The following is a 225,152-nucleotide window of genomic DNA, read 5'->3' as shown; positions in this document are numbered from 1 at the left end:
CCGGCTATCTCGGCGGCAGGACCGACTACTTCATCGGCCGGGTCATCGACTTCCTGCTCGCCTTCCCGGCCCAGCTGTTCTTCATCGCGAGCATGCCGGTCGTGGTCTCCCTGTTCGTCAGTCCGCGCGACGAGACACCGACCTACGTCCGGGTGGTGGCGCTGATCCTGGTCCAGTGGTTCCTGGGCTGGATGGGCCTCGGCCGGATCCTGCGGGGCACCGCACTCGCCCTGCGCGAGCGGGAGTTCATCGAGGCCGCCAAGGTCAGCGGGGCCTCGCCGTGGCGGATCATCCGCAAGGAGATCCTGCCGAACATCGTCACTCCGCTGCTGGTGCAGTCGACGTATCTGCTGCCCAACTTCGTGACCGCCGAGGCCGGTCTGTCGTACCTGGGTGTCGGCATCGTCGAACCGACGCCGGACTGGGGACAGATGTTCGCCAAGGCGTCCACCGAACTGGTGATGCAGAACGACATCACCTACATGTTCTTCCCCGGCGTCTCGATGATCGTCTTCGTCGTCGCGTTCAACCTGCTCGGGGACTCGGTCAGAGACGCCTTCGATCCCAAGACCGCGCGCTGACCTGGCACCACGTCAATCACACGGGTCGTCACTTTTCACAGATGGGTGGGAATTTTCGTGATGAGTAGGGGCGGACGCCACGCATACGGCGCACTCTCCGTGCTCGCGGCCGGAGCTCTCGTGCTCACCGGTTGCAGCAAGGGCGGCAGCGACAGCAGCGCCGACGGCAAGAAGGACCAGGAGAACGCCAAGCGGCAGCAGGCGTCGATCAAGTTCGGTGGCGCGGCGGACTCCACCGGCCCGGCGGCTCCCGTACCCGGCGCCAAGCCGGGCGGCACCATGGAGGTGCTGCAGCGGGACTCGTACGCACACCTCGACCCGGGCCAGATCTACGTCTCGGACCAGATGTCCGTGGCGCAGCTGCTGCACAGAGGCCTGACCGGCTACAAGGCCACCAGCGACGACGGCAGCAAGCACGAGGTGGTCGGCGACCTCGCCACCGACTCCGGGACCACCACCGACGGCGGCAAGACCTGGAAGTACACGCTCAAGGACGGCATCAAGTTCCAGGACGGCACCCCGATCACGTCCAAGGACATCCGGCACAGCGTCGAGCGGCTCTTCGCGCCGTTCATCAACCAGGGCCCCACCTACCTCCAGCAGTGGATCGCCAACGCCTCCGGCGCCGCCTACCGCAAGCTGCTGCCGGACGGGCCGTACAAGGGCAAGCACCTGCCCGACTCCGTACTGGAGACTCCGGACGAGAAAACCATCGTCTTCCACTTCAAGACCCCGCACCCCGACCTGCCCTACGCACTGGCGATGTCCGGCTACGCGGTGGTCTCCGAGAAGGGCGACACCAAGCAGCGCTACGACAAGGCCCCGGTGGTCTCCGGCCCGTACAAGATCCAGTCGTTCAAGTCCGGCAAGTCCATGGTGCTGGTCAAGAACCCCAACTGGGACCCGAAGACGGACCCGATCCGGCACCAGTACGTGGACCAGTTCCACATCACGTTCAACCAGCAGTACGAGACCTCCACCAAGGCCCTGCTGGCCGACAGCGGCGCCGACCGGACCGGCATCAGCTTCAACAACCAGGTCGACGCGGGCAACCTGTCCCAGGTCCTCAAGGACCCGAAGATGAAGTCCCGTACGGTCTCCGGCTACCAGCCGTACGTGGGCCAGATGAACATCAACATGAGCCACAAGGCCATGCAGGACAAGACGGTCCGCGAGGCCATCGCCTACGCCCTGCCGATCACCCCGTTCCTGCGCGCCTACGGCGGCACCGACGCCATGGAGGTCGCGGGCGGCCTGATCTCCCCGACCGTCTCCGGCTACGACCCCTCCTTCGACCCCTGGGGCAAGAAGAAGAACCCCGCCGGTGACCCGGCCAAGGCCCGTGAGCTGCTGAAGAAGGCCGGCAAGCTCAACATGAAGCTGACCTTCGGCTACATCAACACCCCCGAGGGCCAGCAGTACTCCACGGCCATGGCGGCGGGCCTGAAGAAGGCCGGCTTCGACGTCCAGCGCCAGGAGATCCCCTCCGAGACCTACTACGACCAGGTCTCCAAGCTGAACAACAACTACGACATCTTCCACACCGCGTGGGGCGCCGACTGGCCGTCCGCCTCGACCGTGCTGCCGCCGCTGTACGACGGCCGTGTGATCGCCGACGGCGCGCAGAACTACTCGCAGGTCAACGACCCGAAGATCAACAGCGAGATCGACCGGATCAACAAGATCACGGACCCGGTCAAGTCGGCGGCCGAGTGGGAGAAGCTCGACCAGTACATCGTCAAGGACGTCGTCAACGTCGTCCCGACCGCGTACTACAAGCAGAGCCAGATCGCCGGCTCCAAGGTCGGCGGCCTCGTCTACGACGACGTGATCGGCGGCGTCGACCCGCGTCGCCTCTTCATCAAGTAACCGTCCCCGCCCGGTACCCGGCGCGCTCCCGCCCACGGAGGCGCCGGGTACCGCGGAGGCCGCCGACGTCTGAGAGCTGCCCTGTCATGCTGCGCTTCCTCGTGCGCCGGTTCATCGGTGCAGTCGTCATTCTGTTCCTGCTGAGCATCGTCACGTTCGTGCTGTTCTTCGGGGTGCCCCGGGACCCGGCGCTGATGATGTGCGGCAAGACCTGCAACCCCGACAGCATCGCGAACATCCACCATGTGCTCGGGCTCGACAAACCCATCACCGAGCAGTACGGGATCTTCCTGCACAACCTGTTCCTGGGCAGCAGCCAGTTCGCCCAGGGGCCCTGCCCCGCGCCCTGCTTCGGCTACTCGTACCACACCAACGAGCAGGTCTGGGGCACCCTGATGGACCGGCTGCCCACCACCGTCTCGCTCACCCTGGGCGCGGCCGTGTGCTTCCTGATCGTCGGGCTCGGCACCGGGCTGCTCGCCGCCTGGCGGCGCGGCACGCTGATCGACAAGACGGCCACCGCGGGCGCCATGGTGATCAGCTCGCTGCAGATCTACTTCCTCGGCCCGCTGGCCCTGGCGATCCTCGTCTACCAGACCCACTGGTTCGACAAGCCCGCCTACAACGAGTTCACCCAGGACCCGGTCTCCTGGTTCACCGGCCTGATCATCCCGTGGGTGATCCTCTCCACCATCTTCGCCGCGCAGTACACCCGTATGGCGCGGTCCTCGATGATCGAACAGCTCCAGGAGGAACACGTCCGCACCGCCCGGGCCAAGGGCATGTCCCGCGGATACGTGTTCTTCCGCTACGCCTGGCGCGGCTCGCTGATCCCGATCGTCACCATCTTCGGCATCGACCTCGGCTCGCTGTTCGGCGGCGCCATCATCACCGAGTACACCTTCGGCCTGCCGGGGCTCGGCAACCTCGCCGTCCAGTCCGTGTTCTTCAGCGACCTGCCGCTGCTGCTCGGCGTGATGCTCTTCTCCGCCAGCATGATCCTGCTGTTCAACATCATCGTCGACGCCGCCTACGCCTTCATCGACCCGCGCGTACGGCTGTCCTAGGAGCACTGTCGTGACCACTCTGACCAAGGAGGCCGGTGCTCCGAACCCGGCCGGCACCGGTCCCCTGCTCTCGGTGCGGGACCTGCACGTCAGCTTCAAGACCGAGGACGGCGTCGTACGGGCCGTGGACGGGCTCTCCTTCGACCTGGAGCGCGGCAGGACGCTCGGCATCGTCGGCGAGTCCGGCTCGGGCAAGTCGGTGACCAACCTGACCATCCTCGGCCTGCACAACCCCATGTTCACCACGGTGGAGGGGGAAATCCTGCTGGAGGGGCAGGAGCTGACCACGGCCCGGGAGTCCGAGCTGGAGAAGCTGCGCGGCAACAAGGTCGCCATGATCTTCCAGGATCCGCTCACCGCACTCTCCCCGTACTACACGGTCGGCCGGCAGATCGCCGAGCCGTACATGAAGCACAACGGCGCCTCCAAGAAGCAGGCCTGGGAGCGTGCCGTGGAGATGCTCGGCAAGGTCGGCATCCCGAACCCCGCGGAGCGGGCGAAGGACTACCCGCACCAGTTCTCCGGCGGTATGCGCCAGCGCGCGATGATCGCCATGGCCCTGGTCTGCGACCCGGCCCTGCTCATCGCCGACGAGCCGACAACCGCCCTGGACGTGACGGTCCAGGCGCAGATCCTGGACCTTCTGAAGGACCTGCAGCAGGAGTTCGGCACCGGCATCGTCTTCATCACCCACGACCTGGGCGTGATCGCCGACATGGCCGACGACATCATGGTGATGTACGCGGGCGGCGCGGTGGAGCGGGGCACGGTCGACGAGGTGCTCAGGTCCCCGCGCCATCCCTACACCTGGGGCCTGCTGAACTCGATGCCGCGTCTGGACTCCGACCTCGGTGCCGCGCTGTCCCCGATCCCCGGTTCGCCGCCCTCACTGCTCAACCCGCCGTCCGGCTGCCGCTTCCACCCCCGCTGCACCTTCCAGGACCGGGTCGAGGGCACGGGCCGCTGTGTGCGCGAGCGTCCGCTGATGGCACCGGACCGGGCCTCCGCGTGCCATCTCACGGAGGAACAGAAGCGGACCGTCTTCATCGAGGAGATCAAGCCCCGTCTGGGCTGAGGAGGACAGTGTCATGACAGAGGAGAAAGTCCTCACGGCCCCGCGTGAGCACGGCGCGGGCACGGACGGCGAGCCGCTGTTGCAGGTTACGGGCCTGATCAAGCACTTCCCCGTCAAGGGGGGCTTCCCGATCCGCCGGACCGTCGGCGCGGTGCAGGCCGTGGACGGGGTCGACCTCACCGTGCACGCCGGCGAGAGCTTCGGTCTGGTCGGTGAGTCGGGCTGCGGCAAGTCGACCACGGGCCGGCTGATCACCCGCCTCCTGGAACCGACCGGGGGCACGATCACCTACCGGGGCCGCGACATCAGCCACGCCTCACGCAAGGAGCTGGCGCCGATCCGCTCCGAGATCCAGATGATCTTCCAGGACCCGTACTCGTCGCTGAACCCGCGGCAGACGGTCGGCAAGATCATCTCGGGTCCGATGGAGATCAACGGCATCAATCCGGAGGGCGGCAGGGAGAAGCGGGTCCGCGAGCTCCTGGAGATCGTCGGTCTCAACCCCGAGCACTACAACCGCTTCCCGCACGAGTTCTCCGGCGGTCAGCGCCAGCGCATCGGCGTGGCCCGCGCACTGGCCCTGGAGCCGAAGCTGATCGTGGCGGACGAGCCGGTCTCGGCCCTCGACGTCTCGATCCAGGCGCAGGTGGTCAACCTGCTCCAGAAGGTCCAGAGGGAACTGGGCATCGCGTTCGTCTTCATCGCCCACGACCTGGCGATCGTCCGCCACTTCTCGCAGCGCGTCGCGGTGATGTACCTCGGCAAGATCATCGAGGTGGGCGACCGGGAATCCATCTACACCCGGCCGCGCCACCCGTACACCCACGCCCTGCTGTCCGCCGTCCCCGAGGTGAACCTCACGGCGGAGGACGCGGGCGGACGCGAGCGCATCCGCCTGGCCGGCGATGTCCCGTCCCCCATCTCCCCGCCGTCCGGCTGCCGTTTCCGCACCCGTTGCTGGAAGGCCCAGGACAAGTGCGCGACGGAGGAGCCACCGCTGGTCCGGATTTCCGGCAACCACGAGGGCCATCTGACAGCCTGCCACTTCCCGGAGGAGCCGACGACCGAGGCCCGCGACGAGGACATCGTCATGGACCCGGCCCTGCTGGCGCTGGAGGAGGACGCGACGGACTGAAGGGGCGACACCCCCTAGGCGCGGCGTGCCACGGTGATGATCTCCGGAGCCGTGGGGGTGAGCGGTCCCCGCGCCCAGTCCCCGTACTGCTCCACGACCGTCAGTCCGGCGTCGGCCAGGAAGCCCTCCAGCGTGTGTGCGTCCAGGAAGCGCAGGACGCTGTGGTACACCCGCGGAGCCGGCCAGCCGTCGCCGTCGTAGGTCTCCGTGAACCGCACCCGGCCCCCGCTGGGCCCGTCGTCCTGGACCTCGTGCCACACCCGCACCGGCGTCCCGTCGTCGGCGGTGATCTCGTACACCCGCTCCGGGACCCACCGCTCCCAGGCGCGGGCGGCCGGATTGCGGGTCTCGAACACGAACCGCCCGCCGTCGGCGAGGGCCGCCCGGACCGCGCGCAGCAAGCTGCGGATGTCCTCGTCCCGGACCAGCTCCTGGAAGGCGTGCCCGGTCATGACGGCGAGGTCGAACTCCCTGTTCCACAGCCGGGTGCGCATGTCCCCGAGCACCCACTCGACATCCGGCCGGGCCCGCCGTGCCTGCACGAGCATGGCGGGGGCCGGATCGAGGCCCATCAGCCGGCCGCGGTGCCCCTCGTCCCGGGCCCGCCGCAGCAGCCGCCCGGTGCCGCACCCGATGTCCAGTACCGAGCGGGCCTCGCGCACCAGACCGAGGTAGAAGTCGTCACCCGGTCCCCAGGGGTTGAGGTGGTCGTAGAACGAAGCGAGCGTGAGATCTGTGAAGACATGATCTACCACCGCGGCAGTCTGTCACACGTTGCTGAACGGTGCGTCAGCTTCCGGGGCGTTTCCTGAGCCTTTTTCAACTTCCATACAAGCCAAGCCCATTGGATGGCCGAAGGCCCGCGTCCGGGGAGACGCGGGCCTTCGTTCCCTGGAAGCGGACGTTCATGGGCTCGGGTCAAGGGGCCGGTGAAGTCCGTTCCGCAAGGGGCGGCTGACGGAAAAAGGGGTGTGTCAGGCCGCCGCCTCGGGGTCCTTGGAGAGGCGGTCCTGGGAGGCACGCGGAGCCGGGATCGTCTCCGTCGTCTCAGGGTAGTGGCACGCCGTCAGGTGGCCGGGCTTGTTGCCCTCCGCCTGGACCAGGGGCGGGGCCTCGGTCGCGCACTTCTCCGTCGCCTTCCAGCAGCGGGTGCGGAAACGGCAGCCGGAGGGCGGGTTGATCGGGGACGGGACGTCTCCGACCAGGCGGATGCGCTCACGCGGCTCCGCGTCCACCGTCGCCTCGGGTACGGCGGACAGCAGGGCCCGGGTGTAGGGGTGGCGCGGGTTGCCGTACAGGTCGTCGCGGTCGGCGATCTCCACGATCTTGCCGAGGTACATCACCGCGACGCGCTGCGAGAAGTGGCGGACGATCGCCAGGTCGTGGGCGATGAAGACGAACGCGATGCCCAGTTCCTTCTGGACCTTCTGGAGCAGGTTGACCACCTGCGCCTGGATCGAGACGTCGAGGGCCGAGACCGGCTCGTCCGCCACGATCAGCTTCGGCTCCAGGGCCAGTGCGCGGGCCACGCCGATGCGCTGGCGCTGACCGCCGGAGAACTCGTGCGGGAAGCGGTTGTAGTGCTCGGGGTTGAGACCGACGATCTCCAGGAGCTCGCGGACCCGCTTCTCCCTGCCGCCCTCCGGATTGATGCCGTTGATCTCCATCGGACCCGAGATGATCTTGCCGACCGTCTGCCGCGGGTTGAGCGAGGCGTACGGGTCCTGGAAGATCATCTGGATCTCGGAGCGGATCGGGGCGAGCTGCCGGCGGTCCGCGTGCGTGATGTCCTGGCCGCGGTAGGTGATCTTGCCGCCGGTCGGTTCCAGGAGGCGGGTGATCAGCCGGCCCGTGGTCGACTTGCCGCAGCCCGACTCGCCGACGAGGCCCAGGCTCTCGCCCTCGGCCACCTGGAAGTCCAGGCCGTCGACCGCCTGCACGGCGCCGACGGTCCGGCGGATCGGGAAGCCGCCCTTGATCGGGAAGTGCTTGGTGAGCCCGGAGACGTCCAGGAGGGGGTTCGTGTTGCTCATGGTGTGAAGTCCCGTCTGGTGTCCGTCAGTTGTGCCGGGTTGCGGCGAAGTCGGCGAAGAGTTCCCGCTTCTGGTCGGAGGTGAGGTGGCAGGCGGAGCCGCGGCCCTCGGTCACCTCCAGCGTCGGTCGCTCGGTCGAGCACAGACCGTCCGCGACCTTCTCGGCGAACGCGCAGCGCGGGTGGAAGCGGCAGCCGGAGGGCGGGTTGAGCAGCGAGGGCGGAGAGCCGGGGATGGGGGTGAGCGGCACGTCGACCGGGCCGTCCAGGCTCGGCATCGAGTTGAGCAGGCCGAGGGTGTAGGGGTGGTCCGGGGCGCTCAGCACCTGCTTCTTGGTGCCGCGCTCCACGCACCGGCCGCCGTACATCACGAGCACGTCGTCCGCGATGTCGGCGATCACGCCCAGGTCGTGCGTGATGAAGATGATGGCGGTGCCGAACTCCTGCTGGAGGTCCTTGAGGAGGTCCATGATCTGGGCCTGGACCGTTACGTCGAGGGCCGTCGTCGGCTCGTCGGCGATGAGCAGCTCGGGGTCGCAGACCAGGGCCATGGCGATCATCGCGCGCTGGCGCATACCGCCGGAGAACTGGTGCGGGTAGTCGTCCACCCGGGTGTCGGGCTGGGGGATGCCGACCCGGCGGAGCATCTCGACCGCCCGGTCCCGGGCCTCCTTCTTGGAGGCGCCGGTGTGCTTGCGGTACGTCTCGGCGATCTGCGCGCCGATGGTGTGGTACGGCGAGAGCGAGGCCAGCGCGTCCTGGAAGATCATGGACATCTTGTTGCCGCGCAGCTTCTCCAGCTCGGACTCGGAGGCGCTGATCAGCTCCTTGCCGTCGAGCAGGATCTCGCCGTCCAGCGTGGTGTTCCGCGGGTCGTGCAGGCCCAGGATCGCCATGTTGGTGACGGACTTGCCGGAGCCGGACTCACCGACGATGCCGAGGGTCTTGCCCTTCTCCAGGTCGAAGGAGAGCCCGTCGACGGCCTTGACGACGCCGTCCTCGGTGGAGAAGTGCACGCGCAGGTCGCGCAGGGAGAGGAAGGGGGTGCTCATGATCTCTCCTTAGGCGAGGCGCACGCGCGGGTCGACGAGGGCGTACACGGCGTCGACGAGGATGTTGAAGATGACGATCGCGGCCGCGGCGACCAGGATGACGCCGAGCAGCACCGGCAGGTCGTTGGTGTTGACCGCCTTCACCGAGAGGGCACCGATGCCCTGGAGGCTGAAGGTGTACTCGGTGATGATCGCACCACCGAGCAACTGGCCCATGTCCAGGCCGAAGATGGTGATGATGGGGCCCATCGCACCGCGCCAGGCGAAGCGGAAGAACACCTTCTTGCGGGAGAGTCCCTTGGCGCGCGCCGTGCGGACGTAGTCCTCGCTGAGCGACTCGACCATCTGGGAGCGCGTCATACGGGTGTAGTTGGCGGTGAAGATCAGCGACAGCACCAGCCACGGCAACAGGAGACCCGAGAACCACTTGCCCGGGTTGTCGGTGAACGGCGTGTAGCTGGCCCGGTCCAGCAGGTTCCACTGGTCCACGAGGAGGTACGTGGCGAAGACGCCGACGACGAAGATCTGCATCGAGGACGCGACCAGCGAGGCCGAGCTGGCGATCTTGTCCAGGGCCTTGCCCTGCTTCACCGCGGCCAGCATGCCCGTGCCGACGCCGAAGAGCAGGAAGACGACGGAGCTGCCGAGGGCCAGGGAGACCGTGGTCGGGAAGCGGTCCTCGATGGTGGCGAGGACCGGCTCGCGGTTCTGGAAGGAGTAGCCGAGGCACGGCGCGTCGCAGTGCCCGTACGAGGTGTAGTCACGCCCCACGAACAGGCCCTTGAGCCAGTCCCAGTACTGCACGGGGAGCGAGTGGTCGATCCCCAGGTTCTTCTTCACCAGGGCCAGGGTCTCGGGTGTGCAGACCTTGCCGCACGCGATGCGGGCGGGGTCGCGCGGAGCGGCGTAGAACAGGACGAACACCAGGGCGCTGATGATCAACAGGATCACAGCGGCGCCGAGGGTCCGGCGGATGAGGAAGCGGAGCATGGCAGTTGGGTTTTCCTGACGGATGCCGTAGGGGGTGGAGAGGGCGGGGCGGCACCGGGGCCGCCCCGCCGGGGGTCGTACGTCAGGCCTTCACGAAGGTCTTGTACAGCAGGGTCGAGGCGAACTGCGGGTCCATCTGGGCGCCGCCGACCTTCGAGCCGTGCAGGTAGTAACGACGCTGGAAGGTCTCGGGGATGATCGGCGCGACCTCCTGCATGATCCGCTTGTCCAGCGCGGCCCAGGCCTTGCCCGCCTCCTGCTGGTCGGCGATCACCGCGTTCTTCTTGATCCCCTCGTTGATCCAGCTGATGTTGGTCTGCGAGATGTTGTTCTGGCCGTTGCCGATGGCGGCGCCGTCGAACAGCGGCTGGATCACGGTGAAGGCGGTCGGCCAGTCCGGGGACCAGCCGAACCACATCACGTCGTAGCTGTTGTCGATCTGCTGGACCTGGTCGTAGTACGTGGTCTGGTCGATCGGCTTCATGACCGGCGTGAAGCCGGCCGCCTTCAGCGCGTTCTCGATGACGACCTTGGTCTTCATGTAGGTCGGGTCGTTCGGGAAGGCGTAGACGACCTTCATGCCCAGCTTGCCGGCCTCCTTCAGGAGCGCCTTGGACTTCTCCGGGTCGCCCTGCGGCTTGGCGTTCTTGCCGTAGAGGTCGTACTTCTCGTACCCGATGAGGTCCGGGCTCATGATCGAGGTCGCGAAGTCACCGGCGGTGGGGCCGCCGTAGATCTGCCGGATCTGCTGCAGCGGCCAGGCGTGGTTCAGGGCCTGGCGGACCTTCAGGTCGGTGACGCGCTTGGTGTTGATCGCGTAGTAGTACAGACCGGTGAGCAGGCCGTTGAAGCTGCGGGCCTTCAGCTGCGGGTCGGTGAGCACCTTCTGGATGCGCTCGGCCGGGACTTCCTTGTAGATCGACACCGCGTACTTGTCGTTGCCCTGGTCCGCGATGAGGCGGTCCGTGGAGTCGAGGATCTGGATGCCGAAGGTGAACTCGAAGCTGTCCGGGTAGGCGTTGCGGATCGAGTCGGTCGCCGGGTCCCAGTACTTGTTGCGGACCAGGACCATCGACTTGTCGGTCGTGTGGGACTTGATCTTGTACGGACCGCAGGCGGCCGGCCGCTTGTCGTACTTCTCCTTGGTGTCCAGCTTGGGCGAGGTGGCGGCGTACGAGTGCATCCCCAGCGTGAAGTTGAAGTCCGGCTTGGGCTCGGCCAGGTGGAAGGTGATCGTGCGCTTCGCCTTGTCGGTGACGATCGAGTCGAGGTGCTTGCCCTTGTACGGACCCTCGTAGGCGTCACGCCACTTGGCGCCCTTGCCGGTCAGCGCCAGCTGGACGTAGGTGGCGGACTCGGTGATGAACGGGGCCCACAGGCGCTCGATGCCGTGGCGCACGTCCTCGACGGTCAGCTCGCTGCCGTCCTCCCACTTCAGCCCCTCCTTCAGCGTGAAGGTCCAGGTCTTGAAGTCCTTGGAGGGCGTGCCGGTGTCGGTGGCGAGGTCGCCGACCAGCGTCTGGTGTCCCTGGGCGTCGGTCTTGTAGCCGGTCAGGCAGCGGTGCAGGAGCAGCGCGGCCGAGGAGTTGTACGCGTAGTAGATGCGCTGCGGGTCCAGGTGGGAGAAGTCCTGCGGCGACAGGCCGTAGATCGTGTGGCCCTTCTGCGCACCGGGGATCTCCGGGGCCGGGCCGGTCGAGTCGGCCTTGGTGCCGATGGCGACCTTGGCGCCGGTGTACGAGGTGGCGCCGTCGGTCGGGGTGCCGTTGCCGCCCCCGCCGCCGCTGCTGCACGCGGACAGCAGCGTCGAGCCTGCGGCCGCGACAGAGGTGGCGATGACGAAGTTTCTGCGGGAGAGAGACATGGCTGACCCGTTCGTTGTGGAGGAAAAGAGGTGCTTGCGCCCGGCCGGGCCCCGTCGCCCGGCCGGCGCGGAACTCAGCGCTTGGTCTTCGGGTCCAGGGCGTCGCGGACCGAGTCGCCGAGGAGGTTGAAGGCGACGACGAAGATCACCATGGACAGGCCCGGGAAGAGCATGAAGGTGATGTCGTCCTGGTACACCTTGGCGCCGTTCTGGATCATCACGCCCCAGTCGGGGGTGGGGTCCGACAGGCCGACGCCGAGGAAGGCGAGGGCCGCCTCCGTGGTGACGTAGGTCGGCAGGAGCAGCGTTGCCTGGATGAGGATCGGGGTCCACAGGTTGGGCAGCAGTTCCTTGAAGATGATCCGGGCCGGGGAGGCACCGGTGACCTTGGCCGCCTCCACGAACTCGCGCTCGCGCAGGGCGAGTACCTCGCCGCGCAGCAGACGCGCGATGGAGGCCCAGCCGAAGGCCGTCATCACGAGGATGAGGCTGGTGACGGTCAGCCAGACCGGGGTGTTGTCCGTCGGCGGGACGAAGATCGCGATGACCACCGGCCAGAAGGCGATGAAGAACAGGGTCTGCGGGAACGCCAGCAGGATGTCGATCACGCGGCCGACGAAGTAGTCCGTCTTGCCGCCCAGGTAGCCGGCGGTGATGCCGATGACGACGCCGAGCAGGGTCGTCAGCAGGGCGGCGGCGGTCGCGATCAGCAGCGAGTTGCGGATGCCGTACAGCAGGAAGGTGAAGACGTCCCGTCCGAGCTGCGGCTCGATGCCGAACCAGAAGTCGGAGCTGATGCCGCCGTTGGGCTTGACCGGGTAGTTGAACTGGTTGAACAGGCCCGGGATGTTCATGCCGTACGTGGTGTACGGGTCCTTGCCGTACAGCTTGGCGATGAGCGGCGCGGCGATGCCCACGACGAAGAAGAGGATCACCACGAAGGCGGATATGACGCCCGAACGGTCCCGCTTGAAGCGGATCCAGGCCAGCCGTCCCGGAGAGCGGCTCTCGGTGCCCTTGGGGTTGCCGGGCTTCGCCGATGTGGCGCTGTCTTCTTTGGTCACCTCGAGTGGGGCGGCCGAGGAAGGGGTTGGGGGGGTCATGATGCTCCGTGCCCTGTGGTCAAGGCTCCGCAGGGCGCTCCCCTACGGGCTACGCCGGACTTTTTCAACGCAATTCATTCAAGGTCAATAAATTCTCGGTCGCCTTGGTTGCGTCTTTACGTTCTTTACTCGGGCTTGGCTATTCCGTAGCTACGCGGGTAGCACGCCGTAATCAATCCGTGCTTCACATCGGACCAACTGGACCAATCGGACGATGAGTTCGATATGCGGACGGTGGTGTGTCGAAATGCGTACATCGGCATGTCGCAATCCAACGTTTCGGCAACGTTGCGCGGAGATCTGTTGCGCGGTCCGCGCAAGATCGCCCCCGCTCGCCCAGGTGGCTGTCTGCATTCGGATGACGTGTCCCCCTAAAGGCCCCTCAATCCGGCGACAGGCATGCGATATGAGCTGCGTGCGCCGATATTGACCGGTATTGGATCCGATGGTGACCGGTGTCGGGTCGGTGAGCGCGGAGGAGGCACTGGATGCGTGGAGTCACCCGCGTCAGGTGGGCCGGCTGCGCGATCGCCGCGGGGCTGATGGCCACCGCCTGCGGGGGTGGCGGCGGATTCGGCGGTCCCGGCGTGCTGACCTCCTCCTGGAGCGACCCGCAGAACCCGCTGGAGCCCGCCAACACCAACGAGGTGCAGGGCGGCAAGGTCCTCGACATGATCTTCCGGGGCCTGAAGAAGTACGACCCGAGGACCGGCAAGGCCCAGAACATGCTCGCCGAGCGCATCGACACCCCGGACTCGCGGCACTTCACCGTCACCGTCAAGAAGGGCTGGAAGTTCAGCAACGGCGAACCGGTCACCGCCCGCTCCTTCGTGGACGCCTGGAACTACGGGGCGAGCCTCAGGAACAACCAGAAGAACGCGTACTTCTTCGGCTACATCGAGGGCTACGACAAGGTCCACCCCGACAGCGGTGCGCAGACCGCCGACACCCTGTCCGGGCTCAGGGTCACCGGCCCCAGGACGTTCACCGTCACCCTCGGCCAGAGGTTCTCCAGCTTCCCCGACACCCTCGGCTACGCGGCCTACGCCCCGCTCCCGCGCGCCTTCTTCACCGACCACGCGGCCTGGGTGAGCAAGCCGGTCGGCAACGGGCCCTATCAGGTCGAGTCGTACACCAAGGGCTCCGCGATGAACCTGAAGAGGTGGGACGCCTACCCCGGCCCCGACCCGGCCCGGAACGTCGGCGTCACCCTGCTGGTGTACACCGACAGCGGCACCGCCTACACCGACGTTCTCGCCGGCAACCTCGACCTCGTCGATGACGTGCCGGCCGGCCAGCTCAAGAACGTCCGGACCGACCTGAACGGCCGCTACATCAACACCCCGGCCGGCATCCTGCAGACCCTGGCCTTCCCCTACTACGACCCGAAGTGGAACACCGCCGGGGCACGGAAGGTCCGCACGGGCCTGTCCATGGCGATCAACCGCAAGCAGATCACCGAGACCATCTTCCGGAACACCCGCACCCCGGCCACCGACTGGACCTCCCCGGTCCTCGGCGCAGCCGGCGGCTACAAGCCCGGACTGTGCGGCCACGCCTGCGACTACGACCCCGCGCAGGCCAGGAAGCTCATCCAGGAGGGCGGCGGGATCCCCGGCGGCCGGCTGACGATCACCTACAACGCGGACACCGGCTCGCACCGGCAGTGGGTGGACGCCGTGTGCAACTCCATCAACAACGCCCTCGGCAACGACAGGGCCTGCGTCGGCAACCCGATCGGCACCTTCGCCGACTACCGCAACCAGACCACCCACCAGAAGATGACCGGCCCCTTCCGGGCCGGCTGGCAGATGGACTACCCGTTGATCCAGAACTTCCTGCAGCCGCTGTACTACACGGGCGCCTCCTCCAATGACGGCAAGTGGTCCGACAAGCGCTTCGACCGGCTCGTCGACCGCGCCAACGCCGAGACCGACCGGGCCGCGGCCGTCCGGCTCTTCCAGCAGGCCGAGGAGGTCGTCCGCGACAACATGGCGGCCATCCCGCTCTGGTACCAGAACGGCAGCGCCGGCTACACCTCCCGGCTCTCCCATGTGGCCCTCAATCCCTTCAGCGTGCCGGTCTACAACGAGATCAAGGTCGGCTGATTCCCGTGGGGCGCTATGTCGCGAGGCGGCTGCTCCAGATGGTCCCGGTGTTCATCGGGTCGACACTGCTGATCTTCCTGATGGTGAACGTGATGGGCGACCCCATCGCCGGACTGTGCGGGGAGCGGACCTGCGACCCGGCGACGGCCGCCCAGCTGAAGCGGGAGTTCGGCTTGGACAAGCCGCTGTGGCAGCAGTACGCGACCTACATGGGCAACGTCCTGACCGGTGACTTCGGCACCGCCTTCAACGGCCAGAAGGTCACCGAGCTGATGGGAGCGGCGTTCCCCGTCACCATCCGGCTCACGATCGTCGCGATCCTCTTCGAGGTCGTCGTGGGCGTGACGCTGGGCGTGCTGACGGGCATGCGGCGCGGCCGGCCCGTCGACACCGGGGTGCTCCTGGCCACCCTGGTGGTGATCTCCGTCCCCACCTTCGTCACCGGTCTGCTGCTCCAGCTGCTGCTCGGCATCAGATGGCAGTGGACCAGCCCGTCCGTCCGCTACGGCGGTTACGACGAGCTGATCCTGCCCGGCCTGGTCCTCGCCTCCGTCTCCCTCGCCTACGTCACCCGGTTGACCCGCACCGCCATCGCGGAGAACAAGCGGTCCGACTACGTCCGTACGGCGATCGCCAAGGGGCTGCCCCGGCGCCGGGTGATCGTCCGGCACCTGCTGCGCAATTCCCTGATCCCCGTGGTCACCTTCATCGGGGCCGACATCGGCGCGCTGATGGGCGGCGCGATCGCCACCGAGCGGATCTTCAACATCCATGGCGTCGGCTTCCAGCTCTACCAGGGCATCCTGCGCCAGAACACCCAGACGGTGGTCGGTTTCGTGACGGTCCTCGTCCTGGTCTTCCTGGTGGCCAACCTCCTCGTCGACCTCCTGTACGCCGTACTCGACCCGAGGATCCGCTATGCCTGAGCAGCCGTACGAGCCCGAGGGCGCGATCGCCGGGACCGGCATGGGCGGGGCGATGGACCTGGGCGCGAGCGAGGCGGCCACGCTGGAACGGACGCCCGGGGGTCCGGAAGGCACCGGGCCGTCCGGCAGACCCCGCTCCCTGTGGTCCGACGCCTGGCGGGACCTGCGCCGCAACCCGGTGTTCCTGATCTCCGCCCTGGTCATCGTCTTCCTGGTCCTCATCTCCCTGTGGCCCTCGGCGATCGCCTCCGGGAGCCCCCTGAAGTGCGACCTCTCCAGGGCCCAGGACGGCCCGGGACCGGGCGCTCCCTTCGGCTACGACGGCCAGGGCTGCAACGTCTACACGCGCACGGTGTACGGCGCCCGTACGTCCGTCACGGTCGGCGTGCTGGCGACCCTCGGGGTGGCCGTCGTCGGGGCGGTACTGGGCGCCCTCGCCGGATACTTCGGCGGCGTCTGGGACGCGGTCCTGTCCCGGATCACCGACATCTTCTTCGCGATCCCGGTGGTCCTGGGCGGTCTCGTCCTCCTCTCGGTGGTGACCAGCAACACGGTCTGGCCGGTGATCGGCTTCATGGTCCTGCTGGGCTGGCCGCAGATCGGCCGCATCGCGCGCGGCTCGGTCATCACCGCCAAGCAGAACGACTACGTCCAGGCCGCCCGCGCGCTCGGCGCCTCCGACTCCCGCATCCTGCTGCGCCACATCGCCCCGAACGCCGTGGCCCCCGTGATCGTCGTCGCGACCATCGCCCTCGGCACCTACGTCGCCCTGGAGGCGACCCTGTCCTACCTGGGCGTCGGCCTCAAACCGCCCAGCGTCTCCTGGGGCATCGACATCTCCAACGCCTCCCCGTACATCCGCAACGCCCCCCACGCCCTCCTGTGGCCCTCGGCCGCCCTGGCCATCACGGTCCTGGCCTTCATCATGCTCGGCGACGCCATCCGCGACGCCCTCGATCCGAAGCTGAGGTGAGGGCGCGTGCTGCTCGAAGTGCGGGATCTGTACGTGGAGTTCCGGACGCGGGACGGGGTGGCGCATGCCGTCAACGGGGTGAGTTACGAGGTCGGCGCGGGGGAGACGCTGGCCGTGCTCGGGGAGTCCGGGTCGGGCAAGTCCGTCACCGCGCAGGCCGTCATGGGGATCCTCGACATGCCGCCGGGCAGGATCACCGGGGGTGAGATCCTGTTCCAGGGGCGGGACCTGCTGAAGCTGAAGGAAGAGGAACGGCGCAGGATCCGGGGCGCCGGAATGGCAATGATCTTCCAGGACGCCCTGTCGGCCCTCAACCCGGTCCTGTCCGTGGGGGACCAGCTCGGCGAGATGTTCGTCGTGCACCGGGGGATGTCGAAGAAGGACGCGCGCGGCAAGGCCGTCGAGCTGATGGAGCGGGTGCGCATCCCGGCCGCCGCCCAGCGGGTGCGGGACTATCCCCACCAGTTCTCCGGCGGCATGCGCCAGCGCATCATGATCGCCATGGCGCTGGCCCTGGAACCGGCGCTCATCATCGCGGACGAGCCCACCACCGCCCTGGACGTCACCGTGCAGGCCCAGGTCATGGACCTGCTCGCCGAGCTGCAGCGCGAGTACCGCATGGGGCTCATCCTCATCACCCATGACCTGGGAGTCGTGGCCGACGTCGCCGACCGGATCGCCGTGATGTACGCCGGGAAGGTCGTCGAGTCGGCGCCGGTGCACGGCATCTACAAGGCGCCCGCCCACCCCTACACCCGCGGCCTGCTGGACTCCGTCCCCCGCCTGGACCAGAAGGGACAGGAGCTGTACGCCATCAAGGGCCTGCCGCCGAACCTGATGAACATCCCGCCCGGCTGCTCCTTCCACCCGCGCTGCCCGATGGCGCGGGACGTCTGCCGCACCGACGAACCTCCGCTGTACGAGGTCTCCGGCGTACGCGGCAGCGCCTGCCACTTCTGGAGGGAGTGCCTGCATGACCGCGCCCACTGAGCCGATCCTCGAGGTGACCGGACTGGTCAAGCACTACCCGCTCACCCGGGGCATCCTGTTCAGGAAGCAGATCGGCGCGGTGAAGGCCGTCGACGGCGTCGACTTCACCCTCGGCAAGGGGGAGACCCTCGGCCTGGTCGGGGAGTCGGGCTGCGGCAAGTCGACCGTCGCGAAGTTGCTCTGCAATCTCGAACGCCCCACGGCCGGCTCCATCAGGTTCAAGGGCGAGGACATCACCCGGCTGTCCGGCAAGGCCCTCAAGGCGGTCCGCCGCAACATCCAGATGGTCTTCCAGGACCCGTACACCTCCCTCAACCCCCGGATGACGGTCGGAGACATCGTCGGGGAGCCGTACGACATCCACCCCGAGGCCGCGCCCAGGGGCGACCGTCGCCGCCGGGTCCAGGAGCTGCTGGACGTGGTCGGCCTCAACCCCGAGTACGTCAACCGCTACCCGCATCAGTTCTCCGGCGGCCAGCGCCAGCGCATCGGCATCGCACGGGGGTTGGCGCTGCGTCCGGAGGTGATCGTCGCCGACGAGCCGGTGTCCGCCCTCGACGTGTCGGTCCAGGCCCAGGTGATCAACCTCCTGGACCGCCTCCAGTCGGAGTTCGACCTCTCCTATGTCTTCATCGCGCACGACCTGTCCGTCGTCCGGCACATCTCCGACCGGGTGGGTGTGATGTACCTCGGGCGGATCGTGGAGATCGGCAGCAACGCCGAGATCTACGACCACCCCACGCACCCCTACACCCAGGCGCTGCTCTCCGCGGTCCCGGTCCCGGACCCCGAGGCCCGCGAACACCGTGAGCGGATCATCCTCACCGGGGATGTGCCGTCCCCGACGAACATCCCCTCCGGCTGCCGTTTCCGCACCCGCTGCTGGAAGGCGCAGGAACGCTGTGCCCGCGAGGTACCGGCCCTCGCGGTACCGGCCGCCTTCCGCGGCACGTCCGGCCCGGCGGCCCACGCCTCGGCCTGCCACTTCGCGGAGGAGCGGCAGGTCGTCCCGGCGGAGGGCGGCGAGCACGGCAACGGGCCGGGGTGACATGGCGCACCCCGGCCCGTTCACGGCACCCGCACGGCCGTACGCGATCAGCCTCCCGCGTCCGTATATCGGGACGGCTTCGGTGAAGTTGCCTGCGTGTTAACGCAGTTGGCGGTCATTTTCCCGGGTGGGGCAGCGCACGCCGCAGAAAGTCCAGCTGCAGCCGCAGCAGGTTCTCCCCGACGGTCTCCTGCGGGGTCATGTGCGTCACCCCGGACAGCGGCAGGACCTCGTGCGGGCGGCCCGCGGCGAGCAGGGCGGAGGACAGCCGCAGGGAGTGGGCGACGACCACGTTGTCGTCCGCCAGCCCATGGATGACCATCATCGGGCGGTGCGGCCCGGCGGGGTCGACCAGGCCCGCGTCGTCGATCACCGAGTTGCGGCGGTAGACCTCCGGCTGCTCGTCCGGGTGGCCGAGGTAGCGCTCCTGGTAGTGGGTGTCGTACAGGCGCAGATCGGTGACCGGGGCGCCGACGACGGCCGCGTGGAAGACGTCCGGGCGGCGCAGCACCGCCAGCGCCGCCAGATAGCCGCCGAAGGACCAGCCGCGGATCGCCACCCGGTCCAGGTCCAGCGGGAAGTCCCCGGCGAGTGCGTGCAGCGCGTCCACCTGGTCCTGGAGCACGACGGACGCCAGCTCGTCCCGGACCGCCTTCTCCCAGGCCGGCGAGTGCCCCGGAGTGCCCCGCCCGTCGGCCACGATCACCGCGAAACCCTGGTCGGCGAACCACTGCGAGGTGAGGTGGGCGTTGTGCGCGGCGACCACGCGCTGGCCGTGCGGGCCGCCGTAGGGGTCCATCAGGACGGGCAGGGGCGTGTCGCCGTGGTAGTCCCGTGGCATAAGCACGGCGCACGGAATTCGGCGTGCGCCCCCCTGGGTCAGGGTCACCCGCGGGGACAAACCGGGGTCTTCGGCGTACGACCGGACAGTCGCCGCCGGTTTTCCGTCACGCAGTACCTGGACACGGGCGCCCGGCCTGTCCAGCGTCGCCGACACGAGCACCGTCACGCCCCCGGCCCGGACGGCCGAGTGCACGCCGGGCTCCTGGGACACGCGCTCCACGCCCAGCTCGTTCACCCGGTACACATGGACTTCGCCGATCTCGGGCGCCTCTGCCTCCGTGCCCGCCGAGGCGGAAACCAGCACGTCGTCGGAGCCTACGTCCAGCACCGCCCGCAGGTGCAACTGGCCGCTGGTCAAGGGGCGTTCGCCGACCGTCAGCACCCGTGCGCCGCCCTCGTCCGCGATCCGGACAAGCTGCCCGGAGGGGCTCCAGCAGGGCACTCCGGCGAACAATTCAAGCCAACTTGGATCTTCATCCGCGTGCACCATGCGCGTCGCCCCGGTGTCCGGGTCCACCGCCAGGAACAGCTGGCTGCGCTGGTCCCGAGCCTGCACCAGCAGCAGCGGCGCACCCGCCGCTGACCAGTGCACACGGGCCAGATACGGGTAGCGGGCCCGGTCCCACGCCACCTCCGTGCGCTCGCCTTCGAGTCCGAGCACGAACAGCCGCACATCGGCGTTCGGAGTGCCGGCGGCCGGGTACGCGACGTGGTGTGGCTCACGCTCCGGATGGGCCGGATCCGCGATCCACCACCGCCGTACCGGCGTGTCGTCCACCCGCGCCACGAGCAGCCGGCGCCCGTCCGGCGCCCACCAGAATCCCCGCGCCCGCCCCATCTCCTCGGCCGCGACGAACTCCGCGAGCCCGTAGGTGACCTGCCCCGGCCCGTTGGTGGGCTCCGGCTCGGCGAGCGCCCGGTCGCCCTCGCCCTCGGCGCGCACGACCCGCAGCGCACCCTGCGCCACATAGGCGATGTGCCTGCCGTCGGGGGCGGGACGCGGGTCGATCACCGGTCCGGGGACCCGGAGTTCACGTGTCGTGCCGGCCCGCAGCTCGGCCGTGAAAAGCCGCCCTGACAAGGCGAAAGCCGCCAACTCGACGGCCGTGTCGGTGGCGTAGCCGACGATGCCCGCACCTCCCTCCCGGCTGCGCTCCCGACGCGCCCGCTCCTCGGCCGAGAGTTCTTCGGAGGCGCCGCCGAGAAGGGGGCCCGGATCGGCCGCCAGGCGTTCCTCTCCACCCGGAAGATCCATGACCCAGAGGGAGTTGGCCCGGTCGGTGCCGGAGCCGGAGCGCAGGAACGCGACACGTGAACCGTCGGGCGCCACGGTGAACGCGCGCGGCGCGCCGAGCGTGAACCGCTGGGTCCGGGCGTACCGACGGGGGAAGGAGTCAGGCTCGGTCGTCATACCCTGACCATATTGGCCATGCGCCCCCTTGTGCGGCTGTGCGCCGAGCGATGCGCGAGCACGGATAGTTATGATCACTACCGCTGTGTGGGTATGAACCTGCTGGCGTCTGCATGGATTTGCTCAACTGATCTAGATCTCGCGATCTTTGGAGGTGAGCCGCCGTGGCACTCTCGATTTCGGCGGTGGTGCTGCTGGCGATCATCGTCTTCCTGTTGATCAAGAAGTCAGGGCTGAAGGGCGGCCACGCGGTCGTCTGCATCCTGCTCGGCTTCTATCTCGCCTCCTCCACCGTCGCCCCCACGATCAGCGAGCTGACGACGAACGTCGCCAGCATGATCGGCAGCATCAAGTTCTGACGCGTCCCCGCCAGGTCGGGCAACCGGGGGACGGCCGTCCTGGTGCCGCAGCACCCCACAGGGCAGCCGCCTCATAGGGTGGTCCCATGACGGAACTGCCAGCCCGGCGTCTGCTGCTGGTGCACGCGCACCCGGACGACGAGTCGATCAACAATGGCGCGACCATGGCCAGGTACGCGGCCGAGGGTGCCCATGTGACCCTGGTCACCTGCACCCTCGGGGAGCGGGGTGAGGTCATCCCGCCGGAGCTGCGGCATCTGACCGGCCCGGCGCTGGGCGCGCACCGGCGCGGGGAGCTGTCCGCCGCCGTGCGCGAGCTGGGGGTGACGGACGCCAGGCTGCTCGGCGGGGCGGGGCGGTACGGGGACTCCGGCATGATGGGCATTCCCGACAACGAAGACCCCGGATGCTTCTGGCAGGCCGATGTGGACCAGGCCGCCGGACACCTCGCCGAGGTGATCCTGGAGGTCCGTCCCCAGGTCCTCGTCACCTACGACGACAACGGCGGGTACGGCCACCCCGACCACATCCAGGCCCACCGCGTCGCCATGCGCGCAGTCGACCTCGCGGCCGACCGCGGCCACCGGATCGCCAAGGTCTACTGGAACCGCGTCCCGCGCTCCGTCGCCGAGGCCGCCTTCGCCCGCCTCCAGGACGAGCTGTCCGCACTGCCGTTCGACAAGAGCGCGTCCCTGGACGACGTACCCGGCGTGGTCGACGACGAGCGGATCACCACCGCCGTCGACGGCACCGCCCACGCCGCCGCCAAGGCCGCCGCGATGCGCGCCCACGCCACCCAGATCGAGGTGGCCGAGCCCTGCTTCGCGCTCTCCAACGAACTGGCCCAGCCGCTGTTCACGACCGAGTACTACGAGCTGGTGCACGGCACGGCACAGCCCGGGGAGACCGACCTGTTCGCCGGACTCGACCTGGAGGAGACGTCATGAGCAACCCGGGACAGGGCCCGCTGCTCGCCCAGCCGCTGCGGCCGCCCTCCGCCGGACGGGCCGCCGCCTATGTCGGCCTCTGCCTCCTCGGCGCCGTCACCGGTTTCGCCGGCACCCTCCTCCAGGCCGCCTGGTTCCCCGGCGGGCTGTTGCTCGCCCTCGCGGGCGCGGCCGGGCTGTTCCTCGGCGGGGCGTACGCAACCGGCGGCCGGGGCGGCGCGGTCGCACCGGTGGTGGGCTGGATCGTCGCCGTCATCCTGCTCACCACCGCGCGCCCCGAAGGCGACTTCCTGTTCAGCGCGGGTGGCGGGTCCTATCTCTTCCTGCTCGGCGGCATGGCCCTCGCTGTGATCTGCGCCACCGTTGGCGCCGGGCGGCAACCTCGCGGCGGTGCCGCCCGACTTGGCAAGTGACGTACCACTTCGCCGTGCGGTGCACGTGCGAGTCCGGTGTGGGTTTCCTCAGCGGTCATGGGATACGCGCCAGAAGTGGCCAGTATGGTGGTGCGCGCCGCCGAGCCTCCCCCGCTCCCGGCTTCGTTCGAGCGGGGGGACCTCCACCGTGAGGTCGTGTCGGGCGGTGGAGCCAACTGGGAGAACCTGCCTTGAGTCGTGAAACTGACACTCCGTCCTCCGGGCCCAACGGGCGCGGCGGAGCCGCATACCCCTCCGGCACGCCGCCGTACGGGACCCCCATGGCTTCCGGTGACGGTGCGGACGCGGGCCGTTCGGGCACGCGGCCGGAGGAGAAGAAGACCGAGACCACGCTGACGACCCGGATCCGCATCAACATCCCCGGATCCCGGCCCATCCCGCCGGTCGTCGTGCGCAAGCCCGTCGCGGATGCCGACGGCGCCGGGGACCAGGCGCCCGCCGACGCGCGGCCCGCTGCCGAGCGGACCACCACCGACGGCACCGGCACCGCCGAGCCCGCCGCCGAGCCCACGGCCCAGGCCGAGGAGAAGACCAGCGACTGGTTCGCCCCCCGCAAGTCCGGCGCCGGCAAGGGCGGTCCGGCCGGCGGCGGCACGAACGGGGCCGGGCTGCCCGGCGGTTCCACCACTGCCTCCGGCGGGTCGGGCACCCGTTCGGGTGGTCCGGGAGCATCCGGTGCGACCGGTACCACCGGCGCCCGCCCCGGCGGTGGCCGTCCCGGCGGTGTGGTCGGCTCCATGAGCGTCCCGGGCGCCTCCCGCTCCGGCAGCACGAACGGCAAGGGCCTGCCCGGTGCCACCGGCGGCCCCGTCGCCCCCGGACACGGCGGCGGCACCGGCTCCTTCGACGTGACCGAGGCACTGGCCGCGGGCCCGCTGGGCGGCGGCTCCCGCCCCGGCGCGTCCGGCGGCGAACCGCGCCGCGACGACCTGCCCTACTTCTCGGAGAACGGCGGCCAGGACACCTTCGGCGGTACCGGCGCGGGCGGTGCGGGCGGTCACGACGGCTTCGGCGGTACGGCGGGCGCGAGCGGACCCAACGGCCCCGGCGGTCCCAGCGGCTTCAACGGCCCGCGTGGCCAGGGCGGTCCCGGCGGCCCGCAGGGCCCGGCCGGCCCCACCAGCGGCCCGGTCACCGGTGACGGCCCCCTCGCCCCGTCGGCCGGCGGCCGAGCCGGCGGCGAACCCTTCGACGACGGTCCCCGTTCCGCCGGTGCGCCCGGCACGGGAGGCGGCTACGGTGGCCCCGGCGACCGGAGCACCCGGGCCCCCCGCAGCGCCCTCGCCGATCTGGCCGACCTCGAAGGTCCCGCGGGCCCCGGCGGTCCTGGTGGTCCGAGCGGTCCGCACGCCGGCCCCGGCGGACAGCCCGGCGGCCTCTCCGGTCCCGGTCAGTCCGGCGGGCTCAGCGACGACACCGCGATCCTCACCCCGCAGAAGCCGGCCCCCGAGCCGGGCACGCCCGGCTACCGTCCGGTCGACAACGTCTCCGGACACACCGTCACCAGCGGCATCCCGGTCGTCCCCGGCGCCGCCGGCTCCCCGTTCGGCGGCGCGCGGCCCGACGGCCCGGCCCGGCCGGAGCCGTCCCCCGCGCCCAAGGCGCAGGCCAAGCCGAAGAAGAAGGGCCGCAGCAAGCTGGTGCTGCTGGGCGCCGGCGTGGTCGTCGTCGCGGGCGGTGCCTACGGCGCCGGACTGCTGATGAACCACACCGACGTCCCCAAGGGCACCACGGTCCTCGGCGTGGACATCGGCGGCGGCACCCGTGACGACGCCGTCAAGAAGCTCGACGACGCCTTCGGCAACCGGGTGAAAAAGCCGCTGAAGCTCTCCGTCGGCGGCAACACGGTCAGCATCACCCCGGAGAACGCCGGTCTCCAGTTCGACTTCCAGGCCACCGTGAGCAAGGCCGCGACCAGCGACTACAACCCGGTCCACGTCATCGGCTCGCTCTTCGGGCAGAAGCGGGTGATCGACCCGGAGATGCCGGTGGACGAGGAGAAGCTGCAGGCGGCCCTGCAGCAGACGGGCGGCGGTTCCGGCTCGGTCACCGAGGGCGGCATCGACTTCAAGCCCGGCGCGGCCGTCGCCGTCTACGGCAAGGCGGGCAAGGCCATCGACGCGGTCCAGTCGACCAAGGCGGTCGAGCAGGCCTACCGCACGATGGTGGAGACGGACACGGCGACCGCGGTCACCGTCCCGACGACCACCAAGCAGCCGACGGTGTCCAAGGCCGAGGTCGACCGCGAGATGAAGGAGTTCGCGCAGCCGGCGATGTCGGGCCGGGTGACCGTGTCGGCGGGCGCCGGGCACGTGGTGCTGATGAGCCCGGAGAAATCGCTCTGGAAGTTCCTCAGGGTGGTGCCCACGTCGGACGGCAAGCTGGTCGACAAGCCCGACCTGGCGGCCCTGAAGCAGCTGTACGGCAAGGCCTTCGACGGCGTCCTCATCACCCGCGGCAACGGCAAGAAGACCCCCGTCACCCCGCAGGAGGTCTACGTCGCCCTCCGCCAGGCCCTGATCAGCAAGACCAACCGGGTCGCGGTCATCGACACGAACCCCAGTTAGTCCGGCGTACACGGGGGGCGTCCGCCGGGCGCCCCCCTTCGCCCTGTCCGTCACCCGTTCCGCGTGACATCTGTCATCGGGTACCGAGGACCCCCGACACTGCCCGGCATCCGGCCCCCGCCGCCAGCATGGATGCCATGACGACAACTGCGGCACCGGCCACCACCACCCCGGTGGTCGGCTTCGACCAGGTGACCAAGACGTACGGGAGCGTGCGGGCCGTCGACGGGCTCTCGCTCCGGCTGTACCCGGGCGAGACCGTCGCCCTCCTCGGCCCGAACGGGGCCGGCAAGTCCACCACGCTCGACCTGCTCCTCGGCCTCAAGCACCCCGACACCGGCACGGTGAGCCTGTTCGGCGGCACCCCGCGGGAGGCGATCGTCGCCGGGCGGGTCGGGGCGATGCTGCAGAGCGGCGGGCTGATGGACGAGGTCACCGTCGAGGAACTGGTGAAGCTGGGCTGCTCGTTGCACCCGAAGCCGTACAAGGCCGCGGACGTCATGGCACGCGCCGGTATCGCGCAGATCGCCGACCGCAAGGTCAACAAGCTCTCCGGCGGCCAGGCCCAGCGCGTCCGCTTCGCCCTCGCCACCGCCGGGGACAGCGACCTGATCATCCTGGACGAGCCGACCACCGGCATGGACGTCTCCGCCCGCCAGGCCTTCTGGGCGACCATGCGCGAACAGGCCGACCAGGGCCGTACCGTCCTGTTCGCCACCCACTACCTCGAAGAGGCCGACGCCATCGCCGACCGGGTCCTGGTGCTGCACCGCGGGCGGCTCCTGGCCGACGGCACCGCCGCCGAGATCAAGGCCAAGGCAGGCGCCCGCCGGGTCGCCTTCGACCTGGAGGGCGAGATCGACGAGGCGGCCCTGCGCGCCCTGCCGTTCCTCACCTCGATCGACGTGTCGGGCCAGACCGTCCGCATCCAGTCGTCCGACGCCGACGCCACCGTCCACGCCCTGTACGGCCTCGGTGTCTACCCACGCAACCTCGAAGTCGCCGGCCTCGGCCTGGAGCAGGCCTTCGTCGCCATCACGGAGGCCGAGGAGGCCAAGCAGTCATGACCGCGCTCATCAAGCTCGAACTGGCCCGCGCCCTGCGCAACAAGAAGTTCCTGTTCTTCTCGGTGCTCTATCCCGCGATCCTGTTCCTGATCTTCTCCAGCAGCTCCGGCTCCGACCAGAAGGTCGACGACACCGGCCTGACCGTCGCCACGTACCTGATGGTCTCCATGGCCTCCTTCGGCGCCCTGACCGCCGTCCTGATGGGCAACAGCGAGCGCATCGCCAAGGAGCGCGAGAGCGGTTGGGTACGACAGCTGCGGCTCACCCCGCTGCCCGGACGCGGCTATGTCCTCGCCAAGACCGCCAGCGCCGCCGTGGTGAGCCTGCCGTCCATCATCGTGGTGTTCCTCGCCGCCGCCGTGATCAAGCACGTCCACCTGGACGCCTGGCAGTGGCTCGCCCTCACCGGCGTCATCTGGGCCGGCAGCCTCGTCTTCGCCGCGCTCGGCGTCGCACTGGGCTACCTGGCCTCCGGTGACGCGGTCCGCCCCATCACCATGATCGTCTACTTCGGTCTGTCGATCCTCGGCGGCCTGTGGATGCCGTCCACCACCTTCCCGAAGTTCCTGCAGGACATCGCGAAGTGGCTGCCCACGCACGCGTACGCTGCTCTGGGACGGGCCATCGAACAGAGCCAGGCTCCGAGCGCGACGGACATCGCCGTCCTCGCCGTCTACTTTGTCCTGTTCGCGGGCGGCGCGGCCTGGCTGTACCGGAAGGACACGCTGAAGGCGTGAGCACGATGACGGAAGACCCGCGGGCCGCCGAGCAGCGGCCGGAGCACCAGGTGCGGATCGGGCAGGGGCCCCGCAACCGGCGCGAACTGGTGGTCAAGGTGCTGTGGATCGGTGTCTGGCTGATCTTCCTCAGCTCACCGGTCGAGGACCTGGCCTCGGGCCACCACACCCTGGCCGCCACGGTGGCCGGCGGGATCGGCCTCGCCGTCTTCGTCACCGCCTACCTGACCTTGGTCTTCCGGAACATCGGCCGGTCCTTCGCTCCACGAGTCGTCGTCTCGCTGCTCGCGGTCCTGGGCGTCCTCGCCCCCCTGCTGACGTACACCCTCGGCGGCGCATGGGTCGGCCTGTTCATCTATCTGTCGGTCGCCTGCGGGGCCACCCTGCCGGTCCGAGCCGCGTTCTGGGCGATCCCCGCGGCGACCGCGGTGATGTTCCTCGTCGGACTGCGCTGGCACGAGAAGCCGGACGAGAGCCTGCTCCTCGTCCCGCTGATCGGCTTCGCGATGGTCGGCGTCGGTCAACTCATCCGTACCACCGTCGAGTTGCGCAAGGCACGGGCGACCGTGGCCCACCTCGCCGCCAACGAGGAACGCCTCCGCCTCGCCCGCGACCTGCACGACCTGCTCGGCCACTCCCTCTCCCTGATCACGCTGAAGAGCGAGCTGGCCGGCCGGATGCTGCCCGACCACCCCGACAAGGCGGCCCAGCAGGTCGCCGACATCGAACAGGTCAGCCGGCAGGCCCTGGTCGACGTCCGCGAGGCCGTCACCGGCTACCGGCGCCCCCGGCTCGCCGCCGAACTCGCCGGCACCCAGGTCGCACTGACCGCCGCCGGCGTCACCGCCGAGATGCCCGCCGAACCCGACCTCACCGGTGTCCCCGAGGAGGCCGAGTCCGTGCTCGCCTGGGCGCTGCGCGAGGCGGTCACCAACGTGGTCCGGCACAGCGGCGCCGACAAGTGCCTCGTCCAGCTCACCCACCGCCAGACCCTGGACGGCCCGATGCTCGAACTCTCCGTCGAGGACAACGGATCAGGGGGTGCGGGCAACGGTCCGGGCAACGGCCTGACGGGTCTGACCGAGCGGCTGGAGAAGGCCGGCGGCACCCTGGAGGCGGGCCGGATCAAGCACGGGTTCCGGCTGGTCGCCCGCGTCCCCGCGGTCGTTGCGGGGGACGTAGGATCCGGGGCATGACGAGCACGATCAAGGTTCTCCTCGCCGAGGACCAGTCGATGGTCCGCGAGGCCCTGGCCGCGCTGCTCGGCCTGGAGGACGACATCGAGGTCGTCGCCCAGGTCGCGCGCGGGGACGAGGTGCTCGGGGCCGTCGGCGCGCACGGCGTGGACGTGGCGCTGCTCGACATCGAGATGCCCGGCTGCACCGGCATCGAGGCGGCGGCCCAGGTCCACCGGGAGTTCCCGCAGGTCAAACTGGTCGTTCTGACCACGTTCGGCCGCCCCGGCTATCTGCGCAGCGCCATGGAGGCCGGCGCCGACGCCTTCCTCGTCAAGGACGCCCCGGCCGCCCAGCTCGCCGAGGCCGTCCGCAAGGTGCTGTCCGGCGAACGGGTCATCGACCCCACGCTGGCCGCCGCCGCGCTCGCCGAGGGCGCGAACCCGCTGACCGAGCGCGAGCGCGAGGTGCTCCGCGCGGCGGCCGACGGCTCGACCAACGCCGAGCTGGCCCGGACCCTGCACCTCTCCCAGGGCACGGTCCGCAACTACCTCTCCACGGCCATCCAGAAGCTCGCGGTGCGCAACCGGGCGGAGGCGGTGCGGACAGCCCGGGAGAAGGGATGGCTGTGAACACCCCCCGCTTGCACCTCCTGCACCCCGACCGGCTGGTCAGTTGAGCATCGCGCGAGCGGTGTGCGCCTGCTGCCGCACCTTGTGCGCGGCCGGCTCGTCCACCACCTCGATCAAGTCGGCGTAATGCTCCAGCTCTTGCGCACCTGACACGAACTCACCCCGCTGCACCAGCAGTTGCCCCCGTTCGTACCGCAGCCGTGCCGGATGCGCGGGTACCAGCAGGGCCAGCTCCACGGACCACAGCGCCACGTCCGACCGCTCGGGCCGGGCCGTGGCCCACGCGCGGACGTTGTTCAGGATCCGCTGCACGACGTCCAGCGGTGCCGCGGGCTCCAGCATGGCGGCGTCCAGGGGCGCCCCCGTGGCCCCGGCCACGAGCATGTCCGCGTCGGTCCCGGTCAGCACCCGCCCGCCGTCGAACGGATCGGCCAGCACCTGCTCGTCGGCTGCGCCGAACCCCACCACGAAGTGCCCCGGCAGCGCGACCCCGTACACCGGAGCCCCCGCCCGCCGCGCGACCTCCAGCCACACCACCGACAGCAGGATGGGCAGCCCGCGCCGCCGCCGCAGCACCTCATGCAGCAGGGAGGACTCCAGCCGCTGGTAGTCGCCGGGCGTCCCGTGGAACTCGTAGCGCGCCCCGAGCAGCCGTCGTACGGCCTCCGCCCAGGCGTGCGGCCCGCCCGGCCGGTACGGCAGCTCGCCCGCGAGCCGGTCCAGTTCCGCCTGGGCCGCGTCGATGCCGGTCTCGTCCAGCGAGCCGTCCGCCTGGGCGCCGATCAGCAGGCACAGCGCCGACAGGTCCGGCCGCTCGGACCGGGCCTCCTCGGCGAACCTGCGGCGCAGCTCGGCCGACCGCTCCGGCGGGGGCGGATACGGCGGCGGGAGATACGGAGGGCGCATGGCAGGCTCATGCCCTTCCACGGGTGTCGCTGTGCTCTTCCGGCGCCCGGTAGTGGTGGTACACGTGGTGCGGTGCGAAGCCCAGCGCCGTGTAGAGCGCGCGGGCGCCCTCGTTGTCCGTCTCGACCTGCAGCCAGGCCGCCGACGCGCCCTCGTCCAGCGCACGCCGGGCCAGCGCGGCCATCACCTCCGTGGCGAGCCCCTCCCGGCGCCGCCCGGGAGCCACCTCCACGGCGGCGAAACCGGCCCATCGCCCGTCCACGACACACCGCCCGATCGCCGCCGGGGGCTCGCCCTCCGCACCCGGCACGGACGCGAACCACACCGACGGGCCACCCCCCAGCACCCGCAGGGCCACCTCGCTCACCCCCTTGCGCTGATACCGGGCGAGCCACGCCTCGTCCGCCTGCCGGGACAGCACCACACCGGCACCCTCGGCCCGGTCCGCGACCGGTGCCAGGGCACCCGTCCACACCTCGGCCGTCACCTCCCGCACCCAGCCGCGCCGCTCCAGCTCCGTGCACAGCAGCTCCTGCGTGCCCTCGGCTCCGGTGGCCGTCTGCACATGGGCGGGCAGGCCACGCTCGTCGTACCAGCGTCGTACGGCCGCAAGGGCCGCGTCGAGCGGAACGCCCGGATCGCCGAGGGGCAGCACACTGTTGGCCCGCCGAGTGAAGCCCGCCCGTCGCCCGGCCACCGCCCCGGCCGGACGCCCTGCGGGCGGCACCTCCTCGACCGCGGCCCGCAGCTCCCACTGTCCGAGCCGCTCGGTCTCCAGCGGTGGCCACCCGCGCGAGACGACGGGAGCGAGTTCCTCGTACGATGCGGCGGGACCCCGGCGGCGCGCCGGGGCGGCCGGTACCACCTTGCCCGCGACCAGGGCAGACTCGGCGATCCGGACACTCCGCCCGTCCCGCCGTGTGATCATGAGCACGCCGTTGTCCCATGATGTGAGAACACCGACCGTGTCGGTGAACTTCTCCTGCGTCGCCCCAGGTTCGCTCAAGCGCCGTACGGAGACTCGTTTTCCCACGTCAGCGGGGGTGATTCGGACTTCCAGCCGTCCTGCCGCCGAGAATTCCACTGGTCAGTTCACCCCTCCTGTTCGGATCATGCTCCGGAACGGAGATACTAGGGGCGGGCATCGACGACGCCGCGCTCCCGCGCGCCAGGCGGCGGAGCCTGAGGAGGCCCGCCAGCGCCCTATCGAGGAGGAACGACAGCGTGACCTACGTCATCGCGCAGCCTTGTGTCGACGTGAAGGACAAGGCGTGCATCGAGGAGTGCCCGGTCGACTGCATTTACGAGGGCTCCCGGTCCTTGTACATCCACCCGGACGAATGCGTCGACTGTGGTGCCTGTGAGCCGGTCTGCCCGGTCGAGGCGATCTTCTACGAGGACGACGTCCCGGAGGAGTGGAAGGACTACTACAAGGCGAATGTCGAGTTCTTCGACGAGCTCGGCTCTCCCGGCGGCGCCAGCAAGCTCGGGCTGATCGAGCGGGACCACCCCTTCGTCGCCGCGCTGCCGCCGCAGGGCGAGTGACCGTTCTGAGCGCCTAGCGGCCGCCCGCAACCGCGCCGCCTCGGTCCCGTACGGCCCGATCAGCCCCCGTCGGCCTGATCACCGCCGTACGGGACCGAGGCGTTTGCCGCACCGTACGAAAGTGAGCCTGATTCCCGTGTCCGCAGTCTCCGACCGGCTCCCCGTCTTCCCCTGGGACAAGCTGGAGCCGTACAAGAAGACGGCCGCCGCCCACCCCGACGGGATCGTCGACCTCTCCGTGGGGACCCCCGTCGACCCGGTGCCCGAACTGATCCAGAAGGCCCTGGTCGACGCGGCCGACTCGCCGGGCTACCCGACCGTCTGGGGCACCCCGGCGCTGCGCGACGCGATCACCGGCTGGCTGGAGCGCCGCCTGGGCGCCCGCGAGGTCACCCACCGCCATGTCCTGCCGGTCGTCGGCTCCAAGGAACTGGTGGCCTGGCTGCCGACCCAGCTGGGCCTCGGCCCCGGCGACAAGGTGGCCTACCCGCGCCTGGCCTACCCCACCTACGAGGTCGGCGCCCGCCTCGCCCGCGCCGACTACGAGACCTACGACGACCCGCGCGACCTCGACCCCACGGGCCTGAAGCTCCTCTGGCTGAACTCCCCGTCCAACCCCACCGGCAAGGTCGTCCCCAAGGAGGACCTGACCGCGATCGTCGCCTGGGCCCGCGAGCACGGCGTCCTGCTGGTCTCCGACGAGTGCTACCTGGAGCTGGGCTGGGAGAGCGACCCGGTCTCGGTCCTGCACCCGGACGTCAACGGCGGCTCCTACGACGGCATCGTCGCCGTCCACTCCCTCTCCAAGCGCTCCAACCTGGCCGGCTACCGCGCGGCCTTCATCGCCGGCGATCCGGCCGTTCTCGGCCCGCTCCTGGAGATCCGCAAGCACGGCGGCATGATGACCTCCGCGCCGACCCAGGCGGCGGTGGTGGCGGCGCTGTCCGACGACACCCACGTCCACGAACAGCGCGAGCGCTACGCCGCGCGCCGTGAGGCCCTGCGAGCCGCTCTGCTCGGCCACGGCTTCCGCATCGAACACAGCGAGGCGAGCCTGTACCTCTGGGTCACGAGGGACGAGTCCTGCTGGACCACGGTCGCCCACCTGGCCGACCTCGGCATCCTGGTGGCCCCGGGCGACTTCTACGGCGAGGCGGGCAAGAACTTCGTCCGAGTGGCCCTGACAGCCACGGACGAACGCGTCCGGGCAGCGGTGTCCCGCCTGACAGCCTGACCGCCAGGCGCCGCCGTACCGCTCGCTGTACCGCCGGTGTGGACACAAAGGCGGACGGGGTCCGGGGAACTCCCCGGACCCCGTCCGCCGGTCAAAGCCAGGCGCTCAGCCGAGCGGCAGCGCCCCACCCTGCACCGGCAGCTGCGGCAGCCCGCTCTTCGCCGTGGACGATGCCGTGTCCCCGACGACGCTGCCGGCCGCCCCGGCCACTTCCCCAGCGGCCTTCCGCGCCACCGGCGCCGTCTTGTTCACGGCACGGGTGCCGGTCTTGGCCGCGCCCGGCACGGTCTTCCCGACCGCGGTGCCGCCCGTGGCGGCCGCAAGAGTGGTGGCGTTCTGCGCGGCGCCCTCGACGGTGTTGCCGACGTTCGCCGTGTCCGGGGCGGCCACGCCGCTCAGGTTCGGGGTCGCCACCGGCTGGTTCGTGGCCGCACCGGCGGAGCCGGCCGCACCGACCCCGGCAGCCGCTCCCGCTGCGACGAGCAGCGCGGCACGGGCGATCCGGCGGGTCAGAGGGAGGGACATGATGCTCCATTCGACGGGAGAGAACGGTGTGTGTGGTCCGGGCTCGTGTCCGGCTCGGACGCCGTGACTACCGCTCGAAGCCCGCGAAGGTTGCGGACGCCCCAGGTAAAGAATGGATAACGCATCGCATTATCAGGTGTGGATAAAAACGGGCAAAGAGCGTCCGCCCGAAATCCCGCAGAATCCTTACAGCCTTTGATTTCCAAGGGATCCTGAATCCGGCGGCGGGCCCGCCCGGGATGCGCACCGAACCGGCGCCGTACAACCCGCCGGAGTGATCACTCGTACTACTGTCCGCTCACGATATGGACGGCCGCCGCGGACTTGTCCGCACTGCGGCCCCCGCCCGTGGCGGCCGCCTTCCACGAGTCGTCGCCGCTCCCGGCGGTCCACTCCCGCCCCGCGTACGACACCCGCTGGATGTGCAGCGCCGAGGAGTTCGCCACCGCCCACTGCGCCAGCTGCCAGCCCCGCTCGCGCCCGGTGCGCCCGCTCGCGTCCGTCTTCGTGCCCTGCGGCACCGGAACGGTCACCGTCCGCCCGTGCGCGGTCGCGGTCACGCTCGGCGAGGGAGACGGCGACGGCACGGGCGTACCACCCACCCGCGCACCGGTCTCCTGCAGCGCGTCCCGCCCGAAGTCGCGCACCAGCGCGGCCCGCACCGCGTCCGGACCCGTCTCCGAGGCCGAGGGCTCCGGGCGCCCGTCACAGGTCAGTGTGGCCGCCGCGCGGCCGGTCAGCGCCGCCGCCAGCAGCTTCGCGTCCGGCTCGTGCTTGGCGTACGCCTCCGGATAGCCGCTGCGCTGCACCTCCTGGGCCGCCCGGGTCAGCGGCAGCGCGGTGTAGTCCGGCACCTTGGCCAGATGTGCGTAGAAGATGCCCGCCGCGTACGCGGGGTCCATGATCTGCTGCTCGGTGCCCCAGCCCTGCGAGGGCCGCTGCTGGAACAGGCCGAGCGAGTCCCGGTCGCCGTGCGCGATGTTGCGCAGCCCCGACTCCTGCAGGGCGGTCGCCAGCGCGATCGTCACGGCCCGCTCGGGCATCCCGCGCCCGGTGCCCACGGCCGCGATCGTCGCCGCGTTCACCGCCTGCTCCGGCGTGAACTCGTACGACGTCCCGTCGCCGTCGGCGGAGACCACCTTGCAGCCGCGGGCGCCACCGCCTCCGGTGACGTACTGCACCACGAGGTACGCGGCGACACCGCACAGGACCAACAGGGCCGCCGCGAAACGGAAGAGGCGGCCGCGGCGTTTGGGACGGGTGGGGGACGGCTCTGGCACGCGTTACAAGGTACTGGAGGACCGTCGGGCCCTCGCCCGGGGTTGCCGGACAGCGCTTGCCCCCGGCCCCCGCGACCGGCGCGCTAGGGTCGACGCCATGGCCGACACCTCGCTTGACCTCACGCTCGACGCCGCCGCGCTCACCGCGCAGCTGGTGGACTTCCCCTCCGAGAGCGGCACCGAGAAGCCGCTCGCGGACGCGGTCGAGACCGCCCTGCGCGCGCTGCCGCACCTCACGGTCGACCGCTACGGCAACAACGTGATCGCCCGCACGCACCTCGGCCGCGCCGAGCGCGTGATCCTGGCCGGCCACATCGACACGGTCCCGATCGCCGGGAACGTGCCCTCGCGCCTGGACGAGGACGGCGTGCTGTGGGGCTGCGGCACCTGCGACATGAAGTCGGGCGTCGCGGTGCAGCTGCGCATCGCGGCCACCGTCCCCGCCCCCAACCGCGACCTCACCTTCGTCTTCTACGACAACGAGGAGGTCGCCGCCGACCTGAACGGCCTCAGGCACGTCGCCGAGGCCCGCCCCGAGTGGCTCCAGGGCGACTTCGCGGTCCTGCTGGAGCCCTCCGACGGCGAGGTCGAGGGCGGCTGCCAGGGCACCCTGCGCGTGCTCCTGAAGACGAAGGGCGAGCGGGCCCACTCGGCGCGCGGCTGGATGGGCTCCAACGCCATCCACACGGCGGCGCCCATCCTGGCCCGCCTGGCGGCCTACGAGCCCCGCAGGCCGCTGATCGACGGCCTGGAGTACCGCGAAGGCCTGAACGCGGTGGGCATCAGCGGCGGGGTCGCCGGCAACGTCATCCCCGACGAGTGCGTGGTGACGGTCAACTTCCGCTACGCCCCCGACCGCACCGAGGAGGAGGCGATCGAGCACGTCCGTGAGGTGTTCGCGGACTGCGGGGTGACGGAGTTCGTGGTCGACGACCACAGCCCCGGCGCGCTGCCCGGCCTCTCCCACCCGGCCGCCGTGGCCTTCATCGAGGCGGTCGGCGGCACCCCGAAGCCCAAGTACGGCTGGACGGACGTCTCCCGCTTCTCCTCGCTGGGCGTGCCCGCGGTCAACTACGGCCCCGGCAACCCGCACTTGGCGCACAAGCGCGACGAGCGGGTGGAGACGGCGAAGATCCTGGCGGGCGAGGAGCGCCTGCGGAACTGGCTCACCGCGTAACGCCCCGCCGCCCGCGCTGCATGCCGGACATGCTCACGTCCCCCCTCCGTAACCCGCGTGGATCTAGTCTGAGATCGAACTACCGGCAAGCGGAGGGAGCGCACATGGCTACCGGCAACCCCGAGGGGAAGAAGCAGCCGCCGGACGAGCAGCGGCTCGGACCGGTCCTCCGGCGTCGCGGCCAGGTGATGCCCAGTACGACCGACCAGCGGCTGCTGGACGAGCGCGCCCCCACGGACTGGGTCCACACCGATCCCTGGCGGGTTCTGCGGATCCAGTCGGAGTTCATCGAGGGCTTCGGCACGCTGGCGGAACTCCCGCCCGCCATCAGTGTGTTCGGCTCGGCCCGTACGCCGGTGGACTCGCCGGAGTACGACGCGGGGGTGCGGCTCGGACGGGGCCTGGTGGAAGCCGGCTGGGCGGTGATCACGGGCGGTGGCCCGGGCGCGATGGAGGCGGCCAACAAGGGCGCGTGCGAGGCGGGCGGCGTCTCGGTCGGCCTCGGCATCGAACTGCCCTTTGAGCAGGGACTCAACCCCTACGTCGACATCGGCCTGAACTTCCGCTACTTCTTCGTCCGCAAGATGATGTTCGTGAAATACGCGCAGGGGTTCGTGGTCCTGCCCGGCGGCCTCGGCACGCTCGACGAACTCTTCGAGGCGCTCACCCTGGTCCAGACCCAGAAGGTCACCCGCTTCCCGATCGTCCTCTTCGGCACCGAGTACTGGGGCGGCCTGGTGTCCTGGCTGCGGAACACACTGGTGGCGCAGGGCAAGGCGGCGGAGAAGGACCTGTTGCTGTTCCACGTGACCGACGAGGTGGAGGAGGCAGTGGCCCTGGTGTCGAAGGAGGCGGCCCGCTAGCGCGGGGCTTCGGCCGAGGCCCACGGGTGCCCGGGGCTCAGCTCGCCCCGGGGATCGGCTGGAAGCGCGGGGGTGGCGGCCGGTGCTCTGCTCCCCACCCCGGCCTTCCGCCTCAGCCTGTCAGCCGACCGGGACGGGTGGGTGGGAGACGGGGGGCGAGGGGGCGGCGCCCATGGGTGCTCAGGCCAGACCCCGCCGGGCCACCGCAGGGACCCGGTGCCCGGCGATCGACGCCACCATCTCCAGCACCTGCCGCGTCTCGGCCACCTCGTGCACCCGGTACACCTGCGCCCCGAGCCACGCAGACACCGCGGTCGTCGCCAACGTCCCGATCAACCGCTCCTTCACCGGCCGGTCCAGCGTCTCCCCGACGAAGTCCTTGTTGGACAGCGACACCAGCACCGGCCACCCCGTCGCGACCATCTCGTCGAGCCGCCGCGTCGCCTCCAGACTGTGCCGCGTGTTCTTCCCGAAGTCGTGCCCGGGATCGATCAGCACCGACTCACGCGGCACTCCGAGCGACACCGCCCGCTCGGCCAGACCCACGGTGACGTCGAGGATGTCGGCCATCACGTCGTCGTACGCCACCCGATGCGGACGCGTACGCGGCTGCACACCCCCGGCATGCGTGCACACCAGCCCCACCTCGTACCGCGCGGCGACCTCCGCGAGCCCGGGGTCCACGCCGCCCCACGCGTCGTTCAGCAGATCCGCCCCCGCCTCGCACACCGCCTCGCCGACCTCGGCCCGCCAGGTGTCCACACTGATGATCAGGTCCGGGAAGCGGCGCCGTACCTCCGCCACGAAACCGACCGTGCGCCGCGTCTCCTCCTCGGCCGTGACCTCCTCGCCCGGCCCGGCCTTCACCCCGCCGATGTCGACGATCGCGGCGCCCTCGGCCACCGCCTGCTCCACGCGTGCGAGGGCCGGCTCGTCGCGGAAGGTGGCCCCCTGGTCGTAGAAGGAGTCCGGAGTCCGGTTCACGATCGCCATGATCACCGGCTCATGGGGCCCGAATTCCCGCCTGCCCAGCCTGAGCATCCGCTGTGACCTCTCCTAGTACGTCCCGCAGTACGGCCGCCTGCGACCCTAACTGTCAGATTCGCATGGCACGATCGGACCCTGAGAGATTCAGCGTCCGGCACAACGTCCGGCAGAGAGCGTGGGGACCCTGGCGATGGTGATGTTCTTGTTCCTGGTCGTCGCGCTGGCGGTCGTGGTCGCCGCGGTGACACTCGCCGTGGTGGGCGGCAGCGGGAGCGGCCCGCTGCCCGAGGTGGCGCCGGAGCGGCTGCAGGACCCGCTGCCCCCGGACCGCCCGGTGGAGTGTGCGGACGTGGAGAGCCTGCGCTTCCCCGTCGCCCCGCGCGGCTACCGCATGGCGGACGTCGACGACGCCCTCGGCCGGCTCGCCGCCGAGCTCGCCGAGCGGGACGCCCGTATCGCCGACCTGGAGTCCGCGCTGGCCGGCGCGAGAGCCGCCGCCGCACACGCCCGCCCGGACAAGCGCGACCACCCGGAGGACGAGCGATGACCGCCGGCGCCGCCCTCGCCGGGCCCGACGGCGCCCTGCGCTGCCCCTGGGCCCTGTCCACCGAGGACTATGTGGCGTACCACGACGAGGAGTGGGGCCGCCCGGTCCACGGCGACGAGGCCCTCTTCGAACGGATCAGCCTGGAAGCCTTCCAGTCGGGCCTGTCCTGGATCACGATCCTGCGCCGCCGCGAGGGTTTCCGCGCCGCCTTCGCCGGCTTCCGCATCGAGAAGGTCGCCGCGTTCACGGACGAGGACCGGGAACGGCTGCTCGCCGACCCCGGCATCATCCGCAACCGCGCCAAGATCGACGCCACGCTCGCCAACGCGCGCGTGCTCGCCGACTGGGCCGAGGGCGAGCTGGACGAGCTGATCTGGTCGCACGCCCCCGACCCGGCCGGCCGCCCGGCTCCGCAGACCCTCGCCGACGTCCCGGCCGTGACCCCGGAGTCGACGGCCCTGTCCAAGGCCCTGAAGAAACGGGGCCTCAGATTCGTCGGCCCGACCACGGCGTACGCGTTGATGCAGGCATGCGGCCTGGTCGACGACCACCTGGAGACGTGCGTGGCGAGAGGCGCGGATGCCTGACCGCATGTCCCGGCCGCCGACCCTGGCCGGCATCCTGGACGCGGCGGCCCGCGGCCACTTCCCGCCGCCCGACGGCGGGGTCACCGTCGTGCCGCAGCCGAGCCACCGCGACGCCGGAGTGATCGCGTTCACCGCGCACTCCGTGGTGTTCACCGACGAGGACCCGCACTGGGTGCGCGGCACGCTCGCGTCCCTCGACTGCGACGAGCTGGCGGCGGCCATGAACCCCCGCTTCCTGGCCGCGTTCCTGGAGCGCACGGGCCGGTCGACGGACTGCGTCGACCTGCTCACCGTGGCCGGCTCCCTGCCCGGCGACCCCCCGGTGGACCTGCGGGAACTGACCGACCCCGACCACCCGCGCGTGCACGGCGCGCGCAGGCGCCGGGACGACGTCCGCGTCTGGGCGGCGGACGGGGGAGTGGTCGTCCTCGGCCGGGGCGTGGCGGGCCGCTGGGAGACGGCGATCGAGGTGGACGAGGACGTACGCCACCGGGGCCTGGGCCGTGCACTGGCCACGGCCGCCCGCCACCTCGTCCCCGCCGGCCAGTGGCTCTGGTCCCAGCAGGCCGCCGGCAACGCCCGCAGCGTGCGTGCCTTCCAGGCAGCCGGATACCGCCCGGTGGGCGCGGAAGCCCTCCTCATCCCGTACTAGCCTGCGACATCCCGTACCAGCCCGCGATCCCGTATGAGCCCGCGCCCCCTCGGCCGGCCGCAAGAGCCCCGAAGGGGCGGGGCCGTGTCTGATAGGCGGCTCCGCCGCGTGGGCGCGATCAGCCACGACGCACCCGCGGCCGGGAGCCCGTCCTCCGCCCCCGCCCCCGGCTCTCCGTCCGGCGCCCCGCGGCCCCCTACTGGTGGCTCACCGGCCCAGGTACTTCGGCTTCTCCTTGTTCACGAACGCCTGCACGGCGATCGCGTGATCCTCGGACTGGCCGGCGCGGGTCTGCAGCTCGTCCTCCTTCTCCAGGGTCTCGGCGAGGGAGTGCGTGAGGCCGTAGGCCACCGCCTCCTTGATCGCCGCGTACGCCACCGTCGGCCCCTCGGCCAGCGCCCGCGCCGTCTTCTCGGCCTCGGCGCGCAGCTCGGCGGCGGGTACCACCCGGTTGGCGATGCCCAGCTCCAGCGCGTCCTGGGCGCTGATGCTGCGCGGGAAGAGCAGCAGGTCGGCGGCGCGGCTCGGGCCGATCACCCGGGGCAGGGTCCAGGAGATGCCGGAGTCGGCGGTCAGGGCGACGCCCGCGAAGGAGGTGTTGAAGGAGGCCGTGTCGGCGACCACCCGGTAGTCCGCGGCGAGCGCGAAGCCGAAGCCGGCCCCGGCGGCGACGCCGTTGACCGCGGCGACCACCGGCTTGGCCGCCCCGGCGAGGGCCCGCACGATCGGGTTGTAGTGCTCCTTGACCGTGCTCATCGTCTGCCCGGACCCGGTCGCACGGTCCGACGCGAGCAGCCCGATGTGCTCCTTGAGGTCCTGGCCGACGCAGAACGCCCGGTCCCCGGCGGCGGTCAGCAGGATCGCCCGTACGGCCGTGTCCCCGGCCGCGGATTCCGCGGCCTCCCGGAGGGCGACCTTGGTCGCGACGTTCAGCGCGTTCATCGCCTCGGGGCGGTTGAGCGTGATCGTCGCGAGTCCGTCACTCACCTCGTAGAGCACGGTGTCGGCCATGGCATGTCCCCTCCGGTGTCGCGGATGACGTACCGCTCAGTACGTCCCTGTATGAAGGACAGCATGGCGGAGATCGCCGTCCGAGCGCCGGACCGGACGTGTGACCTGCGTCAAAGAAAAACTGAGCGGAGTTGTTCCGCGGATCTCCGTGCAGCGGTGCAGTATCGCAGCCACATCCCCGAATTGGGTGGTTTTGCTCGCGCGCGTTGCCCAAGCGATGCCGACTGATGTTGGTCATCGGGTCCTGCGATGCGGGATAATGGCTGGGAAGCAATGTGTTCGATGCCGGTGTCGCGTGTCCGTTTCGGAACCGCGGATGCCCTCCGAGGGCTCTCGGCAGACGATGAGCTGGTTTCAGGAAGGGGAACGAGCATGGCGGCCATGAAGCCGCGGACGGGTGATGGCCCGCTCGAGGTGACCAAGGAGGGGCGGGGCATCGTCATGCGCGTTCCGCTCGAAGGCGGCGGTCGACTCGTCGTCGAGCTGACCCCTGACGAGGCCGAGGCGCTCGGCGACGCCCTCAAGAAGGTCGTCGTCTGACGCCCCAGCGACAGTGTCCTTCCGACTGCCCCGGCATCGTACGCGGTGCCGGGGCAGTCGCGTCTCCCGGCCCCCGCGGCGGGCCGCTCATCGCTTGACGGCGCACAGCAGACCGTCGCCCACCGGCAGCAGCGACGGCACCAGCTCCTGGCTCTCGCGCACCGTGCGCAGCAGTTCGCGCAGCTTGAGCACCTCGGTCGGCTGCGGTCCCGAGTCGACCGTACGGCCGCTCGCGAAGACACCCTCGAACACCACCAGACCGCCGGGCCGCAGCAGGCGCAACGATTCAGCGAGATAGTCCAGGTACTCCAGCCGGTCCCCGTCGCAGAAGACGAGGTCGTAGCCGGCATCCGCGAGCCGGGGCAGTACGTCCAGGGCGCGGCCGGGGATGAAACGGGCCCGGTTGCTGGCGAAACCGCAGGCGCGGAAGGCCTGCCGGGCGAACTGCTGGTGCTCCGGCTCCGGGTCGACCGTGGTGAGCACGCCGTCCGGGCGCATCCCGTGCAGCAGATGGATCCCGGACACCCCGCAGCCGGTGCCGATCTCCGCGACCGCCTTCGCGTCCACGGAGGCGGCGAGCAGACGCAGCGCTGCGCCCGTGCCGGGCGACACCGAGCGCAGCCCTGCCTCGCGGGCCCGGTCACGGGCCCACCGCAGCGCTTCGTCCTCGGCGACAAAGGCGTCGGCGAACGCCCAGCTCGTCTGCCGGTTGCCGGTAATGACCCTCTCCCGTCCCCATGGTTGCCTGGGCGTGACTGTATCCGTTGGTGTCGGGAACCCGCAGATGGGACCGGGCGTTTATAGGGATGAGACGGTGGCCGGCGACGCGACGGGGGCGGAGAGGTGGATCAGGACACCGAGCAACTCCTGACGCAGCAGCACGAGCCGTATCAGCGAGTATCAAATTCTCGTAAAACCGCTTATCCGGAGCTAACGGGCGAGGTGGCTATGGTAGGGGCTCCACTGGACACCACCAGAGCCGACAGGGGAGGTGCGGCTGCGCCCGGGGATCGGGGCGGAGTGCTGCGGCGCTTCCTCGGGTCGGCGGGCAGGCCGAAATCCGTGACCGACACCGCTGCTGACCACCACGCCGGTTTCGCCGCAGGCGAGACCCAGACCGCGACCTTCTCCACCGACGCGGACGGGCAGGCGTGGACTCCGCCCACGTGGGAGGAGATCGTCAGCACCCACAGCGGCCGGGTCTACCGGCTCGCCTACCGCCTGACGGGCAATCAGCACGACGCCGAGGACCTCACCCAGGAGGTCTTCGTCCGTGTCTTCCGCTCCCTGTCGACATACTCGCCGGGCACCTTCGAGGGCTGGCTGCACCGCATCACCACCAACCTCTTCCTGGACATGGTCCGGCGCAAGCAGCGCATCCGCTTCGACGCCCTCGGCGAGGACGCGGCCGAGCGCCTGGCCAGCCGCGAGCCCACCCCACAGCAGCTCTTCAACGACGCGCACTTCGACGCCGACGTCCAGCAGGCCCTGGACACCCTCGCGCCCGAGTTCCGCGCCGCCGTCGTCCTGTGCGACATCGAGGGCCTGTCGTACGAGGAGATCGCCGCGACCCTCGGGGTGAAGCTCGGCACGGTCCGCTCCCGTATCCACCGGGGCCGCTCCCAGCTCCGCAAGGCGCTCGCACACCGTTCCCCGGAGGCCCGCGCCGCCGAGCGGCGTACCTTCCTGGCCCGTGTCCCCGCTCTGGGGGGAGGGGGCGCGACCGCGTGAGTGGATCACGGCCGAAACCTGTCGAGGCACACCTCGCAGAGCAGCACCTGGGAGACCGGCTCTCCGCCCTGGTGGACGGAGAGCTCGGTCATGAGACGCGTGAGCGGGTCCTCGCGCACCTGGCCACCTGTGCCCGGTGCAAGGCGGAGGCGGACGCCCAGCGCGCGCTGAAGAACGTGTTCGCGGAGGCGGCCCCGCCGCCGCCCTCGGCGAGCCTCCTGGCCCGCCTCCAGGGCCTCCCGGGGGGAGGTGACCCGGGCGGCGACGGCATGTCGCCGCACGGGGGCGGACTCTTCGCAGAAGGCCCCGACGACGACACCACCGGATCCGCCGGCACCTCCGGCGTCCTCGGTTCCTTCGGAGCCTTCGGCGTCTTCGGAATGAGGCGCGGCGAGCGCTTCGCGTTCGGATACGTCCCCGCCCGCCCGCACGGCACCGCCCCCGTCGGCCCGGACCACGCCGTCCTGGCACCCGAGGAGCGCGGCTTCCGCATCCATCCCGTCGGCCGCCCGGACGACGGCCGCTCCGCCTCGCGCGGACTGCGGTTCGCGTTCGCCGCCGCCGGCGCGGTCTCACTGGCCGCGGTCGCCCTCGGCGGCGTGACCACCGCGATCCCCGGGGACACCACCGTGGACGCCCGCGGCGGATCCGGCACCGGCACCAACGTGCTCCCGGCGCGCTCCGCCGGCACCGGCACGGGCGCCGCCACGGCCGACAGCCGGCGCCGTCGCGCGGTGGGACCGCTGCTCGCCCAGGGCAGCGGACAGCTCGGACGGACACCGGCGGCCCCGACCTCCATGTCCGCCCCGCTGGTGCCCGGCCTGCCGTTCTCCGGCACCGGCCAGACCCAGGGCGACGCCATGCGTGGCCTGACCGCGCCGGTGACGGCGGGTGCGGCCGCCGTCTCCCCGCTGATACGCCCGCTCGACGACACCGTGGTCTACCCGCTCGCCGCCTGGTCGAGAATCCCCGGAGTGTCCGCCCCCGGACTGCTGTCCGCCCCCGTCCCCGACACCCCGTCCGCTCCCTCGCCCTCCTCCTCCACAGCCCGCCCGACGCCCTGACCGGCCGCTGCGCCATGGCCCGCGAACCTGGTTGAATCCGGTGAGGGCCGTTCCCGCGGCGATGACCCGGGGGCGTAGTCGACGTTCCGTGGCCGCCGCCGAAGCACGCGGCCACGGCCAGCCGTGGGGAGAGCATGAACGAGGGCAACGGTGTCCCGCCGGAGGCCGGACCGGAGCAGGCGGCGGGCGTGACACCGGCCCACCGCATCGACGCCGCGGCACACGGGACCACGGACGAGGACGGAACACCGGGCGCGAGCGGGCCGGTTGCGGGCGAGCCGAAGGGCCCCGCACAGCCCCATCCGGACTCGGGGCGCTCCGGGACGGTTGACGTCTCGTCGGGCGACTTCGCCCTGGCCCGTCCGGTCGGTTCGGTGGACGCCGAGCCGACGAAGTCCGGCTCGGCCGGGACCGCGGCGGACGGCACCGAGACCCTGTCCGACGGCGACTTCGAACTGGCCAGGCCGACGCCGAGCCCGGCGGGTGCTGCCGAGGGGGGCGGGCGCCTGGCGAGCGGCGCCGAGGTGGAGGGGCGTCCGGGGGGCGGTGCTGAGCCGACGCCGAGCCCGGCGGGTGGTGCTGAGGCGGGTCGGCCCATGGTGAGTGGTGTTGGGCTGGACGCGAGCCCGGCGGTGGACGAGTCGTGCGAGCAGAGAGAGTCTGCCTGGGCAGCTCCCGCCGAGCGGCCGAAGCCGTTGCACGACCCCGACCCCTACGGCACCCCGCCATACGGCGAGCCCGGCCCCTGGGCGCCCGCACCACCCGTACAGCACCCCGCGACCACCTCGGCGCAGGGGACGCCCGTACCCACACCGACGGCTCCGCCGGCGCCCCTGGCATCGGCACCCGCGCCGGAGACCCCCGCACCGGCGACCGGCGCCCCCGCCCCCGTGGGCTCCCCGGCCTCGGTCGGCTCCGTGGGGAGCGGGGCTCGGCGTTACGACCCCTGGGCCGTCGGTTCGCCCACCGAGCAGGTGCTGGTGCACGGAGGACTGCAGCAGACCGGTGCCGGGGCGCTGACGGACAAGCAGCGCAATCGGCGGGCGAAGCGGTTCATGCTCGTGTGGACTCTCGTGGTCGCCCTCCTCTCCGCCGGCATCGGCGGGGTCGTCGGTGCGTATGTCGAACGCCAGGACCTGGGCGGTGACGTAGAACTGCCGCGGGCCGCAGGCGTGCCCGCCGGGCGGCCGCCGGGCAGCGTGGCCGCGATAGCCGCCCTGGCGCTGCCCAGCGTCGTCACGCTGCACGTCACCGGGACCGACCAGTCGGACACCGGCACCGGCTTCGTGCTCGACACCCAGGGCCACATCCTCACCAACAACCACGTCGTCGCCCCCGCCGGATCGGGCGGCGCGATAACCGTGACCTTCAGCAGCGGCGACACCGTCAAGGCCAAGGTGGTCGGCCGCGACAGCGGCTACGACCTCGCGGTCGTCCAGATCCACGGCGTGCACGGGCTCACCCCGCTGCCCCTCGGCAACTCCGACGACGTGCGGGTCGGTGACCCCGTCGTCGCCATCGGCGCCCCCTTCGACCTTGCCAACACCGTCACCGCCGGCATCATCAGCGCCAAGGAGCGGCCCATCACGGCAGGTGGAGAGCAGGGCGACGGGAGCGACGTCAGCTATGTCGACGCGTTGCAGACCGACGCGCCCATCAATCCGGGCAACTCCGGCGGCCCGCTCCTCGACTCCCGGGCCCAGGTGATCGGTATCAACTCCGCGATCCGTTCGGCCGACGGCGGCTCCGACTCGGACGGCGGCCAGGCCGGCTCGATCGGTCTCGGCTTCGCCATCCCCGTGAACCAGGCCAAGCGCGTCGCCGAGGAACTGATCAACGACGGCCACGCGACCCACCCCGTGATCGGCGTCACGCTCGACATGGCGTACACCGGTGACGGCGCACGCATCGACAGCAAGAGCGCGGGCGGCGGGCCCGCCGTGACCCGGGGCGGCCCCGGGGAACGGGCCGGTCTGAAGCCGGGCGACGTCATCACCGAGGTCGACGGACAGCGCGTGCACACGGCCGAGGAGCTGATCGTCAAGATCCGCGCCCACCGGCCCGGTGACCGGCTGGGGCTGACGGTCCGGCGCGACGGCGCCGACCGGCAGGTCCCGCTCCGGCTGGGCGCCGCCGAGCAGAACTGACACCTCTGGAGCAGAACTGACAGAAGTCTCACCTAGGGACGGTACCGGTCGGACAGGAACGCCGGGTACCGTTGAGCGACCGAGGACATCGCAAGGAGCGTCAGGTGTTCAATGACATAGGGCCACTGGAGCTGGTGACGATCATTGTGCTCGCCGTGCTCGTCTTCGGTCCGGACAAGCTCCCGAAGGTCATCCAGGACGTGACGCGCACGATCCGGAAGATCCGCGAGTTCTCGGAGAGCGCCAAGCAGGACATCCGCAGCGAACTGGGCCCCGAGTTCAAGGACTTCGAGTTCGAGGACCTCAACCCCAAGACGTTCATCCGCAAGCAGCTGGACAATGACGAGCTGGGGCTGAAGGAGATCCGCAACGGGTTCGACCTGAAGAAGGAGATGGCCGAGGTCACGGACGCCGTCAACGGCCGGGACACCGATTCTTCCTTTGCTGCTTCTGCGTCGTCCGGTGGGCGCATCGACATGACCAAGAAACCCGAGGAACTCGGCAAGGACGAGCGGCCGCCCTTCGACGCGGACGCCACGTAGCCGGAGCGGCCGGGCCGGCCCGGCTACGTCGACACGCGCAAGCGGGCGCACGCCGCGCACGTGACGCGTTTCATAGCACATACCCGTCGCACACGGCCTGAACAGGCCGTTCGTGCGACCCACGCATCCAGCGCCTGCCCTGCGGCTCTCACCGGGGTGGATATGCTGCCGAGTTGTTGTGCGGACCGGAGGAGTACGCCCGAAGGGGGGCGGGCCGCCCCGGTCCGACGAGAGCGAGGAGGCGTCCGGGCAGATGGACACGACGAGTCGGGTGGGCGCGCAGATGCCGGCCGCGGAGGGTGCGCAGCAGCTCGCCTCCGCGTGGCGTACGGCCGACGGTTACCTGCGGGCGTCCTTTCCGTGGTACGGCCTCGACGATGCGTTCACCGGGCCGCGCTGGCTGATGCAGGTCGGCATGGCGGCCGACGGTGCCGTCGAGCACGGTTCGATCGGGCACGGGGACGAGCCCACCGTACGGGGCGAGGCCGGCTCGGCCGGTGAGCCCCGGGAGAAGTTCGCGGTGGTCGTCACCGTCGCCGCGCACCCGTCCCGCAGGAGCGCCGACGGTACGGGGCTGCTGGAGGCCACCTCGGTCTCCTCGGCCGCATGGCTGGCCGGGGTGGGGCTGCTGTCCTTCACCTGGCCCGGGCAGATGGACCACACCCTGCGCGACGACTGGCTGGACCAGCAGACGGAGACCGCGTGGGCCCTGGCCGACGATCTTGAGGGCCCGGAGTGGTCCAAGCTCTCCCTGCCGGTGGACGGGGCGGCGGCCTCGTTCTACTACCGGGAGTCGCAGTTCGGATGGGTGCTGGCCGGGACGACCGAGGCGGGGGTGCACCTCGGCGCGTACGGGCGGGGGATGAGCGCGTACGGGCTGGGGTTCTCCGTGATCAAGGACCTCGCCGCGTACGCGTAGCGGGCGGGGCCCGGGTGCTACCGCTCCCTGGCCCTGCCGGTTGTGCCTGCTCAGTGTTTCAGGTTGCGGTAAAGCGTCGCTGCGGCAACGAGCTGGACCAAGAGCCAGGCGATCTGACCTGACAGGCCGCGCAGCTGGTAGATCGACACCAGCAGGGCGAACGGGCTCGCCCAGTACTGCCGCTCCTCCCGGAAGGTCGCCATGTCCATCCAGATGCTGGTGAGCGTCAGGACGCTGAGCAGGAGCACGGTGTACAGGATGAGCTGACCGGGATCTTCGTCCGTGAGCTTGATCACCGCAGCGGCCATCAATCCGGGGATGCCGTAGGCAATGGTGAGCACCCATGCCCGGGCCTGGCTCCGGCGTCCGGGCAGCAGACGCCACAGCGCTCCGAGGGTGAAGCCGGCGGCCCCCCACGCCAACTGATAGAGAATCAGGTTGGCGATGAAGTCCGGCAGGCCGGTGGGGCCGTAGAGGGCTTGCTCCTGGGTATAGAAGTCCTGCAACTGAAAATAGACAAGGAGCGCAGTGGCCGGCGTTCCGAACCAGAATGCGAGACGTGCCGCGCGTGTCGCGTTGGACCACCAATGTCCCTCCGGTCCCCAGGCCAGGGCGACGTCCAGCACCGAAATCTGCTCCGGCGGATTCCCTCTGGCGCACGCGGCGACCAGCCACTGACGGAGCCGGCGCAGCTGGTCTTCCAGTTGCTCGCAGGTGACCGCGCCTGCGTGCCCCTGGTTCAGCAGGTACATCTGGTGGTTCACGTTGCGGTATTCGTGGGCCTTGGCCATCAATTCGCGCCGGTGTTTCTCGGTGCCCAGCCTCTGCACGCAGAAACGGTCTCCCAGCTGGCTCATTACGGACCATCGGCGCCCCATGGCGAGAACGATGTAAAAGGAAACAATGTTCAGTGGCAGCCAGACGCCGTACAGTGCGCTGGCGCCGACGAAGTTCGTGGCCCTGAGCTGGACGAAGAAGACGAACATCAAGACGATCAGCAGGAGGTCCGATTTGTCAGGCCCCCGGGAGAAGCGTTCGTATCGGCGACGGCCGTGTGCCTGGCGTGGCCTGTTGCGGAAGTGCAGCAGGGCCAGCAGTGCGATGCCTGTCAATACCCAGCTGTAGGCGGAAAGCCAAGTCAGGTCGGTGAAGAAGAATTTCGCCAAGACGTTGTTCACGGATTTGCTGTAGTCGGCCGAGTCATTGCGCTCGACAAGCCAGCTGATCCGCAGCCACCGTTGCTCGTTCACCCACCAGGCCCATGCGAGCAGAGCCACGGCGACGCCCGCCAGCAGGCAACCGACGGCGGCGACGCACTGGGCCGGATCCTTTTCCCACCGCGCGGCCCAGCGCCCGCGCAGCAGTCCTCCTTCGCGTGCGAAACGCCATGCCCAGGCGGCCATCGCGGCCAACCACAACCACATGGTCGCCAGGCCGAGCAGGACGAGCCCCGCGCGCCCCAAGGCGGTTGCCGTCTTCGGCTGCAGGTCCTCAGGAAGCCCGAAGGCATCATGGGCCAGGACCACCAGCAAGCCGATGCCCGCAACCGAACAGACAGCTGAGACGACAGCGCGCGCCTGGCGACGCTGGACGTCTTCTGGGCGTGCCGACTCGTCAGGTACGGCGCCGGGCGCGGCCGGTGGCGCATGGCGGCCCCACGGGCGGGCGGCGAAAACCAGGGCCAGGCCTGCGGGGATGCAGAGAAGGGCGTGCCACCGGTTTGACAGCTGCTGCTGTGAGAGGAGCAGCCGCAGCGTCAGGGCGACCGCCGCGCTGAGCAGGGCCCACTGCAGCAGCGTCTTCGGAAGGCTTGCTTCGCCCTGTTGGCCGGAGTTCTCGGCCTGACCTGTCGGTCGCTGGGGCACCACCGCACCCGAGGGTTGTCCGGCCGTCCCCTGCGCGGTGGCTGTTTCGGGGCGCCTGGCGCGGAGCGCGGCCAGAGCCAGCAGGATCGAGGCGGACACCCACCATGCGGCAATGCCTGCCGTGCTCCAGGACGACCGGCTGAGGAAGAGTGCCAAGGTGCGCTGCTGGGACAGTACGACCTCGCCCCTGACCTGCTCGGGGAGCTGGTTCTGCCACACCAGGGTGTTCTCGGTGGTGGACGACGCCTGTTCCGAGACGTCGTTGAAATTGAGACCACCCAGATCGGCCTCGATGTCTTTCCATCGGGTCGTCCGAAGCGTCGGCGGCCGGAGACAGAACACCCACTTCTTGCCTTGGGGAACGATCTGCCAAGGGCCTACCAGGATGGTTTTGTCCGAGGTGATCCAGTCGACCGCGACGTAGTGCACCTCGACCGAGGCGGCGGTGGCCTTCACCGTGGGGTCGTGGTGCCATTCGGTCCGCAATCCGGGAGCCTCGTCCCCGCGCAACAGACATCGCATCGCCTGGCGGTATTCCGGAGAGTTCTCACTGAATGTCAGATGCGTGGCCAGTGGCCACTTCCTGGGCACGTCCACCGTGAAATCAGAAGTGACCTGAGGGTGGGCGCGCTTGTGCTGCTGCAACCGGAGCGTGGCGTGAACCGCGCTGCCCCTGAGGCCGTCAGAGTGACAGTCAGCACCGGCATTCCGCTGTGCCGCCCCAGCCGTGCCGCACCCCCACAGGCATGCCACCAGCACCAAAAACGACAGCAGCCGCCACCGCCGAGTCATCACCATCGGGCCGACACCTCTCCCTGTCCCCGGTGAATCTAGGCAAGGTGTTGTACATGTCATGCACGGACACACGGCGGGCCCCCTGACTCACACCCCATTGGGGGCGTGCCAGTGGCATTTGCACGGGCCGGGTCGGCGGTCGACAATGGAAGCCGGTGACCGTCAGCCGATTGACGGAGGACCCATGACCGACACCAAGGCGGGCGCCCTCCTTCGAAATTCGCTTCCCCGCTTCGAGGAGGCCGAAGGACTGGGGCCCCAGGACGCCGAGTTCGTCAAGGACCTGGTGGCGGTACTGGCCAAGCACGGGAATCTGAACCGTTTCGGCCTGTGCCTGCTGCACGACCACTTCCCGCTCGCTGCGGATGAGGTGCTGGTCGAGACGAACGACCCAGAGGCCCGCACGCTCCACGCTCATGTGGAGAAGGCGGACCGGACACGGCACGCCAAGGCATCGCAGTGGCGGTTCGTGCCGCATGCCGAACGCGAGCCGGGCGGGGCCCGCGAAGCAGGCCCCTGTCAGGAGATCATGCTGTGTACCACGCTCGACCTGTGCCCGGGGCGCGAGGACGAGGAAGGCTAGGGGCCGAGCGCCAGGACGGCCAGGGGTGCCGCTCGTAGAAGTCGGCGCCTCTCCGTCGTACCGGTCAGAACTTGTTCTTCGGCGTGATCCCCAGCGACAACCCCGACAACCCTCGCTGCCGCCCGCCCAGCTTGCCCGCGATCGCGCGCAGCGCAGAGCCCGCCGGGGAGTCCGGGTCGGTCAGGACCACCGGCTTGCCCTCGTCGCCGCCCTCGCGCAGGCGCACGTCGATCGGGATCGAGCCGAGGACGGGAACCGAGGTGCCCGTCGTGCGGGTCAGGCCGTCGGCGACCAGCTGGCCGCCGCCTGTGCCGAAGACGTCGACCATCTCGCCGCAGTGCGGGCAGGGCAGGCCGGACATGTTCTCGACCACGCCGACGATCTTCTGATGGGTCTGGACCGCGATGGAGCCGGCCCGCTCGGCCACCTCCGCCGCTGCCTGCTGCGGGGTCGTCACGACCAGGATCTCGGCGTTCGGGATCAGCTGGGCGATCGAGATGGCGATGTCGCCGGTGCCGGGCGGGAGGTCCAGGAGCAGGACGTCCAGGTCGCCCCAGTAGACGTCCGCCAGGAACTGCTGCAGGGCGCGGTGCAGCATCGGTCCGCGCCAGACGACCGGGGCGTTGCCCGGGGTGAACATGCCGATGGAGATGACCTTCACGCCGTTCGCCGACGGCGGCATGATCATGTTCTCGACCTGGGTGGGACGGCCGTCCGCGCCCAGCATGCGCGGCACCGAGTGGCCGTAGATGTCGGCGTCGACCACGCCGACCTTCAGGCCGTCGGCAGCCATCGCCGCCGCCAGGTTGACCGTCACCGAGGACTTGCCGACGCCGCCCTTGCCGGAGGCGACCGCGTAGACACGGGTGAGGTTGCCGGGCTTGGCGAAGGGGACCTCGCGTTCGGCCTGGCCGCCGCGCAGGGCCGTCGCCAGCTCCTTGCGCTGTTCGTCGCTCATGACGTCGAGCGTGACGTCGACGCGGGTGACGCCCTCGACCCGGGAGACCGCCTCGGTGACGCGCTGGGTGATGGTGTCGCGCATGGGGCAGCCGGAGACCGTCAGATAGACGGTGACCGCGACCGCTCCGTCCGCGCCGATCTCCACCGATTTGACCATCCCCAGCTCGGTGATGGGTCGGTGGATCTCGGGGTCGTTCACCGTCGCCAGTGCCTCGCGCACCGCGTCTTCCGTAGCCATAAGGACGATGGTACGGCGCGCCGAGGGACCTGAGGGATGCCCCTCAGCGGTCGTCTGTGTCACGTCCCGGGGGGCGTTCTGTCCGTTCTGCCGGGAATACGATATGGCCGGGGTGCCCGTCGTGACGGCGGCGCTCCTCCAACTCCTTGACCAGGTCCTGCAGCTCCGAGCGGATCCAGTCGCGGGTGGCCACCTCGCCCAGGCCCATGCGCAGCGCGGCGACCTCCCGGGTCAGGTACTCGGTGTCGGCGATGGACCGCTCGTTCTGCTTGCGGTCCTGCTCCAGGTTGACCCGGTCGCGGTCGTCCTGCCTGTTCTGCGCGAGCAGGATCAGCGGGGCAGCGTAGGAGGCCTGCAGGGAGAGCATCAGGGTCAGGAAGATGAAGGGGTATTCGTCGAAGCGCAGGTCGCGGGGCGCGACGACGTTCCACACCACCCACGCGATGATGACGACCGTCATCCAGACGATGAAGCGTCCCGTGCCCAGGAAGCGGGCGATGCGCTCCGACAGCCGGCCGAAGGCCTCCGGGTCCCACTCGGGCAGGAACCGGTGGCGCGGCGGGCGCGGCTGGTCCAGACGGGGCGCGCGGGGCCGGCCGGCGGCCGTGGCGCCCGCCGGGGTGCTGCGCTCACGGGTGCTCTCACGCTCAGGAGCCATGTGCGGCCGCCCCCTCTCCCTCGTCCAGATGGAACTCGGTCTCCCGCCAGTCCTCCGGCAGCATGTGGTCCAGTACGTCGTCCACGGTCACCGCGCCCAGCAGCGACCCGGACTCGTCCACCACGGGCGCGGCCACCATGTCGTACGTGGCGAAGAACCCGGCGATGACGGGCAGTGCGGCGTCCGGGGCCAGGGTCTGCAGGTCCTCGTCCACGAGCGAGCTGACCAGCGTGTACGGGGGGTCGCGCAGCAGCCGCTGGAAGTGGACGGTGCCCAGGTACTTGCCGGTCGGGGTCTCGTCGGGTGGCCGGCAGACGTAGACCTGGGCGGCGAGGGCGGGGGAGAGGTCGGGGTTGCGGACCCGGGCGAGCGCGTCGGCGACCGTGGCGTCCGGGCGCAGCACGATCGGCTCGGTGGTCATCAGACCGCCGGCCGTGTGCTCCTCGTACGACATCAGGCGGCGCATGTCGGCCGCGTCGGACGGCTGCATCAGGCTCAGCAGCCGTTCCTTGTCCTCCTCGGGCAGCTCGGAGAGCAGGTCGGCCGCGTCGTCGGGGTCCATGGCCTCCAGGACGTCCGCCGCGCGCTCCTCCTTCAGCTTGCCGAGGATCTCGATCTGGTCGTCCTCGGGGAGTTCTTCGAGTACGTCGGCCAGGCGGTCGTCGTCGAGCGCGGCGGCGACCTCGGCGCGCCGTTTGGGGGAGAGGTGGTGCAGGACGTTGGCGAGGTCGGCCGGGCGCAGCTGCTCGAAGGTGGCGAGCAGGCTCTCGGCGCCCTGCCCGTGCTCCTCCAGTGAGAACCCGGTGACGGCGGACCACTCGACGGTCAGCGTCTCTCCCCTGGCCCGCCGGAAGGCGGTCGCCTTGCGGCCCTTGCGGACGAAGACGCGGTCGACCTCCCAGTCGCGACGGGCGGGCAGCTGCTGCACGGACACGTCGAGGACGGTGACCTCCTCGCCGGTCTCCGCCAGCCGCACGCGGCGGTCCAGCAGCTCGCCGAAGACCAGCCGCTCGGTGGGCCGCTGCTCGAAGCGCCGGACGTTCATCACGCCGGTGGTGATGACCTGCCCGGACTCGACGCCGGTGATCCGGGTCATGGGCAGGAAGATACGGCGCCGGGTGGCCAGTTCGACGACCAGCCCGAGCAGCCGCGGGGGCCTGCGGCCCACGCGCAGCATCACGACCAGATCGCGGACCCGGCCCACCTGGTCGCCGCTCGGGTCGAAGACGGGGACCCCGGCGAGATGCGAGACGAAGATCCGGGGGGCGCCGGCTGCCATGACTGTGCTTCCTCTGCTGACGTGCCTGGGAATCGCCCTTTGATCGGGTGTTCCGCTTTCTTTGTGAATTGCTCGGATTTGCCCGCTCGGGTGCGCTTCAGGCTAGCCCGTACTGCTCGGATACGCCCTGGTGGGGAGTCCGGACGGACTGGCTCCGCCGGGCGGCCCGGGCACCGGTACGCTGCGGTACTCCGCTCTGGAACCGTCAGAAAGGCGACCCCACCTGTGACTGCGATTCCCCTGGGCCGCGCCCGCCGGGCCGCGCGGGTGACCGCGTTGTGCGCCTTCGCTGTGACGGGGACGGCGGTGCTGACCGGGTGCGGTGGCGGCGATCCGGACGCGGGGACGAACGGTGTGGGCAAGCTGCCCGCCGACCGGATCCAGGCGAAGACACGGGCTGCCGCCCAGGGGGCGCCGGCGGTACGGCTGTCCGGGACCGTCGTCACCAGCGGGCGGACGTACGAGCTGGACATGCAGCTGAAGGCCGACGGCGGCACCGGGTCGGTGACCTCGAAGGGAGCGACCTTCAAGCTGCTCAGGGTCGGGAAGCAGCTGTATCTGAAGGCCGACGCGGGCTTCTGGAACCAGGCCGACGGCAAGGGCGACGGGGACGGCGCGGCGGGGAAGCTGAACGGCAAGTACGTGAAGGTGCCGCAGGGCGACCCCGCGTACAGGAAGTTCAGCGGTTTCACGGACAAGGACGTCCTCCTCGACGGGCTGCTGACACTGCACGGCACACTGGCGACGGACGGCCACCACGACGATGCGGGTACCCGCACCATCCGCATCACCGGCGACAAGGGCTCCGGCGGCACGCTGGACGTCTCCCTCCAGGGACAGCCGTATCCCCTCCGCCTGGTCCGGGCCGGCGGCGCGGGCACGCTCACCTTCTCCGACTGGGGCAAGGACTTCGCCGTGGCCGAGCCCGCGAAGGGAGAGACGGTGGACTACGGCAGGCAGCTGCCGACGTCCTGAGCACCGGCGACTCTCCGCAGCGCCGACGGCTCATGTCCGCCGCAACGGTGATCAACCACGACGGTGCCGAGCGGCGGTGCCGAACCGCGCCCAGCCCCTCGCGTCACTTTCCCTTCCGCCGCTTCGCCAGCAACTTCGGCAGCCCCGCAGGGACGGGCATCCGCGTGGTCGCCGCAGTCGCAACCGGAGGCTCGGCCAGGCTGCCGTCGGGCAACGGCGCCACCGCCCCCGCCGGAGCCAGGCGCAGCACCCGGCACTCGCGGGACCAGCGGGCCGGCATCTCCTCGCCGTCGGGGGCGTTCAGACGCTTGCCCTTCAGCTCGGCGACCGCCGCCTCCCACTCGGCGGAGCCGGGCGGCAGCTCGGACACGGTCGCCGGGAACGTCACCAGCCGGCCGCCCTTGTCCTTGCTGCGCACGGTCACCTCGGCGGAACCCCCGTCGGCCAGCCCCTCCAGCGGCTGCTCACCGGGTCCGTCACCGACCAGGCACACCGCGCCCTCGTGCCAGACGTGCCACAGGGCACGCGCGGCCGGGGCACCGGCGCCCCTGACCCAGATGAGGCCGGACTTCTTGGCGGCCTCCTCGATGAGGGCCCGGTCGAGCAGCTCGCTTGTCATGCGCCCAGCCTATCCAGCGCCCGCTCACAGCCAGCCGTTGCGCTTGAGCGTGCGGTGGATGCCGAGACAGATGACGACCGTGATGCCCATGATCACCGGGTAGCCGTACTTCCAGTGCAGCTCGGGCATGTACGTGAAGTTCATGCCGTAGACCCCGCACACCATCGTCGGTACGGCGATGATCGCCGCCCAGGCGGTGATCTTGCGCATGTCCTCGTTCTGCGCCACGGACGCCTGCGCCAGGTTGGCCTGGAGGATGGAGTTGAGGAGTTCGTCGAAGCCCAGTACCTGCTCCTGGACCCGGGCGAGGTGGTCGGCGACGTCTCGGAAGTACTTCTGGATGTCCGGGTCGATCAGCCGCATCGGCCGCTCGCTCAGCAGCTGCATCGGCCGCAGCAGGGGCGCCACTGCCCGCTTGAACTCCAGCACCTCACGCTTGAGTTGGTAGATCCGCGCCGAGTCCACACCCCGGGACACCCCGCCCTTGCGGCCCGGCGAGAACACCTCGGTCTCCACCTCGTCGATGTCGTCCTGCACCGCGTCGGCGACCGCGATGTAGCCGTCCACGACATGGTCGGCGATCGCGTGCAGCACCGCCGAGGGGCCCTTGGCGAGCAGATCCGGGTCGTCCTGCAGGCGGTGGCGCAGTGCCCTGAGCGAGCCCTGACCGCCGTGCCGCACGGTGATGAAGAAGTCCCGGCCGGTGAAGCACATGACCTCACCCGTCTCGACGACCTCGCTGTTGGCGGTGAGCCGGTCGTGCTCGACGTAGTGGATGGTCTTGAAGACGGTGAAGAGCGAGTCGTCGTACCGCTCCAGCTTGGGCCGCTGGTGCGCCTGCACCGCGTCCTCGACGGCCAGCGGGTGCAGCCCGAACTCGCTCGCGATACCGGCGAATTCGGCCTCGGTCGGCTCGTGCAGCCCGATCCACACGAACCCGCCGTCGCGCCGCACCAGCCGCATCGCCTCGTGCGGGGTGAGCGGCTTGGCGCTCGCGACACGGGCACCGTCGCGGTAGACGGCGCAGTCCACGACGGCCGAGGGCGTGGCGGGGTCGCGGGTGGTGTCGTACGACGGGCTGGACACGCCCGCGGGCTTGCGCAGCGAGACACGGGACGGACGGACCACGGCGCGCAGGTCGCGGATCATCGACATGGGCAGGCTCCTTCGCGACAGGCAACGAAAGACCGCCGGCGACGGGTGGAACTACCCGGAATGAGGACGTTTTCACTGCGGATGTTTGGCACGTCCACAAAGCGGGGAGCACCGCACCGTCGCGGTGGCGACTTCGCTACTGATGCAGAACTGATTCGATCAGGCAGATCGGGTGATCAGACGATCAGGGCAAAGCGAAACGAGGTGCTCTTCCGAAGGGCAACGCGCACGGGAAGGCGGCAGCAGCCAGCCAGAAAACAGCCAGTGACTACATCAACGGGCGATCAACGGGCGGAAGAGCGAGTGGTACTGCACGGTCGACTTCGATCCATGACAGCCCCACCTCCTCCGGCCGGTCCCTCGTAAGGGAGTCTCATCGGCGTCGGGACTCGATAGCGACGCTTCTACGTGCTGTCCCGAACCACCGGCTCAGCGTAGCAGCCGCCCGATGTGTCAAGGCGCCGCTTTGCCCGCTACTGACGAGTTCTATGCTCACCGCATGGTTGATGTTCTTCCTCTGGTCGAGGCACGGTTGACCACCGCGCTGGGCGAACCGGACGCGCGCGCCGCCGTCACCTTCCTCGGCACGGACCGCATCGAGGTGCTCCGGTTCCAGGAGGGGGACGTCGTGCGGTACGCCACCCTCGGTATGTCCGCGCACCCCATGACCGATCCCACCGCGACGCTCGCCGACCCGGTCAAGGGCCCTCGCGCCGAGCTGGTCCTCTCCGTCCGCGCAGGTGTCGCCGACACCGACAAGGTGCTCCGTCCGCTCGCCGTGCTGGCCGCGTCACCGCAGGTGGAGGGGCTGATCGTGGCCCCGGGCGGCTCCCTGGACGTGGGTGACCCGCTGTGGCCCGGCGCCCCCTTCACCTCGGTCCTGGTGGGCGAGCCCGGCGGCCTGGTGGAGGACCTGGAGCTGGACGACCCGATGGAGCCCGTACGGTTCCTGCCGCTGCTGCCGATGACCCCGAACGAGGCCGCCTGGAAGCGGGTGCACGGCGCCCAGGCCCTCCAGGAGCGGTGGCTCGCGAACGGGACGGACCTGCGCGACCCCGCCCGCAGGTCCGTCCCGCTGGAGTAGGCGTCGGCGTGAGCAACCTCACCAAGTGACGCCGGGGTGCGGTCAGTTGGCAAGGACGCCGGCCCCGTCCTCGACGGCGTGCCTCGGCGCCGGTCCCTGCGCCTTCCGGGCGGGCGCCCGGTGCCGTACGACGACCACCGCCGTGGCCGCCGCCACCGTGTTCCCTCCGGACGGGTGATCGTCCTTGACGTGGGCGGGCAGGGGTAGGACCGTGGAGCCCTATGAGGGGCGAACCCAGTTGCCCGCGGTGTGGTGGCCGGGTCAGGGCTCCCGGTCTCTTCGCCGATGCGTGGCAGTGTGATGTGCACGGCACGGTGTATCCGCTGCAGCCCGTGATCCCGCCCAGCGTCGAAGCCCTCGGTGCCGTCGTGCACCGCACGCACGTCCCGCTGTGGATGCCCTGGCCGCTGCCGGTCGGCTGGCTCTTCACGGGCGTGGCCTACGCCGGCGACGACCGCAGCGGCGGCCGCGCGACCGCCGTGGCCTGCTCCGGACCCGGCCCGCTCGGCGGCCCCGGGGAGCTGATCCTGGTCGCCGAGGAACTCGGTGTCGGTCTCGGCGCGCGGTACGCGGGCATCGACGGCCCGGACCCGGGGTCGTACATGAACATCGAGAAGCCGCCCCAGGCCAAGGTCCTGGCCGCCGGCCGCCCGACCCCGCTCTGGCACGTCTACCGCACCCCGGACGACCGCGCGGTCTTCGCCGGCGAGGCCCTCGGGATGTGGCTGTGGGCGGTGATGTGGCCCGAGCAGTCCGCGCTGCTCATGTACGACGAGCTGGTGCTGACGGATCTGCGGGACGCGGGGGCGGAGCTGGATCTGGTGCCCTGCGGAGCGTTGTCGCCGCGCTTGCTTCGGCCGTAGCGCCCACCGGGGTGCCGGGAGCTTTCTCGTCGGCGGGTGCGGGTGCGTTGTGGCTTGTCGCGCAGTTCCCCGCGCCCCCAGGGGGGTGCAGTAGGGGGCGCTGAGTGGTTGCGGGTGTGACAGGGGGCGTGGAAAACCCGGCTATCCTTAGGTGTCCCCTTCCGTAACCGTCACCGCCTGGAGTTTGCGTGCGCATCGATCTGCACTGTCACTCCACGGCCTCCGACGGTACGGACACGCCGGCCGAGCTGGTGCGGAATGCCGCCGCCGCCGGCTTGGACGTCGTCGCGCTGACGGATCACGACACCACCCGTGGGTACGCCGAGGCGGTCGCCGCGCTGCCCGAGGGGCTCACGCTGGTCACCGGCGCCGAGCTGTCCTGTCGTATCGACGGCATCTCCATGCACCTGCTGGCCTATCTCTTCGATCCCGAGGAGCCCGCTCTGCTCGCCGAGCGTGAGCTGGTGCGGGACGACCGGGTACCGCGGGCCAAGGGCATGATCGCCAAGCTGGACGCGCTGGGCGTGCCGGTCACCTGGGAGCAGGTCGAGCGGATCGCCGCCGGCGGCTCCGTGGGGCGCCCGCACATTGCGACGGCGCTGGTCGAGCTGGGTGTCGTGCCGACGGTGAGCGACGCGTTCACCGAGGAGTGGCTGGCCGACGGCGGCCGGGCCTTCGTGGAGAAGCACGAGACCGACCCCTTCGAGGCGATCCGGCTGGTCAAGGGCGCGGGCGGGGTCTGTGTGTTCGCACACCCGGCCGCCGCCAAGCGGGGTCGCACGGTCCCGGAGGCGGCGATCGCCGAGATGGCCGCGGCCGGTCTGGACGGCATCGAGGTCGACCACATGGATCACGACGCCGAGGCGCGCGACCGGCTGCGGGGGCTGGCGAAGGAGCTGGATCTGCTGGTCACGGGCTCCTCGGACTATCACGGCAGCCGCAAGACCGTGTCGCTGGGCGCCTACACGACCGACCCCGAGGTGTACGGGGAGATCACGCGACGGGCGACCGGGGCGTTCCCGGTGCCGGGCACCGGCGGGGCCTGAGGCCGTCAGCGGCCCTCACGCGCCCTCAGTTCACCCTTTCCAGCAAGGCCAGTACTTCCCCCATGTTCGACATCGCCGTCTTCGGCTCCCTGTTCCTGACCCTTTTCGTCATCATGGATCCCCCGGGGATCACCCCGATCTTCCTCGCCCTCACCGCCGGCCGTCCGGCCAAGGTGCAGAAGCGCATGGCCTTCCAGGCCGTGTGCGTGGCGGGCGGGGTCATCGCCACGTTCGGCGTCCTGGGCCATCAGATCCTCGACTACCTGCACGTCTCCGTCCCCGCGCTGATGATCGCGGGCGGCCTGCTGCTCCTGCTGATCGCGCTGGACCTGCTCACCGGCAAGACCGACGAGCCGAAGCAGACCAAGGACGTGAACGTGGCGCTCGTACCGCTGGGCATGCCGCTGCTGGCGGGACCCGGTGCGATCGTGTCCGTGATCCTGGCCGTGCAGAAGGCCGGCAGTGTGGCCACGCAGATCTCGGTGTGGTCCGCGATCCTCGCGATCCATGTCGTGCTGTGGCTGGTGATGCGTTACTCGCTGCTGATCATCCGCGTCATCAAGGACGGCGGTGTCGTGCTGGTGACACGGCTGGCGGGCATGATGCTCTCCGCGATCGCCGTGCAGCAGATCATCAACGGGATCACTCAGGTGATCCGGGGGAGCTGACCCTCGTCGGCTCGGCTCCCCCGGAAAGCTTGAGTGGCGCGGAACGCGTGGGCGTTACGAGGCCTTGGTCTCGGCCGGGCGGATCCACAGGCGCTGTCCGATGGCGGCGGCCTGCTGAACGATCCGGTTGACGGAGGCGGCGTCCACGACGGTGCTGTCCACGGTGGTGCCGTCGACCTCGTCGAGTCGCATGATTTCGAAGCGCATGGGCTTCTCCCTTCGTCTGGTCATCCTCCTGCGGAGAACTACTTGGTGCACCGGTTGTGTATCCGGTGTCGTACGGAGTCAACACGTTCCTTGTTACAAACATTCCCTACGCTAAAGAAATTTTTCGAACGGCTAATTACTGACCGGTAAGTCGAGGTCGCGGGCACTCGTGGGACCGATCGGGACCGGTTGTGTTCGCAGCGTGACGGCCGGGACAATGGAGGCGATGAACGACGACCTGGCGGCCCTGGGCGCCCGCATCGACCGCACGAACGAGCTGCTGACACGCATGCTCGCCGAGGTGGCGAAGACGCCCTCCACCCACGCGATCTTCGTCGACGCGGGCTATCTGTACGCGGCGGCGGGCCGGCTGGTCGCGGGGACCGAGGACCGCCGGGCCTTCGACCTGGACGCCGAGGGCCTGATCGAGGCCCTCATCGACCGGGCCCGCTCGGTCTTCGCGGACAGCCGCCTGCTGCGCGTCTACTGGTACGACGGTGCCCGCCGCCGCATCCACACCGCCGAGCAGCAGGCCATCGCCGAACTGCCCGACGTCAAGGTCCGCCTGGGCAACCTCAACGCCAACAACCAGCAGAAGGGCGTCGACTCACTGATCCGCACGGATCTGGAGTCCCTCGCCCGGCACCGCGCCATCAGCGACGCGGCGCTCCTCGGCGGCGACGAGGACCTGGTCTCGGCGGTCGAGGCCGCGCAAGGGTACGGCGCCCGTGTCCACCTGTGGGGCATCGAGGCGCCCGAGGGCCGCAACCAGGCCGAGCCGCTGCTCTGGGAGGTCGACAGCCAGCGCACCCTCGACCTGGAGTTCTTCAAGCCGTACGTCTCCCGCCGCACCGCCGCCTACGAGGCCACCACCGGCGTCCGCCCCAGCCGCGAGGACGTCCGGTTCGTCGGCGCGCAGATCGCGGCCAAGTGGCTAGCCTCCCGGGGCCGCGAGGCCCTGGTCGAGCTGCTCCCCGGTCATCCCTATCTTCCCGGCTCCGTCGACCAGGACCTGCTGGTGGAGGCCGAGAGCCTGCTGCAGTACTCCCTGCGCGGCCAGGCGGACCTGCGCCGCGCCCTCAGGGACGGCTTCTGGGGCCATCTGCAGGCGCAGTTCTAGCCCCGTCCGCCCGCGGTGTCCCAGAAGTCGGCGAGGGCACGTGCCGTGGCCAGGGGCTGATCGGTGTTGGGGGAGTGCTCGGCACCCTCGATCACCGTCCGCCGCGCGTCCAGCCGTACCGCCATGTCATCCAGCAGCGGCAGGGGCCAGGTGTCGTCCCGTGAGCCGGACAGGACGTGGACCGGCAGCGGTACGGCGGCCAGTTCCGCGACCCGGTCCGGCTCCGTGCACAACTGGCGCCCGGTGGCGAGGAGTTGGGCGGGCTTGGTGCCCAGCCAGCGGCGCCGCAGGTCGTTCCGGTCGTCCAGGCCGTCGTCGAGCGCGGGCGTCTCGGTCTCCTCGGGCGTCTCCATCGCCTGGATCGCCTCCCACACCTGCGCCATCGTCATCACGGTGAGCGCGTCCCGCAGCAGCTTCACGCGCTGTTGCTGGGACTCCGAGATCTGGGCGGGGCCGGACGCCATGAGGGTGAGCGACCGGAAGGGGGCGTGGTCGAGCAGGACGGCGGCGCGGGAGATCTGCCCGCCGAGGGAGTGGCCCAGCAGATGCACCGGCTGCCCGAGTGCCCCGGCCTGGGCCAGCACGTCCCGCGCCAACTCCTCCTGCGCGTAGGCGGACTGATCGCTCTCGGGCCCGTCCGACTCGTGCTGCCCGCGCCCGTCCACGGCCACCGTGCGGTATCCGCGCGCCGCGAGCGGCACGTGCAGCGGATTGAAGTCCTCCTTGCTCCCGGTGAACCCCGGCAGCAACAGCGCGACCCCGCGGGGCTCGACCCCGTCGGCCACCGGAGCGTCGACAACGGCGAACTCCCCCCGCGCGGTCCGCAGGGAGTACGCCCGAGCACCGGGCGGCGGGACAAAGGTGGCGGGCTTGCTCATGGGGAGAGGCTATCGGGGAGGGGCAGGGGACGCTGGGGGCGGGGCAGTCGGTGAGTACGGGGGACTGCTGGGCGCGGGGAGCCGTGGGAAAACGGGACGGCCCGGTCCACCTGAGTGGACCGGGCCGTCGGTGACGATGTGCCGGATCAGCCTTCGACGGCCTCGACGGCCGCCGTGGCCTTGCGGGTACGTCGGCGCGGCTTGGCCTCGGGCTCCTCGGTCGCCTGGGCGGGGATCTCCGCAGTGGCAGCCTTGCGGGTCCGTCGCGGCTTGACCTCGGCTTCCGGGGCGTCCGGTGCGGCTGCGGCGGTCTTCCGCGTGCGGCGCGGCTCGGCCTCCGTGCCTTCGGCGGTGTCGACAGCGGCGGCGGCGGTCTTCCGGGCACGACGGGGCTTGACCTCGGCCTCGGGGGCCTCGGCCGTCTCCGGCGCGGCAGCGGCAGCCTTGCGGGTCCGTCGCGGCTTGGCCTCGGCCTCGGGGGCGTCCGGTGCGGCTGCGGCGGTCTTGCGCGTGCGGCGGGGCTTGGCCTCCGTGGCTTCCGCCGTGTCCGCTGCGGCCTCGGCGGCAGCCGCCGTCTTCCGCGTGCGGCGCGGCTTGGCCTCGACGGCCTCGGCGGTGTCCACCGCGGCCTCGGCCGCGGCTGCCGTCTTGCGCGTGCGGCGCGGCTTGGTCGCCGGGGCGGGCTCCTCCGTCGGGACCTGGGCCACGACGGACGCGGCCTCGGCGACCGGCTCCGCTGCCTTGCGGGTGCGGCGGCGGGGCTTGGCCTCCGTGGCCTCTGCCGTCTCCACGGCGGCTTCGGCGGCTGCGGCGGTCTTCCGGGTCCGGCGGGGCTTGGCCTCGACGGTCTCGGCGGTCTCGGCGGTGTCCGCGGCCGTCTCGGCGGCAGCAGCCGTCTTGCGGGTGCGGCGCGGCTTGGCCTCGACCTCGGGGGCGTCCGGTGCGGCTGCGGCGGTCTTGCGCGTGCGGCGGGGCTTGGCCTCCGTGGCCTCTGCCGTGTCCGCTGCGGCCTCGGCGGCAGCCGCCGTCTTCCGCGTGCGGCGCGGCTTGGCCTCGACGGCCTCGGCGGTGTCCACCGCGGCCTCGGCCGCGGCTGCGGCGGTCTTCCGGGTCCGGCGGGGCTTGGCCTCGACGGTCTCGGCGGTGTCCGCGGCCGTCTCGGCGGCAGCAGCCGCCTTGCGGGTGCGACGGCGGGGCTTGGCCTCGGTGGTCTCGGCCGTCGGCTCCGGCGCGGGGCTGTCCTCGACCGCGGGGGCCGGAACCACGGGCTCGGGCCGCGCCGGTACCTCCGTGACCGAGGTCTCCGTCGACGCCGCTACCTCCGCGACCGCGGACTCCGTCGGCTGCGGGGCCTGGGTGTCCGTGTTCCTGCGGGTGCGGCGGCGGCGCGGCTTCGCCGTGGCCTCCTGCTCGGGCGTGGTCGGCGCGGGCGCGCCCTCCGCCGTGTCGAGCGACTCGACGGCGGCCTCGGCCGCTGCCGGCTGCGCCGGGGCACCGGCGCGCGTACGGCGACGGCGGCGCAGGGTGCGGGGAGCCTGGGACTCCTCCACGCCGGCGGTGTCCGCGGTGCCGGCCTCGGCGGTCGGCGCCGCAGGGGCCGTAGCGGCGTCGACGGGTGCTCCACCGCGGGTACGGCGGCGACGGCGCGGGGTGCGGCTCGTACGCTCGCGCTCGGCGGTGCCGGCCTCGGGACGGCCACCGCGCTCGGGCCGGCCACCACGACCGCGACCGCGTGCGCCACGCCCGCCGGTCTCGCCCAGGTCCTCCAGCTCCTCCGCGTCGAGCCCGGCACGGGTCCGCTCCGAGCGCGGCAGGGTGCCCTTGGTGCCCTCGGGGATGCCGAGGTCGGAGAACAGGTGCGGGGACGAGGAGTACGTCTCCACCGGGTCGTTGAAGTCCAGCTCCAGCGCCTTGTTGATCAGCTGCCAGCGCGGGATGTCGTCCCAGTCGACGAACGTGATCGCCGTACCCTTGGCGCCCGCGCGGCCCGTACGGCCGACCCGGTGCAGGTACGTCTTCTCGTCCTCGGGGGACTGGTAGTTGATGACGTGGGTCACGCCTTCGACGTCGATGCCGCGCGCGGCGACGTCGGTGCAGACGAGGACGTCGACCTTGCCGTTGCGGAAGGCGCGCAGCGCCTGCTCGCGGGCGCCCTGCCCGAGGTCGCCGTGGACCGCGCCGGAGGCGAAACCGCGGCGCTGCAGCTGCTCGGCGATGTCGGCGGCCGTGCGCTTGGTCCGACAGAAGATCATCGCAAGGCCGCGGCCCTCGGCCTGCAGGATGCGGGCGACCATCTCCGGCTTGTCCATGTTGTGCGCGCGGTAGACGAACTGCTTGATGTTCGCGACCGTCGCGCCCTCGTCGTCCGGCGCGGTGGCGCGGATGTGCGTGGGCCGCGACATGTAGCGCCGCGCCAGCCCGATGACCGCACCCGGCATGGTCGCCGAGAACAGCATCGTCTGGCGCTTGACCGGCAGCATGTCGATGATCTTCTCGACGTCGGGCAGGAAGCCCAGGTCGAGCATCTCGTCGGCCTCGTCGAGGACCAGGCACTTGACGTGCTTCAGGTTGAGCTTCTTCTGGCCCGCGAGGTCGAGGAGCCGGCCCGGGGTGCCGACGACCACGTCGACGCCCTTCTTCAGGGCCTCGACCTGGGGCTCGTAGGCCCGGCCGCCGTAGATCGCGGCCACGCGCACGTTACGGACCTTGCCCGCGGTCAGCAGGTCGTTCGTGACCTGGGTGCACAGCTCGCGCGTGGGGACGACGACAAGGGCCTGCGGGGCGTCGGTGAGGGCCTCGGGGGCGGCGCGTCCGGCCTCGACGTCGGCGGGGACGGTGACGCGCTCGAGGAGCGGAAGACCGAAGCCCAGCGTCTTGCCGGTGCCGGTCTTGGCCTGGCCGATGACGTCCGTGCCGGAAAGGGCGACGGGGAGCGTCATCTCCTGGATGGGGAAGGGGGTGATGATGCCGACGGCTTCCAGGGCCTCGGCGGTCTCGGGGAGGATCCCAAGTTCGCGGAACGTCGTAGTCAGGGTCATGCCTCTTCTGTGTGCGCGGTGCGAGGCGAGCGCGGGGGTCGTGTGCGACCGTGCCGGGGACGTCGGCTGCCGTACGGGCGAACCATTCAAGGCAAGCCGTATGACACGGGACCTCTGCCGACGCTCTAGCGCTCGTACCGCTGAGGGTGTCCCTCCGGTCGTCGTACGTACTCTCACGTACGGCCAGGGAGGGCTGTCGGGTCGGAGCCGATCGGGCCACCGACCGGGCATCCTCATGCGTGCGCCCTGTCGGGAGACGTCGAACACCGTCAACGCACTCTGGCAGGCGCATTACCACCATACCCCGGATTCGCGCACATGCGATGGCCGATTTGGTCACGTCATGGTCGTCACAGTGGTTGACCAGGGACTCCGAGGAGGGCCGAGCGGGCTATTGTGCGGCTCATGACTAGCTCTGACAAGCCTGAGAACGGGTCCGCCGCCTCCGCCGAACCCACCGGTGTCGCCGCCCAGGACTGGGCGCAGGCCTCCGCCGACCCGCAGTACCGCGCCGCCGTCGTGGATCTGCTCGGCGCGCTCGCGTACGGGGAGCTGGCGGCGTTCGAGCGGCTCGCGGAGGACGCGAAGCTGGCTCCGACCCTTGCGGACAAGGCGGAGCTGGCGAAGATGGCCTCGGCCGAGTTCCACCACTTCGAGCGGCTGCGGGACCGGCTCACCGAGATCGGCGAGGAGCCGACCGCCGCGATGGACCCGTTCGTCGCGGCCCTGGACGGCTTCCACCGGCAGACCGCGCCCTCGGACTGGCTGGAGGGCCTGGTCAAGGCGTACGTCGGCGACTCGATCGCGAGTGACTTCTACCGGGAGGTCGCGGCGCGTCTCGACTCCGACACGCGGGAACTCGTTCTCGCCGTTCTCGACGACACCGGGCACGCCGGGTTCGCGGTGGAGAAGGTGCGGGCCGCCATCGACGCCGACCCGCGCGTGGGCGGCCGGCTGGCGCTGTGGGCGCGGCGGCTGATGGGCGAGGCGCTGTCGCAGTCCCAGCGGGTGGTCGCCGACCGGGACGCGCTGTCGACGATGCTCGTGGGCGGGGTGGCCGACGGGTTCGATCTCGCGGAGGTCGGGAAGATGTTCTCGCGGATCACCGAGGCGCACACGAAGCGGATGGCTGCACTGGGCCTCGCGGCCTGAGCGCCGGTGCGCTCCGTGGGGGCGGGTGCGGCGATGTGCGCGACTGCAGGTGCGGTGTGGTTTCTCGCGCCCCTTCGGGGCGCTTCCGGCTACGCCGTCGCTGATCGGCGCAGCCTCCCCGCCGGGCGGAGCAGGAGGGACAGCGACGCCGCGGAGATGATCGCGGCGCCCAGGAGGCTGGACCAGGTGGGGGCTGAGCCGAGGGCGGTGTGGGTGACGAAGTCGCCGAACAGGGCCCCCGCGATGCCCGTCGAGAGGACCAGCGGGCGGGCCGGCAGCCGGTGCGACAGGCGGTACGCCGCGATCAGGGCGAGGGTCAGACCGAGCACTGCGGAGCCGAGTGCTTCCAGGATCATGTCGGGGTCCCTCCCACGGCCGGTCTGCCTTGAACGGTCGTAGCCCGTCATACCCGTGACCTGCGGAGCACAATCCTCCGCTGTGGAGAAGTTGTGCGCCACCTGTGTGCGTCGTGCATGCGCGAGGGCCCGGCGGCAACAGGCCGCCGGGCCCTTCTCACGAGGTCGGCCTACAGCGCGCCGAACCCCACCTTGCGCACGGTCGGCTCGCCGATCTCCACGTACGCCAGACGGTCGGTCGGCACCAGGACCTTGCGGCCCTTCTCGTCCTGGAGGCTCAGCAGCTGCGTCTTGCCGGACAGCGCCTCCGACACCAGGCGCTCGACCTCCTCGACGCTCTGACCGCTCTCCAGAACGATCTCGCGGGGCGCGTGCTGCACGCCGATCTTGACCTCCACGGCTTTGTCCCTCCGACGGTCAGTGATGTGCGCGATCTTCCGCGCCGTACCCAGGACACATTAGTCCGGTGAGGGGACGTACACGCTGCGGGCCGGAACGCCGTCAGCGAACAGCGGACGGGAACAAACGGCCGTCAGTGGTGTTCGCTGCCGTGCAGCGGGAAGCCGGCGATGCCCCGCCAGGCCAGCGACGTCAGCAGCTGCACCGCCTGTTCGCGCGGCACGCTGCGGTCGCTGTGCAGCCAGGAGCGGGCCACCACCTGGGCGAGACCGCCGAGGCCGGAGGCGAGCAGCATCGACTCCGCGCGTGAGAGGCCGGTGTCCTCGGCGATGACGTCGCAGATCGCCTCGGCACAGTCGTTGGTGACCTTGTCGACGCGCTCGCGCACCGCCGGCTCGTTCGTCAGGTCCGACTCGAAGACCAGCCGGAAGGCGCCGCCGTCGTCCTCGACGTACGCGAAATAGGCGTCCATGGTGGCCCGGACCCGCTGCTTGTTGTCGGTCGTCGACGCCAGCGCGCTGCGCACGGACTGGATCAGCGACTCGCAGTGCTGGTCCAACAGGGCGAGGTAGAGGTCGAGCTTGCCGGGGAAGTGCTGGTAGAGCACCGGCTTGCTGACGCCGGCCCGCTCGGCGATGTCGTCCATCGCGGCCGCGTGATAGCCCTGCGCGACGAAAACCTCCTGAGCGGCGCCCAGCAGCTGGTTCCGTCGGGCTCGGCGCGGCAGACGGGTGCCACGTGGGCGTACCGCCTCAGTTTGCTCGATGGCTGTCACGCCGCCTCCCAAAGTCGTCCATATCGCGGTGTCAGCCGCGTCGCCATCGTACTTTTCGGTAACCGTGGCGTGCGCGGTGCGTGCGCAGAATTTCACGTACCGGACGGCGGCGAAAGCGGCAGTGTGCCCCTGGTGCGGTCGCGGGAGTGCGCCGACGTCAGCGGTAGTCGTCCTCGTCGAGTGAGACCACGCGCGTTTGTTCGACCAGATCGGCCTCGTTCGCGCGCTCCGGATCCACTCCCGTCAGGGGGTCGTCCCGGTCCGGCCTGATGTCCGCGTGCTGCTCGGCGGCGTCCACCTCGGGGGCCTCCACATCGATCTCCGGGGCCGTGTCGACCTCCAGTTCGTCGATCGCGTCGGGCTCGGTCGGGTCATAGGCCATGGTGGGCTCCCTTCCTACGAACGTCCCTGGAAGAAGCAGGGGCCACATGCGGGTGCCCTCTGTATGAGCCTAGGAGACAGCAGATCCGGACGCCATGCCGTCTCGTCCGTTCTTGCCCCTGTTCACCGCTCGCGGACGGCCCGCGCGCTGTCCGCGCTCATTCCGGTTCACCCGTCACCCACGGTTCATTCTGTGACGGCCACCACACGAACCTCGGCGTGATCACCTCGTAACATTGCCGCATGTCTTCGACCGAGTCGCCGTCCGTGTCGGCCGCCAGTGTGCTTCCGAAGGTGGCACCCGTCCGGGTCGCGGAGGGCGAACGGCTGCGGTCCGTGGGACTGCCCGGGGTCACCCTGTCGATCCGGTCCCGCCCGCCGGCGCGCGAGGGCCTGCCGCCCGCCCTGTACGTGCACGGGCTCGGCGGCTCCTCGCAGAACTGGTCGGCGCTGATGGCCGAGCTGGACGGCGTCGTGGACAGCGAGGCGGTCGACCTGCCGGGCTTCGGCGACTCCCCGCCTCCGGACGACGGGAACTACTCCGTCACCGGGCACGCGCGCGCGGTGATCCGTTATCTCGACGCGGCCGGGCGCGGCCCGGTCCACCTGTTCGGCAACTCGCTCGGCGGCGCGGTCGCCACGCGCGTGGCCGCCGTACGACCCGACCTGGTCCGCACGCTCACCCTGGTGTCGCCCGCCCTGCCGGAACTGCGCATCCAGCGCACCGCGGCGCCGACCGCACTGCTCGGGGTGCCCGGTGTCGCCGCCCTGTTCACCCGGTTGACCAAGGGGTGGACCGCTGAACAGCGGGTGCGCGGGGTCCTGGCGCTCTGTTACGGCGACCCCGCGCGCGTGTCGCCCGAGGCGTTCCGGCACGCCGTGGAGGAGCTGGAGCGGCGGCTGCAGCTGCCGTACTTCTGGGATGCGATGGCCCGCTCCGCGCGCGGGATCGTCAACGCCTACACGCTCGGCGGACAGCACGGCCTGTGGCGTCAGGCCGAGCGCGTGCTCGCGCCGACCCTGCTCATCTACGGCGGCCGCGACCAGCTGATCGGCTTCCGCATGGCCCACCGGGCCGCCCGAGCCTTCCGCGACTCCCGCCTGCTGTCCCTGCCGGACGCCGGGCACGTGGCGATGATGGAGTACCCGGAGGTGGTGGCCACGGCGTTCCGGGAACTCCTCGCGGCGACCGGGGACGGCGGCACCGATTCGGGCGCGGGGAGCTGAGGCCGGCGTGGGACGCCACAGCCGCCGCGGCCCGGCCCCCAAGGGCGACGCCGCGGACACAACCGCCAGGCGCAGCGAACAGCAGGGCACCCGCCCGGGTGACGGCGGGGACATTCCGGTCCAGAGCGGCGGACAACCACGGTTGCCGGGGCAACGCCAGGGGTCGCAGGGGCAGCGCCCCGTGCCGCAGGGCCGGCGTCAGGCGCCGATGGGCGGGGCGGGTGCCGCCGCCGGCCATCCGCCGCGCGCCCCCCAGGGGCCGGCGACGTTCCCGGACGGCGCTCCGGCTCACGGAGTACCGCGTCTCGGCGACGGCTTGCCCCCGCGTGGTGTGTCCGGCTTCGGCGAGGGCACGCCTGCCCACGGTGTGCCGCGTCTTCCCGACGGCACGCCGGGGCATGGTGTCCCGAGGCTTCCGGACGGCACGCCCGCGCAGGGTGTGCCGAGGCTTGCTGATGGCACCCCGGCTCACGGAGTGCCGCGTTTCGGTGATGGCACCCCCGCTCACGGCATGCCCAGGCGCCCCGACGGCACCTCCGCACACGGTGCGCCCCGCCTTCATGAGGGTGCCCCCGCGCGTGGTGGGCACCCCGAGCAGCGGGAAGCCGGGGGCGGCTGGGGGCAGTTCGCGGGGGCGTCCGGTCCGGGGGGCGCGCTGCCGCAGCAGCAGCGGCCGGCGGGGCAGGGGCCTGGCACGGGGCCCCGGCAGGAGTACCTCGACGCCTTCGCCGACGGGCGCGCCGGCGCTCTCGGCGCCGAGGACGACGTCGATGTCTTCGCGCCCCGCGTGGGGAAGCCCCGCCCCGCCGAGCAGCACCCAACCGACGCGCCGGAGGCGGACGGCCACGGCGACAGCGCCCCGCCGGGGGCGCGGGGAACCGCGCGGGCGACCACACCGCAGCCGCTGGACGGCGGTACCGCCCCCCAGGGAACGCCGCGCGCCCGGACCTTCACCGGCATTGCCGCGGCCGCCGTCACCACGGTGCTCGCGGTGGTCGTCGCCGGACAGGTGACCGAGTCGCGCGACGGCGGCTCCGTACCGTCGCACTCCGCCACCGACCAGGCCCGTGAGGCAGGCCCCGGCGGACAGACCCCGTCGGCCTCGCCGGGCACGACCACGCTGTCGTACGAGCAGAAGATGGGCCGGACCTACCCGCTCAGCGCCACGTTGAAGGGGCCGGGGAAGTTCGACGCGGTGCCCGGTTTCGCCAAGGCGCCCGGCAAGGGGCAGAAGTACACCTACCGCGTGGACGTCGAGCAGGGTCTGGGGCTGGACGGCGAGCTGTTCGCCGAGGCCGTGCAGAAGACCCTGAACGACGACCGCAGTTGGGCCCACGGCGGTGCCCGTACCTTCGAGCGGATCTCCTCCGGCAAGCCCGACTTCGTGATCACGCTCGCCAGTCCCGGTACGACCGCCAAGTGGTGCGCCAAGTCCGGGCTGGACACCACGGAGGACAACGTCTCCTGTGACTCGGCCGCCACCGAACGCGTGATGATCAATGCGTACAGATGGGCCCAGGGAAGCAAGACGTACGGGGACAAAATCCATGCCTACCGGCAGATGTTGATCAACCACGAGGTCGGTCACCGGCTCGGCCACGGCCATGTGACGTGCCAGAAGGACGGCGAACTCGCCCCCGTCATGCAGCAGCAGACCAAATTCCTGAACCATGACGGCATCCACTGTCTGCCCAACCCCTGGCCGTATCCCACGAGTTGACGGGCCCCGCTCATGTCACATTGACATGAGCCGTAAGTTCGTTCATATTTCTGCGCATGTGGTCTAGTCATGCCGTCTCTGAGAGCGCCGCCATCGAGCTGGCGCTCATCGGTGTGACCGCACTCTGCGTGGCCGACATCCACTGTCGCTGACGCCGCCTCCCTGGCGTTCGCGTCGCGACCCTTCTCCTCTTTCTGCATCGTGACTCGGTCACGGACCGCATCCGTGACCGAGTCACGGATTTTTCGACGACCCGACGCCGAGGCTGACGTCTGCCCGTAATCGTCTCACTCCTCGTCCATGAGTCTCAGTATCCGAGAGGTCGTCATTCCGATGCGTCAACCGTCCGTCGTAGCGCGCCGCGTGGCAGCGGCATCCGTCAGCCTGGTCGTGGCAGCGGGCGCCGCCGCCTGCGGCCCGAAGGACAACGATGCCAAGGGCTCCGGCGGCGACTCGGCGCCCCGCAAGGGCGGCACGCTGACGGTGCTGAACTCCGAGCCGCAGACCGACTTCGACCCCGCCCGCCTCTACACCTCCGGCGGCGGAAACGTCCCTTCGCTGGTCTTCCGCACCCTCACCACGCGCAACCGCGAGAACGGAGCGGCCGGCGCCAAGGTCGTCCCCGACCTCGCCACCGACACCGGACGCCCCAGCAAGAACGCGACCGTGTGGACGTACACCCTGAAGAAGGGCCTCAAGTTCGAGGACGGCACGCCGATCACCTCCGCCGACATCAAGTACGGCATCGAACGCTCCTTCGCCCCCGAACTCTCCGGTGGCGCGCCCTACTTGAGGGACTGGCTGGTCGGCGCGGCCCACTACCAGGGGCCCTACAAGGACAAGAAGGGCCTCTCGGCGATCGAGACACCGGATGCGCGGACCATCGTCTTCCATCTGAACAAGCCCGAGGGCGAGTTCCCGTTCCTCGCCACGCAGACGCAGTTCGCCCCCGTGCCCAAGAGCAAGGACAACGGCACCAAGTACGAGGAGCACCCGGTCTCGTCCGGCCCGTACAAGGTCGTCAAGAACGAGAACGACGGCGAGCACGTGCTCCTTACGCGCAACACGAACTGGTCGGCGGTCACCGACGACGAGCGCAAGGCCTACCCGGACACCATCGACGTCCGCTCCGGGCTGGACTCCTCCGTGATCAACCAGCGGCTGTCCGCGTCCCGGGGTGCGGACGCGGCCGCGGTCACCACGGACACCAACCTCGGTCCGGCCGAGCTCGCCAAGGTCGGCGGTGACAAGGAACTGGCCGCGCGCGTGGGCACCGGCCACTTCGGCTACACCGACTACATCGCGTTCAACCCGACCGTGAAGCCGTTCGACAACCCCAAGGTGCGGCAGGCGATCGCCTACGCCGTCGACCGGTCCTCGGTGGTCAACGCGGCCGGCGGCAGCGCGCTCGCCGAGCCCGCCACCACCTTCCTGCCGAACCAGAAGTCCTTCGGTTACACGCCGTACGACCCGTTCCCGGCCGGTGCCTCCGGCAACCCGGCCAAGGCCAAGGAACTGCTCGCCCAGGCCGGTCACAAGAGCGGGCTCACGGTGACGCTGACCCACTCCAACGCCAAGGACTTCGAGACCAGTCCGGAGATCGCGACCGCCGTCCAGGACGCGCTCAAGAAGGCCGGCATCACGGTCAAGCTGCAGGGCCTGGAGGACAACGACTACCGGGACAAGATCCACAGCGTGAAGACCGAGCCCGGTTTCTTCCTCGCGCACTGGGGTGCCGACTGGCCTTCCGGCGGTCCCTTCCTCGCCCCGATCTTCGACGGCCGGCAGATCGTCAAGGACGGCGCGAACTTCAACACGGGCCTGCTCGACGACACGTCGGTCAATGACGAGATTGACGCGATCAACAAGTTGACCGACCTCGACGCCGCCGCCAAGCGGTGGGGTGCACTGGACAAGAAGATCGGCGACAAGGCCCTCGTCGTGCCGCTGTTCCACCCGGTCTACAAGCGCCTGTACGGCTCGGACGTCAAGAACGTCGTCATCAGCGACTGGACCGGCGTCCTCGACATCTCCCAGGTCGCGGTGAAGTAGCGCCGTGAGCGAGGCACTTGTCGCCGTCGGGACCGCCGGGACGGACACTGCCGTCCCGGCGGTCCCGGGGGCCCGTCGGTTCTGGCGGCGGCTGCGGGCGCAGCGCGCCGCCCTGGTCGCCGCGGCCGTGGTCGCGCTGCTGGTCCTGATCGCGCTCACCGCGCCGCTGCTCACCGCGCTGGAGGGCCAGGACCCCACCTCGTACCACCCCTCCCTGATCGACTCCGCGCGCGGCGGCGTGCCCGTCGGCTCCTTCGGCGGCATGAGCGCCGACCACTGGCTGGGCGTCGAACCCCAGACCGGCCGCGACATGTTCGCGCGGCTGGTGTACGGGGCGCGCGTGTCGCTGGGGGTGGCGCTGGCGGCGACGGCGGTGCAGGTCGCCATCGGGGTCGCTGTCGGTGTGGCCTCGGCGCTCGGCAACCGATGGGTTGATCAACTGTTGAGCCGGGCCACGGACGTCATCGTCGCCATGCCGCTGATGATCATGGCGCTGGCGCTGCTGGCGATCGTGCCGTCGAGCTTTCCGCGGCCCGTCCTCGTCACCCTTGTCATCGGCCTGATCGGCTGGGGCAGCATCGCGAAGATCGTGCGCGCCCAGACGCTCACCCTGAAGGGGCTCGACTACGTCTTCGCCGCCCGTCTGAGCGGCTGGAGCGCCTGGCGGGTCGCCCGCCGCGAACTGCTGCCCGGCCTCGCGGCGCCCGTCATCACGTACGCCGCGCTGCTGGTGCCCACGAACATCTCCGTCGAGGCGGCCCTGTCCTTCCTCGGTGTCGGCGTCAAACCGCCCACTCCGTCCTGGGGACAGATGCTGACCGCCGCCGACGTCTGGTACCAGGCCGCGCCCCAGTACCTGCTGCTGCCGGCCGGCGCCCTGTTCGTCACCGTCCTCGCCCTCACCGTCCTCGGCGACGGCGTGCGCACCGCCCTCGACCCGCGCGCCGCCTCCCGCCTGCGCGTCGGCACCGGCCGCGCGGACTCCGCCACGCCCGGCGTACCCGAGAAGGAGGCATCCGCATGAGCGGCTTCGGCGGCTTCCTGCTGCGCCGTGCCCTCGGCACGGTGGTCACCCTGCTCGCCATCTCGGTGATCGTCTACGTCGTCTTCTACGTCACCCCCGGCGACGTCGCGCAGATCACCTGCGGCCCGCGCTGCTCGCCGGAACAGGTGCACCAGGTCGCCCGGCAGCTGAACCTCGGCGACCCGCTGTACCTGCGGTACTGGCACTTCCTGGAGGGCCTGTTCGCCGGCCAGGACTACTCCACGGGCACCTCGGTCGAGCACTGCGCCGCACCCTGCCTGGGGCAGTCGTACCAGACCGATCAGCAGGTGCTGGACATCATCTGGGCCAAGCTGCCGGTCAGCCTGTCGCTCGTGCTCGGCGCCATGGTGCTGTGGCTTCTCCTCGGCGTCGGCACCGGAGTGCTGTCCGCGTGGCGGCGCGGCCGGGTCTCCGAGCGTGTACTGACCGCCGTCACCCTCACGGGCGTGGCCACGCCCGTCTTCGTCATCGGCCTGGTGCTGATGATCGTCGTCTGTGGCGAACTGCAGCTGCTGCCCTTCCCCCAGTACGTGAACTTCACCGACGATCCCGAACAATGGGCGTGGAACCTGCTGCTGCCGTGGTTCTCCCTCGCTCTGATCGAGGCGGCCGCCTTCGCCCGCCTCACCCGGGCCTCGATGCTGGAGACCCTCGCCGAGGACCACATCCGCACCTTCCGGGCGTACGGCGTCGCCGAGCGGTCCGTCGTCGGACGGCACGCGCTGCGCGGCGCCCTCGCACCCGTGATCGCGCTGAACGCCAACAACGTCGGCTCGGCCGTCGGCGGCGCCGTCCTCACCGAGACCCTCTTCGGCCTGCCCGGCATCGGCCAGGAGCTGGTGCACGCGGTGAAGGTCGTCGACCTGCCGGTGGTCGTCGGCATGGTCCTCGTCATCGGCTTCTTCGTGGTCCTCGCCAACGCCGTCGCGGACGTCCTGTACGCGGTGGCCGACCGACGGGTGGTGCTCGCATGAGCCTGGTGGAAGTGACGGACCTGACCGTCGAGTTCGGCTCGCTGCGGGCCGTGGACGGGCTCTCCTTCAGCCTGGCCGAGGGCGCCGCACTCGCCCTCGTCGGCGAGTCCGGTTCCGGCAAGTCCACGGTCGCGGGCGCCCTGCTGGGCCTGCACCGGGGCACCGGGGCGCGGGTCACCGGCTCGGTGCGCGTCGCAGGCACCGACGTGCGGAAGGCCTCCGACGAGGAAGTGCGGCGGCTGCGCGGTGCCAGGGCCGCCATGGTCTTCCAGGACCCGCTGTCCTCGCTGGACCCGTACTACGCGATCGGCGACCAGATCGCCGAGGTCCACCGCGTCCACGCGCGCGTGTCGCGTCGTAGCGCACGCGCGCGTGCCGTGGAGGTACTGGAGCGAGTGGGAATTCCGGACGCGGCCCGGCGCTCCCGGTCCCGCCCGCACGAGTTCAGCGGCGGCATGCGCCAGCGCGCGCTCATCGCCATGGCACTCGCCTGCGAACCGGACCTGCTGATCGCCGACGAGCCGACCACCGCCCTCGACGTCACCGTCCAGGCCCAGATCCTCGACCTGCTGCACACCTTGCGCGAGGAGACCGGCATGGGCCTGCTGCTGGTCACCCATGACGTGGGCGTCGCCGCGGAGAGTGTGGACGACATCCTCGTCATGCGGCACGGCAGGGCGGTCGAGCACGGCCCGGTCGGCACGGTCCTCGCGGCGCCCGCCGAGGCGTACACCCGTGAACTGCTCGACGCGGTCCCGCGCGTGGACGCGCGCCGCACCGGCTCCCCGGCCACCGACGAGGTCGTACTGGAGGCCACCGGCCTGCGACGCGAGTTCGGGCGCGGCAAGCGGGCCTTCGCGGCCGTGGACGACGTCTCGGTGACCGTCCGGCGCGGCGAGACCCTCGGCGTGGTCGGCGAGAGCGGCAGCGGCAAGACCACCCTCGGCCGGATGCTCGTCGGGCTGCTGGAGCCCACCGCTGGCACGATCCGCCACGAGGACCGCCCGCACACCGGCGTGAACCCGGCCGTCCAGATGGTCTTCCAGGACCCCGTCTCCTCCCTCAATCCGCGTCGCAGCGTGGGCGAGTCGATCGCCGATCCGCTACGCGCGCGTGGGGAACGCGATGAGGGGCGCATCCAGGGGCGCGTGCGGGAACTGCTGGAGCGCGTGGGGCTCGACAGGGCGCACTACGACCGCTACCCGCACGAGTTCAGCGGCGGACAGCGCCAGCGCATCGGCATCGCCCGCGCACTCGCCGCCGAACCGCGTGTCATCGTCTGCGACGAGCCCGTCTCCGCGCTCGATGTCACGACACAGGCACAGGTGGTCGAACTGCTCGGCGAACTCCAGCAGGAACTCGGCCTCGCCCTGGTCTTCATCGCGCACGACCTCGCCGTCGTACGGCAGGTGAGCGATCGCGTCGCGGTGATGCGCGGGGGCCGGGTCGTCGAGTACGGGCCGGCGGACGAGGTCTACGACAGCCCCCGCGAGCCCTACACCCGGCAGCTCCTGGACGCCGTACCGGCGCTCGACCCGGACCTGGCGGCCCGGCGGCGGGCAGCTCGCCGTGAACCGGCCGCGGCGTGACGTTTCGTGCACGGCTGACCGCGCTGTGAAACCCTAGCGCGGTCGAACGCGACCCGCACGCGAAAGTTACGCCCGTTCACCCCTTTTGGTGGCGCGATGGACAACCGTCCGTCGCGCCACCGCCTTGGCCCCTTACGTTCGTCCCGCTGCGAGCCGCCGGGCCAGGGCGGCTCACCGGACGGGAGATCGGGGGTGCACACGTGCGTATCGGACTGCTTACCGAGGGTGGCTACCCGTTTGTGGGCGGTGACGCCGGACTCTGGTGCGACCGGCTCGTGCGCGGGCTCGAGCAGCACGAGTTCGACATCTACGCGCTCAGCCGCAGCCGGCACCAGGAGGACGACGGCTGGGTCGCGCTCCCACCGCAGATCAACGGGGTGCGCACGGCGCCGCTGTGGACGGCCGAGGACGACGGGGTCGCCCACGGGCGGCGCGCGCGCCGGCGCTTCACCGAGTGCTACGGCGAACTGGTCGCCGCGGTGTGCGCCGGTACCGGCGCCGATGCCGCCCCCGAGGAGGGGGCCACCGCTCTGGCGGACCGTTTCGGCAGCGCGCTGTACGGACTCGCCGAACTCGCCCGCGACAAGGGCGGGCTGGTCGGCGCCCTGCGCTCGGACGCCGCCGTGCGCACCCTCGAACGTGCCTGCCGCGCCCCCGGCGCGCTGCGCACGGCGCGCGAGGCGCGCGTACCCGAGCTGCTCACCGTCACCGCACACCTCGAACGCGCCCTGCGCCCCCTCTCCCTCGACTGGTACGGCGACGACGGCCTCGGCGCGGCCGACCTCTGTCACGCCACCGCCGGCGGCTCGGCCGCCCTCCCCGGACTGCTCGCCCGGCACTTCTGCGACGTACCACTGCTCGTCACCGAGTACGGCGTCCCGCTCCGCTCGCACTATCTCGCCCTCGGCCCCGACACCGCCGCCCCCGCCGTACGCGCGCTGCTCGGCGCCTTCCACCGCCGGCTCGCCACCGAGGTGTACCGGCGGGCCGAGATCCTCACCCCCGGCAACGCCCACGCCCGCCGCTGGCAGGAACGGTGCGGCGCCGACCGCGCCAGGATCCGCACGGTCCACCCGGGCATGGACGCCGCTCGCTTCGCGGACGTCGGAGAGGCCCCGGACCGCGCCGACCCGGACACACTGGTGTGGGTCGGGCGCGTGGAACCCGCCAAGGACCTGATCTCGCTGCTGCACGCCTTCGCCGAGGTCCGCAAGGAGGAACCCGAGGCGCGCCTCAGGGTCGTCGGCACGCCCGCCGGCCCCGAGGGCGCGGCCTACCTCGGCCACTGCCGGGCGCTCGCCGCGCAGCTCTTCCCGGACGAGGCGGAGGGCATGCACGCCGTCGGGGACAACCCGGTCTCCTTCGAGGAGATCGGCGGCCCGGAGGCCCCCACGCTGCCCGACGCCTACGCCGCCGGCGCGGTCGTCGTGCTGTCCAGCGTGGTCGAGGGCTTCCCGGCCGGCCTCATCGAGGCCATGTTCTGCGGCCGGGCCACGGTGTCCACCGACGTCGGCGCGGTGGTCGAGGTCATCGGGGGCACGGGACTCGTCGTGCCGCCGCGCAATCCGCGGGCGTTCGCCGAGGCGTGCGTGGCCCTGCTGCGCGACCCCGAGCGCCGTGCGCGCCTGGGCGCCGCCGCGCGCGCCCGCGCGCTCGAACTGTTCACCGTCGAGCAGAACATCGCGGCGTTCCACGACATCTACCTGCAGATCGTCTCGCACTGTCCGGTCCGCAGGGTCGTCCTCGACGACACCGGCGAGCCACGGCCGTTCGCCACCCCCGCCGAGTCCCGCGTCCCCGGCCGCTGGACCGGCCCCACGGCCCGTGTCCTGCCCCGGACCGTCCCCGGCTGGGCCACGGCCCCGCCGGTACGCGCGACACCGCTGGCCGCTGCGGAGGGAGCGTGATGGCCGTACGGAACGGACACGGAAGCGGTGCGACCGGTGAGCCGGGCGAGGGGGGTACGTCGGTGGGGCTGGACCGGCCCGGAAGGCCCAGCGGAGCCGAACCCTGGGACCTGCGGTCGGGGGAGGGGAGCGACCCGCCCGCCGATGACGGGCAGTCGGGCAGCTCGCCCACCCACGACCGTCATTCGGGCAGTCACGGGCCGAGCAGCCGGCGCGTCGCCGCACCCCGGCGCGGTGCCGCCGACCCCGTGAAGGCATTGCTGTACCGGCACCGGGAGCTGTGCGAGCGGGCCGTGGACCCGTTGGAGATCGCCGCCGGGCTGGAGGCGCACGGCGTCACCGACCGGACCGCCGCCCGCTGCCGCCACCGCGACGTCTTCTCGCTCGCCGAGGAGCTGTACGCGCGCGTGCCGCGCACCGGCGAGCGCGGCCCCGGGACCGACCCCCTGCCCGCACCCCGTGTCCGCGCGGACTGGATGCTGCTCACCCTGCTGCCCGGCGCCCTCGGCACGGCCACTGTGGCAGGACTGCGCCTCACCGACGGCCGCCCCCGCCTCCTGGTCGCCGTCGCCGGCATCCTCGCCCTCGCCCTCGCCACGCGGGCCGCACTGCGCCGCGGCCCCCTCGCCGGCCCGTCCGGCACACACCCGTGGCGGACGGCGCACGGCACGCGCGTGTGGCACCCGGCGCACGGCACGCGCGTGTGGACGCTCTGGCTCCTCGGGTACGCCCTCCTCGGCGACGGCCTGCTGCACGCCGTCGTGACGGGCGGCCCCGACGCCCTGCCGACCGGCGCCCCTGACGGCCCCTGGCCCACGGCCGACGCGCCCGCCCTGGCCCTCACCCTGGCCTGCGCCCCGGCCGCCTGGTGCGCCCACCTGCTCACCGCGGGCGCCCGCCGCAGGCTCGCCGGCAGCCGGGGCCTGGAGGACTTCACAGCCGCCGCCCGGCCGTTGCTGTACGGCACGTTCGCGCTCTTCCTCGGCGCGCTGGCCGCACTGCTCCTGGTCTGCGGCACCGTCCTGCACGAACCCGGGGCCCACCCGCAGACCCTCGCCCTGGGCGCCCTGCTCCTGCTCGCCCGACTGCTCACCGTGCACCACCACCGGCATGCCCCGGCCGTGCTGCTCGGCGCCGCCGCGGTCACGGAAGCGGTGGCGCTCGCCCTGCCGACGGTGGCAAGGCTGCCAGGCTGCGCCGTCCTGGCGGCCCCCGTCCGGGCCCTCGTGCACGTGTGGGGCGAGGCCGCCGTCCCGGCCCTCGCCTGCGGCACCGCGGCGCTGGCCCTGCTGCTCCACGCCGCCCGCACGCTGACCCGGGCGTCGGCACACGCGCCCACGGGAGCCCCCGACTGAACTTCCGCCGCCGGCCCGGACCGCCGGAGGCGACCGCACCACCCCTTTTGAAGGAGAAGACCAGATGACCACCTCCCGACCCGGAGCGTCCGGAGCCCCCGGGACCGCCGGAGCCGGAGTCCGGGGAACGACCGGATCCGCCGGCACCGTGAGAGCGAGCGGAGCCGACGCGCACTCCGGGCCCAGTGGATTCTCGGGCCGCACACGTCCCGTCAGGCAGGCGGCGGGCACCGTCAGGCAGGCGGCGGATCCGTCCGCACGCTTCTGTCACAGCGGACGCTGTCACATCGGCCCCTGTCTCAACGGATGCCGCCACCACGGCCCCAGCAGGCACACCGTTCCCGTCGCTGTCGCCGGCGCGCACACCCCGGGAGCCGTCCGATGAGGGTCCTGCTGATCGGAGCCAACGGATACATCGGCCGGTTCGTGGCCGACCGTCTCCTCGCCGACCCGGCCGTCCAGCTCACCGCGCTCGGCCGCGGCGACGACGCCGACGTCCGCTTCGACCTGGCCACCGGCAGCCCGGGCGCACTCACCCGCTTCCTCGACGCGGTGCACCCCGGTGTGGTCATCAACTGCGCCGGCGCCATCCGCGGCGGCGCCCGCGACCTCACCCGGCACAACACCGTCGCCGTCGCCACCGTCTGCGAGGCCCTGCGCCGCAGCGGCTGCGGCGCCCGTCTGGTGCAGATCGGGTGCAGCGCCGAGTACGGGCCGAGCCAGCCCGGCTCCTCCACCGCCGAGGATGCCGTACCCCGCCCAGGGGGCCCCTACGGCGTCAGCAAGCTCGCCGCGACCGAACTGGTCCTCGGCTCCGGCCTGGACGCCGTCGTACTGCGGGTCTTCTCGCCGGCCGGCCCCGGCACCCCGGCCGGCTCCCCGCTGGGCCGGCTCGCCGAGGCCATGCGGCGCGCCATGCAGTCCGGCGACGGCGAACTCAAACTCGGGGGCCTCGGGGTCCAGCGCGACTTCGTCGACGTACGCGACGTCGCGCGCGCCGTGCACGCCGCCTCGCTCTCCGCCGCACAGGGCGTCATCAACATCGGCTCCGGCCGCGCCGTACGCCTGCGCGACGCCGCCGCCGTCCTCGCGCGCGTGGCCGGATACGGCGGCGCCCTGCACGAACTGGACGCCCCGCCCGGCCCGCTGCGCGGCGCCATCGGCCACCCCCGGCCCGACTCCGACCACGCGGCCCCGGTCGCCTACCCGTACCCGGACGGCTGCGGCAGCTGGCAGCAGGCCGACGTGCGCACCGCACGCGACCGGCTCGGCTGGCGGCCCCGCATCAACCTCGAAGAGTCCCTGGCCGACATCTGGATGGAGGCGGCATGCCGCATCTGACCAGCACCGCAGCAGGCGCCACGAGCACCGGCCTGCGCACCGCCCTGGGCATCCCCGGCTACGCCCATCCGCTGGTCGCCCCCGCTCAGTGGGCGGAACTCGCCCGCCCCGGCACCCCGCTGGACTGGGTGGTCCTCAACGTGGCCGCCGGACCGGGCACCCGTCCCGACCCGCACTGCCTGGAAGCGGCGGCGAGGCTGCGCGGCGCGGGGGTACGGGTCCTCGGCCACCTGGACCTCACCCACGGCGCCCGCGCCTTCGCCGATCTGCTCTCCGACGCCCACCGCCACCTGGACTGGTACCACGTCGACGGCTTCCTGCTGGACCGCTGCCCCACCGACCGCGCGGCGCTCCCCGAGGTCCGCCGCGCGGTCACCACCCTCCGGGCGATCAGTGACACCGCCCACATCGTGCTGGGCCACGGCACCCATCCCCACCCGGGCTATGCCGAGAACGCCGACCAGCTGGTCACCTTCTCCGGCTCCTGGGCCGCCTACCGCTGGTCGCAGGTCGCCGAGTGGACCGCCGACTACCCGCCGGACCGCTTCTGCCACTTCGTGCACGGCCTACCCCGCGGCCACCTGGAGGAGGCACTGCGCATCGCCCGCTGGCAGGGAGCGGCGACGATCTACTTCACCGACCGCACGGACCACGGCGGACGCACCGACCCCTGGGAGACGATGCCCGGCTACTGGGACGACATCGTCTCGCGTATCGGAACAGGTGTCTCGGAATGAAAAAGGCCGTGGCAGTGTTACGGGAAGAACAACCGTACTGTTTGACCGACCAACGGAGTCCCCGTGTCGCTGCCACCCCTGGTCGAGCCAGCTTCTGAGCTCACCGTAGACGAGGTCCGCCGGTACTCCCGCCACCTGATCATCCCGGATGTCGGGATGGACGGGCAGAAGCGGCTGAAGAACGCCAAGGTGCTCTGTGTGGGCGCGGGCGGCCTGGGCTCGCCGGCGCTGATGTACCTGGCCGCCGCGGGTGTGGGCACCCTGGGCATCGTGGAGTTCGACGAGGTCGACGAGTCGAACCTGCAGCGCCAGATCATCCACAGCCAGTCCGACATCGGCCGCTCCAAGGCCGAGTCCGCGCGTGACACGGTCAAGGGCATCAACCCGTACGTGAACGTGATCCTTCACGAGGAGCGGCTGGAAGCCGACAACGTGATGGACATCTTCGGCCAGTACGACCTGATCGTCGACGGCACGGACAACTTCGCGACCCGCTACCTGGTCAACGACGCGTGCGTGCTGCTGAACAAGCCGTACGTGTGGGGTTCGATCTACCGCTTCGACGGCCAGGCCTCCGTCTTCTGGTCCGAGCACGGCCCCTGCTACCGCTGCCTCTACCCGGAGCCCCCGCCCCCCGGCATGGTTCCCTCCTGCGCCGAGGGCGGCGTCCTGGGCGTGCTGTGCGCGTCCATCGGCTCCATCCAGGTCAACGAGGCCATCAAGCTCCTCGCGGGCATCGGCGAGCCGCTGGTCGGCCGCCTGATGATCTACGACGCCCTGGAGATGCAGTACCGCCAGGTCAAGGTCCGCAAGGACCCGAACTGCGCGGTCTGCGGCGAGAACCCGACCGTCACCGAGCTCATCGACTACGAGGCCTTCTGCGGCGTCGTCTCCGAGGAGGCCCAGGCGGCGGCCGCCGACTCCACGATCACTCCGAAGCAGCTCAAGGAGTGGATCGACGAGGGCGAGAGCATCGAGATCATCGACGTCCGCGAGCCGAACGAGTACGAGATCGTCTCCATCCCGGGCGCCAAGCTGATCCCGAAGAACGAGTTCCTCATGGGCACCGCCCTGGAGACCCTCCCGCAGGACAAGAAGATCGTCCTGCATTGCAAGACGGGCGTCCGCAGTGCGGAAGTCCTGGCCGTCCTGAAGTCCGCGGGCTTCTCCGACGCGGTCCACGTCGGCGGCGGCGTCATCGGCTGGGTCAACCAGATCGAACCGCACAAGCCGGTCTACTGACCGGCTTGCCCGCCGGCCAGCGGCATGGAAGAGGCCCACGGCTCCGACCGGCTCCGACCGGTTCGGATGCCGTGGGCCTCTGTCGTCGTCAGTCGGTCTCCCCGAGTGATCTCACCGATCAGCCCATCGACGCCGGCCTGTGTCTGCCGTTGGGATATGTGCATTGCAGTGTGTTGATCCTTTCGGCTAGTTTGTGATCAACTCTGCGCGCTTTTCGGCGCGTTGAGGTTGACCTCCATTGCGTGATCACAGTCGCAGCGGTTGTCCGGCCACGTGCGAGGCATGACCACCTCGCGATCTTGTGGCGCCGCTGTCGTCACGCTCGGCAGAAGAGACGGGGAGTTCGAATGAAGAAGCGTTTGATGGGCAGGCTCGCGGCGATGGTCCTGGCCCCGGCTGTGATCCTGGTGGGCGCCGGCGAGGCATTCGCCGACGGCACCGTCACCTGGCAGAACAAGCTCAACGGCAAGTGTCTGGGCGTCATCAACAACATCCCCATGGCGGCGGCCGACTGCGGTTCGACGCCCTCCAAGTGGACCGAGACGAAGCAGTCCGACGGGTCCTGGACGTTCAAGACCAGCTATGGCTACTGCCTGGACAGCAACAAGGACGGGAAGGTCTACGTCCTGCACTGCAACGGCGGTGACAACCAGAAGTGGTACGAGACCAAGGACTCCTTCGGCTGGCGGCTCCAGGACAAGGCGACCAAGCTCACGCTCGGCCAGAACGACGGCGTGCTCTACACGAACTACGACGGCGGTCTCAAGGCCCAGCGCTGGGCCTGAGTTTCGACGTCGCTCCCGGCTGAGTCGTGGAGCAGGGGCCCCGGACAGCACGCGTCCGGGGCCCCGTCCCTGTCATGAGCAGACCGTGCCGGCCTTCGGTTCCTTGCCGTTGAGCAGGTAGTCGTTCACCGCGCTCTGCACGCACTTGTTCTTGCTGTCGTACGCGCCGTGCCCCTGGCCCTTGTACGTCAGTTCCACGGCGACGCCCTTGCCGAGTGCGTCCACCATCTTCTTCGCGCCCTCGTACGGCGTGGCCGGGTCGCCGGTGTTGCCGACGACAAGGATGGGTGCCGAGCCGGGTGCGCTGACGTCGGGGTGGTCGGCGGCACCCGGCACGGCCCAGTCGGTGCAGCTGACCATGCCCCAGGCCAGGTAGTCCCCGAACAGCGGGGAGGCGGCGCGGAACTCGGGCAGCTTCTGCTGGACGTAGTCGGCGGTGTACCGGGGTTTGTCGTCGGCGCAGTTGATGGCGATGTTCGCCGCCGTGATGTTGCTGTACTCGCCGTTCTCGCTGCGGCCGTTCAACGAGTCGGACAGCAGCATCAGGATCTTGCCGTCGCCCGCGTAGGCCTGTTCGAGGCCCTCGGTGAGGTACTCCCAGAAGTCCTTGGAGTACAGGGCCTGCGCGATGCCGTTGGTCGCGGCGGTCTGGGTGAGCTGCCGGGGCGTGATGCCGGAGATCGGCTTCTTCTCCAGGTCGTTCAGGAATTTCGCGATGCGGTTCTTCACGTCCTGCGCGGTGTCGCCGATCGGGCATTCCGTCGTCTTCGAGGTGCAGTCCGCGGCGAAGTTGTCGAGCGCCAGCTGGAAGCCCTTGGCCTGTCCCAGCGCGCTCTGTTCGGGGTTCTCGGTGGGGTCGACGACGGCGTCGAGCACGGCCCGGCCGACGTTCCTGGGGAACAGGTGGGCGTACACGCCACCCAGTTCGGTGCCGTAGGAGATGCCGAAGTAGTGCAGCTTCGTGTCGCCGAGGACCTGGCGCATCAGGTCCATGTCGCGGGCCGCGTCGGTGGTCGCCACGTGCGGCAGGATCTTCTTCGAGTTCTTCTCGCAGGCCTCGTTGAACTGCTTGGTGCGGTCCAGGAGCGCGCTGCGCTCGGCGCTGTCGTCGGGGGTCGCGTCCTGCTGGAAGTACGTGTCCAGCTGGGCGTCGCTCTCGCACTTCACCGGTGCGCTGCGGCCGACCCCGCGCGGATCGAAGCTGACCAGGTCGTAGCGGGTGCCCAGAGCGGTGTAGTCCGCGCCGAACGCGGGCAGCGTGCTGACGCCGCTGCCGCCGGGGCCGCCGAAGTTGAACACGAGCGAGCCGATCCGCTGGTTCGCCGGGCCGCTGGCCCGGGCGCGGATCAGGGCGATGTCGATGGTGTCGCCCTTCGGTCTGCTCCAGTCCAGCGGCGCCCTCATGGTGGCGCACTGCCAGCTGGTGCCGTTCGGCAGCGGAGAGGGCGCGCTGCCGCCGCCCTCCGCCTCGGACGGAGCCGGGCAGTCCGTCCAGTCCAGCTTCTGCGCCGTGAGGTCGCCGTCCTTGGGGGTGCCCGCGCCGCATCCGGCCAGCAGGGCGGACAGCAGCACGCCCGTGCTGGTCAGGGCGGCGGCGCGCAGCCGGGAGGGGTTCGCCATGCTCCCATCCTGGGGGCGCACGCCTAGGCGCGCGCGGGGCGCGGGCCGTACGAGGTACGCGCCCGCCCTGCCGTCAAGGAGTCCGCTTACAGGGCTCCCTTGCGGGTGAGGTGGTTGAACGCCAGCCAGCCCGGCAGCACCGGCAGCCACAGCGTCAGCAGGCGGTACAGCAGGACGGCCGGAGCGGCGACCTCCTTGGGCAGCCCGAAGGCGATCAGGCCGAGCGTGAGGCTCGCTTCGACCGCGCCCACGCCGCCGGGGGTGGGCGCGGCGGACCCGAGCGCGTTGCCGGCGAGGAAGACGACGGCGACGCTGGCGATGCTCAGCGAGGCCGAGCCGTCGCCGAACGCCCGGACGGAGGCGTCCAGGCACATCACGAAGCAGGCCGTCAGCAGGAGCATGCCGCCGATGCCGGTGACGAGCTTCTGCGGCCGCTGCAGCACATCGAGCATCCGCGGCACGACACCGGCGAACAGCGACCTCACGCGCGTGACGACGAATTTCCGCAGGAACGGCACCGACGTCACCACCAGCACCAGCACCGCCACGGTCAGCAGGCCCGCGATGACCGTCCGGGACGGCGACAGCGACGGGGTCTTCTCGGTGCCGGTCAGATAGCCGAAGGACAGCAGCATCAGGATGTGGCAGCCGAGCCCGAACAGCTGAGACGCGCCGACGCTCGCCACCGCGAGCCCCGCGCGCACGCCGGCGCGTTGCAGGAAGCGCGTGTTCAGGGCCACACCGCCGACCGCGGCCGGCGCCACGATCTTCACGAAGGACCCGGCGACCTGCGCCGCCACCGTCCTCAGGAACGGCACCCGCTCCGGCACGAAGCCCAGCAGCGCCATCGCCGCGGCGACATAGCTGAGCGCGGAGAACGCCACCGCGGCGATCACCCAGCCCCACTGTGCCTGCGCGAACAGCGTGCCGAACTCGATGTGGGTGAGCTGCGTCAGCAGGTAGTACGCGCCGATCGCACCCGCGATGAAGCTGATGAGCGTGCGCGGCCGTACGCGCTCCAGCCGGGCCGGCTCCACGGGGGCCTGGGGCCTGATCCGCAGCACCTCGTGCCGGATCTGGGTGAGCAGGTCCTCCTCGCGGGCCTCGTCCAGGGCTTCGTCGATGGCCCGCCGCTCCGCGCGCTGCTCGGCGCGGGCCGCCTTCTTGTCGGGCTTTTCCAGGGCGGCCCCGTCCGCCTCCGAGGCTTCCTCCAGGCGGGCCTGCTTGGCCTGCCGGGACGCCTCCAGGACCGCTTCCCGTTCCCGCTGGGCGCGCTCCCGGGCCAGCCGGCGCAGCGTCGCGCGCGTGGAGCGCGTGAGCGCGATCGGCTGCAGCATCGGCAGGCAGTCGGCGACCGCGTCGGGTCCGAGCACCCCGACCGCCGAGGCCACCGCCCGCTCGGCCCCCACCCGCAGACCGAGCGTCGTGACCAGCTGGGCCACGTCCATGCGCAGCAGCAGCTCCCCGGCCGCGATCTCGCCGCCGCGCAGCTCGGTGAGGATCACCCTGCCGGAACGATCCACCAGAATCGCGTCACCCGCGAGCCTGCGGTGCGCGATGCGCCGCGACTGCAGCGCCCGCACCTGGTGCCAGGTGTTGCGCAGCAGCTCGTCGGTGATCTCCGCGTCGGCCAGCGAGTCCAGCGTGCGCCCGCCGGTGTGCTCGTAGACGAGCATGACGGCGTCGGGGCCGAGCTCGGAGGTGGCGATGAGCTTGGGCGCGTGGGCGCCGGCCGCGATCGCCGCGTACGCCAGCAGCGCCTCCTGCTCCAGCGCCTGGCGCAGCGACTGCAGGCTGGAGCGGGTGGCGAAACCGCGCAGCGTGAGATTGCGCCACGCACGGTAGAAGAAGCCCTGGGCCTGCTGCTCACGGTCGACGACCGTGACGTCCAGCGGTGGCCCGTCCTCCAGGGTGACGAAGTAGCGCCGGCCGCGGTCGCTGTTCTCCGTCTCCACGGCCTCCTCGCGGGCCGCGCTGACGGGGTGGAAACCGACGTGCCTGAGGCCCGCCATCAGCGTCTGGCCGGTGGGGCGGACGTTGGGGGAGCCGACCGCGTACAGCGTGCCGTAGGCGATGGTCCAGCCGATCAGCACGGTCAGGATGATCGAGAACGGGGTGGTGTAGCCGGTGACCAGCATCGAGAACGCGTCGAGCAGCAGCACGATCCACAGCACCGCGCGCCATCTGGGTCTGCGGGACATGCCGACGGCCGTCATGTAGGCGATGACCGGGGCCAGGTAGCCGTGCACCGGGTCGGTCAGGGCGTGGATGTCGCCAGGCGAGGGCTGGGTGAGCGCCTCCTGGATCGAGTCCGGGGCGGCCCGTGCGACCCACAGGTCGGTCGCGAGGGTCACTCCGTGGGCGAGGACGGCCGCGAGGACGCCGTCGGCGATGCGCAGCCCGTCGCGTTTGATCAGCCGTTCGATCGCGAAGGCGACCGGTACCAGCAGGATCGCGATGCTGGACGCCAGACCCGCGAACCTGATGAGCAGGTCGGGGGCCTGCCCGGTGCCCTTGTTGATGTCCTGTTCGAGGCCCGAGGTGGTGCCGTGCGCGAACGCGGCGATGGCGAGCAGCACCACGACGGCGAGCAGGCCCACCAGCAGCCGCATCAGGTCGGAGGGGCGGTGCACGCGCGCGGGGAGCAGCGGTTCGTCGCCCTCCACCGCCTCGGCGTGCGGATCGTCGTCTGCGCCCGGACCGCGGTCGGGGGGCGTGCTGTCCGGGACGTGCGCGTCCTCGGTGTCGTCGCCGCGGTCGCCCGCGCCGTCGCCGCTGTCCCCCGCGCCGTCGCCGCCGTCACGCGCGCGGTCGTCGTCCCCCCGCACGCGCGTACCGCCGTCCGCGCGGTCGCCGTCCTCACGCGCGCGTGGGCCGTCGTCCTCGGGCGAGCCGGTGTCTGCCGTGCCGTCGTCCTTGCGGGAACCGGCGTCTTCGGCGCCGTCCTGCCGGCGCGGACCGGTGCCGGGGCGCGCGCCGGCGTCAGGGGTGCCCGCCCCGCCCTCGGGGTGCACGCCCTGCTGATTCATGGTCTCTTCTTGGTCTCGTATCACCAGTCACCGCCCGCACGATGGTGGCATGCCCCACCGACACACGCGGGCATCAGGGTGCGGATGCGTGGGCGCACAGTCTGCCGGAAGCGGCGTCCCGGGGCGAGAGGGCCGCTCCTCGCGGTCCGCGCCGCGATGTCGGTGGGGTGCGGCAGGATGGGACGAATGAGCGAGCAGAGCCCTGCCGAGGACACCCCGGGGGAGTACGCGGACGCCCTGCCGGAGTACGCGGAGCGGGTCCTGGAGGTCGCCGAGCGGATTCCGCCGGGCCGGGTCATGACGTACGGCGATGTCGCCGAGTGGCTCGACGAAGGGGGACCGCGCCAGGTCGGCCGGGTGATGTCCCTCTATGGAGGCGCCGTGCCGTGGTGGCGGGTCGTCCGCGCCGACGGGCTGCTGCTGCCGGGCCACGAGCTGCGCGCGCTCGCCCACTACCGCGACGAGGGCACCCCGCTGAAGGAGGCGGCCAGGAGCGCCGAGGGCCATCTGCCGCGGCTGGACGTGCGGCGGGCCCGATGGGACGGCAGGGCGGACGCGGAGGGTCACATCTGACAGCTTCCGCCATCGGATGCCTCCGGGGAGAGCCCGTGGCCCGTACGGGTGACATCGGGGACTCCCGTGGCATGACGTACGTTCGTGAGATGAGGGACCCGCGTGACCCCCGGGCCGTGAGGGAAGAAGCCGAAGCCCTGCTTCCTTCCGGTGCGGCGGCGTAGCGTCGGCTGCACGTGTCCCCCTCACCCCGCGGCCACCGCCTCGCACGCGTGACCGCCCGCCCACCAGCACAACCACCAGGACCGGCCGATCACGTGAGCTCCTCCTCCACCACCAGGCGTCTGCCGCACCAACCGGTGCGGCAGGGGAGCCGTGGCGCTTACCGACTGGTCCGTACGCCGCCGGCCGCCGTGGACCCCCCTCCTCTGGACGCGGCACAGCGCGCCGTGGTTGACCACCGCAGCGGCCCCCTGCTCGTCCTCGCCGGACCGGGCACCGGCAAGACCACCACGCTCGTCGAGTCGGTGGCCGCGCGGATCGCCCGGGGCGCCGATCCCGAGCGCATCCTGGTGCTGACGTTCAGCCGCAAGGCGGCCGTCGACCTGCGCGACCGCATGGCCCTGCGCATCGGCGCCGCCCGCGCGCCCCGGGCGACCACGTTCCACTCGTACTGCTACGCCCTGGTGCGCGCCCACCAGGGCAGCGGCCCGTTCGCCGAGCCGCTGCGCCTGCTCTCCGGCCCCGAGCAGGACGTCGCCGTCCGCGAGCTGCTCGCCGGGCAGCCGGAGCTGGAGCGGCTCGGACTCACCCATGTGCGCTGGCCCGACGAACTGCGCGCCTGCCTGACCACACGCGGCTTCGCCGACGAGGTCCGCGCGGTCCTCGCCCGCAGCCGCGAGCTGGGCCTCGGCCCGGACAGCCTGGACGCCTTCGCCCGCCGTATCGGGCGCCCGGACTGGCGCGCCGCCGCCGCCTTCCTCGCCGAGTACCTCGACGTGCTCGACATGCAGGGCGTGATCGACTACGCGGAACTGGTCCACCGCGCGGTCCTGCTCGCCCGCCGCCCCGAGAGCGCCGCCCGGCTCGCCGCCCAGTACGACGCCGTGTACGTCGACGAGTACCAGGACACCGACCCCGCCCAGGTACGGCTCCTGCACGCGCTGGCCGGCGACGGACGCACCCTGCTCGCCTTCGGCGACCCCGACCAGTCGATCTACGCCTTCCGCGGCGCCGACGTGAACGGCATCCTCGACTTCCCGGCGGCTTTCCCGCGCGTGGACGGCCGCCCCGCCCCCGTCGAGGTGCTGCGCACCTCCCGCCGCTCCGGTGCCGCCCTGCTGGCCGCCACCCGCCTGATCACCCAGCGCATGCCGCTGCCCCGGCTCCCCGCCGAGAAGGTCCGCGCCCACCGCGAGCCGACCGCCGTACGGGACGGCGGTCGTGTCGAGGTCTACACGTACCCCACAGCAGGTACAGAACTGGACAACATCGCGGACATCCTGCGCCGAGCGCACCTGGAAGACGGTGTCGCCTGGAGCGACATGGCCGTCCTGGTCAGGGCCGGCGCCCGCACCCTGCCGACCCTGCGTCGCGCCCTCACCGCGGCCGGCGTCCCGCTGGACATCGACGGCGACGACCTGCCCCTGCGTCACGAGCCGGCGGTGGCCCCGCTGCTGACGGCCCTGCGCGCGGTGGCCGGGGCGGAGGCGCGGCGCGACGAGGAGAACAGCGCCCCGCAAGGTGAGCCCTCCGCCGGACAGGACGCTCCGCAAGAGGCCGCCGAGCCCGCCCCGGACACCGCCTCCTGGCTCGACACGGAGACCGCGCTCACCCTGCTCGCCTCGCCCCTGGCCGGCATGGACCCCGCCGACCTGCGCCGCCTCGGGCGTGCCCTGCGCGAGGAGGAGCGGGCGGCCGGCAACCCCGTGCCGCCCCCCTCCGACGTACTGCTCGCACAGGCGCTCGCCGAACCCGAGCGGCTGGCCGTGCACGACCCGGCGTACGCGCGCGGGGCGCAGCGCCTCGGCGCGCTGCTCCGCAAGGCCCGCGAACGGCTGGCCGGCGGCGGTACGGCCGAGGAGGCGCTGTGGGACCTGTGGGAGGGCACGCCCTGGCCCGCACGCCTGGAGCGGACCGCCCGGCGGGGCGGCGCGGCCGGCCGCAACGCCGACCGGGACCTGGACGCGGTGTGCGCGCTGTTCGCCACCGCCGCGCGCGCGGAGGAGCGCACCGGGGGCCGCGGCGCGCTGAACTTCCTGGAGGAGATCGAGGCCGAGGACATCGCCGCCGACACGCTCACGCGCCGCGCGGTGCGCCCGGACGCCGTCCGCCTGATGACCGCTCACCGCTCCAAGGGCCTGGAGTGGCGGCTGGTGGTCGTCGCCGGCGTCCAGGAGGGCCTGTGGCCCGACCTGCGCCGCCGCGGCTCCCTCCTGGAGGCCGACCGCATCGGCCGGGACGGCCTCGCCGAACCGCTCACCCCGGGTGCGCTGCTCGCCGAGGAGCGCCGGCTGTTCTACGTCGCCGCCACGCGCGCGCGTGAGCGCCTCGTCGTGACCGCGGTGAAGGCACCGGCCGACGACGGCGACCAGCCGTCCCGCTTCCTGACCGAACTCGGCGTCGAACCCCGGGACGTCACCGGCCGTCCCCGGCGCCCGCTGTCCGTGGCCGCGCTCGTCGCCGAGCTGCGCGCCACCACGGTCGACCCGCGCGCGTCCGCCGCCCTGCGCCAGGCCGCCGCCCGCCGCCTGGCCCGGCTCGCCGCCCTCGCCGACGAGGACGGCCGCCCGCTGGTGCCGTCCGCACACCCCTACCGCTGGTGGGGCATGTACGACCCGACCGAGAGCAAGGTGCCGCTGCGCCACCGCGACCGGCCGGTCGTACTCTCCGGCAGCGCCCTCGACCAGCTCGCCAACACCTGTGCGCTCCAGTGGTTCCTGGGCCGTGAGGTGAAGGCCGACGCACCGGCCACCGCGGCACAGGGCTTCGGCAACGTCGTCCACGTCCTCGCCGACGAGGTCGCCTCCGGCCGCAGCGCGGCCGACCTAGACGTCCTCATGGAGCGCCTGGACTCGGTGTGGAACGCGCTCGCCTTCGACGCGCCCTGGAAGTCCCAGCAGGAGAAGGACAACGCGCGCGTGGCGCTCGAACGCTTCCTGAACTGGCATGTGCTGGACCGCGCCGGGCGCACCCCGGTGGCCAGCGAGCAGGACTTCGACGTCACCCTCGAAGCGGGCGACTACCAGGTCCGCATCCGCGGCCAGATGGACCGCGTCGAGACCGACGGCGAGGGCCGTGCCTACGTGGTCGACTTCAAGACCGGCAAACAGGCACCCAGCGCCGCCGAGGTGACCCGCCACCCCCAGCTCGCCGTCTACCAGCTCGCCGTCCGCGAAGGCGCCGTCGACGACGCCTTCGACGGGGTACGTCCCGAACCCGGCGGTGCGGAACTGGTGCACCTCAGGCAAGGGGCCGCCAAACGCGACGGAGGCGACAGCCTGCCCAAGGTGCAGACCCAGGAGCCGCTGTCGGGGCAGTGGGTCGGCGAGCTGCTGGCCACCGCCGCCGGCAAGGTCCTCGACGAGCGGTTCGCGCCGAACACCGGCCAGCACTGCACCCACTGCGCGTTCCGCGCCTCGTGCAGCGCCCGGCCCGAGGGGCGGCACGTGGTCGAGTGAGCCCCTGGGAGGTGCCGGGGTGACGTACGGCACCACATGGGCTGACCTGCGCTTCTTCCTCTCGGGAGGGCCGACCCGGGCACGACTGTCAGTCTCCGCCGCTAGCCTTTTCCGACATGCCCGCCCGTATCACCGATCCCGAGCAGCTCAAGGAGCTCCTCGGCATCCCGTTCACCCCGGAGCAGACGGCCTGCATCACCGCGCCGCCCGCCCCGCAGGTGATCGTGGCCGGAGCCGGGTCGGGCAAGACCACCGTGATGGCCGCCCGCGTGGTCTGGCTGGTCGGCACCGGCCAGGTCGCCCCTGAACAGGTCCTCGGCCTGACCTTCACCAACAAGGCCGCCGGCGAGCTGGCCGAACGCGTCCGCAAGGCACTGATCAAGGCCGGCGTCACCGACCCCGATGTCATCGACCCGGACAACCCGCCCGGCGAGCCGGTGATCTCGACCTACCACTCCTTCGCCGGCCGCCTGCTCACCGACCACGGTCTGCGCCTCGGCCTGGAGCCCACCTCCCGGCTGCTCGCCGACGCCACCCGCTACCAGCTCGCCGCGCGCGTGCTGCGCGAGGCCCCCGGCCCCTACCCGGCGCTGACCCGCTCCTTCGCCGACCTCGTCAGCGACCTGCTCGCCCTCGACTCCGAACTCGCCGAACACCTCGTCGAGCCCGAGGAACTGCGCTCCTGGGACGCGGACCTGCTGGGCACTCTGCAGAACGCCAGGCTCACCAACGCCGATCTGCGCAAGGTCCCCGAGACGGCCGCGGCCCGCCGGGAACTGACCGACCTGGTCCGGCGCTACCGGGCCGCCAAGCGCGAGCGTGACCTGCTCGACTTCGGCGACCAGATCGCGCTGTCCGCCCGCCTCGCCGGCATCCCCGAGGTGGGCCGGCTGCTGCGCGAGGAGTTCCGCGTGGTGCTCCTGGACGAGTACCAGGACACCTCAGTGGCCCAGCGCGTCCTGCTGGCGGGCCTCTTCGGCGGCGGCACGGGCCATCCCGTGACCGCGGTCGGCGACCCCTGCCAGGCCATCTACGGCTGGCGCGGCGCGTCCGTCGCCAACCTGGACGACTTCCCGGCGCACTTCGCGCACCCCGACGGCCTGCCCGCCACCCGGCAGGCGCTCAGCGAGAACCGGCGCAGCGGCGGCCGCCTCCTCGACCTCGCCAACGGCCTCGCCGAGCCGCTGCGCGCCATGCACGCGGGCGTCGAGGCCCTCCGCCCGGCCCCCGGCGCCGAGCACGACGGCACGGTCCGCTGCGCCCTGCTGCGCACGCACGCCGAGGAGACCGACTGGATCGCCGATTCGATCGCCCACCTCGTGCGCACCGGCACGGCCCCCGGCGAGATCGCCGTCCTGTGCCGCACCGCGACCGACTTCGCCGAGATCCAGGGCGCCCTCGTGGCCCGCGACATCCCCGTCGAGGTCGTCGGCCTGTCCGGGCTGCTGCACCTGCCCGAGATCGCCGACCTCGTCGCCGTCTGCGAAGTCCTCCAGGACCCGGGCGCCAATGCCTCCCTGGTGCGCCTGCTGACCGGCCCGCGCTGGCGCATCGGCCCCCGCGACCTCGCCCTGCTGGGCCGCCGCGCCCGCCTGCTCGTCGGCCACGCGCGCGGGGACGGCACCGACGACCCCGACCGCCGGCTCGCCGCCGCCGTCGAAGGGGTCGACCCGGCCGAGGTGATATCACTCGCGGACGCCCTCGACACCTTCCTCGAAGCACCCATGGACGCCGCGGCGGACGACGACGGGCTGCCGTTCTCGCCCGACGCGCGCGTGCGCTTCGCGCGCCTGGCCGCCGAGCTGCGCGACCTGCGCCGCTCGCTGGCCGACCCGCTGATGGACGTCCTGCACCGCGTCCTCGCCGTCACCGGCCTGGAGGTGGAGCTGTCGGCGTCCCCGCACGCCCTGGCCGCCCGCCGCCGCGAGACCCTCTCCAACTTCCTGGACATCGCCGCCTCCTTCGCGGCGAGCGACGCAGAAGCGACCCTGCTCGCCTTCCTCGGCTTCCTGCGCACCGCCGCGCAGTACGAGAAGGGCCTCGACAACGCCCTGCCCGGCGGCGAGAACACCGTCAAGGTGCTCACCGCCCACAAGTCCAAGGGGCTGGAGTGGGACGTCGTGGCCGTCCCCGGACTGGTCAAGGGCACCTTCCCCAGCGCGCAGGGCCGCGAGAAGTGGACGGCGCAGGCCAAGGTGGTGCCGCACGCCCTGCGCGGCGACACGGACACCCTGCCCGACGTCGACAGCTGGGACGCGCGCGGCATGAAGGCCTTCCACGAGGCCATGAAGGACCACCAGCACACCGAGGAGCTCCGCCTCGGCTACGTCACCTTCACCCGCCCCCGCTCCCTGCTGCTCGGCTCCGGCCACTGGTGGGGGCCCAGCCAGAAGAAGCCGCGGGGCCCCTCCGACTTCCTCCAGGCCCTCCACGACCACTGCGCCGCCGGATACGGCGAGATCGAGGCGTGGGCCGAGGAGCCCGCCGAGGACGAGGAGAACCCCGCCCTGCACTCCGCCGGCGCCGACCAGGTGTGGCCGCTCCCGCTGGACGCCGCCGCCCAGGCCCGCCGCCGCGCCGCCGCCGACACCGTCCTCGCCCACCTGGACGCCCTGGCCGCCGAGGATCGCGACCGCCCGCCGGCCGCGCACGACCCCGCCGCCCTCGACGACCCGGACTGGCCCGCACCGCCGGACGAAGAGGACGACGACCAGGACCCGTACCGCGGGGAGCCGTACGACGACGAGCCCTGTGCCGAGGACCACGACGGCGAGGACCACGACGGCGAGGGCCCGTACGGCGAGGACGTATTCGGCGAGGACCCGTACGGCGGGGACCCGTACGGCGGGGACCCGTACGGCGAGGATCCGTACGAGGGCGAGCTTCCCCGACGCGGCGGCGGACCCGAGGTGCAGGATCCCGACGCATGGGACTCCTGGAGCGCCGAGCGGCCGACCGTCCCCCACCAGGCGCCCGCGCCCGGCGCACACGCCCCTCGCACCCCCGGCGACTCCACGCCCGATACCTCCCTCACCCCCGAGGAGGCCCGCACCATCGCCTCCTGGGACCGTGACCTGGACGCGCTCTCCGGAGAGCTGCTGCGGGCCCGGCAGGCCGTCACCGACGTCCCGCTGCCCGCCACGCTCAGCGCGACCCAGCTGCTGCGCCTGGCCGAGGACCCGGACGGGCTCGCGCGTGAACTCGCGCGCCCCATGCCACGCCCTCCGCAACCGGCCGCGCGCCGGGGCACCCGGTTCCACGCCTGGGTCGAAGCACGCTTCGAGGAGCTGACGCTGCCCCTGCTGGAACCGGACGAGCTGCCCGGCAGCGACGCCGAGATCGCCGACGAACACGACCTGGAAGCCCTGAAGGAGGCCTTCGAACGCAGCGAGTACGCCCAGCGCACCCCCTACCGCATCGAGGCTCCCTTCCAGCTCACCCTCGCCGGCCGCGTCGTACGGGGCCGTATCGACGCGGTCTACAAGCTGGGCGACGGCGACGAGGCAACGTACGAGATCGTCGACTGGAAGACCAGCCGCACCCGCACCGCCGACCCGCTCCAGCTCGCCGTGTACCGGCTGGCCTGGGCCGAGCAGCAGGGCGTGCCGCCGGAGGCCGTGCGGGCCGCCTTCCTGTACGTGCGCAGCGGCGAGGTCGTACGACCGCGGGACCTGCCGGACCGGGCCGCCCTGGAACGCCTCCTCACGGGGGACGCCGGAACGGAGGGCGCGGGAACGGAAGACGCCGAAGCGGCACATCGGGCGACCTGAGTGTGACGAACCGCCCGCCGAGGATGCCGGTGCGGGCCGATAGGCTCGTGAACATGAGCCAGACCCCGGACAGCGCCGTCCGCACGTACATCGAGCAGCACCGCGCCGCCTTCCTCGACGACCTCACCGCATGGCTGCGCATTCCCTCCGTGTCGGCCCAGCCCGACCACGAGCCCGACGTACAGCGCAGCGCCGACTGGCTCGCCGCCAAGCTCAAGGAGACCGGCTTCCCGACCGCCGAGGTCTGGCCGACGGACGGCGCCCCGGCCGTCTTCGCCGAGTGGCCCTCGGACGACCCCGACGCGCCCACCGTCCTCGTCTACGGCCACCACGACGTGCAGCCCGCCGCCCGCGAGGACGGCTGGGACAGCGACCCCTTCGAGCCGGTCATCCGCGGAAACCGGCTCTACGCGCGCGGGGCCGCCGATGACAAGGGCCAGGTGTTCTTCCACACACTCGGCGTCCGCGCCCACCTCGCCGCCACCGGCCGCACCGCCCCCGCCGTCAACCTGAAGCTGCTGATCGAGGGCGAGGAGGAATCCGGCTCCCCGCACTTCCGGGCACTCGTCGAAGAACACGCGGGACGGCTCGCCGCCGACGCGGTGATCGTCTCCGACACCGGCATGTGGTCCGAGGACACCCCCACCGTGTGCACCGGCATGCGCGGCCTCGCCGAGTGCGAGATCCGGCTCTACGGCCCCGACCAGGACATCCACTCCGGTTCCTTCGGCGGCGCCGTACCCAACCCGGCCACCGCAGCCGCCCGCCTGGTCGCCGCCCTGCACGACGAGCACGCGCGCGTGGCCGTCCCCGGCTTCTACGACGGCATCGTCGAGCTGACCGACCGCGAGCGCGAACTGTTCGCCGAGCTGCCCTTCGACGAGCAGCGCTGGCTGGACACCGCCAAGTCCCGCGCCCCCCACGGCGAGGCCGGCTACAGCACCCTCGAACGCATCTGGGCCCGCCCGACCGCCGAGGTCAACGGCATCGGCGGCGGCTACCAGGGCCCCGGCAGCAAGACGATCATCCCGTCGTCGGCCATGGTGAAGCTCTCCTTCCGGCTCGTCGCGGGCCAGGACCCCGACCACCTGGAGAAGGCCGTCCGCGCCTGGGCCGAGTCGCAGGTGCCCGCCGGGATCCGGCACGAGATCAGCTTCGGCTCGGCCACCCGCCCGTGCCTGACCCCGCTCGATCACCCGGCACTGCAGTCCGTGGTCCGCGCCATGGGCCGCGCCTTCGAGAAGTCGGTCCGCTTCACCCGCGAGGGCGGCTCGGGACCCGCCGCCGACCTCCAGGAAGTTCTCGGAGCCCCCGTGCTCTTCGTGGGCATCTCCGTCCCCAGCGACGGCTGGCACGCCCCGAACGAAAAGGTCGAGCTGGACCTCCTCTTCAAGGGCGTCGAGACCAGCGCCTACCTCTGGGGTGACCTGGCCGAGCACTGGCGACCCACACCCTGACCGGCCGACGCCGTACGGGCGGACAGCACAGGCGGGGCACACTGGAAGGACCGCCCCGCCGCCCCGCCCCCGCCCGGCCCGGTGCCTTCCCGCCGTACGTCCCGCCGAACCGCCCGCCGAACGAACCGCTGCCCTGGGGGAGTTGGAAGCACCCGTGACCACCTGGACCGACGACACAGCCGATCGCCCCATCTCACTGACCGCCCCGAGCGGCATCGACCGCGCCGCCCACCACCGGCTCGACGAGGCCTGGCTCGCGGCGGCGTGGAGCCACCCCACGACCCGCTGCTTCGTGGTCTCCGGCGGCCAGGTGCTCATCGACGAGACACCGGACGGCCGGACCGAACTCGTCATGACGCCTTCCTTCGAGGCCCCGCTCACCGAGGCGCACCGCTACTTCCTCGGCATCGACGAGGACGGCGTCAGCTACTTCGCACTCCAGAAGGACGCGCTGCCCGGCCGTATCGACCAGTCCGCGCGCCCCGCCGGGCTGCGGGAGGCGGGCCTGCTGCTCTCACCGCGCGACGCCGGGCTGATGGTGCACGCGGTCGGCCTGGAGAACTGGCAGCGCACCCACCGCTTCTGCTCCCGCTGCGGCGAGCGTACGGTCATCGCCGCCGCCGGTCACATCCGCCGCTGCCAGGCCTGCGGCGCCGAGCACTACCCGCGCACCGACCCGGCCGTGATCATGGCGGTCACCGACGCCGACGACCGCATCCTGCTCGGCCGCCAGGTCCACTGGCCCGAGGGCCGCTTCTCGACGCTCGCCGGCTTCGTCGAACCCGGCGAGTCCATCGAGCAGGCGGTGCGCCGCGAGGTGTCCGAGGAGGTCGGTGTGACCGTCGGTCCCGTGGAGTACGTCGCCAGCCAGCCCTGGCCCTTCCCGTCCAGCCTGATGCTCGGCTTCATCGCCCGCGCCACCTCCACCGAGATCGACGTCGACGGCGACGAGATCCACGAGGCCCGCTGGTTCTCCCGCGAGGAACTGCACGAGGCCTTCGAGTCCGGCGAGGTGCTGCCGCCCTACGGCATCTCCATCGCGGCCCGCCTGATCGAGATGTGGTACGGCAAGCCGCTGCCGACACGCAGCTTCGTCTGACCCACAGCAGGCCCGGGACACAGCAGGGCGGCCCCTGATCCATCAGGGGCCGCCCTGCTGTGTCGCCGCGGAAACGTGGGCGCCGGTCTTCATCCGCCGCTGACCCGTCCGAGCTCATCGCGCTTCCAGCAGATCGGTGGACGGTCGAAACCAGTTCCTTTGCATGCTGTCGCAGAGCCTTCAGAGCAGAGCCTTGAGAAACCGGTCGGGGGCTGCGGCTCGCGAGGGTCAGACGCCGAGCGCCTGCTTCACCTGGGCGAGGCTCGGATTCGTCATCACGACCTCAGAGCCACCATTGGTGGGAACCACCTGAACGGTCGGGACCGTCTGGTTTCCGCCATTCGCCTTCTCCACGAAAGCGGCGGACTCGGGGTCCTGCTCGATGTTGATCTCGGTGTAGGCGATGCCCTCCCGGTCCAGCTGGCTCTTCAGCCGCCGGCAGTAGCCGCACCAAGTCGTGCTGTACATCGTCACAGTCCCCTGCATGTCTCTCGCGCTCCTCAGGCAGCTGGAAAAATCGTCCGGGGGAGCCAACGTACGCGAGCCGTCGGTCATTCCCGCCGGGGGTATCCACAGGCGACTGTGACGCCTGCCGCATTCATACGACTGCGGCTGCCCGCCTGTGGACAACCGACACGGCAGTCCCTTGCGACCTGGCAGCATGGCGGTGTGACAGCAGCAACGCACTCCACCCTTTTCCCGCAGACACCGGACTCGGCCGACGCGGTGCTCGAAGGGCTCGACCCCGAGCAGCGCGCGGTGGCCACCGCCCTGCGCGGCCCGGTGTGCGTACTGGCCGGAGCGGGCACGGGCAAGACCCGGGCGATCACCCACCGCATCGCCTACGGAGTGCGAGCCGGCATCCTCCAGCCGTCCAGCGTCCTTGCCGTCACCTTCACCAACCGCGCCGCCGGAGAGATGCGCGGCCGGCTGCGCCAGCTCGGCGCCCACGGAGTCCAGGCCCGCACGTTCCACTCCGCCGCCCTGCGCCAGCTGCAGTACTTCTGGCCGAAAGCGATCGGTGGCGGCATGCCCCGGCTGATCGACCGCAAGATCCAGCTCGTGGCCGACGCGGCCGCGAGCCTGGGCACCCGGCTCGACCGGGGCGAGCTGCGTGACGTCACCGCCGAGATCGAATGGTCCAAGGTCACCCAGACCATCCCCGCCGACTACCCGTACGCCGCCGCGAAGGCCGGCCGCGAGGCCCCACGCGACCCCGCCGAGATCGCCCACCTCTACGCCGCCTACGAAGACCTCAAGCGCGACCGCGCCGTGATCGACTTCGAGGACGTCCTGCTGCTGACCGTCGCCGTCCTGCAGGACCGCCACGACATCGCCGAACAGGTCCGCGCCCAGTACCAGCACTTCGTCGTCGACGAGTACCAGGACGTCAGCCCCCTGCAGCAGCGGCTGCTGGAGCTGTGGCTCGGCGACCGCGACGACCTGTGCGTCGTCGGCGACGCCAGCCAGACGATCTACTCCTTCACGGGGGCCACGCCCGACCACCTCCTCGACTTCCGCACCCGGCACCCCGGCGCCACCGTCGTCAAACTCGTCCGCGACTACCGCTCCACGCCCCAGGTGGTCCACCTCGCCAACGGCCTGCTCGCCCAGGCCCGCGGCCGCGCCGCCGACCACCGGCTGGAACTGGTCTCCCAGCGCGCCCCCGGCCCCGAGCCCGTCTACACCGAGTACACCGACGAGCCCGCCGAGGCGGAAGGCGCCGCCCGTCGCATCCGCGAGCTGATCGACGCCGGTGTCCCGGCCGCCGAGATCGCCGTCCTGTTCCGTACGAACGCCCAGTCCGAGATCTACGAGCAGGCCCTCGCCGACGCCGGCGTCCCCTACCAGTTGCGCGGCGCCGAGCGATTCTTCGACCGGCCCGAGGTGCGCAAGGCCGGCACCGCCCTGCGCGGCGCGGCCCGCTTCGGCGGCAACGACTCGCTGCTGGACGACGCCGTGGACCTGCCCTCCCAGGTGCGTGCCGTCCTGTCCGGGGAGGGCTGGACCACCGAGCCGCCGGCCGGTTCCGGCGCAGCCAGAGAGCGCTGGGAGTCCCTCGCCGCTCTCGTCAACCTCGCCCAGGACCTCGCGGCCGCCAGGCCCCGCGCCACCCTCGGCGACTTCGTGGCGGAACTGGACGAGCGGGCGAACGCCCAGCACGCCCCGACCGTCCAGGGCGTCACCCTCGCCTCCCTGCACGCCGCCAAGGGCCTGGAGTGGGACGTCGTCTTCCTGGCCGGCATCGCCGAGGGCATGCTGCCCATCACCTACGCCAGGACCGACGAGCAGATCGAGGAGGAGCGCCGGCTCCTCTACGTCGGCGTCACCCGCGCGCGGGAACGGCTTCATGTCTCCTGGGCCCTGTCCCGTTCGCCGGGCGGCCGGCCGAACCGCAGACCGAGCCGCTTCCTCGACGGGCTGCGTCCCGGCACCACCGCCACCGTCGGCCACACCGGCACGGGTGCCGGCGGAAGCGTCGAACACGGGACCGTCCGGGCCGGCGCCGTCGCTCCCCGGCGCGCCCAGCGCACCCCGGCCCGCTGCCGGGTCTGCGGCCGCACGCTCACCGACGCGGGCGAGATGAAGCTGATGCGCTGCGAGGACTGCCCGTCGGACATGGACGAAGGGCTCTACGAACGGCTGCGGGAGTGGCGCGCGGTGCAGGCCGAGCGCAGCGGACAGCCGGACTTCTGCGTCTTCACCGACCGCACGTTGATGGCCATCGCCGAGTCGCGGCCCGAGAGCCCTGCCGAACTCTCCCGCATCCCCGGCGTCCTCAGCCGCAAGCTGCGCAGCTACGGAACCGATGTCCTGGCCATCTGCACAGGCCAGGAGGCCGGGGAAGCCGACGAGGACGACTGATGCCAACTCGTCGAAAAAATAGTTTGCGCATGCCCCAGCAATCCCCATAGGTTCTAGGCACGGATGCAGCGGCCTTCTCGAAGGCCCCAACTCCGTGTTGTACTTGCATATCCGAACGGACTGGCTCACCCCAGTCCCAGAGACGCCGAGAGGAGGCGAGTCCAGTGATCAGCATCAACACCAGCACCATCAGCACGGCCAAACTGACCGATCGCTCGGCCGTCTCCCTGTGCATGCTCGGCGCCTCCTCCCAGGGCACCGGTCTGTCCGGCATTCGTGCCGCCCGCCCGGCGTCCTCCCTCGCTCTCGCGGATCTTCCCGTCCGTGAGCGCAATGAGCGACCGACCAAGGCACTGGAAGCGGTAGCGGCACAGGCGCAGGCCTATGCCTTTGCGGCGGCCGGTGCCGGATTCCGGAAGCAGACGACGCAGCACCACCAGATGTGGGCCTTCCGTGGGCCAAAACCCTGGAGTGATCCAGCCTGATCCGATCAGGCCGGCGCCTTCAGGGCCGCGGAACCCCATCCGGGATCCGCGGCCCTTCTGTTTTCCCCGAATCGGGGACGACGGAGCGGAGGGGCCTCGGGACAAGAAAAGAACCCGGTACCAAGCCGACACCCGGTCAACCGGCCGGAACGACCAGACGAGGAAGACCAACCGTGCAACTCGAAGCGCACGCCCCGTCCGTACCGCCTTCGCAAACGATCCCCCCGCCCGGCCTCACGGAGGACTCCACCTTGACCCCCCTCACCGCGCTCACCGCGCTCGACGACGCCATCGAGAACCTCGGCGTACCCGTCCCCTGCCGCTCCTACGACCCGGAGGTCTTCTTCGCCGAGTCGCCGGCGGACGTCGAGTACGCCAAGTCCCTCTGCCGCACCTGCCCGCTGATCGAGGCCTGCCTCGCCGGTGCCAAGGAGCGGCGTGAGCCCTGGGGCGTCTGGGGTGGCGAGCTGTTCGTCCAGGGTGTCGTCGTTGCCCGGAAGCGGCCGCGTGGTCGCCCGCGGAAGAACCCGGTCACGGCATGAACACCGCAGGAACGATCGACCGTCCCCTCACGCACGACCCCAAGAAGCAGGCCCCGATGAAGCCGTCCACCAGCGAGCTCGCAGGCTCCGCGACCCCAGACGTCACCACCACCAGCGCCACCGAAGCGCGCCAGAACAGGACCCGGGAGATGCAACTCATGCAAGAAGCCCTGGCTCGTGCGCATATGCACGAGCGACTCCATGACGCCGCGCGGGAACGCCGGGCCGTGCGCCTGGCGGTCGCCCAGCGGATGCAGCGCAGGGCCGAGCGGGCCTCGCTGCGCGCCCGGCGCGCGCTCGCCATGGCGGTCATGCAGTAACGATCACACCTGAGAAGCGGTGGCCTCCCGGCCCGTCGGGGAGGCGAAGCCTTCTGCGCGGGGGCCGGTCCGGCCGAACGGACCGGCCCCCGCGGTGCGTTGTCCGGCGATCGGCCGTCGGCGGAGTTATCGTCGCCGGGTGACGAGTCCTCCCGGAGGAAGTGATCAGGGCGGCTCCACTCCGGAGCGCCGTGTGCTCGTGTGCGCCCGCTGCGGCACCGCCGCCGACGGCGCCCCGCCGACCACCTGGACCTGCTCCGTGGAGAACGGCATCCGCCAGTACTTCTGCGACACCTGCTCCCGGGAGAACCTGAGGGCGATCGAGGGGCGCCTGGACTCGGCCTGGTGGTGAGCGAGGCTCTCCGGCCGCTCCCACCGGACCGTCAGGTCATGAACTGCCGGACGGACGCCGAACTGTTCGCCAGCGCGGGGCCTCGTCGTCGGGGTCGTCCGGAGAGGCGAAGTGGAACGGCACCCCGAGGTGGTCGGCCAGAGCCCGGCCTGCCTCGGCGGCAGCGGCGCTCGGAGAGGGCCCGCCCCGGCGGCGGTAGACGGTCGCCAGGTGGCCATCCCCCGCCGGGTCGTCCAGGACGGCGATCAGGAGTACGAACCACTCATGGACGGTGTCGCCGTCCCAGACGGCCTCGATCGCAGCGACCCGTCCCGGGTGGGAGGCAACCCGGGCAGCGAGTGAGGGCAGGTCGAGCGGATCGGGCGGCCGGTGCTGCACTCGGTCGCCGAGGGCCTCGTAGCGCGCGTAGACGAGCAGCTCCGCCTCGTGAAGGCTGAGCCCCAGCGGGCGCAGGGCCTCCCACGTGGTCTTCAGCGCCGCCATCCGCCGGTCGCGCAGCACGTCCGCGTCGATCTCTCGGCGACGCTGTTCGTCCAGGTGGGACCAGCCGATGCCGCCCATGGGGCTCACGCCTCCGCCGCCGGCTCTGCCTCGCTCAGGTCTTCCGCGGGCACGAAGCCCGGCAGCCACTCCTCCAGTTCCTCGCGCAGCCGTACCGTGGCGCCCAGCTGGCACAGGACGCCGATCGTGCTCAGGGTCACCCGGTGGATCAGCAGATAGGCAGGCGGCAGGTTCAGCCGCTTGCCCAGCTGGTAGGCGGGGGAGCGGGGGTCGGCGATGCGGGCCGCCTGGCTGCGCATCCAGGTGCGGGTGAAGGTGAACGCCTCGACCCGGGCCGGTTCGATGATCGGCAGCAGGTAGTCGAGGACCGCGTCGGGGTCCAGCTCTATGGACTCCTTCACGAAACCTTCGTCGCAGAGCATTTCGTAGACCGACTCGGCTTCGCCGTCCAGCGTCATGCGGAGGGAGGTGCCGATCGGCAGAGGCAGGCCTCCGGGCAGCCGGTCGACCGTGCCGAAGTCGAGGACTCCGAGGCGCCAGTCGTCCTCGCCGTCCGGGCCGCCGGGCAGCAGCCGGAAGTTGCCCGGGTGCGGATCGGCGTGGAGCAGGCCGGTGCGGGCCGGGCCCGAGAAGAGGAAGCGGGCCAGGAGCTGGCCGGCCCGGTCGCGCTGCTCCTGGGTGCCGTCCGAGATCACCTCCGACAGCGGGATGCCGTCGATCCACTCGGTCACCAGCACCTGCTCGCACTGGTGCACCACCGCCGGGACCACCACGTCCGGGTCGTCGGTGAACTCCTCCGCATGGGCGGACTGGGCTTGTGCCTCCAGTGCGTAGTCCAGCTCCTCGGAGACGCGGTCCTTCAGCTCCGCGATCAGCGGCTTGATGTCCATGCCCGGGATCAGCGGCCCCAACAGGCGGGCGAAGCGGCTCAGTTGTCCCAGGTCGGAGAGCAGGGCCTCGCCGGCGCCCGGGTACTGCACCTTGACCGCCACCTCACGGCCGTCGTGCCACACGGCCCGGTGCACCTGTCCGATCGAGGCGGCGGCGGCCGGCTTGTCCTCGAACTCCTCGAACAGATCGCGCCAGTCCGGACCCAGCCGCTCGTCGAGCACCGCGTGCACGGTGCGGGTCGGCATGGGCGGTGCCGCCTCCTGGAGCTTGGTCAGGGCCGCGCGGTAGGGACCGGCGATCTCCTCGGGCAGCGCCGACTCGAAGACGGACAGGGCCTGCCCGAACTTCATCGCGCCGCCCTTCAGCTCGCCGAGCACCTTGAACAGCTGCTCCGCGGTGCGCTGTTGCAGTTCCCGGCCGACGATCTCCGCGGACTCGCCCACGATCCGCTTGCCCAGCCCCCAGGTCGCCCGGCCGGCGAAGCCGAGCGGGAGCGCGGCGAGCTTGGCGGTACGGGTGACCGCCTTCCGGGGAAGATCAGACATGCGCCCTCCAAGTCCCAGTCGGCCGCGCCTCGCCTGTCCTGCGTCGCCGCTTCGCCGACGGCCGTTGCACCGCCATTGTCGCGCGCCGTTCGCCGTCCGGTGAGGAGTGCTCCCCCTTCTTACCTCTCCGCGCCGCACCGCACCCGCATCCCGGATGCGGCCGGACCGGTCGGTCGTGCCAGTCCAGGCCGGGCAGGGACACCTCCCAGCGGGTGCCCACGCCGGACGGGGACTGCCCGTCGAGAAAGGCCAGCGCATGCGCCGCGGCCAGCCCCGCGACCGCGGTGGCCAGCGTCACATCGCAGGCGCCGACCCGGCGGGCCTTCGGGGACCGCCACTGGGCGGTCAGCCGGAGCCAGGCCGGGTCCCGGTCGCAGCGGTCGAGGTGCAGGCAGCCGGCGCAGCCCGACTCGCCGGGCAGGACGAGCGGGCCCACGACGCCTGTGCCCTCGACCACACCGGCGTACAGGTGCGGTGTTCCGGCGGTCATGAGCGGCTCGGTGTCGGCCGGGTCGGGTGCGTGCACGGCCACGTCGTCCCGTGGCGCGAGGATGACCAGGGAGAGCCCGGCGTCCTGGGCGCCGGATCCGGGGGAGTGGGTGTGGCGCGGTGGGCGGTGGGGTGCCGCGCGGCGCACGGCGGCGCGCGCCGCCGTCTCGCGGCGGTCGCCGAGCGACTCGGCGGGCAGTCCGCCCGGGGCCAGGTCCCACGCTTCGACGCGTCCCGCGTCGCGCACGTCGACCTCGCCGACCCCGGCGCCCGACAGCACCGACGCCAGTACGGCGCCGACCCGCCCCGCGCCCCGTACCTGCACGCGCAGCGCGCGGCGGGCGGCGAGCCGGGCGAGCGCGGCGCCCGGCTCGGCCGTGGTCAGGGAGAGCGCGGCGAGGTCGGGGCGCAGCCGCCGCAGGACGTCCTCCTTCTCGCGCAGGGCGTCCGCGGCCGGTCCGCCGCCGCGCGCGTCGTCGACCAGGCCCGCGCGGGTCAGCCGTGCCAGCAGGGTGTCGACACGGCCGTCCGGCAGGTTGAGGCGGCGGCCCTCCTCGCGCAGCAGCGGCAGCCCGCGCGTGCCGTTGAGCAGGTCCAGGAAGCCGCTCGTCGCCGGGTCCAGCGGGCCCAGCGTCAGCGCGTGCGCCGGCGTCATCCCGAACTGCACGGTGTCGCGATCACGCCAGCCGCGCCGCAGCGCGGGTTTCATCACCGGATGCATGGCTGGCTCCCGTATCCGTGGAAGGCATTGCGGACCTCTCGTCGCCCGCGGAGCCGGTCCTGCTCCGCCGACGTCTGCCAGCATGCCGTGCCGGTCCGTCCGGCGCCGGGAGTTATCCACAGGCCGGGCATGTTTGTCATATAAGCCTGCCGATAAAGGACATTATTCCTGCCGTAAACGGGATAAAACGGATGGGTGGATCAGTCGGAGGAGTCATAGGAATCAAACGCATGGTGGGGGTTCCGCATCGAACCGTTCCTGAGCCGGGACTTCGGCCATGCCCAGCGGGTAACGTCGGGGCGTGCCCGCCGACCCACTGCACCGCGCCGGAAACCCACAGCGCAGCACGACGAGCCAGCCGCCCAGCGGCTCGGGGGCGAGCGCGATCGAGGTCCGCAGGAGCACCCGGCGCCGCCGGACGGTCTCCGCGTACCGCGAGGGCGATCGCACCGTCGTACTGATCCCCGCCCGGATGTCGAAGGCGGAGGAACAGCGCTGGATCGCCGTCATGCTCGACAAACTCGCCGCCCAGGAGAGCAAACGGAAGCTCGGTGACTCCGAGCTGGGCGAGCGTGCCGAGCGGCTGTCGGCGCAGTACTTCGACGGCCGGGCCCGGCCCGCCTCCGTGCGCTGGGTCACCAACCAGAACACCCGCTGGGGTTCGTGCACCCCGGCCGAGGGCAGCATCCGGCTCTCGCACCGGCTGCAGGGGATGCCCGACTACGTCATCGACTACGTCCTGTGCCATGAGCTGGCCCATCTGCTGGTCCCCGGTCACGGGCCCGACTTCTGGCGGCTGCTGGAGGCGTACCCGCGCACCGAGCGGGCCCGCGGCTATCTCGAAGGGGTCGTCGCCGCCGAGCGGCTGCCGCAAGTGCCGGGGGCGCGCGGCGAATGAGCCGCGGGCCGGCCGTCCGCCTCCGGGTGCGGTTGTGTACCGGGTCTGTACCGGCTGCGTGTGATGTCGGTCTTTGCCGTTAGCCTGGCGCGACGCACTCACATTCGGGATGGGGGACGGTCGTTACGCATGGCCAGGGAATTCCAACGCGGCCACAAGGCCAGGATCAGTGACCTCACGGCGGGCACGGATCTGTACATAGGCGTGCAGATCTCCGCTCCCGGGCTCACCTTCGACATCAGCTGCTTCGGTCTGGACGCCGACGAGCGCCTCTCGGACGACCGGTACTTCGTCTTCTTCAACCAGCCGAAGTCCCCGGAGGAGTCCGTCCAGCTGCTGGGTGCCCAGGCAGGCGACACCGAGTCGTTCCGGGTCACGCTGGACCGGATCCCCCCGCACATCCACAAGCTGTCCTTCACGGCGACCATCGACGGCGCCGGGCAGATGTCGCAGGTCGCGCCCGGCTATCTGCGTATCGTGGCCGGCGGCGAGGAGGTCGCGCGGTATTCCTTCACCGGCGCGGAGTTCTCCACCGAGCGGGCCGTGATGCTGGGTGACCTCTACCTGAAGGACGTGTGGCGGTTCGCCGCGGTCGGACAGGGCTTCGACGGCGGCCTGGAGGCCCTGCTGAAGAACTTCGGCGGCGAGGTGCTGGAGGAGGAGGCACCCGCCGCCCCGCAGCAGCCGCAGCCCGGTGCCGCCCCCGGCTTCGCCCTGCCCGCCCAGACCAACGCCCCGCCGGCGTTCGCCGCCCCCACCACCCCCGCACCCGCCCCGGCCCCCATGCCGCAGTCCCCCTCGCAGGGATTCGCCCCGCCGGCCGGTGGCACTCCGCCGCAAGGCTTCACCCCGCCCGGCCAGACCCCGCCCCCGGCACCGGCCCCGAACGTGCACGCCGCGCCCACGGTCGTCGGCCCCCTGACCCCGCCCCCCGGCGGCACCGTCCCCCCGCCGGCCCCGGCCCCCGCGCCGTACGGCCAGCCCCAGCAGCACCCGTACGGCCAGCCGCCCCAGCAGCAGCCGTCGTACGGCGGCCAGCCGACCGCGCCGCCCCCGGGCTACGGCCAGCAGCCGCCCTCCTACGGCGGCCAGCCCACCCCGCCCATGCCGCCGGGCTACGGCCAGGTCCCCGGCCAGCAGCCCGCCGGCTACGGAGTGCCGCAGGGCGTCCCGCAGGGCGGTGCCGGAGTGACCGCCGCGCTCCAGGCGTTCAAGGAGACGCCGACGGGACAGCGCTGGACGCCGCAGAACAAGAAGCTCATCCGCGTCGACCTCGGCATCGGCGGGCAGCCCGTGCTGGCCAAGCAGGGCAGCATGGTGCTCTACCAGGGCAAGGTCGACTTCAGCTACAAGGGCGCCGGTTTCGCCGGGCGGATCGTCGGCAACACCACCGGCCAGGAGATGCAGTTGATGCGCTGCACCGGTCAGGGCCAGGTGTTCCTCGCCGAGAACTCCACCCACCTGCACCCCGTCGAGCTGCAGGGCGACGCGATCTGCGTCTCCGCCGAGAACGTCCTCGCCTTCGACGAGAGCCTGCAGTACGAGGTGCGCCGTATCGAGGGCCACGGCATCCCCGGCGGCGCGCTGTTCACCATGCAGTTCCAGGGCACCGGCACGATCGTCGTCAAGACGCACGGCACGCCCGTGGTCCTGCCGGTCACGCCGACCACCTTCGCCGACTGCCACGCCATCGTGGCCTGGTCGGCCGCCTCCCAGGTGATCGTTTCCAGCCAGGTCCGCATGCGCCGCAACGCCTACCCGGGCGACACCGGCGAGAGCGTGAACCTCCAGTTCCGGGGTGCACCCGGCAACTTCATCGTCGTCCAGCCGTACGAGGTCTAAGGGGAGCCCGTCATGAACCAGCCGCTCGCGGGCTACGCCCCCGCACCCGTCACCGCCCGCATGGAGAACCACGGCAACCACATGCTGAAGGTCGCCATGCAGACCGGAAACGACCTCCTCGCGCGCGTGGGCTCGATGGTCGCCTACGAAGGCTTCGTCCAGTACGAGCCCAACCCTCCGGCCGTCCGCCAGATCGCCCGTGACTGGATCACCGGCGAGGGGGCGCCCCTGATGAAGTGCACCGGCGACGGCCTGCTCTACCTCGCCGACTACGGCGCCGACGTCGTCGTGATCAACCTCAACGGTGACGGCATCTCCGTCAACGCCACCAACCTGCTCGCCTTCGACGCCCATCTGACGTGGGGCGTCGAGCGGGTCAAGGGGCTCGCGAAGTTCGCCGGGCAGGGGCTGTGGAACACGAAGATCTCCGGGCAGGGCTGGGTCGCGCTGACCTCCCGGGGCAAGCCGATCGTCGTCGACTGCGGCGGCGGCGAGGACGAGACGTACGTCGACCCCGACGCGCTCGTCGCCTGGTCGCCGAACCTGAGGGTGAAGGGCAAGCGCAGCTTCAAGGCGCAGTCGCTGATCGGCCGCGGCAGCGGCGAGGCCTACCAGATGGCCTTCTCCGGCCAGGGCATCGTCGTCGTCCAGCCCAGCGAAGACAGCACCGACCGCCTCCGGATCCGGGGCTGAGGGGGAGTCAGAACGCCATGCAGAGCCCGCTTTTCGCACACAACGACGTCCAGACGCAGGAGCGCTGGAGCCTGCAGAACAAGCAGATGCTCCGCGTCACCCTGGAGGGCCACGACGACATCCTGGCCCGCAAGGGCACCATGGTCGCCTACCAGGGCCTGGTCGAGTTCGACGCCGAGTACCGCAGCAACAGCCAGGCACGCGCGCGTGCGTACACCGGCGAGGGCCTGGACCTGATGCGCTGTCACGGACAGGGCACGGTGTACCTCGCCAACCTCGGCCAGCACGTGCACGTCATGGACGTCGAGCAGGACGGGCTGACCGTCGACAGCTCCTACGTCCTCGCCATGGACTCCTCGCTGCACCACGAGGTCATCGCCGTCGACAGCCTCTACGGCATCTCCGGCTCCGGGAAGTACCAGCTGAACATCACCGGGCGCGGCAAGGTCGCCCTGATGACCTCGGGTGCGCCGCTGCTGATGCAGGTCACGCCCGACAAGTACGTCAACTGCGACGCGGACGCGATCGTCGCCTGGTCCACCGGGCTGCGCGTGCAGATGCAGGCGCAGACGCACTCCTCCGGGGTGTGGCGCCGGCGCGGCAACACCGGTGAGGGCTGGGAGCTGAGCTTCATGGGGTCCGGCTTCGCACTGGTCCAGCCCAGCGAGCTGCTGCCGCCGCAGAACGCGGTGATCGGGCAGGGCCTCGCCGCCCAGTTCGGCATGGGTCAGCACGGGGCGCGCGGACAGAACCAGGGGAACGTCTGGAGCTGAGCGTCCAGTGAGCCAACGTAAGGGGCGTCGGCAATGGCGGACGCCCCTTACACATGCCCCGGGGTCAGAGGCGCGCCCGGGTCGCCTCCAGCAGGCGTACGACCGACTCGTCGGCCACGTCCGCCACCTCGCCGTAGGCGAACCAGCGCAGGTCCAGCGACTCCTCGCTGATCGCGTGCTCGGCGCCCGCCGGGGCCAGTGCCGCGTACTGGACGTCGAAGTGCCAGTGGCACGGCGCCGGGATCGGGTGCCGGTCCAGGCGCACCGGGCCGCCGGGCAGCAGCGTCAGCCCGGGCACCCCGGACTCCTCGGTGGCCTCCCGCAGGGCCGCCGCCGCGAGCGAGGCGTCGCCCGGCTCGCAGTGGCCGCCCATCTGCAGCCACATCCGCAGCTTCCTGTGCAGGGTGAGCAGCACCCGGCCGCGCTCCAGGTCGATCACCAGGGCGCTCGCCGTCACATGCCCTGCCTCGCAGGCCTTCCACATGCCGTCCGGATGGGCCGCCAGATGGTCCAGGTAGGCCTGGCGCAGCTCCTCCTGGCCCTCGTACCCCTTCAGGGCGAGGACCGCGTCGTCGTACAGGCTCACTCGGCGTCGTCGCCCTTGTCGTCGTCCTTCTTCAGGTTCGGCTTCTCGGCGGAACCGCCCGCCGCCTCACCGAGCATCTTGTCCAGCTCGGAGAAGTCCAGCTGCTCGCGGTGCACGAAGCCGTCCGGGTCGTCCAGGTCGGTCGCGGTGGGCAGCATGTCCGGGTGGGCCCACAGGCCGTCCCGGCCGTCGACCCCGCGCGCGTCCGTGAGCGAGGCCCACAGGCGGGAGGCGTCGCGCAGCCGACGCGGGCGCAGCTCCAGGCCGATCAGCGTGGCGAACGTCTGCTCCGCCGGGCCGCCGGTGGCGCGGCGACGGCGCAGGGTCTCGCGCAGGGCGTCGGCGGACGACAGCCGCGGCTTCGCCGCCGCGTGGACCACCGCGTCCACCCAGCCCTCGACGAGCGCCAGAGCGGTCTCCAGACGGGCCAGGGCCGCCTTCTGCTCGGGCGTGTCCTCCGGCTGGAACATGCCCTGCTGCAGGGCGTCCTGCAGCTGCTCGGGGTTCTGCGGGTCGAACTGGCCGACCACGTCCTCCAGCTTGGCCGTGTCGACCTTGATCCCGCGCGCGTAGCCGTCGACCGCGCCGAACAGGTGCGAGCGCAGCCACGGCACATGCGCGAACAGCCGCTGGTGGGCCGCCTCGCGCAGGGCCAGGTAGAGCCGCACCTCCTCCTGCGGGACGCCCAGGTCCTTGCCGAAGGCCTCCACGTTGGCCGGGAGCAGCGCGGCCTTGCCGGCCGGGCCGAGCGGCAGGCCGATGTCGGTGGAGCCGACGACCTCGCCCGCGAGCACGCCCACGGCCTGCCCGATCTGCGTGCCGAACATGGCGCCGCCCATCGAGCGCATCATGCCGATCAGCGGGCCCGCCATGGCCTGCATCTCCTCCGGCAGGACGTCGCCCATGGCCGCGCCGACCCGCTCGGCGACCGGGTCGACCAGTTCCTGCCAGGCGGGCAGGGTCGCCTCCACCCACTCCGCGCGGGACCAGGCCACCGCCGAGGCCGAGCCCGACGGCAGGGAGGTGGCGTCGTCCAGCCACAGGTCGGCCAGGCGGACGGCCTCCTCGACCGCCTTGCGGTCGGCCGCGCCGACGCTGGCGTCCTTCGTGCCGTCCGGGGTGCCCTGGGCGACCGTCTGGCGGGCGATCTGCTTGGCCATGTCCCAGTTCACCGGACCGCCCTCGTAGGAGAGCATCTGGCCCAGCTGCTGGAACGCGGCGCCCAGGTCGGTGGGGTTCAGGGACCCGAACATGGCTGCGAGCGGATTGTCGGCGCCGGGGCCGCCAAAGCCCCCGGCTCCGGGCAGGCCGCCGAAGCCGAACGGGTTGGCCGGTCCCTGCCCACCACCGCTTTCCTGGTCCTTCTTCTTGCCCTCGTCGCCGTCTTCCGGCTCCTCCGGCGGAAGGCCGAAACCGAATGGGGTGTCACTCACGGGATTCCTCGGCTGGTAAGGCCGCCGGTTCTCTCCGGCGGCGCGGCTGCCCGACAACACCACCCAGCGTAGACACCCGGACCCGATCGGGCCTCGGTGCTTCGCCCACGGCAGGCCTGCGGCAGGATGGATGCACCTGGTACGTACGCGTCACTCGCGCTCGTACTGAAGACAACCGCTGGAGACGCCCGGTGAGTTCCCCAGATCCGCAGGTTCGCGCAGCGCGAAACCCATCAACCTCGTCCGCTGTACGCGGACCCGTCGTCGCGGTCACCGGTGCCGCCGGAGGGGTCGGTGCCCTGCTCACCGAGCGGCTCGCCGCCTCCGAGGAGATCAAGCAGGTCATCGCCATCGACGAGCGGCGCGGCGAGTGCGCGGCCGCCACCTGGCACATCCTCGACGTGCGCGACCCCGCCATCGCGGACAAGCTGCGGGGCGCCGACGTGGTCGTCCACCTCGCGCTCGACCTCGATCTGGAGACCGATGCGGCGGCTCGTACCGCTTACAACGTCCGGGGGACGCAGACCGTCCTCACGGCCGCCGCGGCGGCCGGCGTGCACCGGGTCGTGCTGTGCACCTCGGCGATGGTCTACGGCGCGCTGCCGGACAACGAGCTGCCCCTTTCGGAGGACGCCGAGCTGCGGGCGACCGCCGAGGCCACCGGGGTCGGGGACCTGCTGGAGATCGAGCGGCTGGCGCGGCGGGCGCCGCGGGCGCATCCGGGGCTGAACGTCACCGTCGTACGTCCCGCGGTGCTGGTCGGCGGCACGGACACCGCGCTGACCCGGTACTTCGAGTCGCCGCGGCTGCTCGTCGTCGCCGGGTCACGCCCCGCGTGGCAGTTCTGCCACGTCGAGGACCTGTGCAGCGCTCTTGAGTACGCCGTCCTGGAGAAGGTCGACGGGGAACTGGCCGTCGGCTGCGACGGGTGGCTGGAGCAGGAGGAGGTCGAGGAGCTGAGCGGGATCCGGCGGATGGAGCTGCCGTCGGCGGTCGCGCTCGGCGCGGCGGCCCGCCTGCACCGGATCGGGCTCACGCCGTCTCCGGCGGGGGATCTGGCGTACACGATGTACCCGTGGGTGGTCAGCGGGAGCCGGCTGCACGACGCCGGGTGGCGGCCGCGGTGGACCAACGAGGAGGTGCTCGCGGAGCTGCTGGAGGAGGTTTCCGGGCGGCACACGGTGGCCGGGCGGCGGCTGGGACGCAAGGACGCCACGGCTGCGGGGGCCGCGGGGGCGACGGTGGCTCTGCTGGGCGCTGCCGCTGTGGTTCGGCGGGCCCGGAAGGCCCGGCGGCGGGTGTGAGGTGTGTCGCACCGGGGGCGTGACGTCGTACGAGCATCCAAGACGCGCCACGCGCGTGCCTGGTGAATCTCGTATTCCTCGGTGTCACGGGCGTGCGGCACGATGGGGGCATGGCACATGCGAACGAGCACCCCGGTGAGCAGGCGGCGCAGGATCCCATCAAGCTGATCGGTGTCCGGGAGACCGCGCTCTCCGTGGACGAGGTCTTCCAGGCCGTCGGGGACGCGGCGGCCGGGGGTGTGGCGCTGTTCGTGGGCACCGTGCGGAACCACGACGGGGGCGCCGATGTCGACGCCCTCGGCTACTCCTGCCATCCCAGTGCCGAGGCCGAGATGCGGCGGATCGCCGAGAAGGTGGTGGCCGAGTATCCGGTGCGGGCGCTGGCCGCCGTGCACCGCGTGGGCGACCTGAGCGTGGGGGATCTCGCCGTGGTCGTCGCCGTGGCGTGTCCGCACCGGGCCGAGGCCTTCGACGCCTGCCGCAAGCTGATCGACGACCTCAAGCACGAGGTGCCGATCTGGAAGCACCAGAAGTTCTCCGATGGTACGGAGGAATGGGTGGGCGCCTGCTGACGTCCGTCACTCGGGGCATCTGTTCCCCCCAAGTTGCGTAACCGGCCCCCTCGCGTGAGCGTTGTCAGTGCGGATGGTTAATCTGCTGATCAGTCAGTTGCGGACGCTCATGGCGTTGGGAGGTCGGCATGGGGGTGCTTGTCTGGCTGCTGATCCCGCTCTTGGCTGCGATCGGCGGCGGGCTGTGGGGCAGTTGGGCCAACAGAACACGCCGGGTGCGCGGTGACGGCCCCGAGCTGGACGGCTATGCCCGGTTCCGTGAGGCCATGGAGCGGTCCCACACGGGCGCCGGTGGCGCGTGACGGGTGCCCTGACGGTCCGCTGACACAGGCGTCCCGTACTGTCGAGGCATGCCACGCCGCACCGCGACGATGCTCGCCTCCACCCTGATGCTGATCGCGCTCCTGTGCGCGGGAGTGCTCATCCCCGTGCCGTACGCGGAGATGTCCCCCGGCCCGACCGTGAACACGCTGGGGGACCACGACGGCGAGCCGGTACTGCAGATCACCGGGCACAAGACGTACCGGACCGACGGTCACCTGAACATGACGACCGTCCGGGTGACCAGCGCGGACTTCCGGATGAACCTGGTGGAGGCGGTCTACGGCTGGCTGGCGCACGACAGCAAGATCGTGCCGCACGACACCCTCTACCCGGACGGCAAGACCGAGGAGCAGTCCACCCAGGAGAACGCCGAGGAGTTCAGCCAGTCCCAGGAGAGCGCCAAGGTCGCCGCCCTGAAGGAGCTGGGCATCCCCGTGAAGTCCTGGGTGATCGTCTCCACCGTCGTCAAGGGCTCACCCGCCGAGGGCAGGCTGCACGCCGGTGACGTGATCAAGGCCGTGGACGGTACGGCCGTGAAGCAGCCCTCCGACGTCGCCCGGTTCGTCACCCGGCACAAGCCCGGGCAGAAGGTCGTGTTCACCGTCGTCCCGGCCAAGGAGCAGGTCGCCGCCGAGAAGGCGCACAGGACGGCGACGAAGAGCCAGGACGTCACCATCACCACGACGACCTCCCACGACAGCGGCGCCGAGCGGGCCGTCGTCGGGATCTCCGCCGGGACCGACCACACCTTCCCGTTCACCATCGACATCAAGCTCGCCGATGTCGGCGGGCCGAGCGCCGGCCTGATGTTCTCCCTCGGCATCTACGACAAGCTGACCCCGGGCAGCCTGACCGGCGGCAGGTTCGTCGCCGGCACCGGCACCATCGACGACAACGGCACCGTCGGACCGATCGGCGGCATCGAGATGAAGACCGTCGGCGCGCGCGACAAGGGCGCCCAGTACTTCCTGACGCCCGCCGACAACTGCGCGGCCGCCGCCAAGGACACCCCGGGCGGGCTCAGGCTGGTGAAGGTCAAGACGATCGGGGACGCCCTCGACGCGCTGAAGGACATCCGCAGCGGGAACACCGCGGCGCTGCCCGCGTGCACCACCAAGGGCTGACCGGCACGCGCATGTGACACGGCTGGGGGCGCCCCGCAGAGCCGGGGCGCCCCCATCGCCGTACCGCACCGGGCGGGATCAGTCCTCGAACGTCGCCGCCAGGGCCTCCGCCAGGCCGGGCACCAGGTCCGGGCCCGTCAGGACCTCGGTCGCTGAGTCCTTCTCGCGCAGCCGCAGCGCCGACTCACGGCCGCCGTCACGCAGCACCGCGACCGTCATGCGCACCTCCTGACGCTCGGGGTGCTCGGCGACCCACCTGGCCAGCTTGGCCTCGCTCAGATTCTGCGGGACCTGCGCCTCGGCGGACGGCGGCAGCATCAGGCGCTCCACCGACAGCGCGCAGCCGACCACCGCGTCGGGCCAGGCGATGGTGCCGAGGAACTCGTCCAGCGGCTTGCCGGACGGGATCTCCTCCTGCTCGATCGGGGTGAGACCGGCGGTCTCGGACTCGTCCCCGTCGAGGCCCAGCTGAGCCGCGAGCGAGGGTTCCTGGGCCCGCAGCCGTGCGGTGTCGACAAGGGCGAAGAGGCGAGCGGGCTGGTCCCAGCCGAGGCCGGAGACGTACTCGTCGATCTCGAGTACGGCCCGGGTGAGCGGGCTCGCTGCCATGGGAGTGTTGGACATGGTCACAATCCTGCCTCGTTCCTCGCCGGAATCGGGAACCGAGCAGTGCGTGAGTAAGTTGCATAGGTGTTGGCCCGCGATCACGGGGGGCAACCGAGGGCCCGCGAACACGAGGGCCTGACGGATCGACAGCGAACTTCGAGGTGCGCACCTTGGCTTTCCAGATGCCGGACCGCGGTGGAGGCCCGACGGGGCCGCGGATCAGAGCGGGCCGCCCGTCCCGGCGGGCGAGGACCCTGCTCATGACACTGGGCGTCCTGGCCGTCCTCGGCATGGCGTTCACCATGTTCGCGGGCTTCTGGACGGACTGGCTGTGGTACCGGTCGGTGCACTACTCGTCCGTGTTCACGACCGTGCTGTGGACCAAGATCGGCCTCTTCTTCGTCTTCGGTCTGCTGATGGCGGTCGCCGTGGGGGTCAACATCTGGCTCGCGCACCGGCTGCGGCCCCCGCTGAGCGCCATGTCCCTGGAGCAGCAGAGCCTCGACCGCTACCGGATGGGCATCGCGCCGTACAAGAAGTGGCTGCTGCTCGGCGTCACCGCGCTCGTCGGGCTGGTCGCCGGCGCCTCCGCGGCCGGCCAGTGGCGGACCTGGCTGATGTGGGTCAACGGCGTGCCCTTCCACCAGAAGGACCCCCAGTTCCACCTCGACGTCTCCTTCTACGCCTTCGACCTGCCCTGGTACCGCTTTCTGCTCGGCTTCGGCTTCGCCGCCGCCGTCCTGTGCCTGATCGCCGCCGCGCTCACGCACTATCTGTACGGCGGGCTGCGCGTCACCAGCCCCGGCGCGCGTGCCACCGCCGCCGCGACCGGGCATCTGTCGGTGCTGCTCGGCGTCTTCGTCGCCCTGAAGGCGGTCGCCTACTGGCTCGACCGGTACGGCCTGGCCGTCAAGTCCAGCGACTTCAAGGCCACCGGCGACTGGGCCGGCCTGCGCTACGTCGACGCCAACGCCTATCTGCCGGCGAAGACGATCCTGTTCTGCATCGCCGTGATCTGCGCGCTGCTCTTCTTCGCCACGCTGTGGCGGCGCACCTGGCAGCTCCCGGTGATCGGCTTCGGCCTGATGGTCCTCTCGGCGATCCTGATCGGCGGCCTGTACCCGGCGATCGTGCAGAAGTTCCAGGTCCAGCCCAACGAGCAGGCCAAGGAAGCGCCGTACGTCCAGAGGAACCTCAAGGCGACCCGTGAGGCGTACGGCATCGACGACGCCAAGGTCACCGAGTACGCGGGCAAGTCCCCGACGTCGGACAAGTCCTCGGCCGCGGACAAGGCCAAGCTGCGGGGCGACGCCGACGACGCGGCGAGCATCCGGATCATGGACCCGAACGTCGTCTCGCCGACGTTCCAGCAGGCGCAGCAGATGAAGAACTACTACGCCTTCCCGACGAATCTGGACGTCGACCGGTATCCCGCGAAGGACGGCGAGGACGGCAAGGAGCAGGACACGGTCATCGGCCTGCGCGAGCTGAACCTGGACGGTGTCCCGAAGAACAACTGGATCAACGACCACTTCCGCTACACGCACGGCTACGGCGTGGTCGCTGCCAAGGGCACCCAGGCCGATGACCAGGGCCAGCCGGTCTTCACCGAGTCCGACCTGCCGTCCAAGGGTGACCTCGGCACATACGAACAGCGCGTCTACTACGGCGAGAAGACCACCACGTACTCCATCGTCGGCGGACCGCAGAAGGAGGTCGACTACTCGGCGGACAACGGCGACGAGAAGACCACCAGCTACGCCGGCAGGAGCGGCGTCAACCTCGACAACCCGGTCAACCGGGCCGCGTACGCGGTGGCGTTCAACGAGCCGCAGATCCTCTACTCGGGCGCGATCGGCAAGGGCTCGCGGATCCTGTACAACCGCACGCCCAAGGAGCGCGTCGAGGCGGTCGCCCCCTGGCTGACCATCGACGGCGACGCCTACCCGGCGGTCGTCAAGGGCCGTATCCAGTGGATCGTGGACGCCTACACGACGTCGAACGGCTACCCGTACTCCTCGCGTACGACCCTCGGGGACACGACCGCCGACTCGCTGACCGCCACCAACAACAACCGCGCGGTGGTCGCCCAGCAGAACCAGGTCAACTACATCCGCAACTCGGTGAAGGCGACCGTCGACGCGTACACCGGCGACGTCAGGCTCTATCAGTGGGACACCCAGGACCCGGTGCTGAAGACCTGGATGAAGGCCTTCCCCGGCACGGTCGAGCCGCGCAGAGCCATCTCCGACGACCTGATGGCCCATCTGCGCTATCCGCAGGACCTGTTCAAGGTCCAGCGTGAGCTGCTCACCCGCTACCACGTGACGGACGCGCAGACGTTCCTCACCGGCAGTGAGGTCTGGCAGGTGCCCGACGACCCGACCAACGACTCGGGCAGCGCGGTGCCGCCGTACTACCTGAGCATGAAAATGCCGGACCAGAGCAAGCAGTCGTTCTCGCTGACGACGACGTTCACACCGAACGGTCGTGACAACCTCAGCGCGTTCATGGCGGTCGACTCCGACCCGGGCACCAGCGACTACGGCAAGATCAGAGTCCTGAAACTGCCGACCAGCACGACGGTCGACGGTCCCAAACAGGTGCAGAGCCAGTTCAACTCCCGGCCGGACATCGCGGAGACGATCAGCCTGCTCACCCGGGGGCATTCCAAGGTCGAGTACGGCAATCTGCTGACCGTGCCGCTCGACGGCGGACTGTTGTACGCGGAGCCGGTCTACGTCCTCGGTGGGAAGCTGAAGTACCCCTTGCTGGGCAAGGTGCTGGTCACCTACAACGGCAAGACGGCGTTCGAGAACACCCTCGACGAGGCGCTCGACAAGGTGTTCGGTGTGAAGGGTTCGACCACCACGCCACCGGAGACCGGCACCACCAATCCGCCCGGCACCGGCAACCCGACGGTCGAACAGGCGCTGCAGGACGCCCAGAAGGCCTTCGACGCCGGGCAGCAGGCACTGAAGGACGGCCCGGACTGGGACGCGTACGCCAAGGCGCAGAAGAATCTCCAGGACGCGCTGAAGCGGGCCGAGGACGCACAGTCCAAGGGTGACAAGACCAGGAGTTGATCAAGCGCGCCCCGCGTCGTGGTACGGTTGACACGCAACGGCGCGGGGTGGAGCAGCTCGGTAGCTCGCTGGGCTCATAACCCAGAGGTCGCAGGTTCAAATCCTGTCCCCGCTACTGCAGTCGAAGGCCCGGATCCCAACGGATCCGGGCCTTCGTGGTGTGCGAACTCATGTACTGAGGGGAGGGACGGCCGCGCCGCCGTGGGGAGTTGAGCGGTGTGTGTTTGACTTGTCTCCCTGTGGGCATGTCGACAAAACGCTGAAGTGACCTCACGGGCTGCGGTATACCGGGTGTACCCAGGTTGCAGGTGGTGCGACGATGGACGTTATGGGGGACAAGGCAACTCTGTTCGAGTCAGGGCGATTTGTGCAGACTTCCGGTGAGGAGCCGACCCGCGACGAGTTGACCGAGACGGGGGACGCCGCGGAAGAGGTGCGCCTCGGGCTGGCCGCACAGAGCGGCGACGCCGAGGCGGCGAGCGTCCTCGGAGCCATGCTGCTGCGCCGCGGCGACCTCGACGGAGCCGAACCCCATCTGCGGGCCGCCACCGCGGCCGGCGACCGGGCCGCCGCCAACAACCTGGGTGTCCTGCTGCACCAGCGCGGCTACCCCGAGGAGGCAGCCGGCTGGTGGCGCGTCGCCGCCGTCGCCGGTTCGGCCGCCGCCGCGCACGCGCTGGGCCGCCATCACCGTGAGCGCGGGGACGAGCCCGCCGCCGAGTACTGGCTGCGCCAGTCCGCCGAGCAGGGCCATGTCCTCGGCGCCTACGCGCTCGCCGACCTGCTGGAGCACCGCGGGGACGTCGGCGCCGAGCTCTGGATGCGGGCCGCGGCCGAGCGCGGACACCGGGAGGCCGCCTACCGGCTGGCCCGCGCGCTCGACCACAGTGCCGGGTGCGAGGACGAGAGCGGCACTGACAACGCTGTCGCGGAGGCCGAACAGTGGTACCGGCAGGCCGCCGCCCGCGGACATCGGCGCGCCGCGCTGCACCTCGGCGCGATCCTGGAGAGGCGCGGGGAACTGAAGGAGGCCGGGCGCTGGTATCTGACCTCTGCCAAGGACGGCGAGCCGCGGGCCGCCTGCGCGCTCGGCTTCCTGCTGCGCGACGCCGGGGACACCGAGAGCGCGGCCGTGTGGTGGCTGCGCGCCGCCCAGGAGGGCGACGGCAACGCGGCCAACGCGCTCGGCGCGCTGCACGCCGAGCGCGGCGAGACCCAGACCGCCGAGCGCTGGTACCGGGCGGCACTGGACGCGGGTGACGACAACGGTGCGTACAACCTGGGGCTGCTCTGCGCCGAGCAGGGGCGGACCGCCCAGGCCGAGCAGTGGTACCGGCGGGCCGCCTACGCCGGGCACCGGGAGGCCGCCAACGCGCTCGCCATCCTGCTGCTCCAGGGCGGCGACACCACCGGCGCCGAGCCGTGGTTCTCCAAGGCCGCCGAGGCCGGGAGCGTGGACGCCGCGTTCAACCTCGGGATCCTCTACGCCGGGCGCGGCCAGGAACCGATGGCGCTGCGCTGGTACGAACGGGCCGCCGCCGCCGGGCACACCGAGGCGGCGCTCCAGGTCGGGATCGCCCGGCTGCGCGAGGGCGACGAGCAGGAGGCCGAGCGGCATCTGCGGTGCGCGGCGGGCGCGGGCAGCGCGGAGGCGGCGTACCGGCTGGCCACGCTGCTCGACGCGCGCCGGCCGCCGGAGCCGGCGCATGAGCTGGGCGAGATCGTGCACGAGAAGACCGAGTGCGAGGAGTGGTACGAGCGGGCGGCGACCCAGGGACACCGGCGGGCACAGGTGCGGGTCGGCATGCTCGCGGCGGCACGCGGGGACGTGGTCGAGGCGGCGCGGTGGTACCGGGCGGCGGCGGAGGCCGGGTCACGCAACGGGGCCTTCAACCTCGGGCTGCTGCTCGCGCGGGAGGGGAGCGAACCGGAGGCGGCGGTGTGGTGGACACGGGCCGCTGATGCGGGGCATGGCCGGGCGGCTCTTCGGCTGGCCCTTGTCTACGCGCGTCGGGGCGAGCTGGCGGAAGGGCAGAAGTGGGCGAACCGGGCGGTCGAACTGGGCCCGGCGGAGGTTGCGGAGCGGGCGGGGCGGCTCAGAGATGCGCTGCGGGAAGAACTTTCCGCGTGAACAAGTGAGCCCGGCCACTCCACCCCCAACTGATTTGCTTCCGTCGGCTTGTCTCACGTAATGTCGTGTTCACCGACGCGGGGTGGAGCAGCTCGGTAGCTCGCTGGGCTCATAACCCAGAGGTCGCAGGTTCAAATCCTGTCCCCGCTACTGAAGGCCGAGGGCCGGAATCCAGAGATGGGTTCCGGCCCTCAGTCGTTTGTTCGTGGAATGCGAGCAGGGGGGCGAGGAAAGAAAAAGGGGGCTTGCGCCCCCTGTCCTCACACGCTGTCCTACGCGCTCGTGCACTCCGGGCACAGTCCCCGGTACGTCACCTCGACGTCCGACACCGTGAAGCCGAAGCGCTCCGTGTCGGGGAGATCGGCGAGCGGATTGCCCGTCGGGTGGACGTCACGGATCGCGCCGCAGCGGCCGCAGACCAGGTGATGATGCGGCTGGTGTGCGTTCGGGTCGTAGCGCTTGGCCCGTTTGTCCGTCGTGACTTCCAGCACCTCGCCGAGGGAGACCAGCTCGCCCAGCGTGTTGTAGACGGTCGCCCGGGAGATCTCGGGCAGCTTCGCGACGGCCCGTGCGTGGACCTCGTCGGCTGTCAGGTGCACATGCTCGCCGTCGAGGACCTCGGCCACGACACGCCGCTGCGCGGTCATCCGCCATCCGCGTCCACGCAGCCGTTCCAGAAGGTCGCTCATGGCCACCAGCCTAACAGGAAGGCGTACCAGGTCGGGAATAGGTGTGACTTTGGAATGCTATTTGACTTAGACCTAGTCCAATGTAGGATCGGCAACGGCTTTGGCCGCAGGACAGGACTGGGACAGGACTGGTCGACAGTGACTCAGGAGGCGCACGTGACGCAGGGACCGCTCACCACGGAGGCCGGGGCTCCGGTCGCCGACAACCAGAACAGCGAGACGGCGGGCGTCGGCGGGCCGGTACTCGTCCAGGACCAGCTGCTGCTGGAGAAGCTCGCCCACTTCAACCGGGAGCGCATCCCCGAGCGGGTCGTCCATGCGCGCGGCGCGGGCGCCTATGGCACCTTCACGGTGACCGCCGACGTCACGCCGTACACCCGCGCCGCCTTCCTCTCCGAGATCGGCAAGGAGACCGAGGTCTTCCTGCGCTTCTCCACGGTGGCCGGCAACCTCGGCGCGGCGGACGCCGTCCGTGACCCGCGGGGTTTCGCGCTGAAGTTCTACACCGAGGAGGGCAACTACGACCTCGTCGGCAACAACACCCCGGTCTTCTTCATCCGGGACGCGATCAAGTTCCCGGACTTCATCCACACCCAGAAGCGCGACCCGTACACCGGCTCCACGGAAGCCGACAACGTGTGGGACTTCTGGTCGCTGTCGCCTGAGTCGACCCACCAGGTGACCTGGCTGTTCGGCGACCGCGGCATCCCGGCGTCGTACCGCCACATGGACGGCTTCGGCTCGCACACCTTCCAGTGGAACAACGAGTCCGGCGAGGTCTTCTGGGTCAAGTACCACTTCAAGACCGACCAGGGGATCAAGAACCTCACGGCCCAGGAGGCCGAGATCCTCGCGGGCAAGGACCCCGACTCGCACCAGCGTGACCTGCGCGAGGCGATCGAGCGCGGCGAGTTCCCGAGCTGGACCGTGGGTGTGCAGATCATGCCGGCGGCGGACGCGGCGACGTACCGCTTCAACCCGTTCGACCTGACCAAGGTGTGGCCGCACGCGGACTACCCGGTCATCGAGATCGGCAAGCTGGAGCTGAACCGCAACCCGCAGAACGTCTTCGCCGAGGTCGAGCAGTCGATCTTCAGCCCCGCGCACTTCGTGCCGGGCATCGGCCCCTCGCCCGACAAGATGCTGCAGGGGCGTCTCTTCGCGTACGGCGACGCGCACCGCTACCGCGTCGGCATCAACGCCGACCACCTGCCGGTGAACCGTCCGCATGCCACCGAGGCGCGTACGAACTCCCGTGACGGCTTCCTGTACGACGGCCGGCACGGCGGGGCGAAGAACTACGAGCCGAACAGCTTCGGGGGGCCGCAGCAGACCGGTCGGCCGCTGTGGCTGTCCACCTCCGTCGACGGTCGCACGGGCAACCACCCGACGCCGGTGCACGCCGAGGACGACGACTTCGTGCAGGCGGGCAACCTCTACCGGCTGATGTCGGAGGAGGAGAGGGAGCGGCTGGTCGCCAACCTGGCGGGAGCGATCTCGCAGGTCTCGCTCGAAGACATCGTCGAGCGCGCCATCGGCAACTTCCGCAATGCCGACGCCGACTTCGGCAAGCGGCTGGAGGCGGCGGTGCAGGCGCTGCGCGGCTGAGCCGGCGGCACTGCCCGCTCCTCCCCGTGCCTCAAGAGCCTGGGTGGTGCGCCCAGGGCGGGCCGGACCCCACGGTGCTCGGGGTCCGGCCCGTTCCGTGTGTGTCCAGGATTCGTGCGCAGAGGATCTGTGTGCGGAGGCGCTGTGCTCAGAGGGCCGGTGCGGGCTCGCGGGCCGGGACCCAGCAGCGGATGATGTCGCGGACCGAGACGATGCCGGCGACCTCGCCGCGGTCGAGGACGACCAGGTGCCGGAAGCCGCCGTGGGCCATGGTGCGAGCGGCGTGCTCCAGGGTCCAGGTCGGGGCCGCGAAGACGACCTCGGTGGTGGTGTGGGCGTGGGTGCGTTCCGTGTCCGGGTTCTGGCCGAGGCCGACGGAGTTGAGGATGTCGCGTTCGGTGAGGATGCCGATGCCGCCGGCGTCCGGGTCGAGGACCACGGCGGCGCCGACACGGCGGGCGGACATCAGGGCGGCTGCCTGGCGGAGGGTGTGGGCGGGGCCGACGGTGAGGATCACCGTGCTCATGGCGTCTCGAACGAGCATGGAAGGGGCCACCTCCTAGGAATCCCTGAGGTTGGGAAGGGATTCACAATTTCACAAGTGGGGGTGGCATCAGAGTGCCAGGTAAAGGACGGGTCAACAAGAGGGCGTGCGGCGCCAGTTGGGGGCGTGCGCGGGCTTCTCCCGTGTCTCACTGACGCTGGTTGAGATACCCCAGCAACTCGTCGTGCAGCAGGCCGTTGGACGCGGCCGCGTTGCCGCTGTGCGGGCCGGGGCGGCCGTCGAGACCGGTGAAGGTGCCGCCGGCCTCGGTGACGACGATCGCGGTGGCGGCCATGTCCCAGAGCGACAGCTCCGGCTCGGCGCAGATGTCCACGGACCCCTCGGCGACCATCATGTAGGGCCAGAAGTCGCCGTACGCGCGCGTGCGCCACACCTCGCGGGTCAGGTCCAGGAAGCCGTCCAGCCGGCCCTGCTCCTCCCAGCCGGAGAGGGAGGAGTACGCGAAGGACGCGTCCGCGAGCTTGCCGACACGGGAGACGTGCATGCGGGTTGCGGAGGTCAGGCTGCGGCCGGTGAAGGCGCCGTAGCCCTTCGCGGCCCACCAGCGGCGGCTCAGCGCGGGCGCGGAGACGACGCCGACGACGGGCTGGTAGCCGTCCTCGCCTGCTTCCATCAGGGCGATGAGCGTCGCCCAGACGGGGACGCCGCGGACGTAGTTCTTGGTGCCGTCGATGGGGTCGATCACCCAGCGGCGGGGGCCGGTGCCCTCGATGCCGTACTCCTCGCCGAGGACGGCGTCCCTGGGGCGGGCGCGCTGGAGCCGGCTGCGGATGAGTTCTTCCGCGGCCTTGTCCGCTTCGCTGACCGGAGTCATGTCCGGCTTCGTCTCCACCTTCAGGTCGAGGGCCTTGAAGCGGTCCATGGTGGCGGCGTCGGCGGCGTCCGCGAGGACGTGGGCGAGGCGCAGGTCGTCGAGATAGTCCGGCATGTGAGGAACGGTATCCGCCGCTGCTGCTACGCGGCCAGCGGGGCGGGGGTGTCGGGTGCCGCCTGCTGTGGCCGGGCGGCCGCCCGGCCACGGATCCGCCGAACCCCCGCGGACCCTTGACAGTGCATACAAGCGCGTCAAATCTGGGCGCAGAGCCGCTCTGTCTCAGGGAGGCGAGGATGCCTGCTGCCCGGGAGTCCCTGCTGGACGCCGCCTATACGGCCCTCGCGCGCCGGCCGTGGTCCACGGTGCGGATGGTCGACGTGGCCGCGGCGGCCGGGGTGTCCCGGCAGACCCTGTACAACGAGTTCGGCAGCAAGGACGGGCTGGCGCGGGCGCTGGTGCGGCGGGAGGCCGACGGATACCTCGCCGGAGTGGAGCGGGCCCTCGCCGGGCCGGGCGAGCCGAGGGAGCGGCTCACCGCCGTGGCCGAGTGGACGAGCGCCGCCGCGCGGGAGAACCCGCTGATCCGGGCCATGCTCACCGGCTGCTGGAGCGAACGGCTGCCCGCCCCGCCGCTCGCCGCTGTGCCGTCCTCCTCCTCGGTGCCGGCGCAGCGCCGTGCGGACGGGCCGCTGCCGACGCCCCGCGACTTCGTACGGATCGTGCGGGACCGCGCGGTCGGCGCTCTGGCGGGCCACACCGCCACCCCCGCCGACACCGCCGAGCTGACCCGCCCCTGCGAACTGGTCGTACGCCTCGCCCTGTCCTGCGTCGCGGCCCCACCGGGCGAGGGCGGCGTGGCGGGACTGGTCCGAGCGGTCGTCCCGCGCCGGCCGGTGTGATCCCGGGCGGTCGTCCCGCCGGCCGTTGTGATCCCGGGCGGTCCCGGACGCCGGGCTACTTCTTCAGCCAGCCCACCTTCGTGTAGTCGATGTCCGCCAGCCCTTCCGCCCCGAAGTTCGCCAGGCCCGAGCGGACGGCGAGGATCTGCGGGCGCTGGTAGAGCTCGATGGAGTGGGCCAGGCGCCAGATCTCGGTGTCGGCCTGGTTGTACAGGGCGGCCGCCGTCGCCTGGTCGGTGGATTCCCCCGCCTTCCTCAGCAGCGCGTCGATCCCCGGGGAGCCGACCGAGCCGAAGTTCTGGAAGAGGTTGCCGTTCTTCGGCTGGACGAAGACCGGGGTGAGCATGGACTGGTAGACGGCGTCGACGTTGCGGAAGCTGGTCAGGTCGAAGTTGCCGCGGTTGACGAACTGGTTGAAGTAGTCGTTCGCCGGCACCTTCTTGAGCTCGACCTTCACCCCGGCCTGCGCGAGCTGCTGCTGCACCAGCTCGGCCTGGTCGGTCTGGGCGGCGGTGCTGCCGGCGCTGAGGACGTAGTCGAGGGCGAGCTGTCTGCCGCCCTTGGTGCGCGGCCTGCCCTCGCCGTTGTCCTTCCAGCCGGCCGCGTCGAGCAACTGCTTCGCCTTGCCGAGGTCGAAGTCGGCGTACCCGCCGGAGGTGTCCTTGTAGCCCTTCTGGTTGGGCATGAAGAAGTGGTTGCCGAGCGGCTTCAGTTCGAAGGAGAGGTCCTTGGCGAAGGCCTCGTCGATGCCCTTGCGGTCGACGGCGTGCTGGATCGCCTGCCGTACCCGCAGGTCCTTCAGTGGTCCGCGGCCGCCGTTGAGCGTGATGTGCACCTCGTCCCAGCGCGCGCCCCGCCTGATGTCCGTCTGCGGCGCCTCGACCAGCCGCCTGTAGTCCTCCGGCAGCAGCGCGGTGGTGTAGTCGATCTCCTTGTTGAGGTAGGCGTCGGGGCGCGCGGAGGAGTCGAGGACGCGGTAGACGATCGAGTCCAGCCTGGGCCTGGGGCCCCACCACTTCGGGTCCGGGACGAGCGTGATGGTCTGCGTGGTCCTGTCGTACCGCCCGACCTTGAAGGCGTTCGCGGAGACCGGCGCCTGCTCGGCCCAGCCCTTGGTGAACTTGCCGGGGGTGTCGTAGTACTTCGCCGGGTACAGCGGGTCGAACAGCCGCTGCCAGTCGGCGTACGGCGTCTTGAAGGTCACCTTGACCGCATGTGCGCCGGAGCCCTGCTCGACCTTGGCGATCTGGTCGTAACCGCTGGTGTCGGCGGCCTCGTACGCCTTGTCCGTGCCGTTCAGCGCCTGCCACTGGGCGCGGAAGTCGCGCCAGCTCAGCGGTGTGCCGTCGGACCACCTGGCCTTCGGGTTCAGGTCGTACTGGACGGTCTGCGGGCTGCCGGAGGTCACCTTCGCCGAGAGCAGGAACTCCGGGTTGATGTGGTGCGCGCCCTTGGCGTCCGAGTCGAACAGGTCGGGCAGGACCGTCTTGATGATCTCCTGGGCGTCACCCTGCTGGCCGTCGACGTCGTTGATGTTGTACTGGGTGATCCACTGGTCGATCGCCAGCTTCAGCGTGCCGCCCTGACGCAGATCGGCGAGCGGGTGGGCGTTGATGTCCTGGCCGTCGGCCCTGGGCGCCGCCGCCTTCTTCGGAGCGTGGTCCTGGCCCGAGGAGCCGCAGCCGGTCACCAGGAGCGCGGTGGCCGCGGTGGTGGCGATCCATGCTGCGGCGGGGGTGGGACGCATGTCGGTGTCCTTCGTGAGGGGCGACGATGGGATGCGCCGAACGTAGAACGCCGCAGGTCGGGCAGGGGAGAGCTCCCCGGTTACTGACATGTTCTCTTCATGTTGCTGCAATAAGAGGACTGGACCATTTCATGCGTGCCCCTCTACCTGGCCAAGCGCCTCGGCCATCACGCCGTCCTGCTGCTGGCCGCCGTCTGCCTGTCGTATCTGCTGGCCTCGCTGGCCCTCGATCCGCGCGCCTACTACGCGGGCCGGCAGCCACCGCTGTCCCCGGCCGCCGTCGACCACCACCTCACCGCGCTCGGCGTCAACGACCACCAGCCCCTGCGCGACCGCTTCCGGCACTGGGCCGACCGCGCCGTCCTGCACGGCGACCTCGGCGAGACCATCGACGGCACCTCCGTCGACGCCGAGTTCGGCCGGCGGATCGGGGTCAGTTGCGGCTGCTGCTCGCGGGCACCGTCCTCGGTACGGTCGCCGGTGTCCTCGCCGGCGCCTGGACGGCCGTACGGCAGTATCGCCTCAGCGACCGCGCGGTCACCGTCGTCTCCTTCGCGCTGCTGTCGACACCGGTGTTCCTGCTGGCGGTCCTGCTGAAGACCGGTGCGATCTGGTTCAACCAGACCACGGGCACCGATCTGATCCGGTTCACCGGCGAGCAGAGCCCCGGCGTGGACGGCGGCCTCTGGCCGGTCCTGCGGGACCGGTCCGTGCACCTGCTGCTGCCCACCCTCTCCATCGCCCTCTTCAGCGTGGCCGGTTACAGCCGCTACCAGCGCAGCACCATGCTCGACGTCCTCGGCTCCGACTATCTGCGCACCGCCCGCGCCAAGGGACTCGGCCGCCGGGCCGTCCTGCTGCGGCACGGTCTGCGCACCGCCCTCATCCCCATGTCGACCTACTTCTCCTACGGATTCCTCGCCCTGTTCACCGGCGCCACCTTCACCGAGACGATCTTCGGCTGGCACGGCATGGGCGAGTGGTTCGTGAACTCCCTCGGCAAGAACGACGTGAACTCGGTCGTCGCCGTGAACGTCTTCGCCGCCGTCACCATCCTGCTCTCCGGCTTCCTCGCCGACCTGCTGCACGCCGCCCTCGACCCCCGCATCCGGCGGGCGGCATGACGACCGCGACCCTCACGAAGGCACCGGCCGGCCGTTCGGCGCTCGTCCTGCGCCGCTTCGTGCGCAACGGGTCCGCGCTCGCCGGAGCCGTCGCCCTCGTCCTGCTGTTCCTGCTCGCGTTCGCCGGGCCGTACCTCACGCCCTGGTCATACGACCACATCGACTACGGCGCGTTGCGCTCCGCACCCAGCGCCCAGCACTGGTGGGGCACCAACCGGATCGGGCAGGACGTCTTCGCGCAGACCGTGCGCGGACTGCAGAAGTCGCTGGTCATCGGGCTGCTGGTGGCCGTGCTGGCCACCGGGCTCGCCGCGCTGGCGGGTGCCTGCGCCGGATACTTCGGCGGCTGGACCGACCGGCTGGCGATGTTCTTCGTCGATCTGCTCCTGGTCTTCCCCTCCTTCCTGGTCATCGCGATCATCTCGCCCCGGCTGCGCTCCGCCGGGTGGATCGCGTTCGTCGGGCTGCTCGCCGTCTTCGCCTGGATGATCACCGCACGGGTCGTACGCTCCATGACCCTGTCCCTGAAGGAACGCGACTTCGTGCGCGCGGCCCGCTACATGGGCGTCGGGCCCTTCCGGATCATCTGGCGGCACGTGCTGCCGAACGTGGCCTCCTTCCTGGTCATCGACGCGACGATCCAGGTCGGCGGCGCGGTGATGAGCGAGACCGCGCTGTCGTACTTCGGCTTCGGCGTGCAGCCGCCCGATGTGTCCCTGGGCACGCTGATCGCCTCGGGCACCGGCGCCGCCCTCACCTACCCGTGGATGTTCTTCTTCGCCGCGGGACTGCTCGTCGTGTTCGTGCTCGCCGTCAATCTGGTCGGCGACGGACTGCGGGACGCCCTGGACCCGACCGCGAAGGGGGCGGCCCGATGAACCCGTTGCTCGAAGTGACCGGCCTGGGCGTCGACTTCGACGGCGAAGCAGCCGTGCGGGACGTGAGCCTGACCCTGGCACGGGGCGAGGTGCTGGGGCTGGTGGGCGAGTCCGGCTCGGGCAAGTCCGCCACCGTCCTCGCCGTCCTCGGACTGCTGCCCGGCAACGCCACCACGCGCGGTTCCGTACGGCTCGACGGCACCGAACTCCTCGGCGCGAGCGAGCGGGAACTGACCCGGATCCGGGGCGGCCGGGCGTCCATGGTCTTCCAGGACCCGCTGTCGGCGTTCACGCCCGTGTACCGCATCGGCGACCAGATCGCCGAGGCCGTCCGCGCCCACCGGGACGTCTCCCGTGCGCAGGCCCGCTCCCGCGCGGTCGACCTGCTCGACCTCGTCGGCATCCCCGAGCCCGCCCTGCGCGCACGGGCCTTCCCGCACGAGTTCTCCGGCGGCATGCGCCAGCGCGCCATGATCGCCATGGCGATGGCGGCCGAACCCGACCTGATCCTCGCCGACGAGCCGACCACCGCCCTCGACGTCACCGTCCAGGCGCAGATCCTGGACGTCCTGCGCACCGCGCAGCGGGAGTCCGGCGCCGCCGTCCTGCTGGTCAGCCACGACCTCGGCGTCATCGCCGGGCTGGCCGACCGGGTCGCGGTCATGCGGCAGGGCCGGGTCGTCGAACAGGGCACGGCGACGGACGTGTTCGACCGCCCGCGCGCGCCCTACACCCGGCAGCTCCTCGCCGCCGTCCCCCGCATCGACACACCACGCCGACCCCAACCGACCAGGGCGGAGCCGGTGTTGAAGGTGCGGGGTCTCACCCGCACCTTCCCCGTCCACACCGGCACCGTCGTCAGGCGCCGCACCGGCACCGTGTACGCCGTCGACGGCGTGGACCTCGACATCCGGCGCGGCGAGACCCTGGCGCTGGTCGGCGAGTCCGGGTCCGGCAAGTCGACCACCCTCTTCGAACTGCTCGAACTCGCCGCGCCCGAAGGGGGATCGGTGGAGCTGTTCGGGCAGCGGCTCGGCGCGCTCAGCAAGAACCGGGCCAAGGCTCTGCGCCGACGGATCCAGATCGTCTTCCAGGACCCGATGGCCTCCCTCGACCCCCGGATGCCCGTCGGTGACATCATCGCCGAGCCGCTGCGCGCCCAGGGCGCCGGCAAGGGTGTCGTCGCGCGCAGGGTGCCCGAACTCCTCACCCGGGTCGGCCTGGAACCGGCCCACGCCGACCGCTACCCGCACGAGTTCTCCGGCGGCCAGCGCCAGCGGATCGGCATCGCCCGTGCCCTGTCCGTCGAACCCGAGCTGCTGGTCCTCGACGAACCCGTCTCCGCTTTGGACGTCTCCGTCCAGGCCGAGGTGCTCGACCTGCTGCGGCGGCTGAAGGAGGAGCTGGGCCTGGCCTATCTGTTCGTCTCCCACGACCTCGCCGTCGTACGGAACATCGCCGACCGGGTCAGCGTCGTCTATCTGGGCCGCACGGTCGAGGCCGGCCCGGTCGACGAGGTCTTCGCCCGGCCCCGGCACCCCTACACCCAGGCCCTGCTGTCGGCCGTGCCCGTGCCGGACCCCGCACGGGAGCGGCGGCGCGAGCGGATCCTGCTCGCCGGTGACCCGCCGAGTCCCACCCGGCGGTACGACGGCTGCCGCTTCCGGACGCGGTGCCCGCTGTACGCGGAGCTCACGGTGGACGAGCAGAAGCGGTGCGCGCACGAGGTGCCGGAGTTCGCGGGGGACGGGGCCGCATGTCACTTCGCGAGGGCGCGTGAGGTGCTGTAGCGGGAGGCCTCGCAAGCGCCTAGCGGGCGGAACCCGACAGCTGCAGTCCGATCACCCCGACGATGACCAGGCTGATCGAGACGATCTTCAGGGTGGAGACCAGGTCGCCGAGGAAGACCATGCCGTAGATCGCGGTGCCGGCCGCGCCGATGCCGGTCCACACCGCGTACGCGGGGCCGACGTCGAGCTTCTTCAGGGACAGGGTCAGCAGACCGAAGCTGCCGAGGGCGAAGGAGGCGAAGGCGATCGTCGGCCACAGGCGCGTGAAGCCGTGCGAGAGCTTCAGGCACACGGCGAAGCCGGTCTCCAGAATTCCGGCCACTATGACCAGCAGCCACGCCATGTGCTGTCCTCCCGTTGATCCGGATCTCCGGCTCGGTGCGATTATGCACTTACCGGCCTCTCACCCGGCCAAACAACGCGGTGGTCAGTCGCCTTCCCTGCGCTCCCGGGTGGCCAGCAGCCGGCGCAGCGAATACAGCCGCGCCGGATCCGCGTGGCCCTCCTCGACCCAGGCGTCCAGCGCGCAGTCCGGCTCGTCGTGGCTGCACGCGCGTGGGCAGCCCTCCGTACCGGGTTCGAGGTCCGGGAAGGCGTGGATCACGCGCGAGGGGTCGATGTGCGCCAGGCCGAACGAGCGGACGCCGGGGGTGTCGATGACCCAGCCGTCCGTATCGGACAGGGGCAGGGCGAGGGCGGACGTCGTGGTGTGACGGCCGCGGCCCGTCACCGCGTTCACATGGCCCGTCGTACGCCGGCGCTCCTGCGGCACCAGCGCGTTGACGAGGGTCGTCTTCCCGACGCCCGAGTGACCGACGAACGCGGTGACCCTGCCGTCCAGATGCTCCCGCACCCGGTCCGCCGCGTCCCCGTTCTCCAGCTGTTCGCGGCTGGTGACGACGTAGGGGATGTCGAGCGCGCCGTACAGCTCCAGCAGCTTGTCCGGCGGGGCCAGGTCCGACTTGGTCATCACCAGCAGCGGCTCCAGACCGCCGTCGAAGGCCGCGACCAGACAGCGGTCGATCAGACGGGGGCGGGGCTCCGGGTCGGCCAGGGCGGTGACGATCGCCAGCTGGTCCGCGTTGGCCACGACCACCCGCTCGTACGGGTCGTCGTCGTCGGCCGTGCGCCGCAGCACCGAGGTGCGCTCCTCGATCCGGACGATCCGGGCGAGCGTGTCCTTGTTGCCGGACAGGTCGCCGACTAGGGCCACCCGGTCCCCGACCACGGCCGCCTTGCGGCCCAGCTCGCGGGCCTTCATCGCCATGACGACCCGGTCCTCGACCAGGCACGTCAGCCGGCCGCGGTCGACCGTGAGGACCAGCCCCTCGGCGGCGTCCTCGTGCTTGGGCCGGATGTTGGTCCGCGGCCGGTTGCCCTTGCGGTTGGGACGGGTGCGGATGTCGTCCTCGTCGGTGTGCTTGCCGTAGCGGCGCATGGCGTGTCCCTACTGCCCGAGCATCCCGGTCCACAGTTCGGGGAAGTCCGGCAGGGTCTTCGCCGTCGTCGCCACGTTCTCGATCCGCACACCCTCGACGGCGAGACCGATGATCGCGCCTGCCGTCGCCATGCGGTGGTCCTCGTAGGTGTGGAAGGTCCCGCCGTGCAGCTTGCGCGGGCGGATGTGCAGGCCGTCGGCGGTCTCGGTGACGTCACCGCCGAGCTCGTTGATCTCCTTGGTGAGCGCGGCCAGCCGGTCCGTCTCGTGCAGCCGCAGATGCGCCACGCCCCGCAGGGTGGAGGGGGAGTCCGCGAGGGCCGCGACCGCCGCGATGCCGGGGGTCAGCTCGCCGACGTCGCTCAGGTCCACGTCGATCCCGTGGATGGCACCCGAACCGGTGAACACCAGCCCGTACTCGGTGAGTTCGCAGGAACCGCCCATCTCGGTGAAGATCTCCCGCAGCCGGTCACCGGGCTGGGTGGTCCGCTCCGGCCAGTCCGGGATCAGCACCTTGCCGCCGGTGACCAGGGCCGCCGCCAGGAACGGCTGGGCGTTGGACAGGTCGGGCTCGATCGTCAGGTCCCGGCCGAGCAGGGCGCCCGGCGTCACCCGCCACACGTTCGGCTCGCCGCCCGACTCGGGGGTGTCCACCTGGGCGCCGACCGCGCGCAGCATGTCGACGGTCATCCGGATGTGCGGCAGGGAGGGCAGCGAGGCGCCGGTGTGCCGGACCTCCACACCCTGGTTGAAACGGGGGCCCGAGAGCAGCAGGGCGCTCACGAACTGGGAGGACGAGGAGGCGTCGACGGACACCGGGCCGCCGTCCAGGGCGCCGCCGCCGTGCACGGTCAGCGGCAGCGCGCCGCGGCCGTCGTCGTCGATCCGGGCGCCGAGCTGCCGCAGCGCGTCGATCACGCCGTGCAGGGGACGCTCGTACGACCGCGGGTCGCCGTCGAACCGGATGGGGCCGTCGGCCAGCGCGGCCACCGGCGGCAGGAAGCGCATCACCGTGCCGGCGTTGCCCACGTCGACCGTGGCCGGGCCGTGCAGGCCAGTCGGCAGCACCCGCCAGGCCTCGCCGGAGCCGTCCGGGCCGACCCCCTCCTCGATCTCCACGCCCATCGCACGCAGCGCACCGGCCATCAGCAGGGTGTCGCGGGAGCGCAGCGGCCGGCGCAGCCAGCCGGGCTCGGAGGCGAGGGCGGCCAGCACCAGCGCGCGGTTGGTGACCGACTTGGACCCGGGCACGTGGACCGTCGCGTCGACGGCTCCGCTCGCGTGCGGGGCGGGCCAGAGGGCGGTGTGTGCGGGGTTCACGGTCATGCGCCCCACTTTAGTGGCTGGGCGCGACCGGAGATCTCGACCAAAAGGGCCGAAACCTCGACGAAAGCTACGGCGCCGACCCCGCCGGCCGTCACACCTCCAGCAACCAGCTCCCCCCGCCGATCAGCGAGCTGAGCGACACCACGTGGAACAGGAACAGCCACAGCCCCGCCGGCACATGGGTCAGCCGGGACAGCTGGTCCGCGTCCGACTCCCCGGCGCCTCCCCGTGACCGCTTCAGCTGCAGTTCGAAGGGCGGCCGTACCCCGCCGAACAGCAGGAACCACACCACCGCGTACGCGAACGCCGCCTGCACCTGGGGCCCCGCCAGCCAGGACACCAGCAGGAAGGCGGCCCCGGCCAGCACCACGGTCAGGACGCCGTACGCGTTGCGGATCATCACCAGCATCGCCACCAGCAGCGCCGTCGCCGCCCACAGCAGCAGTGTGATGCGCCCGGCGGCCAGGAGGGCGGCGCCGCCGAGGCCGAGCAGCGAGGGCGCCGTGTACCCGGCGGCGGCCGTGAGGATCATGCCCAGCCCGTACGGCTTGCCCCGGCTGACCGTCAGGCCGCTGGTGTCGGAGTGCAGCCGGATACCGGTGAGCTGCCGGCCGGTGAGCAGTGCGATCAGGCCGTGGCCGCCCTCGTGCGCGATGGTGATCGCGTTGCGGGATATCCGCCACGGGGTGTGCGGGACGACGACGGCGAGCGCGGCGGCCGCCGTGGCGAGCACCACCCACAGGGCGGGATCGGGCTGGGTGCCGGTGAGCCGGTCCCAGAGGTCGGGCAGCGCGAGGGCGGCGAGGCTGTCCATGTGTCCGAGTGGCTCCCTCTCCTTGTGCGGAGTCTGGCAGTGTGGCACGTATGTGCGGACGGTATGCATCGAGTCGTAGGCCCGAGGATCTCGCAGGCGTCTTCGAGATCGAGAAGTGGGAGCCCGAGGAGACCCTGGAGCCGGACTACAACGTGGCTCCGACCAAGGAGGTCCACGCCGTCCTCGACCGTCCCCTGAAAGACGCGGACTCCCCGCGTCCGGTTCGCCAGCTGCGCAAGCTGAAATGGGGCCTGGTGCCCTCCTGGGCCAAGACGCCCGAGGGCGGCGCCAGGATGATCAACGCGCGCGCCGAGACCGTGCACGAGAAGCCCGCCTACCGCCGTGCCTTCGCCGCCCGCCGCTGCATCATCCCCGCCGACGGCTACTACGAGTGGGTCACCGGCGCGCAGGAGCGCGAGCTGGAGGTCGAGGGCAGGAAGAAGCGGCCGCGCAAGCAGCCGTACTTCGTGCTGCCGGCCGACGGCTCGGTGTTCGCGATGGCCGGGCTCTACGAGTTCTGGCGCGACCGGACCCTGCCCGACGACCACCCGCAGGCCTGGTGGGTCACCTGCTCGGTGATCACCACCGAGGCCGAGAGGACCCCGCTGGCCGTGGCCCCCGCCGAGGGCCCGCGCACCCTGGCCGACATCCACCCCCGGATGCCGCTGATGCTCACCCCGGACCGCTGGGACGCCTGGCTCGACCCCTCCCGGACCGACCCCGACCACCTGCGCGACCTGCTCGCCCCGCCCCCGCCCGGCCTGATGCGCGCCTACCCGGTCTCCACGGCAGTCAGCAACGTCCGCAACAACGGCCCGGAGCTGCTGAAGGAGCTGGAGGCGCCGGAAGAGGGCACACTCTTCTAGCGTGATCGAGATTGTCGAGACCGACGCCGGAACCGCACGCATCACCTGGCACCGGGCGCAGGACCCCCGGCTGGTCCTGGCCGTGAGCCATGGCGCCGGCGGGGGCGTGGACGCACGTGACCTCCAGGCACTCGCCCGGGCCCTCCCCGCGCACGGCGTGACCGTGGCCCTGGTGGAACAGCCCTGGCGCGTGGCCGGGAAGAAGGTCGCCCCCGCACCGCAGACCCTGGACAGCGGCTGGCGCGGCATCTGGCCGGCACTGGCCGGGATGCAACTGCCCGTGATCTCCGGCGGGCGCAGCGCGGGCGCCCGGGTCGCCTGCCGAACCGCGGCCGAGCTGGGCGCGCACGCCGTCCTCGCGCTGAGCTTCCCGCTGCACCCGCCGGGCAGGCCGGAGAAGTCCCGCGCCGGGGAACTGCTGGGCACCGGGGTGCCCACACTGGTCGTGCAGGGCGGCAACGACCCGTTCGGGAAGCCGGAAGAGTTCCCCGAGGGCGACCACGGGCTGATCGAGGTGCCGTACGGCGATCATGGCTTCGCGATTCCCAAGCGCGCGGAGATCACCCAGGAGCGGGCCCTGGAGATCATCACCGAGGGCGTCGCGCAGTGGCTCACGTCTCTCGGGTGACGGGTGGGAATGCGCCGCGCCGGACCACTGTTGTGGCGGACAGAAGTGCTGAGGCCTCGGCACCGACGTCGTAGGAGAGGAAGTCCGCCGCATGGGTTCGACCGTATGCCCGAGCCGTGAGCGCCGCGCCGACCTGGACTGGACGGTGCTGTACGCGGCCAAGACCGCTCCTATTCGAGGGGCGGCAGGCACGGGTCGTGTTCTATCCTCCGAATCGAGTGGGACCGCTCTCGGTCCTGCCCGGGATCTTGAGGAGGTGGGTCCGGTCACCGGTACCGACGCAGGGACCGACAACGGCCAGGCGGAGCAGCCCGAGGGCCAGGGTGTGAGCGCGGAGACGACCTCCGAGTCCACCGCCGAGCGCAGTGCGCGCTTCGAGCGGGACGCGCTGGAATTCCTCGACCAGATGTATTCGGCGGCGCTGCGCATGACGCGCAACCCGGCCGACGCCGAGGACCTGGTGCAGGAGACGTACGCCAAGGCGTACGCGTCCTTCCACCAGTTCCGCGAGGGCACCAACCTGAAGGCGTGGCTGTACCGGATCCTCACCAACACCTTCATCAACTCCTACCGCAAGAAGCAGCGCGAGCCGCAGCGCTCCGCCGCGGAGGAGATCGAGGACTGGCAGCTCGCCCGCGCCGAGTCGCACATGTCGACGGGTCTGCGCTCCGCCGAGTCGCAGGCGCTCGACCACCTGCCGGACTCGGACGTGAAGGAAGCGCTGCAGGCGATCCCCGAGGAGTTCCGCATCGCCGTGTATCTCGCGGATGTCGAGGGCTTTGCGTACAAGGAGATCGCGGACATCATGGGGACACCCATCGGTACGGTGATGTCCCGGCTGCACCGGGGCCGCCGTCAGCTGCGCGGCATGCTGGAGGACTACGCCCGTGAGCGCGGGCTGGTTCCGGCGGGCGCCGGAGAGTCGAACGAAGTGAAAGGTTCGGGCTCATGAGCTGCGGAGATCCGCACGAGACGGACTGCAGTGAGGTCCTCGACCATCTGTACGAGTTCCTCGACAGCGAGATGCCGGACGTCGATCGCGACAAGTTCCAGCACCACTTCGAGGAATGCTCTCCGTGTCTGGAGAAGTACGGCCTGGAGCAGGCCGTGAAGAAGCTGGTCAAGCGGTGCTGCGGACATGACGACGTGCCCGCCGACCTGCGAGCCAAGGTCATGGGGCGGATCGATCTCATCCGCTCCGGCCAGGCCGTGCCGGACCACGACGTGACCGCCACGCCGCAGGAGAGCTGACCGCCGGGTCACCCCGGCCGTCACCCGAATGTGCTAATCCTCAGGTCATAGGCCCCGTACCCCCCGATCCCCGCCCTAGGCTCCGAGCCTGGACCGGCACGGTCGGGGAGGGGCGCGATGGAGGCGGTACCGGCAAGGGCACGCGGCTATGTGGCCGGTGTCGCCCTGCTGGCGCTGCTCTGCCTCCTGCCGCTGCCGGCTGTCCACACTCCCTGGTGGGTGCTCGGCCTGCTCTGCGCCCTCTGCGCCGCCTGCGAGCACGTCGTACGCCGCCGTTTCGGCGGCACCTTCTACCCCGTCCTGCTCGCCGGGGTGTTCCTGCTGCCGCCGCCCGCCGCCGCGCTCGTCCCGTTGCCCGCGGCCCTGCTCTCCCCGGTCGAGCACCGGCCCGCGCTGGTCAGGCGTGTCTGGCGGGCCGCGCAGCCCGCGCTCGCGGTGTGGGGCGCTGCCCGGGTGCACTGGGCGCTCGGCGGGCGGGACGCCGTCGTCGGCTGCGACTTCCCGTACGCACTGCTGCCCGCCGGCGCGGCCGTCCTCGTCTTCTGCCTGGTCCTCACCCTCCTCGACGGCGGCCTGCGCGCGGTCGCCCTGGGCGTTCCGCTGCGCCGGGCCTGGCGCGGGCTGCTGTCCCGTTCGCTCGCGCCGGTCGCGGTGCACGGACTCGCCGGGCTGATGATGGCCGTGCTGTGGCGCAGCCCGTACGGCCCGGTCGCCGCGCTGCTCGTGCTGCTGCCGATGTGCGTGTCCTGGTGGATCTTCGCCCAGTACCACCGCGAACGCGCCGCCCACCAGGCCACCATTCGAGCGCTCGTCCAAGCCGTCGACATCAAGGACGGCTACACCCGCGGCCACAGCGAACGCGTCGGGCAGGCCTCCGTGATGATCGCGCGGGAACTCGGCATGGACGACGACCGCGTCGAGACACTGCGCTTCGCCGGGATCCTGCACGACGTCGGCAAGCTCGGCGTCCCCACCCGGCTGCTACGCAAGGACGGCCCGCTGACCCCCGAGGAACGCCGGATCATCGAACTGCACCCCGAGTACGGCCATGAGATGGTCCGCGGGATCTCCTTCCTCGGCGAGGCCCGCGCCGCGATCCTGCACCACCACGAACGCCTCGACGGCAGCGGCTACCCGTACGGCCTCGTCGGCACCCAGATCCCCGAGTGCGCCCGGGTCGTCGCCGTCGCCGACGCCTTCGACGCGATGACCTCCACCCGCTCCTACTGCCGGGCCCGGCCGGTCGACGTGGCCGTCGCCGAGCTGCAGCGGTGCGCCGGCACCCAGTTCGACCCCCGTATGGTCACGGCGCTCGCGCGGGCCCTCGACCGCCAGGGCTGGCACCCGGCCGTCACGGCCGACGAGACGGCGCGCGCGGTCCCGGGCCCGCAGCCGGCCGCAGGCCACCGCACCGGGGCACCGCGATGACCGCGCTCCGGTGCATCCACGCCGCGGCCGGGCTCACCGCAGCCGCCTCCCTCGGTGTCACCCTGTGGACCGGCATGGCCGACCGGGGCGTCGCGCTCGCCTTCGGGGTGCTCATAGCCGTCGGCGAGCTGACCCGGTGGAGCGGAGCCCCGGTGCGGCAGGCCGCGCCGCTGGGCACCGCCGGATCGCTGTCGTACGCCCTGCTCGGGCCCGACGCCGGGCAGCAGACGCTGCATGACGCGCCGCAGGTCGTCACGGTCGTTCTCACCGCCTCCCTGCTCGGCGGCGTCCCGCACATCTGGTGCGGCCGCACCCCGACCCGCGACCACCTCGCCCGCCGCGTGCTGAGCGTCGGATTCGCCGCCGTCTGTTTCCAACCCCTCTCGAACGAGGGCGTGTTCGTGTCCTGGAGCGGCCCCGCCTACGCCCTGCTGCTCGTCGCCCTCCTCGTCCTCACCGCCCTGTGCGACGCCGTCCTCGCCGCGGCCCTCGCCCACTCCCGCACCCGCTGGCCGTTCGGCCCGCTGCTGCGCGACGAACTGCGCGGACTGCTCGGCATCGGCTCCGCCGTCTGCGCGACCGGCGCCGTGATGGCGCTCGCGGTCGCCGTCGTCGGCCTGTGGGCGCTGCCCGTGTTCTGTCTGCCCCTGCTGCTCACCCAGCTGTCCGTGCGCCGGTACGCGGCCGTCCGCGCCACCAACCGGCAGACCATCGCCTCCCTCGCCCGCGCCACCGAGATCGCCGGATACACCCCCGCCGGACACGCCCGCCGCGTCGCCGCGCTCAGCCTCGCCGTCGGCCGGGACCTCGGCCTGAGCGAGGGCGAGCTGACCGTCCTGGAGTACGCGGCCCTCATGCACGACATCGGCCAGCTCAGCCTGGTCGACCCGGTCCCGGCCGGTGCCACCGCCGGCCTGCCCCCCGAGGAGCAGCGGCGCATCGCGCTGCTCGGCGGGGCCGTCGTACGGCAGACCGGTGTGGCCGCGGCCGTCGCCGTGATGGTCGAACGGCAGGCCGACCCCTACCGCGCACAGCCGGTCGCCGCGCGGATCATCCGGGCCGTGAACGCCTACGAGGAGAAGGCCCGGGACGCCGGGCCCGACGGCCCCCTGCGGGCGCTGGAGGAGCTGCGCCTCGGCACCGCCGGCGACTACGCTCCCGACGTCGTGGAGTCCCTCGCCCGGGTCCTGGCCCGGTCGCGGGCCTGGCGGGAGAGCGCGCCGGCGGAGGGCGACGGAGACATACGGCACTGTCTGACCCCGGGCGCGGCTGGGTAACCCATGGGTAATGAGCGCCTTTCCCGCCGTACGTGGTTGGATGCGAGGGAGAGGGTGTTTGGGGGCACAAGCCAGCCCACTGTGCGGAACTGGAACTGGCAGGCGGGAATCGTGAGGATCTTCGGCAAGGGACGGCACCGGCCCTCCGCCTCCTGGCGGCAGGCCACAGACCGCGCGTTCACGCTGATCGGCGACGGCCGGTACGAGGACGCGGGCGAGCTGCTGACACGGGCCGCCGATCTGGAGCCCTGGCTGTCGGAGTCCTGGTTCAACCTGGCCCTGCTGCACAAGTTCCGGCACGACTGGGAGCAGGCCCGTGCCGCCGGACTCCGGGCGGTCGCGCTGCTGGACCGGGAGACCGGGGCGCCCGACTGGTGGAACGTCGGCATCGCCGCCACCGCCCTGCAGGACTGGCCGCTGGCCCGCCGCGCCTGGCAGGCGTACGGACTGAAGGTGCCCGGAGGCGCCGCCGCCTCCGCCGAGCCCCTCGGCATGGAGCTGGGCAGTGCGGCCGTACGGCTCTCCCCGGAGGGCGAGGCCGAGGTCGTGTGGGGGCGCAGGCTGGACCCGGCACGGCTGGAGGTGCTGTCCATCCCGCTGCCCTCGTCGGGGCGGCGCTGGGGCGAGGTCGTGCTGCACGACGGTGTCCCGCACGGCGAGCGCACGACGTCCGCCGGGCACTCCTACCCGGTCTTCGACGAGATCGAGCTGTGGGCGCCCTCGCCCGTGCCCACCTGGGTGGTCCTGCTGGAGGCGGCCACGGAGGCGGACCGGGACGCGCTGGAGCAGCTGGCCGCCGACGCGGGGTTCGCCGCGGAGGACTGGTCCTCGTCGGTGCGGCTGCTGTGCCGGATGTGTTCGGAGTCACGGATGCCCTCGGACGAGGGCGAAGGTGTGCACCTCGACCCGCACGACCACAGCGAGCCCGGTCATCCCGGCCCGCTGGGGCATCGGACGGACGGGCAGCTGTGGGTGCCCGAGCGGGAGTGCGGGGTGGCCGCACCGGCGTCGCTGGTCCGGGGGTTGCTGGACGGGTGGGTCGCGGACAGCCCGGACTCCCGGGACTGGCGGGATCTCGAAGAGGTTTGCTGAGCCGACGGTGACCGGCCACCTTTAGGCTGTACTCGCAGAATTCTCCAGGCTTGCAGGAAGGCGTACGTCGGTCATGGCGCAGCAGGACACCGATCAGCAGCACGCGGGCGTGCTCCCCGTCGACGACGAGGGTTATGTCGTCGACACGGAGGACTGCGAGGAGCGCGAGAAGGCCTGGCGGGAGCGCGGCACCTCGCGGCCGATCACGGTCGTCGGCAACCCGGTGCTCCACAAGGAGTGCAAGGACGTCACCGAGTTCGGCGAGGAGCTGCAGCAGCTCGTCGCCGACATGTTCGCCAGCCAGCGCACCGCCGAGGGCGTGGGCCTGGCCGCCAACCAGATCGGTGTCGACCTGAAGGTCTTCGTCTACGACTGCATGGACGACGAGGGCGTCCGGCACGTCGGCGTGGTGTGCAACCCGAAGCTGGTCGACCTGCCCGCCGACCGGCGCCGGCTGGACGACAGCAACGAGGGCTGCCTGTCCGTGCCGACGGCGTACGCGCCGCTCGCGCGTCCCGACTACGCCGAGGTGACCGGTCAGGACGAGCAGGGCAACCCGATCAAGGTGCGCGGCACCGGCTACTTCGCACGCTGTTTGCAGCACGAGACCGACCACCTCTACGGCTACCTGTACATCGACCGGCTGTCCAAGCGGGACCGCAAGGACGCCCTGCGGCAGATGGCCGAGAATGAGCCACGTTATCCGGTGGTCGCCAACGACTAGGAGACGCGGGCTCGTCGGGCGCCCGGCCGGGATCACCCCCGGTCGGGCGCCCTCCGCATGTCTCGCCTCGCTCATCCGTGCGTCGTACACCCGACCTCTTCTGTCCTCGTTGTGATCCTTAACCGGTCACACAAGGCTGGATTCCCGGCAGCCTTGGGGTAGTGAGTGAAGCAAATCCGTTCCCACGGCGGTCAGTTGTGGTGCTGAATGTAAGAGCGGGGATACGCGACGGCGCACGCCCGGCACAACCGTGGAGGGGCGTGTGCTCCTGCGGCTGAGAGGGGTTTGTTCGTGCAAGCTTTCCCATACAGCACCACAGCGACGCCAACGGCGGTCGTCGTACCACCCTCACTGGCACTCCCGGTGATCGAGTCCGCCTTTCCCCGGCAACTGCATCCGTATTGGCCGCTGCTACAGCACAGGACACGGGTCTGGCTGCTGGAAAAACGGCTCATGCCGGCGGACAAGGTGCAGGAATATGCCGACGGACTGTGCTACACCGACCTCATGGCGGGCTACTACCTCGGCGCCCCCGACGAGGTCATGCAGGCCATAGCCGACTACAGCGCGTGGTTCTTCGTCTGGGACGACCACCACGACCGCTGTGTCGTCCACGGCCGCACGGGCGACTGGCGGCGGCTGAGGTACCGCCTGCACGCGGCCCTGGACGCACCCCGGCACCATCTGCACCATCCCGACCCACTGGTCGCCGGGTTCGCCGACAGCGTGCTGCGGCTGTACGGCTTCCTGCCGCGCACCTGGAACCAGCGGTTCGCCCGGCACTTCCACGCGGTCATCGAGGCCTACGACCGAGAGTTCCGCAACCGCACCGAGGGATACATACCCGGCGTCGAGGAATATCTCGCCCTGCGCCGGCACACCTTCGCGCACTGGATATGGACGGACCTGCTGGAACCGAGCGCCGGATGTGAACTCCCGGACGCCGTACGGAAAAAACCGGCCTACCGCCGGGCCGCGCTGCTCAGCCAGGAATTCGCCGCCTGGTACAACGACCTGTGCTCGCTGCCGAAGGAAATAGCGGGCGACGAGGTCCACAATCTCGGAATCAGTCTCATCGTCCATGAGAGGCTGACTCTCGAAGACGCGGTGGAAGAAGTCAGGCGCCGGATCGAGAAATGCGTCAGTGAATTTCTCGAAGCCGAGCAGGACGCCCTGCGGTTCGCCGACGAACTCGCCGACGGAACGGTCGGCGGAAAGGAACTGAGCGCCGTGGTCCGCGCCTGTGTCGGCAATATGCGCAACTGGTTCAGCTCCGTCTACTGGTTCCACCACGAGTCCGGCCGGTACATGGTCGACACCTGGGACGACCGGTCCACGCCCCCGTACGTCACGAACGAAGCGGCAGGTGAGAAATGACCGTCGAGTCTGTGCGGCCCGGTACCTCCGAGGCGGCCGAACTGCGTGAGCCGCCCCTGGCCCAGGGTGCGGTGCCGGGCCTCGGGCACGGCCTGAGACTGGTCCGCGACCCGCTGGCCTTCATGTCCCGGCTCCGCGACCACGGCGACGTCGTACGCCTCAAGCTCGGCCCCAAGACGGTGTATGCCGTCACCACGCCGGAGCTGACCGGCGCGCTTGCGCTCAGCGCCGACTTCAAGATCGACGGACCCCTGTGGGAGTCCCTCGAAGGCCTGCTCGGCAAGGAGGGCGTGGCCACCGCCAACGGCCCCCGGCACCGGCGCCAGCGCCGCACCATCCAGCCCGCGTTCCGGCTGGACGCGATCCCGGACTACGGGCCGGTGATGGAGGAGGAGGCGCACGCGCTGACCGGGCGCTGGCGGCCCGGCGAGACCATCGACTGCACCTCTGAGTCCTTCCGGGTGGCCGTGCGCATCGCCGCCCGCTGCCTGCTGCGCGGCGAGTACATGGACGAGCGCGCCGAGCGGCTGAGCGTCGACCTCGCCAGTGTCTTCCGGGGCATGTACCGCCGCATGGTCCTCCCCCTCGGACCGCTGTACCGGCTGCCGCTCCCGGCCAACCGCGAATTCAACCGGGCACTGGCCGATTTGCATCTGCTGGTGGACGAGATCGTCGCCGAGCGGAGGGCATCTGGTCAAAAGCCGGACGATTTGCTGACGGCATTGCTGGAGGCAAAGGACGACAATGGCGACCCCATCGGGGAACAGGAGATCCACGACCAGGTCGTCGCGATACTCACCCCCGGCAGCGAAACCGTGGCGTCCACGATCATGTGGCTGCTGCAGGTTCTCGCGGAACACCCGGAACACGCCGAGAAGGTACGGACCGAGGTCGAATCCGTGACCGCCGGTCGGCCGGTCGGATTCCAGCACGTTCGCGCGCTCACGCACACCAACAATGTCGTCGTCGAGGCCATGCGGCTCAGGCCCGCCGTATGGATATTGACGCGGCGCGCGGTGACCGACACCTCGCTCGGCGGCTATCGCATTCCGGCCGGAGCGGACATCATCTACAGCCCCTACGCGATCCAGCGCGACGCCCGCTCCTACGACCGGCACCTCGACTTCGACCCCGACCGGTGGCTGCCGGAGCGGGCCAAGGACGTGCCGAAGTACGCCATGAGCCCCTTCAGCGTGGGCAACCGCAAGTGCCCCAGCGACCACTTCTCCATGACCCAGCTGAGCCTGATCACCGCGGCGGTCTCGGCGAAGTACCGCTTCGAGCAGGTCGCCGGGTCGAACGACGCCACCCGCGTGGGCATCACGCTCCGTCCGCACAACCTGCTGCTGAGGCCGATGCCTTGGTAGGCCACCTGGTACCGGCGCACGCTCAGGCGGCCTGAGGGCCCCGGAACGTGCGCCGGTAGGCGTTCGGGGTGGTGCCGAGCGCCTGGACGAACTGGTGCCGCAGCGCCGCCGCCGTACCGAACCCGGTGCGCCAGGCGATCTCGTCCATGGTCTCGTCCGTGCCCTCCAGCAACTCCTGGGCGCGCAGCACCCGTTGGCGCAGGATCCACCGGTAGGGCGTGGTCCCGGTCTCCTGCTGGAAACGGCGCGCGAAGGTGCGGGGCGCCATGTGGGCACGGGCGGCCAGCTGTTCCACGGTCACCTCCTGGTCGAGGTGCTCCTCCATCCACACCAGCACCTCGCCGACGGTGTCGCACGGGGCCTTGGGCAGCGGCCGCTCGATGTACTGCGCCTGCCCGCCGTCCCGGTGCGGCGGTACGACCATCCGGCGGGCGATCTTGTTCGCGACCTCGGGTCCCTGCTCCTTGCGCACGAGATGCAGACAGGCGTCGATCCCGGCGGCGGTGCCGGCCGAGGTGATCACGGGATCCTCGTCGACGTAGAGCACGTCCGGCTCGACGGCGACCGTCGGATACCGGCGGGCGAGCTGCTCCGCGTGATGCCAGTGCACCGCGCACCGCCGGCCGTCCAGCAGCCCCGCCGCGGCCAGCAGGAACACGCCGGAGCAGACGCTGAGCACCCGTGCCCCCCGCTGGACGGCGCGCCGCAGGGCCTCCAGCAGCTCCTCCGGGTACTCCCGTACGGCATAGGTCTCCCCGGCCGGGACGGCGATCAGGTCGGCCTCCTCCAGCCGCTCCAGCCCGTAGGGGGTGGACACGGTGAACCCGCAGTGGGTGCCGAGGGTGGGCCCCTCGGCGGAGACCACGGCGAAGTCGTACACCGGCAGACCCTCGTCGCTGCGGTCGATGCCGAACACCTCGCACACGACACCCAGCTCGAAGGGATGCACCCCGTCCAGCAGCACGGCGGCCACGTTCTTCAGCATGCTGCCAGTGTGCCGGATCAGTGGCAGCAATTCGAGGGTGTACGGCAGTCCTGCCACTCACGGACGAGGAGTGCTCCGCGCGACAGTGAGGGCATGAACGGAAACCAGATCCAAGGCCTCATCGGCATGCTCGCCACCTTCGGGATCCTCGTCCTCATGATTCTCCCCTCCGCGATCGGCGCCGTGCGGGAATGGAGCATCGACCGGCAGCTCAGGCGGGCGGAGCACGGCGAAGGGGAGGCGGCGCCGAACCGCCCCCACAGCCGTCACGGCGTGGCCCACCCCGCCTGAGGGAACACCTGCGCGAGCCCCGTGTGCCGAAGCAGCGGGACGGTCAGAAGTCCTCGTCCAGGTCGACCGTGCCCTCCACGGCGACCTGGTACGCCGACGGGCGGCGCTCGAAGAAGTTCGTCAGCTCCTGGACGCCCTGCAGCTCCATGAAGGAGAACGGGTTCTCCGAGCCGTACACCGGTGCGAACCCGAGGCGGGTGAGGCGCTGGTCGGCGACGCACTCCAGGTACTGCCGCATCGACTCGGTGTTCATGCCCGGCAGGCCGTCACCGCACAGGTCGCGCGCGAACTGCAGCTCGGCCTCGACGGCCTCCTTGAGCATGTCGGTGACCTGTTGCTGGAGCGCGTCGTCGAACAGCTCCGGCTCCTCCTTGCGGACGGTGTCGACCACGTCGAAGGCGAAGGACATGTGCATCGTCTCGTCGCGGAACACCCAGTTGGTGCCGGTGGCGAGGCCGTGCAGCAGACCCCGGCTGCGGAACCAGTACACGTAGGCGAAGGCGCCGTAGAAGAACAGGCCCTCGATGCACGCGGCGAAGCAGATCAGATTGAGCAGGAAGCGCCGGCGGTCGGCCTTCGTCTCCAGGCGCTCCAGCTTCTCGACCGAGTCCATCCACTTGAAGCAGAACCCGGCCTTCTCCCGGATGGAGGGGATGTTCTCGACGGCCGCGAAGGCCGCCGCCCGGTCGTCCGGGTCGGGGAGATAGGTGTCGAGCAGCGTCAGATAGAACTGGACGTGCACGGCCTCCTCGAAGAGCTGCCTGCTCAGATACAGGCGCGCCTCGGGCGAGTTGATGTGCTTGTACAGCGTCAGGACCAGGTTGTTCGCGACGATCGAGTCGCCCGTCGCGAAGAAGGCCACCAACCGGCCGATCAGGTGCTGCTCGGCCGGAGTCAGCTTGGCGAGGTCGGCGACGTCCGAGTGGAGGTCGACCTCCTCCACGGTCCAGGTGTTCTTGATGGCGTCCCGGTAGCGCTCGTAGAAGTCCGGGTAGCGCATCGGGCGGAGGGTGAGTTCGAAGCCCGGGTCGAGGAGGTTCTGGGGACGGGTGGACATTACTGGCAGGCCTCGCAGGACTCGGGGTTTTCCAGGGAGCAGGCGACCGCGTCGGGATCGGCGGCCTGCTGGACGGGGATGGTCTTCTGTGTCTGCGCCTGGGCGGCGCGGGCGATGCGCGTCGCGGGCCGCGAGCGCAGGTAGTACGTCGTCTTGAGCCCGGACTTCCAGGCGTACGCGTACATCGAGGAGAGCTTGCCGATGGTCGGCGTCTCCATGAAGAGGTTGAGCGACTGCGCCTGGTCGAGGAACGGGGTCCGCGCCGCGGCCATGTCGATCAGGCCGCGCTGCGGGATCTCCCACGCCGTGCGGTACAGGGCCCGTACGTCGGCCGGGATCCACGCGAAGTCCTGCACCGATCCGTTGGAGTCGCGCAGCGCCTCACGGGTCCGTGCGTCCCAGACGCCGAGCTCCTTCAGATCCTTCACCAGGTACGAGTTGACCTGCAAAAACTCACCGGACAGCGTCTCGCGCTTGAACAGGTTCGACACCTGCGGCTCGATGCACTCGTACGCGCCCGCGATGGAGGCGATGGTGGCGGTGGGCGCGATCGCCAGGAGGAGCGAGTTGCGCATGCCGACGGCCGCGATCCGCTCGCGCAGGGCCGCCCAGCGCTCCGGCCAGGTCAGCTCCACCTCGTAGTGGTCGGGGTGCAGCACACCGCGCGCGGTACGGGTCTTCTCCCAGGCCGGCAGCGGGCCGTTCCGCTCGGCGAGGTCGGCGGAGGCCTCGTACGCGGCGAGCATGATGCGCTCGGCGATCCGCGTGGACAGGGCCTTGGCCTCCGGGGAGTCGAAGGGCAGGCGCAGCTTGAAGAACACGTCCTGCAGACCCATGGCACCGAGGCCGACGGGCCGCCACTTGGCGTTCGACCGGCCCGCCTGCTCGGTCGGGTAGAAGTTGATGTCGACCACACGGTCGAGGAAGGTGACGGCCGTGCGGACCGTCTCGTCGAGGCGCTGCCAGTCGATGTCACCGCCGCTCACGAACGCACCGAGGTTGACCGACCCCAGGTTGCAGACCGCCGTCTCCCCGTCGTCCGTGACCTCCAGGATCTCGGTGCAGAGGTTGGAGGAGTGGACGACATGGCCGGGCAGGGCGGTCTGGTTGGCGGTGCGGTTCGCCGCGTCCTTGAAGGTCATCCAGCCGTTGCCGGTCTGCGCGAGGGTGCGCATCATCCGGCCGTACAGCTCACGGGCCGGGATCGTCTTCTTCGCGAGCCCCGCCGCCTCGGCCTTGCGGTAGGCGGCGTCGAACTCCTCCCCCCACAGGTCCACCAGCTCCGGCACGTCCGCCGGGGAGAACAGCGACCACTGTCCGTCGGCGTTGACCCGGCGCATGAACTCGTCCGGGATCCAGTGCGCGAGGTTCAGGTTGTGCGTACGGCGGGCGTCCTCACCGGTGTTGTCGCGCAGCTCCAGGAACTCCTCGATGTCGGAGTGCCAGGTCTCCAGGTAGACGGCCGCGGCGCCCTTGCGCCGGCCGCCCTGGTTCACGGCCGCCACCGAGGCGTCCAAGGTCTTCAGGAACGGCACGATGCCGTTGGAGTGCCCGTTGGTGCCGCGGATCAGCGAACCGCGGCTGCGGATCCGGGAGTACGACAGACCGATGCCGCCGGCGTGCTTGGAGAGCCGGGCCACCTGGTGGTAGCGGTCGTAGATGGAGTCCAGCTCGTCCAGCGGGGAGTCGAGGAGGTAGCAGGACGACATCTGGGGGTGGCGGGTGCCGGAGTTGAAGAGCGTGGGGGAGGACGGCAGGTAGTCGAGGCGGCTCATGAGCCGGTAGAGCGCGGCGACTTCGTCCAGGGAGCGGACACTGTCGTCCTCGGCGAGGCCTGCGGCGACCCGCAGCATGAAGTGCTGGGGGGTCTCGACGACCTTGCGGGTGAAGGGGTGCCGGAGCAGATACCGGCTGTGCAGCGTGCGCAGCCCGAAGTAGCCGAAGCGGTCGTCGGCGCCCGTGTCGATCAGCGCGTCCAGCCGCGCGGCGTGCACCCGCGCGAACTCGGCGGTCCGGTCGGCGATGAGCCCCTCCCGGTGTCCCACGGCCACGGACTCGGTGAAGGACGTCACGCCCTGCGAGGCGGCCTCCGCGCGGATGGTGAGGGTCAGCAGCCGGGCGGCCAGCCGGGAGTATGCGGGGTCCTCGGAGATGAGCCCGGCGGCGGCCTCCGTGGCCAGCTCCCGCAACTCCGCCTCGTCGGCGTTCGCCGACCGGCCACGCAGGGCGGCGGCGGCGACCCGGCCGGGGTCGGTGTCGGGGAGGTCGGCGGTCAGCTCGGTCAGGGTCCGCAGCAGCGCGGCACCGGGACCGTCGGTCTCCAGGCCGTCGGCTGAAGCCGGGTCTGCTGGCGCGATGGTCACGTGGGGCTCTCCCTCGCTCGGCACGGGGGCCTGGCGGAGGGCGGGGGCAGCCACGAGCGCACACGGCGTCGCGTCCACCGGCCCACTCCACGAGGCCCGGACGTCTCAGGGCACACCGGCCGGACGGCCGGGTGCGCTGTCGGCAGGTCCTCGGACTGACTCCTGTGCACGGCGTTCAGGGAACGGACACACACAAGTACACCGTTGCGGGACAGTTCCGGATTCGCACCGGATTCCCCTGCGGCGACAGCGAGGATGAGCATACATCTAGTGCCGGGCTGTCAGGTCACCCCCAGATGTTGTGTCTGTTGTGTGGTGCGGTGGCTTCGGAGGGTCAACTTCCGAGTTGCAGGGCCCGGCTGGAGTGTTTCCATGGAAGAAGGTGCCCCGCGGGTCCTTCGTGCCGAGAGCCGGCCTCGGAAGGAGAACGCACCATGACGAGGATCGTCCGTCATCCGCCGGGCAAGGTGCGGCCTCGCAGCGCGCCGATGGCGACGCTGGAGGCGAGACACGTGCGATCCGGGTTGTGTGGCTGATCCTCCTGACCGCACTCCTCGCCTGGGCCGCGGAAGGGCTTTGTGCTCACCGCCGGGCCCGGCATGGCCGAGATCGTGGGCCGTGAGGAGGTCGCCCGGGTCATCGCCCAGAGGCTGCGGCAGCGCGAGACCCGCAGGCCCTGTCTGCTCGTCGGCGGTGTCGGCACGGGCAAGACGGCCGTCCTGGTGCGGCTGACCGAGCTGCTGGCCCGGCAGCACGCCGTTCCCGTGCCGATCCGGCTGAGGGACGCAACCGGTGCCGATCTGAACTTCGAGCGCATGGCCAGGCAACGGTTCGCCGAGGAAGCGCCTCACGGCATTCTGGCGCGCACCAAGAGCGACCGGATCTGGCAGCAACTGCTCGCCGACGACAAGGTGGTCGTCATCGCCTCCCGGCCGCACAGTCCGCTGGAGAGCACCCCGCCGCGATCGTGGAGCTGGAGCCGCTGAGCGAGGAGTCGGCGCTGCACTTCGTCGAGGCGCGGGTCCCGGAGACGGACGAGCGCCGCGTGGACTGGATCGTGGAGACCGCGGAGGTCACCGAATCGCCGATCTACCTGCAGATCGCCCGCGAACTGCACCACCACGGCGACCTCGAACGCGTTCGTCCGCGCAACGACAAGGACCGGCTCGACACCCGCAGTTGGGACCGCAGCACGCTCCGGCTGTGGCTCCTGGAGACCTGGGCCCACGCCATGAGTGACGGCCGGCTGCGCGAGGACGTCGAGCTGAGCCCCCGGCCCCCGGGGCGGGGTGCCCCGGGGCGAGGTCCGCGAGCCCTTCTGCCGGCAGCAGCAGGTCCTGCTGCCCGGAACCATCCGCCGCTGCTTTCCCAGGCTGGTGCACCGAAAGACACCGCCCTGGGTCAGCATGCGCGTCCGCGAACTGGACCGCTTCTGGGACGCGATGGCCGGACGCACACGGGACGAGGGCGTCCGGCCGAGGCGCGTGGGCTAGGGGGTGTCGTTTGGATCATCCCGGCGTCGCAGGGTCCCCTAGTGCGCGCTGCCCGCCGTCGCCGACGGCAGTTCCACCTGGACGCCGAGGTCGCCCGCGTCCGCCGTGTAGTCGGCCGGGCTGGTCTCGTCGATGCCCTCGGGGGCCTTGGCGGCCTTGAGGACGAAGGTGAGGACCACGGTCACGGCGACGTTGAGGACGAACGCGGTCAGGCCGATGTAGCCGATCTCCCCGATGCCCGGGATCTCCTTGGCCGAGCCGCCGAAGTGCTTCTGGGTCGGCGAGGCGACCCCGTACGCCGCGACCGTGCCGTACACCATGCCGACCGCCCAGCCGGCGAGCAGCGCCCAGCGGTGGAACCAGCGGGTGAACAGGCCGCCGACCAGGGCCGGGAAGGTCTGCAGGATCCAGATGCCGCCGAGCAGCTGGAAGTTGATCGCGACCGTCTTGTCCATGGTGAGGACGAAGACCAGGGCGCCGACCTTCACCAGCAGTGAGACGATCTTGGAGACCTGGGCCTCCTGCCGGGGAGTGGCGTCCGGCTTGATGAAGTCCCGGTAGATGTTGCGGGTGAAGAGGTTCGCCGCCGCGATCGACATGATGGCCGCCGGTACGAGAGCGCCGATGCCGATCGCCGCGAAGGCCACGCCCGCGAACCAGTCCGGGAACATGTCCTCGAACAGCTGCGGGATGGCCAGCTGCCCGTTGGTGACCTTCACTCCGGCCGCGATCGCCATGAAGCCCAGCAGGGCGAGCAGACCGAGCATGAGGGAGTACAGCGGCAGGATCGTGGTGTTGCGGCGGATCACCTCACGGCTCCTGGACGACAGGGTCGCGGTGATCGAGTGCGGGTACATGAACAGCGCGAGCGCCGAACCCAGGGCCAGGGTGGCGTACGTCCACTGGTTCGCCTCCGGGGGCACGAGCGCGCCGCGCGGCTTGCCCGTCGCCGGGTTGACCTGGCTGAACGCGTGGCCCGCCTTGGCGAAGACGTCGTCGAAGCCGCCCAGCTTGATCGGGATGTAGATGATCGCCACCCCGATGACGATGTAGATCAGCGCGTCCTTGACGAAGGCGATCAGGGCGGGCGCGCGCAGGCCGGAGGAGTACGTGTACGCCGCCAGCACGCCGAACGCGATCAGCAGCGGCAGGTCCTTCACGAACCAGTTGGTGGTGTCCCCGCCACCGACGCCCATCACGTCCAGCACCGCCTGGATGCCGACGAGTTGCAGCGCGATGTACGGCATCGTCGCCAGGATGCCGGTCAGCGCCACGGCCAGCGACAGGCCCTTGGAGCCGAAGCGGCCCCGGACGAAGTCCGAGGTGGTGACGTAGCCGTGGCGGTGGCTGACCGACCACAGGCGCGGCAGGAAGGTGAAGATCAGCGGGTAGACCAGGATCGTGTACGGCACCGCGAAGAAGCCGGTGGCGCCCGCCGCGTAGATCGCCGCCGGCACGGCGACGAAGGTGTACGCCGTGTACAGGTCGCCGCCGAGCAGGAACCAGGTGATCCAGGTGCCGAACGACCGTCCGCCCAGGCCCCATTCGTCCAGGGAGTGCTCGTTCTCGGCCTTGCGCCAGCGGGCGGCCAGGAAGCCCATGACCGTGACGGCCAGGAAGAAGAAGATGAAGACGCCGAGCGCGACGCCGTTGACGTCGTTCTTCACTTCGCCTCACCGCCCTTCGGGGACACGGGGGAGGCATGGGAGGCGCGGGCGCGCTGGTCGCGCTGCCACAGCTTGTACGCGGCCATCGTCAGGGCGGTGGAGATCAGCACCCAGAGCATCTGGTACCAGTAGAAGAACGGGATCCCGACGAAGGCCGGGTCCGTCTTGGCGTAGGAGCCGACCCAGAGCATCGCCACGAAGGGCGCGACGAGGCAGAAGGCGATGATCACCCGGACCGGGGTGACGAGCGGTGGTCTCACTTCAGGTGTGTCGGACATGCCAAGGCTCTCCGTCCCCTCGCTGATCACCTGTGTAATGCGCAGGCAATCTAGGTGACGGTGTCGCGACAGTGGAAGACCTCGTCCGTATATCGGTATATCGATTCAGCGAACGTCCACCAGGTCCACCGGTCCTACTCGGCGGGCCGCTTGAGCCGTGCGACGAACTTGTAGCGGTCCCCGCGGTACACCGACCGCACCCACTCCACCGGCTTGCCCTCGCGGTCCAGGGAGTGGCGGGAGAGCATCAGCATCGGCAGGCCCACATCGGTGCCGAGCAAACCCGCCTCGCGCGGCGTGGCCAGCGAGGTCTCGATGGTCTCCTCCGCCTCGGCGAGGTGGACGTCGTAGACCTCGGCGAGCGCGGTGTAGAGGGACGTGTACTTCACGAGCGACCTGCGCAGTGCCGGGAAGCGCTTGGCGCTCAGATGCGTGGTCTCGATGGCCATCGGCTCGCCGTTGGCCATGCGCAGCCGCTCGATGCGCAGCACCCGTCCGCCGGCGGCGATGTCCAGCAGCCCGGCGAGCCGGTCGTCCGCGGTGATGTAGCCGATGTCCAGCAGCTGCGAGGTGGGCTCCAGGCCCTGGGCGCGCATGTCCTCGGTGTAGGAGGTGAGCTGCAGCGCCTGGGAGACCTTGGGCTTGGCGACGAAGGTGCCCTTGCCCTGGATGCGCTCCAGCCGGCCCTCCACGACCAGCTCCTGCAGTGCCTGGCGGACGGTGGTGCGGGAGGTGTCGAACTCGGCAGCCAGGGTGCGCTCGGGCGGCACCGGCGTGCCCGGGGCCTGCGTCTCCGTCATGTCGAGCAGGTGCTTCTTCAGGCGGTAGTACTTGGGCACGCGCGCCGTACGGACGGTCGTGCCGGCCTCGTTCTCCGCACTGCTGACGTCGGTGCTCATGCTCTGCCTTCCCGGCTCCGGATGCCGAAAGCGACCGACTGGCATCGGCCACGGGTCACATCGTGGCACGGCTTCGTGTGTCACGAGTCCACCCGGACGCTCCGTGATCTCCTCTGTATACCGTCGCACCTGCTGTTGGTCTAGGCCACCACCCCCTGTGCTTGATCAGATGCCCTGCCAGTCCGGCTTGTTGGCGTAGGTGTGCCGGAAGTAGTCGGCCAGCTTGAGCTTCGAGGCGGCGGCCTCGTCGACGACCACCGTGGCGTGCGGGTGGAGCTGGAGCGCGGAGGCCGGGCACACGGCCGCGACCGGCCCCTCGACGGTCGCGGCGACCGCGTCCGCCTTGCCCTCACCGGTCGCCAGCAGCACCAGATGCCGGGCTTCCAGGATGGTGCCGATGCCCTGGGTGATGACGTGGTGCGGGACCTGCTCGATGTCGCCGTCGAAGAAGCGGGCGTTGTCGATCCGGGTCTGCTGGGTCAGTGTCTTGATCCGGGTCCGCGAGGCGAGCGAGGAGCACGGCTCGTTGAACCCGATGTGTCCGTCGGTGCCGATCCCGAGCAGCTGCAGGTCCACTCCGCCGGCCGCGGCGAGCGCGCGGTCGTACGCCTCGCACGCCGCCTGTACGTCCCGGGCGGTGCCGTCGGGTCCGACGAACGCGTCCATGCCGATGCCGAGCGGCTCCAGCACCTCCCGGCGCAGCACCGAGCGGTAGGACTCGGGGTGGTCGGCGGGCAGCCCCACGTACTCGTCGAGCTGGGCTATGCGCGCCCTTGAGGTGTCGACGGCGCCGGAGCGGACCTTGGCGGTCAGTGCCTGGTAGACGGGCAGCGGGGTGGAGCCGGTGGCCACGCCGAGCAGGGCGTCGGGCTTGCGTCGCAGCAGCTGGGCCATGGCTTCGGCGATCAGCTCGCCGCCCGCCGCGGCGTCCGGAACGATGACAACTTCCACGCTGGGCCTGCCGTTCTGAAGTGGGCTCGTGCGTCTCCATGTGGTTTAGACCAATCTAGCAGAATCGGCGGGCGCGGGTGCGGGTCCGGGCGCGGAAACCCGGCACGCCGGGGTCATTTCTCTAAGGTCCGCTATAAAATGCCTTCCATGGCGGCACACGGGCACACGGAAGAGCAGGTCAAGACGCCGAAGGGGCGTGGACGGCCGCGTTCCTTCGACCGGGCCACCGCCCTGGAGAAGGCGCTCATGGCCTTCTGGGAGCACGGATACGAGGCCACCTCGGTCGCCGACCTCACCCGGATCATGGGCATCGGGGCGCCGAGCCTGTACGCGGCCTTCGGTGACAAGCGCACCCTGTTCGAGGAGGTCGTCCGGGTCTACACCGGCACGCACGGCGCCTTCGTCGACCGCGCCCTCGCCGAGGAGCCCACCGCCCGCGCCGCCGTCGCGCGCGTGCTGCGCGAGGCCGCCGCCGAGTACACCGACCCCGCGCACCCGTACGGCTGCCTGGTCGTGCACGCCGCCACCAACTGCACCAGCCCCGAGGTCGAGGAGCTGCTGCGCGCGCGGCGCAACGACAGCATCGCCGCCCTCGAATCCCGGATCCGGGCGGACCTCGCGGCCGGGCGGCTGCCGGCAGACGTCGATGCCGCCGCCCTCGCCCGGCACACCGGTGCCATGATCCAGGGCATGTCCCAGCAGGCTCGTGACGGAGCGAACCGCAAGGAACTGGAAGCGCTCGCGGAAATTGCCATGGCCATCTGGCCCCGCGACTGACCGAGGCGGGCTAGGCTGCGTGGCATCGGGTGCCATCAGTCGTGCATGCCGACGAGACCATGGACACATCGTTGTGGTCTAGTCCACAATCGACAAGAACACATCAACGTGGAACAAGCCTCCGTCTTCCCCGCACAGGAAGGCGGATCGAGGAACCGGCGCTCTCTGCCCTGACTGCCCCGGCTCCTCGACCTTCGGCCGATCGGGACCGCACACCCCACGGCCGATGATGCTCCGGGCTGCGGTGCCGGGAGGGTTGAGGGTCCCTTCCAGGCGCCGCGGCCCGCGGGTGTTTTCCGGCCACCCACGGCCCGCGGGTACGCTCGCAGACGTGCCCTCCATGAACGAACTGGTCCGCCAGCACACCGCCCTCGACGACTCCGACCTCGAGTGGCTCCATCTGCTGGTCTCGGAGTGGCAGCTGCTCTCCGACCTCTCCTTCGCCGACCTGGTCCTGTGGGTCCCCACCCGCGACGGCACGCGGTACGTCTCGGTGGCCCAGATGCGCCCCAACACCGGCCCCACCTCCTACCAGGACGACATGGTCGGCCACCTCGTCCCGCGTGGCCGCCGGCCCATGCTGGACGCGGCACTGGACGAGGGCCGGATCGTGCGCGAGGGCGACCCGGAGTGGCGCGAGGAGGTCCCCGTACGGGTCGAGTCCATTCCCGTACGACGCGAGGGCCGCGTCCTCGGCGTGATCGCCCGCAACACCAACCTGCTGACCGTCCGCACCCCGAGCCGTCTGGAGCTCACCTACCTCCAGAGCGCCTCCGACCTCGCGCAGATGATCGCGGCAGGATCGTTCCCCTTCCCCGACCAGCAGGTCGACATGGACGCCTCGCCGCGCGTCGGTGACGGACTGATCCGGCTGGACGCCGACGGCATCGTCCAGTACGCCTCCCCGAACGCGCTGTCCGCCTACCACCGCCTCGGCCTCGCCGCCGACCTGGTCGGCCAGCACCTCGGCCAGACCACCGCCGAACTCGCCCCCACCCGGGGGCCGGTGGACGAGGCGCTCGCCAAGGTGGCCAGTGGCTGGGCGCCGCGCGAGTTCGAGATCGAGGCCAATGACGGGGTCATCCAGTTCCGGGCGATCCCGCTCAAGCCCAAGGGCACCCGGATCGGTTCCCTGGTGCTGTGCCGGGACGTCACCGAACTGCGGCGCCGCGAGCGGGAGTTGATCACCAAGGACGCGACCATCCGGGAGATCCACCACCGGGTGAAGAACAACCTCCAGACGGTCGCCGCGCTGCTGCGGCTGCAGGCCCGGCGCATCGACTCCGAGCGCGGCCGGGAGGCCCTGGAGGAGGCCGTCCGCCGCGTCGGCTCGATCGCGATCGTGCATGAGACGCTGTCTCAGAACCTGGATGAGCGCGTGGAGTTCGACGACATCGCCGACCGCGTGCTGGCGATGGTCGCCGAGATCTCGCCGGGCAAGGTGACCGGCCGGCGCAGCGGGCGCTTCGGCATACTCGACGCCGAGGTGGCCACCCCGCTGTCGATGGTCCTCACCGAGATCCTGCAGAACGCCCTGGAGCACGGCTTCCGCGAGGGCGACACCGGCACGGTCGAGGTGTCGGCGGTGCGTGGGGGTACGACGAAGGAGGCCCGGCTTCTCGTCACCGTCCAGGACGACGGCGTCGGCCTGCCCGAGGACTTCGATCCGCACCGCTCGGGAAACCTGGGGCTGCAGATCGTACGAACGCTGGTGGAAGGGGAGTTGGGCGGTTCGTTCGACATGGTTCCCGCACCGGGGCGGGGGACCCGGGTGATCCTCGACATTCCGGTGCGGGCGCAGAAGTGAGCTGCGGGTGCTGAAGTGGGGCACGTCACCCTGTCCTGAGGACGTTTGCGCACAGCAAAAAGCCCCGGACCGTCATGGGTCCGAGGCTCGTGCTCGTGCTGCTCTGCTAAATCGCTAGCGGCATCGGGGGATACTGCGCGCTGCGGCTCGGGGGCGGGAGATGCGTGCGTGCTGCACGCGCCGCCAAGCTCAGGCTGTCAGCAGGGGTGGGTGTGTCAGGCGGAGGCCTGACGGGCCCGGTTGCGGGCGGCGCGGCGCTTCATGGCGCGGCGCTCGTCCTCGCTGAGACCACCCCAGACGCCGGAGTCCTGGCCGGACTCGAGCGCCCACTGCAGACACTGCTCGATCACCGGGCAGCGACGGCAGACGGCCTTGGCTTCCTCGATCTGCAGCAGCGCAGGACCGGTGTTGCCGATGGGGAAGAAGAGCTCGGGGTCTTCCTCGCGGCAAACGGCGTTGTGACGCCAGTCCATGGCTGCTACCTCTCCTAGGTTCTCTGAACGTATTACGTGCAGGTTGCTTGTGAATGTGAACGCTTTCACGAATCCCTCAACAAGTGAAGGGCCGACCGCCGAGTCTTCCCCGGCGTGGTCCTTGGTTTGAAGAGGGGTTCCGGTGATCAGTGGAGGCCGGTGTTGCGGGCCGTCCCGATCGCCACGTAGAGACTCGCAAACCTCAGCGGCGGATACAACCCCTTCCGGAAAGTTTTTTTTGATTCCTCGGTGTCGACTAGGTCACAGCCGTACTTCCATGGGGTGGATCCTGGCCTAAACGTTCGAGTGAAAGGACTTTTGCGTCTTCCGCTCACACAATCACACGCAGTGCACGGCGTACGCCTGTGAACGTCACGCTCGTACGCAGCCCCAGGTGGTCACCGTCCATCTGCAGGGGGAGAGGCACCTTCGAATGCAAGGTGAACCGGTCCAGATCATGCAGGGAGAGCACGTGCTTGCCATGGGGGCCGCGCTCGGGGGACGAAGTGAGCAACTGGGTGCCATACCGGGCAACCGAGGCCGTCGACAGACGGCTGAGACCGAGCACGTCGATGCCGGTGTCGAACGAGGCTTTAGGTGACGTGTACATGGGGCGATTGCCGAGATACGTCCACGGGGACGTGTTCGAGACTATGGCGACCACAAGATCACCGACCGGGTCCTCGCCGGGCTGCTCCAGCGTGATGGAGCCGTGCCGCCGGTTCGGCTCGCCCAGGAACTGCCGGATCACCTGCCGTACGTACAGCGCGTGCGTCGACTTCTTGCCCCGCTCGCGCTGCTGCTCGACCCGGCCGACCACGCCCGCGTCGAAACCGAGGCCGGCATTGAAGGTGAACCAGCGGTCCGGGACCGCCTCGTCCTCGGTGCCGGGCGTGCCCGAGGTCAGCCCGAGCCCGACGACGCGCTCGCTGCCCTCCCGCAGGGCGTCCAGCAGGGCGCCGGTGGCCTCGACGGGGTCGTTGGGCAGGCCCAGGGCGCGGGCGAAGACATTGGTGGAGCCGCCGGGGACGACGGCGAGACCGGGCAGGCGCTCGGGGTCGGGGCCGGCGTGCAGGAGGCCGTTGACGACCTCGTTGACCGTGCCGTCGCCGCCGAGGGCCACCACGAGGTCGATGTCGTCACTGTCCGCCGCCTGCCGGCCGAGGTCGCGCGCGTGGCCGCGGTACTCGGTGGTGACCGCCTCCAGCTTCATCTCGCTCGCCAGCGCGTGGATCAGGACGTCGCGCCTGCGTGCGCTTGTGGTGGTTGCCGCCGGATTGACCACGAGAAGTGCACGCATGGAGGGCAGCGTACCTACTGGGGGGTACTGGGCGTAGAGCGAGGTAGGGATCCGGTAAGAGGTGGGGGCGTGACAGTGGACACGGGGCCGGGCCGCGGGGTGCGGCTCCGCTGCCGGGCGCGGGTCCTCGGTGGCCGATCGCGCCCACGGCGGAGCCGCACATCGAGACGGCCCCGCGCCCCTTTCGGGGCGCCCCCACCGCCCACCGTTACCCTGCTGGGGTGAGCAGTGAGCAGAGTCCCGCCCAGACCACCGCCGAAGCCGCCGGTCCGCGCCCCCGTCGGCTGACGTACGCCGCCGTGCTGGCCGGGCTGGAGGGCGTCGCCCTCGCGGTCGGCGGTCTGTGGGTGCTCGTGCTGGGACTCACCGGCTCCCCGGACGACCGGCAGCAGGCCGTGACCCTGGGGATCACCCTGGTCGTGCTCGCGCTGCTGCCGCTGCTCGCCGCGCGCGGACTGCTGCTGCGGCGCAGCTGGAGCCGCGGCCCCGCGGTGATCACCCAGCTCATGGCGCTGCCGATCGCGTACAACCTGATCCATGCCGACAGCGTGGCCATCCCGGCCGGTATCGCCCTCACGGCCGTCGCCGTGGCGGCGCTGGTGCTGCTCGTCAACGGCGAGACGACCCGGGCCCTCGGCATCAAGGGACCGGGCCGCGCCGAGTAGATCACTCCTCGACGAGCAGCTTCTCCCGCAGCTGCGCCAGTGTGCGGGCCAGCAGCCGGGAGACGTGCATCTGGGAGATGCCGACCTCCTGCGCGATCTGCGACTGGGTCATGTTCCCGAAGAAGCGCAGCAGCAGGATCCGCTTCTCCCGCGGCGGCAGATCCTCCAGCAGCGGCTTCAGCGACTCCCGGTACTCCACGCCCTCCAGCGCCTCGTCCTCCGCGCCGAGGGTGTCGGCGACCGCGGGGGACTCGTCGTCGGTGTCGGGGACGTCCAGGGACAGCGTGGAGTACGCGTTGGCGGACTCCAGGCCCTCCAGGACCTCCTCCTCGGAGATCGCGAGCTTCTCGGCCAGCTCGTGCACGGTGGGGGAGCGGCCGTGCAGCTGGGACAGCTCGGCCGTCGCCGTGGTCAGCGAGAGCCGCAGCTCCTGCAGCCGGCGCGGCACCCGGACCGCCCAGCCCTTGTCGCGGAAGTGCCGCTTGATCTCGCCGACGACCGTCGGGGTGGCGTACGTGGAGAACTCCACGCCGCGCTCCGGGTCGAACCGGTCGACGGACTTGATCAGACCGATCGTGGCGACCTGGGTGAGGTCGTCCAGCGGCTCGCCGCGGTTGCGGAACCGGCGTGCCAGGTGCTCCACGAGCGGCAGGTGCATACGGACCAGCTGATTGCGCAGCTCGGCGTACTCCGGACTGCCCGCGTTCAGCGTGCGCAGCTCCACGAACATCGCCCGCGCCCCGCTGCGGTCCTGGGGGCCGTGCTGTGCTGCCTGCACGGCCTCCGCGCCCGGCGCGTCGTCCTCGGCGTTCCGCTCGTGCTCGCTCATCGTCCCGCCCGTAGCCCTTCCCCGAGCCCTGGCCGCCGCGCGGGGTCCCACCGCGGGGGCGCCCTCAACGGAACCGTCACCGCCGGCCCGCGCGGAGTCGTCCTCCGGGTGCGGTCTGGCCTGCTCGGGGATGCCGTCGATGCCGTCCGCCATGCGCCGGGAACCGTCCCCGGGGCCCTCCCCGGGCGTCTCGGCCGTCCTCGGCCAGGGGGCACCCCCGTCCCCGACCGGCAGCTCCCGTGTGCCGCGCTCTTCGTCACGCACCGGACCGTCCCCGTTCCTCACGCCGGCCCAGGACCTGCGCCGCGCTGTTTGTAGAGGCTGATCGACACGGTCTTGTCCTCGTCGACGGCGGACGAGACCTTGCCCGCGAGGGCCGACAGCACGGTCCAGGCGAAGGTGTCCCGCGAGGGGGCGTGACCGTCCGTGGTCGGCGCCGCGACCGTGACCTCCAGCGAGTCGTCGACGAGCCGGAAGACACAGCTGAGCACGGAGCCGGGCACCGCCTGTTGGAGCAGGATCGCGCAGGCCTCGTCCACGGCGATCCGCAGATCCTCGATCTCGTCCAGGGTGAAGTCCAAGCGGGCCGCCAGACCGGCCGTGGCCGTCCGCAGCACCGACAGGTAGGCACCCGCAGCCGGCAGCCGGACTTCCACGAAGTCCTGATTCGCCGCGGGCTCGCCTGCGATCTGGGACACCCTCACCTCCATGGTGGTACAAGCTTTACGGGGCCGAGGGTTGCCCCCCGGGGTAACGCGTACGTGGTTCCGCGGTGACGCTATCGCGCTCCGAACGTTCCTGTCCCGGGACCCCCAACCCCCTTGGCGTCACTCACAGTAAAGCTGTGTATACGCTCCGTGTCTAGAGGGTTTGCGGGCCCAAATGGGAAGTGGGCGCGCCGGGTTGACGTACCCAGACGTCACACGCTCGAACCGTCGTGCGGTCGTCGCCGCATGCAGTGTCACACGAGAACGGGGTCAGGCGGGAATGTGATCACGCGACGGCCTGCTCAGGCCAGTACATGGTCCACGAAGCACCACCGCCACTCCTCGCCCGGCTCGAAGGACCGCATGACCGGGTGACCGGTCGTCTCGTGGTGCTGCGTGGCGTGCCTTCCCGGCGAGGAGTCGCAGCAGCCGACGTGTCCGCAGCTGAGACACAGCCGCAGCTGGACGGGGTGCGTGCCGTCCCGCAGGCACTCCGGGCAGGTGGCGTCGAGCGGATCCGGCTCCGGGTGCGGCAGCGCGTCGGTGTGCGTGCACTGTTTCATGATTGCCAGATTACGACGGGTGTGCGGGTGGCCGCGCGGACAACGAGGGTGGGCGAGGATCATGGACGTGATGCCGCTGCTGTTGCTGGTGGCGGGCAGTGCGGCGGTCGCGGGGGCCGCCCGGCGCACCCCCGTGCCGGCCCCGCTGCTGCTGGTCGCCGTGGGCCTGGTGGTCTCGTACGCCCCCGGCGTCCCGCACTACACGCTGGATCCGGAGATCGTCCTGCCCCTGGTGCTGCCCCCGCTGCTGTACAAGGAGGGCACGGAGAGCTCGTACCTCGATCTGCGCGCGCAGATGCGGCCCGTGGGGCTGCTGTCGATCGGGTACGTGCTGTTCGCGACCTTCGTCGTCGGCTGGGTCGCCTACCTCGTCGTCCCCGGGCTGCCGCTGCCCGCCGCGCTGGTCCTGGGCGCGGTGGTCGCACCGACGGACGCGGTCGCGGCCGCGGCGATCGCACGCCGGGTCGGCCTGCCGTCCAGGATCACCACCATCCTGCAGGGCGAGTCCCTGCTCAACGACGCCACCGCGATCACCGCGTACAAGGTGGCCCTCGCCGCGGCCGTCGGCGAGGGCGCCACCTGGGCGGGCGGTGTCGGCGAGTTCCTGCGGGCCGCCGTCGGCGGTGTCGTCGTCGGACTGGTGCTCATGGTGCCGATCCACTGGCTGCGCACCCACCTGAAGGAGGCGCTGCTGCAGAACACCCTCTCCCTGCTGATCCCGTTCGTCGCCTATGGCGTGGCCGAGCAGTTCCACGGCTCCGGAGTCCTCGCGGTCGTGGTGGTCGCGGTCTACCTCGGACACCGCGCGTGGGAGGTCGACTTCGCCACCCGGCTCCAGGAGGACGCGGTGTGGCGGATGGTCGCCTTCGTGCTGGAATCGGCGGTGTTCGCGCTGATCGGCCTGCAGTTGCCGACCGTCCTGAAGGGGCTGGGCGCCTACCGGGGCGCGGATGCGGCCTGGTACGCGATCGCGGTCTTCCTCGTGGTCGTAGCGGCCCGGTTCGTCTGGGTGTTTCCGGCGACCTTCCTGCCCCGCCGGCTCTTCCGCCGCATCAGGGAGCGCGAGGACGACCCCACCTGGCGCGGGCCGGTCGTGACGGGGTGGGCCGCCATGCGCGGTGTGGTGTCCCTGGCCATCGCGTTCTCGATCCCGCTCACGGTGCACGGCGGCGCCCCCTTCCCGCAGCGGAACCTGATCCTGTTCCTGACCTTCACCACCGTCATCGGCACCCTCGTGGTGCAGGGCCTGACCCTCGCGCCGCTGATCCGCCTGATGCGGTTCCCCGGGCGCGACCGGCAGGCCGAGACGCTCGCCGAGGCCAACGCCCAGGCACAGGCCTCCCGGGCCGCCGAGAGCCGCCTGGACGACCTCCTCTCCGACGAGCGCAACGCCCTGCCCCCGCCGCTCGCCGACCGCCTGCGCACGGTCCTGGAGCGCCGTCGCAACGCGGTCTGGGAGCGTCTCGGCCAGACCAACCCGGTCACCGGCGAGACCGTGGACGACACCTACCGCCGGCTCTCCCGCGAGATGATCAGCGCCGAACGCGAGGTCTTCGTCAAGCTCCGGGACAACCGCTACATCGACGACGAGATGCTGCGCGCGCTGCTCAGACGCCTGGACCTGGAGGAGGCGGCGGCCTACCGGGAGGCGGCCTAGTGGGTGTCCCTAGCCCTCCGGGAACGGCCGCCCGGTGACGACGGCGGCGATCGTCGTCCCGCGCGCGAAGGCGCCCTCCCCGGCGAGGGAGACAAGTCCGTAGAGCAACTTGGCGACATAGAGACGTTCGACGGGCAGCCCATGGCGGTCCTCGAAGTCTTCCGCGAAAGCGTGCAGGCCGGGTGTCGTACGGGCGTAACCGCCGAAGTGGAAACGCTCGTCGAGCGACCAGGAGCCGGTACGGGCGCCGAAGGCACGTTCCTGCAGACTCCTTACGTCGCCTTCCAGGAAGCCGCCCTTGAGGACCGGTATGCCGAGCGCGCGCTGTCCGGCCGCCAGCCCGGCCGCGAGCCCCGCGAGGGTGCCACCGGTGCCGCAGGCGACCGCCACGACGTCGGCGTGCCCGCGCAGTTCCCCGCCGAGGGCCCGGCAGCCGTGTACGGCCGCGCTGTTGCTGCCGCCTTCGGGGACGACGTACGCCTCCTCGGCGCCGGCCGCGCGCAGGATCGCGGCCAGGGTCTCCGGCTCCGTCTTGCGGCGGTACGCCGACCTGCCGACGAAGTGCAGGCGCATGCCGTCCGCCGCACACCGGGCCAGGGAAGGGTTGAGCGGACGGCCGGCCAGCTCCTCGCCGCGGACCACGCCGGTGGTCGGCAGACCGAGGAGGCGGCCCGCGGCGGCGGTGGCGCGCAGGTGGTTGGAGTAGGCACCGCCGAAGGTGACCAGGGGGCGGCCTCGGGCCGCCTCCACGTTCGGCACGAGCTTGCGCCACTTGTTGCCGATGAGGTCGGGGTGGATCAGGTCGTCGCGCTTCAGGAGCAGCTGGAGTCCGTGACGGCCGAAGCGCTCGTCCCTGACCTCCTGAAGAGGGGAGGGCAGGCGCGGGGTGAGCGGGTCGGTGCTGGTCACTGCCTCATTGTCGCCACCCCTCCAACCGCTCGGCCACCCGCTCCCGCAGCCACCCCATCCCGAAACCCCTCGGATCCACCTTCCCCGGCTGCCACTCCAGGTGGCCGATCACCGAGCTCTCGGTCCACCCGTGCCGGCGGCACACCGCAGCCGCCGCCCGGGTGACCGCGTCCAGCTGGACCTGCGGCCAGGGGTCCTCCCCGTCGCCCAGGTTCTCGCACTCGAAGCCGTAGAAGTGCCGGTTGCCGTCGGTGTTCGCCTCGTTGTCCGGCGGCAGCCCCTCCTCGGCGATCACCGCGCGCAGCACGTCGTCGTCACCGAGGCCGGCGTGGTTGGCGCGGCCGTAGCCGACCAGATGGACCCTGCCGTCCTTGGTGATCACGCCGTGGCACAGCGGGCCCGGCAGCGCCGGACGGCCGTCCCTGCACATCTGCACCGTGTGCGCGCTGCCGCGGGTCACCGTGTGGTGGATCATCACGCCGTGGACGGGCCCCCACGGGCCCTTGTGATTGCGGTTGTGGTTCTGCCAGTCGCCGACCTCGACGACGGTGACGCCCTCCGCTCGCAGAGCGTCCAGAAACCCGCTCGCGGACATGGGTGGGGCCATGCCGCCTCCTTCGTTCCGTGCCGGTCCGTTCCGGTCGCCGGACGCTACCGAAACCGGACCCCGGACCACGACGAGATCCCTCTTCGTGCCCAGTAATCCGATGATCCATTCCCGCTCTTTCGGGTAATGGCGCGGCCACTGACAGTGATGGAAGGCTCGGTTGCGAGACCGGTGCCTGCGCGATTCGGCACCGGGAATACCTGGGAGGCAATTCTCTATGTCGGTAGGCGAAGAGGTCCGCACGGATCAGAGCAAGCCGCAGCAGTCCCTCGGGACGGCGGCCGCGCGGAACCTGGCCACCACCACCAAGTCCGTCCCGCAGATGCAGGAGATCAGCTCCCGCTGGCTGCTGCGCACACTCCCGTGGGTCGACGTCCAGGGCGGCACGTACCGCGTCAACAGGCGACTGACATACTCCGTCGGCGACGGCCGCATCACCTTCGTGAAGACCGGCGACCAGGTCGAGGTCATCCCGGCCGAGCTCGGCGAACTGCCGGCCCTGCGTTCCTACGAGGACGAGGAGGTGCTGACGGAGCTGGCCCGGCGCTGCCGCCAACGCGACTTCGCGGCCGGTGAGGTGATCGCCGACTTCGGCAACCAGACGGGCGAGGTGTACCTGCTGGCGCACGGCAGGGTCGAGAAGATCGGCACCGGCCCCTACGGCGACGACGCCGTCCTCGGGGTCCTCGCCGACGGCGCCTACTTCGGGGAGCAGGCGCTGCTGGACCCGGACGCCATCTGGGAGTACACCGTCCGCGCGGACACCGCGACCACGGTGCTGATCCTCAGCCGCCAGGACTTCCAGCAGATCGCCGAGCGCTCCGACACCCTGCGTGCCCACCTGGAGCAGCTGCGCTCCGTCCCGGAGCAGCGGACCAACAAGTACGGCGAGAAGGAGGTCGAGCTGGCGGCCGGTCACTCAGGCGAGCCCGACATCCCGCACACCTTCGTGGACTACGAGGCACGGCCCCGCGAGTACGAACTGAGCATCGCCCAGACCGTGCTGCGCATCCACACACGCGTGGCCGACCTGTACAACCAGCCGATGAACCAGACCGAGCAGCAGCTGCGGCTCACGGTCGAGGCGCTCAAGGAGCGCCAGGAGCACGAGCTGATCAACAACCGCGACTTCGGCCTGCTCCACAACTGCGAGTACGACCAGCGGATCCAGCCGCACGACGGCGTGCCCAGCCCGGACGACATGGACGAGCTGCTCAGCCGCCGGCGCAGCACCAAGCTGTTCCTGGCCCATCCGCGCGCGATCGCCGCGTTCGGACGCGAGCTGAACAAGCGCGGCCTGGTCCCGGAGACCGTCGAGATCGGAGGCAACCGCATCCCCACCTGGCGCGGGGTGCCGATCTACCCGTGCAACAAGATCCCGGTCACTCCGGAGCGCACGACCTCGATCATCGCGATGCGTACCGGTGAGCAGGACCAGGGCGTCGTCGGTCTGCGCCAGTCGGGCATCCCGGACGAGATCGAGCCGAGCCTGTCGGTCCGCTTCATGGGCATCAACGAACAGGCCATCATCAAGTACCTGGTGACGGCCTACTACTCGGCCGCCGTGCTGGTGCCCGACGCGCTCGGTGTGCTGGAGAACGTCGAGATCGGCCGCTGGAGGTGACGTTTCCGCACTTCGCGGCCGTGTCCCCGCCCGCCGCGGCGGGTAGACCCTCGGAACATGCGTCCGGCCGGGCCGGCGACGCCGGCGTCCGCGGACCTGGCGAGGGGGAGACATGGCCGAGTTCATGACGGAGACAGAACAGCGTTCCCCCGTCGTGCCGCACCCCGGCACGGCGGGGGAACGGAGGGGGAGGACCGACGCCGGTCCGTTCGACGGACAGGAGGCGGCGGTCCTGCTGGAGTGCACCCGGGCCGTCGTCGACCCGGAGCTGCGCGCGGCCCTGGAGTCGCTGCCCGGCGCCATGCGCCGGATCGCGTTCTACCACTTCGGCTGGCAGCACGCGGACGGCACCCCGGCAACGGGCAAGGCCGGCAAGGCGATAAGGCCCGCGCTCGTCCTGGCGTCGGCCGCGGCCCTCGGCGGGCCGGCGGCCCGGGCGGCGGCGGTCCGGGCGGCGGTGGCGGTCGAACTGGTCCACAACTTCACGCTGCTGCACGACGACGTGATGGACCGGGACACCTCCCGCCGGCACCGGCCCACGGCCTGGACGGTGTTCGGTGACGCCGACGCGATCCTCGCGGGCGACGCCCTCCAGGCACTGGCCCTGCGGCTGCTCGCCGAGGACCCGCACCCGGCCTCGGGACCGGCCGCGGCCCGGCTCGCGGACTGTGTCCTGGAGCTGTGCGCCGGCCAGCACACCGACACGGACCTGGTGCGCCGCGCCCCGGACGAGGTCACCCTCGACGAGGTGCTCGCCATGGCCGAGGCCAAGACCGGCGCGCTGCTGGGCTGCGCCTGCGCCCTCGGCGCGCTGTACGCGGGTGCCGGCGACGAGGACGTGGCGGCACTGGACGGCTTCGGCCGCCAGGCGGGGCTCGCCTTCCAGCTGATCGACGACGTCATCGGCATATGGGGCGACCCGCGGCGCACCGGCAAGCCGGCCGGCGCGGATCTCGCGGCCCGCAAGAAGTCGCTGCCCGTGGTGGCGGCCCTTTCGACCGGCACCGAGGCGGCGGCCGAACTGGCCGAGCTGTACGGCAAGCCGTATGTCTCCGGTGACGCCGAGGGCATCGCGCGCACGGCCCTGGCCGTGGAGCGGGCGGGCGGCCGGGACTGGGCGCAGGCCGAGGCGGCCGACCGGATGGCCCGTGCCGTGCACGAGCTGTCCCGAGCGATCCCCGCCCCCGAGGCGGCGGGCGGTCTGCTGGCGCTCGCCGAGTTCGTGACCCGGCGCAGCAGCTGAGTGCTGCCGGCACCGGCAGCCGGGAGAAGCCCCGGAGTCCCGGGCCCGTGCGACTCCTGACCTCGCACGGCCCCCGGGATTCCGGCCGGGCGGGCCCCGCACATCCCCACGGCGTGCGGGGCCCGCCGCATGCGCACGCGCGGAAACACCGCTGAGCCCGCCGCCGGTACACCGCTGAGCCCTCAGCCGGCGCCGTACCGTGGGCGCATGCCGAAACTGCCCCGTATTTTCCACATCACCGAACGCTCCCTCTGGGAGACGGCGCGCGAGCGCGGCTCCTATGAGGTGTCCACCCGTGGCCGCACCCTCCAGGAGGAGGGCTTCATCCACTTCTCCACCCGCGAGCAGCTCTCGCGTATCGCCGCGTTCCTCTACGGCGACTATGACGGCCCGGACGAGCTGGTCGTGCTGGTCGTGGACCCGGCCCTGGTCGGCGCGCCGGTGAAGTACGAGGCCCTGGAGCCCGGCGGCGAGGAGTTCCCCCATGTGTACGGGCCCGTGCCGGCCGGCGCCGTGGTGGACGTGGAGCCCTGGAAGTGACCGACGAGGGGGCGCGCGCCGCGGGCGCCGGTGGCGGTGCGCGGTGACCCTGGTGTGCCCCTACGCGTCCTCCGGGCGCCGAGCGGCGCCGGGCAGGCCGCCGGTCTCCGGGTCCCGGCCGGTCAGGCAGTAGGTGCCGCCCGCCGGATCGCGCATCACCGTCCAGTGCGGGCCCCCGCCCACCCGGACCGCCCCGTACCCCTCGTGCCGGGCGCGGACGGCGGCGATGTCCGCGCAGGCGAGGTCGAGATGGGCGGAGACGGGACGTTCCTCGTCGAGCCGTTGGAGAAGGATCCGGACGGGCAGCTGCGCCGGCGGCTTCAGCACCTCGAACTCCGGTCGTGACCCGGTCTGCCGCTCCCAGCCGGTGAGGCGGGCCCAGAAGGCGGACTCGGTGGCGTACGCCGACGGCGGGATGTCGAGGCACACCTGGTCGAGCCGACTGCCCGCCACCACCGGCGGCCGCACCGACTCCCCGTGCCAGGGCACGGCACAGAACAACTTCCCTGCAGGAGAGCGCAGTACGGCCCATCCGCCGTGGTCCGCCACCACCTCCGCGCCGAGTTCACGGGCCGTTCCCGTCAACCCCCGCACGTCCTGAGTGCAGAGGTCGAGGTGGGCGCCGCCCTCCCCCTCGATGACACCCTGGAGCTTCACGCAGGCGTCCGCCCCGCCGTCGTCCTCGGGCAGCAGGGTCAGGAACTCCCCCCGGTCACCGCGGGGTTCGGACGGCCGGGTACCGGTGACGGCGGCCCAGAAGGCGCGGGCCTCGGGCAGCCGGGCGGCGGGCCGGTCCGCGAAGGCGTACGTCCAGCGAATGATCATGACGGGGAGTGTAGGCGCCAACTGCCCAACGGCCCGCGGCATTTCGCGTACGTCGTATTACACGCGCCCGGTATCTCACGTTCCCGGTATTTCACTCCGCGGGCCGCTGGAGGAAGCGCAGCTGGTTGCCCGCCGGGTCGCGGAAGGCGCAGTCGCGCACCCCGTACGGCTGGTCCGTGGGCTCCTGGAGCACATCGGCGCCGGACTCCCGCACCCGCTCGTACAGCGCGTCGCAGTCCTCGGTCGTGAAGATGACACCCCGCAGCATGCCCTTGGCGAGCAGCTCGGCCATCGCCTGCCGGTCGGCGGGTGAGGCGTCCGGGTTCGCACCGGGCGGCTCCAGCACGATCTCGACGTCCGGCTGCAGCGGCGAGCCCAGCGTCACCCAGCGCATGCCCTCGAAGCCCACGTCGTTGCGGACCTCCAGGCCGAGCACGTCACGGTAGAAGGCGAGCGCCTTGTCGTGGTCGTCCACCGCGATGAAGCACTGCTTGAGTTTCACGTCCATGCGCTCACGCTAGGCCCATCCGGATCCGGGCGCGCGCCTGTCACCAGGGCCGGCGGCGCGGGCGGGTGAACGTACGGGCCACGCAGGACGGGATCACCGCGCTCTCCTCGTGGTCACGGGCCCGGTAGGCGCTCGGGGTCTCCCCGACCAGCTCGGTGAAGCGGGAGCTGAAGGAACCGAGCGACGTACACCCCACGGCGAGGCACACCTCGGTCACGGTGAGGTCGCCGCGGCGCAGCAGCGCCTTGGCCCGCTCGATCCTGCGGGTCATCAGATAGCTGTACGGCGTCTCGCCGAAGGCCTTGCGGAAGCTGCGCTGGAAGTGGCCCGGCGACATGTGGGCGCCGCGGGCCAGCTCGGTCATGTCGAGCGGCTCGGCGTACTCGCGGTCCATGCGGTCGCGCACCCGCCGCAGCCGTCTGAGGTCCTCCAGGGTCACGCCGACAGCTTGGCACAGGACACCGACACCGGTCTCTCTCCTTTCGGACGGTGGCCTGCGGCCGGTGGCACGGGAGAAGGCGCAGGGCAACCCCAATCCGGCCACCCTGGTCCGGCTCGCCGACGCCCTCGGCATCTCGGTGTCCGCGCTCATGCAAGGGGCGTCCCGGGGCCGTGTCCGCGTGGTGGACGCGGGCCATGTCGCTCCCCTGTGGACCGGGGAACGTGGCAGCGAGGCCCGGCTCGTGCTGACGACCTCGGGTCCGGCCCCGGTCGAGGTCTGGCGCTGGCGGCCGGAACCGGACGAGGAGTACCCCAGCCACCCCCACCAGGCCGGAGTCGTGGAAACCGTCAGCGTCATCTCCGGCCGGATGACCCTGATGGTCGACGCCGCCGAGCACACCCTCCAGGCCGGCCAGACTGAAAGACCGCACCCGGTCCCTCATGGACGCCGTGCTCGGCGGCCGTAGGGACCGGGTGCGGACAGGGAGACCCTGCAATCAAGGAAATCGCAGGTCAGAAGGCGTGGATGGAGATCAGGCCTTCTTGGTCTCCCAGAAGATCTTGTCGATCTGGGCGATGTAGTCCAGCGCCTTCTGGCCCGTCGCCGGGTCGGTGGACGCCTTGGCGGCCGAGAGGGCCTTCAGGGTGTCGTTGACCAGCTGGTGCAGCTCCGGGTACTTCTCGAAGTGCGGGGCCTTGAAGTAGTCGCTCCAGAGCACGGAGACGTGGTGCTTCGCGAGCTCCGCGCGCTGCTCCTTGATGACGGTGGCGCGTGCCTGGAAGTGGGGGTCGTCGTTACCGGCCATCTTCTCCTGGACGGCCTTCACCGACTCCGCCTCGATGCGGGCCTGGGCAGGGTCGTACACGCCGCAGGGCAGGTCGCAGTGGGCGCTGACCTTGACCTTGGGGGCAAACAGGCGGGAAAGCATGGAGCATTCCTTCCTCGTGATCGTCTTCTCAGGTGCGACATTACTCCCTGCAGAAGGCGATTTCTCGGGTGCCCCCTAGGGCTTAGGACAAAAGTCCAGGGTCAGACTGAGACTGGTGGAGGAACGGACCGGGGAGGTGCCGGGGATGCCGGAGCTGTCGCAGGAGACCGAGCGGGGGAGGGCGGTGGCGCCGTTCGGGCTGGCCGAGGTGACCGGCCCGTCCATGGTGCCCACGCTCCAGCACGGGGACCGGCTGCTGGTGCAGTACGGGGCCTCGGTCAGGGCGGGGGACGTCATCGTCCTGCGTCACCCGTTCCAGCAGGACCTGCTCGTCGTCAAGCGTGCCGTGGAGCGGCGCGAGGGCGGCTGGTGGGTGCTCGGGGACAACCCCTACGCGGGCGGGGACAGCACCGACTACGGAGTCGTACCGGACGAGTTGGTGCTGGGCAGGGCGCGCTTCAGGTACCGGCCGCTCCCGGCCGGTCAGCGTTCGCCGCTGACGCTGGTGCGCTGGGCGCTCTCGGCCGCCAGGCCGCTGCTGGCCGACCGGTCGGCCTCCAGGCGCTTGCGGGCCCGGTAGGCGGCCACGTTGGCGCGGGTCGCGCAGCGGTCGGAACAGTAGCGCCGGGAGCGGTTGGTGGAGGTGTCGAGGTAGGCGTTGCGGCACGGCGTGGCTTCGCACAGGCCGAGGCGGTCGACGCCGTACTCCGTCAGGTGGAAGGCGAGGCCCATCGACGCGATGGCCGCGTAGCCGGCGGTGGCGTTGGAGGGGTGGTCGGCCAGGTGCATGTGCCACAGCGGACGGCCGTCCTCGTCGCGGTGGTCGTGGCCGGAGATCTGCGGCGACACCGGGAACTCCAGCAGCAATGAGTTCAGGAGGTCCACGGCCAGGGTCTCGTCGCCCTGGTCGGCCGCCTCGAAGACCGCGCGCAGCCGGGCCCGCACCGAGCGGAAGCGGGTGACGTCGGCGTCGGTGGCGCGGCGGGCCGCCGACGAGTTGTCGCCGAAGAGGTCGCGGACGGCCTCGACCGAGGTCAGTGAGTCCTTGGCCCGGGCCGGTTCCTCGGTGTTGACGAGCCGGACGGCGTAATCCGAGTAATAGGCCAGTTCCACTTGTAGTCCTTACGGGGGCGCTTCATGGTCGTGTCTGCGTCGGGTAACAGCCGGTCGTGTGTCCAGGGTATTACGCAAACCGGGGAATTCGACATGGCCGAGGGTGTGGCCGGGGTGTCGGGGTGTGCCGGGGCCGTGCGAGTGGTTAGTTCGATGAGCCGTTTTTGATAAGGGATGCCCGGGTAGCTAGGCGGCGACATATCGTCCCAAATGCGGAGGAAGACGTGTTTGCACGTAGGGCCCTGGCCATCGCGATCGCTACCCCCGTCCTGCTCGCCACGATCGGCATGACGGGTGCAGCCGCGTCCACCCCGGAAAAGTCCGCCCATGCGCAACAGATCGCCCGGCCCAAGCCTGTCCATGGCCGTACGCACGGCGAGGCGGCCGGAAAGAACGCCGAGGAAGAAGAAGAGGAAGAGGGCGGCATCCTCGGCACCATCACCGGTGAACTCGCGGGTCGTTTTTGAAGTCATGTCGAAGGAAGGGGCGGTACGGAACATCCGTACCGCCCCTCACCGATGTGTGATCACAGGACCTTCGACAGGAACGACTGCGTCCGTTCGTGCTGAGGGTTCGTCAGGACCTCACGGGGATGGCCCGATTCGACCACCACGCCCTCGTCCATGAACACCAGGCTGTCGCCCACCTCGCGGGCGAAGCCCATCTCGTGGGTGACGACGACCATGGTCATGCCGGACTCGGCGAGATCCCGCATGACGTCGAGGACGTCGCCGACCAGCTCCGGGTCCAGGGCCGAGGTCGGCTCGTCGAACAGCATCAGCTTCGGCTCCATCGCCAGGGCCCGGGCGATGGCCACCCGCTGCTGCTGGCCGCCGGACAGCTGCGAGGGGTAGTGCCCGGCCCGGTCGGCCAGGCCCACGCGCTGCAGCAGCTGCATGGCCTGCTCCCGGGCCTGCGTCTTGCTCACACCCTTGACCTGCACCGGCGCCTCCATGACGTTCTCCAGCGCCGTCATGTGCGGGAACAGGTTGAAGCGCTGGAAGACCATGCCGATGTCCCGGCGCTTCGTGGCGACCTCGCGGTCGCGCAGCTCGTACAGCTTGTCGCCCTGCTGGCGGTAGCCGACCAGCTCGCCGTCGACGTACAGCCGGCCGGCGTTGATCTTCTCCAGGTGGTTGATGCACCGCAGGAAGGTCGACTTGCCGGAGCCGGAGGGGCCGATCAGGCAGAACACCTCGCCCGGCTCGACCTCCAGGTCGATGCCCTTGAGTACCTCGACGTGACCGAAGGACTTGTGCACGCCCTGCGCCCTGACCATCGGGACCGTGCCCTTGGCCGGCGCGTCCTGCGTCTTGCTCAGCTTGTCGTTCATGCCGCGCCCACCGCTCCCCTCGGACGGCCCAGCGAGAACATGTTCGCCTTCACCTTCTGCCACGGCGTCGGCGGCAACTGGCGGCTGGAACCGCGGGCGTAGTAGCGCTCGATGTAGTACTGGCCCACGCTCAGCACCGAGGTCATGATCAGGTACCAGGCCGCGGCGAGGAAGTACATCTCCACCGGGGCGCCGGAGTTCTGGCCGATGTCCTGGGCGTAGCGGAACAGCTCGGGATACTGGACGGCCGCCACCAGCGAGGTCGTCTTCAGCATGTTGATCACTTCGTTGCCCGTCGGCGGCACGATCACGCGCATCGCCTGCGGGATGATCACCCGGCGCAGCGTCTTGCTGTGGCTCATGCCGAGCGCGTGGGCCGCCTCGGTCTGGCCCTCGTCCACCGCGAGCAGGCCCGCGCGGCAGATCTCGGCCATGTAAGCCGCCTCGTTCAGACCCAGGCCGAGCAGCGCCGTCAGCAGCGGCGTCATGAAGTTCGACCAGTAGTCCTTGTAGAACGGCATCAGGTTGATGTAGTGGAAGACCAGGCCCAGGTTGAACCACAGGAACAGCTGGACCAGCACCGGGGTGCCGCGGAAGAACCAGATGTAGAACCAGGCGATCGACGAGGTCACCGGGTTCTTCGACAGCCGCATGATCGCGAGGACGATGCCGCCGACGATGCCGATCAGCATCGACAGGACCGTCAGCATGAGGGTCTTGTAGACACCGGTCATGATGCGGTGGTCGAAGAAGTAGTCCGGCACCGCGTGCCAGTTGATGTCGCCCTGGCTGAAGGCGTAGACGATCGCGACGAGGATCGCGATGGCGACGACGGCGGAAACATATCGCCCGTAGTGCCGGACCGGGATGGCCTTGATGGCCTCCGGACCGGCCGGGGGAGTGCTGCTGTTCTCCCCGGCCGTCTTCTGGATGTCAGTCACGCGTGTTGCCTCTCAGTGGCCGCTTCTGCTCGTGTGCTTCCGCGGGTCACTTGCCGCCGTTGATCACGGACTCCTGGACGGCGCCGTCCTTGGCGCCCCACTTCTGGAGGATCTTCGCGTACTCGCCGTTCTTGATGATCGCGTTCATCGCGGCCTGGAGGGCGTCGCGCAGCTGCGTGTCCTTCTTGGCCACGGCGATGCCGTACGGGGCCGCCTCCACCTGCTGGCCGACGATCTGGAAGTTCTTGCCGCCGCCGGAGGTCTTCACCGCGTACGCGGCGACCGGGAAGTCGGAGGAGGCGGCGTCCACACCGCCGGAGCGCAGCCGGGTCTGGGACTGCTGGTCGTCGTCGAACGGCTCGATGGTGAGCTTCTTGCCGCTCGGACACTTCTTGGCCTCCTGCTTGGCCAAGTCCTCCGAGACGGTGCTGCGCTCCACGGCGATCTTCTTGCCGCACAGGTCCGACCAGCCGTTGATGCCCTGGGTGTCCCCCTTGCGGGTGTAGATCGAGACACCGGCGGTCAGGTAGTCGACGAAGTCGACGCCCTCGCCGACCTTCTTGCCCGTGTCCGGGTCGATGCCCTGCTGGCGGTCCTTGTTGTCCGTCATCGCCGACATGGCTATGTCGAAACGGCCGGAGCGCAGGCCGGTGAGCAGACCGTCGAAGGTGCCGTCCTGGAACTCCAGCGTCACGCCGAGCTGCTTGCCGAGAGCCGCCGCGAGGTCCGGGTCCAGGCCGACGGCCTTGCCGGAGGAGTCCTTGAACTCCACCGGGGCGTACTTGATGTCCGAACCGACCTCGATCTTGCCCTTGTCCCTGATGTCCTTGGGCAGCTTGTCGGCGAGCGGAGCGCTGTTGGAGCCGGAGTCCTTGCTCTTGTCCTTGGTCTGGTCACCACAGCCGGTGAGCAGCAGGGTGCCCGCGACCGCGATCGCACCGACCGCTGCCAGACGGGAGCGGGCGGCGGTCGTACGACGGGTGGAGCTTGCGGTCATCGTGGTTCCTCCGGCGGATGGGAAGAGGTGCCGATGGGTCGACGAGTACACACACCTTCGGGTGTTGCGACCTCGTGGGTTTACCGCATCTTGCCATTCGGACTAAGCCGTTCAGGGGGCTGACTATGTCAAAATCGGATAACGGGTGACCCCCGAAACCGCCTCAGGTCGGTACATCCTTGGTTCAACAGCACCGAACCATCTGTCGAAGTCCGGCCATATGGCCGGAAAATCTTCGGCGCATCTCACGATGTGGTCAGCGTGCAGACCTGCGTACGACGTCTTCGCGGGCTTGGCGCGGTTGTCAGCCGCGCGTCACCTCACGGCGGCTTTCCGGTTCCGAGATGTGACCTTGCGCCTATTGGACTCGTCGTGGGCGCCGTCCGTCCGGTAAGAAGGTTCTTTACACCCCTCATCCGGGGCTCAGGGCGCGTGTGCGGCGCGCCCGTCGCGTATGTGCTCGTACGTATCAGCAATCGAGTCGTACGCGGTGCCCGCCCACCCCTCACCAGGAGTGGTCGACCCTCAAACCATGCATACCTAAGGGGTAAAACAAAGTGGCAGCGGAGATCGTCAATCCTCGCAGCGACAGCACAACGGATCAGGACGGCGGGGCCGAGCCCCTCGATTCCTTCGATCCGGTGTTCGCGCTGCACCGCGGCGGCAAGATGGCCGTGCAGGCCACCGTGCCGGTCCGCGACAAGGACGACCTTTCCCTCGCGTACACGCCCGGTGTGGCGCGCGTGTGCACCGCGATCGCGGAACAGCCGGAGCTGGTCAACGACTACACATGGAAGTCCTCGGTGGTCGCCGTCGTGACCGACGGTACGGCCGTGCTCGGACTCGGGGACATCGGTCCCCAGGCCTCCCTCCCAGTGATGGAGGGCAAGGCGATCCTGTTCAAGCAGTTCGGCGGCGTCGACGCGGTGCCGATCGCGCTCGACTGCACCGATGTGGACGACATCGTCGAGACCGTCGTCCGGCTCGCTCCCTCCTTCGGCGGAGTGAACCTCGAGGACATCTCGGCGCCGCGGTGCTTCGAGATCGAGCGCCGGCTGCAGGAGCGCCTCGACATCCCGGTCTTCCACGACGACCAGCACGGTACGGCCGTCGTGACGCTCGCGGCGCTGCGGAACGCGGCGCGGCTGAGCGGCCGTGAGATCGGGCAGCTGCGGGCCGTCATCTCGGGCGCCGGCGCGGCCGGTGTCGCCATCGCGAAGATGCTGGTCGAGGCCGGCATCGGGGACGTGGCGGTGGCGGACCGCAAGGGCGTCGTGTCGGCCGACCGGGAGGACCTGACCCCGGTCAAGCGTCAGCTGGCCGGCTTCACCAACAAGGCGGGCATCACCGGCTCGCTGGAGGACGCCCTCGCGGGCGCCGACGTGTTCATCGGCGTCTCCGGCGGTACGGTCCCGGAGGAGGCCGTGGCCTCCATGGCGAAGGGCGCCTTCGTGTTCGCGATGGCCAACCCGAACCCCGAGGTGCACCCGGACGTCGCGCACAAGTACGCGGCGGTCGTGGCGACCGGGCGGTCGGACTTCCCGAACCAGATCAACAACGTGCTGGCGTTCCCGGGCATCTTCGCGGGCGCGCTGCAGGTGCGGGCCACTCGGATCACCGAGGGGATGAAGATCGCTGCGGCTGAGGCGCTGGCCGCGGTGGTGGGGGACGACCTCGCCGCCGACTATGTGATTCCGTCTCCCTTCGACGAGCGGGTTGCTCCCGCGGTCACGGCGGCGGTGGCTGCGGCTGCTCGTGCCGAGGGCGTTGCTCGTCGCTGACATTGCGCTGAATGGCCCCGTCCGATTGGGCGGGGCCATTTCCTTTCCCACCCGCCCGCTCGAATCCGGTGTGTGAGGGGAGCCCTTCGGCGGCGTCGGGGGCGCCTGCGCTGGATGGGTGTCCCTGCGCAAGAGGGCAAGTGTCACAGGCCCTCGCGGTTCCGTCGGCTGATCAGCACGCCTATCGTCGGCTGCATGTTCGCTGTCTACGCCGCCCGAATCGACCGCGACCAGCCGCTCACCGGCCTGGAGTTGGGGGAGCGTCCGGCCCCCGAGGCCCGGCCCGGCTGGAGCACCATCCATGTGCGGGCCGCTTCCCTCAACCACCACGACCTCTGGTCCCTGCGGGGCGTCGGCCTCCCGGAGGAACGGCTGCCCATGATCCTGGGCTGCGATGCCGCCGGCGTCGACGAGGACGGCAATGAGGTCGTCCTGCACTCCGTCATCGGCCAGACCGGCCACGGCGTCGGCCCGAACGAGCCGCGCTCCATCCTCACCGAGCGCTACCAGGGCACCTTCGCCGAACAGGTCGCCGTGCCGACCTGGAACGTCCTGCCCAAGCCCAAGGAGCTGTCCTTCGCCGAGGCCGCCTGTCTGCCGACGGCCTGGCTGACGGCGTACCGGATGCTGTTCACCAACGCCGGGGTACGGCCCGGTGACTCCGTCCTCGTGCAGGGTGCGGGCGGCGGTGTGGCCACGGCCGCGATCGTGCTCGGCAAGGCGGCCGGGCTCCGTGTCTTCGCCACCAGCCGGGACGAGGCCAAGCGCAAGCGGGCCCTGGAACTGGGGGCCGTGGAGGCCGTGGAGTCCGGAGCGCGGCTGCCGCAGCGGGTGGACGCCGTGATCGAGACCGTGGGCGCCGCGACCTGGTCCCACTCGGTGAAGTCCCTGCGGCCCGGCGGCACGATCGTCATCTCCGGTGCCACCAGCGGGGACCGGCCCTCGCATGCCGAGCTGACCCGGATCTTCTTCCTGGAGCTGAAGGTCGTCGGTTCCACCATGGGTACCAAGGAGGAGCTGGAGGACCTGCTCTCCTTCTGCGCCGCCGCCGGCGTACGGCCCGTCATCGACGAGGAGCTGCCGCTGGACCGCGCCCGTGAGGGCTTCGAACGGCTCGCTTCCGGCGAGCAGTTCGGAAAGATCGTGCTCACCACGTCCTGAGGTCTCCCGCTTCGGGCGGTTCACGGGCGGGTCCGGGTGTCCGGGCCCGCCCCTTGCGCACCGGTGCCGGCGAGCGGCCACGGGCTGCCGCCGGAGCACCGGCGGCCGTGCCTCCCGTCAGGGTCTCGGTGACCGCAGGAGGGCGCCGATGTGGGACGCCGCCGTCGACAGGTGGCGGCGGGCGTCGCGGAGCTGGGTCTGGGTGACGCCGTGGTCGCGGGCCGCGTCGCGGATGTCGTCGCGGAAGCGGTCCAGGAGGCGGTCCAGGTCACGGACCGGGTCGCCGGTGAGGTCCTCGTGCGCCCAGGAGGGTTCGTACCCGGCCGGGAAGTCCTCGGTGGGCGGGACGTAGTGCAGGTCCTCGACCGTGGCGGCGGACTTGGGCGCCGGCTCCTCGGGGGTGCGGGAGGAGCCCCAGTTCTTGCCGAAGTCGCCGAGCTCCCTGGCCAGTTCGGACAGGCCCTCGCGGACGCCTGTCGGCCAGTCACCGTGCGCGAAGTGGTCCTGGACGCGATCCTGGACCTGGCGCGCGATGCGCTGCATCTCCTGCTGCGCCTGGGCCCGCGCCCGCGCCTGCGCCTCCTGGGCCTGGCGACGGGCCCGCTGGGCCTCCTCGCGGGCCCGGCGGCTCTCGTCCTTGGCCCGGCGGGCCTGCTCCTTCCACTCCTGCTTGACACGGCGCATCTCCTCCTTGGCGACCCGCCAGGCCTCCTTGTCGGCGAGGTCGCCGTACTCCCCGGAGGGGCCCGCCGTGCCCGCGCCCGTCTTGGTGCTCCGGTGGGCCTCGGACGCGGCCGCGCGCATCTCGCGGCGCAGGTCACCGGCCGCACCGCGCACGTCGGCCCTTATCTCGGCGGCCAGTTCCGCGACCGACTCGCGGATCTCCAGCTCCAGGTCGGCCAACTCGCCGCTGCGGTCGGCCAGTTCGGCACGGCCGGCGTCCGTGATGGCATACACCTTGCGGCCGCCCTCCGTGGTGTGCCTGACCAGGCCCTCCGCCTCCAGCTTGGCCAGCCGGGGGTAGACCGTGCCCGCAGAGGGGGCGTACAGCCCCTGGAAGCGTTCTTCAAGGAGCCTGATCACCTCGTAGCCGTGGCGCGGGGCCTCGTCGAGCAGCTTGAGCAGGTACAGGCGCAGGCGCCCGTGGGCGAAGACGGGGGGCATGTCAGAGCACCTTCTTGTCGGTCGTGCCGTTGCCCGGGGCCGCATGCGGGGCCGCATGCGGGGCCGCATCCGGGGCCGCGGCGGGGTCGCGCGGCGGCTCGGTGGGCCCGGCGTCCGCCGCGGTCTCCGCCTCGTCCTCGCGCGACGGGCGGCGCAGCAGGGCGATCGAGCCGGAGACCGTGGTGGCCCGGAGTCTGCCCGTGCCCGCACCCAGGCGTCCCGTGATCTTGTGGGCGCCCCACTGGCCGTGCACCCGCAGTCCGTCGAAGGCGTTGGAGATCGTGCCGCTCGCGGTGTTCGCCTCCACCTCGGCGTCCGCCGGATGCGGCAGGCGGATGGCGATCTCGCCGGAGACGCTGGTGAGGTTGACCTCCGTGGGGCCGTCCGGGTCCAGGTCGACGATCATGGAGCCGCTGACGGAGTCCGCACGGACGGACCGGCCGGAGCCGTCGACCACCGTCAGGTCTCCGGACACGGACTTGAAGGCCAGGTCGCCGGTGACCGCCTGGGCTTCCAGGTTCCCCGACACGGTGTCCGCGCGGACCGGGCCGGAGACGCCGACCAGGGTCGTGTCGCCGGTCACCCCCTTGACCACCGCGGGGCCGCGGATGCCGGAGACGACCGCGCCGGCGCCGACCACGCCCACCTCCACGCGCGTGTCGGCGGGGACCGTCAGGGAGACCACGGCGCTGCGCCGCCAGCCCTTGCGGTCGAGCCACTTGAGGAAGCCCTTCCAGGGCAGGTCGTCATAGGCCACCGTGAGGGTGTCGCCCTGCTGGGTGACCACGAGGGGTGGGCCGTCCATCTCCGAGACTTCGAGGCGGGCGGAGCCCTCGTCCGTGCCCACCACGTTCACCGTTCCGTTGACGACGCGGACCTGGAGGTCGCTCACGCGGGTGTCAAAGGTCAGCTTCTGGGGCTCGGTGACGGACCACTCGGGCATGAGGACCTCCTCGGGTACGGCGCGGCGCAGACCGAACGCCGTAGCGACACGCCATATCGCGTCTTCCTCGTTTCACGATATATCGCGGCCACGGAAAGTCAAGACACCCGTTCGTGGGAGCGGCAGGCGTGGTGCGTATGCCGGAGGAGGGTGGCGGGGCGCGCTGCCGGGCCTACTCGTCGTCCTCGTCGTCCAGGCGGGCCAGCCAGGTCGCGAGCCGTTCCACCGGTACCTCGAAGTCGGGGTTCAGGTCGACGAACGTACGCAGCTGCTCGGCGAGCCACTCGAAGGTGACCTCTTCCTCGCCGCGCCGCTTCTCCAGTTCTTCGATTCCTCGGTCGGTGAAGTACATGGATGCCGCTCCGTCGTTCAGTGCAGGGGTAGGGCCGCTCCCGGGCGGGAAGAACCCTCAACCTGTGAGAGGTGGAAGATGCCGCATTTCCGCCTGAGGAGCCTGGCAAGAACAGGAAAATAATAGGCAGCCGTCCGGCTCGGCGGACGCGCGGTCCCGACGGGGCGAGCGGACGGGGGAGCATGACGGACGCGGAGTCGAGGAATGCGGGGTCGACGCGGGTGGCGCGGATCCAGCTGCCGGACGGCACGCCGGTGTGGTCCCGGATATCGGGGGCCGAGGAACTGTCCGCGCCGCCGGGGGGCCCGCGCCGGGGGGACTGTCGTACACGGACACCGGGTTCGCCGAACGGGTGGAGGCGAGCGTCTAGAGCCTCCAGTCGCTCGCGGACGGCGAGGCCAGGGCCGCCCTCACGGTCACCCTGACCAGGCACGGGGACGGTGACCTGGCACGGGGACGGTCCGCCGGACGCGGACACACCGCCCGCCCCGTCCCGGGGCTCCCGCATCCCCGGCAACGCGCCCCCGCCTTCCGCCGTCCAGGGACCCCGCACCGGCGCGTCGACCGGCGTTCGGGGGCGCGGGGGCGGCGGCGTCGTGGGCGCGGAACGACAGAGCGGTACGACGGGGGCGCACCGGACGGCTCCGAGCTTCCTGATCGGGGCCCGCGCCAACCACGCCCTGGTGCTGCGCAGCGTCGGCGAGCGGGAACACGCGCACGCCGTCATCGAGGAGGCGCCGGCCGGGATGACCGCGGCCCTCGGCGAGAGCCACCCGCACACCCTGGGCTGTGCCATCAACGCCTCGGCCCTGCGCAACCTCGTCGGCGAGCCCGAGTCCGCCGCCGAATTCAGCAGGGTCACCAGCCTCAGGGCCACCGAGACCCTCGGCCGCGCCCCCCTCACCCTCTCCGACCTCGCCGCCACGCTGGGCCCCCAGCACGTCCACACCCTCTCGGCCCGCTCCCGCAACCGCCCCTACTGGGACTTCGAACCCGAGGCGAACCGACGGCGAACTGACAACGCGAAGGGCCCGGTACCGAGTGGGAACTCGGTACCGGGCCCTTGCTTTCAGGGCTTACGCCTCAAAAACCTCACGCACCAGCTGCTCCTGCTCAGCCTGGTGACGCTTGGCGGAGCCGACCGCCGGGGACGAGGAGTGCGGACGCGAGATGCGCCGCAGCCGCTCGCCGTGCGGGACGTCCGCGCCGACCGCCAGGTCCAGGTGGTCGATCAGGTTGAGCGCGATGAACGGCCAGGCACCCTGGTTCGCCGGCTCCTCCTGCGCCCACAGGTACTTCTCGGCGTTCGGGTACTTCTTGATCTCCGCCTGGAGCTCGGCACCCGGCAGCGGGTACAGCCGCTCGATGCGGATGATCGCCGTGTCGGTCGCGCCGCGCTTGACCCGCTCGGCCTCCAGGTCGTAGTAGACCTTGCCGGCGCAGAAGACGACCTTCTTCACGGCCGCCGGGTCGGTGATCGACGCGTCGCCGATGACCGGACGGAACTCGCCGCTCGTGAACTCCTCCGCCTTCGACGCCGCCGCCTTCAGACGCAGCATCGACTTCGGGGTGAAGACGATCAGCGGCTTGTGGTGCGGGTTGTGCACCTGCCACCGCAGCAGGTGGAAGTAGTTCGACGGCAGCGTCGGCATGGCGACCGTCATGTTGTTCTGCGCGCACAGCTGCAGGAACCGCTCCGGACGCGCGGACGAGTGGTCCGGGCCCTGGCCCTCGTAGCCGTGCGGCAGGAGCAGCACCACACCGGAGGTCTGGCCCCACTTCTGCTCGGCCGAGGAGATGAACTCGTCCACGACCGTCTGCGCGCCGTTGGTGAAGTCACCGAACTGCGCCTCCCACATCACGAGCGACTCGGGACGGGCCAGCGAGTAGCCGTACTCGAAGCCCATCGCGGCGTACTCGGACAGCAGGGAGTTGTAGACGTTCAGCCGCGCCTGGTCCTCGGAGAGGTACTGCAGCGGGGTGTACTCCTCGCCGGTCTCCCGGTCGATCAGCACCGCGTGGCGCTGGCCGAAGGTGCCGCGCTGGGAGTCCTGGCCCGCCAGGCGCACCGGGGTGCCCTCCAGCAGCAGGGAGCCGATGGCGAGGGTCTCGCCCATGCCCCAGTCGATCGTGCCGTCCTCGACCATCGTCGCGCGGCGCTGCAGCTGCGGCTGCAGCCGCGGGTGGACGGTGATGGAGTCGGGGACGTTGACCTGGGACTCGGCGATCCGCTTGACGACCTCGGCGGAGACCGCGGTCGGCACCGCGACCGGGAAGCCGTCCTGCGGCGCCTGGGCGCCGGCGGCGGCCGGCTGCGCGGTGGCCTCGCGGACCTCGGTGAAGACCTTCTCCAGCTGGCCCTGGTAGTCCTGCAGCGCCTGCTCGGCCTCTTCCAGGGTGATGTCACCGCGACCGATCAGGGACTCGGTGTACAGCTTGCGCACCGAGCGCTTCTTGTCGATCAGGTCGTACATCAGCGGCTGGGTGAAGGCCGGGTTGTCCGACTCGTTGTGACCGCGGCGGCGGTAGCAGATGAGGTCGATCACCACGTCCTTGTTGAACGCCTGGCGGAACTCGAAGGCCAGTCGCGCGACGCGGACCACGGCCTCGGGGTCGTCACCGTTCACGTGGAAGATCGGGGCCTCGATCATGCGGGCCACGTCCGTCGCGTACATGGAGGAACGCGAGGACTCGGGGGCCGCGGTGAAGCCGACCTGGTTGTTGATGACGATGTGGACCGTGCCGCCGGTGCGGTAGCCGCGCAGCTGCGACATGTTCAGGGTCTCGGCCACCACGCCCTGGCCCGCGAAGGCCGCGTCGCCGTGGATCGCCACCGGCAGGACCGTGAAGTCCGTGCCGCCCTTGTTGATGATGTCCTGCTTGGCGCGGGCGACGCCCTCCAGGACCGGGTCGACCGCCTCCAGGTGCGAGGGGTTGGCCACCAGCGAGACCTTGATCTGCTCGCCGTCCAGGCCGGTGAAGGTGCCCTCGGCGCCCAGGTGGTACTTCACGTCGCCGGAGCCGTGCATCGACTTCGGGTCGAGGTTGCCCTCGAACTCGCGGAAGATCTGCGCGTACGACTTGCCGACGATGTTCGCCAGCACGTTCAGGCGGCCACGGTGGGCCATGCCGATGACGACCTCGTCCAGGCGGGACTCGGCCGCGGAGTCGATCACCGCGTCCAGCAGCGGGATGACGGACTCGCCGCCCTCCAGCGAGAACCGCTTCTGGCCGACGTACTTCGTCTGCAGGAAGGTCTCGAAGGCCTCCGCCGCGTTCAGCCGGCGCAGGATGCGCAGCTGCTCCTCGCGCTCCGGCTTGGAGTGGCCGCGCTCGACGCGGTCCTGGATCCACTTGCGCTGCTTCGGGTCCTGGATGTGCATGAACTCGATGCCGGTGGTGCGGCAGTACGAGTCGCGCAGCACGCCGAGGATGTCGCGCAGCTTCATCATCGACTTGCCGGCGAAGCCGCCGACGGCGAACTCGCGCTCCAGGTCCCACAGGGTGAGGCCGTGCTCGACGATGTCCAGGTCGGGGTGCTTGCGCTGGCGGTACTCCAGCGGGTCGGTGTCGGCCATGACGTGGCCGCGGACCCGGTAGGAGTGGATCAGCTCGAAGACGCGGGCGGCCTTGGTGACGTCGTCGTCGTGGCTGGCGTCGATGTCCTTGAGCCAGCGGACCGGCTCGTAGGGGATGCGCAGCGCCTCGAAGATGTCGTCGTAGAAGCCGTTCTCGCCGAGCAGCAGGTTCGCGACCTGGCGCAGGAACTCGCCGGAGGCGGCGCCCTGGATGACCCGGTGGTCGTAGGTCGACGTGAGCGTCATGACCTTCGAGATGCCGAGCTTGTTCAGGGTGTCCTGGCTGGTGCCCTGGAACTCCGCCGGGTAGTCCATGGAGCCGACGCCCATGATCACGGACTGGCCGGGCATCAGACGCGGGACCGAGTGGACGGTGCCGAGGCCGCCGGGGTTGGTCAGGGAGACCGTGACACCGGTGAAGTCGTCCATCGTCAGCTTGCCGTCACGGGCGCGGCGGACGATGTCCTCGTAGGCCTGCCAGAACTCGAAGAAGTTCAGCGTCTCGGCCTTCTTGATGGCGGCCACGACGAGCTGGCGGTCGCCGTTGGGCTTCACCAGGTCGATGGCGAGGCCCAGGTTGACGTGCGGCGGCTTGACGAGGGTCGGCTTGCCGTCCTTCTCGCCGAACGACCAGTTCATCGACGGCATGGCCTTGATGGCCTGCACCATCGCGTACCCGATGAGGTGCGTGAAGGAGATCTTCCCGCCGCGGGCGCGCTTGAGGTGGTTGTTGATGACGATGCGGTTGTCGAACAGCAGCTTCACCGGGACGGCGCGGACCGAGGTGGCGGTCGGCAGCTCCAGCGAGGCGTTCATGTTCTTCGCGACGGCGGCGGCCGGGCCGCGCAGCGTGATCAGCTCCGGGCCCTCGGGGGCCTCGGCGGCGGGGGCGGCCTTCGCCTTGGGCTGGGCCGGCGCCTGTGCGGGCGTCGCCGGCCTGGCCGGGGCAGGGGCCGCGGCCTTCGCCGCGGGCGCGGGAGCCGCAGCGGGCTTCGGGGCTGCGGGAGCCGGGGCGGCGGCCTGGGGGGCCGGGGCCGCGGGCTGGGCCTGGGGGGCCGTGGAGGTGGTCTCTGCGGCCCCCGCGGCCGCAGTACCCGCCGCAGCCGGGGAGGCAGGAGCACCCGGCTTGTAATCGGCGAAGAAGTCCCACCAGGCGCGGTCTACCGAATTCGGGTCCTGGAGGTACTGCTGATAGATCTCGTCGACGAGCCACTCGTTCGGACCGAACGCGGCAGCGGGGTTCTTCCCGGCTTGGTCGTCGGTCGAGATGCTCGAGTTACTGGGGGACTGTGGCGACACGGCGGCAACCGCCCTCTTCCGCTTCACAAGGTGATGGACAGCGGGAATAAAGGCTACGCCTCCATGGCGGGGAAGGTCAGGTCGAGCAAGGTCATCGTCGTGTAAGTCACATCGGAAATCTTGTTTCAGGGCTTGATATGGCGGGAAACAAGCGTGGTTCCGCATGTGGGAGGGTGCACCGGCGCCGGCCCGGCGCGCCTTCGTTCGACGGGTGGCGCGGGCCTGCCCTGATCACACGTGTCCAGCTGCACGGAACGGCAGCGACCGTCGTGGATCTTGTGCTTCCGGATCGGACTTTACGTCAACTCGGGGCGGAAGTCAGTCCCGGAAGAGTGACGATGATCCGGCAGCCGCGCTCGGATTCGGCCACTCCGATCCGGCCGCCGTGCAGATCCACCGCCCAGCGGGCGATCGCCAGACCGAGGCCCGTACCGCCGTCGCTGCCCGGGCCGTGCGGCCGGGTCGCCGCGCCCCGGTTGAACCGCTCGAACACCTTGTGCCATTCCGATCGCGGGATCCCCGGGCCCTCGTCCAGGACCTCCAGCTCCAGCGACTCCGGCTGCGGCCCGCGCCGCGCCTTCACCGTCACCCGGCCGTGCGGCGGGCTGTGCTTGACCGCGTTGTCGATCAGGTTGGCGACGACCTGGTGGATGCGCTCGGGATCCGCGTGCGCGGTCAGCTCCGGCGGGGAGACGTCCAGGTGCAGATGGACGTCGGTGCGGGTGTGGCTGCCGGAGCCGGAGGCGATGCCGGCGCGCGCCGAGGCCACCATGTTGGCCTCCTTCAGCACGCCCGACAGATACGGCCACACCTCGAAGCGCCGCATCTTCAGCGGGACGACGCCGTTGTCGAGCCGGGACAGGTCCAGCAGGGTCTCCACCAGCCGGCCGAGCCGCTCGGTCTGCTTCAGGGCCGTCCGCATGGTCTCGGGGTCGGCCTCGGTGACCCCGTCGACGATGTTCTCCAGCACGGCGCGCAGCCCGGCGATGGGGGTGCGCAGTTCGTGGGAGACGTTCGCGACCAGCTCCTTGCGCTGGCTGTCCTGGGCCTCCAGCTCGTCCGCCATGACGTTGATCGTCCGGGCCAGGTCGCCCAGCTCGTCCCGGCGGCCCTCGCTCACCCGGCGGGTGTAGTCGCCCTCGGAGATCGACCGCGCCACCGTGTTCATCTCGTCCAGCGGCATGGTCAGCGAATGCGCCACGAACTGCGTGATCAGCAGGGTGGCGATCATCGAGAAGACCGTGATGAAGCGCAGCTCGGTCTTGGTGTGCACGGCGACGATCGACAGTCCGGTGGTGATCAGCACCGATATGACGACGAGCGCACCCAGCTTGGTCTTGATCGAGAACGGGCGTACGCCGCCCCAGGGGTCCTCCCCGGGGCTCCTCCGTGCGGCCTGGCGCCCGGCGCCGCTCATGGAGTCGGCGTCTCCAGCGCGTATCCCACGCCGTGCACGGTGCGGATGCGCTCGGCGCCGATCTTCCGGCGCAGCGCCTTGATGTGGCTGTCGACCGTACGGGTGCCGGAGGCGTCCGCCCAGTCCCACACCTCGGCCAGCAGCTGCTCCCGGGAGAGCACCGCACGCGGGGTGTTCGCGAGGCACACCAGCAGGTCGAACTCGGTGGGCGTCAGGTGGACGTCCTCGGACTTCACCCGCACCCGGCGCTGCGCGTGGTCGATCTCCAGCTCGCCGAGCCGCAGGATCCCGCTGCGCGGCGTCGCGGCGGCCAGGGCCGCCCGCTCCACCCGCCGCAGCAGCACATGCACCCGCGCGGCCAGCTCCCGCATCGAGAACGGCTTGGTCATGTAGTCGTCCGCACCGACCCCGAGACCGACCAGCATGTCCGTCTCGTCGTCCCGCGCGGTCAGCATCAGCACCGGCACCGGACGCTGTGCCTGCACCCGCCGGCAGACCTCCAGGCCGTCGAAGCCCGGCAGCATGATGTCGAGGATCAGCAGATCGGGCTGCCAGGCCTCGGCCGTGTCGACGGCGGCCGGGCCGTCCGTCGCGGTTTGCACGAGAAATCCCTCGGCGCGCAGCCGGGCCGCGATGGCGTCGACGATCGTGGGGTCGTCCTCGACGACCAGGACCCGGCGCTGTGCGCCCGGGGTGGTCGTCGCCGCGCCGCTCTGGGAGGTGTGTGTCTGCTCCATCGCCCGCCCCTGCTTGTTGCTTTCCGGAACCAGTGGGGTGATCCCATGTCTGCGATTGACGCTTGAATGATCCGCGTCAGGGCAGCACATTACGGGGATCCGCCGTGCTGTCGCTATCCAGGTCGGACCCCGAGGTGCACGGCGTCCGGAACGCCCCGGGCAACGGGGACCTCTTCGGTACGCACCTGCCGGAACCCGGCATTCCGCATGGTTCCTTCAAATTCCGGAGAGGGCTCGGCGGACCACACGGCCAGCACTCCACCGGGTCTCAACGCCCTTGCGCAGGCGGCGAGTCCGGCCGGCGCATAGAGGCTGTGATTGTCGTCCGTGACCGTCCAGCCGGGGCCGTTGTCGATGTCCAGGCAGAGCGCGTCGAACGTGTCGGATGTCTCATTGACGAACGTCACGAGATCCTCCTGCACGATCTCGGTGCGCGGATCGCCGAGCGCACCGGCGGACACCTCCGCCAGCGGCCCGTTCCGGTGCCAGTCGACGACGGCGGGTTCCCGCTCCACCACGGTGATCCGTCCCCACCTGGGATCCGCTGCCGCATGTGCGAGTGAGAATCCCACGCCCAGCCCGCCGATCAGCACATCCGGCTCCGGCCGTCCGTCCAGCGCGTCGTACGCGGCGTCCATCAGCAGCCGCTCCGAGCGGCCGTCGGAGGTGTCCATCAGAAAACAGCCGTTGGCGATGATCTGCAGCAGCGATCCGTGCCGGCGCAGCACCACCTCGCCGTACGGGCCGTCACGCCGGTCGAGGACCACGGGAGAGTCGTACACGGCAGCAGTCATGCCCCCATCCTGCTTGAACACGCCATGACCTGCACCGGAATTGCGGATGACACGCGCACGCTCTCGGCACCGGGCCGGGGGCGGACGCAGCCGGTACGTGAGAGGTTGCTGTGAATCCGCCCTCGCGTGGCGTCGGTCATAGACAGCGGCCCGCGCAACGCGAAGGGTGGGGCGCGAAGGAAGGAGCGCCACACCGTGGAACCGATCGCGACGGGGCCTTCATCGGCCGCGTCCGCGCCCCTGGCGGGCGCTCCGCTCACCGACGGCGGTGTCGCCGTCCCGGCACCCGCGCTCGCGGACCTGCTGGACGGCATGCCGCGCCAGCGGCACGCCACGGTCCCCGCCCGCGACCCCGCACCCACCCCCGCCGACACGCGCCCCGCCCTGCGGGTCCCGCGGCTGTGGCGCCTGCTGCCCACGCCCACCGGAACCCCGTTCACCTTCTCCTACGGCGCCGTCCTGGCCGTCACCTCGGCGGTCGCGGCCATGGCCGACCCGGGCCTGGTGCACACCCTCTACCAGAACTCCAGCACGGACGTGGCCCACTTGGTGCGCACACCCGTGCTGGTGCTGCTGGCGAGCGCCCTGTGGATCGCGGGCGGCGTCCTGTCGCCGTACGCGCTCGCGTTCGTGCTGGTGCTCACCGCGCTCGAACGGCGCATAGGCGGTGTGCGGGCGGCCTGCGTCTTCCTGGCGGGGCACGTCCTGGCCACCCTCGCGACCGAGGTGCCGGTGGGCCTGGCCGTCCTGTTCGGCCACCTTCCCCCCACCTCGCTGCACCGCCTCGACTACGGCATCAGCTTCGGCGTCGCCGCCGGCACCGGCGCCCTGGCCGGCCTCCTGAGCCCCTGGCTCCGCTGGCCCGTACTCGCCCTGGCGACCGGCCTCCTCTTGAACGACCTGATCGCCTTCGAGGACCCGATGACGAACTGGGGCCACCTGATCGCCCTCGCGATCGGCGTCGGCGGCTGGCCGCTCGTCCGACGCCGGCGCCTTCCGGCGGTTTCCCCGGTTCCCCTGTGAACACCCGCTCGATGGTGTAGCCCTGTGCTGCGGTCGGAGCACAGGGCTCCGGCGGGACAGGGGGAGGACCACATGACGGATGTCGTTGCCCGGATCGAATGGGCGGTCGAGGTGACCGGCCGCGTGGTGGACGCCGTCGCCGACACCCAGTGGCGGATCGCGACGCCCTGCAAACCGTGGGACGTTCACACCGTCCTCAACCACACCGTGGGCGGTATGCACATCTTCGCCGCCCTCCTGAACGGCACCGAGCCGGGCCGGGCGCACGAGGACGACTGGCTGGGCGAGGACCCGAAGGCCGCGTACCGGGCGGCAGCAGCGGCGGACCTCGCGGCCTGGACCCGCCCCGGCGCCCTCGACACCACGGTCCGCATCGCGCTCGGCCCCCTGCCCGGCCCGGTCGCCGCACTGGTCCACCTCACCGAGGTCTGTGTCCACGGGGTCGACATCGCGGTCGCCACCGGAGGCGAGTCCCTCCTGGACGAGGACCTGTGCGAGCACCTGCTCACGACGATGCGGCAGACGCCGGACTTCGACTCGTTCCGGGTGCCGGGGGTCTTCGGCCCGGAGCTCCCGGCACCGGCGGACGCGGCGCCGCACATCCGCCTCCTGGCCTTCCTGGGCCGCAGTACTTGTTGATCGCTCACAGCGAACAACTGAAGGGAACACCGGCAGACCCCCAGCAGTTGAGTCGGCATAGCTCAACTTGACTGCCGAAGGGGAGATCATGGCTACTGAGTCACCGGCGTTCACGCTCGTCCTGCCCGTGCTGCCGCTCGACGACGAGGTCGTGCTGCCCGGCATGGTGGTTCCGCTGGACCTGAGCGACGCCGAGGTGCGGGCCGCGGTGGAGGCCGCACAGGCCGCCGCCCGGTCCGCGCCCGGGAAGCCCAAGGTGCTGCTGGTGCCCCGTATCGACGGCACGTACGCGAAGACCGGTGTGCTGGGCACGGTCGAGCAGGTCGGCCGGCTGGCCGACGGTGACCCGGGGGCTCTGATCCGCGGCCGCAGCCGCGTGCGGATCGGCGCCGGCACCACCGGCCCCGGCGCGGCCCTGTGGGTCGAGGGCGCCCGCATCGACGAGAACGTCCCCGACCCGCTGCCGGGTCAGGTCGCGGACCTCGTCAAGGAATACAAGGCGCTCGCCACCACCTGGCTGAAGAAGCGCGGCGCCTGGCAGGTCGTGGACCGGGTCCAGGCCATCGACGGCGTCTCCGCGCTCGCCGACAACTCCGGCTACTCGCCGTTCCTCACCACCGAACAGAAGCTCGAACTGCTGGAGACCGCCGAGCCGGTGGCCCGGCTGAAGCTCGCCACGCAGCAGCTCCGCGACCACCTCGCCGAGCAGGACGTGGCCGAGACCATCGCCAAGGACGTCCAGGAGGGCGTCGACAAGCAGCAGCGGGAATTCCTGCTGCGCCGCCAGCTGGAGGCCGTCCGCAAGGAACTGCGCGAGCTGAACGGCGAGTCGGAGGGCGAGGAGTCCGACGACTACCGGGCCCGCGTGGAGGCCGCCGACCTGCCGGAGAAGGTCCGCGAGGCCGCCCTGAAGGAGGTCGACAAGCTGGAGCGGGCCTCCGACCAGTCGCCGGAGGGCTCCTGGATCCGGACCTGGCTGGACACGGTCCTCGAACTCCCGTGGAACTCCCGCACCGAGGACGTGTACGACATCCAGGGGGCCAAGGCGGTCCTGGACGCCGAGCACGCCGGTCTGCAGGACGTGAAGGAGCGCATCACCGAGTACCTCGCGGTGCGCAAGCGGCGCAGTGAGCGCGGGCTCGGCGTGATCGGCGGCCGGCGCGGCGGTGCCGTACTGGCCCTGGTCGGCCCGCCCGGTGTCGGCAAGACCAGCCTCGGCGAGTCCGTCGCCCACGCCATGGGCCGCAAGTTCGTGCGCGTGGCCCTCGGCGGCGTCCGCGACGAGGCCGAGATCCGCGGCCACCGCCGTACCTACGTCGGCGCGCTGCCCGGCCGGATCGTGCGCGCCGTCAAGGAGGCCGGGTCGATGAACCCGGTGGTCCTGCTGGACGAGATCGACAAGGTGGGCTCCGACTTCCGCGGCGACCCGGCCGCGGCCCTGCTCGAAGTCCTGGACCCGGCGCAGAACCACACCTTCCGGGACCACTACCTGGAGGTCGAACTCGACTTGTCGGACGTGGTCTTCCTGGCCACCGCCAACGTCCTGGAGGCCATCCCGGAGGCGCTCGCCGACCGTATGGAGATCGTCCGCCTGGACGGCTACACCGAGGACGAGAAGGTCGTCATCGCCCGTGACCACCTGCTCCCGCGCCAGCTGGAGCGGGCGGGACTCGGCAGGGACGAGGTCGCCCTGGACGAGAGCGCCCTGCGCAAACTGGCCGGCGAATACACGCGCGAGGCCGGCGTGCGCACCCTGGAGCGCTCGATCGCACGCCTGCTGCGCAAGGTCGCGGCCCAGCACGAACTCGGCGAGCGGGAACTGCCCTTCACCGTCCGGGACGAGGACCTGCGCGGCCTGATCGGACGTCCGCGCCACGTGCCCGAGTCCGCCCAGGACCCGGCCGAGCGCCGTACGTCCGTCCCGGGTGTGGCGACCGGCCTCGCGGTCACCGGCGCCGGCGGTGACGTCCTCTTCGTGGAGGCGTCCCTCGCCGACCCGGAGACGGGTGCGGCGGGCCTGACCCTGACCGGTCAGCTCGGTGACGTGATGAAGGAGTCCGCCCAGATCGCGGTGAGCTTCCTGCGCAGCCGCGGAGCCGAACTGGAGCTCCCGGTCGGCGACTTGAAGGACCGGGGTGTGCACATCCACTTCCCGGCGGGCGCGGTCCCCAAGGACGGCCCGAGCGCCGGCATCACGATGACGACGGCGCTGGCGTCCCTGCTGAGCGGACGGCTCGTGCGCACGGACGTGGCGATGACGGGCGAGGTCTCCCTGACCGGCCGGGTCCTGCCCATCGGCGGCGTGAAGCAGAAACTGCTCGCCGCACAGCGCGCCGGGGTGACCACCGTGATCATCCCCAAGCGCAACGAGCCCGACCTGGACGACGTCCCGGCCGAGGTGCTGGACAAGCTGGACGTCCACACCGTGACCGACGTCCGCCAGGTTCTGGAGCTGGCGCTCGCGCCCGCGACGAACGGCGCGGCGCCGGAGGTTCCGGTGGCGGCGTGACGGACGCTGCCGGATGAGGGAGGGCCCGGGTCCCGTGAGGGAGGCCCGGGCCCTCGCCGTACCCGCTCGGGCTGCTCGCCCCGCCGTGCACGCGCGACGACGCCTTCGGCCGCCGGTCCGCGCCGGAGGCCGGCCGCCGCCGTCGGGCTCTGCGCCGGCGCCTGCGCGAGCTGCGGCAACGGCGGCCGTGGGGCGACGGTGGCAGCGGCCGGTCAGCCCGCGGCGCCGGCCAGAGACTGCTCCGCCCACACCGTCTTGCCGACCCGGTCGTGCCGGGTGCCCCAGCGGTCGGCCAGCTGGGCGACCAGCAGCAGGCCCCGGCCGCCCTCGTCGAAGATGCGGGCGCGCCGCATGTGCGGGGTGGTGCCGCTGGAGTCGTACACCTCGCAGATCAGGGTCGAGTCCTGGTGGATCAGCCGGAGCCGGATGGGCGGGCGGCCGTACCGCATGGCGTTGGTGACCAGCTCGCTGACCATCAGCTCGGTGGGGAAGGCGGCCTCGTCCAGTCCCCACACGGACAGCTGATCGCAGGCCAGGCGGCGGGCCCGCGAGACGTCCGTGGGGTCGTCCGCCAGCTGCCAGGCGGCGACCCGGTCCTCGTGCAGCACCCGGGTGCGGGCGACGAGCAGCGCGATGTCGTCGTCGGGGCGGTGGCTCAGCAGCTCGGTCAGCACCCGGTCGCAGACGGCGTCCAGCGTGGTCGCGGGCCGGCCGAGCGCGGCGAACATCTTGTCCAGCGCCTCGTCGATGTCGTGCTCACGGGCCTCGAAGAGCCCGTTGGTGTAGAGCGCGAGCAGGCTGCCCTCGGGCAGTTCGGTCTCGCTGGCCTCGAAGGGCAGCCCGCCGAGCCCGAGCGGTGGCCCCGCGGGCACGTCGAGGAAGCGTACGGCGCCGTCCGGCGTGACCACGGCGGGCGGCGGATGGCCGGCCCGGGCGAGCGTGCACCGGCGCGAGACCGGGTCGTAGACGGCGTACAGACAGGTGGTGCCGATACCGCCGGCGGTATCGGCGGCCGGGTCCGCGCTGCCCTCGTCGGCGGCGAGCCGCAGTACCAGGTCGTCGAGGTGGGTGAGGAGTTCGTCGGCCGGCAGATCGACGTCGGCCAGGGTGCGCACGGCCGTGCGCAGCCGGCCCATGGTGGCCGAGGCGCGGATGCCGTGGCCCACCACGTCGCCCACGACGAGCGCCACCCGCGCCCCGGACAGCGGGATCACGTCGAACCAGTCGCCGCCCACGCCGGCCCGGGCCGCGGCGGGCAGATAGCGGGTGGCGATCTCCAGGGCCGCCTGGTCGGGCAGCGTGTGCGGGAGCAGGCTCTGCTGGAGGGCCATGGTGGTGGTACGGGCCCGTGCGAAGCCCCGGGTCTGCCGGATGCCGGCGGCCGCCCTGGCCGTGAACTCCTGGGCCAGCCGCAGCTCCTCCGGGCCGAACGGCCCCCGGTCGGGGCGCCGGCCGAAGAGCGCCACGCCGAGCGCGCTGCCCTGGGCGAGCAGCGGCGCCGCCAGCAGCGAACGCGTCCCGGACGCGCGCAGCCACGCCGCGCCCGGGTCCACCGCCGCCCACTCGGCGACGACCGGGTCCGTCGTGTCGTACAGCAGCGGCCGGCTCGCCGCGAGGCACTGGGCCGGCGGGGAGTCCACCGGGCAGACGACCGCCTCGCCCGGGCCGGCGCCGTAGGCGGGTCCGTGGCCGTCCGGGACGGCGCGCAGCGCGGCGCGGCGCAGCACCACGGGACCGGGCTGCTCGGGCTCCTCGTCCGCGTCGCGGGGCGAGTCCAGCAGGTCGACCGCCATGACGTCGGCGAGCCGCGGGACCGTGACCTCGCCGAGTTCCTGCGCGGCACGCGCCTGGTCCGCCGCCGGGCCGACGCGCGAGCTGCTCTCGTCCGCCGCCTGTGACGGGCCGGCGGCGTCCTGGCCGGGCGCCTGCGTGGACAGGCAGACCGCGCGCACCCGGCCGCCGGCGTCCTTCAGCGGGGTGAGCACGGCGGTTCCGCCCCCTTCCGCGCCGAGCCCGGCCGTGGCCTCCTGCGGCCGGCCGGACTCCAGCGCGAGCCGCATCGACCGGTCGGCCTCCTCGCTCGCGGCGCCGGGCGCGATGTGCGGCAGCCGCAGTCCGCGCATCGCGGCCTCGGGCAGGGCGAGGGCGTGTTCCATCCGGCGGTTGGCGCGCACCAGCCGCAGATCGGCGTCGAAGATCGCCAGTGGGAAGGGGGACTGCAGGAACGTCCACTCCTCCAGTGGTTCGCCCCGGGGCGGCTGCGACCGGGCCGTCACGGCGCTCACCACGAGCCAGTCGGTGACTCCGGTGGCCGAGGTCCGGCGGTGCGCGAGCACCCCCAGTTCCAGCCGCCGGCCGTCGCGGTGGCGCAGCGGCACGGTGCCGTTCCAGCGTTCGCGGCCGGCCAGGACCCGGCGCGCCGCCGAGACCTCGGCGGCGAGCAGCACGGTGGCGGGCCGTCCGACGACGGCCGGGGAGTCATAACCGAGCAGCCGCTGTGCGCCTTCGCTCCAACCCGTGAGAATGCCCTGCTCATCGATGGTGGCCGTGGCCGTGTACGTCGACTGTCGCTCCATCGCCGCTCATCTCGCCCAGTTCGGCAGGCTCTCCCTGACCAGCATGATCCCGGGCGGCGGAGAGCACCAACGCAACGGAAGCGGCCCCTGCCGGGCGGGCAGGGGCCACCACAGGAGCATCAGCCGTTGGCCAGGGCCTGTACCCGGTCCAGAGCGCCGTTGAATTTGTCGTGGTCGCCGACCGTCGGGCCGGAGGAGGTGTACTGCCACATCGTGTAGTACGACCAGCCGGCCGGCAGTGTCCCCGGGTCCGAGGCGTAGCGGGCGATCCACAGCGGGTTGTTCGCGGCGAAGCCGCCGTAGTTGCCGGTGCACTGGGTCCACCAGCTGGTGGCCGTGTAGATCACCGGGTAGCGGCCGGTGAGCGAGTGGTAGGTGTTGATGAAGTCGGCGATCCAGCTGACCATCTGGCTCGCGGTCTTGCCGTAGCAGGCCGCCCCGTAGGGGTTCCACTCGATGTCGAGCGTGCCGGGCAGGGTCTTGCCGTCGCGCGACCAGCCGCCACCGTGACCGACGAAGTAGCTCGCCTGGGTGGCGCCGCCGGTGGTGTCCGGGGTCGCGAAGTGATAGGCGGCGCGGATCATGCCCACGTTGTACGAGCCGTTGTACTGCTGGGCGAAGTACGGGTTCGTGTAATACGTGCCCTCCGTCGCCTTGGTGTACGCCCAGCGCACCCCGCTGCCCCACAGGGTCGACCAGGCGACGTTGCCCTGGTGGGCGGAGACGTCCACGCCCTCGGTCTGGGTGACGGCACCCGGGGCGGGGGTGCCGTTTCGGCCGTCGTGGGCGAGGACGCCCATGCCCATGCGGGCGGAGCCGCGGCTGGGGGTGGTCGCGGCGTGGGCGGAGGTGAGGGGCAGGGTGAGGGAGAGCGCCGCGAGCAGGGCCGTGACGAGGACGGCGAGGGGGCGCGGGCGCAGGGAGCGGGCGGAGCGGTCGGAGCCGGGTCTGTGCACGGGCATGACGTGCCTCCGGGATGTGGGGTGGGGGGAACGAGGCGGTGACCGTGAACCGAGTGGCCGCACTGGCGTGGGCATGCCATTGATTGCCTGATAAAGAAGCTACGCACGTAGATGACGGCGTGGGAAGGGGGTCCGGACGCTGCCGTTGGTCTACGCCTGCGAAATACTTACGGAGCTGCGGCAATGACGACTTTTGGCAGAAACTTTCAGGACCGGGAAACCGAGCAGGGGTGCTGACGTGCACGAGGACGGAAACGGCGACGCACAGCGCGGCGCCCACAAGGCGACGCCCGCCGGCGCGGACCAGGAATTCCTGGCGCTGGAACGGGAGTTGACCGTGCTGCTGCGGCGAGCGCGGGCCAACCAGGGAGAGATGGCCCGAGAGGTCCATCCCGACCTGGAGTCCTCCGCGTACGGCCTGCTCATCCGCCTGGACGAGTACGGCGGGCAGCGGGCCACGGAACTCGCCGCCTACATCGGCGTCGGCAAGGCCACCATGTCCCGCCAGCTGCGCGCCCTGGAGGAGCTGGGCCTGATCGCCCGCGAGCCCGACCCCGCCGACGGCCGTGCCTGGCTCGTCACCCTGACCGACGAGGGGCGCGGCCGGGTCGGCAAGGTCCGCGAGGCGCGCCGCGCCCGGTACGTCAGCCAGCTCGCCCACTGGGACCGCCGCGAGGTCGCGGAACTGGCCCGGCTGCTCCACCAGTTGAACGGCGTCATGGAGAAGTAGGAGCCCTCGACCGGGGTCAGCCCTCGACCGGGGTCACAGCTCCACGTACACGACCGTCGCGTCGTCGTGCGTCTTGCTCCGCCCCAAAAACGCCCGCTCCTCCCGGTCCGCCGTCTCCAGATCCCGCACCCGGTCCACCAGCGACCGGGCGCCCTCCTTCGCGACCACGTCGAACAGGGCCGCCCAGTCGCCCTCGTGGAACTTCTCCGTCCAGCGGGTCGCGCCGTCCGTCAGCGCGGCCAGGGCGCGGACCTCGCGGCGGGGCAGGCTGCCGGCGACCGCGCGTGCGGCCACCGACGGGTCGGCGGCGGCCGTGAAGAATCCGCCCTCCTTGTTGCGCAGGGTGGCGTCCACCAGGGCGTCCGTGGCGAGCCGGGAGCGCGGGATCCGGGCGAGACGGTCGTCCAGGACCGGGGTGACCGTCCCGTCGGGCCCCTGGAGCAGCAGCGCCGCATCGGACAGCACCAGGTACTCGACCGTGTCGGCGGACCAGCGGGCCAGGGCGACGGTTGCCTGGGGGGTCCGTGGGTGAGAAAGCTCACAAGTGTCCGCGTGGGCCCCGGCCGTGCGGCCGATCGCCCGGGAGAGAACCTCCGGCAGTGTCAGATCTCTGCTCGAAACGGTCAGTTCGGTCAGCGCGCCGCCGAGCCGCGCGGTGAACCAGGGGACGGAATGCAGACACCCCGTCCCGCCTCTCGGCGGGGTCACCCCGTCCAGGACGATCACGCAACCTCCCTGTCCGGAGGCGGGTAGTCCGGCACCGGCGAAGTCCTCGTTGGGTCGGTTCACGTCGCCGGGTTCCGAAACGAGATCGGTTCGCATCCAGCCAGTCTGCACGACCCCTTCACAGGATGCGCCAAAGGCTGGCAAGCTCCGCCGAATTGACCCGACCCCGCAGGTCAGCCGCCTGTTTTGGGCGGGAATGAGCGGCTCCGGGAAGGCGTGGCGGCGAATACTGCCAAAGCCTGCGGCGTGCGTCCAACCGGCGTGCCGTACAAGGGCACCGCACGCGCCACGGGAACTTGCCCGTCAACTCTCCTCCGATGTTCACTCCTTCGGGTGGCGGGTCAGGTGATGCGCGACCACCGCCCACCGGCGCTGGGAGGGTCGGGAACCGTACGAACCGGGTGTACGAACCACTTGGCACCGAGATGACGGGGCGCCACCCGGTGCCTTGGGTAGACGAGTTCAGGATTGCGAGCACCGGTGCAGAAAAAGCGGCCTCGGCGCACAGGCAGGCAGACGGCTCCCACGGGGACCGCCCAGCAGACCCCCGCGGGCACCGGCCGCCCCACCCATGTGCGCACCCGGCTCATCGTCGCCGTCGCCGTGGTGGCCGCCGCCGTCGCGGGAGCCGGTGCGCCCTCCCTGCTCACCGCCTCGCAGGACGTCAGCGACTCCCAGGACCTGGTGACGCTGGCCGCCCGCACCCAGGACGCCCTCGCCCTCGCGAACTCCCTCGCCGACGAGCGCGACGAGGTCACCTCCTACATCGCGGCGGGCCGCCCCAAGGCCAAGGCCCCGTCCGAGGACCGCAGCGCCCGCGTCGACCGGCAGGTCGAGGAGCTGCGTGCCGACACCGACACCCCGGCGAGCCTGCGCGGCGACCTCGACGGCATCGACGCCGTCCGCCGGGCCGCCCTCACCGGCAAGACCTCGGCCCTCCAGACCCACCAGGCGTACTCGGAGACCATCGCCGCGCTGCACCGGCTCGCCGAGCAGCTGGCCGAGCAGACGCCCCCGCGGGCCGGCTCCGGCGCCCATGCGCTCGCCGGACTGGACACCGCCGTCCAGCAGTCCGCCGCCGCCCGCGGCCTGCTGCTGGCCGCGCTGAACGTGCCGTCCGGCACCCGCACCGTGATCAACCCGGTCACCGGCCTGCCCACCACGACCTCCACCGCCTCCGCGGCCGACCGGAAGCAGCGCGACCAGCTGACCGCCGCCGCCCAGCAGGCCCGGCTGCGCGCCGACGCGGCCCTCGCCGACTTCCGTGCGACCGCCCCCAAGGCGGCCGTCGACTCCTACGACTCCACGGTCACCGGCTCCGACGTCAACTCGGCCGAGAAGTACCTCGCCACGCTCACCGACCAGCCGACGCTGGCCGACAGCGAGCTGACCACCAGCACCAAGAAGCTGGACGCGGCCCTGTCCGCCCGCGTCGACCTGATGCGCGGCGCGGAATCGGCCCTCTACGACCACCGCACCAAGGACCTGGCGCAGCTCCGGGACGACGACGTCACCGCCCTGGAGATCCGCATCGCCGTCCTCGGCGCGCTGATGCTGGCCGCGGTCGGCATCGCCACGGCCATGGCCCGTACCCTCACCCGCCCCCTGTCGGTGCTGCGCCGCGGCTCGGCCCGGCTCGCGGAATCGGACGACCCGACCACCCAGGAACCGATCGCCTTCACCGGCCGCAACGACGAGTTCGCCCAGGTCGTCCGCTCGGTCAACGCCCTGCACGCGCACGCGGTGGCCCTGCGCGAGCAGGCTGTCGCCGCGGGCGAGCGGATCGCCACCCTGGAGGCCGACCGCAAACACCTGGTCGGCCAGCGCCAGAAGATGGCCGACGCCCGCGAGGAACTGCGCGCCGAACTCACCGACGCCGTGGCCCGGCTGGATCGGCTGCGCACCAGCATCGGCGGCACGTTCGTGAACCTCTCGCTGCGCACCCTCGGGCTGGTGGAACGCCAGCTCGCGGTGATCGAGGGCCTGGAGGACCGCGAACAGGACCCGGAGCGGCTCGCGACCCTCTTCAAGCTGGACCACTTCGCCACGGTCATGCGCCGCCACAGCGAGAACCTGCTGGTCCTCGCCGGTGCCGAGCACGTGCAGCAGCACCACGGCCCGGTTCCGCTGGTCGACGTGGTCCGGGCGGGTGTCAGCGAGATCGAACGCTATGAACGCGTCCGTATCGCCGCCCTGCCCCCGCACGCCCATGTGGCGGGCTTCGCGGCCGACGACCTCTCCCACCTGCTGGCCGAGCTGATGGAGAACGCCACGTCGTCCTCCCCGCCGGAGCTGCCGGTGGAGATCTCCGGGTGGCTCCTGGAGAGCGGCGAGGTGATGCTCTCGGTCCAGGACGAGGGAATCGGCATGGCGCCCGAGCGCCTCGACCACCTCAACACCCGTCTGACCGACTTCGACCCCGAGTCCCCCTACGACAACGAGGGCGAAGCCGGCCTCGGCCTCGGCCTGTACGTCGTCGCCCGCCTCGCCCACCGGCACGGGGTGCGTGTGCAGCTGCGCGAGCAGAAGCAGGGCGGCATCGCGGCGGTCGTCGTCCTCCCGTCCACCCTCCTCACCGAGGCACCCCCGACCGCCCTGCCCCCGCAGACCTCGTCCCTGAGCACCACGGGCACCTTCTCCCTCCCCGGCGCCGACGCCGAGGTCAACTCCAACGTCCTCCCCACCCGCCCCAAGGACCCCGACCCACTGGTCGCCCTGGCAGAACGAGCTGTCCGGGGGGCGACTGCCTCCGGCGGTTCGGCGGAGGAGGGCGCGTCTGCCTCCGGCGGTTCGGCGGAGGGTGCTCCTGTTTCCGGCGGTTCGGCGGCGGAGGGAGCTTCTGTCTCCGCCGGGTCGGTGGAGGAGGGTGCGTTCGTCTCCGGTGGGTCGGCGGAGGACGTACTCGCGTTCCCTGGGCCGGCCGCAGAGGACGTGTCTGCTTCCGGTGGGGAGGAGGCCGTCTCCGGTGGGTGCGGGGAGGGGCGGCCCGCCTCTGGGGATACGGCGGCGGAGGGTGCCTCTGTCTCCGCCGGGTCGGTGGAGGAGGGTGCGTTCGTCTCCGGTGGGTCGGCGGAGGACGTACTCGCGTTCCCTGGGCCGGCCGCAGAGGACGTGTCTGGTTCCGGTGTTGCCGGGGGCTCGGTCGGAGAGGGCGGCTCCGGGGGACCGGGGGATGAGGCGGCCGAGGCGACCGAGGGTGTCTTCGGCGGTTCGGTCGCCGAGGCGGACGGTGCCGCCTTCGGCGGATCGGCCCAGGACGCGGTGCGGGCGGCCTTCGGCGATCGCTCCGAGCCGACGGCGGGGGACACCCGCGCCGGGCGCGCCGAGGACGCGGTGCAGGCGGTCCATGAGCAGGCCGACGCGGGTGCGCAGACCGCGGAGACCCGCCCGAAGGCCCCGGCGGAGACGTACGCCGAGACGACGATGGAGCTGCTCCTCCCGGACCTCACGACGGAGCCCACGGCCGACCGCACCGATGCGCCGCAGGCACGGTTCACGGACCCGCCGGCCGCCGACGGCGGACACGTCCCGCAGGGGCCACCCGCACCCGACGACGAGAGCCGCTCGGATGGTGCGGATGGGAACGAAAGCCCCGCCGAAGGCGAAGCCGAGGCGGTCACCGCCAAGGGCCTCCCCAAGCGCACCCCCAAGATCACCGCACCGGCCCAGGCCCCGCGCCGCCGGACCGGAACCGTCGACGCCGAAGCCCTCCGCAGGAGGCTCGGCGGCTTCCGCAGCGGCGCCCAGGCCGGCTACCGCGCCGTAGAAGCAGAAATCGCACAAGCCGAAGAAGCCACAGAAGCCACGGGGGGCACAGCCGAGGAGGCAAGCAGTTGACCGCGCCCAGTACGTACGGACTGAGCAGTGAAGCCCGCAACCTGCACTGGCTGCTGACCAACCTGGTCGAGGAAGTCCCCGGCATCCAGTCGGTCGCCGTGGTCTCCTCCGACGGCCTGCTGCTCCTCTCGTCCGACCCCGGTCACACCGAGCAGTCCCGCCGGGCCCTCCCGGCGAAGGGCCCCCGCGGCTCCTCCGCCGACCTCGCCACCATCGTCTCCGGCATCGGCAGCCTCACCGTCGGCGCCGCGAAGCTCATGGCGTTCGGCGGGGTCAAGCACACGATGATCGCGATGGAGGAGGGCAGCCTGTTCGTGATGTCGATCAGCGACGGCTCGCTGCTCGGTGTGCACGGCTCCGCCGAGTGCGACATGAGCGTGGTCGCGTACCACATGGCGCTGTTCGTCGGCCGCGCCGGCCACGTCCTCACCCCCGAACTCCGCAGCGAGTTGCGCAAGTCCCTGGAGGCCGAATCGGCGGGGAGCGCCCGATGAGCGGCACGGCCAAGAAGCTGCCCATGCGCGGCGGCGACCGCAAACCCGCCCGCGTCCGCCCCTACTCGCTCACCGGCGGCCGTACCCGCTTCGGCCACGTCCTCCTCGTGGAGACGTTCGTGGCCGCGCTGGAGGCTCCCGAGGAGCGCAAGGAACTGACGACTGGTTCCGTCACCACCCGGGTCATGCCGGAGATGCGGGCCATCGTCGAACTGTGCCGCCGTATGCGCACGGTGGCCGAGATCGCCGCGCTGCTGAAGATGCCGCTCGGCGTGGTCCGCGTGCTCCTGAGCGATCTCGCGGACCAGGGAAAGATCCGTGTGTACGGCACCGGAACCGGTCACGGCACCGGCCGCCCGGACCGCGCGCTGCTGGAAAGGGTGCTGAGTGGACTCCGCCGTCTCTGACGCCACCGGCGTCGCCCCCCTCGCCGCCGGATACGCCGATCCGGACGAGGACCTGAAGTCCTGGCAGACGGACCGCACCCGCGCCCCCATCGCCACAAAGATAGTCGTGGCGGGAGGCTTCGGGGTCGGCAAGACCACCCTGGTCACCTCCGTCTCGGAGATCACGCCCCTGCAGACCGAGGCGCTGATGACCGAGGCCAGTGAGGAGACCGACGACCTCACCGCGACCCCCGGCAAGCTGACCACCACCGTGGCCATGGACTTCGGCCGCATCACGCTCGACGACGACCTGGTGCTCTATCTGTTCGGCACGCCGGGCCAGCAGCGGTTCTGGTTCATGTGGGACGACCTGGTGCGCGGCGCGATCGGCGCGGTCGTCATGGCCGACACCCGCCGGCTCAAGGACTGTTTCCCGGCGCTGGACTACTTCGAGAGCTGCGGGATGCCGTACGTGGTCGCGGTCAACCACTTCGACGGCAGCGAGCGCTTCGAACCGGAGGACGTGCGAGAAGCGTTGACGGTCCCCGCGCACATACCTGTAATGATCATGGATGCGCGGCGGAGGATCTCGGTGATCGAGACTCTCCTGGCCCTCGTGGGCCACGCCCTGGACGTCACCCCCGAGTAGGAGAACACCCCCGCATGCGGAAGATACTCGTCGTCGGAGCCGGCCAGTCCGGCCTCCAGCTCGCCCTCGGCCTGCAGTCGCACGGCTACGAGGTCACCCTGATGTCGAACCGGACCGCGGACGAGATCCGCACCGGCCGGGTCATGTCGACGCAGTGCATGTTCGACACGGCCCTGCAGCACGAGCGCGATCTCCAGCTGAACTTCTGGGAGTCCCAGGCCCCGAAGATCGAAGGTATCGGCGTCTCGGTCGCGGCCCCCGGCTCGCACGACCCGGGCCCCACGCAGCGGGCCATCGACTGGGTGGGCAAGCTCGACGGGTACGCGCAGTCGGTCGACCAGCGGGTGAAGATGGCCGGCTGGATGGAGACCTTCGCGCAGCGCGGCGGCCAGCTGGTCATCCATGGCGCGGCGGTCGGCGACCTCGACTACTTCTCCCGTACGTACGACCTCGTCCTGATCGCCGCCGGCAAGGGCGAGCTGGTCCAGATGTTCGGCCGTGACGCCGCGCGCTCCCCGTACAGCGAGCCGCAGCGGGCACTGGCGGTGGCGTACGTCCACGGGCTGGGCCCGCGCCCCGAGCACCCGGACTACCACGCCGTCCGCTGCAACCTCGTCCCCGGCGTCGGCGAGCTGTTCATCATGCCGACGTTCACCACCTCCGGAGCGGCCGACATCCTCTTCTGGGAGGGCATACCCGGCGGCCCGCTCGACGTCTTCAACGGCGTCAAGGACCCGGCCGAGCACCTCTCCCTGACCCTGGAACTCATGGAGAGGTTCACTCCGTGGGAGTACGCGCGGGCCACGAAGGTCGAACTGACCGACGCGGGCGGCACGCTGGCCGGCCGCTACGCCCCGACCGTGCGCAACCCCATCGGCCGGCTGCCCGGCGGCGGCCTGGTCCTGGGCGTCGCGGACGTCGTCGTGGCCAACGACCCGATCACCGGCCAGGGCTCCAACTCCGCCGCCAAGTGCGCGGCCGCGTACCTCGCCTCGATCCTGGAGCACGGGGACAAGCCGTTCGACGAGGAGTGGATGCAGGCCACGTTCGACCGGTACTGGGCCACGGCCCAGCACGTCACCAAGTGGACGAACGCGATGCTCATGCCGCCGCCGGAGCACACCCTGAACCTGATAGGCGCGGCGGGACAGCTGCAGCCGGTGGCCGACCGGTTCGCCAACGCGTTCAACGATCCGGCCGACTTCGAGAACTTCTTCTACGAGCCGGAGAAGACGGCTGCTTATCTGGCCTCGGTGGCCGGAGCATGACGGGTCTCTGACCGGGGGTTCGGCCGTCGTCGTCTGTCGTTGTTGGCCGACGTCGGCCGCCCTCGGACGGCCCACAGACGGCCCCGGATGGACAGGTGCCATCTGGGGCCGCAGGCGTTCAGCATCGTCGGTGCGAAGCATGGACGTGGTGGCTGCCGATGGCTCCTGTGCAGTTGGAGCACCTGGTTGCGAAAAGAGCCACGCGGGTGCGCCAGACACGACATGCTTGACCCATGCCTAACCGCAACGCCACGCATGACTTCTTGGCGCACAAGCAAGCCATGATGCATACGTACTGCCACCAGTTGGCCGCGACATGGCTAGAGCTGCATCCAGGGGCCACGGCCGATGACCTGTTGGCGTTCCTGAGGGAACAGGCGCACACAGCGCAGACTGCCGCTGCTGAGGTCTATGTAGCCAAGGAAGGCATGACCATGGAAGAAGCCATGGAATTTCAGAAGCGCCACTACGACTACCGAGACTTGATGCGTCGAGAGCTGTCCGCGAACGACTGAGATTGGCGGAACTGCTTGGGCTGAGGCTCGGGTCACTGGTCCCTCCGCGTCGTCATACTGCGGGACACTCAGCCCGCGTGCGTGCTGCAGTCCGATGAGAGAAGCCCTTTGCCCCTAGCCAGGAGTGCGAGTCCGTCACCCCGTTTCAACCGCTCGCCGGCTGAGCTGGAGGATTACCGGGGGTCATGCGCCCCATCACGATTTTGCCTTTCTGACTGGAAATAGCTGTGGAAGGCGGTGCAGGCTCAAGTTCTCCTGAGAGCCGTGACATTTCAATTGTCGGGGACATGTCGGGTGAATAGTGTCCAGGTGCTTGATCGCCACGGGGGCGGTCCACCGAGAGGCTGTCACATGGGCATCGGTTCACGGCGCGCTACGACCGGCGCTGCCACTGCGCTGCTGCTGTGCTTCGTCACTGCCGGCACGGCGGCTGCCGAGGACGTACCGTCAGACAACGCCGAGATATCAGCCAATCAGACCACAGACGTGAACGACAGACAGGGCTGGGAAGACGGTACCGACCAGCCGGTCGAGGACAACACGCCGGCCCTGTGCGACACACCGTCCACGTGGTACAGCATCACCTCGAAGCAGGCCTACCACATCGGTTCTTGGTGGAACGGAACCAAGTACAAGGACGGTCCGGGTGGTTCCATCTCGGTTTCCGTCACCAAGGGCGGGACCATCTCGGCCGATGTGTCCGGCAGTGGTGACTTCGAGGCCAGTGGCGTCATCTTCAAAGCGAAGGCAAGCATCACCTACAAGATTGGTGGCAGTGTGACCGTGACGACGGGACACACCTACTCCCACTCGATCTCGAGCAACAAGTACGGCCATCTCCAGTACGGTTCGTGGGGCTACAAGGTGACATGGAAGAGATACCGTTCCGGCAGCGGCCGCGACTGTGGCGGCGTCGAGATCGGCCACGGATCGGCCATCCTGCCCACGTCCGAGACCGGTTGGAAGTATTGGGAAACCTCCTCATGACCTATCCGAGCACGCGGCTCTGGTTCACCGGGTCCGTCGTCGCGGCGACAGCTCTTGTCCTTACCGCGTGCACCTCCAGTGGCGACAAAGCTGGCAGCGCAACAAATACGCCGAGTACCGTGAGCGCTTCGCAGACCACAACCGAGGCGGCAGACAAGAAGCTCACTGCCAAGGCGCAGGCTGCCCTCGCTGCCGTACACAACGGCAAGCTGGTCGAATCCGGCGCGGAGCGGGTGACGGACGGCATCCACACCGAGCCCTCCCTGGGGCAGGGTAGGACCTACAGGCTCAAGCTGGCATGCGCCGGAACCGGCACTGCACGGCTGACCCTGACACCCGCGAGCGTCGGCACCAAGAACAAGGTGCCGTGCGATCAGTCCGTGGTCCAGCAGAGGATCACCGTGCACCAGCCGGTGCGCATCGATGTCGAAGGCACCAAGGGAGCGACAGGCGTCGTCGCTTGGGAGATCGACACCCTATGAACCGACCTCATTCGGGACCACAGATCAGTTGCAGTAGTAGTCGTCAATAATCGACGCCGAGCGGCCTCGGACGGCCCAGGGACGGCCCGGCCGGTGGGGTCGTCCGCCCCGGCTGAGCTGCCGCTGCCTACCGCTCAGGTCCACTCGCGCGAAGCAGATCGCCCATAGCGCTGCGAGCTGCTGCTACGAAGGCGTCGAGGCGGTCATCCAAGCGATCGCGGATCCGGAACCACGAATCGACGGGCCCCTCAAGTTGCACCCTCTGCGCCGAGCCTCCGGCTGCCCTGACTGGGCTGCATCCTTGCGCCGTTCCGACCGGAACGTAACTGCTGCCGTCAGTCCGCCGCCGGCAAGCGTCCCCAAGACGCTCACGGCCGCTATGAGTAAGGGTGACCTCGCGGGCAAGGTGGTGGTCCTGGATTTGCTCGGGCGCCAAAGCCTCCGCCTCCAAGATCGCGGCTGTGGCCTCGCCGACGTGTCACCGCTGCGCGTGTGTTCGCGCCACGTCAAGCAAGAAACGCGACTGCCGCTCCGGCGACAGGCCTGATGTGTCCACGTCCTGGGCCACCTCCAGGGCAAGCCCCGCATCCCCCAGGTCGAGATCACGCTGCCCTGGAAGACACCGGACGGGCCGAAGGTGACCCGGCGGCTCATCTTCATGGCGCCTGGGGGCAACCATGTGTGGCGTACCTCCCTGAACGAGGAGGCGTGGAAGCCCGCGCTCGTCGCGGCCGGCGTCATCCCGAAGCCGCAGACCAAGGCGGCCGGTTACGCGGCGGCACGCGAGCACGGAATGCACGCGCTGAGGCACTTCTACGCGTCCGCGCTCCTGGACGGAGGGGAGAACATCAAGGCGGTCAGTGAGTGCCTCGGGCACAGCAACGCCGCCCTGACGCCACGGATCTACGCGCACCTCATGCCGAGAAGACGGCGGCCTACCTGGCCTCGGTGGCCGGAGCCTGACAGGCGGACGGCCCACAGACGGCCCCGGCTGTGCCGGGGTCGTCGGGGTCCCCTGGCTCCAAGCTCTCTCGATGCGAACCACGAGTGCGAAGGCCGCATGATTCACCGCGTGGTCTCTTCGAGCCACCCCGGGGGGAAGAACGGCGTAGGGATCAGTGCCGCGAATGCGATCTGAGCCATGACCTGGAACGCCAGAGGTTCGGCGGCGCTGCTCGCAAGGAGGGGACAAGCACAGACGACCAGCGGAAGGGCAAGCAGCACGCGGAACCGGACCGTTTCCATCCGGCTGTGGACCCAGACCGCGAAAATGGCGATGAAGAGGGTGGGAACACCGATGATCAGCAGCAAGCCCATCCCCAGCGTCATGACCTCCAGGAAGGTCTCTTTCCACCAGACGGTCTGCGAGACGGCCACCCACGCTGCGGTGTGGAGGAGCACGTATGTAAGCGCACACCGCCCCATTCGCCCCAGGATGTACCCAAGTCTGCCGGCAGGTCCTCTCTCTGTCGCCATCTCCACCCCCGTGCCCGAGCTCCAGATTTGAACGCGTTCAACATACTGCACTGGGCGCCTGCCGACAGCGTCGAGGCGACCCGCTGACGCCGACGGGGTCGCCTTCCAGTGCGCCGGCATCGGGGCGGACGGCGCCGAGGATCGGGTAGGACGCCATCGGGGAGACCTTGATGCGCTCTCCCGGTCTCGGTGCCTGTACGACGTTGCCGTTTCCCACGTACATCGCCACGTGGGTCGCCTCGGGGAAGTACACGACCAGGTCGCCCGGCCGAAGATCGCGCAGCGGGACCTTCCTCAGCCGCTTCCACTGCTCCTGGCTGGTGCGGGGGATCGGGGTGCCCGCGTGGGACCAGGCGTCGGAGGTGAGGCCCGAGCAGTCGTACGCCGAAGGCCCCTGCGCGCCCCACTGGTAGGGCTTGCCGAGCTGGGCCATGGCGTAGCGGACCGCTCGGTCACCCTCGGGGGAGGCGGAGCGGTCGTCGGGAAGGGAGCCGGCGGTGCTGAGCTTCTGCTGGGCCTCGGTGACGCCCTGCTGTTCCAGCCCGGCGATCGCGGTCAGCTGGGCCGGTGTGAGGGAGGCCAGCAGGCGTTCCACCTCGCCCAGCCTGGACCGGATGCCGTCGCGCTGCTTCTGCTGCTCGCCGGCCAGGGCGAGCTGGGTGTCGAGGGCCTTGCGGGCCGCCCGGGCCAGGGCGTCCTTCCGCTTCTCGGCGGCGGTCAGCCGGCTCACCGTGCGGGCCCGCTCGCGCGCCAGCTCGCCGATGACATGACCCTCGTCCAGCGCGTGCTGCGGATCGCGGGCGAGGAGCAGGCGGACGTACGGGCCGAGACCGTCGCTGCTCTGGTACTGCTGCCGGGCCAGCCGCCCGGCGTCGGTCCGGCTGTCCTCCAGGGCGAGGCGGGCGCGTGTCAGTTCGTCGTCGAGCCGGGACACCTCGGCGCGCTGCCGCTTCAGCTTCTCCGCGGTGGCGTCGTAGGTCTCGGTGGCCTGTTCGGTCTGCCGGTACAGCTGCTGCAGGTCGGTCAGCAGTGCGGCGACGGAACGCTGTTGCGGGTCGGGGGCGGCCGGAGCGGGTGCGGGTGTGAGGACGGCCTGGGCCGCCACCGTTGCCGTACAGGCCAGGCGCAAGAGCGTTCCTGACACGTCTTCACCTCCGGTGCCGGTGAGGGCGGACTGTCCGCCGCTCGTCGCACCGGGATCATCACGTGATAATCAGACGTGTCCGCGCGGGCCGCGCCCCGCGCGTGCGCGGTTCGGCGCAAGCCTGTCACCCGTTCGCGTCGTCCGGCTTGCCGGACGGCGTGCCCTGTGGCTTGGACCAGGGCCACCGGAGCCTGCCGCCGGAGGTGTCGTCCGGGTCGTACTGGTACTTCCACCCCTGGATCAGGCCGAGCCGCCTGCTGTGTCCGCGCGGCACGCGGCGGTAGACGAGCTCTGTCGCCGGGCCGCCGCCCGGGTCCGGGACGGGGATGCGGTACGTCTTCGGGGGGTGCCCGGTGGGGCCGACCAGGACCGGCAGTACGCGCCCGTCCATGGGGCCGCCCTCGAAGGGGGTGTCCTGACTCTTCACGGCTTCAGTCTCGGTCATTGCGGGCGAGCGCGCCGACGACGGCGGCCGTCTGCGGGTCCCGGCCGGCGGTGACCGTGAGCATGGCCTGGAACTGCTCCACCAGCCAGTCGCGCAGCTCCTCGACCGGGGGCTGCTTGTCCTCGTCCAGCCAGATCAGGGAGGCCGCCTCCACGGCCGTGATCCACGTCCGGACGGTCATGCGCAGCCGGGGGCCGGGGTCGGTGACGCCGAGGTGGCCGTGGATGTGCTCGGCGGCGGCCCGGCGCACCCCGTCGACGATGGCCGTGGTCCGTGAGGTCTCCACCACGCTGCCGCCCTGCAGCAGCGCGCTGAAGCCGGTGTCGTGCTCGTCGACGAAGGCCAGATAGCGGTCCAGGGCGTGGGACAGGCGGGCCAGCAGGGGGCCCTCGTGGGGCTCGTCGAAGCACAGCTGCAGCTCTTCGGCGGCGGAGCGCAGCGCGGCCTCGTACAGCTGCTGCTTGCCGCCGGGGAAGTACCGGTACACCAGCGGGCGGGAGACCCCCGCCGCCTCCGCCACGTCGTCCAGTGACACGTCCTCCGGTGCGCGGTGCGCGAAGAGGGAGAGCGCGGCGGCGAGGAGCTGACTGCGCCGCTCCTCGACACTGAGCCGACGGTAGGCGGGGGTGGTGGCCTGCGGGGTCATGCCTCGCAGCGTAGTCGCCGGGCGGTGGGGGTGCCGGGTGCCCGGTGGGCGTGGGACTGGGGGATGTCGTTTGGATCATCCCGCCGGTCGGCACCGCTCGTCACGGCCGGCCCGATCCGAACGACACCCCTAGTTGACGCCCTTGAAGCTCATGACACCGAAGGGGAAGCCGTCGGGCACCTTCACGCCCCAGTTCATCGAGAAGACCTTGCCCTTGCAGCCCGTCTTCGAATACAGGTTGAGCATGTGCCGGGTGTTGTTGTTGATCGACCGGATGGGCACGGAGCGGCTGTTGTTGCAGGCGCCGAGCTGGGTGTTCACCTTTCCGTACCGGCCCGTGTAGTGCTCCTTGGACCACACGCACGTGTAGTTCTTCTCGCAGTCCCCGCTCGCCGCGTGGGCGGGGGTGGTCATGACGGCCACGCCGATGCATCCGGCTGCGGCCATCACACCCGCCGAGCGGGCCATGTGCTTGAGGAAAGTCACTGTAAACCCCGTGGAATGAAAGATGGTTGACGACTGCGGCCACGATTCATCACATGATCATCCCGGCCGCCTCGCCAGTCTAACCACCCCTTCACGCAAGCAACCCGGAGGCCTTCCACAGCCGCCTGCCGACCCCCCGGAGCACCCCGATGTCGTCCAGGAAGTCGGTGAGCCGCTTTGCGCCGGTCTGCATGACCTCGCGGCGATGCGCACTGGCCTTCACCTGGGCCATCGCCTCCCGCTTGTCCAGGCCCACGTTCGTGTACACCTCGGGATTCACGAAGGCGACCGAGAACACCCGGGCGAACTCCCCGGACGTGACCCGGGTGAACTCCTGCGACCACTTCGGCGCCGTCATCATCTGGCGCCGCAGCTCCTCACGGGCGTACCGGACGTGGCGGGCCTCCTCGACCACATGGATGCGCGTGACCCCCCGGATCAGGGGCTGCACCCGCTCGTCCGGGAACGTCAGCCGCTGCATCCAGTCCAGGACCTCCTCACCGAGGAGAGTGGCGGTGAAGGAACCGGGGGTTGTGGAGATGGTCTTGAAGAGGCGGCCGAGGTTCTGGTGAGCCCGGCTCACCGGGTACCAGGGCGCGTCCCCCCGCGCGATCAGCCGCGCGAACATCTTCGAGTGCCGGCACTCGTCCTCGATCTCGGTGAGCGCGTAGCGCACGTGCGCACTCGTCGCCGCCTTGTCGTAGATGTGCCGGACCAGCAGCTGCATCAGGATGATCTCGAACCAGATACCGAGCGAGGCGAGCGCCGCCGCCTCGTGCTGGGAGAGCAGGATGCGCTGCTCCTCCGACATCTGCCGCCACATCGGGGTGTCGTAGAGCGAGACCAGCTCCGGCGGCCAGAACCACTTGCCCTCCTCGAAGGGCGCGTCCCAGTCCAGCTCCTCGTCCGGGTCGAAGGAGTGCTTGGCGGAGGAGACCAGCAGCCGTTCGGCCACCTGCTCCCGGTCCTTGAGCAGGCCGAGCGCGTCGCGCAGGCCGTCCAGCGCGTCCGCTTCCGTCAGGGTCGTCATGGCTCCCTCACCTCGTTACCCGGGGTACGTCTTCCGCCTCTTATGAGACTGCTTGTCAGCAAGACCGTCAATCCCTTGCGCATGACTTGTTGACTTCGCGTCTACGTGTGAGCCTGCGAGGTATGCCGACCCATGACCTGTACGCCAACGACCCCGGAACCTCCCCCTGGGAGGTGCCCGCGACCGGCGCCGCCCGCTTCAGCTGGGAGTACGACGACGGCCGCGACCGCCTCCTCGCCCTGTACCAGAAGGGCAAGGACAAGCAGTGGGACGGGCGGACCCGCATCGACTGGAACCTGGAGGTCGACCCGTACGACGCGCTCGGCACCCCCGAGGAGGCGATGTCCCTGTACGGCACCAGGTACTGGGACAAGCTGACCGACAAGGACAAGGGCGAGCTGCGGCGCCACTACGCCTCCTGGCAGTTCAGCCAGTTCCTGCACGGCGAGCAGGGCGCGATGATCTGCGCCGCGCGGATCGTGGAGTCGGTGCCCGACCTGGACGCCAAGTTCTACTCCGCCACCCAGACGATGGACGAGGCCCGGCACGCCGAGATCTACGGCCGGTTCCTGCGCGAGAAGATAGGCATGGTCTATCCGATCAACGACAACCTGCAGTCCCTCCTCGGCGACACCCTGCGCGACAGCCGCTGGGACATGCCGTACCTGGGCATGCAGGTGCTCATCGAGGGCCTGGCGCTGGCCGCGTTCGGGATGATCCGCGACACCACCGACAAGCCGCTGCCCAAGCAGATCCTGACCTACGTCATGCAGGACGAGGCCCGGCACGTGGCCTTCGGCCGGCTGGCGCTGAGGGACTACTACAAGCAGCTCACCGACGCCGAACTGCGCGAGCGCGAGGAGTTCGTGATCGAGGGCTGCTATCTGATGCGCGACCGGCTCCGGGGCGTCGAGGTCCTGGAGAACTTCGGCATCCCCAAGGCGGAGGCGGAGGCGCTGAGCGAGCGCTCCGAGTTCCTGCAGCTGTTCCGCAGGCTGCTGTTCAGCCGGATCGTGCCCTGCGTCAAGGACATCGGCCTGTGGGGCAAGCGGCTGCAGCAGGCCTATGTCGACATGGGTGTCTTCGAGATGGGCGACTCCAACCTGGACCTGCTGATGGCCCAGGACGAAGAACTGGCCGAGCAACTGGACGCGGAGCGCTTCGCCGCCGAGGAGCGGGACCGGATCGCGGAGGTGCGGGACGCGATCGAGGCCGGGGCGGCGGAGGCCTGAGCCGGCAACGGGCCGCGTGGCCCAGGTGACTGCCGGGGCTTTCACCCGGGTGCAGTAGCGTGCCGACGTGTCCATGCCGCCGCCGCAGTACCCGAACCAGCCGCAGCCCCCGTACGGACAGCAGCCGCAGCCCCCGTACGGCCGGCCCCCGCAGGCCGTCCCCGGCCCGTACGGCGCCCCGTATCCGCCGCAGCAGCAGCCGTACCCGCCCCAGCTCCACACCCAGCAGCCGTACGCCGCCTGGGGCATGCCGCCGATGGCCCCGCCGCCGAAGAAGCGGCGGGTCGGGCTGGTGCTCGGGATCGTGGGCGGAGTCGTCACGGCGGGCGTCGTGGGGCTCGTGCTCATCGGGGCGCTGGCCGGGAGCGGCTTTCCCGAGGCGAAGAACAAGCTCACCCTGCCCAGGACGCTGCTGGACGGCAGGTTCCAGCTCGCCCGGGACCTCTCCGACTCCGAGGGCAAGAAGATCGAGGACGAGGCGGACGGCGCCTGGGACGCCAAGGACACCCGCGGTGTCGTCGGCACCTACGACCTGGGCGGCGACGCGACCAGGGGCACACTGGCGGTGTCGGGCATGTACGGCCGGTTCAGGAACAGCGACGAGGCCCGTCGCAACATGCTGAAGGGCGCATCCGAGGCACAGGGCGTGACGATGGCCGCGCCGCGCAGGGACTTCACCCAGGACGGCTCGCCCACGGTCAGCTGTGAAGTGCTGACGCAGAAGAGGTTCGGCGCGACCCTGACCTACCCCCTGTGCGCCTGGAACGACGGCAATACCGGAGCCGCGGTCGGGTGGATCACCGCCAAGACGGCCCGGCAGGACCCGTCCGACGTGGACCTCGCCTTCTACGCGAAGGTCACCCTCCAGATCCGTTCCGAGGCGGTCGAACCGATCGGCTGAGCGTCTCACCGGCCCAGAACGGCCCGCATCACGTCCCGTGCGATCGGCGCCGCGTCCCCACCGCCGCTGATCTCGCCGCGGTCCGCGGAGGCGTCCTCCACCACCACCGCGACCGCCACCTGCGGCTCCAGGGAATTGTCGGCCTGCGCCCAGGAGACGAACCAGGCGTACGGCACACCGGCGTTGCCGACCCCGTGCTGCGCGGTGCCGGTCTTGCCGCCGACCAGGGCACCGGGGATGGCCGCCCGGGTGCCGGTGCCCTCCTGGACCACATCCATCATCAGCTCCTTCAACCGCGCGGCCGTCGAGGGCTTCATCACCTGCCGCACCGGATGCGTCCCGCTCCCGGCGACCGTCTCCCCGCCGCGCCGGGTCGTCCGGTCCACCAGGTACGGCGACCGCAGCTGTCCGCCGTTCGCCACCGCCGAGGCCACCATCGCCATCTGCAGCGGCGTGGCCCGCGTGTTGTACTGCCCGATCGAGGACAGCGCCAGCTGCGCCCGGTCCACGTGCGCGTCGAAGGTGCTGGGCGCGACGGAGAACGGGATGCGCAGCCCGGTGTCGTTGAACCCGAACGCGTTCGCCGTGGTCACCATGCCCTTCACCCCGACGTCCACACCGAGCTTGGCGAACACCGTGTTGCAGGACCACTCGAAGGCCGACCGCAGTGAGGCGTCCCGGCAGTCGTCGGCCTCGTTGGTCAGAACGGTCCTGGTGCCGGGCAGCCGGTAGGGGTCGGGGGAGTGGGTGCGCGCGTCCAGGTCGGTGACCACGCCCGCGTCCAGCGCCGCCGCCGCGCTGACCACCTTGAACGTCGACCCCGGTGGATAGGTCTGCCGCACCGCCCGGTTGAGCATCGGCTTCTCCGGGTCGTGGTTGAGCCGCGCCCACGCCGAGGTCACCGCCTCGCCGTTGCCGGACAGCTCCCCGGGGTCGTACGACGGACTCGACACCAGCGCCAGGATCCGGCCCGTGGCCGGCTCGATCGCGGCCACCGCGCCCTTGCGCCCGGCGAGCCCCCGGTACGCCGCCTCCTGCGCACCCCGGTGCAGCGTCGTGACGATGTTCCCGGCGGCGCGGCCCCCGCGCGTCACGTCGTTCCACAGCGGCAGCGGCGACAGCATCGGATCGGTGCCGGAAAGCACCCCGTCCCCGGCGTGCTCCAGGAACGTGGTGCCGTACGACTGGGAGGCGAAGCCGGTGACCGGGGCGTACAACGGGCCGTTCTTGTAGGTGCGTTCGTAGCGCAGCTGCTCGCCGGTGTCCACGGATCCGGTGACCGGCTCGTCGCCGACCAGGATGTCACCGCGCGGCTGGCCGTAACGGGCGATCTCGGCACGGCGGTTGGCCGGGTTGCCGTCGTAGAGACCGGACTGCACCACCTGCACGCGGGCCGCATTGACCAGCAGGGCCGCCAGCAGCAGCGTGCAGAACGCGCAGGCGTGCCGGATGTACCGCGCCATCGGCCGCCCGCCCTCGTGGAAGCCGCCGTACTCGCTCACCGGGCCTCCCGGCCGTCGTACTGGCTGCGCGCCGAATCGCTCACCCGGATCAGCAGCGCCACGATCGTCCAGTTGGTGACCACCGAGGAGCCGCCCTGGGCGAGGAACGGCATCGCCATACCGGTCAGCGGGATCAGCCCGGTGACCCCGCCCGCGATCACGAACACCTGCAGCGCCAGGATGGAGGCGAGCCCGACCGCGAGGAGCCGGCCGAAGGGCTCCCGCAGGGCCCGCCCCGCCCGATAGCCGCGCTCCACCAGCAGGGCGTAGAGCAGGATGACCGCCGCGAGCCCCGTGAGCCCGAGCTCCTCGCCGGCCGTGGCCAGGATGAAGTCCGACTTGGTGGCGAAGCCGATGAGGATCGAGTGCCCGAGCCCGAGCCCGGTGCCGAGGATCCCGCCGGCGGCGAAGGCGAACAGCGACTGGGAGAGCTGGTTCGGCCCCTGCCCGGCCTCGATGGTGGCGAAGGGATGCAGCCAGTCCTCGATCCGCTGGTTCACATGCGGTTCGAGGCGTCCCACGGCGACGGCCCCCAGCACGGCCAGCACCAGCCCCACCGCGATCCAGCCGGTCCGCCCCGTGGCGACGTACAGCAGCACCACGAACAGCCCGAAGAACAGCAGCGAGGTGCCCAGATCCCGCTCCAGCACCAGCACCCCGACGCTCAGCAGCCAGATCGTCACGATCGGCCCGAGCACCCGCCCGGTCGGGAACTGCAACCGCCACAGCCGGCGGCCCGTGTACGAGAGCGCGCTGCGGTTCGCGGCCAGATAGGCGGCGAAGAACACCGCGAGCAGCACCTTCGCGAACTCGCCCGGCTGGATGGAGAACCCGGCGATCCGGATCCAGATACGGGCGCCGTTGACCGCCGGGAACAGGATCGGCAGCGCCAGCAGCCCGAGCGCGGCGGCCACGCACACATACGAGTACCGCTGGAGCATCCGGTGGTCGCGCAGCACCAGTACGACGACGATGAACAGCCCGATGCCGAGCGTGGACCACACGAGCTGGGCCGGGGCGGCCTGGTCGTGCGGGGTCTCCCGGTCCAGCCGGTAGATCAGGACCAGCCCGAGCCCGTTGAGCAGCACCCCGATCGGCAGGAACAGCGGATCGGCGTACGGGGCCCGGATGCGCACCGCGAGATGCGCGCACACCGCGAGCACCGCGAGCCCGGCGCCGTAACCGGCGGCTCCGGGCGGGACGGTGCCGGTCCGCGCCAGACCCACCGCGCAGTAGCCGTACACCGACAGCAGTACCGCCAGCAGGATCAGGGACAGTTCGATGCCACGGCGCCGGGGGAGGCGGACGGCAGGCGTGGGAGTCTGCGCCGCCGCCACGGTGGTTCCGGCCTTCGTCATGCCGGGAACCTACCCAAATAGGGCGTCTTGCGCTCGGAGCGGCCCCGAGGGACGACAACGCGGCCGATGTGCGTGCCGGACCCCGCGACGCCGGGATGATCCGAACGACGCTTCCTAGCGCCCCTCGACCAGCGGCAGGACCAGCGTGGCCACGGCCCCACCGTCGATCGCGTTCGCAAAGAACAGGCGCGCCCCCAATACCTCCGCCTGCCCCAGGGCAATCGTCAGCCCCAGCCCGTGCCCGGTCGCCCCGCCCTCCGTGCGGAACCGCTGCGGCCCATGCGCCAGCAGATAATCCGGATACCCGCCCCCGTGGTCCCGTACGGTCACCACGGCCCCGTTCACCGTCACCACCACCGGTGGTGCCCCGTGCTTGTGCGCGTTGGCCACCAGATTCCCCAGCACCCGCTCCAGCCGCCGCCGATCGGTCTCCACCCGCGCGTCGGCCAGGACGCGCACCTCGGTGTCGGTGCCCGAGGCCCGCACCACCCGCCGGGCCAGCGCCGCCAGCTCCTCGGTGTCCACCTCGAGCCGTTCCCGGCCGGTGTCCAGCCGGGAGATCTCCAGCAGGTCCTCGGTGAGTGTGCGCAGCGCCGCGACCCGGTCCCGCACCAGCTCCGTCGGCCGGCCCGGCGGCAGCAGCTCCGCCGCCGCGTGCAGCCCGGTCAGCGGGGTGCGCAGCTCATGCGCCACGTCCGCGGTGAAGCGCTGCTCGCTCAGCAGCTTGCTCTGCAGCGACGAGGCCATCGTGTCCAGGGCGGCGGCCACCGCGGCCACCTCGTCCTGCGGGCGGGACGGGTCCTTCGTACGAGGGTCGTCGACGCGCGAGTCGAGGTCTCCCGCGCTGATCCGCCGGGCCACACGTGCGGTGGCGTGCAGCCGCCGGGTCACCCGGGTCACCGCGAACACGCCGACCAGCACCGTCGCCCCGATCGCGAGACCGGACGACCACATGATCGAGTGGTCGAGCCCGTCGATGGTGCGGGCCTGCTGCGAGTAGTCGACCGCCACGGCGAGCGCCCGGTGCCCGGCGACCGGGCCCGCCGCCCACATGGTCGGGCGCCCGTCGTGCGAGGAGACCATGGTGCCGCGGTTGCCGGCCGCCGCCAGCGTCCGCAGCGACGCCGGCAGGCCCCGGGGGTCCACGCCGGCGTTCGGCAGCAGCGCGTCCCCGGCCTCGTACGCCTGGGTGGCGTCCGCGAGCTTGGACAGGGCCAGGCTGCGGGCCTGGCCGACGGTCTGGTTGGTCACCGAGACGTGCACCAGGACACCGAGCAGCGCGGCCAGTGCACAGCACATCACCGTGATGAAGGCGGCCGCCTTCACGGCGAGCGGCCCGGCCCACCGGGGAAGCACGAGCCTCATCGCGCACTCGCCGAGGGCGAAGCGGGGGCGGAGGCCGGGGCGGAGCCGGAGGAGGGGGACGGGGCGTGGGAGGGGACGGAGGGGGACGGAGTGGACGAGGAGGCCGACGGCGTCGGCGAGGCCTTCTTGGCGTGCCGCCCCTCACCGGTGCGCAGGAACTCGTCGCGGGAGAACACCATCGCGCGCTGCTCCGGGTCCCACACCCAGGTGGCGCGGTACTCGTACCCGGAGATGTCGCCCGGTGAGCGCTCGATCAGCGTCCGGCCGGCCAGCTCCACCCCGATGATCGCGTCGTTGTCGGTCAGCACCTTCACCAGCTTGTGCTTCTCGACGGTGTAGACCCGCACGCCCGTCTGGTTGGTCGGGTAGAGCCGGAAGCCGAGCGTCATGTCGTCCCGGCCGTCACCCGTGAGGTCCCGGTAGTACGGCTTCAGCAGCGGACAGCGGGCCCGGTCGCCGCCGGGCCGGCAGTCCTTCAGCCGGTCCACGGTCGCGTGATACGCCCCCTTCGACCCGTAGTCGCCCGGATGCGCCTTGACCTCGGCCTCGACCACGGCCACCGGGTCCACGGACCGGATGTCGTCACCGGGGACCGTGATCCCTTTGACGACCTCCCTGGTCGCCACGTCGTAGGGGTACGCCGGGCTGGAGGCGGGGCGCAGGTCGGGCCAGAGCTTGACCGGGCTGACGGCGGTGGGGGTCGCGCCCGCGCCCTGCAGCCCACCGGCGTCCCCGCAGGCCGCCGCCGTCGCCGACAGTACGGCGACGACGGCCACGGTGAAGGCGGTGCGCGCGGGACGGCGGGCTGACACGGTGCTCCTGGGGCGTCGGGGTCGGTCGGGGCCCCGTCCACCTTATGTCTAGACGGAATTTGATAGATAAGTCGTTTTTGCACCCGTCGGAGTGATGCTGGAAGAGAGGCTACTCGGCCAGCTCCTCCAGCAGTCGCACCGTCGACAGGCCCGCGCGCAGGTACTCCACGAACAGCTCGTTGTGCAGCGCCCAGGCCGAGCGCCGGGCCCGGATCAGCTGGATCACCTCGTCGGGCGAGGCGTGCCCCCGCTGGACAAGCGCGTGGGCGACGACCAGGCCCGAGCGGTTGTACCCGTGGTAACAGCGCACGAGAACCCGGCGGCCGGCGTCCAGCGCCTCGTTCGCCGCCCGGGCCAGCCGGATCACCCCGGCGAGCTGCGTCCCGTCCAGCGGGCCGTCCGGAATCGGCCACACATGGTGCTCGACCCCCGGAGCGGGGCCGTATCCCGGCAGCCGCAGCAGCGTCTGCACCACATCGAACTCATCCCGCACGACGGCAAGCTCCGGCCGTCCCGAACGGCCCCGGAACTCATGCCCGCCCATCCACAGACCCGGCACGATCTCGTGCCACGGGCTCTCCGGAGCCGGTACGTCGGGCTGCTTTCCGCGCATCCGCACCGGCGCCTCCCCAACTCCCCCTCGTGGGCCCGCCCTCCACGGTAACCGGTCTTGCCCCGGGAGCACCCCGCCTGTTCCCATGGTCCGAGGGGTGATGGCGCATGAGCGCACTGCGCGTGGTGCCGGCCTATCGGCACGGGCGGGAACGGCTGTACGTCTGCCGCCCGGACGGAAGCAATGTCGCCTGGTACGACCGTGAGACCGGCCGGGTCAATCTGCTCGGCGAGGACAACAGGGACGACGTACTCCACGCCCTGAAACCCTTCCTGACCGGCCCGGTGACCGTAGGACCGCCCCCGGTACCCACCCCCGCGGAACTGGCCCGGCTGACCCTGCACCCGGACGACGACCTCGCGCCCAACCGCCCCGGCGAGACCCTCCTCGTCGCCCTCGAACGCGACCCCGGCCCCGCCCACCGGCTGCGCCCCGACCCGCGCCGCCGCGCCCTGGCCGCCGAGGAGATCATCGGTACCGCCCTGGACACCCTGGAGGGCGCCGGCTGGCACACCCTGCACTCCGTCCCCCTCCCCGGCGGCGACCGCATCCACCACCTGCTGCTCGGCCCCGGCGGCCTGTTCGCCGTACACGCCCTGTACGCCCGCAAGTCCCGGGTCCAGATCGCCGACCCCATGGTCACCGTGGGCCGCCGCGACCCCGAGCCGCTGCTGCGCCGACTGCGGCTCGTCGCCGACCGGGCCTCCTACGCCCTGACCGCCGAGGTGCGCCCGCTGCTGGCCCTGGCGGGCCCGGCCGAGCTGACCCTGACCACCCAGCCCCGAGCAGTACGCATCCTCCAGGACACGGACCTGCCGGCCCTGTCCCGGCTCGGCGGCGTCCTGAAACCGGCGGACGTGGAGGCGCTGCATGGGATGGCCAGGGATCGGAATACGTGGGGGAGGGTGTGAGGACCGGATGGGAGAGGGTGGGAGAGCAGGGGGTAGGGCGTGAGGGTGGATGGGGGAGGGCCCCTGAGTAGACGGGGGAGGGCGTGAGCGGTCTCGGCTGAGCGGCTTGCCCGGTGCTTGAGGGCGGGCTGTTCAGACTGAGGCGGGGGTGTGGGGGTGGCAGCGCCATCAGGCGGACAGGGGCAGTCACGGCTGGCAGAGGGTGAGGGGCGGTCATCGCCGGCTGGGGTTGTAGGGGGCGGCAGCCCGAGCACGGGGTCGAGGGGATGGCGGGCCGCGGTGGGCGTAGTGCGGGGCGGCGGCCGCCGGGCGGGGGCAAGGACAGTGGCCCGCGGCAGGTGGTCGTAGGGGCCGGCAGTGCTCGGCGGGGGCAGGGATGGCGGCGCGCGGCGGGCGTTGTATGGGGCGGCAGTCGCCGAGCCGGGGGCAGGGATGGCGGCCCGCTGCAGGCGTTGCGCGGGGCGGCAGCCGCCGGGCAGGGGTGCAGGGGGCGGCGGCAGCGGCCCGGCACGGGTCGCACGGGCGAGCAGCCCCGCAGGGGTCGCAGGGGGTGGAGCACCCTCGCCGGACGGGTAGGAGCGGCGGGGGTGACCGCCCACGTCAGGGCAAGGGCGCCGCCGTCCCCGCATCCAGCAGCGGTGCCAGCAGATCCCCGTGATCCTGCAGCCGTGGTGCGATGTCACCGGCCAGGAATTCCAGCTGCCCGGGGCTCCGGCAGTCGGCCACCTCCGCCCAGGTCACCGGTGCCGAGACCAGCGGGGCCCGGCGGGCGCGCAGGGTGTAGGGCGTGGCCGTGGTCTTGCGGGCCGCGTTCTGGCTCCAGTCGACGAACACCTTCCCCGGCCGGAGGCTCTTCGTCATCCGGTGCACCACCAGCCGCGGCATCGCCCGCTCGGCCTCCACGGCGAGTGCTTTCGCGTACTCACTCGTCCGTTCGGACGAACCCCCGCGCACCGCCGCCAGCAGATGCAGCCCCTTCGAACCGGCCGTCTTCGGATACGCCTCGATGCCGTCCGCCGCGAGCCTCTCCCGCAGCCACAGCGCCACCTCGCAGCAGTGCACGACGGTCGCGGGCGCGCCCGGGTCGAGGTCGAAGACCAGCCGGTCGGCCTCGTCCGGAGCCTGCACCAGCCACTGATGGGTGTGGAACTCGGCGACGAGATTCGCCGCCCAGACCAGGCTCGGCAGATCCTGCACCACCACCATCCGGGCCGGGCTGTCCGCCGACGACCGCGGCACCTCGGCGGTCGTGACCCACTCGGGCGTGCCCGGCGGCACGTTCTTGGTGAAGAACAGCTGGCCCTCCGGGCCGTCCGGATAGCGCAGGAAGGACACGGCCCGGTCGCGCAGATGCGGCAGCAGCACCTCGGCGCTGGTCGCGTAGTAGTGCACCAGCTCCGCCTTGGTGAAGCCGGTCTCCGGATACAGCACCTTCTCCAGGTTGCTGAGGGCGACCCGCCGCCCCTCCACCTCTGTCATGGGCGTCATAAGATGACAATCCCAGAAAAACGGGTGAAACCGGCGCAACCGGTGTCCCGGTACAGGAAGGGTGCGGCACGTGCGATCGATCTGGAACGGCGCCATCTCCTTCGGGCTCGTCAGCATCCCGATCAAGCTGGTGAACGCCACGGAGAGTCATGCGATCTCCTTCCGCCAGATCCACACCGAGGACAACGGCCGCATCCGCTACCGCAAGGTGTGCGAACTGGAGGAGCGGGAGGTCACCCAGTCGGAGATCGGCAAGGGCTATGAGGATGCCGACGGCACGATCATCCCGATCAGCGACGAGGACCTCTCCCACCTCCCCATCCCCACGGCCCGCACGATCGAGATCGTCGCCTTCGTCCCGGCAGACCGGATCGACCCGCTCCAGATGGACGCGGCGTACTACCTCGCGGCCGGCGGAGCCCCCGCCGCCAAGCCGTACGTCCTCCTGCGCGAGGCCCTCAAACGCAGCAACAAGGTCGCCATCACCAAGTACGCGCTGCGCGGCCGCGAACGCCTCGGCATGCTGCGCGTGGTCGGGGACGCCATCGCCATGCACGGGCTGCTGTGGCCGGACGAGGTCCGCGCACCCGAGGGCGTCGCCCCGGACACCTCCGTCACCATCCGCGACAAGGAACTCGACCTGGCCGACGCCCTCATGGACACCCTCGGCGAGGTCGACCTGGCGGACCTGCACGACGAGTACCGGGAGGCGCTGGAGGAGGTCATCGCCGCGAAGGCCTCCGGCGAGGCCCCACCGGAGGCGCCCGAGCCGGCCGCCGGGGGCAAGGTGCTGGACCTGATGGCGGCCCTGGAGAACAGCGTGCGGGCAGCCCGCGAGTCCCGCGGCGCACCGCCCACCCCGGCAGAGGCCGAGGTCAGATCCCTGCCACGCCGGTCGGCACCGAAGGAGGCGGGCGCCAAGAAGTCGACGTCCACGGCCAAGAAGAAGGCAGCACCGGCGAGGAAGTCGACGTCCAAGACAGCCGAGGGAACGAAGAAGACGGCGGCGTCGAAGACCACGGCGAAGACCACGGCCAAGAAGACGGCCCAGAAGACGGCTCAGAAGACGGCCCAGAAGAAGACGACGTCGCGTCGGCGAACGGCTTGAGGGCGACCACTGAGCGCCGTATCCGTAGGGGGATCGGCCGGTCCCTGGTTCCGGCTGCGCCCACGCTGATCGCGCCCGCGCGACGGAGCCGCACACCGATACGGTTCCGCGACCCGTTCCCCGCCCCTCTCGCAGGACCGGACACGAGGCTGTGCCCCGTGACCCTTGCTTTCGACTCGCGCGAGTTTCCTGAATTCTGCGGCCACATGGCGCATGATCGAAATGCGGTCGGCGTCGCGCACCTCGACGATGGCGCTGAAGGGCGGAGGGCGAGGCCTGCCTGTATCAGCCGAGCACTCCGCTGAGTCATGCGTCAAAGAAAGAGGAAACCATGACGGCAGCGACGGAGACTCCCACTCGTGAAAAGGCCGGCGTAGGCCAGGAAGAGTTCGGCGAGGAATCCGCCTTCGGTCCGCTTCTGCTGGCAGCGTTGCTGAGCCGGCGTGAGGAGCGCGGCGAGGAATCGATCATCGAGCACCCGCTCCTCCTTGCCGCCCTCGCGCGTCGGCGTGAGGAGGGTGGTGAGGAGTCGATCATCGAGCATCCGCTCCTCCTTGCGGCGCTCATGCGCCGTCGGCGTGAGGAGGGTGG

At 71.0% G+C, this 225,152-nt stretch carries 205 protein-coding genes, 2 tRNA genes, 4 pseudogenes and 1 riboswitch (1 of these 212 only partly in view); of the genes and pseudogenes, 122 read left to right on the top strand and 89 right to left on the bottom strand.

Annotated elements, in window-relative coordinates:
* The 5 genes from ACZ41I_RS17715 to ACZ41I_RS17695 form a co-directional block, all read left to right on the top strand.
* Window positions 1–581, top strand: the 3' portion of a protein-coding gene (locus ACZ41I_RS17715) for an ABC transporter permease (protein WP_468514522.1). It extends 454 nt beyond the left edge of the window; the window shows 581 of its 1,035 coding nt (coding positions 455–1,035); its start codon lies off the left edge, out of view; it ends in the stop codon at window positions 579–581.
* Between the two features lie 60 nt (window positions 582–641).
* The gene (locus ACZ41I_RS17710) at window positions 642–2,450 is read left to right on the top strand and encodes an ABC transporter substrate-binding protein (RefSeq protein WP_468514521.1); all 1,809 of its coding nucleotides are present in this window, start codon (window positions 642–644) and stop codon (window positions 2,448–2,450) included.
* Between the two features lie 86 nt (window positions 2,451–2,536).
* Entirely contained in the window at window positions 2,537–3,517 is a 981-nt protein-coding gene (locus ACZ41I_RS17705; RefSeq protein WP_399764212.1) for an ABC transporter permease, read from the top strand.
* Window positions 3,518–3,527: 10 nt separating this feature from the next.
* Window positions 3,528–4,592, top strand: coding sequence for an ABC transporter ATP-binding protein (locus ACZ41I_RS17700; RefSeq protein ID WP_468514520.1), 1,065 nt, complete (start codon window positions 3,528–3,530; stop codon window positions 4,590–4,592).
* Between the two features lie 13 nt (window positions 4,593–4,605).
* A complete protein-coding gene (locus ACZ41I_RS17695; protein WP_468514519.1) occupies window positions 4,606–5,727 on the top strand; it encodes an ABC transporter ATP-binding protein in 1,122 nt (373 codons plus the stop codon).
* Between the two features lie 14 nt (window positions 5,728–5,741).
* Here ACZ41I_RS17695 and ACZ41I_RS17690 read toward each other — a convergent pair whose 3' ends face one another.
* The 6 genes from ACZ41I_RS17690 to ACZ41I_RS17665 all read right to left on the bottom strand — a co-directional run bounded on the left by ACZ41I_RS17690 (window position 5,742) and on the right by ACZ41I_RS17665 (window position 12,768).
* A complete protein-coding gene (locus tag ACZ41I_RS17690) occupies window positions 5,742–6,482 on the bottom strand; it encodes a class I SAM-dependent methyltransferase (RefSeq protein WP_468514518.1) in 741 nt (246 codons plus the stop codon).
* Between the two features lie 219 nt (window positions 6,483–6,701).
* Window positions 6,702–7,760, bottom strand: coding sequence for an ABC transporter ATP-binding protein (locus ACZ41I_RS17685; RefSeq protein ID WP_468514517.1), 1,059 nt, complete (start codon window positions 7,758–7,760; stop codon window positions 6,702–6,704).
* Between the two features lie 25 nt (window positions 7,761–7,785).
* On the bottom strand, window positions 7,786–8,811 hold the full coding sequence (locus ACZ41I_RS17680) for an ABC transporter ATP-binding protein (RefSeq protein ID WP_363215992.1): 1,026 nt from the start codon (window positions 8,809–8,811) through the stop codon (window positions 7,786–7,788).
* Window positions 8,812–8,820: 9 nt separating this feature from the next.
* On the bottom strand, window positions 8,821–9,801 hold the full coding sequence (locus tag ACZ41I_RS17675; RefSeq protein ID WP_399764226.1) for an ABC transporter permease: 981 nt from the start codon (window positions 9,799–9,801) through the stop codon (window positions 8,821–8,823).
* Between the two features lie 82 nt (window positions 9,802–9,883).
* Window positions 9,884–11,665: an ABC transporter substrate-binding protein gene (locus ACZ41I_RS17670; RefSeq protein WP_399764228.1), complete on the bottom strand. Its 1,782-nt coding sequence runs from the start codon at window positions 11,663–11,665 to the stop codon at window positions 9,884–9,886.
* A gap of 74 nt (window positions 11,666–11,739) precedes the next feature.
* Window positions 11,740–12,768, bottom strand: coding sequence for an ABC transporter permease (locus ACZ41I_RS17665; RefSeq protein ID WP_399764231.1), 1,029 nt, complete (start codon window positions 12,766–12,768; stop codon window positions 11,740–11,742).
* Window positions 12,769–13,256: 488 nt separating this feature from the next.
* Here ACZ41I_RS17665 and ACZ41I_RS17660 point away from each other — a divergent pair, with 488 nt between their 5' ends.
* From ACZ41I_RS17660 to ACZ41I_RS17640, 5 genes are read left to right on the top strand one after another with little or no spacing between them, the layout of a single operon-like run.
* A complete protein-coding gene (locus ACZ41I_RS17660; protein ID WP_468514516.1) occupies window positions 13,257–14,876 on the top strand; it encodes a peptide ABC transporter substrate-binding protein in 1,620 nt (539 codons plus the stop codon).
* 5 nt (window positions 14,877–14,881) lie between these two features.
* Window positions 14,882–15,802 carry an ABC transporter permease gene (locus ACZ41I_RS17655; protein WP_363215998.1) on the top strand — a complete coding sequence of 307 codons (921 nt, stop codon included), beginning with the start codon at window positions 14,882–14,884 and terminating at the stop codon, window positions 15,800–15,802.
* Entirely contained in the window at window positions 15,795–16,775 is a 981-nt protein-coding gene (locus ACZ41I_RS17650; RefSeq protein WP_363215999.1) for an ABC transporter permease, read from the top strand. The genes ACZ41I_RS17655 and ACZ41I_RS17650 overlap by 8 nt, the downstream gene beginning before the upstream one ends.
* A gap of 6 nt (window positions 16,776–16,781) precedes the next feature.
* Window positions 16,782–17,765: an ABC transporter ATP-binding protein gene (locus ACZ41I_RS17645; RefSeq protein ID WP_363216000.1), complete on the top strand. Its 984-nt coding sequence runs from the start codon at window positions 16,782–16,784 to the stop codon at window positions 17,763–17,765.
* Window positions 17,749–18,813 (top strand): ABC transporter ATP-binding protein, encoded by a 1,065-nt coding sequence (locus ACZ41I_RS17640; protein ID WP_363216001.1) that lies wholly within the window; start codon window positions 17,749–17,751, stop codon window positions 18,811–18,813. Before ACZ41I_RS17645 ends, ACZ41I_RS17640 begins: the two co-directional genes overlap by 17 nt.
* Before the next feature lie 115 nt (window positions 18,814–18,928).
* Here ACZ41I_RS17640 and ACZ41I_RS17635 read toward each other — a convergent pair whose 3' ends face one another.
* On the bottom strand, window positions 18,929–21,067 hold the full coding sequence (locus ACZ41I_RS17635) for a S9 family peptidase (protein WP_468514515.1): 2,139 nt from the start codon (window positions 21,065–21,067) through the stop codon (window positions 18,929–18,931).
* A 164-nt stretch (window positions 21,068–21,231) separates the two neighbouring features.
* Here ACZ41I_RS17635 and ACZ41I_RS17630 point away from each other — a divergent pair, with 164 nt between their 5' ends.
* The 8 genes from ACZ41I_RS17630 to ACZ41I_RS17595 all read left to right on the top strand — a co-directional run bounded on the left by ACZ41I_RS17630 (window position 21,232) and on the right by ACZ41I_RS17595 (window position 28,985).
* Window positions 21,232–21,426 (top strand): hypothetical protein, encoded by a 195-nt coding sequence (locus tag ACZ41I_RS17630; RefSeq protein WP_030649813.1) that lies wholly within the window; start codon window positions 21,232–21,234, stop codon window positions 21,424–21,426.
* Window positions 21,427–21,512: 86 nt separating this feature from the next.
* Window positions 21,513–22,373, top strand: coding sequence for an N-acetyl-1-D-myo-inositol-2-amino-2-deoxy-alpha-D-glucopyranoside deacetylase (gene mshB / locus ACZ41I_RS17625; RefSeq protein WP_399764247.1), 861 nt, complete (start codon window positions 21,513–21,515; stop codon window positions 22,371–22,373).
* On the top strand, window positions 22,370–22,786 hold the full coding sequence (locus ACZ41I_RS17620) for a DUF6113 family protein (protein WP_363216004.1): 417 nt from the start codon (window positions 22,370–22,372) through the stop codon (window positions 22,784–22,786). The genes mshB and ACZ41I_RS17620 overlap by 4 nt, the downstream gene beginning before the upstream one ends.
* A 191-nt stretch (window positions 22,787–22,977) precedes the next feature.
* Window positions 22,978–25,374: a hypothetical protein gene (locus ACZ41I_RS17615; protein ID WP_399764252.1), complete on the top strand. Its 2,397-nt coding sequence runs from the start codon at window positions 22,978–22,980 to the stop codon at window positions 25,372–25,374.
* Window positions 25,375–25,511: 137 nt separating this feature from the next.
* On the top strand, window positions 25,512–26,441 hold the full coding sequence (locus ACZ41I_RS17610) for an ABC transporter ATP-binding protein (protein ID WP_399764255.1): 930 nt from the start codon (window positions 25,512–25,514) through the stop codon (window positions 26,439–26,441).
* Complete coding sequence (locus ACZ41I_RS17605; RefSeq protein WP_363216008.1) at window positions 26,438–27,178, top strand: ABC transporter permease; 741 nt, start codon at window positions 26,438–26,440, stop codon at window positions 27,176–27,178. The genes ACZ41I_RS17610 and ACZ41I_RS17605 overlap by 4 nt, the downstream gene beginning before the upstream one ends.
* 5 nt (window positions 27,179–27,183) lie before the next feature.
* A complete protein-coding gene (locus ACZ41I_RS17600) occupies window positions 27,184–28,374 on the top strand; it encodes a sensor histidine kinase (protein WP_468319559.1) in 1,191 nt (396 codons plus the stop codon).
* Entirely contained in the window at window positions 28,371–28,985 is a 615-nt protein-coding gene (locus ACZ41I_RS17595) for a response regulator transcription factor (RefSeq protein ID WP_363216009.1), read from the top strand. The genes ACZ41I_RS17600 and ACZ41I_RS17595 overlap by 4 nt, the downstream gene beginning before the upstream one ends.
* Before the next feature lie 39 nt (window positions 28,986–29,024).
* Here ACZ41I_RS17595 and ACZ41I_RS17590 read toward each other — a convergent pair whose 3' ends face one another.
* Both ACZ41I_RS17590 and ACZ41I_RS17585 read right to left on the bottom strand, forming a co-directional pair.
* Window positions 29,025–29,891 carry a transglutaminase family protein gene (locus ACZ41I_RS17590; protein ID WP_399764262.1) on the bottom strand — a complete coding sequence of 289 codons (867 nt, stop codon included), beginning with the start codon at window positions 29,889–29,891 and terminating at the stop codon, window positions 29,025–29,027.
* 7 nt (window positions 29,892–29,898) lie between these two features.
* Complete coding sequence (locus ACZ41I_RS17585) at window positions 29,899–30,975, bottom strand: GNAT family N-acetyltransferase (RefSeq protein WP_363216011.1); 1,077 nt, start codon at window positions 30,973–30,975, stop codon at window positions 29,899–29,901.
* 140 nt (window positions 30,976–31,115) lie between these two features.
* Here ACZ41I_RS17585 and fdxA point away from each other — a divergent pair, with 140 nt between their 5' ends.
* A complete protein-coding gene (gene fdxA, locus ACZ41I_RS17580; protein ID WP_023546973.1) occupies window positions 31,116–31,436 on the top strand; it encodes a ferredoxin in 321 nt (106 codons plus the stop codon).
* Between the two features lie 136 nt (window positions 31,437–31,572).
* Complete coding sequence (locus tag ACZ41I_RS17575) at window positions 31,573–32,670, top strand: bifunctional succinyldiaminopimelate transaminase/glutamate-prephenate aminotransferase (RefSeq protein WP_399764267.1); 1,098 nt, start codon at window positions 31,573–31,575, stop codon at window positions 32,668–32,670.
* 105 nt (window positions 32,671–32,775) lie between these two features.
* On the opposite strand, the gene ACZ41I_RS17570 is transcribed toward ACZ41I_RS17575, so the two are convergent.
* Both ACZ41I_RS17570 and ACZ41I_RS17565 read right to left on the bottom strand, forming a co-directional pair.
* Window positions 32,776–33,195, bottom strand: coding sequence for an ATP-binding protein (locus ACZ41I_RS17570; protein WP_363216013.1), 420 nt, complete (start codon window positions 33,193–33,195; stop codon window positions 32,776–32,778).
* Between the two features lie 287 nt (window positions 33,196–33,482).
* Window positions 33,483–34,475 carry a VldE C-terminal domain-containing protein gene (locus ACZ41I_RS17565; protein ID WP_468514514.1) on the bottom strand — a complete coding sequence of 331 codons (993 nt, stop codon included), beginning with the start codon at window positions 34,473–34,475 and terminating at the stop codon, window positions 33,483–33,485.
* A 97-nt stretch (window positions 34,476–34,572) separates the two neighbouring features.
* Here ACZ41I_RS17565 and dapE point away from each other — a divergent pair, with 97 nt between their 5' ends.
* Window positions 34,573–35,652: a succinyl-diaminopimelate desuccinylase gene (gene dapE / locus ACZ41I_RS17560; protein WP_363216015.1), complete on the top strand. Its 1,080-nt coding sequence runs from the start codon at window positions 34,573–34,575 to the stop codon at window positions 35,650–35,652.
* Between the two features lie 104 nt (window positions 35,653–35,756).
* Window positions 35,757–36,515 carry an LOG family protein gene (locus ACZ41I_RS17555; protein ID WP_363216016.1) on the top strand — a complete coding sequence of 253 codons (759 nt, stop codon included), beginning with the start codon at window positions 35,757–35,759 and terminating at the stop codon, window positions 36,513–36,515.
* 180 nt (window positions 36,516–36,695) lie between these two features.
* On the opposite strand, the gene folP is transcribed toward ACZ41I_RS17555, so the two are convergent.
* The gene (folP, locus tag ACZ41I_RS17550; protein ID WP_468514513.1) at window positions 36,696–37,556 is read right to left on the bottom strand and encodes a dihydropteroate synthase; all 861 of its coding nucleotides are present in this window, start codon (window positions 37,554–37,556) and stop codon (window positions 36,696–36,698) included.
* A gap of 136 nt (window positions 37,557–37,692) precedes the next feature.
* Here folP and ACZ41I_RS17545 point away from each other — a divergent pair, with 136 nt between their 5' ends.
* From ACZ41I_RS17545 to ACZ41I_RS17535, 3 genes are read left to right on the top strand one after another with little or no spacing between them, the layout of a single operon-like run.
* Window positions 37,693–38,049, top strand: a complete 357-nt coding sequence (locus ACZ41I_RS17545) for a DivIVA domain-containing protein (protein WP_363216018.1) — start codon at window positions 37,693–37,695, stop codon at window positions 38,047–38,049.
* Window positions 38,046–38,636, top strand: a complete 591-nt coding sequence (locus ACZ41I_RS17540; RefSeq protein WP_468514512.1) for a DNA-3-methyladenine glycosylase I — start codon at window positions 38,046–38,048, stop codon at window positions 38,634–38,636. The genes ACZ41I_RS17545 and ACZ41I_RS17540 overlap by 4 nt, the downstream gene beginning before the upstream one ends.
* Window positions 38,629–39,288 (top strand): GNAT family N-acetyltransferase, encoded by a 660-nt coding sequence (locus ACZ41I_RS17535; protein WP_468514511.1) that lies wholly within the window; start codon window positions 38,629–38,631, stop codon window positions 39,286–39,288. Before ACZ41I_RS17540 ends, ACZ41I_RS17535 begins: the two co-directional genes overlap by 8 nt.
* 207 nt (window positions 39,289–39,495) lie before the next feature.
* On the opposite strand, the gene chcB is transcribed toward ACZ41I_RS17535, so the two are convergent.
* On the bottom strand, window positions 39,496–40,299 hold the full coding sequence (gene chcB, locus ACZ41I_RS17530; RefSeq protein WP_363216021.1) for a 2-cyclohexenylcarbonyl CoA isomerase: 804 nt from the start codon (window positions 40,297–40,299) through the stop codon (window positions 39,496–39,498).
* Window positions 40,300–40,671: 372 nt separating this feature from the next.
* Between chcB and ACZ41I_RS17525 the strand changes: the two genes are divergently transcribed.
* On the top strand, window positions 40,672–40,839 hold the full coding sequence (locus ACZ41I_RS17525; RefSeq protein ID WP_018544333.1) for a DUF3117 domain-containing protein: 168 nt from the start codon (window positions 40,672–40,674) through the stop codon (window positions 40,837–40,839).
* Between the two features lie 87 nt (window positions 40,840–40,926).
* Here the strand turns inward: ACZ41I_RS17525 and ACZ41I_RS17520 are convergent, their stop codons facing one another.
* On the bottom strand, window positions 40,927–41,625 hold the full coding sequence (locus tag ACZ41I_RS17520; RefSeq protein ID WP_351239089.1) for an O-methyltransferase: 699 nt from the start codon (window positions 41,623–41,625) through the stop codon (window positions 40,927–40,929).
* Between the two features lie 234 nt (window positions 41,626–41,859).
* Between ACZ41I_RS17520 and sigE the strand changes: the two genes are divergently transcribed.
* From sigE to ACZ41I_RS17495, 5 genes are all read left to right on the top strand, one after another.
* A complete protein-coding gene (sigE, locus tag ACZ41I_RS17515; RefSeq protein ID WP_363216022.1) occupies window positions 41,860–42,570 on the top strand; it encodes an RNA polymerase sigma factor SigE in 711 nt (236 codons plus the stop codon).
* A complete protein-coding gene (locus tag ACZ41I_RS17510) occupies window positions 42,567–43,634 on the top strand; it encodes a zf-HC2 domain-containing protein (RefSeq protein ID WP_468514510.1) in 1,068 nt (355 codons plus the stop codon). Before sigE ends, ACZ41I_RS17510 begins: the two co-directional genes overlap by 4 nt.
* Window positions 43,635–43,768: 134 nt before the next feature.
* Entirely contained in the window at window positions 43,769–45,781 is a 2,013-nt protein-coding gene (locus ACZ41I_RS17505; protein WP_468514509.1) for a S1C family serine protease, read from the top strand.
* A gap of 104 nt (window positions 45,782–45,885) precedes the next feature.
* Complete coding sequence (locus tag ACZ41I_RS17500; protein ID WP_399764293.1) at window positions 45,886–46,323, top strand: sec-independent translocase; 438 nt, start codon at window positions 45,886–45,888, stop codon at window positions 46,321–46,323.
* 253 nt (window positions 46,324–46,576) lie between these two features.
* Complete coding sequence (locus tag ACZ41I_RS17495) at window positions 46,577–47,242, top strand: hypothetical protein (protein ID WP_468514508.1); 666 nt, start codon at window positions 46,577–46,579, stop codon at window positions 47,240–47,242.
* Window positions 47,243–47,292: 50 nt separating this feature from the next.
* On the opposite strand, the gene ACZ41I_RS17490 is transcribed toward ACZ41I_RS17495, so the two are convergent.
* Window positions 47,293–49,905: a DUF6185 family protein gene (locus ACZ41I_RS17490; protein WP_468514507.1), complete on the bottom strand. Its 2,613-nt coding sequence runs from the start codon at window positions 49,903–49,905 to the stop codon at window positions 47,293–47,295.
* Between the two features lie 181 nt (window positions 49,906–50,086).
* Between ACZ41I_RS17490 and ACZ41I_RS17485 the strand changes: the two genes are divergently transcribed.
* Window positions 50,087–50,485, top strand: a complete 399-nt coding sequence (locus ACZ41I_RS17485; RefSeq protein WP_468514506.1) for a hypothetical protein — start codon at window positions 50,087–50,089, stop codon at window positions 50,483–50,485.
* Window positions 50,486–50,549: 64 nt separating this feature from the next.
* On the opposite strand, the gene ACZ41I_RS17480 is transcribed toward ACZ41I_RS17485, so the two are convergent.
* Genes ACZ41I_RS17480 through ACZ41I_RS17470 form a run of 3 tightly spaced genes read right to left on the bottom strand, consistent with a single transcriptional unit; the run spans window position 50,550 to window position 53,620 of the window.
* A complete protein-coding gene (locus ACZ41I_RS17480) occupies window positions 50,550–51,683 on the bottom strand; it encodes an Mrp/NBP35 family ATP-binding protein (RefSeq protein ID WP_363216029.1) in 1,134 nt (377 codons plus the stop codon).
* A gap of 43 nt (window positions 51,684–51,726) precedes the next feature.
* Entirely contained in the window at window positions 51,727–52,341 is a 615-nt protein-coding gene (locus ACZ41I_RS17475) for a DUF1003 domain-containing protein (RefSeq protein WP_363216030.1), read from the bottom strand.
* Window positions 52,331–53,620: a magnesium transporter MgtE N-terminal domain-containing protein gene (locus tag ACZ41I_RS17470; protein ID WP_363216031.1), complete on the bottom strand. Its 1,290-nt coding sequence runs from the start codon at window positions 53,618–53,620 to the stop codon at window positions 52,331–52,333. Before ACZ41I_RS17470 ends, ACZ41I_RS17475 begins: the two co-directional genes overlap by 11 nt.
* A gap of 225 nt (window positions 53,621–53,845) precedes the next feature.
* Here ACZ41I_RS17470 and ACZ41I_RS17465 point away from each other — a divergent pair, with 225 nt between their 5' ends.
* Entirely contained in the window at window positions 53,846–54,595 is a 750-nt protein-coding gene (locus tag ACZ41I_RS17465) for a hypothetical protein (RefSeq protein WP_363216032.1), read from the top strand.
* 103 nt (window positions 54,596–54,698) lie between these two features.
* Here the strand turns inward: ACZ41I_RS17465 and ACZ41I_RS17460 are convergent, their stop codons facing one another.
* Window positions 54,699–55,214 (bottom strand): hypothetical protein, encoded by a 516-nt coding sequence (locus ACZ41I_RS17460; protein WP_363216033.1) that lies wholly within the window; start codon window positions 55,212–55,214, stop codon window positions 54,699–54,701.
* A 24-nt stretch (window positions 55,215–55,238) separates the two neighbouring features.
* The gene (locus ACZ41I_RS17455; RefSeq protein WP_468514505.1) at window positions 55,239–56,369 is read right to left on the bottom strand and encodes a magnesium and cobalt transport protein CorA; all 1,131 of its coding nucleotides are present in this window, start codon (window positions 56,367–56,369) and stop codon (window positions 55,239–55,241) included.
* Between the two features lie 499 nt (window positions 56,370–56,868).
* Between ACZ41I_RS17455 and ACZ41I_RS17450 the strand changes: the two genes are divergently transcribed.
* The 4 genes from ACZ41I_RS17450 to ACZ41I_RS17435 all read left to right on the top strand — a co-directional run bounded on the left by ACZ41I_RS17450 (window position 56,869) and on the right by ACZ41I_RS17435 (window position 60,030).
* The gene (locus tag ACZ41I_RS17450; RefSeq protein ID WP_363216035.1) at window positions 56,869–57,453 is read left to right on the top strand and encodes a suppressor of fused domain protein; all 585 of its coding nucleotides are present in this window, start codon (window positions 56,869–56,871) and stop codon (window positions 57,451–57,453) included.
* 221 nt (window positions 57,454–57,674) lie between these two features.
* On the top strand, window positions 57,675–58,316 hold the full coding sequence (locus tag ACZ41I_RS17445; protein WP_363216036.1) for a DUF6758 family protein: 642 nt from the start codon (window positions 57,675–57,677) through the stop codon (window positions 58,314–58,316).
* A gap of 188 nt (window positions 58,317–58,504) precedes the next feature.
* Window positions 58,505–59,362 (top strand): PHP domain-containing protein, encoded by an 858-nt coding sequence (locus tag ACZ41I_RS17440; RefSeq protein WP_399764311.1) that lies wholly within the window; start codon window positions 58,505–58,507, stop codon window positions 59,360–59,362.
* A 62-nt stretch (window positions 59,363–59,424) separates the two neighbouring features.
* Window positions 59,425–60,030, top strand: a complete 606-nt coding sequence (locus tag ACZ41I_RS17435) for a MarC family protein (protein WP_363216038.1) — start codon at window positions 59,425–59,427, stop codon at window positions 60,028–60,030.
* A gap of 54 nt (window positions 60,031–60,084) precedes the next feature.
* Here ACZ41I_RS17435 and ACZ41I_RS17430 read toward each other — a convergent pair whose 3' ends face one another.
* The gene (locus tag ACZ41I_RS17430) at window positions 60,085–60,237 is read right to left on the bottom strand and encodes a hypothetical protein (protein ID WP_019058373.1); all 153 of its coding nucleotides are present in this window, start codon (window positions 60,235–60,237) and stop codon (window positions 60,085–60,087) included.
* Between the two features lie 217 nt (window positions 60,238–60,454).
* Between ACZ41I_RS17430 and ACZ41I_RS17425 the strand changes: the two genes are divergently transcribed.
* Window positions 60,455–61,357 (top strand): NYN domain-containing protein, encoded by a 903-nt coding sequence (locus tag ACZ41I_RS17425; protein WP_468514593.1) that lies wholly within the window; start codon window positions 60,455–60,457, stop codon window positions 61,355–61,357.
* Here the strand turns inward: ACZ41I_RS17425 and ACZ41I_RS17420 are convergent.
* Together ACZ41I_RS17420 and ACZ41I_RS17415 are read right to left on the bottom strand one after the other, a co-directional pair.
* Window positions 61,354–62,235, bottom strand: a complete 882-nt coding sequence (locus ACZ41I_RS17420; protein WP_468514504.1) for an alpha/beta fold hydrolase — start codon at window positions 62,233–62,235, stop codon at window positions 61,354–61,356. The two genes, ACZ41I_RS17425 and ACZ41I_RS17420, sit on opposite strands and share 4 nt — an antisense overlap.
* 146 nt (window positions 62,236–62,381) lie before the next feature.
* Entirely contained in the window at window positions 62,382–65,174 is a 2,793-nt protein-coding gene (locus tag ACZ41I_RS17415) for a DEAD/DEAH box helicase (RefSeq protein ID WP_468514592.1), read from the bottom strand.
* Window positions 65,175–65,678: 504 nt separating this feature from the next.
* Here ACZ41I_RS17415 and ACZ41I_RS17410 point away from each other — a divergent pair.
* Window positions 65,679–66,425 carry a ferritin-like fold-containing protein gene (locus ACZ41I_RS17410; RefSeq protein WP_399764319.1) on the top strand — a complete coding sequence of 249 codons (747 nt, stop codon included), beginning with the start codon at window positions 65,679–65,681 and terminating at the stop codon, window positions 66,423–66,425.
* Between the two features lie 89 nt (window positions 66,426–66,514).
* On the opposite strand, the gene ACZ41I_RS17405 is transcribed toward ACZ41I_RS17410, so the two are convergent.
* The 4 genes from ACZ41I_RS17405 to ACZ41I_RS17390 all read right to left on the bottom strand — a co-directional run bounded on the left by ACZ41I_RS17405 (window position 66,515) and on the right by ACZ41I_RS17390 (window position 68,337).
* Window positions 66,515–66,781: a hypothetical protein gene (locus ACZ41I_RS17405; RefSeq protein WP_399764322.1), complete on the bottom strand. Its 267-nt coding sequence runs from the start codon at window positions 66,779–66,781 to the stop codon at window positions 66,515–66,517.
* 170 nt (window positions 66,782–66,951) lie between these two features.
* The gene (locus tag ACZ41I_RS17400) at window positions 66,952–67,179 is read right to left on the bottom strand and encodes a DUF3107 domain-containing protein (protein ID WP_225827234.1); all 228 of its coding nucleotides are present in this window, start codon (window positions 67,177–67,179) and stop codon (window positions 66,952–66,954) included.
* Between the two features lie 134 nt (window positions 67,180–67,313).
* A complete protein-coding gene (locus ACZ41I_RS17395; protein WP_363216043.1) occupies window positions 67,314–67,955 on the bottom strand; it encodes a TetR/AcrR family transcriptional regulator in 642 nt (213 codons plus the stop codon).
* A 157-nt stretch (window positions 67,956–68,112) separates the two neighbouring features.
* Window positions 68,113–68,337 (bottom strand): hypothetical protein, encoded by a 225-nt coding sequence (locus ACZ41I_RS17390; protein WP_363216044.1) that lies wholly within the window; start codon window positions 68,335–68,337, stop codon window positions 68,113–68,115.
* Window positions 68,338–68,579: 242 nt separating this feature from the next.
* Between ACZ41I_RS17390 and ACZ41I_RS17385 the strand changes: the two genes are divergently transcribed.
* The 13 genes from ACZ41I_RS17385 (at window position 68,580) to ACZ41I_RS17325 (ending at window position 84,310) form a co-directional block, all read left to right on the top strand.
* A complete protein-coding gene (locus ACZ41I_RS17385; protein WP_399764327.1) occupies window positions 68,580–69,563 on the top strand; it encodes an alpha/beta fold hydrolase in 984 nt (327 codons plus the stop codon).
* Between the two features lie 7 nt (window positions 69,564–69,570).
* The gene (locus ACZ41I_RS17380) at window positions 69,571–71,283 is read left to right on the top strand and encodes a DUF3152 domain-containing protein (protein ID WP_468514503.1); all 1,713 of its coding nucleotides are present in this window, start codon (window positions 69,571–69,573) and stop codon (window positions 71,281–71,283) included.
* Between the two features lie 56 nt (window positions 71,284–71,339).
* Window positions 71,340–71,435, top strand: coding sequence for an Ms4533A family Cys-rich leader peptide (locus tag ACZ41I_RS17375; protein WP_363216047.1), 96 nt, complete (start codon window positions 71,340–71,342; stop codon window positions 71,433–71,435).
* A 181-nt stretch (window positions 71,436–71,616) separates the two neighbouring features.
* Window positions 71,617–73,335, top strand: a complete 1,719-nt coding sequence (locus ACZ41I_RS17370; RefSeq protein ID WP_399764863.1) for an ABC transporter substrate-binding protein — start codon at window positions 71,617–71,619, stop codon at window positions 73,333–73,335.
* A 4-nt stretch (window positions 73,336–73,339) separates the two neighbouring features.
* A complete protein-coding gene (locus ACZ41I_RS17365) occupies window positions 73,340–74,359 on the top strand; it encodes an ABC transporter permease (protein ID WP_468514502.1) in 1,020 nt (339 codons plus the stop codon).
* Window positions 74,356–75,354 carry an ABC transporter permease gene (locus ACZ41I_RS17360; protein WP_468514501.1) on the top strand — a complete coding sequence of 333 codons (999 nt, stop codon included), beginning with the start codon at window positions 74,356–74,358 and terminating at the stop codon, window positions 75,352–75,354. Before ACZ41I_RS17365 ends, ACZ41I_RS17360 begins: the two co-directional genes overlap by 4 nt.
* Entirely contained in the window at window positions 75,351–76,943 is a 1,593-nt protein-coding gene (locus ACZ41I_RS17355; protein WP_468514500.1) for a dipeptide ABC transporter ATP-binding protein, read from the top strand. The genes ACZ41I_RS17360 and ACZ41I_RS17355 overlap by 4 nt, the downstream gene beginning before the upstream one ends.
* Window positions 76,944–77,143: 200 nt before the next feature.
* Window positions 77,144–78,850, top strand: coding sequence for a DUF3492 domain-containing protein (locus ACZ41I_RS17350; protein ID WP_468514499.1), 1,707 nt, complete (start codon window positions 77,144–77,146; stop codon window positions 78,848–78,850).
* Window positions 78,850–80,205 (top strand): hypothetical protein, encoded by a 1,356-nt coding sequence (locus ACZ41I_RS17345; protein ID WP_468514498.1) that lies wholly within the window; start codon window positions 78,850–78,852, stop codon window positions 80,203–80,205. Before ACZ41I_RS17350 ends, ACZ41I_RS17345 begins: the two co-directional genes overlap by 1 nt.
* A gap of 381 nt (window positions 80,206–80,586) precedes the next feature.
* Window positions 80,587–81,546 carry an NAD-dependent epimerase/dehydratase family protein gene (locus ACZ41I_RS17340; protein WP_399764342.1) on the top strand — a complete coding sequence of 320 codons (960 nt, stop codon included), beginning with the start codon at window positions 80,587–80,589 and terminating at the stop codon, window positions 81,544–81,546.
* Window positions 81,534–82,283, top strand: a complete 750-nt coding sequence (locus ACZ41I_RS17335) for a spherulation-specific family 4 protein (RefSeq protein WP_399764344.1) — start codon at window positions 81,534–81,536, stop codon at window positions 82,281–82,283. Before ACZ41I_RS17340 ends, ACZ41I_RS17335 begins: the two co-directional genes overlap by 13 nt.
* Before the next feature lie 63 nt (window positions 82,284–82,346).
* Window positions 82,347–83,525, top strand: coding sequence for an adenylyltransferase/sulfurtransferase MoeZ (gene moeZ, locus ACZ41I_RS17330; protein ID WP_363218336.1), 1,179 nt, complete (start codon window positions 82,347–82,349; stop codon window positions 83,523–83,525).
* Window positions 83,526–83,872: 347 nt separating this feature from the next.
* Complete coding sequence (locus ACZ41I_RS17325; RefSeq protein ID WP_363218332.1) at window positions 83,873–84,310, top strand: RICIN domain-containing protein; 438 nt, start codon at window positions 83,873–83,875, stop codon at window positions 84,308–84,310.
* Window positions 84,311–84,382: 72 nt separating this feature from the next.
* Here the strand turns inward: ACZ41I_RS17325 and ACZ41I_RS17320 are convergent, their stop codons facing one another.
* Both ACZ41I_RS17320 and ACZ41I_RS17315 read right to left on the bottom strand, forming a co-directional pair.
* On the bottom strand, window positions 84,383–85,930 hold the full coding sequence (locus ACZ41I_RS17320) for an alpha/beta hydrolase (protein WP_363218331.1): 1,548 nt from the start codon (window positions 85,928–85,930) through the stop codon (window positions 84,383–84,385).
* A gap of 86 nt (window positions 85,931–86,016) precedes the next feature.
* The gene (locus ACZ41I_RS17315) at window positions 86,017–88,959 is read right to left on the bottom strand and encodes a lysylphosphatidylglycerol synthase transmembrane domain-containing protein (RefSeq protein WP_468514497.1); all 2,943 of its coding nucleotides are present in this window, start codon (window positions 88,957–88,959) and stop codon (window positions 86,017–86,019) included.
* 186 nt (window positions 88,960–89,145) lie between these two features.
* On the opposite strand from ACZ41I_RS17315, the gene ACZ41I_RS17310 reads away from it, so the two are divergent.
* The 5 genes from ACZ41I_RS17310 (at window position 89,146) to nudC (ending at window position 99,478) form a co-directional block, all read left to right on the top strand.
* A complete protein-coding gene (locus ACZ41I_RS17310) occupies window positions 89,146–89,532 on the top strand; it encodes an MGMT family protein (protein WP_468514496.1) in 387 nt (128 codons plus the stop codon).
* A gap of 257 nt (window positions 89,533–89,789) precedes the next feature.
* Window positions 89,790–93,152, top strand: coding sequence for an ATP-dependent helicase (locus ACZ41I_RS17305; RefSeq protein WP_468514495.1), 3,363 nt, complete (start codon window positions 89,790–89,792; stop codon window positions 93,150–93,152).
* Between the two features lie 116 nt (window positions 93,153–93,268).
* Window positions 93,269–96,922 carry a UvrD-helicase domain-containing protein gene (locus ACZ41I_RS17300; RefSeq protein WP_468514494.1) on the top strand — a complete coding sequence of 1,218 codons (3,654 nt, stop codon included), beginning with the start codon at window positions 93,269–93,271 and terminating at the stop codon, window positions 96,920–96,922.
* A gap of 53 nt (window positions 96,923–96,975) precedes the next feature.
* Window positions 96,976–98,379 carry a dipeptidase gene (locus tag ACZ41I_RS17295; RefSeq protein WP_468514493.1) on the top strand — a complete coding sequence of 468 codons (1,404 nt, stop codon included), beginning with the start codon at window positions 96,976–96,978 and terminating at the stop codon, window positions 98,377–98,379.
* Window positions 98,380–98,533: 154 nt separating this feature from the next.
* A complete protein-coding gene (gene nudC, locus ACZ41I_RS17290) occupies window positions 98,534–99,478 on the top strand; it encodes an NAD(+) diphosphatase (RefSeq protein ID WP_399764365.1) in 945 nt (314 codons plus the stop codon).
* 228 nt (window positions 99,479–99,706) lie between these two features.
* On the opposite strand, the gene ACZ41I_RS17285 is transcribed toward nudC, so the two are convergent.
* Entirely contained in the window at window positions 99,707–99,964 is a 258-nt protein-coding gene (locus ACZ41I_RS17285; protein WP_399764368.1) for a mycoredoxin, read from the bottom strand.
* Between the two features lie 183 nt (window positions 99,965–100,147).
* On the opposite strand from ACZ41I_RS17285, the gene ACZ41I_RS17280 reads away from it, so the two are divergent.
* From ACZ41I_RS17280 to ACZ41I_RS17260, 5 genes are all read left to right on the top strand, one after another.
* On the top strand, window positions 100,148–102,343 hold the full coding sequence (locus ACZ41I_RS17280; RefSeq protein ID WP_468514492.1) for an ATP-dependent DNA helicase UvrD2: 2,196 nt from the start codon (window positions 100,148–100,150) through the stop codon (window positions 102,341–102,343).
* Between the two features lie 164 nt (window positions 102,344–102,507).
* A complete protein-coding gene (locus ACZ41I_RS17275; RefSeq protein WP_399764374.1) occupies window positions 102,508–102,828 on the top strand; it encodes a hypothetical protein in 321 nt (106 codons plus the stop codon).
* Between the two features lie 173 nt (window positions 102,829–103,001).
* Window positions 103,002–103,370 (top strand): WhiB family transcriptional regulator, encoded by a 369-nt coding sequence (locus tag ACZ41I_RS17270; protein ID WP_023546912.1) that lies wholly within the window; start codon window positions 103,002–103,004, stop codon window positions 103,368–103,370.
* Window positions 103,367–103,690 carry a hypothetical protein gene (locus tag ACZ41I_RS17265; protein ID WP_363218133.1) on the top strand — a complete coding sequence of 108 codons (324 nt, stop codon included), beginning with the start codon at window positions 103,367–103,369 and terminating at the stop codon, window positions 103,688–103,690. Before ACZ41I_RS17270 ends, ACZ41I_RS17265 begins: the two co-directional genes overlap by 4 nt.
* Before the next feature lie 139 nt (window positions 103,691–103,829).
* Entirely contained in the window at window positions 103,830–104,042 is a 213-nt protein-coding gene (locus ACZ41I_RS17260) for a hypothetical protein (protein WP_399764377.1), read from the top strand.
* Window positions 104,043–104,078: 36 nt separating this feature from the next.
* Here the strand turns inward: ACZ41I_RS17260 and ACZ41I_RS17255 are convergent, their stop codons facing one another.
* Genes ACZ41I_RS17255 through ACZ41I_RS17245 form a run of 3 tightly spaced genes read right to left on the bottom strand, consistent with a single transcriptional unit; the run spans window position 104,079 to window position 107,189 of the window.
* Window positions 104,079–104,603: a hypothetical protein gene (locus ACZ41I_RS17255; protein ID WP_468514591.1), complete on the bottom strand. Its 525-nt coding sequence runs from the start codon at window positions 104,601–104,603 to the stop codon at window positions 104,079–104,081.
* Between the two features lie 5 nt (window positions 104,604–104,608).
* Window positions 104,609–105,979, bottom strand: coding sequence for an ABC1 kinase family protein (locus tag ACZ41I_RS17250; protein WP_363218135.1), 1,371 nt, complete (start codon window positions 105,977–105,979; stop codon window positions 104,609–104,611).
* Window positions 105,972–107,189 (bottom strand): TOMM precursor leader peptide-binding protein, encoded by a 1,218-nt coding sequence (locus tag ACZ41I_RS17245; RefSeq protein WP_363218136.1) that lies wholly within the window; start codon window positions 107,187–107,189, stop codon window positions 105,972–105,974. The genes ACZ41I_RS17250 and ACZ41I_RS17245 overlap by 8 nt, the downstream gene beginning before the upstream one ends.
* Before the next feature lie 301 nt (window positions 107,190–107,490).
* On the opposite strand from ACZ41I_RS17245, the gene ACZ41I_RS17240 reads away from it, so the two are divergent.
* From ACZ41I_RS17240 to ACZ41I_RS17225, 4 genes are all read left to right on the top strand, one after another.
* On the top strand, window positions 107,491–108,087 hold the full coding sequence (locus ACZ41I_RS17240) for a M48 metallopeptidase family protein (RefSeq protein WP_363218137.1): 597 nt from the start codon (window positions 107,491–107,493) through the stop codon (window positions 108,085–108,087).
* A 129-nt stretch (window positions 108,088–108,216) separates the two neighbouring features.
* Window positions 108,217–109,929, top strand: a complete 1,713-nt coding sequence (locus tag ACZ41I_RS17235) for a TerD family protein (RefSeq protein WP_468514491.1) — start codon at window positions 108,217–108,219, stop codon at window positions 109,927–109,929.
* A 12-nt stretch (window positions 109,930–109,941) separates the two neighbouring features.
* The gene (locus ACZ41I_RS17230) at window positions 109,942–110,622 is read left to right on the top strand and encodes an AIM24 family protein (protein WP_363218139.1); all 681 of its coding nucleotides are present in this window, start codon (window positions 109,942–109,944) and stop codon (window positions 110,620–110,622) included.
* Between the two features lie 17 nt (window positions 110,623–110,639).
* The gene (locus ACZ41I_RS17225) at window positions 110,640–111,395 is read left to right on the top strand and encodes an AIM24 family protein (protein WP_468319369.1); all 756 of its coding nucleotides are present in this window, start codon (window positions 110,640–110,642) and stop codon (window positions 111,393–111,395) included.
* 64 nt (window positions 111,396–111,459) lie between these two features.
* On the opposite strand, the gene ACZ41I_RS17220 is transcribed toward ACZ41I_RS17225, so the two are convergent.
* Both ACZ41I_RS17220 and ACZ41I_RS17215 read right to left on the bottom strand, forming a co-directional pair.
* Window positions 111,460–111,981, bottom strand: a complete 522-nt coding sequence (locus tag ACZ41I_RS17220) for an NUDIX hydrolase (protein WP_468514490.1) — start codon at window positions 111,979–111,981, stop codon at window positions 111,460–111,462.
* The gene (locus tag ACZ41I_RS17215) at window positions 111,978–113,414 is read right to left on the bottom strand and encodes a zinc-dependent metalloprotease (RefSeq protein WP_363218142.1); all 1,437 of its coding nucleotides are present in this window, start codon (window positions 113,412–113,414) and stop codon (window positions 111,978–111,980) included. The genes ACZ41I_RS17220 and ACZ41I_RS17215 overlap by 4 nt, the downstream gene beginning before the upstream one ends.
* A gap of 191 nt (window positions 113,415–113,605) precedes the next feature.
* On the opposite strand from ACZ41I_RS17215, the gene ACZ41I_RS17210 reads away from it, so the two are divergent.
* From ACZ41I_RS17210 to ACZ41I_RS17195, 4 genes are all read left to right on the top strand, one after another.
* Window positions 113,606–114,718, top strand: coding sequence for an SDR family oxidoreductase (locus tag ACZ41I_RS17210; protein ID WP_363218143.1), 1,113 nt, complete (start codon window positions 113,606–113,608; stop codon window positions 114,716–114,718).
* Between the two features lie 110 nt (window positions 114,719–114,828).
* The gene (locus ACZ41I_RS17205; RefSeq protein ID WP_363218144.1) at window positions 114,829–115,290 is read left to right on the top strand and encodes a molybdenum cofactor biosynthesis protein MoaE; all 462 of its coding nucleotides are present in this window, start codon (window positions 114,829–114,831) and stop codon (window positions 115,288–115,290) included.
* Window positions 115,291–115,418: 128 nt separating this feature from the next.
* On the top strand, window positions 115,419–115,592 hold the full coding sequence (locus ACZ41I_RS17200) for a hypothetical protein (protein WP_399764394.1): 174 nt from the start codon (window positions 115,419–115,421) through the stop codon (window positions 115,590–115,592).
* A gap of 48 nt (window positions 115,593–115,640) precedes the next feature.
* Window positions 115,641–116,738, top strand: a complete 1,098-nt coding sequence (locus ACZ41I_RS17195; protein WP_399764397.1) for a PDZ domain-containing protein — start codon at window positions 115,641–115,643, stop codon at window positions 116,736–116,738.
* A gap of 78 nt (window positions 116,739–116,816) precedes the next feature.
* Here the strand turns inward: ACZ41I_RS17195 and ACZ41I_RS17190 are convergent, their stop codons facing one another.
* Window positions 116,817–117,362 (bottom strand): PPA1309 family protein, encoded by a 546-nt coding sequence (locus tag ACZ41I_RS17190; RefSeq protein WP_468514489.1) that lies wholly within the window; start codon window positions 117,360–117,362, stop codon window positions 116,817–116,819.
* A gap of 164 nt (window positions 117,363–117,526) precedes the next feature.
* On the opposite strand from ACZ41I_RS17190, the gene ACZ41I_RS17185 reads away from it, so the two are divergent.
* The 4 genes from ACZ41I_RS17185 (at window position 117,527) to ACZ41I_RS17170 (ending at window position 122,711) form a co-directional block, all read left to right on the top strand.
* Window positions 117,527–120,430: a UPF0182 family membrane protein gene (locus ACZ41I_RS17185; RefSeq protein ID WP_468514590.1), complete on the top strand. Its 2,904-nt coding sequence runs from the start codon at window positions 117,527–117,529 to the stop codon at window positions 120,428–120,430.
* A 41-nt stretch (window positions 120,431–120,471) separates the two neighbouring features.
* A tRNA-Met gene (locus ACZ41I_RS17180) sits at window positions 120,472–120,545 on the top strand.
* Between the two features lie 204 nt (window positions 120,546–120,749).
* Window positions 120,750–122,561, top strand: a complete 1,812-nt coding sequence (locus ACZ41I_RS17175; RefSeq protein ID WP_399764400.1) for a tetratricopeptide repeat protein — start codon at window positions 120,750–120,752, stop codon at window positions 122,559–122,561.
* Window positions 122,562–122,637: 76 nt separating this feature from the next.
* Window positions 122,638–122,711: transfer RNA gene (locus tag ACZ41I_RS17170), tRNA-Met, on the top strand.
* Between the two features lie 122 nt (window positions 122,712–122,833).
* Here the strand turns inward: ACZ41I_RS17170 and ACZ41I_RS17165 are convergent.
* Window positions 122,834–123,250, bottom strand: a complete 417-nt coding sequence (locus ACZ41I_RS17165) for a Fur family transcriptional regulator (protein WP_468514488.1) — start codon at window positions 123,248–123,250, stop codon at window positions 122,834–122,836.
* 156 nt (window positions 123,251–123,406) lie between these two features.
* On the opposite strand from ACZ41I_RS17165, the gene ACZ41I_RS17160 reads away from it, so the two are divergent.
* A complete protein-coding gene (locus ACZ41I_RS17160) occupies window positions 123,407–124,858 on the top strand; it encodes a catalase (RefSeq protein ID WP_363214490.1) in 1,452 nt (483 codons plus the stop codon).
* A 148-nt stretch (window positions 124,859–125,006) separates the two neighbouring features.
* Here the strand turns inward: ACZ41I_RS17160 and ACZ41I_RS17155 are convergent, their stop codons facing one another.
* Both ACZ41I_RS17155 and hisN read right to left on the bottom strand, forming a co-directional pair.
* Window positions 125,007–125,402, bottom strand: coding sequence for a CBS domain-containing protein (locus ACZ41I_RS17155; protein ID WP_363214489.1), 396 nt, complete (start codon window positions 125,400–125,402; stop codon window positions 125,007–125,009).
* Window positions 125,403–125,550: 148 nt separating this feature from the next.
* Window positions 125,551–126,351 (bottom strand): histidinol-phosphatase, encoded by an 801-nt coding sequence (hisN, locus tag ACZ41I_RS17150; RefSeq protein WP_363214488.1) that lies wholly within the window; start codon window positions 126,349–126,351, stop codon window positions 125,551–125,553.
* Window positions 126,352–126,530: 179 nt separating this feature from the next.
* On the opposite strand from hisN, the gene ACZ41I_RS17145 reads away from it, so the two are divergent.
* A complete protein-coding gene (locus ACZ41I_RS17145) occupies window positions 126,531–127,136 on the top strand; it encodes a TetR/AcrR family transcriptional regulator (protein WP_399764410.1) in 606 nt (201 codons plus the stop codon).
* Window positions 127,137–127,191: 55 nt separating this feature from the next.
* Here ACZ41I_RS17145 and ACZ41I_RS17140 read toward each other — a convergent pair whose 3' ends face one another.
* Window positions 127,192–128,883 carry an ABC transporter family substrate-binding protein gene (locus ACZ41I_RS17140; protein WP_468514487.1) on the bottom strand — a complete coding sequence of 564 codons (1,692 nt, stop codon included), beginning with the start codon at window positions 128,881–128,883 and terminating at the stop codon, window positions 127,192–127,194.
* Between the two features lie 135 nt (window positions 128,884–129,018).
* Between ACZ41I_RS17140 and ACZ41I_RS17135 the strand changes: the two are divergent.
* From ACZ41I_RS17135 to ACZ41I_RS17125, 3 genes and pseudogenes are all read left to right on the top strand, one after another.
* Window positions 129,019–130,007 (top strand): annotated as a pseudogene (locus ACZ41I_RS17135) (ABC transporter permease).
* Window positions 130,004–130,885 (top strand): ABC transporter permease, encoded by an 882-nt coding sequence (locus tag ACZ41I_RS17130; RefSeq protein ID WP_468514486.1) that lies wholly within the window; start codon window positions 130,004–130,006, stop codon window positions 130,883–130,885. The pseudogene ACZ41I_RS17135 and the gene ACZ41I_RS17130 overlap by 4 nt, the downstream one beginning before the upstream one ends.
* Entirely contained in the window at window positions 130,882–132,675 is a 1,794-nt protein-coding gene (locus ACZ41I_RS17125; RefSeq protein WP_468514485.1) for a dipeptide ABC transporter ATP-binding protein, read from the top strand. The genes ACZ41I_RS17130 and ACZ41I_RS17125 overlap by 4 nt, the downstream gene beginning before the upstream one ends.
* 19 nt (window positions 132,676–132,694) lie before the next feature.
* Here the strand turns inward: ACZ41I_RS17125 and ACZ41I_RS17120 are convergent, their stop codons facing one another.
* From ACZ41I_RS17120 to ACZ41I_RS17105, 4 genes are all read right to left on the bottom strand, one after another.
* Window positions 132,695–133,018: a DMT family transporter gene (locus ACZ41I_RS17120; RefSeq protein ID WP_363214482.1), complete on the bottom strand. Its 324-nt coding sequence runs from the start codon at window positions 133,016–133,018 to the stop codon at window positions 132,695–132,697.
* Between the two features lie 84 nt (window positions 133,019–133,102).
* The gene (rsgA, locus tag ACZ41I_RS17115; protein ID WP_399764427.1) at window positions 133,103–134,113 is read right to left on the bottom strand and encodes a ribosome small subunit-dependent GTPase A; all 1,011 of its coding nucleotides are present in this window, start codon (window positions 134,111–134,113) and stop codon (window positions 133,103–133,105) included.
* 9 nt (window positions 134,114–134,122) lie between these two features.
* Window positions 134,123–135,439, bottom strand: coding sequence for a 3-phosphoshikimate 1-carboxyvinyltransferase (gene aroA, locus ACZ41I_RS17110; RefSeq protein ID WP_363214480.1), 1,317 nt, complete (start codon window positions 135,437–135,439; stop codon window positions 134,123–134,125).
* A gap of 91 nt (window positions 135,440–135,530) precedes the next feature.
* A complete protein-coding gene (locus ACZ41I_RS17105) occupies window positions 135,531–136,253 on the bottom strand; it encodes a M50 family metallopeptidase (protein ID WP_468514484.1) in 723 nt (240 codons plus the stop codon).
* Between the two features lie 50 nt (window positions 136,254–136,303).
* On the opposite strand from ACZ41I_RS17105, the gene ACZ41I_RS17100 reads away from it, so the two are divergent.
* From ACZ41I_RS17100 to ACZ41I_RS17055, 10 genes are all read left to right on the top strand, one after another.
* The gene (locus tag ACZ41I_RS17100; RefSeq protein WP_363214478.1) at window positions 136,304–137,119 is read left to right on the top strand and encodes an SOS response-associated peptidase; all 816 of its coding nucleotides are present in this window, start codon (window positions 136,304–136,306) and stop codon (window positions 137,117–137,119) included.
* Window position 137,120: 1 nt separating this feature from the next.
* On the top strand, window positions 137,121–137,747 hold the full coding sequence (locus tag ACZ41I_RS17095) for an alpha/beta hydrolase family protein (RefSeq protein ID WP_399764435.1): 627 nt from the start codon (window positions 137,121–137,123) through the stop codon (window positions 137,745–137,747).
* Between the two features lie 256 nt (window positions 137,748–138,003).
* Window positions 138,004–138,699, top strand: coding sequence for an RNA polymerase sigma factor SigR (sigR, locus tag ACZ41I_RS17090; protein WP_399764872.1), 696 nt, complete (start codon window positions 138,004–138,006; stop codon window positions 138,697–138,699).
* Entirely contained in the window at window positions 138,696–138,998 is a 303-nt protein-coding gene (rsrA, locus tag ACZ41I_RS17085; RefSeq protein WP_191871520.1) for a mycothiol system anti-sigma-R factor, read from the top strand. Before sigR ends, rsrA begins: the two co-directional genes overlap by 4 nt.
* A gap of 117 nt (window positions 138,999–139,115) precedes the next feature.
* Window positions 139,116–140,426 (top strand): HD-GYP domain-containing protein, encoded by a 1,311-nt coding sequence (locus ACZ41I_RS17080; protein WP_399764438.1) that lies wholly within the window; start codon window positions 139,116–139,118, stop codon window positions 140,424–140,426.
* A complete protein-coding gene (locus ACZ41I_RS17075) occupies window positions 140,423–141,703 on the top strand; it encodes an HD-GYP domain-containing protein (RefSeq protein ID WP_363214474.1) in 1,281 nt (426 codons plus the stop codon). The genes ACZ41I_RS17080 and ACZ41I_RS17075 overlap by 4 nt, the downstream gene beginning before the upstream one ends.
* A 111-nt stretch (window positions 141,704–141,814) precedes the next feature.
* Window positions 141,815–142,795: a hypothetical protein gene (locus tag ACZ41I_RS17070; RefSeq protein WP_191871517.1), complete on the top strand. Its 981-nt coding sequence runs from the start codon at window positions 141,815–141,817 to the stop codon at window positions 142,793–142,795.
* Between the two features lie 73 nt (window positions 142,796–142,868).
* The gene (def, locus tag ACZ41I_RS17065) at window positions 142,869–143,519 is read left to right on the top strand and encodes a peptide deformylase (protein ID WP_363214473.1); all 651 of its coding nucleotides are present in this window, start codon (window positions 142,869–142,871) and stop codon (window positions 143,517–143,519) included.
* Window positions 143,520–143,810: 291 nt separating this feature from the next.
* Complete coding sequence (gene cyc1, locus ACZ41I_RS17060) at window positions 143,811–144,896, top strand: epi-isozizaene synthase (protein ID WP_363214472.1); 1,086 nt, start codon at window positions 143,811–143,813, stop codon at window positions 144,894–144,896.
* Window positions 144,893–146,263, top strand: a complete 1,371-nt coding sequence (locus ACZ41I_RS17055) for a bifunctional albaflavenone monooxygenase/terpene synthase (protein ID WP_468514483.1) — start codon at window positions 144,893–144,895, stop codon at window positions 146,261–146,263. Before cyc1 ends, ACZ41I_RS17055 begins: the two co-directional genes overlap by 4 nt.
* Window positions 146,264–146,285: 22 nt before the next feature.
* On the opposite strand, the gene ACZ41I_RS17050 is transcribed toward ACZ41I_RS17055, so the two are convergent.
* Entirely contained in the window at window positions 146,286–147,248 is a 963-nt protein-coding gene (locus ACZ41I_RS17050) for a GlxA family transcriptional regulator (protein WP_363214470.1), read from the bottom strand.
* 93 nt (window positions 147,249–147,341) lie between these two features.
* On the opposite strand from ACZ41I_RS17050, the gene ACZ41I_RS17045 reads away from it, so the two are divergent.
* Window positions 147,342–147,539 (top strand): hypothetical protein, encoded by a 198-nt coding sequence (locus ACZ41I_RS17045; protein ID WP_399764451.1) that lies wholly within the window; start codon window positions 147,342–147,344, stop codon window positions 147,537–147,539.
* A gap of 43 nt (window positions 147,540–147,582) precedes the next feature.
* Here the strand turns inward: ACZ41I_RS17045 and ACZ41I_RS17040 are convergent, their stop codons facing one another.
* Window positions 147,583–148,596 (bottom strand): ribonucleotide-diphosphate reductase subunit beta, encoded by a 1,014-nt coding sequence (locus ACZ41I_RS17040; protein WP_363214468.1) that lies wholly within the window; start codon window positions 148,594–148,596, stop codon window positions 147,583–147,585.
* Window positions 148,596–150,959 carry a ribonucleoside-diphosphate reductase subunit alpha gene (locus ACZ41I_RS17035; protein ID WP_363214467.1) on the bottom strand — a complete coding sequence of 788 codons (2,364 nt, stop codon included), beginning with the start codon at window positions 150,957–150,959 and terminating at the stop codon, window positions 148,596–148,598. Before ACZ41I_RS17035 ends, ACZ41I_RS17040 begins: the two co-directional genes overlap by 1 nt.
* A 124-nt stretch (window positions 150,960–151,083) precedes the next feature.
* Window positions 151,084–151,257: riboswitch (cobalamin riboswitch) on the bottom strand.
* A gap of 280 nt (window positions 151,258–151,537) precedes the next feature.
* Between ACZ41I_RS17035 and ACZ41I_RS17030 the strand changes: the two genes are divergently transcribed.
* Window positions 151,538–151,945 (top strand): hypothetical protein, encoded by a 408-nt coding sequence (locus tag ACZ41I_RS17030; protein ID WP_468514482.1) that lies wholly within the window; start codon window positions 151,538–151,540, stop codon window positions 151,943–151,945.
* A 303-nt stretch (window positions 151,946–152,248) separates the two neighbouring features.
* Window positions 152,249–152,452 carry a hypothetical protein gene (locus ACZ41I_RS17025; protein ID WP_468514481.1) on the top strand — a complete coding sequence of 68 codons (204 nt, stop codon included), beginning with the start codon at window positions 152,249–152,251 and terminating at the stop codon, window positions 152,450–152,452.
* Window positions 152,453–152,490: 38 nt separating this feature from the next.
* Here ACZ41I_RS17025 and mctP read toward each other — a convergent pair whose 3' ends face one another.
* The 4 genes from mctP to nagB all read right to left on the bottom strand — a co-directional run bounded on the left by mctP (window position 152,491) and on the right by nagB (window position 156,247).
* On the bottom strand, window positions 152,491–154,119 hold the full coding sequence (gene mctP, locus ACZ41I_RS17020) for a monocarboxylate uptake permease MctP (protein WP_468514480.1): 1,629 nt from the start codon (window positions 154,117–154,119) through the stop codon (window positions 152,491–152,493).
* Window positions 154,116–154,397 carry a DUF3311 domain-containing protein gene (locus ACZ41I_RS17015; protein WP_399764465.1) on the bottom strand — a complete coding sequence of 94 codons (282 nt, stop codon included), beginning with the start codon at window positions 154,395–154,397 and terminating at the stop codon, window positions 154,116–154,118. The genes mctP and ACZ41I_RS17015 overlap by 4 nt, the downstream gene beginning before the upstream one ends.
* Window positions 154,398–154,531: 134 nt before the next feature.
* A complete protein-coding gene (locus ACZ41I_RS17010; RefSeq protein WP_351238169.1) occupies window positions 154,532–155,296 on the bottom strand; it encodes a GntR family transcriptional regulator in 765 nt (254 codons plus the stop codon).
* Between the two features lie 165 nt (window positions 155,297–155,461).
* Window positions 155,462–156,247: a glucosamine-6-phosphate deaminase gene (gene nagB / locus ACZ41I_RS17005; protein ID WP_399764469.1), complete on the bottom strand. Its 786-nt coding sequence runs from the start codon at window positions 156,245–156,247 to the stop codon at window positions 155,462–155,464.
* A gap of 147 nt (window positions 156,248–156,394) precedes the next feature.
* Here nagB and ACZ41I_RS17000 point away from each other — a divergent pair, with 147 nt between their 5' ends.
* Both ACZ41I_RS17000 and ACZ41I_RS16995 read left to right on the top strand, forming a co-directional pair.
* Window positions 156,395–157,024, top strand: a complete 630-nt coding sequence (locus tag ACZ41I_RS17000) for a TetR/AcrR family transcriptional regulator (RefSeq protein ID WP_468319339.1) — start codon at window positions 156,395–156,397, stop codon at window positions 157,022–157,024.
* Between the two features lie 331 nt (window positions 157,025–157,355).
* Window positions 157,356–158,831: a sensor histidine kinase gene (locus ACZ41I_RS16995; RefSeq protein ID WP_399764473.1), complete on the top strand. Its 1,476-nt coding sequence runs from the start codon at window positions 157,356–157,358 to the stop codon at window positions 158,829–158,831.
* A 215-nt stretch (window positions 158,832–159,046) separates the two neighbouring features.
* On the opposite strand, the gene ACZ41I_RS16990 is transcribed toward ACZ41I_RS16995, so the two are convergent.
* Both ACZ41I_RS16990 and ACZ41I_RS16985 read right to left on the bottom strand, forming a co-directional pair.
* Window positions 159,047–159,304 carry a WhiB family transcriptional regulator gene (locus tag ACZ41I_RS16990; protein WP_003992873.1) on the bottom strand — a complete coding sequence of 86 codons (258 nt, stop codon included), beginning with the start codon at window positions 159,302–159,304 and terminating at the stop codon, window positions 159,047–159,049.
* Window positions 159,305–159,635: 331 nt separating this feature from the next.
* A complete protein-coding gene (locus ACZ41I_RS16985) occupies window positions 159,636–160,604 on the bottom strand; it encodes a diacylglycerol/lipid kinase family protein (protein ID WP_468514479.1) in 969 nt (322 codons plus the stop codon).
* 221 nt (window positions 160,605–160,825) lie between these two features.
* Here ACZ41I_RS16985 and ACZ41I_RS16980 point away from each other — a divergent pair, with 221 nt between their 5' ends.
* Window positions 160,826–161,269 (top strand): hypothetical protein, encoded by a 444-nt coding sequence (locus tag ACZ41I_RS16980; RefSeq protein ID WP_399764479.1) that lies wholly within the window; start codon window positions 160,826–160,828, stop codon window positions 161,267–161,269.
* A gap of 1 nt (window position 161,270) precedes the next feature.
* Here ACZ41I_RS16980 and ACZ41I_RS16975 read toward each other — a convergent pair whose 3' ends face one another.
* From ACZ41I_RS16975 to ACZ41I_RS16965, 3 genes are all read right to left on the bottom strand, one after another.
* Window positions 161,271–162,362 (bottom strand): RNA polymerase sigma factor SigF, encoded by a 1,092-nt coding sequence (locus ACZ41I_RS16975; protein ID WP_363214458.1) that lies wholly within the window; start codon window positions 162,360–162,362, stop codon window positions 161,271–161,273.
* Between the two features lie 17 nt (window positions 162,363–162,379).
* Window positions 162,380–162,796, bottom strand: a complete 417-nt coding sequence (locus tag ACZ41I_RS16970; RefSeq protein WP_067055564.1) for an ATP-binding protein — start codon at window positions 162,794–162,796, stop codon at window positions 162,380–162,382.
* A gap of 311 nt (window positions 162,797–163,107) precedes the next feature.
* On the bottom strand, window positions 163,108–163,368 hold the full coding sequence (locus ACZ41I_RS16965) for a UBP-type zinc finger domain-containing protein (RefSeq protein ID WP_363214457.1): 261 nt from the start codon (window positions 163,366–163,368) through the stop codon (window positions 163,108–163,110).
* Between the two features lie 61 nt (window positions 163,369–163,429).
* On the opposite strand from ACZ41I_RS16965, the gene ACZ41I_RS16960 reads away from it, so the two are divergent.
* Window positions 163,430–165,025: a Na+/H+ antiporter gene (locus ACZ41I_RS16960; RefSeq protein ID WP_363214456.1), complete on the top strand. Its 1,596-nt coding sequence runs from the start codon at window positions 163,430–163,432 to the stop codon at window positions 165,023–165,025.
* Window positions 165,026–165,034: 9 nt separating this feature from the next.
* On the opposite strand, the gene ACZ41I_RS16955 is transcribed toward ACZ41I_RS16960, so the two are convergent.
* Both ACZ41I_RS16955 and ACZ41I_RS16950 read right to left on the bottom strand, forming a co-directional pair.
* Window positions 165,035–165,934: a 1-aminocyclopropane-1-carboxylate deaminase/D-cysteine desulfhydrase gene (locus ACZ41I_RS16955; RefSeq protein WP_468319335.1), complete on the bottom strand. Its 900-nt coding sequence runs from the start codon at window positions 165,932–165,934 to the stop codon at window positions 165,035–165,037.
* Between the two features lie 4 nt (window positions 165,935–165,938).
* Window positions 165,939–166,541, bottom strand: coding sequence for an N-acetylmuramoyl-L-alanine amidase (locus ACZ41I_RS16950; RefSeq protein WP_363214454.1), 603 nt, complete (start codon window positions 166,539–166,541; stop codon window positions 165,939–165,941).
* Between the two features lie 217 nt (window positions 166,542–166,758).
* Between ACZ41I_RS16950 and ACZ41I_RS16945 the strand changes: the two genes are divergently transcribed.
* The 3 genes from ACZ41I_RS16945 (at window position 166,759) to ACZ41I_RS16935 (ending at window position 169,948) form a co-directional block, all read left to right on the top strand.
* A complete protein-coding gene (locus ACZ41I_RS16945) occupies window positions 166,759–168,165 on the top strand; it encodes a family 2B encapsulin nanocompartment shell protein (protein WP_363214453.1) in 1,407 nt (468 codons plus the stop codon).
* Between the two features lie 112 nt (window positions 168,166–168,277).
* A complete protein-coding gene (locus ACZ41I_RS16940; protein WP_468514478.1) occupies window positions 168,278–169,408 on the top strand; it encodes a family 2 encapsulin nanocompartment cargo protein polyprenyl transferase in 1,131 nt (376 codons plus the stop codon).
* Between the two features lie 207 nt (window positions 169,409–169,615).
* Window positions 169,616–169,948, top strand: a complete 333-nt coding sequence (locus ACZ41I_RS16935; RefSeq protein WP_468514477.1) for a DUF952 domain-containing protein — start codon at window positions 169,616–169,618, stop codon at window positions 169,946–169,948.
* Between the two features lie 60 nt (window positions 169,949–170,008).
* Here ACZ41I_RS16935 and ACZ41I_RS16930 read toward each other — a convergent pair whose 3' ends face one another.
* The 3 genes from ACZ41I_RS16930 to ACZ41I_RS16920 all read right to left on the bottom strand — a co-directional run bounded on the left by ACZ41I_RS16930 (window position 170,009) and on the right by ACZ41I_RS16920 (window position 171,720).
* Window positions 170,009–170,773: a VOC family protein gene (locus tag ACZ41I_RS16930; RefSeq protein WP_399764494.1), complete on the bottom strand. Its 765-nt coding sequence runs from the start codon at window positions 170,771–170,773 to the stop codon at window positions 170,009–170,011.
* Window positions 170,774–170,864: 91 nt separating this feature from the next.
* Window positions 170,865–171,281 carry a VOC family protein gene (locus tag ACZ41I_RS16925; protein ID WP_023546852.1) on the bottom strand — a complete coding sequence of 139 codons (417 nt, stop codon included), beginning with the start codon at window positions 171,279–171,281 and terminating at the stop codon, window positions 170,865–170,867.
* Between the two features lie 40 nt (window positions 171,282–171,321).
* Window positions 171,322–171,720, bottom strand: coding sequence for a helix-turn-helix transcriptional regulator (locus ACZ41I_RS16920; RefSeq protein WP_360087466.1), 399 nt, complete (start codon window positions 171,718–171,720; stop codon window positions 171,322–171,324).
* Between ACZ41I_RS16920 and ACZ41I_RS16915 the strand changes: the two are divergent.
* Window positions 171,644–172,141 (top strand): annotated as a pseudogene (locus ACZ41I_RS16915) (XRE family transcriptional regulator); the annotation flags it as partial. The gene ACZ41I_RS16920 and the pseudogene ACZ41I_RS16915 sit on opposite strands and share 77 nt — an antisense overlap.
* Before the next feature lie 114 nt (window positions 172,142–172,255).
* Here the strand turns inward: ACZ41I_RS16915 and sodN are convergent.
* The gene (gene sodN, locus ACZ41I_RS16910) at window positions 172,256–172,651 is read right to left on the bottom strand and encodes a superoxide dismutase, Ni (protein ID WP_014674929.1); all 396 of its coding nucleotides are present in this window, start codon (window positions 172,649–172,651) and stop codon (window positions 172,256–172,258) included.
* Window positions 172,652–172,796: 145 nt separating this feature from the next.
* On the opposite strand from sodN, the gene sodX reads away from it, so the two are divergent.
* Window positions 172,797–173,231: a nickel-type superoxide dismutase maturation protease gene (sodX, locus tag ACZ41I_RS16905; RefSeq protein ID WP_363214498.1), complete on the top strand. Its 435-nt coding sequence runs from the start codon at window positions 172,797–172,799 to the stop codon at window positions 173,229–173,231.
* On the opposite strand, the gene ACZ41I_RS16900 is transcribed toward sodX, so the two are convergent.
* The gene (locus ACZ41I_RS16900; protein WP_468514476.1) at window positions 173,135–173,764 is read right to left on the bottom strand and encodes a CGNR zinc finger domain-containing protein; all 630 of its coding nucleotides are present in this window, start codon (window positions 173,762–173,764) and stop codon (window positions 173,135–173,137) included. The genes sodX and ACZ41I_RS16900 overlap by 97 nt on opposite strands.
* Before the next feature lie 224 nt (window positions 173,765–173,988).
* On the opposite strand from ACZ41I_RS16900, the gene ACZ41I_RS16895 reads away from it, so the two are divergent.
* Window positions 173,989–174,231, top strand: coding sequence for a hypothetical protein (locus ACZ41I_RS16895; RefSeq protein WP_363214448.1), 243 nt, complete (start codon window positions 173,989–173,991; stop codon window positions 174,229–174,231).
* Window positions 174,232–174,290: 59 nt separating this feature from the next.
* On the opposite strand, the gene ACZ41I_RS16890 is transcribed toward ACZ41I_RS16895, so the two are convergent.
* From ACZ41I_RS16890 to ACZ41I_RS16880, 3 genes are read right to left on the bottom strand one after another with little or no spacing between them, the layout of a single operon-like run.
* Window positions 174,291–175,043: an amino acid ABC transporter ATP-binding protein gene (locus tag ACZ41I_RS16890; protein ID WP_363214497.1), complete on the bottom strand. Its 753-nt coding sequence runs from the start codon at window positions 175,041–175,043 to the stop codon at window positions 174,291–174,293.
* A 50-nt stretch (window positions 175,044–175,093) separates the two neighbouring features.
* Window positions 175,094–176,038, bottom strand: coding sequence for an amino acid ABC transporter permease (locus tag ACZ41I_RS16885; protein ID WP_399764505.1), 945 nt, complete (start codon window positions 176,036–176,038; stop codon window positions 175,094–175,096).
* A 46-nt stretch (window positions 176,039–176,084) separates the two neighbouring features.
* Window positions 176,085–177,035 carry an ABC transporter substrate-binding protein gene (locus tag ACZ41I_RS16880; RefSeq protein ID WP_363214446.1) on the bottom strand — a complete coding sequence of 317 codons (951 nt, stop codon included), beginning with the start codon at window positions 177,033–177,035 and terminating at the stop codon, window positions 176,085–176,087.
* Window positions 177,036–177,592: 557 nt separating this feature from the next.
* Here ACZ41I_RS16880 and ACZ41I_RS16875 point away from each other — a divergent pair.
* Both ACZ41I_RS16875 and ACZ41I_RS16870 read left to right on the top strand, forming a co-directional pair.
* Window positions 177,593–178,816 (top strand): NADP-dependent malic enzyme, encoded by a 1,224-nt coding sequence (locus ACZ41I_RS16875; protein WP_399764508.1) that lies wholly within the window; start codon window positions 177,593–177,595, stop codon window positions 178,814–178,816.
* A gap of 195 nt (window positions 178,817–179,011) precedes the next feature.
* Window positions 179,012–179,977 (top strand): zinc-binding dehydrogenase, encoded by a 966-nt coding sequence (locus ACZ41I_RS16870; protein ID WP_363214443.1) that lies wholly within the window; start codon window positions 179,012–179,014, stop codon window positions 179,975–179,977.
* A gap of 117 nt (window positions 179,978–180,094) precedes the next feature.
* Here the strand turns inward: ACZ41I_RS16870 and ACZ41I_RS16865 are convergent, their stop codons facing one another.
* The 3 genes from ACZ41I_RS16865 to ACZ41I_RS16855 form a co-directional block, all read right to left on the bottom strand.
* Window positions 180,095–181,141: a PadR family transcriptional regulator gene (locus ACZ41I_RS16865; RefSeq protein ID WP_399764511.1), complete on the bottom strand. Its 1,047-nt coding sequence runs from the start codon at window positions 181,139–181,141 to the stop codon at window positions 180,095–180,097.
* Between the two features lies 1 nt (window position 181,142).
* Window positions 181,143–182,084 carry a DUF4097 family beta strand repeat-containing protein gene (locus ACZ41I_RS16860; RefSeq protein ID WP_468514475.1) on the bottom strand — a complete coding sequence of 314 codons (942 nt, stop codon included), beginning with the start codon at window positions 182,082–182,084 and terminating at the stop codon, window positions 181,143–181,145.
* A gap of 172 nt (window positions 182,085–182,256) precedes the next feature.
* Window positions 182,257–182,436, bottom strand: coding sequence for a DUF6104 family protein (locus ACZ41I_RS16855; RefSeq protein WP_003992906.1), 180 nt, complete (start codon window positions 182,434–182,436; stop codon window positions 182,257–182,259).
* Between the two features lie 650 nt (window positions 182,437–183,086).
* Between ACZ41I_RS16855 and ACZ41I_RS16850 the strand changes: the two are divergent.
* Window positions 183,087–183,431 (top strand): annotated as a pseudogene (locus ACZ41I_RS16850) (FxSxx-COOH system tetratricopeptide repeat protein); the annotation flags it as partial.
* Between the two features lie 81 nt (window positions 183,432–183,512).
* Here ACZ41I_RS16850 and ACZ41I_RS16845 read toward each other — a convergent pair.
* From ACZ41I_RS16845 to ACZ41I_RS16830, 4 genes are all read right to left on the bottom strand, one after another.
* Window positions 183,513–187,313 carry a multifunctional oxoglutarate decarboxylase/oxoglutarate dehydrogenase thiamine pyrophosphate-binding subunit/dihydrolipoyllysine-residue succinyltransferase subunit gene (locus ACZ41I_RS16845; RefSeq protein WP_363214439.1) on the bottom strand — a complete coding sequence of 1,267 codons (3,801 nt, stop codon included), beginning with the start codon at window positions 187,311–187,313 and terminating at the stop codon, window positions 183,513–183,515.
* A gap of 301 nt (window positions 187,314–187,614) precedes the next feature.
* Window positions 187,615–188,730 (bottom strand): HAMP domain-containing sensor histidine kinase, encoded by a 1,116-nt coding sequence (locus ACZ41I_RS16840; protein ID WP_363214438.1) that lies wholly within the window; start codon window positions 188,728–188,730, stop codon window positions 187,615–187,617.
* A complete protein-coding gene (locus ACZ41I_RS16835; RefSeq protein WP_351623052.1) occupies window positions 188,727–189,467 on the bottom strand; it encodes a response regulator transcription factor in 741 nt (246 codons plus the stop codon). The genes ACZ41I_RS16840 and ACZ41I_RS16835 overlap by 4 nt, the downstream gene beginning before the upstream one ends.
* Window positions 189,468–189,580: 113 nt before the next feature.
* Window positions 189,581–190,261, bottom strand: coding sequence for a spermine/spermidine synthase domain-containing protein (locus ACZ41I_RS16830; protein WP_468514474.1), 681 nt, complete (start codon window positions 190,259–190,261; stop codon window positions 189,581–189,583).
* 195 nt (window positions 190,262–190,456) lie between these two features.
* Between ACZ41I_RS16830 and ACZ41I_RS16825 the strand changes: the two genes are divergently transcribed.
* The 3 genes from ACZ41I_RS16825 (at window position 190,457) to lon (ending at window position 194,432) form a co-directional block, all read left to right on the top strand.
* Complete coding sequence (locus ACZ41I_RS16825) at window positions 190,457–191,284, top strand: rhomboid-like protein (protein WP_468319319.1); 828 nt, start codon at window positions 190,457–190,459, stop codon at window positions 191,282–191,284.
* Between the two features lie 72 nt (window positions 191,285–191,356).
* Complete coding sequence (locus tag ACZ41I_RS16820) at window positions 191,357–191,923, top strand: TIGR03086 family metal-binding protein (RefSeq protein WP_468514473.1); 567 nt, start codon at window positions 191,357–191,359, stop codon at window positions 191,921–191,923.
* An 88-nt stretch (window positions 191,924–192,011) separates the two neighbouring features.
* Complete coding sequence (gene lon / locus ACZ41I_RS16815) at window positions 192,012–194,432, top strand: endopeptidase La (RefSeq protein WP_399764523.1); 2,421 nt, start codon at window positions 192,012–192,014, stop codon at window positions 194,430–194,432.
* Between the two features lie 212 nt (window positions 194,433–194,644).
* Here the strand turns inward: lon and ACZ41I_RS16810 are convergent, their stop codons facing one another.
* Window positions 194,645–197,008, bottom strand: coding sequence for a SpoIIE family protein phosphatase (locus tag ACZ41I_RS16810; RefSeq protein WP_468514472.1), 2,364 nt, complete (start codon window positions 197,006–197,008; stop codon window positions 194,645–194,647).
* A 119-nt stretch (window positions 197,009–197,127) separates the two neighbouring features.
* Entirely contained in the window at window positions 197,128–197,970 is an 843-nt protein-coding gene (locus ACZ41I_RS16805; protein ID WP_468319312.1) for a lysozyme, read from the bottom strand.
* Window positions 197,971–198,208: 238 nt separating this feature from the next.
* Between ACZ41I_RS16805 and ACZ41I_RS16800 the strand changes: the two genes are divergently transcribed.
* The gene (locus ACZ41I_RS16800) at window positions 198,209–198,700 is read left to right on the top strand and encodes a MarR family winged helix-turn-helix transcriptional regulator (RefSeq protein WP_363214431.1); all 492 of its coding nucleotides are present in this window, start codon (window positions 198,209–198,211) and stop codon (window positions 198,698–198,700) included.
* A gap of 33 nt (window positions 198,701–198,733) precedes the next feature.
* Here the strand turns inward: ACZ41I_RS16800 and ACZ41I_RS16795 are convergent, their stop codons facing one another.
* Entirely contained in the window at window positions 198,734–199,522 is a 789-nt protein-coding gene (locus ACZ41I_RS16795) for a protein phosphatase 2C domain-containing protein (RefSeq protein ID WP_363214430.1), read from the bottom strand.
* Between the two features lie 384 nt (window positions 199,523–199,906).
* Here ACZ41I_RS16795 and ACZ41I_RS16790 point away from each other — a divergent pair, with 384 nt between their 5' ends.
* The 9 genes and pseudogenes from ACZ41I_RS16790 to ACZ41I_RS16750 form a co-directional block, all read left to right on the top strand.
* Window positions 199,907–203,263 (top strand): sensor histidine kinase, encoded by a 3,357-nt coding sequence (locus ACZ41I_RS16790; RefSeq protein ID WP_468514471.1) that lies wholly within the window; start codon window positions 199,907–199,909, stop codon window positions 203,261–203,263.
* Window positions 203,260–203,757: a roadblock/LC7 domain-containing protein gene (locus ACZ41I_RS16785; protein WP_363214428.1), complete on the top strand. Its 498-nt coding sequence runs from the start codon at window positions 203,260–203,262 to the stop codon at window positions 203,755–203,757. Before ACZ41I_RS16790 ends, ACZ41I_RS16785 begins: the two co-directional genes overlap by 4 nt.
* The gene (locus ACZ41I_RS16780) at window positions 203,754–204,164 is read left to right on the top strand and encodes a DUF742 domain-containing protein (RefSeq protein WP_363214427.1); all 411 of its coding nucleotides are present in this window, start codon (window positions 203,754–203,756) and stop codon (window positions 204,162–204,164) included. Before ACZ41I_RS16785 ends, ACZ41I_RS16780 begins: the two co-directional genes overlap by 4 nt.
* Entirely contained in the window at window positions 204,145–204,792 is a 648-nt protein-coding gene (locus tag ACZ41I_RS16775) for a GTP-binding protein (protein WP_468319307.1), read from the top strand. The genes ACZ41I_RS16780 and ACZ41I_RS16775 overlap by 20 nt, the downstream gene beginning before the upstream one ends.
* 14 nt (window positions 204,793–204,806) lie before the next feature.
* Complete coding sequence (locus tag ACZ41I_RS16770) at window positions 204,807–206,060, top strand: styrene monooxygenase/indole monooxygenase family protein (RefSeq protein ID WP_468514470.1); 1,254 nt, start codon at window positions 204,807–204,809, stop codon at window positions 206,058–206,060.
* A 233-nt stretch (window positions 206,061–206,293) separates the two neighbouring features.
* Window positions 206,294–206,575: a hypothetical protein gene (locus ACZ41I_RS16765; RefSeq protein WP_468514469.1), complete on the top strand. Its 282-nt coding sequence runs from the start codon at window positions 206,294–206,296 to the stop codon at window positions 206,573–206,575.
* A 351-nt stretch (window positions 206,576–206,926) separates the two neighbouring features.
* Window positions 206,927–207,562, top strand: a complete 636-nt coding sequence (locus ACZ41I_RS16760; protein WP_468514468.1) for a hypothetical protein — start codon at window positions 206,927–206,929, stop codon at window positions 207,560–207,562.
* Complete coding sequence (locus tag ACZ41I_RS16755; protein WP_399764545.1) at window positions 207,559–208,044, top strand: hypothetical protein; 486 nt, start codon at window positions 207,559–207,561, stop codon at window positions 208,042–208,044. The genes ACZ41I_RS16760 and ACZ41I_RS16755 overlap by 4 nt, the downstream gene beginning before the upstream one ends.
* A 583-nt stretch (window positions 208,045–208,627) precedes the next feature.
* Window positions 208,628–208,984: pseudogene (locus tag ACZ41I_RS16750) on the top strand (tyrosine-type recombinase/integrase); the annotation flags it as partial.
* Between the two features lie 125 nt (window positions 208,985–209,109).
* On the opposite strand, the gene ACZ41I_RS16745 reads toward ACZ41I_RS16750, so the two are convergent.
* From ACZ41I_RS16745 to ACZ41I_RS16720, 6 genes are all read right to left on the bottom strand, one after another.
* Window positions 209,110–209,445: a hypothetical protein gene (locus tag ACZ41I_RS16745; protein WP_468514467.1), complete on the bottom strand. Its 336-nt coding sequence runs from the start codon at window positions 209,443–209,445 to the stop codon at window positions 209,110–209,112.
* Between the two features lie 112 nt (window positions 209,446–209,557).
* Window positions 209,558–210,664 (bottom strand): C40 family peptidase, encoded by a 1,107-nt coding sequence (locus ACZ41I_RS16740; protein WP_468514466.1) that lies wholly within the window; start codon window positions 210,662–210,664, stop codon window positions 209,558–209,560.
* Between the two features lie 124 nt (window positions 210,665–210,788).
* Entirely contained in the window at window positions 210,789–211,091 is a 303-nt protein-coding gene (locus ACZ41I_RS16735; RefSeq protein ID WP_399764553.1) for a hypothetical protein, read from the bottom strand.
* 4 nt (window positions 211,092–211,095) lie between these two features.
* Entirely contained in the window at window positions 211,096–211,755 is a 660-nt protein-coding gene (locus ACZ41I_RS16730; protein ID WP_363214421.1) for a TetR/AcrR family transcriptional regulator, read from the bottom strand.
* Window positions 211,756–211,884: 129 nt separating this feature from the next.
* Window positions 211,885–212,241, bottom strand: coding sequence for a peptidase inhibitor family I36 protein (locus tag ACZ41I_RS16725; RefSeq protein WP_363214420.1), 357 nt, complete (start codon window positions 212,239–212,241; stop codon window positions 211,885–211,887).
* Between the two features lie 91 nt (window positions 212,242–212,332).
* A complete protein-coding gene (locus ACZ41I_RS16720; RefSeq protein WP_363214419.1) occupies window positions 212,333–213,271 on the bottom strand; it encodes an AurF N-oxygenase family protein in 939 nt (312 codons plus the stop codon).
* Between the two features lie 122 nt (window positions 213,272–213,393).
* On the opposite strand from ACZ41I_RS16720, the gene ACZ41I_RS16715 reads away from it, so the two are divergent.
* Window positions 213,394–214,503 carry a ferritin-like domain-containing protein gene (locus ACZ41I_RS16715; protein ID WP_468514465.1) on the top strand — a complete coding sequence of 370 codons (1,110 nt, stop codon included), beginning with the start codon at window positions 213,394–213,396 and terminating at the stop codon, window positions 214,501–214,503.
* 73 nt (window positions 214,504–214,576) lie between these two features.
* Window positions 214,577–215,404 carry a hypothetical protein gene (locus ACZ41I_RS16710; RefSeq protein ID WP_468514589.1) on the top strand — a complete coding sequence of 276 codons (828 nt, stop codon included), beginning with the start codon at window positions 214,577–214,579 and terminating at the stop codon, window positions 215,402–215,404.
* 5 nt (window positions 215,405–215,409) lie between these two features.
* Here ACZ41I_RS16710 and ACZ41I_RS16705 read toward each other — a convergent pair whose 3' ends face one another.
* From ACZ41I_RS16705 to ACZ41I_RS16685, 5 genes are all read right to left on the bottom strand, one after another.
* Window positions 215,410–216,867 (bottom strand): peptidoglycan D,D-transpeptidase FtsI family protein, encoded by a 1,458-nt coding sequence (locus ACZ41I_RS16705; RefSeq protein WP_363214495.1) that lies wholly within the window; start codon window positions 216,865–216,867, stop codon window positions 215,410–215,412.
* A 35-nt stretch (window positions 216,868–216,902) separates the two neighbouring features.
* A complete protein-coding gene (locus ACZ41I_RS16700; RefSeq protein WP_468514464.1) occupies window positions 216,903–218,264 on the bottom strand; it encodes an FtsW/RodA/SpoVE family cell cycle protein in 1,362 nt (453 codons plus the stop codon).
* A gap of 114 nt (window positions 218,265–218,378) precedes the next feature.
* Entirely contained in the window at window positions 218,379–219,629 is a 1,251-nt protein-coding gene (locus ACZ41I_RS16695; RefSeq protein ID WP_468514463.1) for an ATP-binding protein, read from the bottom strand.
* Complete coding sequence (locus ACZ41I_RS16690) at window positions 219,626–220,441, bottom strand: hypothetical protein (RefSeq protein ID WP_468514462.1); 816 nt, start codon at window positions 220,439–220,441, stop codon at window positions 219,626–219,628. Before ACZ41I_RS16690 ends, ACZ41I_RS16695 begins: the two co-directional genes overlap by 4 nt.
* Before the next feature lie 109 nt (window positions 220,442–220,550).
* The gene (locus ACZ41I_RS16685; protein WP_363214414.1) at window positions 220,551–221,060 is read right to left on the bottom strand and encodes a protein-tyrosine phosphatase family protein; all 510 of its coding nucleotides are present in this window, start codon (window positions 221,058–221,060) and stop codon (window positions 220,551–220,553) included.
* 101 nt (window positions 221,061–221,161) lie between these two features.
* Between ACZ41I_RS16685 and ACZ41I_RS16680 the strand changes: the two genes are divergently transcribed.
* A complete protein-coding gene (locus ACZ41I_RS16680; protein ID WP_399764570.1) occupies window positions 221,162–221,965 on the top strand; it encodes a nuclease-related domain-containing protein in 804 nt (267 codons plus the stop codon).
* A gap of 600 nt (window positions 221,966–222,565) precedes the next feature.
* Here ACZ41I_RS16680 and ligD read toward each other — a convergent pair.
* Window positions 222,566–223,453, bottom strand: coding sequence for a non-homologous end-joining DNA ligase (ligD, locus tag ACZ41I_RS16675; RefSeq protein WP_468514461.1), 888 nt, complete (start codon window positions 223,451–223,453; stop codon window positions 222,566–222,568).
* A gap of 70 nt (window positions 223,454–223,523) precedes the next feature.
* Here ligD and ku point away from each other — a divergent pair, with 70 nt between their 5' ends.
* Entirely contained in the window at window positions 223,524–224,561 is a 1,038-nt protein-coding gene (ku, locus tag ACZ41I_RS16670; protein WP_468514460.1) for a non-homologous end joining protein Ku, read from the top strand.
* Between the two features lie 313 nt (window positions 224,562–224,874).
* On the opposite strand, the gene ACZ41I_RS16665 is transcribed toward ku, so the two are convergent.
* Window positions 224,875–225,152, bottom strand: a 278-nt coding sequence (locus tag ACZ41I_RS16665) for a hypothetical protein (RefSeq protein ID WP_468514459.1), incomplete at its 5' end; no start/stop codon positions are given.

It is taken from the genome of Streptomyces sp. NPDC030799 (assembly GCF_055572255.1).
Note: the sequence above shows the minus strand (reverse complement) of the source record. Positions and strands in the feature narration are given on the sequence as shown.

Excerpts from the sequence above, each read along its gene's own strand:
- ACZ41I_RS16880 (WP_363214446.1), bottom strand. The coding sequence starts at position 177,035 with ATGACCGCAAGCTCCACCCGTCGTACGACCGCCGCCCGCTCCCGTCTG.
- ACZ41I_RS16770 (WP_468514470.1), top strand. The coding sequence starts at position 204,807 with ATGCGGAAGATACTCGTCGTCGGAGCCGGCCAGTCCGGCCTCCAGCTC.
- hisN (WP_363214488.1), bottom strand. The coding sequence starts at position 126,351 with ATGCCGGACTATCTCGACGACCTGCGCCTCGCCCACGTCCTCGCGGAC.
- ACZ41I_RS17595 (WP_363216009.1), top strand. The coding sequence starts at position 28,371 with ATGACGAGCACGATCAAGGTTCTCCTCGCCGAGGACCAGTCGATGGTC.
- ACZ41I_RS17430 (WP_019058373.1), bottom strand. The coding sequence starts at position 60,237 with ATGCGCTTCGAAATCATGCGACTCGACGAGGTCGACGGCACCACCGTG.
- ACZ41I_RS17100 (WP_363214478.1), top strand. The coding sequence starts at position 136,304 with ATGTGCGGACGGTATGCATCGAGTCGTAGGCCCGAGGATCTCGCAGGC.
- ACZ41I_RS17010 (WP_351238169.1), bottom strand. The coding sequence starts at position 155,296 with ATGAGCACCGACGTCAGCAGTGCGGAGAACGAGGCCGGCACGACCGTC.
- ACZ41I_RS17705 (WP_399764212.1), top strand. The coding sequence starts at position 2,537 with ATGCTGCGCTTCCTCGTGCGCCGGTTCATCGGTGCAGTCGTCATTCTG.
- ACZ41I_RS17195 (WP_399764397.1), top strand. The coding sequence starts at position 115,641 with ATGCCACGCCGCACCGCGACGATGCTCGCCTCCACCCTGATGCTGATC.
- ACZ41I_RS17420 (WP_468514504.1), bottom strand. The coding sequence starts at position 62,235 with ATGAGCAAGCCCGCCACCTTTGTCCCGCCGCCCGGTGCTCGGGCGTAC.
- ACZ41I_RS16780 (WP_363214427.1), top strand. The coding sequence starts at position 203,754 with ATGAGCGGCACGGCCAAGAAGCTGCCCATGCGCGGCGGCGACCGCAAA.
- ACZ41I_RS17460 (WP_363216033.1), bottom strand. The coding sequence starts at position 55,214 with ATGACAAGCGAGCTGCTCGACCGGGCCCTCATCGAGGAGGCCGCCAAG.
- ACZ41I_RS17145 (WP_399764410.1), top strand. The coding sequence starts at position 126,531 with ATGCCTGCTGCCCGGGAGTCCCTGCTGGACGCCGCCTATACGGCCCTC.
- ACZ41I_RS17300 (WP_468514494.1), top strand. The coding sequence starts at position 93,269 with ATGCCCGCCCGTATCACCGATCCCGAGCAGCTCAAGGAGCTCCTCGGC.
- ACZ41I_RS17335 (WP_399764344.1), top strand. The coding sequence starts at position 81,534 with ATGCCGCATCTGACCAGCACCGCAGCAGGCGCCACGAGCACCGGCCTG.
- ACZ41I_RS16795 (WP_363214430.1), bottom strand. The coding sequence starts at position 199,522 with ATGCGAACCGATCTCGTTTCGGAACCCGGCGACGTGAACCGACCCAAC.
- ACZ41I_RS17385 (WP_399764327.1), top strand. The coding sequence starts at position 68,580 with ATGTCTTCGACCGAGTCGCCGTCCGTGTCGGCCGCCAGTGTGCTTCCG.
- ACZ41I_RS16940 (WP_468514478.1), top strand. The coding sequence starts at position 168,278 with ATGGCCGAGTTCATGACGGAGACAGAACAGCGTTCCCCCGTCGTGCCG.
- ACZ41I_RS16945 (WP_363214453.1), top strand. The coding sequence starts at position 166,759 with ATGTCGGTAGGCGAAGAGGTCCGCACGGATCAGAGCAAGCCGCAGCAG.
- ACZ41I_RS17155 (WP_363214489.1), bottom strand. The coding sequence starts at position 125,402 with ATGCTCGTTCGAGACGCCATGAGCACGGTGATCCTCACCGTCGGCCCC.
- ACZ41I_RS16935 (WP_468514477.1), top strand. The coding sequence starts at position 169,616 with ATGCCGAAACTGCCCCGTATTTTCCACATCACCGAACGCTCCCTCTGG.
- ACZ41I_RS17535 (WP_468514511.1), top strand. The coding sequence starts at position 38,629 with ATGCCTGACCGCATGTCCCGGCCGCCGACCCTGGCCGGCATCCTGGAC.
- ACZ41I_RS16710 (WP_468514589.1), top strand. The coding sequence starts at position 214,577 with ATGCCGCCGCCGCAGTACCCGAACCAGCCGCAGCCCCCGTACGGACAG.
- ACZ41I_RS17555 (WP_363216016.1), top strand. The coding sequence starts at position 35,757 with ATGGCTACCGGCAACCCCGAGGGGAAGAAGCAGCCGCCGGACGAGCAG.
- ACZ41I_RS17685 (WP_468514517.1), bottom strand. The coding sequence starts at position 7,760 with ATGAGCAACACGAACCCCCTCCTGGACGTCTCCGGGCTCACCAAGCAC.
- ACZ41I_RS17375 (WP_363216047.1), top strand. The coding sequence starts at position 71,340 with ATGTGGTCTAGTCATGCCGTCTCTGAGAGCGCCGCCATCGAGCTGGCG.
- ACZ41I_RS17610 (WP_399764255.1), top strand. The coding sequence starts at position 25,512 with ATGACGACAACTGCGGCACCGGCCACCACCACCCCGGTGGTCGGCTTC.
- lon (WP_399764523.1), top strand. The coding sequence starts at position 192,012 with ATGGCTACTGAGTCACCGGCGTTCACGCTCGTCCTGCCCGTGCTGCCG.
- ACZ41I_RS17185 (WP_468514590.1), top strand. The coding sequence starts at position 117,527 with ATGCCGGACCGCGGTGGAGGCCCGACGGGGCCGCGGATCAGAGCGGGC.
- ACZ41I_RS16985 (WP_468514479.1), bottom strand. The coding sequence starts at position 160,604 with ATGCGTGCACTTCTCGTGGTCAATCCGGCGGCAACCACCACAAGCGCA.
- ACZ41I_RS17495 (WP_468514508.1), top strand. The coding sequence starts at position 46,577 with ATGGACACGACGAGTCGGGTGGGCGCGCAGATGCCGGCCGCGGAGGGT.
- sodN (WP_014674929.1), bottom strand. The coding sequence starts at position 172,651 with ATGCTTTCCCGCCTGTTTGCCCCCAAGGTCAAGGTCAGCGCCCACTGC.
- ACZ41I_RS17285 (WP_399764368.1), bottom strand. The coding sequence starts at position 99,964 with ATGCAGGGGACTGTGACGATGTACAGCACGACTTGGTGCGGCTACTGC.
- ACZ41I_RS17505 (WP_468514509.1), top strand. The coding sequence starts at position 43,769 with ATGAACGAGGGCAACGGTGTCCCGCCGGAGGCCGGACCGGAGCAGGCG.
- ACZ41I_RS16695 (WP_468514463.1), bottom strand. The coding sequence starts at position 219,629 with ATGAGGCTCGTGCTTCCCCGGTGGGCCGGGCCGCTCGCCGTGAAGGCG.
- ACZ41I_RS17130 (WP_468514486.1), top strand. The coding sequence starts at position 130,004 with ATGACGACCGCGACCCTCACGAAGGCACCGGCCGGCCGTTCGGCGCTC.
- ACZ41I_RS17620 (WP_363216004.1), top strand. The coding sequence starts at position 22,370 with ATGAGCAACCCGGGACAGGGCCCGCTGCTCGCCCAGCCGCTGCGGCCG.
- ACZ41I_RS16865 (WP_399764511.1), bottom strand. The coding sequence starts at position 181,141 with ATGCCCCCCGTCTTCGCCCACGGGCGCCTGCGCCTGTACCTGCTCAAG.
- ACZ41I_RS17120 (WP_363214482.1), bottom strand. The coding sequence starts at position 133,018 with ATGGCGTGGCTGCTGGTCATAGTGGCCGGAATTCTGGAGACCGGCTTC.
- rsgA (WP_399764427.1), bottom strand. The coding sequence starts at position 134,113 with ATGCGCCGCTACGGCAAGCACACCGACGAGGACGACATCCGCACCCGT.
- ACZ41I_RS17355 (WP_468514500.1), top strand. The coding sequence starts at position 75,351 with ATGAGCCTGGTGGAAGTGACGGACCTGACCGTCGAGTTCGGCTCGCTG.
- ACZ41I_RS17205 (WP_363218144.1), top strand. The coding sequence starts at position 114,829 with ATGGCACATGCGAACGAGCACCCCGGTGAGCAGGCGGCGCAGGATCCC.
- mshB (WP_399764247.1), top strand. The coding sequence starts at position 21,513 with ATGACGGAACTGCCAGCCCGGCGTCTGCTGCTGGTGCACGCGCACCCG.
- ACZ41I_RS17230 (WP_363218139.1), top strand. The coding sequence starts at position 109,942 with ATGAACCAGCCGCTCGCGGGCTACGCCCCCGCACCCGTCACCGCCCGC.
- ACZ41I_RS17190 (WP_468514489.1), bottom strand. The coding sequence starts at position 117,362 with ATGTCCAACACTCCCATGGCAGCGAGCCCGCTCACCCGGGCCGTACTC.
- ACZ41I_RS17080 (WP_399764438.1), top strand. The coding sequence starts at position 139,116 with ATGGAGGCGGTACCGGCAAGGGCACGCGGCTATGTGGCCGGTGTCGCC.
- ACZ41I_RS17590 (WP_399764262.1), bottom strand. The coding sequence starts at position 29,891 with ATGCGCCCTCCGTATCTCCCGCCGCCGTATCCGCCCCCGCCGGAGCGG.
- ACZ41I_RS16760 (WP_468514468.1), top strand. The coding sequence starts at position 206,927 with ATGGGCATCGGTTCACGGCGCGCTACGACCGGCGCTGCCACTGCGCTG.
- ACZ41I_RS17660 (WP_468514516.1), top strand. The coding sequence starts at position 13,257 with ATGCGTGGAGTCACCCGCGTCAGGTGGGCCGGCTGCGCGATCGCCGCG.
- ACZ41I_RS17000 (WP_468319339.1), top strand. The coding sequence starts at position 156,395 with ATGGCGGCACACGGGCACACGGAAGAGCAGGTCAAGACGCCGAAGGGG.
- ACZ41I_RS16925 (WP_023546852.1), bottom strand. The coding sequence starts at position 171,281 with ATGGACGTGAAACTCAAGCAGTGCTTCATCGCGGTGGACGACCACGAC.
- ACZ41I_RS17475 (WP_363216030.1), bottom strand. The coding sequence starts at position 52,341 with ATGGCTCCTGAGCGTGAGAGCACCCGTGAGCGCAGCACCCCGGCGGGC.
- ACZ41I_RS16810 (WP_468514472.1), bottom strand. The coding sequence starts at position 197,008 with ATGGAGCGACAGTCGACGTACACGGCCACGGCCACCATCGATGAGCAG.
- aroA (WP_363214480.1), bottom strand. The coding sequence starts at position 135,439 with ATGACCGTGAACCCCGCACACACCGCCCTCTGGCCCGCCCCGCACGCG.
- ACZ41I_RS16840 (WP_363214438.1), bottom strand. The coding sequence starts at position 188,730 with ATGAGCGGCGCCGGGCGCCAGGCCGCACGGAGGAGCCCCGGGGAGGAC.
- ACZ41I_RS16950 (WP_363214454.1), bottom strand. The coding sequence starts at position 166,541 with ATGGCCCCACCCATGTCCGCGAGCGGGTTTCTGGACGCTCTGCGAGCG.
- ACZ41I_RS17015 (WP_399764465.1), bottom strand. The coding sequence starts at position 154,397 with ATGTCCGACACACCTGAAGTGAGACCACCGCTCGTCACCCCGGTCCGG.
- folP (WP_468514513.1), bottom strand. The coding sequence starts at position 37,556 with ATGCTCAGGCTGGGCAGGCGGGAATTCGGGCCCCATGAGCCGGTGATC.
- ACZ41I_RS17325 (WP_363218332.1), top strand. The coding sequence starts at position 83,873 with ATGAAGAAGCGTTTGATGGGCAGGCTCGCGGCGATGGTCCTGGCCCCG.
- ACZ41I_RS16765 (WP_468514469.1), top strand. The coding sequence starts at position 206,294 with ATGCCTAACCGCAACGCCACGCATGACTTCTTGGCGCACAAGCAAGCC.
- ACZ41I_RS17605 (WP_363216008.1), top strand. The coding sequence starts at position 26,438 with ATGACCGCGCTCATCAAGCTCGAACTGGCCCGCGCCCTGCGCAACAAG.
- ACZ41I_RS16960 (WP_363214456.1), top strand. The coding sequence starts at position 163,430 with ATGGACGTGATGCCGCTGCTGTTGCTGGTGGCGGGCAGTGCGGCGGTC.
- ACZ41I_RS17640 (WP_363216001.1), top strand. The coding sequence starts at position 17,749 with ATGACCGCGCCCACTGAGCCGATCCTCGAGGTGACCGGACTGGTCAAG.
- ACZ41I_RS17320 (WP_363218331.1), bottom strand. The coding sequence starts at position 85,930 with ATGGCGAACCCCTCCCGGCTGCGCGCCGCCGCCCTGACCAGCACGGGC.
- def (WP_363214473.1), top strand. The coding sequence starts at position 142,869 with ATGGCGCAGCAGGACACCGATCAGCAGCACGCGGGCGTGCTCCCCGTC.
- sodX (WP_363214498.1), top strand. The coding sequence starts at position 172,797 with ATGCCGGAGCTGTCGCAGGAGACCGAGCGGGGGAGGGCGGTGGCGCCG.
- ACZ41I_RS17480 (WP_363216029.1), bottom strand. The coding sequence starts at position 51,683 with ATGGCTACGGAAGACGCGGTGCGCGAGGCACTGGCGACGGTGAACGAC.
- ACZ41I_RS16730 (WP_363214421.1), bottom strand. The coding sequence starts at position 211,755 with ATGACCCCGCAGGCCACCACCCCCGCCTACCGTCGGCTCAGTGTCGAG.
- ACZ41I_RS16860 (WP_468514475.1), bottom strand. The coding sequence starts at position 182,084 with ATGCCCGAGTGGTCCGTCACCGAGCCCCAGAAGCTGACCTTTGACACC.
- ACZ41I_RS17370 (WP_399764863.1), top strand. The coding sequence starts at position 71,617 with ATGCGTCAACCGTCCGTCGTAGCGCGCCGCGTGGCAGCGGCATCCGTC.
- ACZ41I_RS16965 (WP_363214457.1), bottom strand. The coding sequence starts at position 163,368 with ATGAAACAGTGCACGCACACCGACGCGCTGCCGCACCCGGAGCCGGAT.
- ACZ41I_RS17485 (WP_468514506.1), top strand. The coding sequence starts at position 50,087 with ATGACCGACACCAAGGCGGGCGCCCTCCTTCGAAATTCGCTTCCCCGC.
- ACZ41I_RS17165 (WP_468514488.1), bottom strand. The coding sequence starts at position 123,250 with ATGAGCGACCTTCTGGAACGGCTGCGTGGACGCGGATGGCGGATGACC.
- ACZ41I_RS16680 (WP_399764570.1), top strand. The coding sequence starts at position 221,162 with ATGAGCGCACTGCGCGTGGTGCCGGCCTATCGGCACGGGCGGGAACGG.
- ACZ41I_RS16835 (WP_351623052.1), bottom strand. The coding sequence starts at position 189,467 with ATGGAGCAGACACACACCTCCCAGAGCGGCGCGGCGACGACCACCCCG.
- ACZ41I_RS17545 (WP_363216018.1), top strand. The coding sequence starts at position 37,693 with ATGGTGATGTTCTTGTTCCTGGTCGTCGCGCTGGCGGTCGTGGTCGCC.
- ACZ41I_RS17200 (WP_399764394.1), top strand. The coding sequence starts at position 115,419 with ATGGGGGTGCTTGTCTGGCTGCTGATCCCGCTCTTGGCTGCGATCGGC.
- ACZ41I_RS16805 (WP_468319312.1), bottom strand. The coding sequence starts at position 197,970 with ATGCCCGTGCACAGACCCGGCTCCGACCGCTCCGCCCGCTCCCTGCGC.
- ACZ41I_RS17600 (WP_468319559.1), top strand. The coding sequence starts at position 27,184 with ATGACGGAAGACCCGCGGGCCGCCGAGCAGCGGCCGGAGCACCAGGTG.
- ACZ41I_RS17175 (WP_399764400.1), top strand. The coding sequence starts at position 120,750 with ATGGACGTTATGGGGGACAAGGCAACTCTGTTCGAGTCAGGGCGATTT.
- ACZ41I_RS17050 (WP_363214470.1), bottom strand. The coding sequence starts at position 147,248 with ATGCTGAAGAACGTGGCCGCCGTGCTGCTGGACGGGGTGCATCCCTTC.
- ACZ41I_RS16720 (WP_363214419.1), bottom strand. The coding sequence starts at position 213,271 with ATGACGACCCTGACGGAAGCGGACGCGCTGGACGGCCTGCGCGACGCG.
- ACZ41I_RS17405 (WP_399764322.1), bottom strand. The coding sequence starts at position 66,781 with ATGATCCTGGAAGCACTCGGCTCCGCAGTGCTCGGTCTGACCCTCGCC.
- ACZ41I_RS17235 (WP_468514491.1), top strand. The coding sequence starts at position 108,217 with ATGGCCAGGGAATTCCAACGCGGCCACAAGGCCAGGATCAGTGACCTC.
- ACZ41I_RS17650 (WP_363215999.1), top strand. The coding sequence starts at position 15,795 with ATGCCTGAGCAGCCGTACGAGCCCGAGGGCGCGATCGCCGGGACCGGC.
- ACZ41I_RS17360 (WP_468514501.1), top strand. The coding sequence starts at position 74,356 with ATGAGCGGCTTCGGCGGCTTCCTGCTGCGCCGTGCCCTCGGCACGGTG.
- ACZ41I_RS17635 (WP_468514515.1), bottom strand. The coding sequence starts at position 21,067 with ATGACGACCGAGCCTGACTCCTTCCCCCGTCGGTACGCCCGGACCCAG.
- ACZ41I_RS17345 (WP_468514498.1), top strand. The coding sequence starts at position 78,850 with ATGGCCGTACGGAACGGACACGGAAGCGGTGCGACCGGTGAGCCGGGC.
- ACZ41I_RS17680 (WP_363215992.1), bottom strand. The coding sequence starts at position 8,811 with ATGAGCACCCCCTTCCTCTCCCTGCGCGACCTGCGCGTGCACTTCTCC.
- ACZ41I_RS16705 (WP_363214495.1), bottom strand. The coding sequence starts at position 216,867 with ATGGCGCGGTACATCCGGCACGCCTGCGCGTTCTGCACGCTGCTGCTG.
- ACZ41I_RS17675 (WP_399764226.1), bottom strand. The coding sequence starts at position 9,801 with ATGCTCCGCTTCCTCATCCGCCGGACCCTCGGCGCCGCTGTGATCCTG.
- ACZ41I_RS17245 (WP_363218136.1), bottom strand. The coding sequence starts at position 107,189 with ATGCATCCGGTGATGAAACCCGCGCTGCGGCGCGGCTGGCGTGATCGC.
- ACZ41I_RS16870 (WP_363214443.1), top strand. The coding sequence starts at position 179,012 with ATGTTCGCTGTCTACGCCGCCCGAATCGACCGCGACCAGCCGCTCACC.
- ACZ41I_RS17435 (WP_363216038.1), top strand. The coding sequence starts at position 59,425 with ATGTTCGACATCGCCGTCTTCGGCTCCCTGTTCCTGACCCTTTTCGTC.
- ACZ41I_RS17425 (WP_468514593.1), top strand. The coding sequence starts at position 60,455 with ATGGAGGCGATGAACGACGACCTGGCGGCCCTGGGCGCCCGCATCGAC.
- ACZ41I_RS17525 (WP_018544333.1), top strand. The coding sequence starts at position 40,672 with ATGGCGGCCATGAAGCCGCGGACGGGTGATGGCCCGCTCGAGGTGACC.
- ACZ41I_RS17710 (WP_468514521.1), top strand. The coding sequence starts at position 642 with ATGAGTAGGGGCGGACGCCACGCATACGGCGCACTCTCCGTGCTCGCG.
- ACZ41I_RS17075 (WP_363214474.1), top strand. The coding sequence starts at position 140,423 with ATGACCGCGCTCCGGTGCATCCACGCCGCGGCCGGGCTCACCGCAGCC.
- ACZ41I_RS17225 (WP_468319369.1), top strand. The coding sequence starts at position 110,640 with ATGCAGAGCCCGCTTTTCGCACACAACGACGTCCAGACGCAGGAGCGC.
- ACZ41I_RS17490 (WP_468514507.1), bottom strand. The coding sequence starts at position 49,905 with ATGGTGATGACTCGGCGGTGGCGGCTGCTGTCGTTTTTGGTGCTGGTG.
- ACZ41I_RS17295 (WP_468514493.1), top strand. The coding sequence starts at position 96,976 with ATGAGCCAGACCCCGGACAGCGCCGTCCGCACGTACATCGAGCAGCAC.
- ACZ41I_RS17040 (WP_363214468.1), bottom strand. The coding sequence starts at position 148,596 with ATGTCCACCCGTCCCCAGAACCTCCTCGACCCGGGCTTCGAACTCACC.
- ACZ41I_RS16855 (WP_003992906.1), bottom strand. The coding sequence starts at position 182,436 with ATGTACTTCACCGACCGAGGAATCGAAGAACTGGAGAAGCGGCGCGGC.
- ACZ41I_RS17310 (WP_468514496.1), top strand. The coding sequence starts at position 89,146 with ATGAGCGAGCAGAGCCCTGCCGAGGACACCCCGGGGGAGTACGCGGAC.
- ACZ41I_RS16755 (WP_399764545.1), top strand. The coding sequence starts at position 207,559 with ATGACCTATCCGAGCACGCGGCTCTGGTTCACCGGGTCCGTCGTCGCG.
- ACZ41I_RS17315 (WP_468514497.1), bottom strand. The coding sequence starts at position 88,959 with ATGAATCAGCAGGGCGTGCACCCCGAGGGCGGGGCGGGCACCCCTGAC.
- ACZ41I_RS17105 (WP_468514484.1), bottom strand. The coding sequence starts at position 136,253 with ATGGACAGCCTCGCCGCCCTCGCGCTGCCCGACCTCTGGGACCGGCTC.
- rsrA (WP_191871520.1), top strand. The coding sequence starts at position 138,696 with ATGAGCTGCGGAGATCCGCACGAGACGGACTGCAGTGAGGTCCTCGAC.
- ACZ41I_RS17665 (WP_399764231.1), bottom strand. The coding sequence starts at position 12,768 with ATGACCCCCCCAACCCCTTCCTCGGCCGCCCCACTCGAGGTGACCAAA.
- ACZ41I_RS17695 (WP_468514519.1), top strand. The coding sequence starts at position 4,606 with ATGACAGAGGAGAAAGTCCTCACGGCCCCGCGTGAGCACGGCGCGGGC.
- ACZ41I_RS16700 (WP_468514464.1), bottom strand. The coding sequence starts at position 218,264 with ATGACGAAGGCCGGAACCACCGTGGCGGCGGCGCAGACTCCCACGCCT.
- dapE (WP_363216015.1), top strand. The coding sequence starts at position 34,573 with ATGGCCGACACCTCGCTTGACCTCACGCTCGACGCCGCCGCGCTCACC.
- ACZ41I_RS17125 (WP_468514485.1), top strand. The coding sequence starts at position 130,882 with ATGAACCCGTTGCTCGAAGTGACCGGCCTGGGCGTCGACTTCGACGGC.
- ACZ41I_RS17045 (WP_399764451.1), top strand. The coding sequence starts at position 147,342 with ATGAACGGAAACCAGATCCAAGGCCTCATCGGCATGCTCGCCACCTTC.
- ACZ41I_RS17415 (WP_468514592.1), bottom strand. The coding sequence starts at position 65,174 with ATGACGCTCCCCGTCGCCCTTTCCGGCACGGACGTCATCGGCCAGGCC.
- ACZ41I_RS17390 (WP_363216044.1), bottom strand. The coding sequence starts at position 68,337 with ATGGCCTATGACCCGACCGAGCCCGACGCGATCGACGAACTGGAGGTC.
- ACZ41I_RS16930 (WP_399764494.1), bottom strand. The coding sequence starts at position 170,773 with ATGATCATTCGCTGGACGTACGCCTTCGCGGACCGGCCCGCCGCCCGG.
- ACZ41I_RS17540 (WP_468514512.1), top strand. The coding sequence starts at position 38,046 with ATGACCGCCGGCGCCGCCCTCGCCGGGCCCGACGGCGCCCTGCGCTGC.
- ACZ41I_RS17055 (WP_468514483.1), top strand. The coding sequence starts at position 144,893 with ATGACCGTCGAGTCTGTGCGGCCCGGTACCTCCGAGGCGGCCGAACTG.
- ACZ41I_RS17450 (WP_363216035.1), top strand. The coding sequence starts at position 56,869 with ATGGTTGATGTTCTTCCTCTGGTCGAGGCACGGTTGACCACCGCGCTG.
- chcB (WP_363216021.1), bottom strand. The coding sequence starts at position 40,299 with ATGGCCGACACCGTGCTCTACGAGGTGAGTGACGGACTCGCGACGATC.
- ACZ41I_RS17670 (WP_399764228.1), bottom strand. The coding sequence starts at position 11,665 with ATGTCTCTCTCCCGCAGAAACTTCGTCATCGCCACCTCTGTCGCGGCC.
- ACZ41I_RS17445 (WP_363216036.1), top strand. The coding sequence starts at position 57,675 with ATGAGGGGCGAACCCAGTTGCCCGCGGTGTGGTGGCCGGGTCAGGGCT.
- ACZ41I_RS17140 (WP_468514487.1), bottom strand. The coding sequence starts at position 128,883 with ATGCGTCCCACCCCCGCCGCAGCATGGATCGCCACCACCGCGGCCACC.
- ACZ41I_RS16715 (WP_468514465.1), top strand. The coding sequence starts at position 213,394 with ATGCCGACCCATGACCTGTACGCCAACGACCCCGGAACCTCCCCCTGG.
- ACZ41I_RS17455 (WP_468514505.1), bottom strand. The coding sequence starts at position 56,369 with ATGTCGATGATCCGCGACCTGCGCGCCGTGGTCCGTCCGTCCCGTGTC.
- ACZ41I_RS16890 (WP_363214497.1), bottom strand. The coding sequence starts at position 175,043 with ATGGTCAGGGCGCAGGGCGTGCACAAGTCCTTCGGTCACGTCGAGGTA.
- ACZ41I_RS16990 (WP_003992873.1), bottom strand. The coding sequence starts at position 159,304 with ATGGACTGGCGTCACAACGCCGTTTGCCGCGAGGAAGACCCCGAGCTC.
- ACZ41I_RS17250 (WP_363218135.1), bottom strand. The coding sequence starts at position 105,979 with ATGTCTGATCTTCCCCGGAAGGCGGTCACCCGTACCGCCAAGCTCGCC.
- ACZ41I_RS16830 (WP_468514474.1), bottom strand. The coding sequence starts at position 190,261 with ATGACTGCTGCCGTGTACGACTCTCCCGTGGTCCTCGACCGGCGTGAC.
- ACZ41I_RS17255 (WP_468514591.1), bottom strand. The coding sequence starts at position 104,603 with ATGGGCGGCATCGGCTGGTCCCACCTGGACGAACAGCGTCGCCGAGAG.
- ACZ41I_RS17265 (WP_363218133.1), top strand. The coding sequence starts at position 103,367 with ATGAACACCGCAGGAACGATCGACCGTCCCCTCACGCACGACCCCAAG.
- ACZ41I_RS16820 (WP_468514473.1), top strand. The coding sequence starts at position 191,357 with ATGACGGATGTCGTTGCCCGGATCGAATGGGCGGTCGAGGTGACCGGC.
- ACZ41I_RS17410 (WP_399764319.1), top strand. The coding sequence starts at position 65,679 with ATGACTAGCTCTGACAAGCCTGAGAACGGGTCCGCCGCCTCCGCCGAA.
- ligD (WP_468514461.1), bottom strand. The coding sequence starts at position 223,453 with ATGACGCCCATGACAGAGGTGGAGGGGCGGCGGGTCGCCCTCAGCAAC.
- ACZ41I_RS17340 (WP_399764342.1), top strand. The coding sequence starts at position 80,587 with ATGAGGGTCCTGCTGATCGGAGCCAACGGATACATCGGCCGGTTCGTG.
- ACZ41I_RS17570 (WP_363216013.1), bottom strand. The coding sequence starts at position 33,195 with ATGTCCCTCCCTCTGACCCGCCGGATCGCCCGTGCCGCGCTGCTCGTC.
- ACZ41I_RS17470 (WP_363216031.1), bottom strand. The coding sequence starts at position 53,620 with ATGGCAGCCGGCGCCCCCCGGATCTTCGTCTCGCATCTCGCCGGGGTC.